Genomic DNA, 225,506 nt, shown 5'->3' on the forward strand with positions numbered 1-225,506 from the left:
TGGCGCCGAGGACCGTGCCGACGCCGCCGCTCATCGAGGCGCCGCCGATGAACGCGGCGGCGATCGCCTCCAGTTCGAAGTTGATGCCGGCCTTGGGCGAGGCGGCGTTGAACCGGGCGGCGAAGACCAGCCCCGCGAGGGCGGCGAGGACGCCCATGTTGAGGAAGACCGCGAAGGTGACCCGCTTGTCCTTGACGCCGGAGAGCTTGGCGGCGCCGAGGTTGCCGCCGATCGCGTAGACGTGGCGTCCGGCGACCGCGTTGCGCATCACGTAGCCGAAGCCGACGAGGAGGGCGGCGAGGATCAGCAGGACGACCGGGGCGCCCTTGTAGCTGGCGAGCAGCAGGGTGGCGACGAGGATGACCGCGACCAGGGCGGCCAGCTTCAGCGCGAAGAGGGTCGGCGGGACCTCCTGGAGGGAGAACTCCCGCTGCCGGCGCCGGTCGCGGACCTCCTGGAGGATCACGAAGACGATCAGCACGAGGCCGAGCAGGAGCGTGAGGTTGTGGTAGTTGGTGGCCGGGCCGACCTCGGGCAGGAAGCCGTTGGCCACCTTCTGCAGCCCGGAGGGGAACGGACCCATGGTCTGCCCGTCCAGGAAGATCTCCGTCAGCCCCCGGAAGAGCAGCATCCCGGCGAGCGTCACGATGAACGACGGGATGCCGATGTACGCGATGAAGAAACCTTGCAGCGCCCCGGCGGCGGCGCCCATCAGCAGCGTGAGGGCGACCGCGACGGGCCACGGGATCTGCTGCTGCACCATGAGCACGGCGGCGACCGCGCCGACCAGCGCCGTCAGGGAGCCCACCGACAGGTCGATGTGGCCCGCGATGATGACGATCATCATCCCGATGGCGAGGATCAGGATGTAGCTGTTCTGGAGGACCAGGTTGGAGACGTTGCGCGGCAGCAGGAGGTCGCCGCCGGTCCAGATCTGGAAGAGGACGACGATCAGTCCGAGCGCGAAGAGCATCCCGTACTGGCGGGAGTTCTGCCGGACCGCGTCCAGCAGCATCGTGCCGAGCCCGCGCCCCTTCTCGCGTCCCGGGGCGCCCGCCGGCGCCTCGGGCTTGGTGGTCACTTCGCTGCTCATGGGTGGTGCCCTTCACTGGGGTCGGTGCCGGCGGCGGACGGGACGCGCGTCATGTGGCGCATGAGGACTTCCTGGGAGGCGTCGGCGCGGGCCACCTCGCCGGTGAGCCGGCCGGCGGCCATGGTGTACACCCGGTCGCACATGCCGAGGAGTTCGGGCAGCTCGGAGGAGATCATCAGGATCGCCTTGCCCTCGGCGGCGAGCCGGTCGATCACGCCGTAGATCTCGAACTTGGCGCCGACGTCGACGCCGCGCGTCGGCTCGTCCAGGATCAGCACGTCGGGCCCGGCCAGCACCCACTTGCTCAGTACGATCTTCTGCTGGTTGCCGCCGGAGAGCCGGCCGACCGGCTCCAGGACGTCGGGGGTCTTGATGTTCATGACCCGCCGGTACTCCTCGGCGACCTGCCGCTCCCGGTGGGCGTCGACGATGCCGCCCCGGGCGAGGCCGGGCAGCGAGGAGAGCGAGATGTTGCGGGCCACGGTGTCCCCGAGGTCGAGCCCGTACCGCTTGCGGTCCTCGGTGACGTACGCGAGGCCGCGGGCGACCGCCTCCGGGACGGTGCGGGTCCGGATCTCGTGGCCGTCCTTGTGCACGGTGCCGCGCTCGTACCGCCCGTAGCTGCGGCCGAAGACGCTCATCGCCAGTTCGGTGCGGCCCGCGCCCATCAGCCCGGCGAGGCCCACGATCTCGCCCCGGCGGACGGTGAGCGAGACGCCGTCCACGACCCGCCGGTGGTGGTCGACGGGGTGGCGGACGGTCCAGTCGCGGATCTCCAGCGCCGGTTCGCTGTCGCGCGGCCCCTCGTAGGGGGTGCGTTCGGGGAAGCGGCTGCCGAGGTCGCGGCCGACCATGCCGCGGATGACGCGCTCCTCGGTGGTCTCCGGCGCGTGCACGTCGAGGGTCTCCACGGAGCGGCCGTCACGCAGCACGGTGACCGAGTCGGCGACCTCGGAGATCTCGTTGAGCTTGTGCGAGATGATGATCGAGGTGATGCCCTGCTCCTGCAACTCCTTCATCAGCCGCAGGAGTTGAGCGCTGTCCTCGTCGTTGAGGGCCGCTGTCGGCTCGTCCAGGATGAGCAGCTTCACGTCCTTGGCCAGCGCCTTGGCGATCTCCACCAACTGCTGCTTGCCGACACCGATGTCACTGACCCGGGTCCGGGGGTGCTCGTCCAGGCCGACGCGGCGCAGCAGCCGGGCGGCGCCGCTGAGCGCCTGGTCCCAGTCGATGACGCCGCGCCGGGAGGGCTCGTTGCCGAGGAAGATGTTCTCGGCGATCGACAGGTGCGGGACGAGCGCCAGCTCCTGGTGGATGATGACGATCCCGCGCCGCTCGCTGGCCCGGATGTCCTTGAACCGGCACTCCTCGCCGTCGAAGAGCACCTGCCCCTCGTAACTCCCGTGCGGGTGCACGCCGGAGAGGACCTTCATCAGCGTCGACTTGCCGGCGCCGTTCTCCCCGCACAGGGCGTGGATCTCCCCGCGCCGGACGGAGAGGGTGACGTCGGCCAGCGCCGTGACACCGGTGAAGCGCTTCACGATGGAGCGCATCTCCAGGACGGTGCCGGAGCCGCCCTCGGGGACGGCCCCGGGGGTGGGCCCGGGGCCGTCCGCCGGCTCCGGGCTCATCCCAGGTCCTTGGCGTCGAGGAAGCCCGAGTCGACCAGCATCTCCTGGTAGTTGGACTTGTCGACGCTGACCGGCTCCAGCAGGTGCGCGGGGACGACCTTCTCGCCGTTGTCGTACGTCTTGTCGTCGTTGATCTCCGGCTCGTCCCCGCCGAGCACCGCGTCGACCATCTCGGCGGCCACCTTGGCGAGTTCGCGGAAGTCCTTGTAGACGGTCTGGGTCTGCTCGCCCGCGACGATCGACTTCACCGACGAGACTTCGGCGTCCTGCCCGGTGACGATCGGCAGCGGCTTCGCCTTCGACCCGTAGTCGTCGGACTTGAGCGCGGAGAGGATGCCGATCGAGATGCCGTCGTACGGCGAGAGGACCGCGTCCACCCGCTCCCTGGAGTACGCCGAGGTCAGCAGGTCGTCCATCCGCTTCTGGGCGGTACCGCCGTCCCAGCGCAGCGTGGTCACCTGGTTGAGCTTGGTCTGCTTGGAGCGGACCACCAGCTGCTTCTTGTCCAGGTACGGCTTGAGGACCTCCATCGCGCCGTTGAAGAAGAACCGGGTGTTGTTGTCGTCGTTCGACCCCGCGAACAGCTCGATGTTGTAGGGGCCCTTGTCCTTCCCGCCGTCCTTGTCCAGGCCCAGCTTCTCCACCAGGTACTCGCCCTGGAGCCGGCCGACCTTCTCGTTGTCGAAGGAGGCGTAGTAGTCGACGTGCGGGGAGCCGAGGATCAGCCGGTCGTAGGAGATGACGGGGATGTCGGCGTCGGCGGCCTGCTGGAGGACGTTGGAGAGAGCCTCGCCGTTGATGGCCGCGATGACCAGGGCGTCCACACCCTGCGTGATCATGTTCTCGATCTGCGCGACCTGCTGGTCCGGGTCGTCCTCGCCGTACTGGAGCGTGGTGTCGTAGCCCGCCTTCTCCAGGATCTTCGTCATGTTCCGGCCGTCGGCTATCCAGCGCTCGGACGACTTGGTGGGCATCGCCACCCCGATGGTCTGCTTCTTCTTCCCCTTCTCCTCCTTGCTGCCGCCCGTACTGTCCTGGCCGCAGGCGGTCAGCAGGAGGGCGCAGCAGGCGGTCACCGCTGCGGCGGTCGTGGCGGCTCGGGCCTTCGTCATGTTTCTCCCTGGCAATCCCGTGGTGGGGGCGATGGGCGGGGCTGCCGGGTCGTCGTCCCTCTCCCGGCAAGGCACGATTGTTAGCGCTCACACACGGGTGATACAAGATGGGGGATACGCTTTTTCGGCATCGACACCTGACCGCGATCCCGCCGGATCGCGTGCGTCCCAGCGAGAGGGGAGGCCCGCGTGGCCCGGTCCGCGGAAGTCTCCCGGCCGCCGACGATGGCCGACGTGGCCCGTGAGGCCGGCGTCTCCCACCAGACGGTCTCCCGCGTCCTCAGCGGCCACCCGCACGTACGGCCCGCCACTCGCGCCCAGGTCACCGCCGCCGTCGACCGCCTCGGCTACCGCCGCAACCCCGCCGCCCGCGCCCTGGTCACCCGCCGCACCCGCACGCTGGGCGTCATCGCCGTCAACACCACGCTCTACGGTCCCGCCAGCACCATGGCCGGGCTCCACGAGGCCGCCCGCGACGAGGGATACCTCGTCTCGGCCGTCACCCTGCGCGGCGACGGGCGCCAGGGGCTCAAGGACGCCGTCGACCACCTCTCCTCCTGGGGCGTGGAGGGCGTCGTCGCGCTCACCCCGCAGCGGACGACCGGGCAGGCGCTGGCCCGCCTGGACGCGCCGTTCCCCGTGGTCAGCGTCGAGGGCGGCGACCAGCTCGGGCTGCCCGCCGTCTCCCTCGACCAGGAGCGGGGCGCCCGCATGGTCACCGAGCACCTGCTCGCCGCCGGGCACGCCACGGTCTGGCACGTGGCAGGGCCGGACGGCTGGTCCGAGAGCGAGGCCCGCACCGCCGGCTGGCGCGCCGTCCTGCGCGAACGCGGCATCGCCGCCCCGCCCCCGCTCCAGGGCGACTGGAGCCCCCTCTCCGGCTACCGGGCCGGCCAGGAACTCGCCGGCCACGTCCTCTCCGGCCAGGGCCCCGGCGTCACCGCCGTCTTCGTCGCCAACGACCAGATGGCCCTCGGCGTCCTCCGCGCCCTCCGCGAAGCCGGCGTCCGCACCCCGGAACGCGTAGCCGTCGCCGGCTTCGACGACATCCCCGAGGCCGAGTTCTTCCCGCCCCCACTCACCACCGTCCGCCAGGACTTCGGGTCCATCGGGCGCAGGAGCATCCGATTGCTCATCGACCACATCGAGGGGCGGGCTAGGGGGGCGGAGCATGTGCTGGTGGAGCCGCAGTTGATTGTTCGGGGGAGTACGCGGGGGGTGGCGGAGGTGTGACCTCAGGCGCCGGCCGGGCTCTTGCCCTCAGGCGCCGGGCGGGCTGGGTTCGGCGGGGGGGATGCGCTGTCTGCGGCGGGTGGCTGCGCGCGTACCTGTGTCCTCAAACGCCGGACGGGCTGGAATCGGCCGAGGTCGTACTACGTCTGTCGGCCACGGACCCACCCGTACCCGTGTCCTCAAACGCCGGACGGGCTCGAATCGGCCGAGGTCACACCACGTCCACCGGTCAGACTCCCGACGGGCCGAGCGCCCTGTCCAGCCTTGGGCAGCACCCGCGCAAGGCCAACGGATGGAGGCGGAGGGTGCCGAACACCTCGCAGCCCATCACCTGACGTGAGGCTGCTGTCGTCCAGCTCGGACACGGCTTGTCCTCTTCGGGCCGGGCCTCGGGGGGCACCACCTAGCCGGTCCGGCGTTTGAGGACACTCAGCCCGTCCGGCGCTTGAGGACACTCAAGCCCGTCCGGCGTCTGAGGACGAGCCGTGGCCGGAGGCCGAGCGATTCAGCCCGTCCGGCGCTTGAGGACACCCAGCCCGCCCGGCGCCTGAGGGCATCCCAACCCGAATCCACCCCGCACCCCCCTTGCCCCCCGCCAATGTGAGCGCTAACAATCATCCGGGTACCCAGCCGCCACCCGAGCGACATCCCGGAGGCCAGCCCCGTGAACACTCCCGCACCCCCTGTCCAGGCTGCTCAGGGCGGCCTCGGCGACCCCTGCACCGTCGGTGTCGACTTCGGCACGCTGTCCGGGCGGGCCGTGGTCGTCCGGGTGGCGGACGGGGCCGAGTTGGGGGCGGCCGTGCACGAGTACCGGCACGGGGTGATCGACCGGGCTCTGCCCGGTGGCGGGGCCGGGTTGCCGCCGGACTGGGCGCTTCAGCATCCGGAGGACTGGCGGGACGTGTTGCGGCACGCCGTTCCCGAGGCGTTGGCGGCGGCCGGGGTCGAGCCGGTCCAAGTCGTCGGCATCGGGACGGACTTCACGGCCTGCACGGTGCTCCCGGCCACCGCCGACGGCACCCCGCTCGCCCTGCTGCCCGAGTGGGCCGAACGCCCACACGCCTGGCCCAAGTTGTGGAAGCACCACGCGGCCCAGGACCAGGCCGACCGGCTCAACGCGCTGGCGCACGAGCGCGGGGAACCGTGGATCGGGCGGTACGGGGGGCGGATCTCGGCGGAGTGGCAGTACGCGAAGGCGCTCCAGGTGCTGGAGGAGGACCCGGAGGTGTACGCGGCCTGCGTGCGCTGGATCGAGGCGGCGGACTGGATCGTCTGGCAGCTGACCGGGGCCGAGTCGCGCAACGCCTGCACGGCCGGGTACAAGGGCATCCACCAGGACGGCACGTACCCCTCGCCGGAGTTCCTGGCCGGGCTGCACCCGGAGTTCGCGGACTTCCCGGCGACCCGGCTGGCCCATCCGCTCTCCGCGCTCGGCGGCCACGCGGGCGGCCTGACCGCCGAGGCCGCCGCGTGGACGGGCCTGCCCGAGGGGATCGCGGTCGCCGTCGGCAACGTCGACGCGCACGTCACCGCGCCCGCAGCCGGCGCCGTGGAGAACGGCCGGCTGCTCGCCATCATGGGCACCTCCACCTGCCACGTCCTCAGCGGCCCGGCCCTCGCCGAGGTCCCGGGGATCTGCGGCGTGGTCGACGGCGGCATCGTCGCGGACGCCTACGGCTACGAGGCCGGGCAGAGCGCCGTCGGCGACATCTTCGCCTGGTGGCTGCGGCAGGGCCTGCCCGAGGAGTACCGGGCCGAGGCGGAGGCGGCGGGCGAGGACGCGCACGCGTACCTGACCCGGCTCGCCGCCGAACAGCCGGTCGGGGCCCACGGGTTGGTCGCCCTGGACTGGATGAACGGCAACCGTTCGACCCTGGTCGACCACCACCTCTCCGGTGTCGTCGCGGGCCTGACCCTGGACACCCGTCCCGAGGACGTCTACCGCGCCCTGCTGGAGGCCACCGCGTACGGCACCCGCGTCATCGTGGAGGCGTTCGAGCAGGGCGGGGTGCCGGTCGAGGAGTTCATCGTCGCCGGCGGGCTGAAGAAGAACCCGCTGCTCATGCAGATCCACGCCGACGTGCTGCGCCGCCCCGTCTCGCTGGCCGGTTCCGACCAGGGCCCGGCACTCGGCTCCGCCATCCACGCCGCCGTCGCGGCCGGCGCCCACCCGGACGTACGGGCGGCGGCCGCCGCGATGGGCAGCGTCGAGCGGGCCGCCTACGTCCCGGACGCGGCGCGGGCCGACGCTTACGACGCGCTCTTCGCCGAGTACCGCGCCCTGCACGACCACTTCGGCACCGGCCCGGACCTCCTCCTGCACCGCCTGCGCCGCATCCGCAACACCGCCCGGACCGCCACCCGTACCACCGGCTCCCCCGCCTGAGCCCCGCCGTCCGCGTCCGCCCGCCCCGTACGAGGAGCACATCGTCATGACCCCGCCCGCACCGCCCGAGTCCGAGATCTGGTTCCTCACCGGGAGCCAGTCCCTCTACGGCGAGGAGACCCTGGCCCAGGTCACCGCGCAGTCCCGCGAGATCTGCCGGACCCTCGCCGAGCGCACCGCCCTCCCCGCCCGCCTGGTCTGGAAGCCGGTCCTCGCCGACGCCGCCGCGATCCGGCGGATCTGCCTGGACGCGGAGGCCGACGACACGTGCGCGGGCCTCATCGCCTGGATGCACACCTTCTCCCCGGCCAAGATGTGGATCTCCGGCCTGGACGCCCTGCGCAAGCCCCTGCTCCACCTGCACACCCAGGCCAACCAGGCGCTCCCCTGGGCCACCATCGACATGGACTTCATGAACCTGAACCAGGCCGCCCACGGCGACCGCGAGTTCGGGCACGTGCAGACCAGGCTCGGCGTGGCCCGTAAGACGGTCGCCGGGCACGTCGCGGACCCGGCCGTCGGGGCCCGCGTCGAGTCCTGGGCGCGGGCGGCGGCCGGGCGGGCGGAGCTGGCGACGCTGCGGCTGGCCCGGTTCGGCGACAACATGCGGGACGTCGCGGTGACCGAGGGCGACAAGGTCGAGGCCCAGCGCCGGTTCGGGGTCTCCGTCAACGCGTACGCGGTGAACGACCTGGCCGCCGCCGTCGACGGGACGGACGAGGCCACCGTGGACGCGCTGGTGGAGGAGTACGGCGACCTGTACGCCGTCGCCGACGAGCTGCGCCCCGGCGCGCCCCGCCACGACTCCCTCCGTTACGCGGCCCGGATCGAGGCGGGCCTGCGCGCCTTCCTCACCGAGGGCGGCTTCCGCGCCTTCACCACCAACTTCGAGGATCTGGGCGGGCTGCGGCAGCTGCCGGGCCTGGCCGTGCAGCGGCTGATGGCCGACGGCTACGGCTTCGGCGGCGAGGGCGACTGGAAGACCTCGGTGCTGCTGCGCACCCTGAAGGTGATGGGCGACGGACTGCCCGGCGGCACCTCCTTCATGGAGGACTACACGTACGACCTCACGCCCGGCCAGGAGGTGATCCTCGGGGCGCACATGCTGGAGGTCTGCCCCTCGCTGACCGGCTCCCGCCCCTCCTGCGAGATCCATCCGCTGAGCATCGGCGGGCGGGAGGACCCGGTCCGGCTCGTCTTCGACGCCGATCCGGGCGCCGCCGTCGTCGTCGGCCTCGCCGACCTCGGCGACCGGTTCCGGCTGGTCGCCAACGAGATCGACGTGGTCACCCCGCCCGAACCGCTGCCCGCCCTCCCGGTGGCCCGCGCGGTCTGGCGCCCCGCCCCCGACCTGCGGACCTCCACCGAGGCGTGGCTGACGGCCGGCGCCCCGCACCACACCGTGCTGACCACCGCTCTGGGGACGGAGACTCTCGACGACCTGGCCGAAATGCTCCGTACCGAGCTGGTCGTCATCGACGCCGACACCCGTATCCGCACGTTCGTCCGCGAACTGCGCTGGAACCAGGCGTACCACCGCCTGGCGCTGCCGCTGTGACCGCCGCCGCGCGGGCCGCCCTGCGCCGCGAGGTGCTGGAGGCCAACCTGCGCATCCCCGCCACCGGCCTCGCCACCCTCACCTGGGGCAACGTCAGCGGCGTCGACCGCGAGGCCGGCGTCTTCGTCATCAAGCCCTCGGGCGTGCCGTACGAGCGGCTGACCGAGGACGACCTGGTCGTGGTGGCGTTGGACGACGGCCGGGTGGTCGAAGGCACCCTGCGCCCCTCCACCGACACCGAGACGCACCGCTGCCTCTACCGAGCCTTTCCGGCCATCGGCGGCGTCACCCACACCCACTCGACCCACGCCGTCGCCTTCGCCCAGGCCCGGCGCGCGATACCGGTACTCGGCACCACCCACGCCGACACCTTCGACGGCCCGGTCCCGGTCACCGAGGTCCTCACCCCCGAACAGTGCGCCCGGGACTACGAGTTCCACACCGGCCAGGTCGTGGTCGACCTGCTCGACGGCGACGAGGCCCGCGCGGAGGCGGTCCCGGGCGCCCTCGTCGCCCACCACGGCCCGTTCACCTGGGGCGCCACGGCGACGGCCTCACTGGAACACGCGGTGATCCTGGAGGCGGTCGCCGAAATGGCCCTCCACACCCTGGCCCTGGGCCGGGTGGAGCCGCCCCAGCACCTCCTCGACCGCCATTACACGCGCAAGCACGGGCCGGGGGCGTACTACGGGAACCCGGCGCCAGGCGCGGCCTGACACGTGACCTGGCACGCGTGAGGGGCGCCCCCGGACCTGCCGGGGGCGCCCCTCGTCGCGTTGTGGGCGTGGGCCTACTTCACGATCGTGATGCGGTCCGCCTTCGGCGGGTCGAGCGGGTTGTCGGCCGAGGTGGTGGCCGTCAGGTACTCGTTGAAGGCGGCCAGGTCGTCGGCGCCGACGAGCGGGTCGGTGCCCTCGCCGAGGGCCGCGAAGCCGTCGCCGCCGCCCGCGAGGAAGGAGTTCATCGCGACGCGGTAGGAGGCGGCCGGGTCGATCGGCTCGCCGTTCAGGCGGATGGTGTCGGCGACGACGCGGTCGGCGCCGGACTTGGTGTAGTCGAGGGTGTACGTGAGCCCCTCCGACACCTGGAGGATCTTCGGGGACGCCTCGTTACCCCCGCTGACCTGCTGCTTCAGCGCGGTGACCAGCTGCTCGCCGGTGAGCGTGACGAGGTTGACGGTGTTGCTGAACGGCTGGACGGTGAACGCCTCGCCGTAGGTGACCACCCCGTCGCCCTCGCTGCCGGACGCCTTGTAGACCAGGTCGGAGCGGATGCCGCCCGGGTTCATCAGCGCGAGGACCGCCGTGTCGTCCAGGGACTTGGCGTGGGCCAGCTGGGCGTCGGCGATCACGTCACCGAGCGGCGACTCGGGCGTGGTCGCGCCCCGGCCGGGCAGGTCGCCGGAGATGTGGCCGACGGGCTGGGCGGCGATCGGCGCGGCCAGCTCGTTCCAGTCGGAGATCAGCCGGGTGATGTCCTTGGCCTTCGGCTGGGTCCGGGTGACGACGTGGTTGGCCGAGGAGACGCTGGTGCGGACGATGTCCTTGGTCTTCCGGTCGTAGGTCAGCGTCGTGTCGGTGTAGAGCTTGCCGAAGGACGAGGCCGAGGTGACCGTGCGCGGCTTGCCGGCCGGGTCCGGGATGGTGCAGACGTACGCCTCGTGGGTGTGGCCGGTGACCAGCGCGTCGACCTTCGGCGTGATGCCCTTGGCGATGTCGACGATCGGACCGGAGACGCCGTCCCCGGCACCGGAGGAGTCGCAGTCGTAGTTGTACGACTTGGAGGCCGGGGCCCCGCCCTCGTGGATCAGCGCCACGATCGACTTGACGCCCTTGCGCTCCAGCTCCCGCGCGTACTTGTTGACCGTCTCGACCTCGTCGTGGAACTTCAGCCCCTTGACGCCCTCGGCCGAGACGATGTCCGGCGTGCCCTCCAGGGTGACGCCGATGAACCCGATCTTGACGCCGTTCTTCTTCCACACCGTGTACGGCTTGAGGATCGGCTTGCCGGTCTTCTCGTCCGTGACGTTGGCGGCGAGGTAGGGGAAGTCGGCGCCCTTGAACTTGCGGCCCTTGGTGTAGCAGCCGTCCTCGGGGTGGCAGCCGCCCTTCTGGAGGCGGTTCAGCTCGGCGCGGCCCTCGTCGAACTCGTGGTTGCCGACGCCCGCGACGTCGAGCTTCATCTTGTTGAGGGCCTCGATGGTCGGCTCGTCGTGGAAGAGCCCGGAGAGCAGCGGGCTCGCGCCGACCATGTCACCGGCGGCCGCCGTGACGCTGTACGGGTTGCCCTTGCGCGCGGTGCGCAGCGAGGTCGCCAGGTACTCGGCGCCGCCCGCGTCGATCGCCTTCGTCGTCCCGTCGTGCTGGTCCTCGGTGACCTGGCCGGAGGAGCCGGCCGGGGGTTCGAGGTTGCCGTGCAGGTCGTTGAAGGAGAGCAGCTGCACGTCGACGGTGCGGCCGTGGCCGTGGCCCGGCTTGCCGTGGTCGTGGCCGCCGCCGTGGCCGGGCTTCCCGTGGGCCCCGGCCGGCATCGCGGCGACCAGCGCGCCCACGGCGGCCAGCGAGACGGTACCGGTCACCAGGCGCCAGGTCCGGCGTCTCGTGCGGGGTGTGGCTGACATGCGTCCCCCTGAGGGAGTGGTCTGGGATACGAGCCGCAGCCTAGAGTCAACGCGCGTAGCGCGACAGGGGGTTGCGGTTACGAGGAGGTTGCCGTCGTACGGCGCGCCACCCCGGGTGCCCGTTACGCCCCCGAATGCGGTGGCCCGGCGGCCCGCCCGCCGTACCCTCGGGACCATGACCAGCGACGCCGCGGCCCCCGTGCCCTCCCGCCAGATCCACACCACCGACGAGCTCACCGAGGACCAGGCCGCCACGGTCCTGACCCTGCTGGCCGACGCCGCCGCCGAGGACGGCCAGCAGGCCGTCTCCGAACAGGGCCGTCTCCAGCTGCGCGGCGGCCGCCGCGAGGGCGTACGCCACCTCCTGCTCACCGCCGACGGCCAGCTCGCCGGCTACGCCCAGCTGGAGGGCGCCGACCCCGTCGAGCCCCCCGCCGGCGAGCTGGTCGTCCATCCCGCGCACCGGGGCCGCGGCCACGGCCGGGCGCTGGGCACCGCCCTGCTGGAGGCGTCCGGCGGCTCGCTGCGGCTCTGGGCGCACGGCGGCCACCCGGCCGCCCGCCACCTGGCGACGGTGCTGGGGATGAGCCTCTTCCGCGAGCTGCGCCAGATGCGCCGCCCCCTCTCGGTCCCGCCGCTGCACGAGTCGGCGTACCCGGAGGGCGTCACCGTCCGCACCTTCGTCCCCGGCGAGGACGACGCGGCCTGGCTCGCCGTCAACGCCGCCGCCTTCGCCCACCACCCCGAGCAGGGCTCGCTGACCCAGCGCGACCTGGACGCCCGCATGGCCGAACCGTGGTTCGACCCGAAGGGCTTCTTCCTCGCCGAGCGCGACGGCGTCCTGGCCGGCTTCCACTGGACCAAGATCCACGCCGACGAGGGCCTCGGCGAGGTCTACGTCGTCGGCGTCGCCCCGAACGCCCAGGGCTCCGGCCTCGGCAAGGCCCTCACCACCACCGGCCTCGCCCACCTCGCCGCCCAGGGCCTCCCCACCGCCATGCTCTACGTCGACGCCGACAACGAGGCAGCCGTCAGCGTCTACGAGCGGCTCGGCTTCACCACGTACGAGACGGACCTGATGTACCGCACGGAGGGGTGACCTCGCAGGCTTCCGGAAAAGCCCCGCCGTCGCCCCTCCGCCGGGCGGCGGCGGGGCTTCTCGCTGGAGAGCCGGGGGCCGCTCAACGCTGTGGACGCGCCCGTGGATCGGGCCCGCCCTCCCTCATGCGCAGGATCAGGCCGACCACGTCCGTCGAACGGGTGCCGGGAGCCAGGACCTCCTGGAGGAGGAGGCCGCGGATCGCGGCGACGGTGACGGTGGCCACGTCCCGCGCTTCCCGCGCGTCCAGCCCCTCGCGTTCCGCGAGCGAGGACAGCATCACGGTCAGGTCGTCGAGCGACTCCACGAACTCACGGAAGTCCTCCGGGCCGTACGCGGCCAGTCCGGCGACGTAGAAGAAGCCGCGCACCCGCGACAACTGCTCCGGTCTCGCGTAGGTACGCCAGATCGCCGCGACGAAATCCTCGAAGGTGCCCTGCTGGGCGGCCTCCAGAAGTTCCTCGTTGTCCCGGGACCGCTGCGCCTGGAGCACGGCGGCCAGCACGCCCGGCAGCGACCCGAAGTGGTAGCGCAGGAGGGCGTGACTGGTGTCGGCCCGGGTGGCGATCTCACGGAGCGACATCTCCGGCGGGGGCAGGGCCTCGCCGAAGGCGTCGAGAAGCCGTGCCAGGAGTCGCTCGCGCGCGCTGCCCTTGCGTTCGGAGGTTGACAGGACCACTCCCACAGTTTATCCATTGGAAAAGAATATGCCGGCGATTCCGTGTTGCTCCGCTCATGGTCGCAGTCGGCTCGCGCCCTCGGAGGATCGCTCATGGGACCTGCACGGGGGATCGGCGTGACGATCACCGACGGGTCGGCGCGCGATCCCACGGGCTCGCCTCCCCGCCGTGGCGCCAGCCGCTCCGTCACTCCCCGGCGCCCCCCTCGGACCCACCCTCGCCACCCTCGTGATCAAGGCTGGCCGAATCGTGAAGGACCTCAGATGAGCACCATGTGGCAGGGCTGCCTCGCCCACACCGACTACTTCGAGATGCGCTCCGGCGGAGGGCACGACTACGGCATCTGGGTCACCACGCCCCCGGGCTACGATCCCGCCGTGTCGCAGGCGCCTGTCGTGTACGTGCTCGACGGCAACTGGGCCGTGGGCCTGACCGCCCCCCTCATCGTCACGCAACTGGACCCCATGCAGTCGATCCGGCCCTACATCCAGGTCAGCGTGGGATACGCGGGCAAGGAGGCCGAGCACTGGGAGCGGCTGCGCAACCGGGACCTCGTACCCCCCGGCGAGCCCATCGCGAAGGAGTACGTCGACGCCGTGGAGATGAGTGTCGAGAGGGGCACGACCACGCGCGACCAGGCCGACGCCTACCTCGCCGAACTGAGCGACAGCCGCGGGGACATGTTCCTCGACTTCCTCACCGACGACCTTCACCCGCGGATCGCACGCGACTGGGGCGCGGCCCCGAGCGGGCACGGCCTCTTCGGCTACTCGTACGGAGGGCTCTTCAGCCTCTACGCCTGGCTCACCCGGAGCACCTTCTTCGAGAGCGTCGGCGCGGGCAGCCCCGGCATCGTGGACGCGTCGAGCCAGGTCTTCGCCCGCCTCCGGGCCATGGGTGACGCCCTGCCCGCCACCCGGCTTCACGTGACCTTCAACGAGCGGGAGCTTCTGGGAGACATCGCGGTCTACCAGAATCTCGCGAAGAACGCGGCCACGTTCCTTCACTGCCTCATCGCCCGGGGCGGGCCCGTCACCAGCGCGCTCATGCACGAGACGCATGTGACCGGACTACAGGCGTCGTTCCTCAGCTACCTCAGGACCTGCCGAGCCCAGTAGGGCACCCTCGCGTGCGCCACTTCCCCGGTGGCAGGCGCGGGGTGCGCGAGGCCTGCGACGCCTCCCCTTCAGCGTGCCCGGTTCCGACGGCCCCGGGCGCTGAAACCCCGCCGCTCTCCGGGCCACCCAAGACCGGACAGAGCTACTCCGCACGACGTCAGCCGCACTCCTTGGCGAACGCCACCAGCCCGGCGAAGCCCGCGGGGGTGAGCGTCAGGTACGGGGCGTGCGGGGTCTTACTGTCACGCACCAGGACTTCGCCGGTGAGGGCGGCGTGCGCCGGGGCCCACTCGACGCACTCGCCAGCGTTACTCATGCTGTAGCTGGAACTTGTCCAGTCGCCCTCTGCGAAGGATGAAGTGTTCACGAATAGCATTCCTTGAGAACGGAGTTGATCAACTCTGCTGATTCTTCCAGCGGCATGGCCAACGCTCTGAGCAGATCATAGGCGTCCTCGGCGTCAGCCACCTCGTCCTGCTCCGCCAGCACGTACCCACGCGGGAATCCGTCCACATGGACAACATCTGCGCCTTCTTCGAAAGACATCAGGACGAATGGTGCGGCACCAACAGGACCTCGATACCGCCCCTCATCGCGAATGATCTGCACCCGGTGAGTGGAAGTCTCGGCAATTGGCAACAAGCGTAGGAGTTGCTCCCGCATAATCTCCTCGCTACCCACCACGTTACGAAGCACGCGCTCGTGCAGTACAAGCCATAGGCCAGTAGGTTCCTCGCGCTGCAAAATCTGCTGCCGCTCAAGTCGCGCGGTGACAAGGTCCTCCAGACCCTTGGGGCGGCCCTCCTTGAGGATGGCGGTCGCGTAGCTCCGGGTCTGCACGATCCCCGGAGCTACCACGGGGTTGAACATGCGCAGCCCGGTGGCCTTCTTTTCCAGCGCCACGTACGGCCAGAACCACGGCGGATAGGCATACCTGAGCGCGAGCCGCCACAGGCGCATGAACCTTCCGTTCCCGTGCGGGAACACCTGGTCGCACCCTTCGGCGAACTCCCGCTGCGGGACCCGGTCGCCTCGTTCGATCTTGGCGACCAGTGACTCCCCGCAGGCGACCGCCCTGCCCAGCTCGACGCGGGACATGTTCATCCGCGTGCGTTCGAGCATGACCTCGTTGCCGAAGTTCCGGAGCGGGGACAGACCCGGGTCCGTCGCGTCGTCGGGAGATAGTTCGACAGTCATAAGAACCCCCTCGAACACCGGGACAGTTGGGCCTGTCCGAGCCGACTGCCTGTTCAGCGTACCTATGTCGCGGTGACGCTGTGTTCACTATCACTCACAGCCGGGTGACCCAGTGACACCGCGAAGGAATCAACGGCATGACTCACGAACAGCAGCAGGTTCAGCCTGACCCCTGCCTCCCCTGCCAGGAACTCGCCCTCGCCGGGGCTGTCGCCAACGCCGAGTACGACTGGAGCAGGGCGACCGACTGCCGGGTGCTGATGAAGCGGCACCGGGAGTCGGGGGAATGCGCGGCGGGGCAGCCGGCGTGAGGGGGGCCGAGCCCGAGGGCGGCGAGGCGGAGTTCAACCCGTTGCTGTTTCCGCCGTGCGCCTGTCCACGTCACCGGGGCGCCGAGGGTGAGGCCGGGGAGGGCGAGGAGTCGGCGGTGCTGCGGCAGTTGCGGGCGCGGGTGGCTGAGGAGAACGGGGCGCGGCGGTGGGTTCGGGGGCAGGGGTGACGGCGGGGGCCGTGGAGTACCTGGCCGAGACGTACGGGGGCGACGCCCGGTCGAGCGTGTTCCTGGGCGGGATCATCACCCCGACCCGTCGGCTCGCGCTCCGCTGGCTTCGGGGGCAGGCCCGGCGGATCGCCGACGCGCTCGACCCGTACCCGTACGTCCGGTGGGCCCCGCCCGGCGCCCTCCGGCGGGTGCCCGCCGCCGACCGGGACGCACCGGGCGCCCTGCGCGGGTGGCAGGCGTCCACGGAGTGCCAGGACGCGGCCTTGCACGCCCTGGCCGCCGGCGGACCGTTCGCCTTCCTCACCCACGACGCGACGTGCTGGTACCGGCTCACCGTCCACCCGTTGCCCGGCCCGGTCACGCCATGACAGCGGTTCTCCCGGCCCTCCTTCCCCTCCCGTCCCCGAGGAGCGAACCCGTGCAGATCGACCCCGCCGACTCCGACCACCAGGACGCGCCCCCGGACCAGCCCGAGCCCGGGCGGGAGCCGGACCGGGCCGACCACCGTCGGCCCGGCTCTCCCCCGCCCGGCTACGTCTGCTGCCCGATGCTCGGGTGCGGGCGGCTGCACGAGTTGCCCCCGGACTTCTGGTGAGCGGCGCCGGTACCGACGCCCCAGGTCAGACCCTGGTCATGGTCGAGGAGTAGCCGCCTCCGCCGGGGTAGATCCAGTCGCCCGTCATGGTCGTGCCGTCCGGGGTGAAGGTGCCCCGGAAGTAGGCGGGGCTGTCCTTGGCGCCGGCCCAGATGGTGAGGGTGTCGCCGTCGAGTTCGTAGACGTAGTCGAAGGTGTTGCCCTGGGAGTCGTAGTAGCGGGAGGCCACGTCGGGGCCCGTGGGCTCGCCGAAGGGGCGCAGGTTGCCGATGATCTCCATTCCGGTGACGGGCTGGCCGAACTGGACCAGGTCGACGTGCTGGAGGAGGAAGAAGCCTCCGGCCATCCACTCGTAGCGCACGGTCCCCTCGGCGCCGCCGGTCACCTTCCAGTTACCGGTCAGGCGGTCCAGGGCCCGGAGTTCGGGGGTGGGCTGCTGGGGCGGGGTCTCGGTCTCGGTCTCGGACATGGCGTTCTCCTCAGTCGTTCGTCGGCCGTCGTTCGTCGGCCGTCGGCCGTCGTCGTTCGGGTTCTCGCCGCTACCTCGGGGCCGGTGGCCGGAGTTCGACACGGGGAGATGGTGACGTACGTCACATGGGATGGATGTCGAGGACGGCTGTCCGGCTCCGAGGTTCCCTGGACGACCACGGGTCGCCCGGCCCGTCACCGACGACCACCACGGAGGTTCCGTGAAGTACCTGCTGCTGGGCTACACCTCGGCCGACGGCTGGGATGCCGCGACCGCCGGTTCGCCGACCGAGGAGGCGCTGGAAGCGTTCGCCGCCTACCAGCGGTTCGAGGAGGAGCTGACCGCCTCCGGCGAACTGGTCTCCACCGAGGGGCTGGGGCATCCGGCGGTCAGCACCACCGTGCGCCCCACGGCCGAGGGGGTCACCGCCACCGACGGGCCGTTCGCGGAGCTGAAGGAGGTGCTGGCCAGCTTCGCCGTCATCGATGTGTCGGGGCAGGAACGGGCCGTGGAGATCGCCGCCCGGATCGTCGCGGTGCTGGGCGAGCCGGTCGAGATCCGGCCGGTCATGGGCGCGGACTTCGCGGCGTGACCCCGCACATCCGGCGGACCCGCCTCGGTCCGCGATGAGGCGGCCACCCCCGGGCGCGGGCGTCGAGCACCTGCTGCGCACCGAGGCGCCGCAGGTGCTCGGCGCGCTGACCCGGCGTTTCGGCCGCTTCGACATCGCCGAGGACGCCGTGCAGGAGGCGCTGATCGTCGCCGGGCAGCGGTGGCCGGCCGAGGGGGTTCCGCAGGACCCGCGCAGCTGGCTGATCCGCGTCGGCTACCGGCGCATGGTCGACCTGCTCCGCGCCGAACAGGCCCGCCACCGCCGCGAACAGGAGGTCGGCCGGACCGAACTCGCCCTGGGGACACCGGAACGCCGGGCGGCGCCGACCGGCAGTACGGACGACAGCCTCACCCTGCTCCTGCTCTGCTGCCATCCCCGGCTGAGCCCGGTCTCCCAGGTGGCGCTCACCCTGCGCGCGGTCGGCGGGCTCACCACGGCCGAGATCGCCCGCGCGTACGGGACGAGCGAGGCCACCATGGGCACCCGGATCAGCCGGGCCAAGCAGCAACTGGTGCGCGACGGCGCCCGTTTCGTACCGGCCACCGACGCGGACCGGCGCGAACGCACCGAGGCCGTCATGCGCGTGCTCTACCTCATCTTCAACGAGGGCTACACCGCCAGCTCCGGAGAGAGCCTGGCCCGCCGCGACCTCTCCGAGGAGGCCGTCCGGCTGGCCCGCCTGCTCCATGCCGCCGACCCGGACAACGCCGAGGCCGCCGGGCTGCTCGCCCTGATGCTGCTCATCGAGTCCCGCCACGGCGCCCGGACCGACGCGGACGGCGCCCTCGTCCCGCTGGAGTCGCAGGACCGCACCCGCTGGGACCAGGAGCTGATCCGCGAGGGGACCCGGCTCCTCGACGCGGTGTGGGACCCGCGCGGCACCGGGACCGGCCCGTACCAGTTCCAGGCCGCCATCGCTGCACTCCACGCCGAGGCGCCCGCGCCGGAACTCACCGACTGGCCGCGCATCGCGATGCTCTACCTCTGGCTGGAGCGGCTCACCCCGACCGCGCCGGTACGGCTGAGCCGCGTCGTCGCCGTCGCCCGCGCCTTCGGCCCCACCCGCGGCCTGACCCTCCTCGACACCCTCTGCCGCCGCCACTCCCTCGACCGCGACCCCCTCGTACGCCACCACGAACGCGCCGTACGCGCCCACCTCACCCGCATGACCGGCGACACCGCCGGGGCCGCCGCCCTCTACCGCGAGGCAGCCACCCTCACCGCCAACGGAGCCGAACGCCGCTACCTCCTGACGGAAGCCGAACGGGCCGACGGAACCGCTACCTGACGGCAGCTCCCTGGCCACAAGACCGCCCGCTCCCCCCGCACTTGACGGAACACCACCCTTGCATCACCCTTTCACTACTTGATTAGTGAAAGGGGGGTGACAGGTGATCGCCTACCGGATCGACCGGCGTAGCGGAGTCGCCACGTACCTCCAGATCGTTCAGCAGACCCGGCAAGCGCTGCGGCTCGGGCTGCTGGAGCCCGGGGACAAGTTGCCGACCGCCCGTGAGGTGGTCGAGGCGACGGCCGTGAACCCCAACACCGTGCTCAAGGCCTACCGCGAGCTGGAACGCGAGGGCCTGGTCGAGGCCCGGCGCGGACTCGGCACCTTCGTCCGGCGCACCCTCGGACCCGACGCCGACACCGGGCCACTCCAGGCCGAGTTGGCCGAGTGGGCCGCGCGGGCGCGGAAAGCGGGGCTTGGGCGGGAGGACGTGGCCGCGCTCTGCACGGCCGTACTGGACTCGACGTATCCGGAGGGCGAGGACCGATGAGTACGACCTTGAACAGGGCGACGGGGCCAGGCACTTCTGCCCCCTCGTCACCTTCCTTCCGGACGCTGGCGCGGGTGGTGCTGCGGTTGCACCGGGGGGCATTGCTGACCTGGGTCGCGGTGGTGGTGCTGGTGGGGGCGGGGCTGGTGTGGTTGCGGTGGGTCGGGGCGTCTGTGGTGCTGCCCGGACCTCTTGAGTGCTGGGTCGGTCCGGGCTGTGGGCCACAGGAGACCGTCCAGGAATCAGAGATGACGCACCACATCTTCTGGCTCGACTGGGTATCTGTCCTGCTGCTCGCGCTGCCCGTCGCCGTCGCCGCCTGGGCCGGTGCCGCGCTCACCGGGGCCGAGCAGGAACGAGGGACGGCCGCACTCGCCTGGACTCAGTCGGTCTCGCCACGGCGCTGGATCGCGGTGAAGTGGGCGGTGGCGGGGGGCGTACTCACCGCCGGGGCCAGTTCCCTGGTCCTGCTGTTCGTATGGGCCCGGTCCGTTCCGTACATGGACGGGTCCCCGCTGGACGACTGGACGGACTGGCTCACCTTCTCCGCCTCCGGGCCCGTCGCCCCCGCCCTGTTCCTCCTCGCCCTGACGCTTGGCGCGTACGCCGGCTTGCTGCTGCGCCGGTCGCTGGCGGCGCTGGCGGTGTCGGCGGGGGCCATGTTCGGGGTGGTGCAAGGTCTGCCGCTGCTGATTCCCCATCTCTGGCCGACCGAGCGGATCTTCGGCTGGAAGGTCACGGCCGCCCCCGCGAGGGCATGGGTGCTGAGCGAATCGGCGCTCGACGCGCAGGGCCGGCCCGTGTCGATGAGCGACTGCCAGTACGGCAAGGAGTCCCTCGTCCGGCAGTGCGCCGAGGCGAAGGGCATCGAGGGCGTCGAAACCCTCTTCCACCCCGCCTCCCACGCCGCCCCCCTCCACCTCGCCGAGACGGCCCTGATCCTCGCCCTCACCGCCGCCCTCGCCTTCGCGGCCCTGCGCCTGCTGCGCCGCCGCACCCCGTGACCTTCTCCGCCCTCTCCACCTCCAAGGACTCACCATGACCGACACCGACACCGCCATCGAGGCCCGGGGCCTCGGCAAACGCTTCGGGCGCCGGAACGCGCTCGACGCCTGTTCGTTCCGGCTGCCGGCCGGGCGGATCTGTGCCCTGGTCGGGCCGAACGGCGCGGGCAAGAGCACCCTGCTCACCCTGGCCGCCGGACTGGCCCGGCCCTCCGGCGGGGAGCTGCGCGTGCTCGGCACGACCCCGGCCGAGGCGCGGCGCGAGATCGCTTACGTGGCCCAGGACAAGGCGCTGTTCCCGCAGTTGACCGTGGCCGACACCCTGCGGCTCGGCGCCGACCTCAACCCGGGGCGCTGGGACCAGGAGGCCGCCGAACGGATCGTGCACGGGGACGGGGCCGAGTCGGCGCTCGACCCGTACGCCAAGGTGCGCGGGCTCTCCGGCGGGCAGCGGACGCGGGTGGCGCTGGCGCTGGCCCTCGGCAAGCGGCCCGCGCTGCTCCTGCTCGACGAGCCGGTCTCGGACCTCGACCCGCTGGCGCGCCACCAGTTGATGGGGACGCTGCTGGCGGAGGCGGCCGAGCACGGCACCACCGTGGTCATGTCCTCGCACATCCTCGGCGAACTGGCCGGGGCCTGCGACTTCCTGTTGCTGCTCGGGGGCGGGCGGGTGCGCATGGCCGGGCCGGCGGACGACCTGACCGCCGTCCACCGGCTGGTCACGGGGCCGGGTGGGGCCGCCGAACTCGCCCCGCACACGGTGATCGAGTCCCGGCCGCACGGGCGCGGCCAGAGCGCCCTGATCCGGCCCGAGGGTCCGGTCGGCCCCGGCTGGGAGTGCGAGGAACCGAGCCTGGAGGACGTCCTCCTGGCCCACCTGCGCAATCCGTCCGCGCCCGCGCTGCTCGCGCCCGAGGCGACCGTGCGGGACCTGGCGGGTACGGGGGTGCAGGCGTGACCGCGACCTTGACCCCCGCAGGGCGGGCCGACGCCCCCGCGTCCGCCGCCCGCGACCGCCGGGCCGCGCTGCCCCGTGCCGTACTGCGGCTGCACCGCACGGCGCTGGTGGTGGGCGCCGTCCTGGTCGGGCTCTTCACCCTGCTGCTGCTCGGCTCACTGCTGTGGCGCTCCGCGTACAGCCCGGCGGAGGTCGCCGCCTGCGGGACCGGTTCCGGGTGCCCGGGGCTGAACGCGTACGAGACCGCCCACACCGTCTACTGGTCCCTGCTCAACCAGAGCCAGAACGTGCTCCTCCTCGTCCCCCTCGTCATCGCCGCCTACGCGGCCGGGCCGCTCACCGCCCGCGAACGCGAACTCGGCACCCACCACCTCCTGTGGACCCAGTCCGCCGCCTCCCCGGTCCGCTGGCTCCGCTCCACGCTGGCGCTCGGCTCCGTGGCGGTCGCCGTCGGCACGGTCTTCCTGGTCATGGTCTTCCGGACAGCGGTCGCCCCCATGGAAGGGGTCTGGGGGTTCGGCGGCTGGGAGCCGGGCGGGTACGTCGGCTCCGGGCCCGTACTCGTGGCGTACTGCCTGCTCGGGCTGGCCTTCGGGGTGTGCGCGGGGACGCTCATCGGGCGTGCGCTGCCCGCGATCTTCGCCGGGGTCGCGGGGACCGGGGTGCTGCTGGTCGCCGGGACGTTCGGGCGGCCCTGGCTGTGGCCGGTCTCCACCGTGGTCACGCCCTTCTCGGAAGGGCGGGGCGCTTGGCCCTCCCCCGGCACCGACTGGCCCACGGGGGCCGAGGTGCGGGGGCAGTGGCTCGTGACCGGGGACGGGGTGCGGATAGATCCCGCCTCGTGCACCGTCCCTACCGGGGGGATCAAGGAGTGTGGGGTGCGGGCCGGGGTGGAATCCTGGCTCGTGGAGTTCCACCCCCTTTCGCACCGGCTGCCCCTCCAGCTCGTCGAGTCCGGGCTCGTGCTGCTCCTGGCCGTCCTCGCCGCCGGGGCCGCCTTCCTCGTTCTGCGACGCCGCACACCCTGACCTCACTCGCCGGCCGGGGTGTGGCTGCGCCGCTGCTGGGGGTGCCCGGTTGTTGCCCGTGCCGGTCACCGATTGGCCTCAAACGCCGGCCGGGCTATGGGGTTCGCGGGTCGTTCCCCGCGTGGGTCGGGCGGGGCCGGGTCGGGGTACCTCCTCACAAACTGCATGGTGCGGGGTCAGTCGCTTCAAGGCGGCCGTGTGTCCCGCAGCAAACTGCACACGAGGCAGCCATACTCCAACTCACCCCGCACCATGCAGTTTGTGAGGAGGTACCCCGGCGCGGCCCCGCCCCACCCCCGTGCCGGAGGAACCGCGAACCTGACAGCCCGGCCACAACCGGCACCCCCAGTCGCGGCGCAGCCACAACCTGGTCGCGGCGCAGCCGCACCCCCGGCTCACCCGAACGGGCGAACCCGCCCGTAAGGCAACCCCCCGCTGTCCGCCAGGACACATCCCCGTAACCCGGGATTCAGCAACCCTTGGCACGCTCGCCCCATGCAGCCCGCAGCGCCCGAACCCGAGCGAAAGCCCCCCTTGAGGCTGGCCTCCGCCCTTTCCGACGCGCCCATGCCCCCGGCGACCGGGAAGAATGGGGCCATGCTGCGTACTCCAGGAGAGACCCCTGACCCGCTGGAGCAGGGCCCCCAGCCCCCACTGGCCTCCCTCACCTCCGCGCACCGCGCACAGCCCGCGGCCGACCTCGACTCGGACCCGGACGACTACCCGGGCGACGACGAGGCAGAGCTGCCCGAGGGCCGGTTCCTGGACCGGGAACGCAGCTGGCTCGCCTTCAACGAGCGGGTGCTGGAGCTGGCGGAGGACCCGTACACCCCGCTGCTGGAGCGCGCCAACTTCCTGGCGATCTTCGCGTCGAACCTGGACGAGTTCTTCATGGTCCGGGTGGCGGGGCTGAAGCGCCGCATCGCGACGGGCGTGGCGACGAAGTCGGCGTCGGGGCTCCAGCCGCGTGAGGTGCTGGAGATGATCTGGGCGCGGTCCAGGGAGCTGATGGCCCGTCATGCCGCGTGCTACCAGCAGGACATCGCCCCGGCCCTGGCCGACGAGGGCATCCACCTGGTGCGCTGGGCGGAGCTGACCGAGGAGGAGCAGGCCCGCCTGTTCACCCTGTTCCGGCAGCAGATCTTCCCCGTGCTGACCCCGCTGGCGGTCGACCCGGCGCACCCCTTCCCGTACATCTCGGGGCTGTCGCTCAACCTCGCCGTGGTGGTCCGGAACCCGGTCAGCGGCCACCGGCACTTCGCGCGGGTGAAGGTGCCGCCGCTGCTGTCGCGCTTCCTGGAGGCGTCGCCGGAGCGGTACGTCCCCATCGAGGACGTGATCGCGGCCCACCTGGAGGAGCTGTTCCCGGGGATGGAGGTGCTGGCGCACCACATGTTCCGGCTCACCCGGAACGAGGACCTGGAGGTCGAGGAGGACGACACCGAGAACCTGCTCCAGGCCCTGGAGAAGGAGCTCATGCGGCGCCGCTTCGGGCCCCCGGTGCGCCTGGAGGTCGAGGAGTCGATCGACCCGTACGTGCTGGACCTGCTGGTGCGCGAGCTGAAGATCAGCGACGCCGAGGTGTACCCGCTGCCAGGTCCGCTCGACCTGACCGGGCTCTTCGGCATCGCCGGGCTCGACCGACCCGAGCTGAAGTACAAGAAGTTCGTGGCGCGCACCCACCGTGACCTCGCCGAGGTCGAGTCGGCGTCGGCGCCAGACATCTTCGCGGCCGTGCGCGAACGGGACGTGCTGCTGCACCACCCCTACGACTCCTTCTCCACCTCCGTGCAGGCGTTCCTGGAGCAGGCCGCGGCAGACCCGGACGTACTGGCCATCAAGCAGACGCTCTACCGGACCTCGGGCGACTCGCCGATAGTCGACGCGCTCATCGACGCCGCCGAGTCCGGCAAACAGGTCCTCGTGCTGGTCGAGATCAAGGCCCGTTTCGACGAGCAGGCCAACATCAAGTGGGCCCGCAAGCTGGAGGAGTCGGGCTGCCACGTGGTCTACGGGCTGGTCGGCCTGAAGACCCACTGCAAGCTGTCGCTGGTCGTCCGCCAGGAAGGCGAACTCCTGCGCCGCTACTCGCACGTGGGCACCGGCAACTACCACCCGAAGACCGCCCGGCTCTACGAGGACCTGGGGCTGCTGACCGTCGACCCGAAGGTCGGCGCCGACCTCTCCGACCTCTTCAACCGGCTCTCCGGCTACTCCCGCCGCGAGAGCTACCGCCGCCTGCTGGTCGCCCCGCACTCGCTGAGGGCCGGCCTGGTCGCCCGTATCCACCAGGAGATCGAGCACCACCGGGCGGGCCGCGAGGCGTACGTCCGGATCAAGGTCAACTCGATGGTGGACGAGGCGGTCATCGACGCCCTGTACCGGGCGAGCATGGCCGGGGTGCCGGTGGACGTGTGGGTGCGCGGGATCTGCGCGCTGCGGCCGGGCGTGCCCGGCCTCTCCGAGAACATCCGGGTGCGGTCCGTGCTCGGCCGGTTCCTGGAGCACTCGCGGGTCTTCGTCTTCGGCAACGGCGACGAGCCCGAGGTGTGGTTCGGCAGCGCCGACATGATGCACCGCAACCTCGACCGGCGCATCGAGGCCCTGGTCCGCGTCACCGACCCGGCCCACCGCGCCACCCTCGACCGGCTGCTGGAGACCGGCGTCGCCGACACCACCAGCTCCTGGCACCTCGACGCCGACGGCGAATGGACCCGCCACAGCCACGACGCCGAGGGCAAGCCGCTCCGCCACGTACAGGAAATGCTCATCGACGCGCGGAGGCGCCGACGTGCCCCGACTCCCTGAGCCGGACCATCTGCCCGAGCAGGCCGCCGGCCCGGCCCCGGCGGCGGCCCCCGTCGCCACCGCCCTGCGCGCCGAGGCCGCGGCCTTCCTGCGGGCCCTGCGCCACCACACCGAGGCCGCCCAGGACCCGCAGGAGGCCAGAGAGGCGGCCCGGTCGCTGGGCCGCTCGGCCCGGCGCCTCGGCGCCACCCTGCACACCTTCCGCCCCCTGCTGGACCGCGAGTGGGCCGACCGGCTACGGCCCGAGCTGACCTGGCTCAGCGGCGTCCTCGCCGACGAACACCTGGTCGCGGCCCGCCTGACCCGGCTCCTCGCCTCGCTGCACCGCCTCTCGGGCCCGGCCGCGCCCCGCCGCGGCGGCCCCGGCATAGGAGCCGCCAAGGCCGGCGCCCTCCTGGAACGCCGCCTCACTCTGGCCCGGACCCGCGCCCACTCGGCCTGCCTGACCGCCTTCGCCTCGGCCCGGCTGCACGCCCTCGTCGACGAGGTGGCCCTGCTCGGCGGCGACGTACCGCTCGCCGAGGACGCCCACCTCCGCCCCGCCGGCCGCGCCGACACCCTCGCCGAGGCCGCCGCCCGCCGCCTCTCCGACGCCGTCACCGCCCTGCCGCTCCACCGCGCCGGCCACCCGTACAACGCCGACGCCCTCGCCCTCGCCGTACCGGCACCGGACGGCCAGGACACCCCCTGGCACCAGGTCCGCCTCCTGCTCCGCCTGCACCGGTACGCCCAGGAGGTCGTCGCCCCCGACGCCGCCCCCGACCCCCGCGTCACCGCCGCCCGCCACGCCCTCGACCACCACCGCGACGCCTCGGAGGCCGCCCACGAAGCCGCCTCCGCCGCCGCCACCCCCCGCATCGCCCCCACCACCGCCTACGCCCTCGGCGTCCTCCACGCCGACCAGCGCCACGAGGTGGAAGCGGCCCGCTACGCCTTCCAGCGGGCTTGGGCGGGGGAGGCGGTGGGGGTCGGGGGTGAGTAGGCAAGGCAAGAGCTGCGGGCGAAGTCTGCGACAGGGCGATATATAAGGAGTACGATACAGAGATATACGCCGTTAGATATACGAAGGGCGGGCCCATGAGCAGAACAGTGATCGACCTCGACGACGACGCCCTGGCGGCGGCAGCCCAGGAGCTCGGCACCCGGACCAAACGCGACACGGTCAACGCCGCCCTACGGGAAGTCGTCGAGCGCAACGCACGCCTTCGCGCGCTGCACGAGCTCCAGGAGCTCACGGCCGAAGGCGCCCTGGACATCGAGGTCCTGCTCGACAAGTCCGCACGGCGGGGTGGAATCGGCAGGTGAGCGTTCCCGACTACCTGATCGACACCTCGGCGCTGGTGCGCGTCCTGCAGCGGCGGGTACCCAGGGAATGGGAGCACCGCATCGGAGCCGGTCTGGTCTCCCTCTGCGACCTGACCGAACTCGAACTCCTCTACTCAGCCAGGTCCACCAGCGACCGTGACGCGATCCGCGACCGCCTGTCCCTCTTCACCTGGTGCCCGATGCCGGACGGAGTTTTCCGCCGCGCCCGGACGGTGCAGGCACTCCTGACCGACAAGGGCGAACACCGGAGCGCGGGCGCCGTGGACCTGCTCCTCGCGGCGACCGCCGAGCAGTCCGGCCTGACCCTGCTCCACCACGACCGTGACTTCGAAACCGTCGCCCGCGCCACGGGCCAGCCCGTACGCATGATCGACCTACGCTGACAGGCCCCAGGTTCCGCCCTTGAGCCCCGCCCCACCCCCTGCGACCCTGGAACCATGACAGAGCGGAAACCGGCGGACGTCTCGCACGAGGACTGGGTGGAGCATCAGATCCGGCAGGCCGAGCGGCGGGGGGGAGTTCGCGGAGTTGCCCGGGCGGGGGAAGCCCTTGCCGGGGAACGAGATCGAGTACGACGCGCTGTGGTGGGTCAAGGCCAAGATGCGGCGGGAGGGGCTGGGGCAGGAGCGGCCCGCCGACGGGGCGGGGTCGCTGGTGGCGGTGTGCCGGCGGGACGCCGAGGATCTGCCCGCCGTGCTGGCCCGGATCGAGGACGAGGCGGAGGTCCGGCGCCGGGTCGGCGAGCTGAACAGGCGGATCACCGATCTGCACCTGATGCCGCCGCCCGGTCCGCCGCTGGGCATCCCCCGCTTAAAGGTGGACGAGGTGGTGCGCGAGTGGCGCCGGGCGCGGCAGCTCGCGGCCCGCAGGCGGCCGGGCGGCACCGGGCGGGTCTGAGCCCGCGCCCCCCGGCGGGGCTCAGCGCAGCGCCCGTACGACCGCCTCGGCCACCGGGGTCGCGCTGGCCGGGTTCTGGCCGGTGATGAGCAGGCCGTCCTCCACCACGTAGGGGGCGAAGGGTTCCTCGGCGACGCTGTAGGAGGCGCCGAGGGCGCGCAGCCGCTCCTCCAGGCTGAACGGGACGGCGTCCGCGCGCTGGGCCAGTTCCTCCTCGGGCCAGGAGAACCCGGTGACCTCGCGGCCCCGCAGGAGCGGCCGGCCGTCGGCGAGGGTGGTCTCCAGGAGGCCGCACGGGCCGTGGCAGACGGCGGAGACGACGCGGCCCTCGTCGTGGAAGGCGGCGACCAGTTCGCCCAGCGCCTTGCTGCGCGGGAAGTCGAACATGGTGCCGTGGCCGCCGGTGAGGTAGATCGCGTCGTACTCCTCGGGCCGGACGTCGGCGACGGCGACGGTGTCCTCCAGGAGGTTCATGAAGGTGCGGTCGGCGTAGCGCTCGGCGGTGCCCTGGTCGGCGAGGACGTCGTGGGCGAGGCTCTCCGGGTCGATCGGGACGCGGCCGCCGTCGACGCTGGCGATGGTGAGGCCGAACCCGGCCGCCTCGGCGACGTCGTAGAAGTGGGTCAGCTCGCCGAGCCAGAGACCGGTGCGGTAGCCGGCGCTCTCGTACTCGCCCGCGCTGGTGACGATGATCAGGATGCGGTTGGTCGGGGTGGCCATGGGGGTGCTGTCTCCTTCTCGGCCTGGGATACGGCTTCCGAAGAGGCGCATACCCGCACGGAACACCCCATAACGCGCAACGCGCGCAGGCGGAACCCGGTCAGCCCCGGTCGGTGATCTCCGGCGCGTACACCGTGCCCAGCGGTTCGGGGCCGACGTACTGCTGGCAGTTGCAGGGGCGCTCCTCGAACTTGACCGGCTTGCGGTCGGCGTCCCACTCGACCGGGGCCTGGACCCGCTCGTGGCACGTGCCCTGCTTGTCGTGCTTGGCGAGGTGGTGCGTGCAGCCGCAGATGGGCTCCGGCGGGCGGTTCGCCGCGTCGAGGGCACGCTGCCGCTCGGTCTCGGCGCGTTGCAGCTCCAGTTTGCGGGTGTGCCGCGCCTTGAGCGCGCTGCGCACGCTCTCCCCGATCCAGCTTCCGCCGCCCAGCAGCATGAACGCCAGGCCCCACCACATCCAGCCGCTCATGGAACGACTCCCCCCTGTGTCGATTTCCCGCATGGTACGCGCCGGGACCCGGCCCCCACGAGGCGTACGCGCCGGCGTCCCGGCCGTGGCTCAGCAGTCGGTACGGGCGAGGAAGTCCCGCAGGTGGGCCAGGAGTTCCGCGGGCTGATCAACGGGGATCAGGGTGCGGCTCCCGGCGATCTCCACGTACGCGGCCCGGGGCAGCAGCGCGGCCAGCCGCCGGCCGTGCTCGACCGGCATCACCTTGTCCTCGGCGGCCCAGGCCACCAGCGCGGGCCCCTCGAACTCCCTCAGCGCCTCGGTCCAGCGCAGCAGTTCCTCGCGGGGCGGCACCCCCAGCAGGTAGGCGCGCAGGTCGCGGCGGATCTCCGGGGAGGTCTGGGCGGGGCGCAGCCAGCCGTCCATCAGCCGGGCCGGGACGGGGCGCAGGCTCATCCGGCCCCAGGTCATCGGCAGGCGGCGCGCGGGGCGGAGGCGCAGCAGGCCGAAGGCGGCGGCGAGGCCGCCCGGGAGGCGGGCGGCGGCGACGAGGTTGCGGCCCGGCAGGCCGGGCGGGTAGTTGTCGAACGCCTCGCAGGAGGTGAGGACGAGCCGGCCGATCCGCTCGCCGAGGCCCAGGGCCAACAGGGCCTGGGCGCCGCCCCAGTCGTTGAGGACCAGGGTCACCCGGCGCAGGTCCAGCCGCTCCAGCACCTCGGCGACCAGCCGCGCCACGCCGGGCACCGACAGGTCGGCCCCGGCCCGCATCGGCCTGCGGTGGCCGCCGAGCGGCAGCACGGGCCGTACGCACCGGTACTCCCCGCTCAGCCCCGGCACGACCTCGTCCCAGAGGCTCGCGTCCATCGCCACCCCGTGCAGCAGCACCACGACGGGGCCGTCCCCGCCCGTGTCCTCGTAGTCCACGTCCCCGGCGGACAGCTCCAGCTGCGGCATTGCGGCCTCCCGATCCCGCCCGGCACCGGCCTGGCGCCCGGCTGACCCGCACAAGTTTTCCACCGCCTGTGGACAGGGACCACGGGGCGCGCCCGTCAGTCCCGCCCCACCGCGGGGAGCCGGTCCGTGGGGCCGGCGAAGGCCAGGAAGAGGGTGCGGTGGGCGAGCCGCCAGCGGCCTCCGGCCCGGTGGAAGGTGTCCTCGTAGTGGCCCACCTGGACCGGCGGGCGGGCCGGGACCGGGCCGCCGGTGTGGCCGTCCACGCGGTACGTGGTGAAGTAGCTGGTCGCGGTGGCGGTGTCCGGGCTGGTGACGGTCACGAGGATGTTGCTCGCGACGCGGCGCGAGAGGCGGTCGGCGGGGCGGCCCGCGAAGTACGCCCTGAGGGGCTCGCGGCCCTCGATACGGCGTTCTCCGGCCGGCCATTCCCACACCGCGTCCTCGGTGAAGAGTTCCGCGACGTCTCCTGGGTCGCCCAGGTCGAGCCTCTGCCCGAACTCCACGATCAGCCGCTCGCACGCGCGCTCGGCCAGCATGCGCTCGACGGGGTCTGTCAGGTCCGTGTCCATGCCCCTTCCTAGCAGCGGGGCGCGCGGACCGGCGACCCGGTTTCTGGTGGACATGCCACGCCGACGCCCGGACCCACGCGACCACGGGCCGGCCTGACGGACCCCCCGTCATCCCCGTGGCGACGGCCCGGCCGGGTCGCCGCCCCACCCCAGCGGGTGGGTGTCGGCCGCTCCCGTCGGGGCCAGTGGCTCGCCTCCGGCCTCGTTGAACGCGTGCAGGGCGGCCACCAGGTCCGCGCGCCGGGCCGGTTCCAGCCGGGCGACGACGCCGGCGATCTCGGCGCGCCTGCGGTCCGTCACCTCCCGCACCGTGCGCAGACCGGCGTCGGTGAGGTACAGCGAGGTCTCCCGGCGGTTGCCCGGATTGGCCTGTCTCTCGGCCAGGCCGGCCGCTATCAGGCGGTCGACCATGCGCATCGCCGTGGACGGTGCCACTCCCAGTGCCTCGGCCAGGGTCACCAGCCTGGTGGGGCCGCGCACCGAGAGGACGACGAGCATCCTGAACTGCGGCAGGGTCACCCGGTCCCCGACGGCCGCGAGCGAACGCGCGGAGATCGCCACCAGCAGGCGGGAGGCGGTCAGCACGGCGCCGGTGACGGCATCGACGTCGACATCGATGCCGTCCGGGGGCTTCGCGGCGGAAGCGTTCTCCGGCATACCCCCTTTCTACCGCCTCGGCACCGGGGCACACGCCCCGAGAGCACGTTCCAGATCCACAACAGCCGTACAACGGGTCGGACCATCACCGCACCGTCTCATTTGCCCTGTGCAACGGTTGCCCAGAGCAAGGAGCGACGGGTGACCGCCGGTCGGCCCGCTCAGCCAGACGCCCCCGCACGGAAGGCCGTTCATGAACTCCGGACACCCTCGTCCCGGCGGTTCCCCTCCCAGGCACCTCGCGGAGCGGCTGCCCCCGTTCCTCTTCCGCGTCGGACTGGCCCCGGTCCTGGGCGGCCGGCTGCTCCTGCTCCACCACACCGGCCGCGTCACCGGCCGGTACTACCGCACCGTCCTCGCCGTCCTGGACTTCGACGCCCCCGAGGGCCGCTGGACGGTCGCCGCCGCGGGCGGGGACCAGGCCGACTGGTACCGGAACCTGCGGACACACCCGAAGACCGTCATCCAGTACGGCAACCACCACCACACCGTCAACGCCCGCTTCCCGGACGCCGCCGAGAGCGAGGCCGCCGGGGCCGGTCTCACCCCGCCCGCCGCCTGGCGGCACTGCCCGAGGAGCAGGGCGCGATCCGGCCCCGGCGGCCTCGCCCTGGTCGTCCTGGAAGCGGCCGTCGGCTACCGGAGACCGCGCGGGCTCGGGCCACGCAGGACGCGGTGACCTTTCCCGTCAGGCACCGGCCGGAATGAGCACACTCTCTCCCCCATCGGCCGACGCCAGAGTCAGCACGGTGCCGACGTGGGCGCGCACCTCGTCCCATCGTCTCCGGTAGGCGCAGTAGGCGAGGGCGTCGAGGGCGATGTGGAGCAGGTAGGCGTGCAGGCGTTCCCGCAAGTGGGCCGGGGTCGGCCCGGTGGCGCGCCAGTGGGTGAGCAGGGCCGCGTGGAGATCCCCCAGGCGCCAGCCCGGATACCAGGGCCACCAGTGCAGGAGCCAGGCCGCGTCGTAGAGCGGGTCGCCGTACAGGGCGTTGCCCCAGTCCAGGACGCCGGTGATCCCCGCCTCACCGGCGAGGACGTTGCGGCTGAGCAGGTCCCCGTGGATCAGGCGGCGGGCGTCGGGGAGGCAGGGCGTGAGGGCGGCCAGCGCCGACAGCCCCGCCTCGACGGGGCCGAGGCCGATCCCGGAATCGACCAGCGCCGCCCGCCACCCCGGCACCCGGGGTGTCTCGGTCCCGATGGCGAGCAGGGCTTCGGGCCAACTGGCGTGCGGGGCACGGCCATCCGGGGCCCAGATGCCGTAGCCGGAGGTGCCGGCGAGGTCTACGCGGGCGGCGGCGTCCAGCGCGCGCAGCAGGCTGGGCAGGGTGCGTGCGACGGCCTCGCCGGACAGGTCGTCCAGGGCCGTCCCGCGCACCCGGCCGGACACCGCGTACGCCCAGCCCTCGGCCCCGTCGAGCACGGTCACCGTAGAGGGTGCGGACGAGGCGGGGGCGAGCGTACGGCTTGGTCGGGCGGGGTGGCCTGCTCGCTGGTCAGTGGCTGAGGGTGGCCGGGTCGGTGTTGGCGCCGCAGAGGACGACGCAGACGGTTTCGTCGGGGGCGGGGGTGTAGCCGTGGCCGGGGGAAGGGTCGGTGAGGGCGGCGAGGGCGGTGGCGGCGCCGTGTTCGACGGCGAAGCGGTGTTCGGTCCACAGGGTGTGGCGGGCGGCGGTGAGGGCGTCGTCGGTGACGAGGACGGAGCGGGTGGAGTCGTACTGGGCGGCGGCGTAAGCCAGTTGCCCGGCGCGGCGGGCGCCGAGGGAGTCGGCGGCGACGGAGTCCACGGGTACGTCGACCGGCCCCCCGGCGGCCAGGGCCGCGTGCAGGGCGCGGCTGCCCTCCGGTTCGGCGGAGACGGTCCGCAGGCCGTGGTGGCGGGCGGCGGTGGCGACCCCGGCGAACAGGCCGCCTCCGCCGGTGGCGACCACGAGGGTGTCCAGGGAGGGGAGTTGGGCGCGGATCTCGTCGACGAGGGTGCCTGCCCCGGCGGCGATGAAGGGGTGGTCGTAGGCGTGGCTGGCCAGGGCGCCGGACTCGGCCGCGTACGTCTCGCAGGCGGCCAGCGCCTCGGCGTACTCGCTGCCGGTCAGCCGGACCTCGGCGCCGTACCGGCGCAGCCGCTCGACCTTGACGGCGGGGGCGGTGGCCGGGAGGAAGACGGTGGCGCGGACGCCGTGGGCGCGGGCCGCCCAGGCGCAGGCGAGCCCGGCGTTGCCGCCGGAGGCGATGGTCACGCCCGCCTCGGGCAGGGTGCCGGCCTCGCGGTGGGCGGCGATGAAGTTGGCGGCGCCCCGGGCCTTGAAACTCCCGGTGAACTGGGCGAACTCCAGGGCGGCGTGGACCCGGCCGGGGGGCGGAGTGCCGGGTGCGCCGAGGTCGAGCGGGGCGACGGCGACGGGCCGGACCTGGCCCGCGATCCGCTCGGCGGCGGCCTGGACGTCGTCGTGGGTGAGGGCGTGGGGCACGGCGCGGCTCCGGGGTGCGGGGTGGGTGGGCGGACGCGGGGCGCGTCGTAGGCCATGGTGCCGGGCGGGCGTCCGGGCCGGTCACGGGGGCCGGGCGCCGGGCCGCGCTTCTGGCACGCTGCCACCACGTCCAGACCCACCCCGAGCTGCGAGGACGCGGCATCGGCGGCGCCCTGATGGGGTACGTCCGCCAGGTCGCCCGCGAGGAACTGGGCCTCGAACAGCTTCACCTCGCCGCACGCGGGGGCGCCGGGCTGGAGGAGTTCTACGGCCGTCTCGGCTGGCGGGAGTCCGGGCGGCGCCCCGGTGTCCTGCGCTTCGGCCCGGGGGACGACCGCGACGAGGTCCTGATGCACCTGGCACCGCTCTGACCCGTACCCCGCGCGCCCGGGCGCGGGCCCATGCCCATGCACGTGCCCGCCGATCCGAGGCCCCGCGCCCCCCCCTGGCTAGAGTGCCGCCATGAGCGACCACCCCGGAACGCCGCTGACCCCGTCGCCGCTCCTGCCAGGCGCGAAGGGCGGCGGCTGGGTTCCGGTCGCGGCGGGTGAGTCCGGGGCGGCCGTGTTCCGTAGTGCGGACGGGGCCCGGTATGCCAAGTGTGTGGGGCCCGGGGGTGTGGCCGAGCTGGCGGAGGAGCGGGACCGGGCCGGGTGGCTGGGCGGGCAGGGGGTGCCGGGGCCCCGGGTGCTCGACTGGCGGGACGGGGAGGCGGGTGCCTGTCTGGTGACCGGTGCGGTGCCCGGTGTTTCCGCTGATCAGGTGTCGGCCGGGCAGTTGGGGGCGGCCTGGGGGCGGATCGCGGACGCGGTGCGGCGGCTGCACGAGGTGCCGGTGTCCGCGTGTCCCTTCGACCGGAGGCTGGACGCCATGGTCGCGGTGGCGCGCGAGGTCGTGGCCCGGGACGCCGTCAACCCGGAGTTCCTTCCGGACGAGCAGCGGGGGACGCCGGGGCCGGAGCTGCTGGACCGGCTCACCGGGCAGCTCGCGCGGCGCCGGGAGGAGGAGGCGGCCGACCTGGTCGTCTGCCACGGTGACCTGTGCCTGCCCAACATCGTCCTCGACCCGGAGACCCTGGACGTGGCGGGCTTCATCGACCTGGGCCGCCTCGGGGTGGCCGACCGCCACGCCGATCTGGCGCTGCTGCTCGCCAACGCGCGGGAGACGTGGCCCGACGAGGAGCGGGCCCGGGACGCGGACGCGGCCTTCGCCGAGTGGTACGGCCTCGCACCCGACCCCGGCCGCCTCCGCTTCTACCTCCATCTCGATCCGCTCACCTGGGGCTGAGCGGGGACGGGGGCCGCTCCCCCGTGATCAGCCAGGAGGTGCTGAGGAGCCGTACGCCGGTGCCGTCGGCCGTCTCGTGGGCGCGCAGGTGGTCGCGGAGTGCGGTGCGGGCGCGGGTCAGGTCGGCCGGTGCGGCCTGGTCGGCCAGGTGGCGGCCGGGGCCGGTGGCGAGCAGGAAGTCGGCGGCGTCCTCGGCGTCCTGGCCCCAGACTCCGTACGCCTCGACGGGCTCGACGCCGACGGCGGTCCAGCCGGCCGAGGTGAGGAGGCGGCGGACGTGGTCCGGGTCGGCCAGGGAGAACATGCCGGGGGTGTCCGCGCGGCCGAAGTCGCCGAGCGGGAGGATGCCGCGCAGCGAGGCCATCGCGGTGACCCAGCCGTTGCGTCCGGGGTCCGCCGGGCAGATGAGGGCGAGGCGGCCGCCGGGGCGCACGGCGGCGTGGAGGTGGGTGAAGGCGGCTGCGGGGTCGGCGAAGAACATGGCGCCGTAGCGGCTGATGACGGCGTCGAAGCCGCCGGGGCCGGGCTCGAACGGGTGGGTCTGGGCGTCGCCCTGGACGAAGGAGATGTTCCGGATGCCTTCCCGGGCGGCGCGGGCGCGTGCCTCGGCGAGCATGGGGCCGGAGAGGTCCAGGCCGAGGGCGCTGCCCCGGGGTACGCGGCGGGCGGCCAGCCGGGTGGTGCGTCCGGCGCCGCAGCCGATGTCGAGGACGCGGCCGGTCGCGGTGAGGCGGGCGGCGTCGAGCAGCGGTGCGTTGAATCCGTCGTTGACGGCGTTCCAGCGGTCCTGGTGGGCGGCCCAGTGGACCCCCTCCGGCCCGTTCCAGGCGTGCGACTGCGCGGTGTTGACGATCTCGGGCACGACGGACTCCCTGACGTGGTGCGAGGCGAGGCGTGAGGAAAGAAGCGAGACGGAACGAAGAATGGGCAAGCGCCCAAAGAGTATGGGCGCGCGCCCAAAACGGCAATCTCCGTTACGATCCCGGGGCCGCGCCCCACCGCGCGGGCACCGAGGCCGCACCACGGCGAGCGAGGAGAAAGCCCATGTCACCGCGGGGAGTCGCGACGCCGGACGTGACCGAACTGCTCTTCGCCGCCGCCGAACGCGTCGTCGTCCGGGACGGCCCCGGAGCCCTCACCAGCCGGGCCGTCACCACCGAGGCGGGCTGCGCCAAGGGGCTGCTGCACACCCACTTCGCGGGGATGGACGCCTTCGTGGCCGCCCTCTGCCTCGACCGCTTCGCCCGTACCGCCGCCACCGCCCGCGCCCTGCCCGCGCTGGCCGGAACCGGTACGGTCGCCGCCCACCTCGCCACCGTCACCGACGCCCTCTTCGACTCCGGCGGCCCCGCCGTCTCCGGCCTCGCCCTGACCCGCCCCGGCGCCGCCGAACGCTTCCGCGAGGCCATGGCGGCGGGCGCCCCCGGCTTCACCGCGATCCAGGACGCGATCACCGCCTACCTCCGCGCCGAACAGTCCCTCAGCCGCTTCCCGGCGGCCACCGACCCCGGTACCGCCGCCCTCTCCCTCGTCGGCACCGCCCACCACCTGCTGATGACCGGCTGGCCGGGCGCACCGGACCCGAAGGAGGAACTGGGGCGGCTGATCGGCCTGTTGCTCGGGGGCGAGTGAGCCGGAGCGGGGCCGTGCGGTCCGGCGCCCCGTGCCTCAGGAGGCTCAGCCGGGAGCCGGCTCCGGTGTGGCGACGGGGGTCGGCACCTCGGTGGGCTCCTGCGTCGGGGTGGGCGGGGCGAGGGGCTCCTGCTGTACGGAGTCGGGGCGGCTGTCGGCCACGTTGACGGCCGTGGTCACCCCGCACACCGCGACCACCAGCGCGCCCGCGAGGGCCACGGCGGTACGGCGGCGCCTGATCCTCCGCCCCCCGGCGACGGCCGCGTCGGTGACGCTGGGCAGGGGCGGCTCGGGGCCCGCGTCGAGCAGGGCCTCGAAGGCGGCGTACAGCTCCGCGTTCTCCCGCCGGTCCATCCCCTGGTACCTCTCGCCATCCGTCCTGCCCGCCCGGTCCGCCCGGTCCGCCCGGTCCGCCCGGTCCGCCCCCTGGCCCATCCCGTGGTCCATCTCGCGTGTCACCTCCCGGCCGTCTCGTGGGACAGGTTCTCGACGGCCTGGCGCAGGCGGGCCAGCCCCCGGGCGCTCTGGCTCTTGACCGTGCCCGGTGTCACCTGGAGGGCGTGGGCGGTCTCCTCGACGGTCCAGTCCTCCCAGTACCGCAGTACCAGGACGGCCCGGTACCTCGGTGCCAGCGTCATCAGCGCCTCCTTCATCAGCAACCGCAACTCCGGTGTGCCCGTGGCCGGGACGGGGACCTCGGGTATCTCGCCCACCGACTCCTCGCGCCAGCCTCCCTTGCGCTGCTGGTCGATGAAGGTGCGGGTGAGGATGGTGCGCGCGTAGGCGTCCACGTTGCCGTCCCGGCGGACCCGGCCCCAGGCCGCGTAGAGCTTCATCAGGGTGGTCTGGGTCAGGTCCTGGGCCTGGTGCCAGTCCCCGCACAGCAGGAAGGCGGCACGCCTCAGGCGCGCCTGGCACGCCTCGGCGTACTCCCGGAACTCCCGTTCCCGCACCGCTTGTTTCACTCGTCCCGACCTTCCGCCGCCCCACCCCTGCTGTTCTTCCATACGGGGCCGGGCGCGCGCAGGTTGCACGCGGACGGAAAGCGGCTGCCGTGCAACCTGGGCGGGCGCCACCCCCGTACTCCTCTTGCGCCAGGCCCTCCGATGCGCGGAGGGTCCGCAGCCGAAAGAGGAGAACCCGTGTCCCTGCACCGGAAGATCACCCTGAACCGCCGCCGGATCTACGGCCTCGCGGCCGGAGCCGCGCTGCTCGCCGCCGGTACGGCGAGCGTGGCCGCGGCCTCCGGCTCCGCCCCGGCGAAGGTCCCCGCCCCGGTCGAGGTCTCGGCGCCGGACGAGGCCCCCACCCCCGTGCCCGCGCCCGCCCCGGCCGAGGAAGCCTCCACGCCGGCCGAGGCCCCCACGCCGGTGCCGGCGCCGACCGAGGAGCCGACCCCGGTGCCCGTTCCGACCGAGGAGCCGTCGCCCGTGCCCGCGCCGACCGAGGAGCCGTCGCCGGTCCCCGGGCCGGCCGAGGAGCCCTCCGCCGTGCCCGCCCCGGTGCCCCCGCGAGGCTGACCCGCGCCGCACGCGCGGGCGCCGGGGCCGGGCCTCGCCCCGCCCCGGCGTCCGCGCCGGGCCGGGGTGCGGCCTCCCCCGTCACCCCAAGAGCACGTAAAGTTACCGGTGTGATCATCTGGCTGAATGGCACGTTCGGGGCAGGGAAAACCACTACGGCCGGGGAGTTGACCACGCGGATACGCGACTCCCGGATCTTCGACGCCGAGAAGGTCGGGGAGATGCTGTGGCACGTACTGGGCGTCCCGGAGGGGGACTTCCAGGACTTCCCGCCCTGGCGCGGCCTGGTCGTGGAGACCGCCCGTCAGGTCCTGGACCACGTCGGCGGCACGCTGGTCGTCACGCAGACGGTCCTGGTCGAGCAGTACTGGCAGGAGATCCGCGCGGGCCTGGCCAAGGCCGGAATCCCGGTCCACCACTTCCTGCTCCACACCGACCAGGACACCCTGGTCCACCGCATCGCCAACGACACCGAGCCCGCCAGCGTCGCCGGCCGCCAGTGGCGCCTGGACCACCTCCCCCGCTACCAGCAGGCCGTGCCCTGGCTCTACCGCGAGGCCGAGGTCATCGACACCACCGAACTGACCCCGGACCTGGTCGCCGAGGTCGTCGCCTCCCGGGTGTGGCCGCACGGGGACGGGCTGTACCGGTAGGTGCTCGGGGGGCTCAGGAGGTGCCCTACGGCGCCAGGGTGCGCAGGACGTCGAACTCGTTGCCCTCGGGGTCGGCCATGACCACCCAGCTCCGGCCCGGCCCCTGGCCCACGTCCTTCCTGGTGGCACCGAGGCCGAGCAGCCTGGCGACCTCCTCCTCGGTGCTGCGGTCGACGGGGCTGACGTCGAGATGGAGCCGGTTCTTGCCCGCCTTGCCCTCGGGCACCCGGATGAAGACCAGGGTGGGCGGCATCTGCCGGGCACGGACCTCCTCGACGGACGGCACCCAGGACCCGATCTCGACCTTGCCCTCCCCCGAGTCGATCACCTTGAAGTCCAGCACCGCGCACCAGAACGCCGCCAGGCGCTCCGGGTCCTGACAGTCGACGGTCAGCTCGGTGAACCTGCTGGTCATGCTGTTCCTCCACTTTGCGTCCCGGGTCCGATCAGTTCGCGCAGCTCGGCCGCCAGGGAACGGCAGCTACGGACGTAGTCGCCGGCGGCGGTCGGGGTGACCGCTTCCGGATGCTGGAACGCCTGATTCCACAGGGCTTGCAGCCGTACGTGGACGCCCTGTGCCTCGACGGGCAGCCCCAGCCCCGCCAACCACGCCCGGATCTGCTCCGAGCTGTGGGCGTACGGCTGCGGACCGAGCGGGTGGCCACGGGCGGCCAGTACCTCCACGGCGCACACCACCAGGCCTTGCCACGCGGTGGCCACCGCCCGCACAGGCGAGTCCGCCGCCAGCTCCAGCGCTTCCTGGAAGGGGTCCCGTCGGGGCAGGGGCAGGGGACCCGTCCGGCGAGGACTGTCGCCGCCTCCGGCAGGGGCGCCCCAACCGCCGCCACGCGGAAACTCGTACGGCCTCTCCTCCGGATCGGGAGGGAGGGCGTCCTCGTCCGGCGGCGGCTCTTCGTCCTCGTCCTCGGGCCACCAGTCGTCGGGCTCCGTCCGGACGGAGCCGGGTAGCGTCCGGCCGGGCTCCTCCCCCGCCGGCGCCCGCAGATCATCGGCCTCGTCACGCACCGCCCGCGCCTCCGCCTCGAACTCCAGCGTCCCCGCCGGAGTCTCCAGCCGCGTCAGCCGCCCGAACGCCTGCCGGATCTGCGCCCGCAACATCCACACCAGGACCACCGTGACCACCGGCCACACCAACGTGTCCAGGTACTTGAGCACCAACTCCGCTATCGCCACGCGCTCATCCTCGCGGCCCCCCGGCCCTGCGCCGGGGGACTGCCGCCCATCGTGACCCGCCCGAAACAGCAGCGGGCCGGGCCCTGAGGGAGGGCCCGGCCTGGTTCTAGGACGTCTTGCCCCAACCGGGGTCCAGGAATCTGATCATCGGCAGTACCTCCAACTCGCACAGGCGGGAGAACGCTACGCCTCAGATCTTCCCGCTCAACGCCCCTGCGCGCACGGGGATTTCAGACCCTCACAGACTTGGCATAGTCCACGAACACAGACCAGGCGGGAGCGGCCACGGTGAAGCCCGCGAGAGTGGTGTCCTTGCTGTCGCGGACGGGGACTTGGCCGAAGGCGGCGGCGTAGGTGGCGGCCCACTCGATGCAGCCGCCGTTGTTCGCTCAGTAGGACGACCTGACCCCGCCGGGGTCCGGAAGCCTCGTCATCGGTGGTACCTCCAACTCAGGGGCGGGAGAACGCTACGACTCTGAGTTCCCCCCGAGCGTGGCATGCCGCACGTTGAACACGTCAGTGCGGGGAGTCGGCGTGGTGGGCGTGAGTGCGAAAACGGGGGCTGTGTCCGTGGGGGATGCGGTCGAGCCGGGAAGTGCCTCGATCACCTGGCGCAGGAAAGCGGCGGTCTCCTGCGGCTTCACGGCGTAAGCCCAGAGCCGGTCCCAGTGGCGCACATGGCGTTGCACACGATCCGGCGCCTCCATCATCGTGCCGTTCCCGGACGACTCCTCGTAGGCGAACGTACGGTTGTCCGGCATGGTCAGGAGGTGGACCGCCCCGCCCAGCATGCCGTGCTCGCCGTAGCTGAACGGCAGAAGCTGGATCACGCACCAAGGGGTCTCGACCATGGTGATGAGGTACTCCAACTGCTCCCGCATCACCGCAGGTCCGCCGACGGGGCGCCTGACCGCGGCTTCGTCCAGGATCACGGCGTGGTGGGGCGGATTCTCTCCGCGCAGCCTGGTCTGGCGAGCCATGCGGATGGCCAGCTGCTCCTCCTGCCACGCCTCGTCACGAGCCGCCGTCGACCTGAAGAGCGCCCGCGCGTACCCCTCGGTCTGGAGTAGCCCGGGGATCAGCACCCCGGCGTACTCCTTGATGCCGACCGCCCGCCGTTCGTGATCCAGGAGGAGGTTGTACCCGTACTGCTGCACCGCCTCGCGGCAGGCGAACACGTACAGCTCGGCGAACAGGTCCTCCGTGCCGAAGAGATCATCGAGCAGGGCCGGAAGCTTCTCCGGAGGCAGGTACGACCCTCTTTCGACTCGGGCCAACTGGGACTTACTCAGAGGGACACTGGCCTCCAGGACGTCGAGGCTCCACCCTCGGGCCTTACGCATGCGCCGGAGCCGCGCGCCGAACAGCTGCCTGGCCGACCCGAGCGGATCGAGTTCCTTCTCCTGGCTCATGCCGTGCGCCCCTTGTGTCATCAGGGATATGGGACAGGTATCGCTGGCCAGGCTAGCCATCACTGGGTGAGGCTGTGGACTTACGGAGAGAAACCACCCACCCACCACTCTGCGTAGGTACCCCCATGTCTCTTGTCGTCTGGCACCCCCGTACCCGTCGTCAGCTTGTGCTGCTGGACGTGGAGGGTGCCTTGCGCAGGGTCGCGGCGGTGCCGCTCGGGGATCGGCAATTCCTGGTTCCCGAGAAGGAGTTGCAGACGTATCCGGGTGCTTCCGATCCCCGGGCCGTGGCCGGTTGTGTGGCGCGGCTCGTGACGCCGGAGACGGTGCGGGAAGGGGACCTGATGTCGGTTGCCGGGGAGTACCGGCGGGTGGTGGAGCGGGGGCACACCCGGGCGGGTGGGCGGCGGCTCCTGCTGGAGGGGTACGGGCCGTGGGTGATGGCGTTCGACCGGGTGGCGTTCCGCGCGCTCGACTCGCCGCAGCCCTGGAACGCGCCCAGCGCCGACGACTCTCCGCGCATCCCGCCGTACGCACGCTGTGTCACCTGCGAAGGAGCAACCTTGTCCGCCTGGGTCCGTCATCTGGAGTGGAAGCGCGAGCAGATCCTCGCGCAGCATCGCGAGGGCATGTCCCTCGACCGTCTTTGCGCGGTCTACGAGGTCCCGCCGGACGTGCTCCGCGCCTGCCTCGCCCGCTGGGAGCCGGAGGTCGCCTCCGAGGCGGGGTGAGGGACACCGGCCGGCCCGGGACACCCTGCGGGCGGGCCGGCTATCCGCCCGCCGCCTCCCGGGCCTCCGCCAGGTACTCCGCCACCGGGCCGAAGGTCAGCAACCCGCTTGCCGCACCTGCCTGTTGGTCCTCGGCCGGGCTCAGTACGGCCGCCGCCCGTGCCGCGAGTACGGGGTCACCGGCGAGCGCCGCCGCGCGGGCCAGCAGGCACCACATCGGCTCGGCCATGAGGTCGTGGGGCGGGCGGGGTGCGGTGCGCAGGGCCTCGCGGGCCTCGTCGGGGCGGGCGTCGCCGAGGAGGAGCAGGGGGCGCACCCAGGGGTCGTACGGGCCCCAGTCCGCCTCGGTGAATGCTTCGGGCGCGGGTAGTGCGCCTGCCCGTACCACCGGCGCGAGGCGGGTCAGGGCGGGGAGGCCGGTGGCGAAGCCGGGCATTCCGCAGGTGGGGAGGAGGGCGACGGCCTCGGCGTAGGCGGCCTCGGTGACCTCGGCGGCCTCGGTGGCGGTCAGGTCGGCGGGGGTGGCCAGGGTGGTGCGCAGGGCGCGGTACCAGGTGGTGAAGACGCGGGCGAGGGGGCGTTCGTAGCGGTCGGCGAGGTGGTCGGCGGCGGTGGCCTGGTGGTCGGCGCCGGGCAGGTCGCCGAGGCCGGCGAGGGCCTGGACGCGGATCAGGCGGCCCAGCACCTCGGGGCCGAGGAGGCCGTGGGTGCGGGCCAGCCGGACCAGTTCGGCGCCGGTCGCGTCGCGGCGGGCGGCCTGGCCGCAACGGGCGAAGCTCTGGAGGAAGGTGCCGTTCAGGGCGAAGGCGAGGAGGGAGGCGTCGTGGAGGCGGCGGGCTGCCGACTCGGCCTCGGCGGCGGCCTGTTGGGCGCGGCGGCGCCAGGGTTCGCGGGCGCCGCCGGGCGGGTCGGCGGCGCGGGGCAGGGCTCCCTCGGCGAGGGCGTCGCCGCGTGACTCGACGGCGACCGAGGCGAGCAGGCGGGCCCGTACCGTCTCGGGGGCGTCCTCGGGGAGGCGGGCCAGGACGCGTTCGGCGGCGCGGACCACCGTGCGGGCGGCGTCGGGGTCGTCCACCCGGGTCCAGACGGCCGGCACGTCGTACACGCCGATGACGCGGGCGGCCAGTTCGGCGTCCCCGGTGCGTTCGGCGGCGGCCACGGCTGCCGCGCGGTGGCGCCGGGCCGCGCCGAGGCCGCCCGCGCCGGTCACGGCCAGCTCCCGCAACAGGCTCGCGGTGGCCTCCAGGCGGGCCGGGGAGCGGGCCGGGACGCTGCCCTCGTACGCCGCCGCCGCGCTGCTCCACACCTCGTCCCCGGTGGCCGGCGCCGCCTCGTCGGGGTGGTCGGCCTGGCGCAGCACCTCGCGTTCCAGGCGGGCGAGGCCGGGGCCCGGGTCGGCGCCGAGCTGGTCGGCGAGGACCCGGCGGGCGCGGCGCAGCACGCCGAGGGCGTCGCCCTGGCGGCCGGAGCGGAGCAGGGCGGTGGCGAGGAGGTGCCAGCCGTCCTCGCGCCAGGGGTGTTCGGCGACGTGGGCGTCGAGGTCCCAGACGGCCTCGCGCGGTGCGCCGGAGCGGATCAGCGCATCGGCCCGGCGCTCGACGGCGTGCAGGCGCAGTTCCGCGAGCCGGGCGCGTTCGGCGTGCGCCCATCGCGCGCCGGGGAAGTCGGCGTAGGCGGGGCCGCGCCAGGTGGCGAGGGCGGCGTCGAGGACGGGAGCCGCGTCGGCGGGGGCGAGCCCGGCGGCGCGTGCGACCTCGGCCTCGAAGTGCCAGGCATCAACGGCGCCGGGGGCGGGACGCAGGACGTACCCGGGCCCCTCGGTCACCAGGAGGCGGGAGGGCGTACGCGGGCGGCGGCCTGGCTCCAGGGCGCGGCGCACCTCGGCGACGAAGGTGCGTACGGCGCCGGTCGCGCCCGGCGGCGGCTCCTCCCAGAGGTCCGCGACGAGCCGGTCCACCGGCACCACCCGGCGCCGGGCCACCAGCAGCCGGGCGACGACCTCCCGGTGCCGGGGCCCGCCGAGCCGTACCGGCAGGCCCGCGCCGTCCCGGCACTCGACGGGGCCGAGCACCCCGAACCCGACCGCCGCCCCGGAGGCAGGGCTCCCTGTCGTCGTCACCCTCGCCCTGCCCTCACGCTCGTACTCATCCAGCGCTGATCCGGCGCCCTGAGGCTGGAGGCGTACCGAGGCGGGGCCCCGTTCCCGCCAGCCGCACCAGCCCGTGGCCACCCTGCCACGAGAGACGGACAGACCCGCCATGACTCCCCCGCCCCCGTCCTCCGGCCCCGCGCCCCGCCCCGACCTCACCGACCTCCCCGGCTTCACCTCGCAGCGCGTCGCGGTGGACGACGGGGTGTGGCTGGATGTGGCCGTCGCCGGCAGCGGCACCCCGGTGGTGCTGCTGCACGGCTTTCCGCAGACCCGCCTCATGTGGCGGCACGTCGCGGCCGACCTCGCCGCCACCGGCCACACGGTGATCTGCCCGGACCTGCGCGGCTACGGCGCCAGCGACAAGCCGGACGAGACCGGCCCGGAGGTGTACGCCAAGCGCACCATGGCCCGCGACATCGTCCGCCTCGCCGCCGCGCTCGGCCACGACCGCTTCGCCCTCGCCGGGCACGACCGGGGCGCGCTGGTCGCCTTCCGGGCCGCCCTCGACCACCCCGAGGCGGTCACCCGGGTCGCCCTGCTCGACATCCTCCCGACCCTCGACATGTGGGACTCCCTGCACGGCACCTCGGCCGCCGTCGGCTTCCACCTCTACCTGCTGGCCCAGCCGCCCGGCCTGCCCGAACAGCTCCTCGCCGGCAGCCCCGAAGCCTTTTTCGGCCACTTCCTCGACATCTGGACCCAGGACCGGGCCGCCCTCCCGCCGGAGATCCGCGCCGCCTACCTCTCCGCCTCGGCCGCCGCCATCCCCTCGATCACCGCCGACTACCGCGCCACCGCCGGAATCGACGTCACCCACGACACCGCCGACCGCGACGCGGGACGCACCCTCGGCACGCCCGTCACCGTCCTCCAGCAGGACTGGGGCGCCGCCCTCGGCTACGACGCGGAGGCCCTGTGGCGGGCCTGGGCCCCCGACCTGCGCCACCGGACGGTGACGTGCGGGCACTTCATGGCGGAGGAGGAGCCGGGGATGGTGGCGGAGGAGATCCGGGGGTTGCTGGCCCGGTGAGGCGGGGCCCGGAGGGACGCGCGTGGCGGGACATCCGGTGGCGGCGCCCGCGCCCCGCCCGTTCGGGTGAACCGGACCCCGCACACCTCCGGGGCGCCGGGCTCCCCCGCTAGACAGGCGGGACGCGTCACCCCGTACCTCACCGCCCTCCGGGAGAGCCCGTGCCGAACGACCCCCAGCGCCAGAACCCCCAGCCGGGACGGGACCTCCAGCAGGCCCAGCCCGTCCTCCCGGGTCAGCGACGGGAACCACAGGCGCCGCAGCACTCGCAGCGGCAGCCGCAGCGGTACGCCGAGGCCAGGGCCCACCGGGTCATGGACCGCGCGGCCGACGCCGTCTGGCGCGAGGTCCGCGACTTCCCCGCCCTCGCCGCCTGGCACCCCGGGATCGCCTCCAGCACCGCCCACCCCGGCAACCCGCGCGTCCGCGACCTGGTCACCACGGACGGCATCCGGCTCACCGAGGCCCTCCACTCCGTCGACGACACCCTCATGACCCTGGAGTACGGCTTCGTCGCCCATCCCTTCCCGCTCACCGACTACCGCGCCCGCATGGAGGTCCGCCCCGAGGGCGACTCCCGCTGCTCGGTCACCTGGACGGCCACCTTCCGGCCGGCCGAGGGGGACGGGGCGGCGCTGGCGGCGCAGTTCGAGGCGGGGGTGTTCGCGGTGGGGCTGGAGGCGCTGGGGGCGCGGGGGCGGGGTTAGGCCGCCACGGCGAGCGCCGCCCCCTCTGCGGATGCAGCACACGCCGGACCGCGTCAAGGTGGGACGACGACCAGGGCGCGCCGCGCGGGGCAGCGGGCCGACCTCGACGAGGCGGGTACGCGAGTGGAGAGCGGGCAGGACCGGGAGGCGGGCGGCTGGCGGATGCTGGCGGGCCTGCTCGCGGACAGCCATCTGCTGGCGCTGGAGCTGTTGCCGGCCAAGGCTTCCGAGCACGCGGCGCAGGTCGGGTTCACCCAGGTGCTGATCTACCTCGCCGACCTCCAGCGCGAAGTGCTCCGCCCGCTCACCGGCGGCCGTGACGGCGACGCCGCGTACGAGGCGGAACTGCCGGTCGACGGCAGCGTGGCGGGCCGCGCCTACCAGTACGGGACGATCACCGCCGGCGCCCCCACCGGCTCCGGGGAGCACCACTGGTGGGTCCCGCTGCTGGACGGCACCGAACGCCTCGGCGTCCTGCGGATCACCACGGCGGACGAGGGCGAGGGCGACGACGAGCACGAGGGCGGCCAGCAGGGACACGAGCACGAGCAAACCGAGCAGTACATGAACCTGCTGGCCTCGGTGATCGCCCTGATCATCGAGAGCAAACAGGGGATCAGCGACGCGCACGCCCGCCTGACACGCGTCCGGCCGATGAACATCGCCGCCGAGATGCAGTGGGCCCAGATGGCCCCGCGCACCTACGCCGACGGCCGCGTGGTGATCTCGGCGGCGATGGAGCCCGCGTACACGATCAGCAGTGACGCCTACGACTACGCCACCGCCGCCAGGAACGCGCACACCGTGCACCTGGCCATCTTCGACGCGATGGGGCACGACACCGCCGCCGGGCTGACCGCCCACCTGGCCATCGGGGCGAGCCGCAACGCGCGGCGGCAGGGGGCGGGGCCGGTCGAGACCGCGGCACGGATCGAGGAGGTCCTGGTCGAGCAGTTCGGGCACGGCCGGTACGTCACCGGGCTGCTGGCCGAACTCAACACCCGTACCGGCGTGTTGACCTGGGCCAACCGTGGCCACCACACCCCGGTGATCATCCGGGGCAGCCGCTGGAGCACCCACCTGGCGTGCCCGCCGGGGCCGCCGATGGGGACGGACCTCGCGCTGCCCGTCACCCTCTGCCAGGACCAGCTGGAGCCCGGCGACCGGATCGTCCTCTACACCGACGGCGTCACCGAGGCACGCGGCGCCGACGACCAGGAGTTCGGCCTCACCCGCTTCACCGACTTCCTCGTCCGCCACCACGCGGACGGCCTCCCCGTGCCGGAGACCCTGCGCCGCCTGGTCCGCGCCCTCCTGGACCACCACGACGGCCGCCTCCAGGACGACGCCACCGTCCTGATCTGCGAATGGCTCGGCCCGGAACCGGACCCCAGCGCACGAGCGGCCGCCCTGGTGGGCCTGCCGTACGAACCGGGCCCGGCCCCGCGATGACAGTGCCGGTGCCGGTGCCGGTGCCGGTGCCGGTGGCCCGGTCGGGCCGACGGCGTGCCCGGGGTGTCAGCGCCCCCGGCCGCCCTCGGCCTCCCGCAGGAACTCCTCCACCGCCTCCACGAACTCCCCCGGCCGCTCCATCGGCGCGAAGTGCCCGGCGTCCGGGAGGGTGACGGTGCGGCCCCAGGGGGCGGAATCGGCCACGTGGCGGGCGTGGGCGGCCAGTTCGGGAGCGTCGAGGGCGCCGTTGACCGCGAGGACGGGCACGGTGAGGCCGGCGGCGCGGGCGGCCAGGCCGGGCACGGGGAGGTGGTGGTCGGGCTCGTCCGGGGTGTGCTTGGCGAGCGTGCGCAGGCCGGCGGTGCGGATGCGGTCCAGCAAGTCGGTGGGTACGTCGCCGGGTTGGCGCTGGGGGCCGACGGCGCCGTGGGCGAAGTGTTCGGCCCAGCCGGGCAGGTCCCCGGCGGCGAGGGACGCCTGCTGCCGGGCGGCGTTCTCCACCGCCCACGGGGTGCGCAGCTCGGTGTTCTGGCCGGTTCCGCCGCCGCTGAGGACGAGGGCGCGGACCAGGTCCGGGTGTTCCAGGGCGGTGGCGACGGCCAGGTCGGCGCCCATGGAGCAGCCGATCAGGACGGCGGGGCCGGTGCCGAGGTGGTGGAGGAGGGCGGCGAGGTCGTCGCACTGGCGGAAGGGGCGCGAGGCGTTGGCGGAGGCGCCGTGGCCGCGTGCGTCCGGGGCGATGACGCGGTGGCGCGCGGCGAGCGGCGGCACGACCTCGCTCCACAGGGTGTGGTCGGTCCAGCCCGGGTGGAGGAGGACGAGGGCGGGGGCGGCGGGGTCGGTGCCGGTCGGCGGGGGCCCGGTGTCGAGGTGAGCGAGGTCGCCGTCGCCGGAGGGGAAGAGCGCGGGGGAGCCGTCGTACGGCGTGGGTCGCGTCATGACAACCAAGGTGTCATGATGGGGTGATTTTGACAACTGGGTTGTCATGATGGGAGGGGAGGGGGGCGGCGGAGCACCCGTGGAATGCCTGTGGACGGGCCGCCGGTGCCACCATGGCCGGGTGACCGACACCCCCCGCCCCGCACCCGCCGACCCCCTGCCGCCCGAGCGGCTCGCCGACCGCCTCATGGAGGTGTTCGCGCTGGTCGGGCCGTTGTACCGGCGGGTGCAGCGCAAGATCGAGCAGGACAACGCCGCCCGGGGCGTCACGGCCGGCGTCCGCGCCGTCCTGGACCTGCTGCACACCCACGGCGACCTGACCGTGCCGCAACTGGGCCGGCTCCAGTCCGTCAGCCGCCAGTTCGTCCAGCGCATGACCAACGAGGCCGCCGCCCGCGACTGGGTCACCACCACCCCGAACCCGGCCCACCAGCGCTCCCCCCTGATCCGCCTCACCCCCGCCGGCCGCGCCACCATCGAGGCCATCACCACCCGCGAGAAGGCCATGCTGGCGGAGCTTCCCGGCGGTCTCACCGACGCCGAGATCGACGCCTGCCTCCGGGTGCTGGGGCGGCTGGTGGACGGGTTCGCCGAGACCGAGCAGGGCCCGGGCGGCCCCTGAGCCCCCGGGCACGCCTCACCCGGTCTTCCGCCGCCGCAACAGCTCGCCGGCCCGGCGCCGGACCCGGCGCCGCCCCTTCTCGATCCGGCGCTGGACGCGGGCCAGCCGGGGGTACCGCTCGCGCTGGCGGCGGGCGGAGCGGTCGAGTTCCTCGGCGAGGCGCATCGAGCGCTTCTCGACGTCGAGTTCGTCGAGGACGCGGTCGATGTCGGTGAGCAGGGCGCCGTGCAGCTGCCACTGGCGGGGATGTTCCTGGACGTGTTCGAGGAGCAGGGTGGCGACGTGCTCGCGGCTGGTGCGGGCCGCCGACAACTCGGTGAGCAGGAAGGTCTCGGCCTCGTCGGCGTCCTTGCTGACCTGGGCGGTGATGAGGACGGCGAAGCTGTCGATGGCCCCGGCCATGTTGATGAAGACGTCCTGGAGGGCGGTGGCCGTCTCCTCGGGGAAGAGGGGTTCGTCGGTGCGTTCACGGGCCAGGTCGGTGAGGGTGCGGGCGGTGACCCGCAGCACCACGGCGATGATCTCCAGGGTGTCCAGGCCGGTGCGGAGGACGACGCGGGAGAGCAGGCCCTCGCGGACGCGCGGGTTGAAGCGGAGGCTGTCCACCGCGCGGTCGAGCGACTCGTCGACCTCGGCGATGTCGTGGTTCAGGTCGCGCGCCTCGTGGAGCCGGGCGGCGGCGCGCTCGACCGGGGTGTGGCCGGCCACCTCGTCGCCGATGTCGGTGAGCAGGTCCTTCATCCGCGAGGCCAGGTCCTCGATGGACTCGCTCGCCGAGGAGACCCAGACCGGCGGCACGAAGACGAAGTTGAAGAGCAGGCCGACGCCGGCACCGACCAGCGTCTCAAGGACCCGGGAGAGGGCCAGGTCGGTGGCGTGCGAGACGCCGAGGACGAGCATGGCGGAGATCGCCACCTCGCGGACGAACTCCTCGACCCGTACGAGGTGGCCCAGCGCCAGGGCCGTGATGATGAGGATGCCGAGGCTCCACCAGTTCAGCCCCACCAGCGAGCTGAACCCGACCGCGATCAGCACGCCCGCCACCACCGCGATGATCCGGCGGAATCCGCTGGTGAGGGTGGCGAAGAGGGTGACCTGGACGATGAGCAGCGCGGTCAGCGGCGCGAGCAGCGGCGGCGGCTTGTTGCCCAGCAGCCAGACCGCCGCCGCGTAGGCGAAGGTCGCGGCGGCGGCGGACCGGACCGTCTGCATGACGGTCGGGTCGTTGCGCCACCGGTTGAGTGCCGCCACGGGTCGGAAGTCGGAGAGAGGCCGCATCCCGTACGCCTTCCCGCCCGGGGCCCCCGAGGTCTTCGGCCGCTCGGGTGGCGCGGGAGGCGGCCAGGTGGGGCCGGGGCGCGGACGGGGTAGTCACTCCGGCGGCCGGTACCCGGCACGCGGTGCGGGCGCCCCGCCGGTACCCGTTCCTAGGCTGGCCCCATGACGACCTCCCAGCGGTACGCGGCCCTGCTGCGCGGCATCAACGTCGGCGGCCACAAGAAGGTCCCCATGGCCGAGTTGCGCACCCTCCTCACCGAACTGGGCCACGGCGATGCGCGCACCTACCTCCAGAGCGGCAACGCCGTCTTCACCAGCCCCCGGGCCGACCCGGACGCCCTCGCCACCGGGATCGCGGACGCCCTGCGCGACCGGTACGGCTTCGAGGTCGGCGTCCTCGTCCGGGACCACGCCTACCTCCAGGCGGTCGTCGACGCCTGCCCGTTCCCGGCCGCCGACCTGGAGCCCAAGCAGCTCCACGTCCTCTACCTCTCCCGCACCGTCACCCCGGCCGACCTGTCCGGACTCGACCCCGCCGCCTTCCACCCCGAGGACTTCCGGCCGGGCGACCGCGCCGTCTACCTCCACACCCCGAACGGCCTGGGCCGCTCCCGGCTGTCCGACCCCCTGACCCGGGCGATCCCGAAGACGGCGGGCCCGGCGACCAGCCGGAACTGGAACACGGTGGTGAGGCTGGCGGAGATGACCGCCGGGGAGTGAGCGCGGGGGCGCGCATCGCGGGGCCTATGCATCCTCCGGGTGCGGACGCCGGGCGTGCCCGTCACACCTTGCCGATCCCCAAGGTGTTGACCCCGGGCAGCAGCCCCGACCCGATCGCCGCGACCCAGAACGGCTCCAGGGTCTTGGCGAGGTGTTCCCGCTCGTCGTCGGAGAGCACCCGCCAGGGCTCCGCCGCCAGTTCGTCGGTGCGGCGCTCCACCTGTGCTCGCAGCTCCCGGCCCGCCTCGGTGGCCGCGCTGGCCGCGTCGACCAGGCCCCGGGCGGCCAGCCGGGAGCGGGCCGCCTCCCACGCGGTGGGGGTCCAGCCCCGGCTGGCGAAGACCTCGGGCGGGGCCGCGCCGATCGCGGCGAAGGAGACCAGGGATTCGACGGGGTCGAGGCCGGCCTCGCGCAGGGCGCGGAGGTGGCCGTCGCCCCGGTGCTCGCGGATCACGGTGGCCGCCTGCCACAGGGCGGCGGCGGGTTCCCCGGGCCAGGGCAGCGCCGCGTTGGCCGCGCTCAGGGGGCCCGCCGGGACGGCCGCCCCGGCGACCCGGCGGGCCAGGGTGGCCGCCTCCGGGACGCCTGGGGTGTCGGCCCCGGGGCCGAGGAGGGCGGCGTACGTCCGGGTGACCGCCCTGGTCCGGGCCGCCAGGACGGCGTCCGGGGCCGCGATCCGCCAGCTCTCCGGCACGTACCGGGCGACCATGTCCGGGCTGAAGCTGTGGAAGGCGGCGGTGGTCTCCTCCGCGCCGGCCGGGCCGAGCGGGGCGGCCCGCCAGGCGAAGTAGGCGGGCCAGCGCTCGGCCGTGCCGTACCCGAGGGCCGCCGCCTCCTCGTACGCCTCGGGGGCGTAGTAGACCACCGCGTGCACCGGTTCCAGGAGGTGCCACATCCGCCGCGCGGCCGCCCGCTCGCCCGCCCCCGTGTCAGTGCCCGCGTCGGTGCCGGTGTCGGTGTCCCTGTGCGTCCCGTCCGTCATGCCGTCCCCACCCTTTACGTCCGTGCCGTCGCGCCCGCCGCCGGTCCTTAGCCCGGCCGCATACATGGGCCATCTAGTCAGCGACTAGATGCGAGCCCCAGCGTGCGCCTCGCCCGCCAACTTGTCAATGACTAGATCCCGCGTAGGCTGCTGCCATGACCAGCGAGCAGGGTGAGCGCACCTACCACCACGGCGATCTGCGGCGGGCCGTGCTCGCCGCCGCCGAGGAGGTGATCAGGGCCGAGGGGCCGCAGGCGCTCTCCCTGCGCGACCTCGCCCGCCGGGCCGGGGTCTCGCACGCCGCCCCCGCGCACCACTTCAAGGACCGGACAGGACTGCTCACCGCCTTCGCCGCCGAAGGGTGGGCGCTCTTCGCCGCCGCCCTCCAGGCCGCCCCCGACCTGCGCGAACGCGGGGTGGCCTACGTCCGGTTCGCCCGCGAGCACCCGGCCCACTTCCAGGTCATGTTCCAGCCCGCCCTGCTCCGCACCGAGGACCCCGCCCTGCGCGCCGCCACCGCCACGGCCGGCGAGGCGCTGCGCGCGGGCGTCGCCGGAGCGCCGGGCGCCGGTGCGACGCAGCCCCGCCTCGCCGGGGTCGCCGCCTGGTCGTTGGCGCACGGCTTCGCCTCCCTCCTGCTCAGCGACAACCTCGACGACGCACTGGAGGGCCGCGCCGCCGAGGACGCCTTCCGCGAGATCGCGGGGCTGCTGTTCGGGCGGGAGGACGGCGGACGCACCGAGGAGCCATGACGATCAGCGGCGGCCGGATCGCCCTCTCCGGCCAGGGAGTTGGACAGCAGACGGGGCGTCAGCTCACCGCGTAGGCGAGACCTCGCCGTCCCGCGCCCGCCGCGCCCCCGTACGGAGGAATCCCCCACACCCGGTCATATGACCTGCTCTTCTGGGTGCGCCCGACCGGCGGGCCACCGAGAGACGACCGGCCCGTCCGCCCCGCGGAGGCGGGCCTGAGGGGAACAGGCGAAGACACATGGCACCACCCCACCGGCGACGGGCCGCCGTGGCCGTACGCGCCCTGGTCGCACTGACGGCCCTGCTCTGCACCACGGGCCTCGCGCCCGCGGCGACCTCCGGACCCGCCGCCCGCGCGGCCGTCGCCGAGGTTCCCCCGCCCACCGCCACCACCTCCGTGGTGACCGTGCGCACCGGCGGGGACCGGACCGCCGACGCCGAGGTCGGGCCGCTCGCCGGTGTCACCCTCGGCCTCTTCGCCGACGAGGGAGCCACCGAGCCCGTCGACCCCGACTGGGGTGTCTGCGTCTCCGACACCGACGGCGACTGCTCGTTCACCGTCCCCGGCACCGGGCCGGGCGGCCCGAACGAGGGCGCCGTCTACACCGTCCGCCAGATCGCGGCCCCGTCCGGCTGGTACACCAACCCCGAGCTGCGCACCGGCCCGGGCAGCGGCTCCGGCTCGCTCTCCCCCGCGTACGCCTTCCCCACGCCGGAGCTGGAGGGCGGCCAGACGTACTCCTCCACCAGCGACTTCATGTACAGCACGGAGTACCGGGAGTCCCCCTTCACCGCCTCCACCGGGATCTGGCAGCAGTCCAGGAACAACCCGCCGCTGAACGGCGCCTGCGGGATCGACGTCGCCCTGGTCCTGGACCTCTCCGCCTCCGTCGGCAGCGCGCTGCCCCAACTCAAGGACGCGGCGGACCAGTTCACGGACGCGCTGGCCGGGACCCCCTCGCGGCTCTCGCTCTTCTCCTTCGACCGGAACTCCCCCAGCACCGGCACCGAGAACCACCCCGAGCCCACCTCCGTCTCCACCCAGGCCGGCGCGGACGCCTTCAAGAGCCTGTACGCGGACTGGGACCTGGGGTCGGGCACCAACTGGGACCAGGGGCTGTACGCGGTCGCCAAGGCCCCGACCCGGTACGACCTGACCGTGGTCCTGACCGACGGCAACCCGACCCGGTTCAGCAAGCCCATCAAGGGCGACGGCTCGCGGACCCACTTCGCCGACACCGAGGGCGGCATCTTCGCCGCCAACGCGGTGAAGGCCCAGGGCACCCGGGTGGTCGCGGTCGGCGTCGGGCGGGGCGTCGAGGGCGTCTCCGGGCTCAACCTGCGCGCCATCTCCGGCCCGGAAGCCTTCACGGGCGACAACCCGGAGACCGCCAACTACTACCAGACCACCGACTTCACCGCCGCCGGCGCCGCCCTCAACCAACTGGCCCTCAGCAACTGCGCGGGCACCGTCTCGGTGATCAAGCAGATCGTGCCGGAGTCCAACACCGGTGAGGACGTGTCCGGTTCGCGGAACGCGGGCCCCGGCTGGGAGTTCACCGCCTCCTCGACCGAGCCGCTCGGCGGGCTCCCCGACACCCGCGCCACCGACGACGACGGCACCGGCGGCGTCACCTTCGAGCCCGAGTTCCCGCCCACCACCGGCGAGGCCCCGGTCACCGTCGAGGAGACCCAGCAGCCCAACCACACCCTGGTCACCCGGGGCGGCGCCAACGCCGTCTGCGTCAACCTGGACGACGGCGCCTCCGTCCCCGTGACCAACTCCGGCCCCACCGGCTTCACCGTGGACCTGGCCCGCCAGGGCGGCGTCTCCTGCACCGTCTACAACCGCCCCGACCCCTCCCAGGACGAACTGGCCGACCTGACCGTCGACAAGCGCTGGACCATCGACGGCACGACATACGACGAGGGCGACCAGCCCGACGGCAACGAAGCCACCCTCACCCTCACCGGTCCGGGCGGCGCCGGAGCCACCCCGCAGCCCTGGGGCACCACCCGTGCCGGTTACCAACTGGGCGACACCGCCACCGTCGACGAGGAGGTCACCCCCGGCCCCGGCTGCCGGCTCGTCTCCCGCGAGGTCACAGAGATCAACGGCGACCCGGCCACCGACGAGCTCCCCTTCGAGGCCCGGCTCACCCGCGAGCACACCGAGCTGACCGTCACCAACACCCTGACCTGCCGCCCCGACGAGGTCGACCTCACCGTCGACAAGCGCTGGACCATCGACGGCACCCCGTACGCCGAGGGCGACCAGCCCGACGGCTACGAGGCCACCCTGACCCTCACCGGCCCGGACGGCGCCGCCGCCACCCCGCAGCCCTGGGGCACCCCCCGCACCGGCTACGCCCCGGGCGACACCGCCACCGTCGACGAGGAGACCACCCTCCCCGACCGCTGCGAACTCACCGACAGCCAGGTCACCGAGGCCAACGGCGACCCCGCCACCGGTGACCTCCCCTTCCGCGCCACCCTGGACCGCGAACACACCCGCCTCACCGTCACCAACACGGTGACCTGCGACGAGGAGGAGGACTCCGCCCGGCTGCGCCTGGTCAAGAAGGTCGTCAACCGGCACGGCGGCACCGCCACCCCGTCCGACTGGCAGCTCACCGCCACCGGCCCCGACCAGCTCGGCGGCCCCGGCGGCGCCGTGGGCGAGGTCGCACCCGGGACGTACCAGCTCGCCGAGAGCGACGGCCCCGAGGGCTACGACGCCTCCGGGTGGAGCTGCGTCGGCGAGAACGGGCCGATCCCCGTCACCGACGAGGACGAGGTGACCCTGGCCGCAGGGCAGCGGGCCACCTGCACCGTCACCAACACCGACCGCGAGGGCCCCGGCCCGTCCCCCTCACCCACGCCGAACCCCACCCCCAGCCCCACGCACACCCACGGCCCCGGCCCCGGCCCCGGCCCCGGCCCCGGCCCCGGCGGTGAGCTGCCCGACACCGGCGGACCCGGCGCCACGGAGCTGCTCGCGCTGGCCGTCGGCCTGACGGCGGCGGGCGCGCTGGCCGCCCTCGCCACCGGAGCGCGCCGCCGCTTCCGCGACCGGAACGGCCCGGCCACCGGCTGATCCCCGCACCCCCGCGCACGGGGCCGCCACCGGAACTCGGTGGCGGCCCCGTGCGCGTGCGGCCCACCATGACCGCATGACCGAAGAACCCGCACGCTGGACCCGCGCGACCGTCTTCCCCGACATGTGGGTCGACCCCGCCGACGACCCGCGCGACACCGAAGGCCCCGGCCCCGAAGGCGAGTTGGCCACCCTCCAGGACTTCCTGACCTCCTACCGCCACACCCTGCGCATGAAGTGCGACGGCCTCGACGCCGAACAGCTGGCCCGCCGCTCGGTCCCGCCGTCCACCATGTCCCTGCTCGGCCTGGTCCGCCACCTCGCCGAGGTCGAGCGCGACTGGCGCAACTGGCTCGGCGAGGGCGACCCCGCCCCCAAGCTCTACGGCGAGCGCGACGCCGACTTCCACGGCGCCGTCGCCGACCCCGCCGAGGTCGCGTCCGCCTTCACCGACCTGCGACGCGAACAGACGGCCACCGACACCGCCCTGTCCGCCTACCCGGACCTCTCCACCCGGGTAGGCACCGACAACATCGCCATCCGCGAACTACTCGTCCACCGCATCGACGAGTACGCCCGCCACTGCGGCCACGCCGACCTCCTCCGGGAGTGCGTGGACGGGCGGGTGGGGCAGTAGGGGGCGTAGGCGGCCGGGGTGGGCCGGGTGGCTAGATGACCCCCTGCCCCACCATCGCGTCCGCCACCCGCTCGAAGCCGGCGATGTTGGCGCCGGTGACGTAGTCGCCGGGGGCGCCGTAGCGTTCCGCGGTTTCGTGGCAGGTGTCGTGGATGGCGGTCATGATGGCGGCGAGTTCGTCCTCGACGCGGGTGGCGGGCCAGGTGGTGCGGGCGTGGTTCTGGCTCATCTCCAGGGCGCTGACGGCGACCCCGCCGGCGTTGGCGGCCTTGCCGGGGCCGAAGGCGACGCCGGCCTGCTGGAGGAGGTGGACGGCCTCCGGGGTGGTGGGCATGTTGGCGCCCTCGGAGACGGCCTTGACGCCGTTGCGGATCAGGGTGGTGGCGTCGGCCTCGGTGAGTTCGTTCTGGGTGGCGGAGGGGAGTGCGACGTCGGCGGGGACGTCCCAGACGCTGCCGCCGGCGACGAAGCGGGCGGAGGCGCCGCGCCGCTCGGCGTAGTCGGAGACCCGGCCGCGCTCGACCTCCTTGATCTGCTGGAGGAGTTCGAGGTCGACGCCCTTCTCGTCCACCACGTAGCCGCTGGAGTCGGAGCAGGTCAGGGCGTTGGCGCCGAGGGCGGTCAGCTTCTCGATGGTGTACTGGGCGACGTTGCCGGAGCCGGAGACGACGGCGGTCTGGCCCTCCAGCTCCTCGCCGCGCTCGCGGAGCATGGCGGCGGTGAACAGGACGTTGCCGTAGCCGGTGGCCTCGGGCCGGATCGCGGAGCCGCCCCAGAGCGGGCCCTTGCCGGTGAGGACGCCGGCCTCCCAGCGGTTGGTGATGCGGCGGTACTGGCCGAAGAGGTAGCCGATCTCGCGGCCGCCGACGCCGATGTCCCCGGCGGGCACGTCGGTGTGCTCACCGATGTGGCGCGCCAGCTCGGTCATGAAGGACTGGCAGAACCGCATCACCTCGGCGTCCGAGCGGCCGTGCGGGTCGAAGTCGCTGCCGCCCTTGCCGCCGCCGATGCCGAGCCCGGTCAGCGCGTTCTTGAAGATCTGCTCGAAGCCGAGGAACTTCACGATGCCGAGGTTGACCGAGGGGTGGAAGCGGAGCCCGCCCTTGTACGGGCCGAGCGCGCTGTTGAACTCGATCCGGAACCCGCGGTTGACGTGGACGCGCCCCCGGTCGTCCTGCCACGGCACCCGGAAGATGATCTGCCGCTCGGGCTCGACCAGGCGCTCGACCAGCCCCGGCTCGGCGTACTCGGGCCGGGCCGCCAGCACCGGGGCCAGGCTCTCCAGCACCTCCCGGACGGCCTGGTGGAACTCCGGCTCGGCCGGATTGCGGCGCTCGGTCTCGGCGAGGAGCGAGGCGAGCTGGTCCTTGGTGTCGTTACGGGTCACCGGGGGTCCCTTCTGGCGCGGGGGCCGGTCACGGGGACCGGGCCAAGGTCGCCGGGCGCAGGGAGCGGGCGCCGCCTCGTCCGGGCAGGCGCGCGCACCGGTACGCCCGGTGGGTGCGCTCGGCGCCGTTGCCTCGCACAGTGCTGGGGCCACCGCCCGCGGAAGGACGGCGACCCACTTCGACCCTAAGTGTTACGGGTGGGTTAACAGCCTGACCAGACCACCCCCGCTTTTGACCACCTTCTGAGACGCAGATCCACACATTGCGCCCATTAATACACCCCGGGACATGCGAACGAACCGGACCGGGCGCTCCCCCGGACCGGCTCGTCGCCGCAGATCAGACGGACTCGCCGCCCTCCTTCACCGCACCGAGGAAGGCACGCCAGGCAGGCGCCGGGAAAACGAACGCACCGCGCCGGCGGTCCTTGGTGTCACGGATGGCCATCTGCCCGCCAGGCAATGCAGCACCCTCGACGCACTCGCCACCCTGGGCGTTGCTGTAGCTCGACGTGAACCAGCGGGCACCCGACAGAGCGGTGTGAGTGTTCGTGTGCATCAGAACTCCTTGATTGCTTCCTTGATCATGCCGAGGGACTCCTGCGGCCCGACGGCAAGTATCTGGAGATCGGTGAACGCCTCCTCGTACTGGGCCACGTCCGCCCGCCTGCGCACCACTGAGGCCCCGCCCAAGTTCTCCAGGTAGACGATCGGAGACGCATCTTCGTACCTGAGCAGGGTGAAGGCGCCGTCCATCCCCGCGTGGGCGCCAGCCTTGAAAGGCACGACCTGCACACGGACAGCAGACTGACTGGCCATCTCGATCAAGTGCTCAATCTGGCCGCGCATGACGGCCGAGCCACCGACTTGGCGGCGTAGAACGGACTCGTTGACGATCGCCGCAAACCTCAGGGGCTGCTCGGGGCGGCGCAGCACATCCTGCCGCGTCATCCGTACCGCGACCAGGCGATCGATTTCGTCGGCAGGAAGACCGTCGGTCCTCAACTCGTGGATGATGGACCGAACGTAGTCCTCGGTCTGAAGTAGCCCCGGGACGAACTCGCCCTGATACGTCTGCAACGCCTCGGCCGTAGCTTCCAACCCCAAGTACGCCTTGAAGGTCGGCGAGATCGCGGGCCGGTACTCGGGCGACTGCCACCAGTCCTTCCTGGTCTTCGTCACCGCCGCGTACCCGATGAGGAGTTCGCGGACCTCCGGGCGCGCGCCGTAGATCTCGCAGAGCGCCATCACATCGGCCGTCTCCACGACGGCGTTCTCGCCCGTTTCCAGCCGGGTCAGCTTGGAAGGGCTACAGATCAGCTTGCGGACGACCTGAGTCGAGGTCAGTCCTGCGGCAGCGCGTAACTTCCGCAGCTCCCTGCCGAGTTGAAGACGGCACAGAGCCGGTGTCGCGCTCTCCACGTCCGTGATCATCTACGCGCCTCCCAGTGGGCGTCACCCAGTGTGACCGAGAATGTCACGCCACCGCAAGGAGCTTTCTGCCCAGGAGCAGAAGGCTCCACCCACGAGCGCGAAGCCTCCGGTTTGAGCCGACGCGTCACGCAGAAACGCGCTCGCGGAATTCCACTGTCGCGCTTCCAGGCAAGCGGTGCCGCTGTCACGATTACTACCAGTTGCCATGACAGCGCACAGGGCAACGGTGAAACAGGGGGGACCTGGACGTGCGCACCTCCCCATGCCCGCAGGTCAGGAGCGTCCCATGACGGATACCGAACGTTTGACCCCGGAAACCCCCGAGCGCGTCACGCTTGACATCGGCGTGGCCCGAGCCGCCGCCGACAAAGCGCTGTCGCTTCAGCTCGGCACCACGACGCGTGTCCAGATCGAGGCCGTGACCGCCGGGCTCGTCGGCCACATCGAGTCGGCCCTGGCCGAGCTTCCCCGCGACACCCCCGGCAAGCCCGCACCGACGCAGAAGGAAGCGGCGGCCCTGCTGGCGGCGGCCCGCACCGGTGCGGCGCTCGTCCACTCCGCGTATCACGCGATGCGCGATCTCGCCTTCGTCCTGCGGCACTTGGCCAGTCGGTGCGAGAAGGAACGGGCGGCGGCCGGAACGTCCGGCGCCGGGGTTCCGTCCGGCTCGCTGACGCCCGGATGATCGTGTTCGCCGTCGACGCCTCGCCACCGCGCCTCGACACGGACGACCTCGCGCGGATCGCCGACCGTCTGCGGCGACTGCGGCCACTGGACTCGATCCTGGACGACATCGGGGACGTGATCGCCGACCAGGACCCGCCGGCCGCCGAGGCCCCGAAGCTGGCCGAGCGGCTACGCGGCGACCTCGTGCGGCTGGAGAACGTCGCGGTGGCCACCGGCGATCGGGACCCGCAGGTGGACGGCCTCGTCAGGCAGGCCCGCACACTGCGCGCCACCGACCTGCCGACCACCGCCCACCCCGCGACCGTCGCCCACCTGCGACGGCTGGCCGTGGTCGCCGAAGCGCTCCTGGAACGGCTGGCCGAGACCGGAACCCTGCGCCCCTGCGCGTGAGAGGCCGCACCGGCTCCGCGCCTCCCTCTCCCCCTCGTGAAGGAGTCACCATGTCCACCCTCCGCAGCCACCTGGAATGGAAGGCCGAGCAGATCCTCGGCCAGCTCCGGGACGGCTACTCGCTCGCCTGGCTGAGCGCCGTCTACGAGGTGCCGGAGGAGCACCTGGCCGCCCGCGTCCCGGAGTGGCGCCAGAGGTACGCGCCCCGGGAGCCGAAGCCGTAGCGGCCCTCCGGCCTCCCCGCGCGGCAGGCCGGACGGCTCCGCTCACACCCGGCCCGCCTCGCTCCCCTCGGTCTCCCCGCCCCCGTCCTCCCACTCGTGGTGGATCACCCCGTCCTCGTCCAGGCGCGGCCTGATCTGGCAGGGCTCCTGGACGTTGACGTCGGAGGGGCGGGGGCCCTCGGGGCCGTCGGCGCCCCAGCGGACCAGGCGGCGGGCGCGGGCGACGCGGTGCAGGGTGCCGAGGACCTCGACCTCGTTGAGGCGTTCGGCCTGGACGCGGTCGGCGGCGTCGGCGTACGCCTCCAGGGCGGCGGCCACCTCGGGGGTGGCGGCGGCCATGCAGCTGCGGGCGTCGTCCTGGCGGTTGCCGAAGTCCCAGGCGATGAGGCCCTTCTCGCGCGGCTCGAACCAGCTGAGGCTGAAGACCAGGGACTTGCGGGCCCAGTACGGGGCGGCGTGCAGGGAGCCGCCGAGCTGCCAGTTGAAGCCGCGGCGCTGCACCAGCCGGAAGGTGACGGGCAGGATCAGCACGTCCGGGTGGGTGGAGATGGCCCGGCGGGCGTCCTGGCGGAAGTCGTCCGGGAAGGTGGCGGCGGTCTGGACGAGGCCGGTCATCAGGAGCCGCTCGGCGGCCTGGCTGGGGGTGAGGGGCGTGTCCGGGTCGAGGATCACCTCCTCGTCGAGCCGCCCCTCGCCCGGCGGCTCCTCACCGGCCTGCACCGCGGGCTCGGGGTCGGTCGGGCGGGGCGTCTCGATGCCGTCGGGGCCGACCGCGGCGTACTCGTCGGCCCGGACGACGCGGAAGCGGGTGCCCAGCACCGTCAGCTCGTCCAGGCGCTCGCGCTCCAGCCGGGCGATCCACGGCAGCAGGGCGCGCCGCTCCTCACGGGTGGCGGACTCCTCGTACGCCCGGAGCCAGAGCATGTCCATGAGGGCGTCCCGGGCCTGCTGGGGGCAGCCCTCCTTGAGGGCCGAGACCACGCGCCAGCGGGAGTCCTCGCCGTCGAGTTCCTGCGCGGCCACGCTGAAGAGGGGCCCGCGGATCAGTGCCGTGTCGACGTCGAGGGGCGCGTCGCAGGCGTCCGCCTCCGTGACCGCCTCCACCGGGTCCTCCGGCGCCCGCACCACGATCCTGCGCGGGCCCGGCCACGTCTGCATTCCGTCATTCATGCCCACATCCTGCCGATCCGGGCGGGCTCGCGACCGGGTTTCCGGCATTCCTCCCTTCCGCAGCCCTCCCGCTCCCCTTCCACGCCCCCTCCCCCATCCAGCCCAGCCACCGCGCCCGTTCCCCGCCGCAGCGGCCCGGGTGTCCGGCGGCCCCGCCCCGCCTCGGCACACTGGTGCCATGTCCGATGCCAAGCCCGTCCCGATCCAGGCCGCCGGCTGCGTGCTGTGGCGGCGCGCGCCCGAACCGGACGGACACCCGCTGACCGTCTGCCTGGTCCACCGCCCCAAGTACGGCGACTGGTCGCACCCCAAGGGGAAGCTGGAGCCCGGCGAGGACCCGCTGACCGCCGCCGTCCGCGAGGTCCGCGAGGAGACGGGGCAGGACTGCCTGCCGGGCGCGCCCCTGTCCACCCTCCACTACGAGGCCGGCGGGCGCCCCAAGGTGGTGCGGTACTGGGCGGCCGAGGCGACCGGAGGAACGTTCACGCCGAACCACGAGATCGCCGAGGTGCGCTGGGTGGAGCCGGAGGAGGCCCTGCTCCTGCTCACCCAGCCCCGCGACCGCGACCTCGTCGCCGAACTGCTGCGGCTCCTCGGCCCGCCGGGCCCGGCCGGACCGGCCACCTGAGCGGCCGGAAGCGCGGGCACCCCGGACGCCGGGGGAACCAGTCCGACAGGGGAGGTTCACCCCCCGTTCACTCCCGTCGGCAGACGGCGTCACCTGATCTGCCTAATCTCGGCCTTACGCGAGCGAGCCGCGAGCACCGCGGACTCGGACGGTTTCTGGAAGGAATCCCCGACAGTGAAGCTTCAGCGCAAGAACAGGGCGCGCGCCCTGACCCTCGGTGCACTCGCCCTGTCCGGCGCCCTGGCGCTGACGGCCTGCGGCTCGGACGAGACCGGCGACACCACCGGCGGCGGCAACGAGGCCAGCGCCTCGGCGGCGGACGTCGAGTGCGGCAAGGGCGGCCAGCTCCTCGCCTCCGGCTCCAGCGCGCAGAAGAACGCGATGGACGTCTGGATCAAGAACTACCGCGCCGCCTGCCCGGACACCCAGATCAACTACAAGCCCGACGGCTCCGGCGCCGGCGTCACCGCCTTCCTCCAGGGCCAGACCGCCTTCGCGGGCTCGGACTCGGCGCTCAAGCCCGAGGAGATCGAGCAGTCCGCCGAGGTCTGCAAGGACAGCCAGGCCATCGACCTGCCGATGGTCGGCGGCCCGATCGCGATCGGCTACAACGTCCCCGGCGTCGACAAGCTGAACCTGGACGCGGCCACCCTCGCGGACATCTTCAACGACAAGATCACCACCTGGGACGACGAGGCGATCAAGAAGCTCAACCCGGACGCCGAGCTGCCCGACACCAAGATCCAGGCGTTCCACCGCTCCGACGAGTCGGGCACCACCGACAACTTCACCAAGTACCTCAAGGCCGCCGCGCCCAAGAGCTGGCCGTACGAGCCGGGCAAGGCGTGGGAGGCCAAGGGCGGCCAGTCCGCGCAGGGCTCCTCGGGCGTCGCCCAGCAGGTGAAGCAGACCGCCGGCGCCATCTCGTACTTCGAGCTCTCCTACGCCACCGACGGCATCAAGACCGTCGACCTGGACACCGGCGCCGGCACCCCGGTCGAGGCCACCGTCGACAACGCCTCGAAGGCCATCTCCGAGGCCAAGGTCGTCGGCCAGGGCAAGGACCTCGCCCTGGAGCTGGCGTACGACACCAAGGCCGAGGGCGCCTACCCGATCACCCTGGTGACCTACGAGATCGCCTGCGAGAAGGGCAACAAGGCCGAGACCCTCGACGCCACCAAGTCCTTCCTCGGCTACATCGCCGGCGAGGACGGCCAGGAACTCCTGAAGGACGGCGGCTACGCGCCGCTGCCCACCGAGATCGCCGAGAAGGTCCGCACCACCATCGCCGACCTGGGCTGACGCCCACCGCGGGCCGGGCGCCACGAACACGGCGCCCGGCCCGCGGCCCTCAGGCACGTCACCCCCATCCGCTCGATTCCGGTGCACCGCCGCCACCAGGGCACGGATGCCGGCCACCGCCGGTCCCTCGCGCCCGCAGACCGGAGAGATAGATGGACATGTCCATACACACGCCACCGGGAGCAGGGGCCCCGCACGACCAGGGCTCCGGCACCCGGCCCGCCCCCGAAGGCGGGACGCCGCCCCAGCAGGACGGCGCCCCCGCGCCCCGCCGGACCGTCACCCACCTCGGCGACCGGGTCTTCCGCGGCCTGTCCCGGGGCTCCGGCATCACCCTGCTGGTGATCATGGCGGCCATCGCCGTCTTCCTCACCTACCGCGCGGTCGGCGTCCTCGCGATCAACGAGGGCAACTTCCTCACGTCGTTCCAGTGGAACGCCAACGCCAACCCGCCGGACTTCGGCATCGCCGTGCTGGTCTACGGCACGATCATCAGCTCCGTCATCGCGATGGTCATCGCCGTGCCGATCGCCGTCGGCATCGCCCTCTTCATCTCGCACTACGCGCCCCGGCGCCTGGCGACCCCGCTCGCCTACGTCATCGACCTGCTGGCCGCGGTCCCCTCGATCGTCTACGGCCTGTGGGGCGCCCTCGTCCTCGTCCCGCACCTCGGCGGGCTCTACGAGTGGTTCGACGACTTCTTCGGCTGGACCGGCGTCCTGTCCTACCAGGGCGGCGCGGCCCGCTCCCTGTTCACCGTCGGCATCCTGCTGGCGATCATGATCCTGCCGATCGTCACCAACGTCAGCCGCGAGGTCTTCCTCCAGGTGCCGAAGATGCACGAGGAGGCCGCGCTGGCGCTCGGCGCCACCCGGTGGGAGGTCATCCGGATGTCGGTGCTGCCCTTCGGCCGCTCCGGCATCATCTCCGCCTCCATGCTGGGCCTGGGCCGCGCGCTCGGCGAGACGATGGCCGTCGCCACGGTCCTCTCCCCGAGCTTCACGATCATCGTCAGCCTGCTCGACCCGGGCGGCGGCACCTTCGCGCAGAACATCGCCAGCAAGTTCAGCGAGGCCAGCGAGCAGGGCCGGGACGCGCTCATCGCCTCCGGCCTGGTCCTCTTCGTCATCACCCTGCTGGTCAACGGCGGCGCCCGGGCGATCATCGCCCGCCGCAAGGAGTACTCGGGGGCCAACGCATGAGCCACGCGACCACCACCCCTGCCGCCGGCGGCCCCGCCCCGGGCGCCACCCCGCGGCTCAGCTCCGCACGGCTGCCGCGCTGGACGCCCTGGGTCGTCGCCCTCGGCTCCGTCGCCGCCGGCTGCGCGGCCGGGCTCGCCGCCGGGCTGAGCAGCAAGGTCCAGTGGGGCCTCATCGCCGGCCTGCTGTTCGTCGTCGCCAACTTCGCCCTGACCGCCCGGGTCCAGGGCCGCCGCCAGGCGCGGGACCGCCTCGCGACCAGCCTGGTCTGGGCCTCCTTCGTCCTCGCGCTGATCCCGCTGCTCTCCCTGCTGTGGGTCACCGTAGAGCGGGGCCTGAAGGTCCTGGACGGGTACTTCCTCAGCCACTCGATGGGCGTGATCGCCGACGCCGAGACCGGCGGCGGCATCTACCACGCGATCGTCGGCACCCTGGAGCAGGTCGGCCTCGCCACCCTGATGGCGGTCCCGATCGGTCTGCTCACCGCGGTCTACCTGGTCGAGTACGGCACCGGGAAGCTCGCCAAGGCCGTCACGTTCTTCGTGGACGTCATGACCGGCATCCCCTCGATCGTCGCGGGCCTGTTCATCTTCAGCTTCTGGATCATGATCCTCGGCTTCCAGCCGTCCGGTTTCGCCGGTGCGCTGGCGCTGGCCATCCTGATGATGCCGGTGGTGGTCCGCTCCACCGAGGAGATGCTGAAGCTGGTCCCCAACGAACTGCGCGAAGCCTCGCTGGCCCTGGGCGTCCCCAAGTGGCGCACGATCCTCAAGGTGGTGCTGCCCACCTCGGTCGGCGGCATCACCACCGGCGTCATGCTCGCCGTGGCCCGCGTCGCCGGCGAGACCGCCCCGGTGCTCCTGCTGGTGTGGGGCAACCCCCTCATCAACATGAACCCCTTCGAACAGGGCCAGTCCTCCCTGCCGCTCTACGTGTACCAGCAGTACGCGGCGGGACAGTCGGCCTCGATCGACCGCGCCTGGGCAGCGGCCCTCGTCCTGATCGCCTTCGTCATGGTCCTGAACCTGGCGGCCCGCGGCGTCGCCCGCTGGAAGGCCCCGAAGACCGGCCGCTAACGGCCACGACAACCGGCTCCGTCCGCGGGGCCACGCGGAAAGTGTGAGTACAAGATGGCCAAGCGAATCGACGTCAGCGGCCTGACCGCCTACTACGGCACCCACAAGGCCATCGAGGACATCTCGATGACCGTGGAGCCCCGCTCCGTGACCGCCTTCATCGGCCCGTCCGGCTGCGGCAAGTCCACCTACCTGCGCACCCTCAACCGTATGCACGAGGTCACCCCCGGTGGCCGCGTCGAGGGCAAGGTCATGCTCGACGACGAGGACCTGTACGGCTCCTCCGTCGACCCGGTCGCGGTCCGCCGCACCATCGGCATGGTCTTCCAGCGCCCCAACCCCTTCCCCACCATGTCGATCTACGACAACGTGGCGGCCGGGCTGCGCCTCAACGGCAAGACCAAGAAGGCCGACCTCTCCGACGTGGTCGAGAAGTCCCTGCGCGGCGCCAACCTGTGGAACGAGGTCAAGGACCGGCTGAACAAGCCCGGCTCCGGCCTCTCCGGCGGCCAGCAGCAGCGGCTCTGCATCGCCCGCGCCATCGCGGTCGAGCCGCAGGTCCTGCTGATGGACGAGCCCTGCTCGGCGCTGGACCCGATCTCCACCCTCGCCATCGAGGACCTGATCGGGGAGCTGAAGGAGCGGTTCACCATCGTCATCGTCACCCACAACATGCAGCAGGCGGCCCGCGTCTCCGACCGCACCGCCTTCTTCAACCTGGAGGGTGTCGGCCGCCCCGGCAAGCTCGTCGAGATGGACGAGACCGAGCGGATCTTCTCCAACCCGTCCGTCCAGGACACCGAGGACTACATCTCCGGCCGCTTCGGCTGACCCGGACTCCCCCAGCCTCCCGCGGTGCTGCATGGCGGTGCCACCGCGGGGACCCGCCCGCTCCAGCAGGGGCGGGGGTACGCGAACGGGCCCGCGCCCCTCTCCCAGGGGTGCGGGCCCGTTCGCGTACGGCCTCGGGCGGGTGCCCGTGCGTCACAGGAAGGCGAAGTTCACCGCGTAGAAGCAGACCGCGGCGACCAGGGCGGCGGCCGGCATGGTGATGAACCAGCCGAGGATGATGTTCTTGGCGACGCCCCAGCGGACCGCGTTGACCCGCTTGGTGGCGCCCACGCCCATGATCGCGGAGGTGATCACGTGGGTGGTGGAGATCGGCGCGTGGAACATGAAGGCCGAGGCGAACATGATCGAGGCGCCGGTGGTCTCGGCGGCGAAGCCCTGCGGCGGGTCCAGCTCGATGATCTTCCGGCCCAGGGTCCGCATGATGCGCCAGCCGCCCGCGTAGGTGCCGAGCGAGAGCATCAGGGCGCAGGCGATCTTGACCCAGACCGGGATCTCGTCGCCGGCCTGCTGGACGTCGGCGATGACGAGGGCCATCACCACGATGCCCATGGTCTTCTGCGCGTCCTGGAGACCGTGGCCGAGCGCCATGCCGGCCGCCGAGACGGTCTGGGCGATGCGGAAGCCGCGCTTGGCCTTGTGCGGGTTGGCCCGGCGGAACATCCACATGATCAGCGCCATCACCAGGTAACCGGCGACGAGGCCGATCACCGGGGACAGGAACATCGGGATGACGATCTTGTCGAGGACGCCGGTCCAGATGACGCCGATGCCGCCGGCCAGGGCCGCGCCGACCATGCCGCCGAACAGGGCGTGCGAGGAGGACGACGGGAGGCCGAAGTACCAGGTGATGAGGTTCCAGACGATGGCGCCGACCAGCGCGGCGAAGAGAATCCACATTCCCTTGTCGCCGTGGGGCGTCTCGATGAGCCCCTCACTGACGGTCTTCGCGACGCCCTGCCCGAGGAAGGCGCCCGCCAGGTTCATGACGGCGGCCATGGCGAGCGCCGCCCGGGGGGTGAGGGCCCGGGTGGAGACCGAGGTGGCGATGGCGTTCGCCGAGTCGTGGAAGCCGTTCGTATAGGTGAAGCCGAGCGCGACGGCGATCGTCACGACCAGCGCAAAGGTGTCCACGAGCGTCAGGACTCCTTGACCGCGATGGTCTCCACCGTGTTGGCGACGTGCTCGAAGGCGTCGGCCGCCTCTTCCAGCACATCGACGATCTGCTTGAGCTTCAGCACCTCCATGGCGTCGTACTTGCCGTTGAAGAGGTGGGCGAGCAGCTTGCGGTGGATCTGGTCCGCCTGGTTCTCCAGCCGGTTGACCTCGATCCAGTACTCCGTGAGGTTCTGCATGGTGCGGAGGTTCGGCATCGCCTCGGCGGTCAGCTCGGCGGCGCGAGAGAGCACCTCGATCTGCATGTCGACGCCCTTGGGCAGCTCGTCGATCTGGTACAGCACGACCAGGTCGACGGCCTCCTCCATGAAGTCCATGATGTCGTCGAGCGACGACGCCAGGGAGTAGATGTCCTCCCGGTCGAACGGGGTGATGAAGGAGGAGTTCAGCTGGTGGAAGATCGCGTGGGTCGCGTCGTCCCCGGCGTGCTCCGCCGCCCGCATCCGCTCCGCGATCTCGGCCCGAGCGGCGGGGTCCGCCCCGAGCAGTTCCATCAGGAGCTTCGAGCCCGTGACAATGTTGTCCGCAGAGGCGGCGAACATGTCGTAGAAGCTCGTCTCCCTGGGGGTCAGACGAAAGCGCACGTGGGGTCCTCGGGGTGCTCTGGATTCGGTCAGGGTGATGCTAGGCGCATCATCCGGCCACGGCTAACCGGCCAGCCCTCAGTATGGCGAAGTTCGGTACCATATACCCACCAGGGGTATATGAGGAGGGTGGTACTGGCTGGTTTTGGCTGGTACCGGACACCGTCCGACACCAAGCCGACGATACGACTTCTCGCTTGAGTACCCCGCCCCGACCCCCGACACCCCCTCCAGGAGGACGCGATGACGACCACCGAGGCCGGAGCCCCGAACCCCGCCGCACCCTCCGCCGACCAGCGGGGAACCACACCGGGCGACACCCCGGACACGCAGGCACACCAGGGGGCGGACGTGACGAACGAGACAGCACAGTCGGGCGAGTCGACCGAGGCGACAGGGGACGAGATCGTCACCGACCACGACCGGGGCGTCCACGGCTACCACCACAACAAGGCCGAGCACCTCAAACGCCTGCGCCGCATCGAGGGGCAGATCCGCGGCCTCCAGCGCCTGGTGGAGGAGGACGTCTACTGCATCGACATACTCACGCAGGTCTCCGCCAGCACCAAGGGCCTCCAGTCCTTCGCTCTCCAGCTCCTGGAGGAGCACCTGCGCCACTGTGTCGCCGACGCCGCCCTCAAGGGAGGCGACGAGATCGACGCCAAGGTCGAAGAGGCCACCAAGGCCATCGCCCGCATGCTCCGCACCTGACACCCCGCCCGGCGCGGGTACCCCCTGGGGGGCCCGGGGCGGGGCCGGCTACTCCTCGCCCCAGCACCCCGCGCCGACCGGCACCCGGGCCTCCCGCACCCGCAGCACCTCGTCGATCACGGCGAAACTCAGCCGCTCCCCGGCAGCGGTCGACGCGACGATCATCAACTCGCCGCACAGTTCTATCTCCGCGAGCGCCACGGCGTCCTGCACGCCCCCACCGCGCATCCCGCCCATCCGCCCTCGCCCCTTCCGACGCCACCGACCGGTCCCCCAGCGTAGGCAGGGGCCCTCGGTCGGCACATGACACAGAGGGGCCATTTCCCCTATGCCCCGTTGGGGTCAAGGGTGCGGGCCGGACGGCTCTGACCACACCGCCCGGCCGCGCCCCGGCTCAGGCGGCGGCACCCCCGTCCACCACGAGGTCCGCCCCGACCACCGAGGCGGCCTCCGGTGAAGCCAGGTACAGGACCGCCGCCGCGATCTCGGCGGTGGTGGAGACGCGTCCCAGCGGGGAGTCCTTCCTCATGCGGGTGGCGCGGGCAGCGTCGTTCTCGCCGGGGAGCAGGGACATGGAGGTGGCGGACGGCCCCGGGCTCACGGCGTTGACGCGGACCCCGTCGGCGATGTGGTCCAGGGCGGCGGCGCGGGTCAGCGCGGAGACGGCCGCCTTGGTGGCGATGTACCCGGCCAGTCCGGGGACGCGGCGGTGGGCGCCGAGGTTGGAGGCGAGGTTGACGATGGCGCCGCCGGTGGGCTGCTCGCGCATCCGGGCGATCTCGGCCTGGAGGCTGAACAGCACGCCGGTGAGGTTGATGTCGACCAGGCTGCGCCAGTCCTCCTCCGGGAGGTCGGCCACCGGGGCGCCGCCCCGGAAGACGCCGGCGTTGTTGACGGCCACGTCGAGGCTGCCGAAGCGGGCGACGGTGCGGTCGACCAGCTCCCGGACCTCCCCGGAGCGGGACACGTCGGCGGTGAACGCGGCCGCCGTGCCGCCTTCCTTCCCGATCAGGGCGACCGTCTCGTCCAGCGGTGCGGCGGTGCGCCCGGCGACGGCCACCGAGGCCCCCTCGGCGGCGAAGGCGAGCGCGACGGCCCGGCCGATGCCGGTGCCCGCGCCGGTGACGAGGACGGTCCTGCCCGTGAAGCGTGTGGTCATGATGACTACTCCCCCTGTTTTTTTGACCGATCGTTCCATTAAGTGGCCAGAAGCAAGCCCCCGCACGACGGGGGGGCACGTTCAGTCCAGCAGTTGCAGCGCCTGCTCGGCGGCGTCCCGCACCCGGCCCGGCTCGTCCGACGCCTTGCCGACCACCCGCAGCCCCTGCATCAGCACCAGCAGCATCCGGGCGAGGGCCCGCGGGTCGCGGCCGGCGGGCAGCTCCCCCTGGGCCTGGGCCCGGACCAGGGCCGAGTGCAGCAGGGTCTCGATGTGGGACCAGCTCGCCTCGACCCGGCGGGCGGCCGCGGGGTCCCGCGTGCCCAGTTCGGCGGCGGTGTTGGTGACGAAGCACCCGTCGGCGCGGTGCTCGCCGGAACCGGCCTCGGCCGCGAACCGCCGCACCACCGCGCGTACGGCCGGCAGCGCGGGGCCCGGCCCGGACAGCTCTCCCAGCAGGCCCGGGTCCCGGTTCTCGTTGTACCGGTCCAGAGCCTTCAGATACAGCTCGTGCTTGTTGCCGAAGGTGGCGTAGATGCTGGCGCGCCCGATGCCGAGGTGGCCGACGAGGTCCGCCATCGAGGTCGCCTCGTAGCCCTGGCGCCAGAACAGCTCAAGGGCTGACTGGAGGGCGGCGTCCGGGTCGAATTCCTTGGTTCTGGCCACGTCGGGACCCTAGGAGATTCGAGAACGATCGGTCAAGTATCACCCGGGACGCACCGCGCCCGAAGGAGCTTCGAAGGCGCTGCGAAGGCGCTCCGGAGGCGCTCCGGAGGAACGGGGCACCGGCATTTGAGGCCCGGTCGCGGACGAGTACCGTGGAAGACGTGGCAGAGCCGACAGCACCCCCCGCGCCCCACCTCACCACCACCGTGGAGAAGGGGCGCTTCTGTACCGCGCACTGCACCTGCGGGTGGCGGGGACCGGCGCGCAGAGCCCGGTCGAAGGCGCGGTCGGACGCCGAGGGGCACGTGACGTACGGGGACGGCCTGAGCCCCGTCGCGGCGGCCTGAGCCCTGCGCTTCCGCTTCAGGCGGCCAGGTCGCGGTCCCGGCGGCGGCTCACGCCGACGGCACCGGACTCCTGGCGCACCCCGTCCTCCTGCCGTTCCCGGCCCTGCTCCTGCTCCTGCTCCTGCTCCTGCTCCACGGAGCCGGCCTCGTCCCGGGTGCCCTTCGGGGACCAGACCAGGCGGCCCACCTTCGCCGAGCGGGCGATGAGCTTGGTGAGCGGGGTGAGGAGGGCCGAGGCGAGGGGGGAGAGGAGGAGGGCGACGGCGGTGCCGAGGGCGAGGCCGCCGATGACGTCGGTGGGGTAGTGGACGCCCAGGTAGACGCGGCTGAAGCCGAGCAGGACAGCGAGGGCGATACCGGCCAGGCCCGCCCGGCGGTGGGCGATGAAGAGGCCGACCGCGAGGGCCATCGCGAGGGTGGCGTGATCGCTGACGAAGGAGAAGTCGCCGCGGACGGCGACGAGTTCCTCGATGCCCCGGTGCTGTTCGGCCGGGCTCGGGCGGCCGACGAAACCGCGGATCGGGATGTTGACCAGCAGGGCGATGCCCGCGGCCAGCGGGGCCCAGACGACGGCGGCGACCGCTCCGGCGGCCTCCTCGCGGCAGTCGGTGCGCCGCACCCGCCACCAGGTCCACACGGTCAGCAGGACGAGGGCGAGGATCAGCCCGTACTCACCGGCGACGGTGACGACACGGTCGACCCAGTCGGGGGCGGTGGCGGTGAGGCCGTTGATGTCGTAGAGCAGACCCACGTCGGGGTTCGACCCGGTGGTCTCCAGTCCAGCCATCGCGGTGCGGCCCCTTGTCTGCTCGCCTGCCGGCACACCTTCGCGTGTGCCTCTTCTGCCTTCGCAACCCCCGTGGTCCGAAGCGACGGTTCCGCCACCACCGTGGTGACGGTCCGTCCGGTGCGTGCTGCTGCGTGGTCAGTGCGGCGTGCTGCCCCCCATCAGGAAACGCCTGTGGGCCCGCGCGCCGTTCCACCCTCCACGGAACGATCACCCTCCTGTTATCGAAGAGAGATCCATCCTCGCAGCTCAGAGCCAGAATCTGACACAGAGTTCAAGCCACCTTACCGTGCGCGTTCAGGACGTAGGGGCCCTTGACACCGACGGCCCCCCGGCCTCGTCCGAACGGCCCTCGGGCGTCTCGGGCTCCTCGCGCCGGGCCTCGTCGCCCGGTTCCGCATCCGCCGCGCCCTCCGGGCCCTCCTCGGGCTCCGGCTGGTCCTCCGCCCGCTCCTCGGCGGGCGCCGTCGGCAGCGCCTCGGCGCCCGCCGCCGTGACGCGGGTGGCGCCGAAGTAGTCCGGGGTGTCCATCTTGGAGAAGCGGACGACGGCGCCGGGGCGCGGGGCGTCGATCATGTAGCCGCCGCCCACGTAGATCCCGACGTGGCGGATGGCGCGCGAGTTGGCGAGGTCGTCGGAGAAGAAGACCAGGTCACCCGGGAGCAGTTCGTCCCGCGAGGGGTGCGGCCCGGCGTTGTACTGGTCGTTGGCGACGCGCGGCAGCTCGATCCCCGCCGTCCGGTACGCCGCCTGCGTCAGCCCCGAGCAGTCGAACCGCCCGCCCTGCTCGGCCGTGCCCGTCCCGCCCCACAGGTACGGCGTCCCCAGCTTCTGCTGCGCGTACTGGATGGCCTGCGCCGCCTGCTGGGACGGCTCGACCCGCGTCACCGGCCGGGCGAAGCTCTTGGAGAGGTCGGTGATGGTCTTCACGTAGTTCTGCGTCTCGCTGTACGGCGGCACGCCCCCGTACTTGATGACGGCGTACGGCCCGGCGTTGTACGCGGCGAGCATGTTGTGCGTCGGGTCGCCCGGGGCGTCCTTGACGTACTTGGCCAGCTCGCAGTCGTAGTAGGCGGCCGAGGGGATCGCGTCCTGCGGGTCCCAGACGTCGCGGACGCCGTCCTTGTTGCCGTCTATGCCGTGGGTGGCCCAGGTCCCGGGGATGAACTGGGCGATGCCCTGGGCGGCGGCGGGGCTCTGCGCCTTCGGGTTGAAGCCGCTCTCCTGGTAGAGCTGGGCGGCGAGCAGGGCCGGGTTGATGGCCGGGCAGAGGTTGCCCCACTTCTGCACGAGGGCCTGGTACTGCGCGGGTACGGACCCCTTGGCGAGCGCCACCGCGCCCCCCGCCGCCCCGCCCGCCAGCGACCCGGCGGCGGCCAGCGTGCCGACGAAGAGCAGCGCGACGAACCCCAGGCACGTCGTGATCCCGATCCCGCCCACCACCAGAACCTTTTTCACGCCCCCAGGGTCCCCCATCGCGGCCGGAAGCGAACAGATTTCCCCCAGACATGACGCAGACCACGCCTGTGCGGCCGGTATATGACGCTCCGTCGGCGCACCGGCCCCTCCCACCCCGTCCACGGCCCCCGGCGCGGCGCGGAAAAACTCCGTGCACCGGCCACCGACGCGGCCCTAAGGTCGTCCCCCGTGGACCCACTGACCGAAAAACAGATCCGTACCTCGTTCGTCAACAGCACGAAGGGCGAGGCCACCCGCCTGCGCCTCCCGCTCGACTTCGCCGAGCTGCCCTGGCCGGATCTCGACTTCCTCGGCTGGGTCGACCCGGGCGCGCCGCTCCGCGCCCACCTCGTCGTCCCGCGCGCCGACGGCACCCCGCTGGGCATCTCCCTGCGCGTCCCGGCCGTCGGCCGCACCAGCGCCATGAAGTCGAGCCTCTGCCAGATCTGCCTGACCGGCCACGCCTCCTCCGGCGTCACCCTCTTCACCGCCCCGCTGGCGGGCCCGCGCGGCCGCCAGGGCAACACCGTCGGCATCTACCTCTGCGCCGACCTGGCCTGCCCCCTCTACGTACGCGGCAAGCGCCAGCCCCTGCTGCGCTCGGGCCGCCAGGAGGAGTCCCTGACGGTGGAGGAACGGGTGGAGCGGATGATGTCGAATCTGGAGGGGTTCACGGCGAAGGTGGTCGAGGGGTAGTCACCGAGTACTCACCGGGTACTCCTCGGGCACTCACCGGGTGAGGCCCATCAGCTCCTCGTCGAACCCCGGAAACTCGGCGCCGGCGTCCGCCACCACCCCGGCGGGCCCGCGCCGCCGCCCGGACGCGAACCGCTCCGCCACGGCCTCCCGCACGGGGTCCGGGCGCGGCTCCTCCTCCTCGGCCCCGTACCCGGCAGCGGCCTCCCAGGGCCCGACCCCGCCGGCCAGCAGCCACAGGAAGTCCGCGAGATCCCGCGCGATCACCCCGGTCTCGCCCTCCGACCCCAGGAAGACCACCGGCTGCTCGACCAGCCCGCGCCCCTCCCGAACCAGCCAGAACGCCGCGTACCCGCCGGTCCCGTCCTGCCCGAACACCCGGAAGCAGGCGCCGTCCACCTCCTGGTTCCCGGTCCAGGACCGGAACCACCCGGCGGTCTCCCCCGCCGACAGGAACTCCGGGAACGGCTCGAAATCGACCCCGTTCCCGTCGTCGTAGTCGAACCCACCCGCCAGCGCGGCGGCCAGTGCGGCGGGGAACTCCCGCGACTCGTCCTCAACCATGCGGCCACGCTAGACGCAACCACCGACAGGGCACCCTCCGCGCATGGACGCCTCCCACGTGACCGCAGCCGTAGCCGAGACCCACCGCGTCCTCGGCCCGCACACCGACGCAGACTGGTCGGCCCCCGCCAGTCCCTTGGAGTGGAGCTGCCGGGACACCGCCGTCCACATCGCCCACGACCTGCTCGCCTACGCGTCCCAGCTCGCCGCGGCCCCCGCCGACGCCTACCTCCCCCACGACCTCACCGTCCGCCCGGAGGCCACACCCGCCGACATCCTCCGCACCGTCACCGCCTGCGGCACCCTCCTGAGCGGCGTCCTCACCACCACCGCCCCGACGGCCCGCGCCTGGCACTGGGGTCCTTGCGACCCGGCCGGCTTCGCCGCGATGGGCGCCCGCCACCCTCGCCTCGCAGGATACGAGCGCCTCGTGTCAGTGGCAGGAGCCACACTCCCCCCATGACCCAACCCAACCCCGACCCCACCTACAAAGCCGACCTCGTCCGCTACCTCCAGGAGTCCAGGGAAGCCCTGCTCTGGAAGCTGGACGGCCTGTCGGAGTACGACGCCCGGCGGCCCCTGACCCCGACGGGGACGAACCTCCTCGGTCTGGTGAAGCACCTCTCCGGTGTCGAACTCGGCTACTTCGGGGACACCTTCGGGCGTCCGTACTTCACGGAGGAGAAGCCCCCGCCCTCGTGGTGGTGGACCGAGGCCGAGGACCCGCACGCCGACATGTACGCCACCCCGGAGGAGTCCCGCGAGGAGATCACGGGCCTGTACCGGCGGGCCTGGGAGCACGCGCAGGCCACGTTCGACGCGCTCCCCCTGGACGCGGTGGGCCGTGTTCCGTGGTGGCCCGAGGAGCGGAGCGCGGTCACGCTGCACCACATCATGGTGCGGGTCAACTCCGACACCCAGCGCCACGCGGGCCACGCCGACATCCTCCGCGAACTCATCGACGGAGCGGCCGGGTTGATCCCGGGCAAGGACGCGCTGGCGACCGACGACGCGGAGAACTGGGCGCGCCACCGGGAGCGGGTCGAGCAGGCGGCCAGGGAGGCGGACGCCCGCTGAGCCACACCCGCCCGCCCCCGCGAGGCGCCCCCGCTCAGCGGTCCGTCAGTGCCGGTACGAGGAGTGACGCGTCCAGGGTGCCCAGGCCGCTGGCCAGGTCGTAGCCGCGGGTGGCACGGTGGCCGTCGTCGCCGTTGGTGCCGTGGGTGACGTCGAGGAGGCCCGCCTTGCGGCCGGCGTCGACGTCGCGGCCCATTTCGTACAGGTGGTGGTGGAGGCGGCCGACGCGGTCGCCGGCCTCCTGGTCGGCGTCGGCGACGATGCCGGCGAAGAGGGGGGCGGCCAGGCTGGTTCCGGCCATCGGGACCCAGGTGGGGGTCTTGCCGTCCTCGGTGAAGTGGATCATGGTCGAGCCGTCGCCGGAGGCGGTCATGGCGAGGTCGGGCACGCCTCGCCGGGCGCCGACGGCCGGCTCGACCCGGTTCTGGTAGGAGGGGCGGTCGAAGACCTCGGAGACGCCGCCGCCGGAGGCGCCCGCGCGGTCGTCCCAGACCACGTCCGGGTCGGTCCGCCGTCCCTCGTCGTCGAGGCCGAGCCGCAGCCCGCCGACCGCGAAGACGCTCGGGTCGGAGGCGGGCCAGGAGACCCCCCGTACGGGCTTGCCGTCCTCCTCGGTGGGGGCGGCGCCGCCGTCCCCGGCGGGCGCGACCACGGTGATGCCCTTGCGGGCCGCGTCGAGGAAGACGGGGGCCATCTCCTTGAAGTCGGTGCGCAGTTCCCGCCCCAGTTCGCCCTTCTCGGGCACGGCGAAACTGACCGACAGCACATCGGCCGAGTCGTCCTCGACGACCTGGCGCGCCACGTCGGCGAGGCGCCGCGCCCCGTCCGCCGTCAGCCCCTCGTCGGCCTCGCCCGGGGCCGCGTCGACCTGGTGCAGCACCACCTTGGCCTCCGGCGCCATGGCGTGGACCGCCTGTACGGCGAGGGTGGTGTCCTTGGCCTGGGAGACCATGACGTCGCTGTCCCAGTCGAAGGGCGCGGCCTCACCGGAGTCGGGCGCGTGCCGCACCACCTCGATCTGCGGCGCCGCCAGCCGCAGCTTCTCGCTGAACGCCCGCAGGTCCGTCTCCAGCACCGGCGACCCCACCGGCATCACCACGGCGACCGTCTGCCCCTTGCCGGTCGCCTTCAGCTCCTTCACGCCGTAGACGGTCCGCAGCTGGTCGAAGGTGTAGCAGGAGGTCCGCTGCTCCTTGCGGCACTCCTCCTGCGCCTGCCGTACCGAGGGATCGGGCTCGTCGGCGGCGGGCGTCACCGGCGCCTGCGACCCGGGTACCCGCTCCGCCGTCCCCGCTCCGCGCGTCCGCCCGGGCCCGTCCTCGTCCCCGGCCCCCTGGCACCCCGCCACCAGCACCGCGCCCGCCACCACGGCAACCCCGACCCGCGCCCTCGCTCCCCTGCCCATGCTCCGGCCCTCCCGACGACGGCACCCCGACTCGCCCCGGCCGACCCGAGGCCATCCCACCCTCCGCCGGGGCGGCGGGGGCGGCGAGCCTGAGGGGGCCGGGCGGGTGACGCCAGGGGAGCCGCGCCGCCCCGTCCGGGTGCGTGTCCCGGCGGCCGCGTGCTCGTTCCAGTGCCGTTGGACAGCCGTCCCCGAGAAGGAGCCCCGTGAACATTCCCGAAGAGCTGAAGTACACCGAGGAGCACAACTGGGTGCGGGTCCTGTCCGGTGGCGCCGCCCAGGTCGGGATCACCAGCTACGCCCAGACCCAGCTGGGCGACATCGTCTTCGTCGAGCTTCCCAAGGTGGGGCAGGCCCTCGACGCCGGGCAGGCCATGGGCGTGATCGAGTCCGTCAAGGCCGCGACCGACCTGTACTCGCCCCTGGCGGGGAAGGTCACCGCCGTCAACGACGAGCTCGAAGCGAGCCCCGAGTCATCAACGAGGAGCCGTACGGAGACGGCTGGATGGTGGAGATCCAGCCGTCGGACGCCGGTGCCCTGAACGACCTCCTCGACGCGGCGAAGTACCAAGGCATCGTCAGCGGCGGCTGACCACTCGACGGAGGTCCGGCCCCGGCTCACCAGGCCGGGGCCGGACCCGTTCCCGGCAACGGCACCCCCCTGAGCTGCGACCCTCGCGCGGGCCCGTTGACGTGGAACGCGGCCCGGACGGCGGCGGCGCCTCTGGCGGCGGTCTCCGGGGTCACGGAGTAGTCGGTCGGGTCCGGGGGCAGGTCGCCGTAGCGGGCCTGTTCGCGGACGCAGGCGTTGCACAGGCCCGGCTGGAACATGTTGGCCTTGCAGTTGACGCACTGGGGCCGGGAGGCCGGGCGGGGTCTCGGCGCGCGTGGGGCGGGCTTCTTACGGCGCAGCCGGTCGGCGACCAGTGCTGCCGCCGCGTGCACCCGGGGTGGCAGCCCGCTGGTCAACAGGTGGAACACCGACGCCTCGTCGGCCCCGACCGCGAACCACTCGTCCAGCAACGGCGCCAACTCCCGCGCCTCGTCCGCCCCGAGCGTCAGCCGCCGGTCCCGCTGCCCGAGCCGCGCCAGCACCTCGGCGCTCCCGGTGAGAGGTTCCTCGCGGCGAGGCCGCTGGGGCGCGTCTGCGGGGTCGGGAGGCAGCGCCTCACCCTCGGCCGCCTCGGAGGTCTCCCAGACGATGGGAGGGGCGCCTGAGGGCTCTGGCGGGGGCGGGGAGGTCACAGGGTCCGTGGGGGGTGGCGTGGGCGGAGTCCGGGGTGCCGTTCCGGCGGGGCGGTCGTCCAGCGGTGCGCGCGGACCGGGGACGATGATCGCCGACTCGGCGCAAGCCGACGCCAGTTGTCCTGCGGGGACCTGGTCCTCCGCCGCCTCGCGCTTCTTGCGGCGGCGCTTCGGGCGGCGTTCGCCGCAGCCCGCGTCCTGCGCCCGAGGGCCGTCCGACGAGGGGGAGGGGACTCCCAGGGTGGGGGGTCTTGTACTCCCCGTCTTGCCCGTAAGGGTAGGGCCGGGGGCGCCGACGGTCGGTCCACCGGAGGCCGGGTTTCCGGACACCGCAGCGCAGACCTTGCCCAGGCTCGCCACACCCGGCTCGGCGGGCGCGTCGGGCTCGTCGGCGTACGGAACGTCGAAGACCTCGTAGTCGGTGGTGAAGCGGCCCGTGGGGCCTTGGCGCCTGACCCGGCGGAGGTACCGGAACTCCTCCAACTGCCGCAGGGCGGCGGCCACACGGTCGCGCCCTTCGGCCCTGAGTCCGGCGAGCTGGCGTACCGAGGTCCTGCTGCCGTCAGGGAGCCCGAGGAGGTACGAGAGGATGCCCATCGCCGCCCACGAAAGGTGCTTGTCGCGCGTCGTGGCGTTGGGGAGACTGGTGAAAGAGCGCTTGGGCGCGCTACGGTAAATGCGCATTCGGGAAGGTGTTGCTTCCTGGTGTCATGACGGCAGGGAGCGGCAACTCCCGTGTACGTCCGCCCCCGTGTGCTGCGCACCGGGGGCTTTTCCTATGAGCGGGCATATGCGCCGTTCAGCGGCGACTCTATGTGCGGCCAAAAGGGCGAAGGCAAGCCCGAACAGGCATTTTGGGCCCGCACAGAGTGATATTCACTCTCCCGAGTGAATGGGGGGCGCCGGAGGGTTCTCCTCCAGTTCCGCGAGCACCCCCAAGTCGCCGGCCGCCCACGCCAGCAGCGTGCTCCGCAACAGCAGCGGATGCACCAACTGCCCCGTAGCCCCCGGCTGGTGCCGCCACCGCAGCGGCCACGTCCACCCGCTCAGCGCCGGTACGGGGATGAACGCGATCCGCCCCGCCTCCCCCGTCAGCCGCGTCACCCCGTCCGGCCAGCTCCGGTGCCCCGTCGAGCCGACCGGCACCAGGAAGTACACCGCCCGCCTGCCCCTGACCTCCTCCACCACCGGCCCCGGCTCGCCCAGAGTCATCTGGGCCATCGCCTCAGCGATCAGCCGCCCGGCACACCCGTCCACCCGCACAGCGTCGAACCGCACACCCGCCTTGCGCAGTTGGACCCCGCAGGAGGGCACCCAGTCCAGTTCCGTCGCGTGACTTTCCGTATTCATAGGACCAGTGAAGTACCCCGGCAGTACCGTTTCCATGACTCTCTGTCGATGATCGCCAACAGTGGGAAGTCGGCGGGTACGCGACGAGACCATTTGAGTTCGTTTGAGGTCAGGGGTGACCGAATTGGGGCGCAGAGAAGACGCAAACAAGGGTGACCGTCCCACGAGCGCCTACGTGGCAGAACTCGTCCGGATCTTGCGAAGAAAGCACGGGTACACCCAGGAGGGGCTGGGCGACCTCATCGGCTGGACGGGGTCGGCCATCAGCGCCGTCGAGACGCACGCCCAGCCCGTGAGCGAGGACATGCTGGTGGCGCTGGAACCAGCCATCGGCGAGGGACTGGGACTGTTCACCGTGGCCCGGCCCTACATCAACCGGGAAAGGTTCCCGAAGCGATTCCGCGCCTTCTCCCTCCTGGAAGCAGAAGCCCTCTCGCTCTCCACCTACCAGAACTTCGTGGTCGACGGACTGTTCCAGACCAGGGACTACGCCCGCGCCCTGATCGACGGCAGCTACCCGGTTCCCCCACCCCAGAAGCGGGACGATTACGTCGAGGCCCGCATGGCGCGTAAGGCGCTGTTCGACCGCGATCCGACACCGATGATCGAGCTGATCCTCGAAGAGACCGTACTCAGGAGGCCGTTCGGGTCCTGGGAGGTGCTTCACGGCCAGTTGCGATCGCTTCTCGCGGATTCCGAGCGCCACAACGTGACTCTTCAGGTACTCCCGTTGGACCGTGGACTCACCGGCACCCACGCGGGCGAGCGCGGCCCGATGAAACTGGTGGAGACAGAGGACCACCAGCGGGTCATCTACACCGAGATCGAGGACCAGGGGGTTCTGCTGACCGACCCACCAGTGGTCAGCGAACTCACGCACCGCTATGGGAAGATCCGCTCGCAGTGCATGACCCCGGAAGACTCCAGGACGCTCATCGAGAAACTGGCGGGAGAGACGGCGTGAACGACACCCTCCACTGGTTCAAGTCCAGCTACAGCGACGGTGGCGGAGGCGACTGCGTCGAAGCGGCCTTCACCTGGCACAAGTCCACCTACAGCGACGGCGGAGGCGGCAACTGCGTGGAGGTCTCCCCCTGCACCTGCCCCACCCCCACCACCGTCCACATCCGGGACTCCAAAAACCCCACCGGCCCCACCCTCACCCTCAGCAGCACCGCGTGGGCAGCCTTCCTCGTTTCTGCATGACAGCTCAGCTTGACGAAGTCCTCGCGCTTGTCAGCGAGTTGGTTCACCCGACCGATCTCGTCGCCGTCTACCTGTACGGCTCGGCCACGACCACCGGGCTGCGGCCGTACAGCGATCTCGACGTGTTCGTGGTCGTGCGGCGCGGGCTCGTGGAGGAGGAGCGGCGTGGGCTGACCGCTCGGCTGCTCGGGATCTCCGGGGCGCCGGGGCGGCCCGTGGAGCTGACCGTGGTGGTGCTCGGGGACGTGGTGCCGTGGCGGTATCCGGCCCGGCAGGAGTTCCAGTACGGGGAGTGGCTGCGGGAGGCGTACGAGCGCGGGGAGGTTCCGGGGGCGCGGGTCGAGCCGGATCTCGCGGTGCTGATGCGAATGGTGGTGGCGGACGGGCGGGTGCTGGCGGGGCCTCCGGCGGGTGAGGTGTTGCCGGAGGTGCCTGCGGAGGATGTGGCGCGGGCGGTGGTCGCCGGGGTGCCCGGTCTGCTCGGGGAACTGGCCGAGGACACCCGGAACGTGCTGCTTACCCTCGCGCGGGCCTGGGTCACGCTCGACACCGGGGCGGTCGTGCCGAAGGACGCGGCGGCCGGGTGGGCGCTGGGCCGCCTGCCCGGGGAGCACCGGCCCGCGCTGGCGCACGCGCGGGAGGTGTACCTCGGGGAGGCGGAGGAGAACTGGGGCCGGGTCGGGCCCGGGCGGGTGGCGGACTGTGCCGCGTATCTGGCGGGACGGGTACGGGAGTTGGCGCCGGGCTCAGAGTGAGGCGGGTCAGCTCGCGGGCTGGTCCCACTCCTCCGACAGGACCGCCCACAGCTCCATGTCGAGGCGTCGGCCCCGGTGGACGTAGGCCGAGCGCTGGACGCCCTCGCGGGTCATGCCGAGGCGGCGGGCGACGGCGATGCTCGGCTCGTTGTCCGTGGCCACGTGCCACTCGACGCGGCGCATCCCGCGCACCGTGAACGCCCAGTCGATGACCGTCCGGCAGGCCCGCGTCACCAGGCCCCGCCCGACCGCTGCGGGCTCCAGCCAGCAGCCGGCCTCGGCCACGCCGTGCACGGGGTCGAAGGTGCGGAAGAGGACGCCGCCGACGAGCGTTCCGTCCAGCCAGATCCCGTACAGCCGCCCGGCGTCGGCCGCCTGCCGCTCCGCGTAGGTCCTGAGGAAGGCGCGGCTCTCGGTGAGGTCCCGGACGACGTCCGGCAGGCCGTTCCGCTCGCCCACGGTCTCCCGTGCGCGGTCCATGTGGGCGAGGAACTCGTCCGCCTGCCAGATCTCCAGCGGGCGGAGTTCGGCGCCCTCGGGGCCGAGGGGGAGCGTGAACATGGGGGCCTTCCGGTCGGCGGGCGCGCGACGTGCGCGATGCGCGGTGCGATGCGCGGGGATGCTTTCACGCCGGGTGGGCGCGACGCAGCCGAATTACCGCTGTGGCCTGGTGCGATGCTGACGCGCATGAAGCGGAGTTACCTGATCCACGCGGGGTTCGGCCTGGTGCCTGGCGGTGCGCTGATCCTGCTCGCCGCGCTGACCTGGATACCCGGTCTCGTACCGCCGCAGTGGAATCCTGGGGTTCCGCTGGTCGCCCTCCTGCTGGCGCTGCCCGTCTTCGTGACGGCGATGGCCCGGCTCCTGCTGGCCCGGGTCAGCAAGGCCACGCTGTGGGACGCCTTCCGGTGTCTGCCCGGAACGGCGCAGCTGGGACTCGGCGGGGGACTGGTGGCGGCGGTCGCCACGCTCGCCTCCACCTTCGCCGGACCGTACGGGCACTTCCAGGCGCCCGAGGAACACGGTGCGGGGCGGTATCTCGCCTGGGACGGAGCGGTGCGCGAGACGGTGGAGGTCTCCCACGAGGTCTACCTCGCCGTCGTGGGGGCGGACCTGCGCATGGCACTGGGGATGGGAGCGACGCTGTTCGTCGTGGCGGGGGTGGCGGTGCTGCTGGCCGGGGAGATACGGCGGTGGGACCAGGCCGGGGACCGGGAGCCGGATCGAGTGCCCCGGACGGGGTGAGGGCGGGTGGCCAGGACAGGCACACCCGCCCGTTTCCGCGCAGAATGGGAGGGTCGGCCACCCTGGCGGGTCGCGTGTGCGGCGCGGCCGGGGGCCTCGGCCGTGTACCGAGTGCCGTTGCGGCCAGGTCCGGGGCCGGGGCAGGAGGAGGCTCATGCAGCGCAGCGCCGCGGCGTCCGGCGAACCCGATCCGCAGACCGACGCGCCGTCCGAGCCCCTGTCCACCGCCCGGGTGGCGCTGGCCGTCAACAACATGGGCACCTTCACCTGGAGCCTCGCCGACAACAGGCTCGGGTACGACCGGGGCGGCGAGACGGTCATGGGGTTCCGGCCCGGGGAGTTCGACGGGCGGCTGGAGACGCTCGGCGAGCGGATGCTGCCGGTGGAGCTGCCGGCGGTCCAGGAGCAGGTGGAGCGGGCCATGCGGGAGCGGTCCAGCTTCAGCCTGTACTTCCGGGTGCGGCACCCGAACGGCGCACTGCGCTGGACCCACACCCAGGGCCACGTGATCACCGACCGGCAGGGCAGGCCGGTCCGGGTCATCGGGATCATCCGGGACGCCAGCCAGGAGCTGCGCGCCGTCGACCAGACGGAGGAACTGCGCCGCGCCCGCAGCGAGCGGCGCCGCCAGGCCGACATCGTGGGGCACGTCAGCGACACCCTGGTCCCGACCCTCACCCTGGACGACCTCGCCGAGGCGCTCACCTCCGACCGGCTGCTGGAGCAGATCGGCGCCTCCAGCATCATCCTGGGCATGGTCGACGCCGGGCACATCCGGCTGATCGGCGCCAACGGCATCCCCGCCGACCTGCTGCGCGACTTCCACCTCTCCCGCCTGGAACAGCCGCTGCCGCTCACCGAGGCGGCCCGTTCCCGGGAGGCCGTCTTCCTCCTGGGCCGCCAGGAGTTCGTCGAGCGGTACCCGTCGCTCGAACCGTACGTACGGGAGTTCCCCCAGGCCGCCGCGGCCGTCTACCTCCCGCTGATCGCCCAGGGCGACGCCATCGGCGCCGTCGGCCTCACCTACGAGGGCCGCGCCCACTTCCCGCAGGACGAGCAGACCGTGCTGCGCGCCCTCGGCAAGGTCATCGCCCAGGCCCTGCAACGCGCCCTCCTCTACGACCAGGAGCACGAGCTGGCCGCCGGCCTCCAGACGGCCATGCTCCCCGGGCACCTGCCCCACTCCCCCGGCGTCGAGCTGGCCGCCCGCTACCGGCCCACGCGGGCGCGGGGCGGCATCGGCGGCGACTGGTACGACGCGCTGCTGCTCTCCGACGGGCGGGTGGGGGCGGTCATCGGCGACGTGCAGGGCCACGACGTGACGGCCGCCGCCATCATGGGCCAGCTCCGCATCGCGCTGCGGGCGTACGCGGCCGAGGGGCACCCGCCGACGACCGTGATGGCGCGCGGCTCGGTCTTCCTCACCGAACTCGACACCGGGCGCTTCGCCACCTGCCTGCTCGCCGTCCTCGACCCGCGCACCGGCCTGACCACGATCGTGCGGGCCGGCCACCCGGACCCCGCGCTGCGGCTCGCCGACGGCACCACCGCCTCCCTCGACATCCCCGGCGGCCTCCCTCTCGGCCTGACCTCCCCGGAGGCCCAGCCCGTCTACCCGGCGTACGAGACCGTCCTCGAACCCGGCTCCACCCTGCTGCTCTGCACCGACGGGCTCTTCGAGTCCCGCACCCAGGACATCGACACGGGGCGGGTCCGGCTCCTGGAGGCGCTGCGGGAGGGGCCCGGCGAACCGGAGCGGCTCGCGGACCACCTGCTGGGCGCGATGGCGCCGTACACGGGCGAGGAGGACGACGTGGCGCTGCTGGTGCTGCGGCGGCTGGCGGGGCCTTCGACCCCGGCGCAGCTGATGGAGGCGGTGATCGCGCCGGGCGATCCGGAGGCGCTGCGGGCGGCCCGGCAGGATCTGCGGGTGGCGCTGGAGGGCTGGCAGCTGGACTCCCTCGCCGACACCGCCGTACTGCTCACCTGCGAACTCGTCACCAACGCCCTGCTGCACAGCGGCGGCGAGACCCTGCTGACCGCCCGCCCGGTACGGCGCGAGGACGGCGGCCGGGCCCTGCGGCTCTCCGTCACCGACGCCTCCCCCGCCTCCCCGCGCCGCCGGGCCGCCACCGGCCAGGCGACCTCGGGGCGGGGCATGCTCCTGGTCGAGGAACTGACCAGCGACTGGGGTGTGGAGCCGCGCGGCAACGGCAAGACGGTGTGGTGCGAGATCCCGCTGGCGGTGCCCTGAGCCTCCCCTGCGGGAGCCTCTTACGCCTGGACCGCCTCACCGCCGGCCGCGGAGCCGCAGCCGGAGGTCCATGCCGGGGCGGCGCCGACCAGCGAGTCGAGCCGCTCCAGCCGCTGCGTGGTGGTGGCGTCGGCGGGCGTCATGACGATGATCCGCTCACCCCGGGCCCGGTCCAGCCACAGGCTCTGGAACTGGACGTCGAGGGCGCCGACGCGCGGCGAGCGGTAGCGGCGCAGCTGGGTGCGGTCGCCGGCCACATCGTACGACTCCCAGAGCCGGACGAAGTCGGGGGACTCCTGGCGCAGGCGGGTGAGGAGCGCGTTCCAGCGGGGGTTGTCGCGGTGTTCCGGCTGGCGGGCGCGGAGGCGGGCGGTGATCTCGCGCAGGACGGTCTCCTCGTCGACCAGGCTGTCGCGCCAGCGCGGCTCGGTGAACATCAGCCAGGCGCAGTTGCGTTCCTCGACCGGGTAGGCGTCGAGGTCGGCGAAGAGGTAGCGGTAGGCGCGGTTGGCGGCGACCAGGTCGTAGCAGTCGGTCTGCACGGCGGCCGGGTACGGCAGGAACTTGGCGAGCAGGGTGGTGTGCTCGGGGCGCAGGTCCATGGGCGGGCCCGGTTCGGTGGCGGTGCCCCGGCCGGCGAGGACGCGCAGGTGCCGGTGTTCGGCGGCGTCCAGGCGCAGGACGCGGGCGACCGCGTCCAGGACCTGGTCGGAGGCGTTCCGCGCCCGCCCCTGTTCGAGCCAGGTGTACCAGGTGACGCCGATCCCGGCGAGCTGCGCGACCTCCTCACGACGCAGGCCGGGGGTGCGGCGGCGGCCGCCGGCGGGCAGGCCCGCCTCGCCCGGGGAGATGCGGGCACGGCGGGCGCGCAGGAAGGCGCCGAGGGCGTCGCGGTCGGCTGTCGAGGAGGTCACCCTGCCAGTGTGGGGCCTTCGGGCGGGCACATCCAGGTGGTGCCAGTACCCGTACAAGGGGACTCCTGGTACCAGGATGGCGGGCGGTCCAGGGTCGGTGTCATGACCCCACAGACCGCTCCCGCCGAGTCCGCCACGGGCTCCGCGACGCCCGCCCCAGGGCCGCGCCCGGTGCGTGCCCTCACCGGCGCCGGCCTCGCCGTGCTGCTTCTCGCCTACCTCCCCGTGAACATGACGTTCGGCTCGGTCAACCTGCTCGAACCGGCGATCGTCACCGATCTCGGCGTGACCGTCTCGGGCGGGCAGCTGGTGCTCTCCGGGTACACCACGGCGTTCGCCGCGACGCTGGTCGTCGCGGGGCGGCTCGGCGACCGGTACGGCAGGCGGCGGCTGCTGGCGGCCGGAGCCGGGACGTTCGGGGTGGCCTCGGTGCTGGCCGCGCTGGCGCCGAACCTGGTCACCCTGGTCGCCCTGCGGGCCGTCCTGGGCGTGGCGGCGGGCCTGTTCACCCCGCAGGTGCTGTCGACGATCCAGGCCACGGCGCCGGAGCGGCTGCGGACGCTGGGCGTCACGCTCTTCGCCGCCGTCAGCGGCATCGCGACCGTCACCGGGCAGCTCCTCGCGGGCGTCGTCGCGCAGACGGCCGGGGACCACTGGGGCTGGCGGCTGGTCCAGGCCCTGACCGGGGCCATCGGCGCGGCCGCCCTCCTCGGCCTGCGGACGGTCCCCGAGTCGCGCTCGACGGCGCCGCTCGCCCTCGACCTGCGCGGGGCGGCGCTTCTCGGCACGGGTCTGCTCCTCGTCGTGGTGCCGCTGACGCTGGGCACCTCGGCGGGCGGCCCCGCCCTCGTCCTCGCGATGCTGGCGGCGGGCGGCGCCGTCCTCGCCGCCTTCGCCCGCTCGCAGCGCGCCGCCGAACGCCGGGGCGAACTGCCCGTCGTCCCGCCGGCCGTGCTGCGCACCCCGGCCGTCCGCCAGGGCCTGATCATGACCCTGCTCTTCTTCACCGGCTACGGCGCGTTCCTGTACGAGTTCTCGGCCCTCTCCCAGGGCGCGTTCGGCGCGGACGCCTGGGGTGCGGTGGTGCTGCTGCTCGGGTTCGGCGCGGCCTTCATCGCCACCGCCCTCGCCCTGCCCGCCGTGGAACGGCGCACCGGCCGCTGGACGATGACCGGCGCCGCGCTCGGCCAGGCCGCCGTCCTGCTCGCCCTCGCCGTCACCGTGAACGGCGCGCAGGGCCGGGCCCCGGCCGCCCTCCACCCGCTGCTGATCCTGCTCGGCGTCACCCAGGCCCTGATGTACGGGCCGGTCCTGCGCACCGTGCTGTCCCGCACCCCGACCTGGGCGGCCGGGGTCGCCGGCGGCCTCTTCACCACCTTGCAGCAGCTGGGGCTCGGCCTCGGGGTGGCGCTCCTGGGCGGCGTCTTCCACGCCGTGGCCGACGGCCAGGGGGGCGGCTCCGCGTCCGGGCTGCCGCACGGGTTCGCGGTCGCGGTGACCGTGCAGGCGGCGCTGGCGCTGGTCTTCGCCTTCCTGGCCGGGCGGGTCGCCCGGGGAACCGACCGCGTCATGTCGGAAAAGGCATAGGCGCCGGCCGGTTCGGCCCGTCCGGGCGATCGGGGCGATCGGGGCGATCGACAGGTACCGGACGCGACAGCCCGCCCCCTTGTTGCACACTGGTTGCAAGAACAATCTGTGAGCAACAAGGGTGAGGCGGGTGGGCTCCATGGGCGGCACGGATCGTCCTGGGGGTCGAGTCGTCCTGCAACGAGACCGGCGCGGGACTGGTCAGGGACGGGCGGCTGCTCGGGCAGGCCCTCGCGTCCAGCATGGACGAGCACGTGCGGTTCGGCGGGGTGGTGCCCGAGATCGCCGCCCGCGCCCACCTGGAGGCGTTCACGCCGGTGGTGCGCGAGGCGCTCGACCGGGCCGGGCTGCGGCCGGCCGACGTCGGGGCGGTCGCCGTGACCACCGGGCCCGGTCTGTCGGGGGCGCTCCAGGTCGGGCTGGCCGGGGCGAAGACGCTCGCCCACAGCCTCGGGGTCCCGCTGTACGGCGTGCACCACCTGGCCGGGCACGTCGCCGCCGACACCCTGGAGCACGGGCCGCTGCCCGACCCCTGTGTGGTGCTGATCGTCTCCGGCGGCCACACCTCCCTCCTCCTCGTCCGCGACCTGGCCCGGGACCCGGTCGTCCACCTCGGGGACACCCTGGACGACGCGGCCGGGGAGTGCTTCGACAAGGCCGCCCGCCTCTTCGGGCTGCCCTATCCCGGCGGACCCGCGATCGACCGGGCGGCCCGCGAGGGCGACCCGGGCGCCGTGGCCTTCCCCCGGCCGCTGACCGGGCCGCGCGACGACCCGTACGCCTTCTCCTTCTCCGGGCTGAAGACGGCCGCCGCGCGCTGGGCCGAGCGGTACCGGGCCAAAGGTGAGCAGCCGCCGCTCGCCGACGGCGCGGCCTCGCTCCAGGAGGCGGTGGCCGACGTGCTGACCCGCAAGGCGGTCGCCGCCTGCCGGGAGCACGGGGTGGGCACGCTCGTCGTGGTCGGCGGGGTGGCCGCCAACTCGCGGGTCCGGGCGCTGGCCGAGGAGCGGTGCCGGGCGGCCGGGATCGCGCTGCGGGTGCCGCCGCTCCGGCTCTGCACCGACAACGGCGCGATGATCGCCGCCGTCGGCGACCTGCTGGTGCGGGCCGGGGCCGCACCGGCGCCGCTCGACCTCTCGGCCGACCCCTCCGCCCCGCTGGAGTACGCCGCCCTGCACCCCGTCGGCCGCGCGGCGCCCGCCCTCGTCTGACCCGGGCCGTGGTACGCCGGACGGACCCACGGCTTCCCCCGCCGAGCCCTTCCCCCCCCTCTCCCCCACCCCTCCGGAGGCACCCGTGCGTACCGCCGACATCCGCAGCCGCTTCCTCGACCACTTCACGGCGCGCGGCCACACCCCCGTGCCGAGCGCGCCGCTGCCGACGCCGGACCCGACGCTGCTCTTCGTCAACGCGGGCATGGTGCCGTTCAAGCCGTACCTGACCGGTGAGGTGCCGGCGCCGTGGCCGCGCGCCACCAGCGTGCAGAAGTGCGTGCGCACCCTGGACATCGAGGAGGTCGGCCGGACCACCCGGCACGGCTCGTTCTTCCAGATGGCGGGCAACTTCTCCTTCGGCGACTACTTCAAGGAGGAGGCGATCGCCCTCGCCTGGGAGCTGTCCACCACCCCCGTCGCCGACGGCGGCTACGGCCTGGACCCGGCCCGGATCTGGGTCACCGTCCACCACACCGACACCGAGGCCCGCGCCCTGTGGCGCCGGACCGCCGGGCTGCCCGACGCGCGGATCGTGGACCGGGGCGACGAGGACAACTTCTGGTCCATGGGCGTCCCCGGCCCCTGCGGCCCCTCCTCCGAGCTGTACTACGACCGGGGCCCGGCCTTCGGCCCGGAGGGCGGCCCTGCCGTGGACGAGGACCGCTTCATGGAGTTCTGGAACCTCGTCTTCATGCAGGACGAACGCGGCGAGGGGCACGGCAAGTCGGGGTACCCGATCCTCGGCGAACTCCCGCACCGCAACATCGACACCGGCCTGGGGCTGGAGCGGATGGCCACCCTCCTCCAGGACAAGCCGAACCTCTACGAGATCGACGAGACCCGCCCGGTCCTGGACGCCGCCGCCGAGCTGACCGGGACCCGCTACGGCTCCGACGCCGCCGCCGACGTCCGCCTCCGCGTCGTCGCCGACCACGTCCGCACCGCCCTGATGCTGCTGGCCGACGGGGTCTCCCCCACCAACGAGGGGCGCGGTTACGTCCTGCGCCGAATGCTGCGCCGCGCCGTCCGCTCCGTCCGCCAGCTCGGGTACCCGGACCCGGCTCTCCCCGCCCTGCTGCCGGTCGCCCGCGACCTGATGGCGTACGGCTACCCGGAGGTCGCCGAGTCCTTCCCGCGCATCGCCGAGCAGGCGTACGCCGAGGAGGAGGCGTTCCGGGCCACGCTCCAGCAGGGCACCACCGTGCTGGACACCGCCGTCGCCAAGGTCCGCGCGGAGGGCGGCACGGCGCTGCCCGGCGCGCAGGCGTTCCAGCTCCACGACACCTACGGCTTCCCCATCGACCTCACCCTGGAGATGGCCGCCGAGCAGGGCGTCGAGGTCGACCGCGCGGGGTTCACCGCGCTCATGGAGGACCAGCGCGAACGGGCCCGCGCCGACGCCCGCGCCCGCAAGTCCGGCGGCACCGGCGACACCTCGGCCCTGCGCGCGGTCCTGGACGCCTCAGGGCCCACCGAGTGGCTGGCCTGGGAGAAGCTCACCACCCGCGCCACCGTACGGGCCGTACTCGGCGCCGAGGGTCCGCTGCCCGTCGCCACCGCCGGGCAGCTCGCCACCGTCGTCCTCGACCGCACCCCCTTCTACGCCGAGTCGGGCGGCCAGGCCGCCGACGCCGGGCACCTCACCGGCGCCTCCGTCGAGGCCGAGGTCGTCGACGTGCAGCGGCCCCTGCCCGGCCTCGTCGTCCACCGCGTGCGCGTCCTGGCCGGCGAACTCGCCCCCGGCGACGAGGTCGAGGCCACCGTCGACCCCGAATGGCGACTCGGCGCCCGCCAGGCCCACTCCGGTACGCACGTCCTGCACGCCGCGCTGCGCCAGGTGCTGGGCCCGGCCGCGCTCCAGTCCGGCTCCTACAACCGGCCGGGCCACCTCCGCCTGGACTTCCCCTGGCGCGGCGCCCTGACCCCGGCCGCCCGCAGCGAGGTGGAGGAGGCGGCCAACCAGGCGCTCCGCCGCGACCTGCCCGTCGGCGTCCGCTGGATGCCGCTGGCCGAGGCGCGGGAACTCGGCGCGCTGGCCCTCTTCGACGAGACGTACGGCGAGGAGGTGCGGGTGGTGGAGATCGGCGGCCCGTGGTCGCGCGAACTCTGCGGCGGCACCCATGTCGCGCACACCTCGCAGATCGGCGTGATCGCGCTGACCGGCGAAGCCTCGGTCGGTGCGGGCATGCGCCGCCTGGAGGCCGCCGTGGGCATCGAGGGCTTCGGCTACCTGGCCCGCGAACGGGACCTGGCCGCCCAGCTCGCCCAGCAGCTCGGCGCCCCGAGGGCCGAACTCCCCGAGCGGATCTCCGGGCTGCTGGACCGCCTCAAGGCCACCGAGCGGGAGAACGCCCGCCTGCGCCAGGACGCCGTGGCGGCGCGGGCCGCGCGGCTGGCGCGGGAGGCCACCGACACCGGCCCGGCCCTGGTGGTCACCGCGACGACCGACGAGGGAGCCGAGGCCGCCCGCGCGCTCGCCACCGCGGTCCGGGACGCGCTGCCCGCCGGGCGCCCCGGCGTCGTGGCGGTCGGGAGCGGCACCGGCGGCCGGGCGGTCGTCGTCACCGCCGTCACCGAGACCGCCCCGGCGGCGGGGCTGGCCGCCGACGCCCTGGTCAAGCGGCTGCTGGGCGGCCGGGGCGGCGGCAGTGCGCGTACCGCTCAGGGCGGGGGCCTGGCGGCGGATCACCTGGCCGGGGTGCTGGAGGGGTTGCCCGGCCTCGTCGTGGAGACGGCGGAGGAGGGCACCTGAGCCCACCCCCGCACAACCCGGGCATCGGGCGATGTTTCACGTGAAACATCGCCCGGGCCGGGCGGCGTCACTTCAGGCGGACCGGCAGCGAGTCCACGCCGTAGACGATGGAGAGCTTGCGGAACTCCAGCTCCTGGGGCTCCACCGCGAGGCGCAGGGCCGGGAAGCGCTCGACCAGGAGGGGGAAGGCGGCGCGCAGTTCCATCCGGCCGAGTTCGGCGCCGACGCAGCGGTGGATGCCGTAGCCGAAGGCGAGGTGCGAGGAGGCCGGCGGGCGGGACGGGTCGAAGGCGTCCATCTCGGGGCCGAGCCGCTTGTCGCGGTCGGCGGCGCTCAGCGAGACGATGACGATGTCGCCGGCCGAGATGGCCTGGCCGCCGACGACGGTGTTCTCGCGGGCGAAGCGCGGGAAGGCGGTCTGCACGACGGTGAGGTGGCGCAGGAGTTCGTCGACGAACGGGGTGGCGACGGCGCCCGGGTCCTCGGCCTCGCGGATCGCCGTGAAGTGGGTGCGGTCCTGGAGCATGACGAGGGTGCCCAGCGCGAGCATGCTGGCCGTGGTCTCCAGGCCCCCGGTGAGGACGCCGTCGGCGAGGCCGGTCAGCTCCTCGTCGGTGACGGCGTCCCCATGCTCGCGGATGATCATGCCGAGGAGGCCGTCGCCGGGCTCGCGGCGCTGCTGCGCGATGACGCCCCGCAGGTACTCGCGGGACTGCGAGATCGCCCCGAAGGAGGCCCCGAGGCCGCCGAGCACGTCGAAGCGGGCCACCGAGAACTGCTGGAAGGCGTCGCGCTCCTCGTAGGGGACGCCGAGGAGTTCGCAGATGACCAGGGCCGGGACGGGCAGGGCGAAGTGCTCGACCAGGTCGACGCGGCCGTCCGCGTCGGCGGCGGCCTCCAGCGCGTCCAGCCGCTCCTCGATGATCGAGTGGATCAGCGGGGTGAGCCGGTTCAGGCGCCGCATGGTGAACTCGGGGGTGAGCAGACGGCGCAGCCGGGTGTGGTCCGGCGGGTCGGCGAAACCGAGGCCACCCGGTTCGTGGTGCTCGGCGACGCCGTTGGTACCGACCAGGTGGGCGAAATCGTTGCTGAAGGCGCGGGCGTCGCCCAGGACTTCCTTGGCCTCGTCGTAGCCGGTGACCAGCCAGACCGGGACGGCGGGGACGGGGAGCCGGCTGACGGGCTCGCGGTCGCGCAGGGCGCCGATCTCGGGGACGGGGTCGAGGCCGTCGCGGCGGAGCGGCAGCAGGGCCGGTTCGGGGAGCTTGGACAGGGCGTTCAGATCGAGTGTGGTGCCCTTGCGGCGGAGTCGGCTGAGATAACGGCGGGTGAGCCAGCCGGCTATGGAGGAACGTGCGGTACGTACGGTGCGTATGGGTGTGGCTATGGGCATGACAGGTGCTCGCATCTGTGAAGTGTGGCGGACAGGTGGGCGGGGCCGGACTCCCCTCCCGCGGCCGTACTCCGGTGGAATACGCCGACGGGCCGGGCGGCGGTTCCGGCCGCCGGTCCCTGACGGGAGACCGGGAGGACCGGCGACGCCGTGACCCCGCTGCCCCTGTCCCGGGGCCGGGTCCGCGCGACGGGGCCGCGCGGGACGAGAGACGGACGGTGGAGCGCTGCGGGCCAGGTGGCAGCGAGCGGTGGCCTTGGCCGGGCGCTGCGTCCCGGCGCGACGCCAGGAGGCGGACGGGCCGGAGCGGCGGGTGGGGGGTGAGACCGGGTCAGGGCGGCTGCTTCGGTACGGGTCGGGTCCTCCGGAACAGTACGGGTGGCGGGCGGATCGGCCGGACAGCGGGGACGCCTGGCGCACGCCGGGAGCGTGGCGACGTCCCGCTGTACCAGACGACGCGGGGGGCCGGGTGGTTGAGCGGTCGATGATGACATGGCCGCCTGAGGGCAGGTACAGGGAGTACCGGCCACTCCGCTTTCCGGGGCGGTGCGTCCGCTCACGGGCAGGCCGGTTGTCGGTGGCCGTGACTACGCTCGACGACAGCGCGGCCACGGTGGCCGCGCCGAGGGGTGCGGTGCCGCGGGGGCGGTCCGTCACGGGCCGGGCGGGAGGTACGGAGTGCGCGACGCGGTGGTGACGCCGGACGGCGACCGGATGCGCTGGGTGGAGATCCCCGGCGGCGACGAGCGGGGCGAGCGGCCACCCCGGGTCTACGTGCACGGGCTGGGCGCCAGTGCGCCCGCCTACTTCGCGGCGGCGGCCTGCCACCCGCTGCTCACCGGCCCCCGCTCCCTCCTCGTCGACCTGCTCGGCTTCGGCCTCAGCGACCGCCCCACCGCCTTCGACTACCGTCTGGAGTCCCACGCCGACGCCCTGGCGACGGCGCTCCGCGCGGCCGGGGTCACCGGCGCCGAGGTCGTCGCCCACTCCATGGGCGGCTCGGTGGCGATCCACCTGGCGGCCCGCCACCCGGAGCTGGTCTCCCGGCTGGTCCTGGTCGACGCCAATCTCGACCCGGGCACCCTCCCGGCCTCCCCCGCCGCCGGAAGCCGCGGCATCGCCACGTTCACCGAGGAGGAGTTCCTCGCGGGCGGCTGGCGCGAGGTCCGGGACGCGGCCGGCCCCACCTGGTGGGCGACGATGCGCCTGGCCGGCCTGGAGGCCCTGCACCGCAGCTCCGTCCACCTGGTCCGCGACAGCACCCCTCCCCTGCGCACCCTGCTCGCCGCCCTCCCGATACCCCGCACCTTCCTCCACCCGGCACCCGACGGCCCCCCGGCGGACACCCCGGCCCTGCGCGCGGCCGGGGTCACGGTGACGGCCGTCCCCGACTGCGGCCACAACGTCATGCTCGACAACCCCCAGGGCTTCGCCACGGCGGTGGCGGAAGCGCTGGGGGCGTAGGTGAGGTTTCCGGGCTGACGGCGGGCGCGCGCCCCGGCCTTACGCCGCGCAGCAGCCGCCTTCTGCCGCCGGGCCCGGCTCCTGCGGGGCCGCACCCGGGCCCATCGAGTCGGCGTCGGCCTTCACCACGTACACCTCCCAGGGCTCGCGGCCCGGGCCGTGCACCCAGACCTTGTCCTGGAGGGCGTAGCAGCAGGAGGTGTCGTTCTCCTCGAAGGTGGCGAGGCCCGCTTCCTTGAGGCGGGTGGTGGCGGCGGTGACCTCCTCGGTGGTGGCGACCTCGACGCCGAGGTGGTCGAGGCGGGTCTCGCCGCCGGGCTCGCCCTGGATGAGGACGAGCTTGAGGGGCGGCTCGGTGAGGGCGAAGTTGGCGTAGCCGGGGCGGAGTTTGGCCGGCTCGGTGCCGAAGAGTCGGGAGTAGAAGGCGACGGAGGCGTCCAGGTCGGGGACGTTGAGGGCGAGCTGGGCACGGGACACGGCGGGCTCCTGGGGTCGGGCCGGGCTGCGGGCAGGGTGCGGCCCGGAGGCGCGGACCGAGGCCGCCGCCCGGCGACTGCATCGATGAACGTCGATGCAAGATTGCGCGCTGCATCGAAGGCTGTCAACATAGACGCATGTCGAAACAAGAGCTTCCGGTGGTCTCCGCCGACGGTGCCGGGCCCGGCACCGCCGAACGCTGCTGCCCGACCCTGCTGGCCGCCCCGCTCGACGAGGACCAGGCGGCCGAACTCGCCCCCGTCTTCAAGGCGCTCGGGGACCCGGTGCGGCTCCGGCTGCTTTCGATGATCGCCTCGCGGGCCGGCGGCGAGGTGTGCGTCTGCGACCTCACCCCGGCCTTCGCCCTCTCCCAGCCGACCATCTCGCACCACCTGAAACTGCTCCGCCAGGCCGGACTGATCGCCGCCGAACGGCGCGGCACCTGGGTCCACTACCGGCTGCTGCCCGCCGCCACCGACCGGCTCGCCGCCGTCCTGACCCGTCCGGCCCCCGACCCGGCCGCCACCTCGTGACCGCCCCCGCCCCGAGCCCCGGCCGCCTCGCCTTCCTCGACCGCCATCTCGCCTGGTGGATCCTGCTCGCCATGGCCGCCGGCCTCGCCCTCGGCCGGGCGGTCCCGGGCCTCGGCGACGCGCTGGCCGGGGCAGGGGTCAGCGGGGTCTCGCTGCCGATCGCGCTGGGCCTGCTGGTGATGATGTACCCGGTCCTCGCCAAGGTGCGGTACGAGCGGCTGGGCGCGGTCACCCGCGACCGGCGGCTGCTGATCCCCTCCCTGGTGCTCAACTGGGTGCTCGGCCCGGCGCTGATGTTCGCCCTGGCCTGGCTCTTCCTGCCGGACCTGCCCGAGTACCGCACCGGCCTGATCGTCGTCGGGCTGGCCCGGTGCATCGCCATGGTCGTCATCTGGAACGACCTGGCCTGCGGCGACCGCGAGGCCGCGGCCGTGCTGGTGGCGGTCAACTCGGTCTTCCAGGTGGCGGCCTTCGGCCTGCTCGGCTGGTTCTACCTCGCCGTCCTGCCGGGCTGGCTCGGCCTCGCGCAGACCACGCTCGCCGTCTCCGCCTGGGAGATCGCCCGCTCGGTCCTGGTCTTCCTCGGCATCCCGCTGGTCGCCGGCTACCTCACCCGGCGGATCGGCGAACGCGCCAAGGGCCGCGCCTGGTACGAGGGGACGTTCCTCCCCCGCCTGGGCCCCTTCGCCCTGTACGGCCTGCTCTTCACCGTCGTGGTCCTCTTCGCCCTCCAGGGCGAGGCCGTCACCTCGCGTCCGCTGGACGTGGTCCGGATCGCTTGGCCGCTGCTCGTCTACTTCGCCGTCATGTGGGCCGGGTCGCTGGCGCTCGGGAGGGCCGTCGGACTCGGCTACCCGAAGGCGGCCACGCTCGCCTTCACGGCCGCCGGGAACAACTTCGAACTCGCCATCGCCGTCTCCCTCGCCACCTTCGGCGCCACCTCGGGCCAGGCCCTCGCCGGGGTCGTCGGCCCGCTCATCGAGGTGCCCGTCCTGATCGGCCTGGTCCACGTGGCCCTGCGGACCCGGCGGTTCTTCCCCGCCGAGGAACCCGACGGTCACCCCGCCCTCACCCCCGAGGAGAACCCCGCCCGTGCCCGCGCCTGAGCCGTCCCCCGCGCACCTCCCCGCCCGCCCCCGCGTCCTCTTCCTCTGCGTCCACAACGCCGGGCGCTCCCAGATGGCCGCCGCCTTCCTCCGCCACCTCGCGGGCGAGGCCGTCGAGGTCTACTCGGCCGGGTCGGCGCCCGCCGAGGCGGTCAACCCGGTGGCGGTCGCCGCCATGGCCGAGGCCGGCATCGACCTCTCCGGGGCGCACCCCCGTGCCCTGGCCCCCGAGGACGTCCGCGCGGCCGACCTCGTCGTCACCATGGGCTGCGGCGACACCTGCCCGGTCCTCCCGGGCACCGCCTACCGCGACTGGGCCCTGGACGACCCGGCCGGGCAGGCCCTCCCCGCCGTACGCCGCGTCCGGGACGAGATCGGGCGGCGGGTGCGGGAGCTGGCGGAGGAGCTGGGGGTGGCCGCCTCCGCCTGATCCCCTACTCCCCCGCCTCGTCCCCCGGCAGGAAGTGCTGGTCGGCGAAGGCCACCACCGCGTCGACCGCCCCGGCGTCCAGGTCCCAGTACGCCCCGGCCGCGTCGCCCCAGGCCCGGTGGCTGAGCCGGGCGTAGGCGCGGGACTCGGGGGAGCCGGTCCAGGCGGCCCGGTCGAAGGGGGTGCCGGAGAGGTGGTGGTCGAGGGCGAACAGGGCGGTGTCCCAGCCGGCGCCGACGCCGACGGGGCCGACCGGGCCCTGTGCGCGGACGAGGGGGTCGACGGTGGCGGCGGCCGAGGTGTGCTCCAGCTCGAACGAGGTCGTGTCACCGGGGGCGTCGGTCAGGCGTACCTCGATCTCGGTGACCGAGTCGGGGCCGTACTCCCAGGTGACCTTGACCAGGTTCGGGGACTCGCAGCGCAGCACCTCGCCGGAGGCCAGGCCCTGGGCCTCGTAGCGGTTGCCGGGGTGGAGGTCGCCGGTGACGGGGGCCAGCCAGCGGGCGATCCGGCCGGGGTCGGTGCAGGCGGCCCACACCTCCATGACGGGGGCGTCGAAGCCGCGGCGCAGCAGCACCGAGCGGCCGTCCCGCTCCTGGAACGGCAGGTCGCCGATCTCCCGGTGGACGGCGGCGATCCGGTCGTGGATGTCGGTCTCGCTCACGGTGCTCCCTCACTCGGCGGCCGGCCCGCCGCCGGAGGGCGGGACCCTTCCCCACGCATACCCCGGGACGGACGGGACGCGCGGGACGCGGGTTACCAACGGGGCCCGGAGTCGTTGAGTGAATCAGCCCATCACCGGCATTTCCCCCTCGACTTGAGGAGTACCCGCCATGAGCACCGCCGCAGGAACCGACCGCCGCACCCTCCTGAGGACCGGCGTGGCCGGGCTCGCCGCACTGGCCGCCGGAGCCGTCCTCACCCCCTCGGCCCAGGCCGACGGTGACCGCGAGCAGCCGATGTCGCCGCTGACCCTCTGGCTGCGCGGCGCCCCCGCCTTCGTACGGGACGGGCTGCTCCACACCGACCTCATCGGTGACCAGCGCCCCGAGCAGTGGGTGCTGACGGCCCAGCCCCAGCACGGCCGCGACACGTTCACGATCGAGCTGGCCACCCGCACCGGCGCCGGACTGGTCGTCCCGGAGGACGAGGGCGAGCCGGTCGGCGTCCGGCCGCTGATCGTCCTGCCGTCGTACCCGCCCCGGTACCCGCTGAACGAGCTGTTCCGGATCACCCCGGTCGACCCCGGGAGCCGTGCCTACCTCGTCACCTCGGCCCTGACCGACGGCCCCCCGCGCCACCTGGCCCGCGCCCGGGTCGAGGACATGTCGCTGCGTCCGAAGCCGGTCTTCGCCCGCACCGGCGAGGCCGAGCCGGTCGAGATCCGCTTCGCCTGAGGCCGGGCCTCGCCCGGAGACGACGGCGGGGCCGCGGGCACCGTTCCCGGTCCCCGCGGCCCCGCCGCGCGTACGCCTCGCCGTCAGGTCAGACGAAGGAGTTGATCTGGATCGTCTCGGTCCGGCCGGGGCCGACGCCGATCGCGGAGATCGGGGCGCCCGACATCTCCTCCAGCGCCTTCACGTACGCCTGCGCGTTCTTCGGCAGGTCGGCGAAGGTCTGGGCCTTGGTGATGTCCTCGGACCAGCCCGGCAGGTACTCGTAGACGGGCTTCGCGTGGTGGAAGTCCGACTGGTTGTACGGCAGCTCCTCGACGCGCCTCCCGTCGATCTCGTACGCCACGCAGACCGGGATGCGCTCCCAGCCGGTGAGGACGTCGAGCTTGGTGAGGAAGAAGTCGGTGAGGCCGTTGACCCGGGTCGCGTAGCGGGCGATGACCGCGTCGAACCAGCCGCAGCGGCGGTCGCGGCCGGTGGTGACACCGCGCTCGCCGCCGATCCGGCGCAGCGCCTCGCCGTCCTCGTCGAACAGCTCGGTCGGGAACGGGCCCGCGCCGACACGCGTGGTGTACGCCTTGAGGATGCCGATGACCCGGCTGATCTTCGTCGGCCCCACACCCGCGCCCGTGCAGGCGCCGCCCGCGGTCGGGTTGGAGGAGGTCACGAAGGGATACGTGCCGTGGTCGACGTCGAGCAGGGTGCCCTGGCCGCCCTCGAAGAGGACCACCTTGTCCTCGTCCAGCGCCTGGTTGAGGATGAGCGTGGTGTCCGCGACGTACGGGCGGATCGCGTCCGCGTGGACCAGCATCTCCTCGACGATCCGCTCGGCCTCGACGGCCCGGCGGTTGTAGACCTTGGAGAGCAGCTGGTTCTTCACCTCCAGCGCCGCCTCGACCTTCTGGAGCAGGATCGACTCGTCGTAGAGGTCCTGGACGCGGATGCCGGTCCGGTTGATCTTGTCGGCGTAGGTCGGGCCGATGCCGCGCCCGGTCGTCCCGATCCGGCGCTTGCCGAGGAATCGTTCCGACACCTTGTCCATGATCACGTTGTACGGCGTGATCAGGTGGGCGTTGCCGCTGATCAGCAGCTTGGAGGTGTCGACGCCGCGCTCGTTCAGTCCGCTCAGCTCGGAGAGCAGGACCGACGGGTCGACGACGACACCGTTCCCGATGACGGGCACGCACCCAGGGGAGAGGATTCCGGAAGGGAGCAGATGCAGCGCGTACTTCTGGTCGCCGACGACGACCGTGTGACCGGCGTTGTTGCCGCCCTGGTAACGCACCACGTAATCCACTGAGCCACCGAGCAGGTCGGTGGCCTTTCCCTTGCCTTCGTCACCCCACTGAGCACCGAGCAGCACGAGTGCGGGCACAGGCGTACACCCCTTCCGGGCGGGGCATGTCCAAGGTTCAGGGCGCACACGCGTACGCGTACACGCCGACCGCCGTTGGCCGAGAACCGTCGGACCGCATGCCCCGAAATAGACGAAGCCCCTGGCGCAAGAGCGCAAGGGGCCTTTGCACAAAGATGCTACCCGAGGAAGGACCGAGGTGTCGGCTCGAGAGCCCGCCACGACCACCACGCCGTCGCTGCTGGTCATCGTGGACCCCACTGCCCGCCGCCTCGACGGAGAATCCGTCCGCATCGCCAAGGACGTGCTCAGCGCCGGCGCCCCGGTCAAACTCTGCCTCCCCGAGAGCCCCCGCGAGTACGCCCGCGCGCTGGCCCGGCGCGGCTCGCGGCGGCCGGTGCTGATCGGCGACGACCGCTCCCTGGTCCGCGCCGTCACCCAGCTCCACCAGGAGCGGGAGCTGGCCGAGGCCGACCTCGCCATGGTGCCGGTCGGCTCGGGCAGCGCCCTGCGGCTCGCCCGCCACCTCGGGGTGCCCGCCTCCGCCGTGACGGCGGCCCGCGCGGTCCTCGACGGGCAGCCGCGCCGCCTGGACCTGCTGGTCGACGACAGCGACGGCGTGGTCCTCGGCGAGCTGCACGTCCCGGCGCCGCCGCGCCCCGCCGGCCGCGTCCCCTGGCTGCGCCGCTCCCCCGCCACCCGCACCGGCCCGATACCGCTGCGGGTCGAGGCGGACGGCCGCCTCGTCGCCGACCTGGACCACCCGGTCCACTCGGTCACCCTCGCCCCCGGCACCGACGGGAGCGTACGCGCCGAGGTGCGCGCCACCGCGACGGCGGACACGCCCTCCTCCGGGGGTACGTACGCCGGGGTGGTCACGGTCTCCGGGCCCGACTTCCACTACAAGGCCGACGGGCGGACGCTCGGCCCCGTCCGCACCCGGACCTGGCGGGTACGGGGGGCGGCCTGGTCGCTGGTGCTGCCGTAGGGGGTGTCGGGGCGGTCAGCCGGGCTGCCGCTCCATGTGGGCGAGGACGCGGCGGGAGAGGTCGGCGAAGGTGTCCAGCTCCTCCTGGGTGAGGGCGTCGACGAAGAGCCGGCGGACGTTCTCGACGTGGAGCGGCGCGGCCTCCTCGATGGCCCGGCGGCCGTCCGGGGTGGCGACGACGAGGGAGCCGCGCCCGTCGTCCGGGCACTCCTCGCGGGCCACCAGGCCGCGCTTGGCCATCCGGGTCACCTGGTGGGACATCCGGCTCTTCTCCCACTCCAGCAGCCGGGCCAGCTCCGTGAAGCGCATCCGGTCGCCGGCCTCGGTGAGCTTGGCCAGCACCAGGTAGTCCGCGGCGGAGAGGCGGGAGTCGGCCTGGATCTGGCGGGAGAGCCGTCCGATGAGCTTCTCCTGCATGCGGATGAAGGCGTCCCAGGCCGCCTTCTGCTCGGGGGCGAGCCAGGGGGGCGTGGCGTTCATAGGAGGAGCGTAGCGAGCCGGGGGCCACCCTTCCCGATTTAGTTGACGCATCAACCACGCGCGCCCTAAGTTGATGACAAGTCAACCAAACGGTGGAACCACGCCGTTCGGCTCATTGAGGGGAATGCCATGAGCACGGAGAAGAAGGCCGGACTCGGCGCGCTGCTGACGCCGGAGGAGAGCGTGCTGGTGCTGATCGACCACCAGCCGTTCCAGTTCGCCAACCTGCACAGCCACGAGCCGGCGATGGTCGTCAACAACGCCGTCGGACTCGCCAAGGCCGCCAAGGCGTTCGACGTCCCGACCATCCTGACGACCGTGCTGGAGGAGCGCGGCGGCCTGCTGATCCAGGGCCTCCAGGACGTCTTCCCGGAGCAGAAGCCGATCAACAGGACCCTCATCAACACCTGGCAGGACGAGCGCGTCGTCGACGCCGTCAAGGCGACCGGCCGCAAGAAGCTGGTGATCGCCGGGCTCTGGACGGAGATCTGCGTGGCGATGCCCGCGATACAGGCGGCCGGCGAGGGCTACGAGGTGTACGCCGTCACCGACGCCTCCGGGGGCGTCTCGGCGGAGGCCCACGAGATGGCGGTCCGGCGCATGATCCAGGCCGGCGTCACCCCGATCACCTGGCAGGCCGTCCTCGGCGAGTGGCAGCGCGACTGGGCCCGCGAGGAGACGATCCCGGCCGTCATCGAGGTCCAGGCCCAGCACGGCGGCGGCTCGGCGGTGGCCTACGCCTGGGAGACCCAGCTCCTCGCGGGAAGCGGCCGGAGCGGCGCCTGAACCGGGCGCACGGCGGCCCCGTGGCGGTCGTCGGTCGGGGGCCGACGGTCACGGGGCCGGCGTACGGCGGTTCGGGCCTTTCCTGGAGCTAGCTGCCCAGGTGGCGGCCGAAGGCGGTGGCCTTCGCCGGGAGGGTGAGGGAGGCCGGGCTGAAGCTCAGCGGGGTCCTGGTGACGGCCCAGACCGCGCCGCGTCCGGCGTTCTCGGCGGGGGCGGCGGAGAGCAGGTCGTCGCGGTGGTCGCCGTCGAGGTCGGCGAACAGGAGACGGGTGCCGAAGGCGTCGCCGGTCTCGTTGGCGCCGGGGACGCCCGGGGTGCCCTGGTTGACGGCGGTGGCGCCCTGGCCGGTCGGGCCGGTGGGCGAGCCGGGGATCAGGGTGACGGCACCGGCGTCGACGGCGGCGTTGATGTCCTCGCCCGGGGCGCCCACGGCGAGGTCCGCGTGGCCGTCGCCGTCGAGGTCGCCGACGGCGAGGGAGGCGCCGAAGTGGTCCCCGGCCTCGGAGGCGCCCTGGCCGGAGCCCGGGACCCCGGGGGTCTCCTGGGAGAGGTCGAGCGGGGCGCGGTCGCCGCCGGGTCCGGCCGGGCTGCCGAAGAGAACGCGGACGACGCCGCCGCTGTTCCGGTCGACGGGGTGGCTCGGGTCGCGCTCCTCCCACGGGTCGGGGGCGTCGCGGGCGTCGCCGACGATCAGGTCGTCGCGGCCGTCCCCGTCCAGGTCGGCGGCGGCGAAGGCGGTGCCGGTGGTCTCGTTCCGCCACTTGGCGCCCTGCTCGCTGAGGCCGGTGGCGGTACCCCGGAGCCAGGCCGGGCCGGAGGACTCCTCGTAGGCGGTGTGGTGGAAGACCACGTCGTCGCGGCCGTCGCCGTCGAAGTCGCCGGTGGTGAAGGCGGTGAGGTGGGTGAAGTGCGGGGCGCCGCCGGCGAGCGTGAGCTTCGGCGCGGCCATGCCCGGCTCGAACGGGCCGAGGGCGAGCGCGAACGAGTCCTTCTCGTCGCCGTTCTGGGTGGTCACCAGGTCGAGGTGGCCGTCGCCGTTCACGTCGGCGACGCGGGTGCCGAGGCCGCCCGCCTCCTCGTGGGCGGAGGTCACCGAGGTGGTCCGGGTGAGCCCCTTGGCGGAGCCCCAGAGAATGACCAGGCGCCCCGGCGCGAAGTCGTTCGCCCGGTCCTCGCCGGGGGAACCGACGACCACGTCCGCGTACCCGTCGTTGTTCAGGTCCGCCGAGACCGGCGCCGTGCCGAAGGCGTCGCCCGCCTCGTCGGTGCCGCCGATGCCGGGGCTCGCCTGGCTGATCACCTGGCGCTTGCCGGTCACCGGGCCCTTGGCGGAACCGGGGACCACGGTCAGGTAGCCGCCCTTGCCGCCGCCGGGCACCCCCACCACCGACTCGGCGTACCCGTCGCCGTCGACGTCGTACGGGACGGCCGGGACGGAGCGCGCGGGCGCCGCCGTCGCGGCCGGGGCGAGGGCCAGCAGCCCGCCGCCCGCGGTCAGGGCCAGCACCAGGGCGGTGGCCAGGGGTCGTGTACGCACGTGCGCCTCCAACGGTCCGTCGGTCGTCGCGGACGGGCCGGCCCGCAGGGGTACCGGCCCGTCGCCGCACGGGGGTTGACCTGCCGTGGAGGGCGGAGGTTGTACGGCGCGGGCGGAGGCTCGGCCTCCGCTCCGCGCCCGGTCAGCGGGGTCCGCCCGGGGTGGGCGTGACCAGGCCCGCCTCGTAGGCGAAGACGGCGGCCTGGGTGCGGTCGCGCAGCGAGAGCTTCACCAGGATGCGCGAGACGTGTGTCTTCACCGTCGACTCGGCGACGAAGAGCCGGTCGGCGATCTCCGCGTTGGACAGCCCCTGCGCGATCTGCACCAGCACCTCCGTCTCCCGCTCGGTCAGCTCCCCGTACTGGCCCGGGCCCGGCGCCTGCGGCCGCTCCGCGAGCCGCGAGAACTCCGTGATCAGACGGCGGGTGACACCGGGGGCGAGCAGCGCGTCGCCGCTGGCCACCACCCGGACGCCCTCGGCGAGCTGGCGGGCCGAGGCGTCCTTGAGGAGGAAGCCCGAGGCACCGGCCCGCAGCGCCTGGTACACGTACTCGTCGAGGTCGAAGGTGGTGAGGATGAGGACCCGGGCGGCCGCGTCGGCGGCGACGATCTCGCGGGTCGCCTCGATGCCGCTCAGCTCCGGCATGCGGATGTCCATCAGGACGACGTCCGGGTCGAGCGCGGCCACCTGGCGCACCGCCTCCCGGCCGTTGACCGCCTCCCCGACCACCTCGATGTCCGGCATCGCCCCGAGCAGCACGGAGAAACCCTCCCGCACCATCATCTGGTCGTCGGCGATCAGTACCCGGACAGGGCGGGACCCGGTCAACGGTCCTCCTTCTTGACAAGGGTGAGGGGCGTGGTGGGGGCCTCGTCCGGAGCGGGCGCGGCGGGCGTCGGTTCAGCGGGCATCGGTTCAGCGGACGTCGGTTCGGCGGGGGCCGGTTCGGTGGAGACCGGCTCGGCGGGGGCCGTCTCCTCGGGGGCCGGCAACGGGGCCGGGAGGAAGGCGGAGACCTCGAAGCCGCCGGACTCGTCCGGTCCCGCGTGCAGTTCACCGCCGAGGACGGCGGCCCGCTCGCGCATCCCCGTCAGGCCCTGCCCGGCGCCGGGCGAGGGGTCGGCGGGGCGCTCCGGCGCGTCGTTGACGACCCGCAGCCCGAGCCCGACCGGCACGTACGCCAGCTCCACCCGCGCACTCGCCCCCGGCGCGTGCCGCAACACGTTGCTCAGCGCCTCCTGCACCATCCGGTACGCCGACAGCTCCACCCCCTGCGGCAACTCCCGCCGCCGCCCGGTCACCAGCTTCTCCACCGGTACGCCCGCCTCCCGGACCCCGTCGAGCAGCCGGTCCAGGTCGGCCAGGACGGGCTGGGGCGCGTCGGGGGCCTCGTAGTCGTCGGCGCGGACCACGCCGAGGACTCGGCGCAGCTCGGTCAGGGCCGCCACCGCGCTCTCCCGGATCGCGGCGAAGGCGTCGGCCAGTTCCTGCGGCGGGTTCTCGACCCGGTAGGGGGCCGCCTCCGCCTGGATCGCAACCACCGACATGTGGTGCGCGACCACGTCGTGCAGCTCGCGGGCGATGGTGGTGCGCTCCTCCAGCCGCACCGCCCGGGTCCGCTCGGCCGCCGTCGCCGACCGCTCGGCGCTCACCTCGCGGTGCGCCTCACGGACCGTCTCCCGGGTGGTCCGGCGGAAGTGCCAGATGCTGACCGCGCTGAGGACGAGGCCGAGGAAGAAGAGCAGCGGAATGGTACTGCCCGAGCCGACCCCCATCGTCCCGCTGACGAAGAGCGAGAACGCGGCGGTGATCAGCCACATCCACAGGGCGGCCCGTGGCCCCTGCCAGGCCGCGGCGATCGTCGACACGATCAGCGTCACCAGGAAGGAGACCGGCCCGAACGGCAGCGAGTCCCCGTAGCCGGTGAGCACCGAGGCGAACGCGCCGACCGGCATCGTCAGCCACCAGGCGGCCACCGGCCGGGTCGCCGCCAGCACCGCGGGCGCCACCGCGAACAGGCCGAGCACCATCAGCTCCGGAAGCGACATGTACTGCCCCGTGCCCAGGCAGACGAGCAGGGCGAACCCGATCGCCCCGAAGACCAGGACGTGCGGGGCGTGCGAGGCGAGGCGGCGCATCCCCGGCAGCCGCATGGTGTCGCTGTCCGGCACGTTCAGCACCGGGAGCGGGCGGTAGGCCCAGGCCCCGCGCACCAGGTCGTCGCGGAACGCCCGCAGCCCGTCACCGATGAACTGCGCCTCCGGCCCCTTCCGTATCCCGGCCGAGCGAGGTGGCGGTGGCGAGGTCGTGCCCGTGGTCTGCGTCATGCCCCCACGGTAGGCACCGCGCCCCACCCCCGGCGTCCGCTTGGTTACGGATTCCACGGGGTCCGCCTTGAGGGGGAGGCGGGGTCGTCCGGCTCCGGCTCGCGGCGGCCCCCCCGCCTCCCCCTCAGCGTGCGGGCCCACCGGGAGCGGACCTGTCACGGACGGCCGGAGGCGAACCGGTCCGCGTGCTCGCGCGCCCACTCCTCGAAGCGCAGCGCCGGCCGCCCCAGCAGACGCGGAACCGCCGGATCGACCGTCCTGCCCTCCACCGGGGTGTCGCCGTACACCTCCAGAAGGAACCCGACGACCTCCTCGGCCATCCCCGCCGCCCGCCACCGCTCACTCGCCTCCCCGGCCGTCAGCTCCTCGACCCGCACGCCGTCGCCGCGCGCCCGCCCGATCGCCGCCGCCTTGTCGTACACGGTGAGCACCTCGGGACCGGTGAGCGTGTACGTCCGCCCCGCGTGCCCCTCCTCGGTCAGCGCGACGGCCGCGCACGCACCGATGTCCCGCTCGTGCACCATGGCGCTCAGCCGCCCGGGGAACGGCTCGCTCACCGTCGACGCGGCCCGGATGTCCGGCGCCCACTCCAGCGCGTTGGCCATGAACTCCACCGGCATCAGCACCGTCCACTCCAGCCCGCTCCCGCACACCGCCTCCTGCAACGGCGTCTCCCCGCCCCCGAACAGCACGGTGGCCCGCCGCACCCCCGCCGCCTCCGCCATCGCCACCAGCCGCTCCCCCGTCTCCAACGGCGCGAACAACTCCCCGCCGAAGGTGATGAGATGCACCCCCGACACCCCGTCGAACACCCCCTCCAGCCCCTCCGGCTCCGTCAGATCCCCACCCACCACCTCGACCTCCCCGGGCAACCCCGCCCTCCCCGGCTCCCGCGTCAACGCCCGCACCCGCTCCCCCCGTTCCAGCAACTCACCCACGACCTGCCGCCCGACAGTGCCGGTCGCCCCGGTGACGAGAACGGTCATGACCCCACTCCTTCGCTCCACCCGCCGCACGGGGTTTCCGCCGACGGTGGGGACGCTAGGGGTGGTCGCGGACAGGGGGAGTCCGCGATGGAGGCACCCAGCCCGGCCGGCGCTTGAGGCCATCGGTGACCGGGGCCGGGGGCGCCCCGCGCCATGCACCGGGGCCCAGCCCCGACGAACCCGGAAGGAGCGGACATCCGGGGCCCAAGGGCCCCCTCACCAGGCCAGTTGGGCTATCTCCTCAGCGGCCAGGGCGCAGGCGGCCGACGTCGGGTCGATGAGCGGGAAGTGCCCCACGCCGTCGACCAGGGTGAAACCCGGGGTTTCCCCGGCGGCCGTCGCCGCGTCGGCGTACGCCTCCGCCACCGCGGGCGGCACCTCCGTGTCGTCGCTGCCCTGGACCAGGGTGGTGGCGATCCCGGTCGGCAGCAGCGTGGCGAGATCGGCGTGCGCCAGCCGCTCCTCGTCCTGCCCGCCGAGGAGCTGGGCGAACGCGCCGTCGCAGACGTTCAGTTCGGCCGCGGTGGCGAAGTCCGCGATGGGGGCGAGCGCCACCACCCCGCGCACCGGCGGCGCCTCGGGCAGGCGCCACGGGGAGCCGACGGGCAGGACGTGCCGGGCGGCGGCCCAGAGCGCGAGGTGGCCACCGGCCGAGTGCCCGGTGAGGACGGTACGGCCCGGGTCGGCCTCCGGCACCGCCTCGCCCGCCAGCTCCGGCAGCGCGTCGAAGGCGGCGGCGATGTCGTCGAAGGTGTCGGGCCAGCGCCCGGCGCCCTGCCCACCGTCGCCCCGCCGGTACTCCACGCTCGCCACCGCGAACCCGCGCCCCGCCAGGAACGCCGCGAACGGTGAGATGTGCCGCCGGTCGTACGCGGCCCGCCACGCCCCGCCGTGCACCACCACGACCAGCGGCGTGCCCGGCGCCGCGCCCGGGCCGCGCGGGGCGTAGAAGTCCACCACCTGGTCCGGGTCCGGGCCGTACGCCGCCGTGGTGTCCGGCGTCGCCTCCGGGTGCCCGAACAGGGAGCTCTCCTCCGCCGCCTCCCGCTCCGCCGCGCTCCGCGCTGCGCCCACCGTCGTCCTCCTCGGCTCGACTCGCATTGACTCGCTGCCTGCACTCGGCCGTGCCGGGGCCTGACCGGGTGCCGCTCGACCCTGGCCGGGCGCTGCCCGGCCTTGGTCCGGCCCTGCCCGGCCTTGCTCGGCCCCGGACCTCGCCCGACCCTGCGGCCCTTCGGGGCCCTGCTCGGCCGCGACCGGCCCGGCGGCCCCGAGGGGACCGTCGTCATCCGGCCATGGCTGGCTGGATTGTGGCACGAGCTTCCGGCCGGGAGGCCCGGGCGGCGGGCTCCGTTCACGGCGCCCCGTTCCGGTGACGGGGCGCCGCCACGGCGCTCAGACCGTGTCGAGCGTCTCGGCGAGGAGCCGGGCGGCCCGCTCCACGTCGGCGAAGCCGAGGTAGAGCGGGGTGAACCCGAACCGCAGGATGTCCGGGCTGCGGAAGTCGCCGACGACGCCGATCGCGATGAGCCGCTCCATCACCGCCGCCGCGTCCGCGCACCGCAGCGCGACCTGGCTGCCCCGCTCCGCGTGGCCGGCCGGCGTCACGACCTCGACCCGGCCCTGCGGGACGTACGCCTCGACGCAGCGCAGGAAGAAGTCGGTGAGCGCCAGCGACTTCGCCCGTACGGCGTCGAGTTCCACGCCGTCCCACACGCCGAGCGCCGCTTCGAGGGCGAGGAGCGAGAGGATGTCGGGGGTACCGACGCGCCCCCGCAACGACCCGTCGGCCGGCCGGAACCCGGACTCCATGCCGAAGGGCTCCACATGGCCGTTCCACCCCGGCAACGGCGAGTCGAACGCGCCCTGGTGCTCGGCGCGCACGTACAGGAACGCCGGGGCGCCGGGCCCGCCGTTGAGGAACTTGTACGTGCACCCCACCGCGAGGTCCACCCCGTGCGCGTCGAGCTCCACCGGCAGCGCCCCCGCACTGTGGCAGAGGTCCCAGACGGCCAGCGCCCCCGCCTCGTGCACGGCGGCGGTGAGGCCGGGCAGGTCGTGCAGGCGGCCGGTGCGGTAGTCGACGTGGTTGAGCAGGACGGCGGCCGTGCGCGGGCCGAGCGCGGCGGGCACCTCGTCGGACCGGACCGCCCGGACCGTGCAGCCGGTGAGCCGGGCCGCCGACTCGGCGATGTAGCCGTCGGTCGGGAAGGTCGCGGCATCGACCAGGATCTCGTCCCGCGCCTCGTCCCGGCCGCGTGCGATGCGGACCGCGCCGACGACCGCCTTGAAGACGTTGACGCTGGTCGAGTCGGCGACCACGACCTGGCCCGGGGCGGCCCCGACCAGCGGCGCGATCCGCTCACCGATCCGCTCGGGCGCGGTCCACCAGCCGCTCTCGGTCCAGGAGCGGATGCGCAGCTCGCCCCACTCCCGGCCGATGACGTCGGCGACCCGTCCCGGTACCGCCTTCGGCAGCGCGCCGAGCGAGTTGCCGTCCAGGTAGACCGAGTCCTCGTCGAGGACGAACTCCTCGCGCTTGTCCCGCAGGACGTCCTCGGCGTCGAGCTTCACCGCCTCCGCGGCCAGGTGCGCGTACGCCTCGGAGTGCGCGCTCCCCGTCTCCGTCACGCTCATGTGCTGATTCCCCTCCCCGAGCCTCCGGCGGGGTGCCGGAGGCGGTCGCGGTCGTCGGTCGTGCGAGTGGTGCGGGTGGTGTGGGTGGTGCGGGTGGTGCGCGTGCCAGGGATGGCACGGGTGGCACCCCAGGTGGGTGCCGGTACCCGTGCCGGGCGGGGCTCAGACATGGCTGCGGGCCGTCCACAGCTCGGGGAAGACCGTCTTGCCCGCCCGCTTCTCCAGCCAGGCGACGCCGGCGGAGCCGCCGGTGCCGGTCTTGGCGCCCATGGCGCGGCGGGTGGCGGTCAGGTGGTCGTTGCGCCAGCGCCAGACCAGCTCGGCCACGTCGGTCAGCACCTCGCCGAGCCGCAGCAGCTCGGGGTCGGCCGCCGGCGGCCCGTCCGCCGGAGCACCCTGCCCGGCGGCGGGGCCGATCTCCTGGGCGCCGTAGACGGCGGTCCAGACGGCCTCGACCTCCCTGGACGGCTCGTACTTCTGGGTGAGGTCGCGGTCCAGGACCTCGGCGGGGATGGGGTGGCCGCGCCGGGCGAGGAGGCGCAGCACCTCGTCGTAGAGGCTCGGCTCGTGGAGCGCCTTCTCCAGCTCGGCGTGGACGCGGGGCGCGCCACGGTGCGGGACCAGCATCGACGCCGACTTGTCCCCGAGCAGGAACTCCATCCGCCGGTACATCGCCGACTGGAAGCCGGAGCCCTCGCCGAGGGAGCCCCGGTAGGAGTTGAACTGGGCCGGGGTCAGGCCCGAGAGCGGCCGCCAGGACTCGTTGAGCGCGGCCATCTCGCGCAGCGAGCGCTTGAGGGCGTCGAGCGCGGTCGGGATGTCGTCGCGGCGCAGGGCCGCGGAGGCGGTCTCCCACTCGTGGACGATGACGGTGAACCACAACTCCATGACCTGGGTGGTCACCAGGAAGACCATCTCGCCCGGGTCGTCCGAACGCAGATGCTGGAGGTGGGTGAGGACGTCGGCCTGGACGTAGTCCTCGTAGGGGGTGGTACCGGCGAAGTCGAGATTCGGGGTGTCCGAACCGGCTTCCGTGGCACCGAGGTCGTGCGACATCTCTGTCTCCTCGATACGAACTACCGGGTAGCGGTCCGCTCGACCGCCCACCGCACGACGTGCCGTGGAAAGCGGGAGCTCCGGTCCCCTCGAACCCTCCGGTGCGCGGTGGGCACACACGGGCTCACCTCGCATCATCCGATGCCGCGCCCGCGACTGCAAGGCGGGTGCGCGCGGGCCCCGGGGCGCTCCCCCGGGGCCGCCTGTCCACAGCTGTGGACAGGGCCGGCGCCAGGGCTCGGCGGGGGGCGCACCTCCGTCCCGCCCGTAGCGGCTCATCCGCCGTGGCAGCAGGGCGAGTTCGCGAGGGCGCGGCGGCCTCACGAAGCGGCGTGAGGCGGCCCGGGCGGGGGCGAGGGCCCGGGCGGGAGCGGGGGCAGGGTCGGACTGGGGTGCGAGCAGGGCGTTCACGGCGTTCTCTCTCCTCGGGATCGACGGCGGGCGGTGCGCGACCGGTCGTTCACGGCGGGCCGCACATCCACCGACATCACAGAGAGTAACCACGGTCACTCTGCGGAAGCGACAATTCCGCGCAAACAATCGCTTACACGTACGAGTGAACGCGCGCCGCGTGCCCGCACGCCCCCGCCCCGCTACCGTCCCGGCATGACACGCACCGACGCCACCCCGGAACTGGTCCGGTCCCTGCTGCGCGAGCACCACCCCGACCTGGCCGGGCTCCCGCTGAGCCTGGCCGCCCGGGGCTGGGACAACCAGATGTGGCGGCTCGGCGACCGTCTCGCGGTGCGGCTGCCGTGGGCCACCGAGTCCGCGGACGCGCTGCTGCGCAAGGAGCACGCCTGGCTGCCCGGCCTCGCCCCGCACCTGCCGCTGCCCGTCCCGGTCCCCCGGCACCTCGGCGAGCCCTCCGCGCACTTCCCGCACCCCTGGCTCCTCACCACCTGGGTGCCCGGCGAACCCGCCGACCGCGCCCCCGCCACCCGCGCCGACCAGGCGGCCGACGCCCTGGCCGCCTTCCTGACGGCGCTGCACCGGCCCGCCCCCGCCGGGGCGCCGGACGGGCGGGGCCGCGGCGGGCCGCTGACCGGCCACGCCGAGGGGTTCGCCCGGCAGCTCGCCTCCGCCACCGAGCTGGGGCTGGTCCCGGACCCGGACGCCGTGCGCGCCGTCTGGGAGGACGCCGCCGCCGCGCCCGAGTGGACCGGCCCCCGCCTGTGGCTCCACGGCGACCTGCACCCGGCCAATGTCCTCACCGCCGACGGCACCTTCTGCGGCGTCATCGACTTCGGCGACCTCTTCGCGGGCGACCCGGCCGGCGACCTCGCCGCCGCCTGGGTCCTGCTCCCGGACGGCGCCGCCGACCGCTTCCACCGCGCCTACCGCCCCACCCCGGACGAGGCCCTGCTGCGCCGCGCCCGCGGCTGGGCGGTGCTGCGCTCCCTGGCCTGCCTCCACATCGGCCACGCCGGGGTGCACGGCCGCCCCGGCGGCAAGGCCAGCTGGGGACCGCCGGCCCGGCGCGCCCTGGAACGCCTCGTCGCGGCCCACGCCCGGCGCTGACCGGGCCCGCACACGGCAGAGGCCGGGCGGAATCCCGCCCGGCCCCGTACGGCACGCCGTGCCGGCGCCCTCGTTCCGCCCGGATCAGCCCAGGGTCTGGGCGGCCGTCGGCGAGGAGTCGCGCAGGAACTCCGTGCAGCGCTCGTACTCCTCCTGCTCGCCGATGGACCCGGCGGCGCGCGCCAGCGCGTGCAGGGCGCGCAGGAAGCCGCGGTTCGGCTCGTGCTCCCACGGCACCGGGCCGTGGCCCTTCCAGCCGGAACGGCGCAGCGAGTCGAGGCCCCGGTGGTAGCCGGTGCGCGCGTAGGCGTAGGACTCGACGACGCTGCCGTTCTCGAAGGCGGCGTCGGCGAGCTGGGCCCACGCCAGCGAGGACGTGGGGTACTTCGCGGCGACGTCGGCCGGGGCGGCACCGGCGGCGAGCATGTCGCGCGGACCGGGGTCTTCGGGCAGGTGGGTCGGGGGCGGTCCCCCGAGCAGGTTCTCGTGAATGGCCATGGTTTCCAGTTTGCCTGGCCTTGGCGGAAGTTCCGCTACCGGTCCGGCTCCGGCTCCAGTCCGGGCGCGCCCACCGCGCAGCTCGTCCGGGGCTCGGAGCGCTTCAGCGCCGGGTCGTCGGCGGGTCTGCGCACCTGCCACCAGGCGAGCGCGGCGCCGGCCACCAGCAGCCCCGCGCACATCGGCATGGCCCGCCGGAACGCCGCCTCGAACTCCGGCGCCGACCGGTACGCCTCCGGCGTCATCCGGGCCAGCAGCGGCAGCGCGGCCACCGCGACCAGCCCGGCCGCCCGCGCGGCCGCGTTGTTGATCCCGCTGGCCAGCCCCGCCTTGCCCGCGTCCACCGAGGCCAGGACGGTCGCGGTCAGCGGCGCCACCATCGTCACCAGCCCCACCCCCAGCAGCGCCACGGCGGGCAGCACGTCGGTCAGATAGGAGGCGCCCGGGCCGACCCGGAGCATCAGGAGCATGCCCGCCGCCGCGATCAGCGGACCGACGGTCAGCGGGACGCGCGGGCCGATGCGCTGGCCCAGCTCGCCGGACTTGGCCGAGAAGAGCAGCATCAGAAGGGTGGTCGGCAGCAGCGCCGTGCCCGCGCCCAGCGCCGAGTACCCGGCCACCACCTGGAGCTGGATGGCGGCGAGGAACATGAAGCCGCCGAGCGCCGCGTAGACGCAGAAGGTCACGAGGTTGACCGAGGTGAACAGGCGCGAGGAGAAGATCGACAGCGGCAGCATGGGGTCCGTCCGCCGCCGCTCCACCCGGACGAAGACCGCCCCGAGCACCACGCCCGCCACCGCCGCCCCGATCACCACCGGCGAGGCCCCGTCGTTCGGCGCCTCGATCAGCGCGTACGTCACCAGGGCCAGCGCCAGGGCCCCGAGCACGGCCCCGAGCACGTCGAACCGCCGCCGCCCGTCCGCCCCGGCCCGCACGCCCTCCGGGACGCTGGTGTCCCGCGACTCCGGTACGTGCCGCAGCGCCACCGGGACGCAGACCAGCGCGAGGGGGACGTTGAGGAAGAAGACCCAGCGCCACCCCGGCCCGTCCACCAGCCAGCCGCCCACGAACGGGCCGATCGCCGCGCCGACCCCGCCGAGCCCCGACCAGAGGCCGACCGCCTTGGCCCGGTCGTCCGGATGGAACCCGGACTGGATCAGCGCCAGCGAACCCGGGGTGAGCAACGCCCCGCCGACCCCCTGGAGGGCGCGGGCGGCGATCAGGACGATGTCGTTGGGGGCGAGGCCGCAGGCGAGCGAGGCGACGGCGAACCAGATGACGCCGATGACGAAGACCCGCCGCCGCCCGAACCGGTCGCCCAGCGCCCCGCCGAGCAGGATCAGCCCGGCCAGCGTGATCATGTAGGCGTTGACGGTCCACTGCAGGGCCGCCAGGTCGGTGTCGAGGTCGCGGCCGATGCGCGGCAGCGCCACGTTGACCACGGTCGAGTCGAGCATGGCCATGCTGGAGCCCAGCACGGTGGTGAGGATCATCCACCGGCCCGTGGTGTCCTTCAGCCGGATCTCCCCGGCCTTCTCCACGCCCTCGCGCCGATGCGTCGCCATGCGCCGATCGTGCCGCCGCCGGGCCCGGACCGCCATCGCACGGGGGCCGGCTGGGTCCCTATCCCCGCAGGGCTCTGATCAGCGCGTCGATGCCCGCCTCCGCCTTGGCCCGGGAGCAGCCCACGTTGAGGCGGACGAAGCCCGGGGCGTCGTAGACGGAGCCGCGCATGACGGCGACCTTCTCGCGCTCCACCAGGACGCGCTGGAGCGCGTCCTCGTCGACGCCGAGCGGCCGCAGGTCGATCCAGGCCAGGTAGCCGGCCTCCGGCGGGGTCCACCCCAGTTCGGGGAAGGCCGCGCCGAGGCGTTCGGCGAGGAGGCCGAGGTTGCCGGCGATGTAGGCGCGGGCCGCGTCGAGCCAGGGGGCGCCGTGGCGGTAGGCGGCGATGTGCGCGGTGAGCGAGAGGACGGCGGGCGAGGCGAGCCCCTCGCCGGTCTCCATCCGCCGGACGAACGCCGCGTGGTCCTCGGCGTTCCCGAGGAAGCCGTACGAGCCGGTGAGCGCGGGGAAGTTGAACGCCTTGGAGCCCGAGGTGATGAGGGCCCAGCGCTCGCCCTCGCCGCCGAAGCGGGTCCACGGGAGGTGGCGGCGGCCGGGGTGGACGAAGTCGGCGTGGATCTCGTCGCTGATGACGGCCACCCCGTGGCGGCGGGCGAGGGCGGCGAGCGCCGTCAGTTCCTCCGCGCTCCACACCTTGCCGGTCGGGTTGTGCGGCGAGCAGAGCAGCAGGACCCGCGCCCGCTCCCGGGCGAGCAGCCCCTCCAGGACGCGGAACTCCGGGTCGTCCAGCGGCGCGGGCACCCGCACGCGGCCGAGCCCGTCGACGGCCTTGCGGAACCCGTCGTAGGTCGGGGTGTGCAGGACGACCTCGTCGCCGGGCTCGGTCCACATCCGCAGCAGCTGGGAGAGCTGGTTGAGGACCGAGGGGGCGTAGACGAGCCGGTCGGTGTCGACGGGGGTGTCGTGGCGGGTGGCGAACCAGTGGGCGACGGCCGGGCGGAAGTCGCCGAGACGCCAGTCGGTGTAGCCGAAGACGCCGTGGGATATCCGCTGGTGGAGCGCGTCCAGCAGGACCGGCGCGGAGGGGAAGTCCATGTCGGAGATGGTGAACGGCAGCAGCCCGTCCACTCCGAACCGGTCGGCGACGCCGTCCCACTGGACGCTCCACGTGCCGTACCGGTCGACGGGGGTGTCGAAGTCGAAGCTCACGGGCGGGCGCCTTTCCGGAGTGGGGCAGGGATACGGGGAACGGCGGCGGGCCCGGCCCCCTCGGCGGCGAACCGAAGGGGCCGGGCCCGTGGCGCGGCGGGTCAGGCGCTCAGGCCCGGCCCGGCGGTCACTTCAGGCGGGTGCCGGCCGACCGCAGGTTCTGGCAGCCGACGACGACGCGGGCGGCCATGCCGGCCTCCGCGGACTTGCCCCAGGTGCGGGGGTCGTACTGCTTCTTGTTGCCGACCTCGCCGTCGACCTTCAGCACGCCGTCGTAGTGGCGGAACATGTGGTCCGCGACGGGGCGGGTGAAGGCGTACTGGGTGTCGGTGTCGATGTTCATCTTGACGACGCCGTTGGCCAGCGCGGTGGCGATCTCCTCCTCCGTGGAGCCGGAGCCGCCGTGGAAGACGAAGTCGAACGGCTGGCTGCCCGCGGGCTTGCCGAACTTCTCGGCGACGCTGGACTGGAGGTCGGCCAGCAGCTCGGGGCGGAGGACGACGTTGCCCGGCTTGTAGACGCCGTGGACGTTGCCGAAGGAGGCGGCCAGCAGGTAGCGGCCCTTCTCGCCCAGGCCCAGCGCCTCGGCGGTGCGGATCGCGTCGTCCGGCGTCGTGTAGAGCTCGTCGTTGATCTCGTGGGTGACGCCGTCCTCCTCGCCGCCGGTCGGGGTGATCTCGACCTCAAGGATGATCTTGGCGGCGGCGGCCTTGGCCAGCAGCTCCTGGCCGATGGCGAGGTTGTCCGCGAGGGTCTCGGCCGAGCCGTCCCACATGTGCGACTGGAAGAGCGGGTTCCTGCCCGCCTTCACGCGCTCCTCCGAGACGGCGAGCAGCGGACGGACGTAGCCGTCCAGCTTGTCCTTGGGGCAGTGGTCGGTGTGCAGGGCCACGGTGATGTCGTACTTCGCGGCCACGATGTGCGCGAATTCGGCGAGCGCGACCGCGCCCGTCACCATGTCCTTGTTGTACTGACCGCCCAGGAACTCCGCACCACCCGTGGAGATCTGGATGATGCCGTCGCTCTCCGCCTCCGCGAAGCCGCGCAGGGCGGCGTGGAGCGTCTGCGACGAGGTCACGTTGATGGCCGGGTAGGCGAACTTGCCTGCCTTCGCCCGGTCGAGCATCTCGTTGTAGACCTCGGGGGTTGCGATGGGCATGTGTTCGCTCCTTGTGATGTGCCGGTACGTACTTGGCCCTGACCTGGGGGCGACGACATCGTCGTGTCCATCTTTCCAGACTTGCCCCCGGCCTCCACCCGAGGGGACGGGCGAGGAGGCGACACTTCCCGCCACGGATCCCCACAATCCGCCACTCCGGCGCCGCCCCGGGGTCTTCCCGGCCGGTTCCCGCGGATACGCGATGTTTCACGTGAAACCACGCCCTGTTTCACGTGAAACCGGACATGCGTTGTTTCACGTGAAACATCGCCCCGTCGCCGCAGGTCAGCCCAGGCCCAGCTCGTCCAGCGCGAACGCGTGGAGGTACGGGACACCGGCGGTCTCGGCGATCTTCTCGCCGGCGCCCGTGGCACGGTCGACGATGGTCGCCACCGCGACCACCTCGGCGCCCGCCTCGCGGGCCGCCTCCACGGCGGTCAGCGGCGAACCACCGGTGGTCGAGGTGTCCTCCACGACCAGGACCCGGCGGCCCTTGATCTCCGGGCCCTCCACACGGCGCTGCATACCGTGGGCCTTCGCCGCCTTGCGGACGACGAAGGAGTCCAGCCGCCGCCCGCGCGCCGCGGCCGCGTGCAGCATCGAGGTGGCCACCGGGTCGGCGCCCAGCGTCAGGCCGCCCACCGCGTCGAACTCCAGCTCCTCGGTGAGGTCGAGCATGACCTGCCCGACCAGCGGCGCCGCGGCGCCGTCCAGCGTCACCCGCCGCAGATCGACGTAGTAGTCGGCCTCCAGGCCGGAGGAGAGGGTGACCTTGCCGTGCACGACGGCCTTGTCCTTGATGTGGTGCAGCAGCTCGCCGCGTACGTCGCTCATGCGGGGAATTTTACGGGCGGAGGGTGCGGCGGCCCCGAGCGCGGTCCGGCGCTCAGCCCAGCCGCCGCCAGCTCCACGTCGTGGACGCCTCCAGCGGGTCGAGCGGGGTGACCAGGCGCGGGGCCGTGTTGAGGCCGTTGGGCGGGCCGGTCTGCGGCTCGACGCAGACGGCCTCGGCCTGCTCGTCGTAGACCACCACCCACTGCTCGCGCGAGGTGACCTTCAGCTCCAGCTCGCCGGGCCAGAGAACCGTGACGTCGACACCCTCGGGCATGCCGAAGCAGTCGTCCCACGGGCCGGGGAGCGGGTCGGTCCGCCGCCCGGTCGGCAGGTGGTCGCCGCCGCGCTCCTCCTGCCAGGCCGCGTCGAACTCCAGCCGGACACCCTCCCCGCCCTGCCCGAGGTCGCGCAGGAACCAGGGGTGCCAGCCGGCCTGCGCCGGGAAGGAACTCTCGTACGCCTCGATGCCCAGGAAGAGCGTGAGCGCGCCCTCCTCCAGCGTGACCGTCTGCGTCACCCGGCCCGGGTAGGGCCACGGGTACCCCAGTTCGTAGCTGAGCACGGCCTCGGTGGCGGAGGCGCGGACCACCTTCCAGGGAACTTCGCGCCCGGTGCCGTGGATGGCGTGCGGCGGGTTGTTGAGCGGCAGCTGCCGCATCTCGGCGCCGTCCCGGAACCGTCCCTCGGCCACCCGGCCGCACCACGGCACCATCGGGAAGCTGCCGAACCCGGCGCCCTGGCGCAGCAGTTCCACGCCTCCGATCCGCAGGCTGGACAGCCGTCCGCCGTTCCCCGCGTCCACCGACACCTCGGCCTCGCCCGCGGCGAGCCTCACCACATCCTCAGTACTCACGCCTCGACCCTAGAGGGTGACGGCGGGATGCACCGCGCGGCGGGGTCCCGGGCGGCTCAGGAGGAGCGGCGCCGCAGGGCCCGCCCCACCACCACGGCGGAGGCGACGACCAGGGCGGCGGCGGGGGCGGCCCAGCGCAGGGTGGCGGTGGTGGTGGAGGAGGACGGGGCGGGGACGGGGGCGTAGCGGCCGCGCGGGGGTGCGTGGTCGACCTCCTCGGCGCTGCGGCCGATCATCGTGCGCCGGGCGTGGGCGGCCTCGGCGGGCTCGATGTCGGGCACCTCGATGACCTCCTCGACCTCCTCGTCGAGGTCGACCTCGTCCTCGTCGAACTCGTCCTCGTCCTCGGCGCCGTCCCGGCTGTGGAGGGCGGCCGCCAGTTCCTCGGGGGTGATCTCGTCGTCGTCGGTGAGGCCGGCCGGGCCCTGGGGCTTCGGCCCGTCCCCGGCCGTGTCGTCCTCGGACTCCTCGCCCCGCGCCTCGTCCTCGGGCTGCTTCCGGTCGCCGGCCCGCTCGTCCTCCCCGGCCGCGTCCGGTCCGGCCGCCGGGGTTCCGCCGACCGGTGCGTCCTGGAGCGCCCCGGCGTCGCCGCCGGCACCCTGGCCCGCGTCGGCCGGCCCCTGCCCGGAGGCACCTGGCCGTCCGCCCGCGTCCCCGGCGAGCGCTTCCACCGCCTGGGTGAGCAGGGCGCGGATCCCGCGCTCCGCCGCCGCCGGGTCGAGCCGGGCGCCCCGGCCCTCGACGCGGGAGCGCACCTCCAGCACGACGCGGGTGCCGCCCTCGGCCGGGGTGAGCCGGAGCCGTACGGTGGCCCGCCCGTGGCCGGTGCCGCGGGCCTCGCCGCCCTCCGCCTCGAAGACGTAGGTGCCGTCGGCCTCGGTGGTCAGCCGGAGCGTGCCCCGGTAGGTGATGGTGCGCCCGTCCAGCCGCAGCCGCAGCCGCCCGGTCAGGGCACCGGCGGCGCCTTCCGCACCCCCGTCGGCCGCGGGATCGAGCTGGAGTCCGGGTACGCCGCGGACGGCCGTCGCGGGGGCCCGCAGCGCGACGCGCAGGGCCTCGGCGGGCACCGGAACGAACACCTCATGCTCCATGCCAGCCGAGCCTACCCACGCCGACGCCGTCCTGTACCCGCGTCGACGGCGCCGGAAGGGCTCCGGCCCCCTGCCGCCGCCCGCTTCCGGAGGCTCAGTGCGGGTAGCGCGGGTGGCTGAGGGTGGAGGGCGGCAGGTCCGGCAACCGGGTGGCCTCGGCGGCCAGGCCGCCGGCGCGCAGGGCGGCCCCGTCCAGCCTGAGCGGGGGCCCGCCGTCACCGGGGGGCGCCAGCGTCAGCGGCGGGCGCTCCCGGCCCGCGAGGAGGAACCCCCAGTCGGGCGCCTTCGGGTGGTCGCGCGGGGCGCGGTCCGGGCCGAAGGCGAAGGCCCCGTCGGTCCCGGAGGCGCTGTAGGGGGTGGTGAGCAGCCCGGCCGCGCGCAGGGTCGCGTCGACGGTCCAGAAGGTCTTCGGGCGGTCGGCGGGCGAGCCTGAGTGGACGGCGATCCTGCCGCCGGGGGCGAGCACCCGCGCGGCCAGGCCGAAGAACTCCTCGGAGTACAGCTTGGTGCTGGAGGTGATGCCGGGGTGCGGCAGGTCGGCGATGACCACGTCGTACCCGCCGCCGGGCCGCGCGCCGATCCCCGTACGGGCCGACCGCAGCCAGTCGAAGGCGTCGGCGGTGACCGGGTGGAGGCGGCGGTCGCCGTAGGCGTGGTCGTTGAGGGTGGTCAGGCCCGGGTCGCGGCGGGCCAGGTCGACCACGGCCGGGTCGAGTTCGACCAGGTCGACCCGGCGCACGCCCGGGTGGCGCAGGACCTCGCGGGCGGCCAGGCCGTCCCCGCCGCCGAGGATCAGGACGCGGGCGTGCGGACCCGCCATCGCGGGGTGCACCAGCCCCTCGTGGTAGCCGTGTTCGTCGGCGCCGCTGACCCGCAGCCGGCCGTCCAGGTAGAGGGCGAGGGTGGGCCCCCTGCCGCCGGTGAGGACGATCTCCTGGACCTCGCTCTGCACGGCGACGCGTACGTCGGCCCCGTACATCGCCCGGCGGGCCGCGTCCTCGAAGTCGCCGACGAGGGCGGCGGCGGTGCCGAGCAGGGCGAGGACGGTGACGTCGAGGAGGACCAGCAGCCGCCGGGAACGCCGGGAGAGGTCGCGGCCGAAGAGGCCGAGGACCAGCGCGCCCCCGGCGAAGGCGTTGACGGCGCCGGTCAGCAGGGCGCCGGTGAGCTGGCCGAGGAGGGGCAGCAGCAGGAAGGGGAAGGCGAGGCCGCCGACGAGGGCGCCCACGTAGTCGGCGGCGAAGAGGTCGGCGACGGCGCCGCCCGCGTCCTGCCGGCGGATGCGCTGCATCATCTCCATCAGCAGCGGCACCTCGGCGCCGATCAGCACGCCGATCAGCAGCGAGAAGCCCACCATCAGGAACCGGGCGCCGCCCAGCCCGCCGGCGAACCACTCGGGGGACCAGGCGAAGGAGGCGTAGAGCGCCAGCGCGCTGACCCCGCCGACCAGCGCGAGGATCGCCTCGACGACGCCGAAACCCAGTGCGGCGCGGCAGCGGAGTCGTTTCGCCAACAGCGCGCCCACGCCCATCGCGAAGACCATCACGGAGAGCACCACGGACGCCTGGGTGACCGAGTCACCCATCAGGTACGAGGCGAGGGCGACCAGTTCCAGTTCGTAGACCAGGCCGCAGGCGGCGCAGACGAAGACGGTGGCGAGCACCAGCAGCCGCGCCGGGCCCGGTCCGACCGGCAGCCCGCCGCTGAACTCCCGCCCCCGCGCACCACGTTCTGCTCCGGGCACGGGTCGGGTCGGGGCTACGGGTTCCGTCACCCGGTGAACGCTACGTCACCACTCCGCCACGTCCTGTCACCCGTAAGAGTGCCCCAGGAGCGGGGAGCGGGCGCGGGCGCACCCGGTCGCCCCGCACCGCGCACGCCGACGCCCCGCACGCCCCACCGGACACCCCGGACCCACCCGGCGCACCCGCACCGGAGCTCCTGCCTCACGCGGCCCCCGCGACCTCGCGAGGCGGTTCAGGAGTGGGCCGCCTCCGCCGTCTCGCGCACCCGGCGGGCGCTGCGCGCGCCGGCCCGGGAGCGGGTGACGACGAGCTGCCCCTCCTCCGGGTAGGCGTGCCAGGTCCGCCAGTGCATCTGGCCGTCGCGCCACTGGGCGATCAGGGCGGTGAAGGCGTCGGGACTGCCTGGGAAAACCCCGGCGAGGCCGTGCGGGTGGTCGGCGACCAGGGCCAGCAGCTCCTGGGCACGCCCGGAGAAGGCGCTCGGCGTCATCACCTCGACGCGTGCGGAGAACTCGTACTCCCAGTCGCCGACCCGCTCCGAGACGCCGACCGGCAGCGGGCTCTTGCTGCCGGGGATGCAGGCCACGGTCTCCGAGCAGACGCCGCGCTCCTGCTCCAGCAGGACCTGGTGGGAGGCGCCCAGCAGCCTGAGCTGCAACGCGGTGCCGCCGAGGCGGAGATCGAGGGTGGCGAGGGCGGGCAGCGGCTCGCGGCCCAGGGCCCAGGCGAGGTCGGAGGCACGTGTATCGGTGTAGACGGTCTTGAGGGTCGTGAGCATGACTCGGCTCCGCAACACGCAGGAATGGGTGGCCGCCCCTCACGGGAACTCGGAGTGCGCGGGCGGGCGCCGGCGAAGTCCGGGGGGCTGTATGGACGGATTCGAGGGAATCACGAACCACCTTGGCGCCACAGCGTTTTTACCCGATCACAGAGGGTTTCCATCCCCCCGGGGGTGAAATAGCTCAACCGTTCAACCATCTACACCCGCAACCTCACCGGCGCCCCCGCCACACGAGCCCCGCACGCCCCAATTCCCGCTTCACGCAGGTGAATCGATTCCCCCTCCCCCCACGGACACGCCCCCGGCGCCCACGCCCGCGCTCCCCCGTGCGAGGCGGTCCCCCGGACGCGGGGGCGTACGAGATCCGGCGCACGCGAGGTGAGCGCGCGCCGGAAGCGAGCCGCGGGCCGCGCGGTGCGTCAGCTGCCGCCGCCGCAGCCGCCGCCACCCCCGCAGGAGGAGCCGCCACCGCAGCTGTGCCCGCCCCCGGACGATCCCCCGTCCGACGAACCGCCGCCCGAGGAACCGCTGTCCGAGGAGCCGCTGTCCCACCAGCCGCCCCCGCCGCCGCAGCTCCCGCCGACGGCACCCGAGCTCGAACTCGAACCCGAACCCGATCCCGACCCCCAGCCGGACCGGCGCCTGCGCTTCGCCGACGCCTTGCTCCGCCGCGCCGCGATCACGCACACCACACCCACCACCACGAATCCCGCGAATACGAACATCACTGCCCTCCCCGTAGTCGTCCCCGTCCCCCTGTGTCCGCCGGAGCCTCCCACCGGTTCTCCCGGTCGCGGGCGGCCCGGCGTGACGGGTTCGCCTTGACGATCCCCCCGCCGCCCGCCGCCCAAAGCGGAGTTGAGGAACTCCAGAGGTTCGCGCCCGCACGCCCCGCCCCACACCCCCGCCCGGCCCCGCCTGGCACAATGGCCGCTCGGCACGGGTCCGGCACGCCGGACAGGGCGCGACGGACGGCGGAACACCATGAACGACAGGCCCCTCCTCAACCGCAGGCTGGCCGAATTCGGCACCACGGTCTTCGCCGAGATGTCGGCCCTGGCCCAGGCCACCGGCGCCATCAACCTCGGCCAGGGCTTCCCCGACACCGACGGCCCCGAGGAGGTCCGCGAGGCCGCGGTCCGGGCCCTGCGCGACGGCCTCGGCAACCAGTACCCGCCCGGCCCCGGCGTCCCCGAGCTGCGCCACGCCATCGCCGAGCACCAGCAGCACCGGTACGCGCTCACCTACGACCCCGACACCGAGGTCCTGGTCACCGCCGGCGCCACCGAGGCCATCGCCGCCTCCCTGCTGGCCCTGGTCGAGCCGGGCGACGAGGTCATCGCCCTGGAGCCGTACTACGACTCCTACGCCGCCTCCATCGCGCTGGCCGGCGGGACCCGCGTCCCCGTCCAGCTCCGCCCCGACACCGAGTCCGGCACCTTCCGCCTCGACCTCGACGAGCTGCGCGACGCCGTCACCCCGCGCACCCGCCTCCTCCTGCTCAACACCCCGCACAACCCGACCGGCACCGTGCTGACCCGCGACGAACTCACCGCCGTCGCCGCACTCGCCGTCGAACGCGACCTCCTGGTCGTCACCGACGAGGTCTACGAACACCTCGTCCTGGACGGCGCCCACCTGCCGCTCGCCTCGTTCCCGGGGATGCGGGAGCGGACCGTGACCATCTCCTCCTCGGGCAAGACCTTCTCCTTCACCGGCTGGAAGGTCGGCTGGGTCACCTCCACCCCCGCCCTGGTCTCCGCCGTCCGCTCGGCCAAGCAGTTCCTCACCTTCGTCTCGGCCGGCCCCTTCCAGTACGCCATCGCCGAGGCCCTGCGCCTGCCCGACGCCTACTACGACGACCTGCGCAACTCCCTGCGCGCCAAGCGCGCCCTGCTCACCGACGGCCTCACCGCCGCCGGCTTCGGCGTCTTCCGCCCCTCGGGCACGTACTTCATCACCACCGACGTCCGCCCCCTCGGCCACACCGACGGCATCGACTTCTGCCGCCACCTCCCCTCCCGCGCCGGCGTCGTCGCCATCCCCAACGCCGTCTTCTACGACGACAAGCCCGCCGGCTCCCCCTTCGTCCGCTTCGCCTTCTGCAAGAAGGACGAGGTACTGAACGAGGCGGCGGAGAGGCTGGCGGGGCTGGGGGGCTAGGAGATGGCGGAGGGCAGCACCAGGAACGACCCGGTGTTCCGCGCACCTACGAGGGACCGGGCCGCACGCCCACCCGCGACGAGGTACGGGACACCGTGGCCGACGCCGTACTGTCCGAGGCCGCCGGGAGCGGCTGACCAGCACGTGCCAGGCGGCCGGTCAGGGTCGGCCCCGGCCCCTCGACTCGGCCTTCCCCCGCGCGATGGCCCGCCATGACACGACCGCCCGGCGCACCCCGTCGCCCGTGCTCAACTCGGCGGCGTCGGAGAGGGATTCGAGGAGTTCGAGGGTGAAGGCGCGGGTTTCGCGGGCGTCGAGGTGGCGGGTCCAGGGGAAGACCTCGGGGAGGGCCGCCTGGAGGGACTTGGCGCCGTCCTTCTGCTTCAGCAGGGCGAGGAAGAGGCGGGAGGCCGTGGTCAGGTTCTTCTCGGCGATCTCGGCCACCGATGCCGTGGTCAGGACCAGGTCCGGCGCGTCCTGGAGGGTGAGGCGGAGCCGCCCCGCGGTCGCGACCCTCGCCGCGACGCCCCGCGGGTTCCGGAAAAGGTCGGTGAAGGAGACGGACGCCGACTCCGCACCGGGATGAGTGACAGCCATCCTCAGAGTGTCGCCGGAGTGCGGGAGCCACGGACCCCCGGCGCAGGGGCGTGCGGGGGCGGCGCACGGCGCACTGGGCGCGCGGGGTCGTTCCGCGGGCCCACGCACGTCCGGAACGCCACCCTCGCCCCCGTTCACCCCAGCTCGTGGGCGAACCGGTAAGCGACCTTCCGCTCCCCGTGCCGCGCCGTGTACGAACCGGAGCCGGCCAGGCGTCGGAGGGGGTCGGCGGTGTGGGTGGGGACGACGGTGAAGGCGCATTCGACGCCTTCGGGGGTGAAGGTGGCGCGCTCCTCCAGGACGAAGGTGCCGGTGCGGCCCGCCACCGTGCCGGTGAGGAGCTGGATGCCGGTGCAGAAGCCGGTGGTGGGGGCGGAGCCGTCCTCGGGGACCGTGTACGCGATGGTGTACGCGCAGGTGGTGCGGGTCGCCTCGATGGCGCCGGAGTAGGTGTTGGCGACCAGGGCGCGGGCCAGGCGGACGGGGCCGTCCTGCGGGCCCAGGGGGGATTCCTGCCAGTCGTCGCAGACGAAGTGGCCGTGGGTCTCGGCGGGCGCAGGGTTCTCGGCGGGCATGGGGGCGGGTCCTTCCGGAGGGGAGCGGGCGGCGGGTGCCGTCCTCGCACCGGAGAGCCTGGTGGGCGTACCTGACACCTCCTGTCAGGTACCGGTGGCGGGGGCGCAGAATGCCCGCATGCGTGCGGACCGGCTCGTCTCCCTGCTCCTGCTGCTCCAGAACCGGGGGCGGCTGACCGCGCCCGAACTCGCCGCGGAGCTGGAGGTGTCGGTCCGTACCGTCTACCGGGACGTGGAGGCGCTGGCCGCCTCCGGGGTCCCTGTCGTGGCCGAGCGCGGGCCTCTCGGCGGCTACCGCCTCCTGGACGGTTACCGCACCCGGCTGACCGGCCTCAACGAGGCCGAGGCGGGCGCCCTGCCGCTGGCCGCGCTGCCCGGGCAGGCCCAGGATCTGGGGCTCGGCCCGGTGCTCGCCTCGGCCCGGCGGAAGGTCGGGGCGGCCCTGCCGGACGCGGCGGCCGAGCGGATGCGGCTGGTCGGGGAGCGGTTCCACGTGGACGCGCCGGGCTGGTTCCGGGAGGCCGATCCGGCCGGGCACCTCGCGGCGGTCGCCCGGGCGGTGTGGGAGCAGCGGGTGGTGCGGGCGCGCTACCGGCGGTGGCGGGGTGAGGTGCGCCGGGAGCTGTGCCCGCTCGGGATCGTCCTCAAGGGCGGCCTGTGGTACCTGGTCGCGGCCTCCGGCGAGCGGGCGGACGGCCCGGTGCGGACGTACCGGATCGCGCGGCTGGCGGAGGCGGAGGTGACGGGTGCGCGGTTCGCGCGGCCCGAGGGGTTCGGTCTGGCCGAGTACTGGGCGCGGTCGGCGGAGCGGCTGGCGGCGGCGGTGCGCCGGGATACGGCGGTGGTGCGCGTGTCGCCCCGGGCGGTGAGGCTGCTGCCGATGCTCTTCGGGGCGGCGGGGAGCGAGGCCGTCGCAGGTGCCGGGGAGCCGGACGCGGCGGGGTGGGTGGAGGTGCGGCTGCCGGTGGAGGCGGAGGCGGTGGCCGTGGGGGACCTGCTGCGGCTGGGGGCCGAGGCGGAGGTGCTGGCTCCGGCGGGGCTGCGGGCGGCGGTGGCGCGGACGGTGGCGGAGCTGGCCGGGACGTACGGGAGGTACGAGGGGTGAGCCGTCGGCGGACGCGCCGGAGCCCGCCCCGCTGGGGTGCGGGACGGGCTCCGGGGTGCCGTGGGGCGGGAGGGGGTGCCCCCTACTCCTCGTCGTTCTTGGGCTCGGCCGAGTCGACCTCCGACTCCAGGCCCAGCTGCTCGACCAGCCAGCGGTCGAACTCGATGGCCGCGCGGACCCAGCTGACGGTGGAGGAGACGAAGTGCTCCAGGGCCACACCGGTGCCGATCAGCATCTGGGCCTCGCCGATGAGGCGGACCGTGCCGTCGTCGTGGGTGTGGGTGTAGACCTTCGGCCACAGGGTGCGGCGGTTCCAGTCGTCGATCGACTCGAGCAGCTTCGGCTTGTCGTCGATCTGGTGCGGCCGGTCGTAGAACGTCCGCACCGAGAAGACCTGCTGGTCGCCCTCGCCACGGAACATGAAGTAGGTGCGGAACTCCTCCCACGGCGCCGCGAGGTCACCCTCGTCGTCGACGACGTACTTGAGCTCCATCTGGTCCAGCAGCTGCTTGACCAGATCCTGGTCGGGGACGACGGGGCCCGCCGGTCCTGCTGCCTGCGGTTCGGGCTTGCCCCCGAAATTCGGAATGGAGGACGGGTCGATGCTCACCGTGTGATTCCCTTCGTACGGTTTCCCGTGCATCCTCTCCCATCCCCGCCCGCCCCTGGCAACCCCGCGGCCCCGCCACCCCCGCGTGTCCGCCGAGGGCTCAATCCGTACGGCGGGCACGCGGGGTGCGGGGCGGCCGGTCAGCCCTCGGCGCGGCCGACGAGGAGGCCGTCCTCGACGCGGTCGACGCGGACCGTGTCCCCGTCGCGGACCTCGCCGGCCAGGATCTCCTTGGCGAGCCGGTCGCCGATGGCCGTCTGGATGAGGCGGCGCAGCGGCCGGGCGCCGTACGCCGGGTCGAACCCCTCCTTGGCCAGCCAGGCCAGCGCCTCGGGCGTCACGTCCAGGCTCAGGCGGCGGTCGGCGAGGCGCCTGGCCAGCCCGGCGATCTGGAGCCCGGCGATCCGGGCCAGCTCGTCCTCGTCCAGGGCGGAGAAGATCACCAGGTCGTCCAGCCGGTTGAGGAACTCCGGCTTGAAGGAGGAGCGGACCACCTCCATGACCTGCCGCCGCTTCTCCTCCTCGGGCGCGGAGCCGACCAGGTACTGGCTGCCGAGGTTGCTGGTCAGCACCAGGATGGTGTTCCGGAAGTCGACCGTCCGGCCCTGCCCGTCGGTGAGCCGCCCGTCGTCCAGCACCTGGAGCAGGATGTCGAAGACCTCCGGGTGCGCCTTCTCCACCTCGTCCAGCAGCACCACGCTGTACGGACGCCGCCGCACGGCCTCGGTGAGCTGGCCGCCCTCCTCGTACCCGACGTAGCCGGGGGGCGCGCCGACCAGGCGGGCCACCGAGTGCTTCTCGCCGTACTCGCTCATGTCGATGCGGATCATGGCCCGCTCGTCGTCGAAGAGGAAGTCGGCGAGCGCCTTGGCCAGCTCGGTCTTGCCGACGCCGGTCGGGCCGAGGAAGAGGAACGAGCCGGTCGGGCGGTCCGGGTCGGCGATCCCGGCCCGGGTGCGGCGCACCGCGTCCGAGACGGCCTGGACGGCCTCGCTCTGGCCGATCAGGCGGCGGCCCAGCTCGGCCTCCATCCGCAGCAGCTTCTGCGTCTCGCCCTCCAGCAGGCGCCCGGCCGGGATGCCGGTCCAGGAGCCGACCACGTCCGCGATGTCGTCGGGGCCGACCTCCTCCTTGACCATGGTGTCCTTGGCGGCCTCCTCCTCGGCCTCGGACGCCACCTCCAGGTCCCGCTCCAGGGTGGGGATCTCGCCGTAGAGCAGCTTGGAGGCGGTGTCGAAGTCGCCGTCGCGCTGGGCGCGTTCGGCCTGGCCTCGCAGTTCGTCCAGGCGCTCCTTCAGCTCGCCCACGCGGTTGAGGGACTGCTTCTCCTTCTCCCAGCGGGCGGTGAGCCCGCGCAGCTCCTCCTCGCGGTCGGCGAGGTCGCGGCGGAGCTTCTCCAGCCGCTGCCGGGAGGCCGGGTCGGTCTCCCGGTCGAGCGCCAGCTCCTCCATCTTCAGCCGGTCGACCGAGCGCTGGAGCTCGTCGATCTCCAGCGGCGAGGAGTCGATCTCCATGCGCAGCCGGGAGGCCGCCTCGTCGACCAGGTCGATGGCCTTGTCGGGCAGGAACCGGGAGGTGATGTACCGGTCGGAGAGGGTCGCGGCGGCCACCAACGCGCTGTCCGCGATCTGCACCTTGTGGTGCGCCTCGTACCGGCCCTTGAGGCCGCGCAGGATCGCGATGGAGTCCTCGACGCTGGGCTCGGCCACCAGCACCTGCTGGAAGCGGCGCTCCAGCGCCGGGTCCTTCTCGATCCGCTCGCGGTACTCGTCCAGCGTCGTCGCGCCGACCATGCGCAGTTCGCCGCGGGCCAGCATGGGCTTGAGCATGTTCCCCGCGTCCATGGCGGAGTCGCCGCCTGCGCCCGCGCCGACCACGGTGTGCAGCTCGTCGATGAAGGTGACGATCTGGCCGTCGCTCTCCTTGATCTCGGAGAGGACCGTCTTCAGCCGCTCCTCGAACTCGCCGCGGTACTTGGCGCCCGCGACCATCGCGCCGAGGTCGAGCGAGACGAGCCGCTTGTCCTTCAGCGACTCGGGGACGTCGCCCTTGACGATGCGCTGGGCCAGCCCCTCCACGACGGCGGTCTTGCCGACGCCGGGCTCGCCGATGAGGACCGGGTTGTTCTTGGTGCGCCGCGAGAGCACCTGTACGACGCGGCGGATCTCCTGGTCCCGGCCGATGACCGGGTCGAGCTTGCCCTCACGGGCGGCGGCCGTGAAGTCCGTACCGAACTTCTCCAGCGCCTTGTACTGCCCCTCGGGGTCGGGCGTGGTCACCCGGCGTCCTCCTCGTGTGTTCTGGAATGCCTCCAGCAGCTTCTCGGGCGTCGCGCCCTGCCCGGTGAGCACCTCGGCGGCCTGGCCGCCCTTGGCGGCGACGCCGATCAGCAGGTGCTCGGTGGAGAGGAACTCGTCGCCCAGGTCCTTGGCGCGCCGGCCGGCGTCGGCGATGACCGCGAGCAGGTCCCGGTTGGGCTGCGGCGGGGCGACGGTCGAGCCGGTGACGCCGGGGAGCGAGCCGAGGACGCGCTCGGTGCCCGCGCGGACCGCCGCCTGGTCGGCCTCGACGGCGGCCAGGAGGTCGACCAGGTTCTCGTTGTCCTGCCCCTCCAGGAGGGCCAGGAGCAGGTGGGCCGGGGTCAGGTCCGGGTTGCCCGCCGAGACCGCCCGGGTGGTCGCCGCGTTCAGCGCGTCCCGGCTCCTGTTGGTCAGCTCTGCGTCCACGTCTTCGTCTCCTCGTCCGTCCGTCCCGTCGTGCCTCGTACGTCGTGCGTGCCGCCCGGCTCATGGTGTCCCGCCGGGCCCGGCCTGTCGCGCCGGGGTCCCGCTCCGACCAGCACAGGCCCAGCCCTGACCGCGACGGTACTGACAGAGCCACCGTGCACAAAGTTGAGTCTAGTCCACTCAAGGCCCTCCGGTCATCCCCGATTCCGGCCGCGCCAACAACCTCGTGCACGACCGTTGACCCCATACCGTCCGGTCAGTACGTTCCCGGGAACCGTCCCCCTCGCACCCATCGGAGCGTGCCCGCATGGACAGCCCCGCCTCCGCTCAGCCCGTGCCCCCCGCAGCCCCGGTCACCCCCGACCGCCGACGTGTCGCCGGCGCCGCCGCCCTCGCCTCCGCCGTGGAGTGGTACGACTACTTCATCTTCGGGATCGCCGCCGCCCTCGTCCTCGGCGACCTCTACTTCCCCGCCGACAACCCCACCGCCGGCGTCCTCGCCGCCTTCGCCACCTTCGCCGTCGGCTTCCTGGCCCGCCCCGTCGGCGGCATCGTCGCCGGCCAGCTCGGCGACAAGAAGGGCCGCAAGCCCATGCTGGTCCTCGCCCTCACCGTGATGGGCCTGGCCACCACCGGCATCGGCCTGCTCCCCACCTACGAGACGATCGGCGTCGCCGCCCCGATCCTGCTGGTCCTGCTCCGCATCGCCCAGGGCGTCGCCGTCGGCGCGCAGTGGGGCGGCGCGATGCTCCTCGCCACCGAGTACGCGCCCGAGGGCAAGCGCGGCATCTACGGCAGCGTCGTGCAGCTCGGCGTCCCCATCGGCGTCGTCACCGCCAACAGCGTCTTCCTGGCGGCCGGCGCGCTCACCTCGGACTCCGCGTTCACCAGCTGGGGCTGGCGGGTGCCGTTCCTGGTCGGGCTGCTGGTGCTGATCCTCGCCTGGTACATCCACACCCGGGTCGAGGAGACCCCCGAGTTCCGCCAGGCCGAACAGGCCCTGGCCGAGAAGGAGAAGCGCGAGCAGAACTCCCCGCTGCGCACCATCCTCCGCGGCCACCTCGGCACCGTCCTGCTGGCCGGCGGCTCCTTCGCCGTCAACACCGCGACCTTCTACATCCTGATCACCGGCATCCTCGACTACACCACCCGCGAACTGGGCATGGCACGCGGCCCGGTCCTCGCCGTCTCCCTCTGCGTCAGCCTCACCCAGCTCGTCCTCATACCCGCCTCCGCCGCCCTCTCCGACCGCGTCGGCCGGCTGCCCGTCTACGCGGCGGGCGCGGCCGGGATCGCCCTGTGGGCCGTCCCGCTCTTCCTGCTGGTCGACACCGGCTCGCTGCTCTGGCTGGCCGTCGGCACCTTCGTCGCCAGTTGCTTCCTCAGCATCATGTACGGCCCGCAGGCGGCCCTGTTCGCCGAACTCTTCACGCCGCAGATGCGCTACACCGGCGCCTCGCTCGGCTACCAGATCGCGGCCGTGGCCGGCGGCGGGCTCGCCCCGTTCCTCATGGTGCTGCTCCTGGAGGCGACCGGCACCTCGATGGCGGTCTCCGGCTACATCATCGCCCTCTCCCTCCTCGCCCTCCTCTCCATCCGGAGCCTGGCGAAGAAGGCCCGCGCCCGGGGCGAGTGACCCCCTCCCCCACGGCCGGGGGTGCTCCCGCTCACCGGCGGGCGCACCCCCGGCCGTACGCTGCGGCCATGGCTCTCGACCTCACCGCGCCCCCCGCGGGCTTCCTCGCCTTCTGGCGCGAGAAGCACGTCAGCACGCTCACCACCCCCCGCCCGGACGGCACCCCGCACGTCGTCCCGGTCGGCGTGACGTACGACCCGGACGAGCGGCTGGCCCGCATCATCACCGGCGGCGCCACCACCAAGGTCCGCCATGTGCGCGCCGCCGGCCCCGAGGGCGCCCGCGTCGCCGTCTGCCAACTGGCCGGCCGGTACTGGTCCACCCTGGAGGGCACCGCCACCGTCAGCGAGGACCCGGCCCGCGTCGCCGACGCCGAACGCCGCTACGCCGTCCGCTACCTCCGCGAGCCCCGCGAGAACCCGTCCCGCGTGGTCATCGAGATCGCGGTCAGCAGGGCGATGGGGAACCTGCCCCAGGCGTAGAACGCCGGGACCCCACAACGACAGCGACGCCACCGTGTTCAGGTCCACGGTGACGTCGCTGCCGGGGGGAGCGCCTGGGCGATCTGTGACGACGGGGGGATCGCGTCTCAGGCGCTGCGGGGGGTGGCTGAGAGAAGTTCTGTGTCGACCGGCTGGTGGTCACGCTGGTCGAGGTTGACGAAGACCATGCCGTAGCGGATGGCGCAGCGCACGGGCTGGGGGGCACCCCGGGGGCGGCGCAGGGCCCGGTAGGCGCGGACCCCTTCCTCCTCGTCCCGGACGACCAGGATCGGCTCACCGAAGAGCGTCACCGTCAGCGGTTCGTCCCCTTCGGGCACCGCACTGACCAGGTCGATGAAGTGCCATCCGGAACGGTAGGCCGCGGCCATCTCACGCCGGAAGGAATGGTCGTCCGGAGGCATACTCATGCCTGGACATCCGTGGGCTGGTCCTCCCAGGTCGGCTCGCCGGCGGGGGCGAACTCCCAGGTGGGCTCACCCGTCGGGGAGAACTCCCAGGTCGGCTCACCGGCGGGAGTGACCTCCCAGGTGGGCTCGCCGGTCGGGGCGAACTCCCAGGTGGGCTCCGACTGGACCGCCACCGGGTTGCTCTCCCAGGTCGGCTCAGCCAGCACCGAGGAAGCGGGCTGGCTCTCCCAGGTGGGCTCGCCACTGGCGATCGCACCGAAGGCAGCCGCGACCGCGAAAGCGCAAAGTACACGAACCATCTTGCTCATGGACGATCTCCACCTCTTCTAATCATTTCCTCCTCCCCCGTGCACATGACGATCGCTCACCAGGACCGCTCGCACCAGCGGATACAGGCATCATGTTCCTGTAATGCATGACCCTGAGGGGGGTTCTTATGGGGACAGAAGGATAAATACCGGGGCATCCTCACAGCCGGCGGGAGCTGTGCGCGCCGGGCCAGCAGCTCTATGCGGACGCACTGCGGACCGGCCGGATACCCCGGACGGAGGTGGAACAGGCGCCCTGCCTCATCGACCTGGCGCTGGTGCACGCCGATCCGGACGATCCCGAGTGGCTGCGGCCGCTGCCCCCGACGGTAGCGCTAGGCCATCTCGTCCACCCCATCGAGCAGGAAATCCAGGAACGCCGGCGCATCGCCATCGGCCTCACCGAGACCTTCGCGCCCTTCCTCGCCATGGCGGCCCAGAACCCGGTCGCCTCCAGCGGCATCACCGTGCTGGAAGGGCTGGGGCTCATCAACACCACCCTCGACCGGGTCGTCGCGGAATGCTCCGAGGAACTGCTCACGGTGCAGCCGGGCAGTGGCCGTAAACCGGGGACCATAGCGGAGGGGCTGCGCCGCGTCACGCCCCTGCTCGACCGCCGCGTGAAGATGCGCACGCTCTACCAGCACACCGCACGGCACCATTCGGCCACCATCGCCTACGTGGACCGGGTCGGCGCGGATGTCGAGGTGCGCACCCTGGAGGAGATCATCGACCGGCTGATCGTGGTCGACCGGAAGGTGGCCTTCATCCCCGGCCGCTCGGACCGGCAGGTCGCCCTCCAGCTGCGCCACCCCGGCCTGGTGGAGTACCTCGTCGGTGTCTTCGACCAGCTCTGGCGGCACGCCGTCCCGTGGGACGAACAGCCCGTCACCTACCGCCCCGAGCTGGACGGCATCACCGGCATCCAGCGCTCCATCGCCCGACTCCTCGTCGACGGGCACGTGGACGACGCCATCGCCCGGCGCCTGGGCATGAACGTCCGCACCTGCCGCAGCCACATCGCCAAACTGGCCACCACCCTCGGCAGCGGCAGCCGCACCCAGCTCGGCTACCTCATCGCCCGCTCCGGCCTCCTGGACGAGACGGACTGAGCCCGGCGCCCGGCGGAATCCGGCCGGAACGCCGAAGGGGCCGGAAGCAGTACGTACTGCTTCCGGCCCCTTCGCGCGGGGAACGCGGTGCTACTCGCCCGCGGGCCGGCCCGGCCGCCACACCACCAGCGCGCTGGTGTGCCGCACGTCCTCGTACCGCACGAGGTCGCGGCGGTAGGAGGCGTGCACCTGGGCCTCCACCTGGGCCTCGCGCTGCCGCATCTGGGCGGCGGCGCCGTCCACGGCGGCGGAGAGTTCGGCGACGCGCTGCTGGAGCGCGGTCACCTGGTTCTCCAGTTCGATGATCCGCTTGATGCCGGCGAGGTTGATGCCCTCGTTCTGCGACAACTGCTGCACCTGGCGGAGCAGTTCGATGTCACGGGCCGAGTAGCGGCGGCCCCGCCCGGCCGTGCGGTCGGGCGACACCAGGCCGAGACGGTCGTACTGGCGCAACGTCTGCGGGTGGAGCCCGCTCAGCTGGGCCGCCACCGAAATGACGTACACCGGGGTGTCTTCCGTCAGTTCGTAGGGGTTGCGACGTCGTCCGTCCCGGTCCATGGCCTACGCTCCCTTCGCTGCCTTGAACAGCTCCGCCCGCGGGTCCTCGTCCGCGGTGGCCTTGCGGTACGCCTCCAGGGCCTCACGGGCCTCGGAGGACAGGTGCTGGGGGACCGCCACGTCGACGGTGACCAGCAGATCGCCACGGGTGCCGTCCTTGCGGACCGCGCCCTTGCCGCGGGCCCGCATGGTGCGGCCCGCGGGAGTGCCCGGCGGCAGCTTCAGCGTGACCGGGGGCCCGCCGAGGGTGGGTACCCGGATCTCGCCGCCGAGCGCCGCCTCCGTGAGGGTGACCGGCACCGTGACGGTGAGGTTGTCGCCCTTGCGCCCGAAGACCGGGTGCTTGCCGACGTGCACCACCACGTACAGGTCGCCGGCGGGGCCGCCGCGCTCACCCGGGCTGCCCTTGCCGCGCAGCCGGATGCGCTGGCCGTCCGAGACCCCGGACGGGATGCGGACCTGCATGGTGCGCGAGGACTTGGCCCGGCCGGAGCCCTTGCAGACGTCGCACGGGTCCTCGGCGATCAGGCCGCGGCCCTTGCAGTCCACACAGGGGTCGGTGAGCGAGAAGCCGCCCCCGCCGCCGCGCGAGACCTGGCCGGTGCCGACGCAGGTCGGGCAGACGCGGGGCGTGCCGTTCTTGTCGCCGGTGCCCGAACACGCCTTGCACGGCGCCTGGCTGGACATCCTGAGCGGCACCGTCGCGCCGTCCACCGCCTCGGTGAAGCTGAGCGTCACCTCGGACTCGATGTCCTGGCCGCGCCGGGGCTGGGTGCGCGTACCGGCGCCCGCGCCCCCGCGGTTGAACAGTCCGCCGAAGACGTCCCCGAGGCCGCCGCCGAATCCGCCCTGGCCCTGGCCGCCGCCGGGGGCGCCGCCCCCGAAGAGGTCGCCCAGGTCGAAGTTGAAGTTGCCGCCGGAGCCGCCGCCACCGGGACCGGGGCGGAAGCCGCCGTTCCCGAAGAGGGAGCGCGCCTCGTCGTACTCCTTGCGCTTCTTGGGGTCACCGAGGATGTCGTTGGCCTCGGAGATCTCCTTGAAGCGCTCCTCCGCCTTGGCGTTGCCCGTGTTGGCGTCCGGGTGGTTCTCCCGGGCGAGCTTGCGGTACGCCTTCTTGATCTCGGCGTCGGTGGCGTCCTTGGGGACGCCGAGGACCTTGTAGTAGTCCTTCTCGATGTAGTCCTTGGTACTCATCGCCGACGTCCCTCCTTCCACTGCGACGTCACCGCCGCGCGGTCACCGGTGAAGGTGACCGCGGCGGCGGTGAGCGGTTCAGCCCTCCTGCGGGCCACCGTTCTCCTCGTCCGGCTTCGCCGCCTCCGGCTCGGCCTCGGCCTGCTCGGCCTTGGCGTCCGCCTGGGGCTTGGCCTGCTGGGCGCCCGGCTGGGGCTCGGCCACCGCGACCCGGGCGGGCCGGATGGTGCGCTCGCCGATGCGATACCCCGGCTGGAGGATCGCGACGCACGTGGTCTCCGTGACGTCGGGCGCGTAGCTGTGCATCAGGGCCTCGTGGATGGTCGGGTCGAAGGGCTCGCCCTCCTTGCCGAACTGGACCAGGCCCAGCTTGGCGGTGACCGCCTCCACCGACTCGGCGACCGACTTGAAGCCGCCGACCAGCTCGCCGTGGTCGCGGGCACGGCCGATGTCGTCGAGGACGGGCAGCAGCTCGGACAGCATGCCCGCGACCGCCACCTCCTTGACGGTGACCCGGTCCCGCTCGACCCGCCGCCGGTAGTTCTGGTACTCGGCCTGGAGCCGCTGGAGGTCGGCGGTGCGCTCGGCGAGAGCCGTGCGCGCCTGGTCCAGCTGGGCCGTCAGGCCGGCCGTGGCGTCGGTGCCCGCGCCCGCCGGGCCCGCCTCCGAGGAGGCGGGGCCGGCGGTCTCGGCCGCGTCGTCCGAGGAGGCACCGGGGGTGACGTCAGCGTCCTGCTGCTCGTCGAATCCGGGGGTCTCCTCGGTCACGCCGCACCGCCCTTGCGCTTGTCGTTGTCGTCGTCGACGATCTCGGCGTCGACCACGTCGTCGTCACCCTGCTGGGCCTGCTCGCCGCCCTGGGCACCCTGGGCGCCGGCGTCGCCGCCCGCGGCCTGGGCGTCGGCGTACATGGCCTGGCCGAGCTTCTGCGAGACGGCCGCGACCTTCTCGGTGGCCGTACGGATCTCGGCGGTGTCCTCGCCCTTGAGCTTCTCCTTCAGCTCGGCGACGGCCTCCTCGACCTCGGTCTTGACCTCAGCGGGGACCTTGTCCTCGTTGTCCTTGAGGAACTTCTCGGTCTGGTACGCGAGCTGCTCGCCCTGGTTGCGGGACTCGGCGGCCTCGCGGCGCTTGTGGTCCTCCTCCGCGTACTTCTCGGCCTCCTCGCGCATGCGGTTGACCTCGTCCTTCGGCAGCGAGGAGCCGCCGGTGACGGTCATCTTCTGCTCCTTGCCCGTGCCCAGGTCCTTCGCGGTCACGTGCATGATGCCGTTGGCGTCGATGTCGAAGGCGACCTCGATCTGCGGGACACCGCGCGGGGCCGGCGGCAGACCCGTCAGCTCGAACATCCCGAGCTTCTTGTTGTACGCCGCGATCTCGCGCTCGCCCTGGTAGACCTGGATCTGCACGGAGGGCTGGTTGTCCTCGGCGGTGGTGAAGATCTCGGACCGCTTGGTCGGGATCGTCGTGTTCCGCTCGATGAGCTTGGTCATGATGCCGCCCTTGGTCTCGATACCGAGGGACAGCGGGGTGACGTCGAGGAGCAGGACGTCCTTGACCTCGCCCTTGAGGACACCGGCCTGGAGCGCGGCGCCGATGGCGACGACCTCGTCCGGGTTGACGCCCTTGTTGGCGTCCTTGCCGCCGGTCAGCTCCTTGACGAGCTCGGCGACGGCCGGCATGCGGGTGGAGCCACCGACGAGAACGACGTGGTCGATCTCGGAGAGCTGGATGCCCGCGTCCTTGATGACGTTGTGGAACGGCGTCTTGCAGCGCTCCAGCAGGTCGGAGGTGAGCTGCTGGAACTGGGCGCGGGTGAGCTTCTCGTCCAGGTGCAGCGGGCCCTCGGCGGAGGCCGTGATGTAGGGCAGGTTGATCGAGGTCTCGGTGGACGAGGACAGCTCGATCTTGGCCTTCTCGGCGGCCTCGCGGAGGCGCTGGAGGGCCATCTTGTCCTTGGCCAGGTCCACGCCGTGGCCGGACTGGAACTGCTTGACCAGGTAGTCGACGACGCGCTGGTCCCAGTCGTCACCGCCGAGGTGGTTGTCACCGTTGGTGGCCTTCACCTCGACGACGCCGTCGCCGATCTCCAGGAGGGACACGTCGAAGGTGCCGCCACCGAGGTCGAAGACGAGGATCGTCTGGTCGTCCTTGTCGAGGCCGTACGCCAGGGCGGCGGCGGTGGGCTCGTTGACGATGCGCAGGACGTTGAGGCCCGCGATCTCGCCGGCCTCCTTGGTGGCCTGGCGCTCCGAGTCGTTGAAGTAGGCCGGGACGGTGATGACCGCGTCCGTGACCTTCTCGCCCAGGTACGACTCCGCGTCGCGCTTGAGCTTCTGCAGGATGAAGGCGCTCATCTGCTGCGGGTTGAAGCTCTTGCCGTCGATGTCGATCTTCCAGTCGGTGCCCATGTGGCGCTTGACCGACCGGATGGTCCTGTCGACGTTGGTGACCGCCTGACGCTTCGCGACCTCGCCGACGAGCACCTCACCGTTCTTGGCGAAGGCGACGACGGACGGCGTGGTCCTGGCGCCCTCGGCGTTGGTGATCACGGAGGGCTCGCCGCCCTCCAGAACGCTGACGACCGAGTTGGTCGTGCCCAGGTCGATGCCGACCGCACGTGCCATGTCAATTCCTCCAGCTGACTACTTGAGTGGAACTCACTCAAGGATGCACGAGGGGACGCGGCGCGTCAATGCGGTTGAGTCGGACGGGCTCAAGTTTTGTTCTGCCTGGTTGTGCAGAGAGCTGCCAGCTCGGCTCGTTTTACCAGGTCAGAGCCACTTTGGAGGGAGCCGTCCGGCGTCAGTTGAGGTGGCCTCAAGCGTCGGCCGGGCTGATGTCGAGCGTGCTCCGAGGGCTTCGGGTGTCCGTCACCGGTCGGCCTCAAACGCCGGCCGGGCCGGAAATGGGGGCGGGCCGGGCCGGGTCGGTCGGGGGAATGACCCGGCCGAAGGCAGAGACTGTGGGCGAGTCGGGACATATACGGGTAATTGTGCCTGCCGCGCGGAAGCGCGCAGGGTGAGCGTGAGGAGAGGTCCGGGTGGAGCCGTCGCAGCCCGTTTCCGGGGAGGACGAGGAGGTCGCCGGGGGCGGGCGGGTGGGGGGCGCCGCGGTGTCGCTGGAGGAGGCCGCCCGTACGTCGTACGTGGGGCGGCGGGCGCCGGTGGTGGCGGTGCTGATGACCTCGCGGAACCGGCGGCGGCAGCTCCTGCGGGCGCTGGACGCCCTCGCGGACCAGCGGTCCCTGCCACCCGGTACGGCCCTGCGCGTCCACCTGGTCGACGCGGGGTCGCGGGACGGCACCGCCGAGGCGGTACGGGCCGCCCACCCCGAGGTCGAGGTGCACCGGGCCGGGCCCCGGGTGCGGTGGGGCGAGGGCATCCGGATGGCGAGCCGGAACAGCAGGGCGGCCGGGGCGACCCCGTTCACCCACCAGTTCTGGCTGCGGGACGAGGTGGTCCTGGCCGACGAGGCGCTGGCCCTGCTGCTGGCCACCTCCCGGGCGCTCGGCGACACCGCGGTGGTGGTCGGCGCCGTACGCGACGGGGGCGTGCCCGGCGCCCGGCCCGGCAGCGGGCCGCTCGCCTACTCCGGCCGCCGCCGCACCCGCCTCCCGCACCGGCTGCCGCTGGTCGAGCCGAGCGGGCGCACCGAGCCCTGCGACACCTACGACGGGGCGGCCGTGCTGCTGCCCCGGGCCGCCCGCGACCGGGCCGGCGACCTCGACCGGGCCTTCCGCCACACCCTGGGCGACCTCGACCACGGGCTGCGCGCCCGCCGTGTCCAGGTGCCCGCCTTCGTCGCCCCGCGCGCCGTCGGCGAACGCCACGCCGTGCCGCTGCCGCCCACCTGGGAGGAGCCGGGGATCGGGGTGCGCGAGGCCCTGCGCCGCCGCGCCGGCGAGCTGCCGCCGCGCGCCTGGTGGACGTACTGCCGGCGGCACGCGGGGGTCCGGGCTCCGCTGCTGGCGGCCGCGCCCTATCTGCGGACCGCCGTGCGGGCGGCGCGGGACTGACGTCCGGTACGTGCCGGGCACGGGCGACGTCACCGGCCGGTACCGCTCGGCCCGGTGACGTCCGCCTCGGCGCTCCCGCGCCACGCCCGCTCCCGGCGGCCCTCGCCGCCTGTGCGGCTGACGCCGCTGCCGCCGTCACGCGGCACGCCCGCCGCCCGTGAGCGGTGGCAGTCGTTCCGTCCCGGTCCGCCGGGCGGTCAGCGGGATAGTGCCAGGCAACGGGGGTGCGCTGCAAGGTGGTTGCCTGCGGCGCCGGGTGGGGTGGGGCTTGCCTCGGCCCAGGCTGGGGTCGGGTGCGGGGAGTCCGGCTCGCCGGTCACTGATGGCCTCAAGCGCCGGCCGGGCTGGGATCGCCGACGTGCGAGTGGGGGAGTACGCGCGCCTCCCGGGCGCACCCGTCACAGATGGCCTCAAACGCCGGCCGGGCTGGGATGTGGCGCCGGCCGGGCTTGTCGGGGGGGCGTCAGCCTGTCGCCCCCGGGAGTTCCAGGGCCGCCGCCAGGGTTCGCCATTCGGCGATGGGGAGGTCCTGCATGGGGTTGGGGGTGACGACCTGGAGGGCTACGTGGTCGGCGCCGGCCTTGTGGAAGGCGGTGACGCGGGTGCGGATGCGGTCGGCGTCGCCGTAGGCGACCACGGCGTCGAGGAGGGCGTCGCTGCCGCCGTTCTCGAAGTCGGCGGGGCCGAAGCCGGCGCGGCGGAGGTTGTTGGTGTAGTTGGGGAGTTCCAGGTAGAAGCGGAGGTAGGCGCGGGCGGTCTCGCGGGCCCGGGGCAGGTTGTCGTCGAGGACGACCTTCAGTTCGGGGGCGAGCAGCGGGCCGGTGCCGAGGGCCTCGCGGGCCTCGGCGACGTAGTCCTCGGTGACGAGGTACGGGTGGGCCCCGGCGGCCCGGTCCTTGGAGAGCTGGAGCATCTTCGGGCCGAGGGCGGCGAGCACGCGCTGCCGGGCGGGGACCGGATGGGGAGCCTCGTCGAGGGCGGTCAGGTACTCCCGCATCGCGGTGTACGGCTTGGCGTACTCCTCGGGGGCCAGCTGCTGGTGGCTGGCGCCGATGCCGAGGATGAAGCGGTCGTCGTGGGCGCGGTTGGCGTCGGAGGCCTGTTCGGCGACGCGTTCGGCCGGGTGGTCCCAGATGGAGAGGATGCCGGTGGCGACGCGCAGGTGGTGGGTGGCGGCGAGGACCGCCTCGGCGTCGGCGACGCTCGCGCTGCCGCCGACCCAGATCGCCCCGTAGCCGAGCGCCTCGATCTCCTCGACGGCGTCGGTGATGGCCCCGTCCCGCCCGGTCCCGTCCGAGACCCGGAGCGCGCCGCTCCAGATGCCGACGGTGCCGATGCCGAGTTCGTGGGCGGCGGTCGTGGCGGGGCCGGTTCCGGGGGTGCTCGTCATGCTGCGCTCCTCTTCGGTACGTCTGCTGCGGTACGTCTGCGGTACGTCGTCGGGCGTCCTGGCCGACGGCGGCTCGACCGGTTTCTCTTCCCATCCTCCCGCCGGGCACTCCCGAACGCCGGGACGCCGGGCGGAGCACCCGGCCCGACCACTCTGGCGCCGCCCGCCGCCCACCTGCGAGAATCCCCCGCACACGCGGCGGCGGCCGGGAACCCGGCGAGGCTGCGGGACGGTCCCGCCACGGTGAAGGGCGGGCGGCCCGAAGGACGGCCGCCGTGGGAAGAGTTGAAGCGGAGAGGGGCCGGCCCGGTGACGACCTCCCTCGCCCCGCTGCTGACCCGCCTCGCCGCCGTCGGCCCCTACTTCGCCGCCGACCCCACGCCCCGCGCCGACCCGTCCGAGGGCGGGTTCCGGCCGGTGGCCGAGTTGTACGGGGACGGGATCGCCGGGCACGTGGAGGAGATCGGGCGGCGGATGGGGACCGGGGCCGGGCGGGTCGCGGCCTCCACCGCGCAGCTCGGGCTCGCCTCGCGGCTCTGGTCGGTGGCGCTGGGGTGCGCGGCGCTCGGCGGGGTGGTCCCCGATCTCGGCCCCGGGCGCCTGTGGTGGCGCCGGCCGTCCTCCGGGCCCGTCGAGCTGCGGCTGCCCGCACCGCGCCCCCTGCCCGGGCCGCTGCCCGAGGCCCTGCACCGGGCCGTCGCCGTCGACCACCTCGCCCCGCTCGACGAGGCGGTGCGCGGCCGGTACGCCCTCTCCCCGCAGATCCTGCGCGGCAACGCCGCCTCCGCGCTGGTCGGCGCCGTACGCGTCCTCCTCGACCGGGTGCCGGACGCCCCGTGTCCGCCCGTCCCCCTGGTCGAACACCTGCTGGCCCGCGCCCCGCTGGAGGGCACCGGCACCTTCCTCCACGAGGAGGGCCTCGGCGTCGCCTTCACCCGCCGCAGCTGCTGCCTGTACTACCGCGTGCCGGCCGCGACGTGCGGCGACTGTGTCCTGCGGACCCGTCCCCCCGGCCGTTCCGCGTAGGGCGCTCCGGCGCGACCCGTCCCGTACACGGGTGAGCGGGACACGACCCGGTCCGGTCGTGTCCCGCTCGGTTCCGGGCGGCCGCCGCAGGGCGGCCGCTGTGGTCACAGCGTGGGGGCGTCCGGGCGTTCCGTGCACAGGGCCCAGATGACGAAGATGCCGAGGGCGATGTTGAGGAGGGCCCAGAGGGGGAGGTAGGGCAGCCACATGAAGTTGAGGATGACGGCGACGGCGGCGAGGCCGACGCCGGTGGCCTTGGCCCAGGTCTGGCCGGTGAGGATGCACCAGCCGGTGATGGCGACCAGGACGCCCAGGAAGAGGTGGATCCAGCCCCAGCTGGTGACGCTCATCTTGAAGGCGTAGTCGCCGAGGCCCGCGTAGACGGTGTTGTCGGCGATGCCCGCGATGCCCTGGAGGAAGCCGAAGACTCCCTGGAGGAGCAGGAGGACGCCCGCGAGGACCGTGCCGCCGGTGGCCCACGCCTGGCGGGGCGCGTCGTCCTCCGGGACGTCGGCGGCGGCGTGGTGCGCGCCGCTGTGCGCCTCGCGGGGGTCGGGGGTCTCGTGCTGATCACTCATGTCGGGTGCCCTCTCATCGACGGCGTGGCTTCCACCAGCGTCGGGGCGCCCCTGCCGGAGCGCGCGGAGGGATGGGCCGAACGGGTGACGGGCGGGAGGAGGGTCCGGCAGCCATGTTCGCCCCGGCGGCGCGAACATGGCTGCCCGGAGCGGGAATTCGCTCGCGCGGCGGGCGTTGTGCCTGGTGTCGTGGGGTGAGGCGCGCGGGCGCCGGAGGAAGGGACGGACGCGATGGCTGTGGGGGCGGAACGGGGGTGCCTCTTCTGCGCGATAGCGCGCGGGGAGGCGGAGGCCAGTACGGTCCACGAGGACGAGCGGGTGGTCGCGTTCATGGACCTCCAGCCGGTGACGCCCGGCCATGTCCTGGTGGTGCCGAAGGCGCACGCGGCCGGGTTCGAGGACCTGCCCGAGGAGCTCGGGGCCGAGGTGTGGCGGGTCGCGCACCGGATCGGGCGCGGGCTGCGCCGCTCCGGCCTGCGCTGCGAGGGGGTCAACCTCTTCCTGGCCGACGGCGAGGCCGCCTTCCAGGAGATCCCCCACGTCCACCTGCACGTCTTTCCCCGGTACGCGGGCGACTCGTTCCGCCTCGACGCCGACTGGCAGGTGCGCGACCGCGCGGAACTGGACGCGACGGCGGGCGCGGTACGGACCGGGCTGACGGCGCTGGGCGATGACGGGGGCGTGCCCGCGTGAGCCAGTACTACGAGGTCGGGGACGAGACGCTGTGGAACCCGTCGATCGGGGCATCGCGGTTGTTCCTCGCGCACGTGCGGCTGCACGAGGACGAGTTGGGGATGGCGTCCGGGCTGGGGCCCATGGACGGGGACGAGTGCCAGATCGAGGCCGGCGCCTTCCGGGAGTACACGGAGGCGCTGGTCGCGCGGCACCTGCGGACCGGTCACCACGTGATCCTCGCCCTCTCCGAGGGCTTCGTCGCCACCGTGCTGGTCCTGGCCCGGCGGGCGGGCATCGAGCCGGACGCCCTGCGGGCCGAGGCGACCACCGCGCCGGGCCAGGGTGACGGCGGAGCCGCCCGCGAGCGGCTGGAGGCCCTCGCGGCCCGGCTCGACCGCGCCATGGCGCGGTAGCCGCACCGACACGCGGCAGTACGGGGCAGCACGCGGAACAGCACACCGAGGACCCGGCGGGAACACCACCCGCCGGGTCCTCGCCGTGCCCGCGATTGACAAAGAGCCACGCCCCCGTCCACCATCATTGTGCTATTCCATATACACAATGATGGTGACGGCGACCGAGCACGAAGCACGGAGGACGCACAGGCGTGATCACGTACCAGATCGAGCGGCGCAGCGGTGTCGCGACGTACATGCAGATCGTGTTGCAGACCAAGCAGGCGCTGCGGCTCGGGGTGCTGGTCCCCGGGGACAAGCTGCCGACGGCCAAGGAGGTCGTCGAGACGGCGGCGATCAATCCGCACACCGTGCTCAAGGCCTACCGCGAGCTGGAGCGTGAGGGGCTGGTCGAGCTCCAGCCGGGGCGCGGCACCTTCGTGCGGCGCGGGCTGGGCAGCACGGACGCCGCCTCGCAGGCGCCGCTGCGCGAGGAGCTGACGGCCTGGCTGCGCAAGGCCGAGGAGGCGGGGCTCGACGCCGAGGACGCCGCCGCGCTCTTCGACGCCTGCCGCGCCGAGGTCTACGCGACGGCGGACTCCCCGTCGCAGGCCGGGCCCACGCACCCCTGACCCTCCCCGGCGAGAGCGGCCGTACGCCCCCGGGCCGCCCGGACCTCCCTCAAGAACGAGAGAGCACGCACGTGTACACAGAGCAGTTCGACCCGGCCGCCGCCGGACTGGTCGCCCTGGAGGCGACCGGGCTCGGCAAGCGCTACCGGCGCGGCTGGGCCCTGGAGGAGTGCGCCTTCCGCCTCCCCGCCGGCCGGATCTGCGGCCTGGTCGGCCCCAACGGCGCGGGCAAGAGCACCCTGATGTCGCTGGCCACCGGGGTCAGCGGCCCCTCCGCCGGCACCCTGCGCGTCTTCGGCGGCGACCCGCGCGGCGGCCGGGCCCGCCGCCAGGTCGGCTACCTCGCGCAGTCCAAGCCCCTCTACCCGCGCCTGAGCGTCGCCGACACCCTGCGGATGGGGCGCGAACTCAACGGGGACAGCTGGGACCAGGGGCGCGCCGAGGCCATCGTGCGCGGCGGGGACATCCCCTTCCACGCCCGGGCCGGCAGCCTCTCCGGCGGCCAGCGCACCCGCCTCGCCCTCGCCCTCTGCTTCGGCAAGCGGCCGCGCATGCTGCTGCTCGACGAGCCGATGGCCGACCTCGACCCGCTGGTGCGGCACGAGATGACCGGCGTGCTGATGGCGGAGGCGGCCGAGTCGGGGACGACCGTCGTCATGTCCACCCACACCCTTCCCGAACTGGAGGGCGTCTGCGACTACCTGCTCGTCCTCGCCGGCGGCCGGGTACGGCTCGCCGGGGAGGCCGACGAACTGGCCTGGGCGCACAGCCTGGTCACCGGCGTGCTCCCGGCGCCCGGCGCGGCCTCTCCGCTGGACGGGCACACCGTCGTCGAATCCACCACGAGCGGACGGCAGTTCACCGCCATGGTGCGCCGCCGGGGGTCGCTCGCCCCCGGGCCCACCTGGACGGTCGCCGAGCCCTCGATGGAGCAACTGCTCCTCGCCTACCTCCGCTCGCCCGAGGCGTCCCCGCTCCTCACCCCGTCCGCGACCCCGCCCGCCCCGACGCACCTCGCCGCGAAGGACCACGCCGCATGAGCACCGCCACCCTGGAGAGGGAGTCCGCCACCGACCGGGACCCCGGTCCCCGCCGCCTGCTGCACGGGATGACCTGGCTGGTGTGGCGCCAGCACCGGGGCGCCCTGTGGACCGGGCTCGCGCTGGTCGCCGCCCTCGTGGTCACCGCCGTGCTGCTGCGGAACGGCGCCGTCGCCCACCAGGCGGCCCACGGCATCACCGGCTGCCCGCTGATGGGCGGGCCGGAGCGGTGCTCGTCGAGCCTGGAGGCCATCGAGGAGTACCGCGGCCTGTACTCGACCCCGCTGCGCCTGCTGCTGGCCGGCATCCTCGCCCTGCCCTTCCTCGGCGGGCTCTTCGTGGGCGCGCCGCTGATCGCCCGTGAACTGGAGGCGGACACGCACCGGCTGGTGTGGGCGCAGGGCATCACCCGGGAGCGCTGGCTGCTGCACAAGCTGGCGCTGCCGATGGGCGCGCTGATGGCCGGGACGGGCGTCGCCGCCTGGTTCGGCTCGTGGGCACTGGAGGGCGCCGGGCAGGCGACGATCGGGCTGTACTGGTACTCGCCCACCGCCTTCGTCTCCACCGGCCCGGCCGTCCTCGGGTACGCCGCGCTCGGCGTGGCCCTCGGCGCGATGGCGGGGACGCTGACCCGGCGGACGCTGCCCGCGATGGTGCTGACGCTCGGCGCGATGGGCGCGGTGACGGCGCTGCTGACGACGATCCGCTCGCACGTGGTGTCGCCCGTCGTCTCCTTCGGCCGGTCGGTCCCGCAGCTCCGCGAGGAGGACTGGGTCCTGGTCCAGCCGCAGGCGGCCCGTGCCGACCGCACGATCTTCGACGCCGGCCCCTGCTACCCGGCCGACGACTTCGACGCCTGCCTGGCCGAGCACGGCGCGTCCTGGGAGTACTCCGAGCACCACCCGATCGCCCACATGCGCGACCTCCAGCTCGCCGAGGGCGCGATCTGCCTGGGGCTGGCCGCGCTGGCGGTCACCTTCGTATGGCTGTGGATGCGCCGCCGCGCCTTCTGACACCCACCCCTGACACCCACCCCTGACACCCACCTCTGGCGCCGCCGGGCGCGGGGCACGGCCATCCCAAGCCGTACCCCGCGCCCGGCGGTTTTCCACAGCAGCCAAGGGCCCCTCAGCCCTCGGCACCTGCCCGGGGCCCCTCAGCCCCGGACGTTGCGGCGGCCCACCCGTGGGGGGCCGTAGGTCCAGTGTCGCGCGACCGGCCCGGTGAGGTGGCGGGTGGACGCTTCTGTGGTGAAGAACTCGGGGAGTTCGGGGCCGAGTGCGCCGCGTACGAAGATGTCACGGGCCTCGCGGTGGCGCGCGGCCGGGTCGGCGGCGAGGGCGGCCGTCTCGGAGTCGAGCAGGGCCAGGACCGTGGGGCGGTCGACGGCGCCGTGGCGCAGCCACTGCCAGATCTGGGCGCGGCAGATCTCGGCGCCGGAGGTGTCCTCCACGACGCCGTCCAGCACGGGGGCGCCGTCGCCGCGCAGCCAGGCGTCGTAGTAGCGCAGGCAGAGGGCGAGCGTGGCGCGGACCGTCTCGGTGCCGGGGCGGCCGTGGTCGCGGCCGGTGCGCAGCAGGTCGGCGGGGGTGACGTGGACGTCGTCCCGGGTGCGTTCGAGCTGGTGGGGGCGGGCGCCGAGGGCGGTGTCCCAGGCGGCGCGGGCGAGGGGGACCAGGCTCGGGTGGGCCACCCAGGAACCGTCGAACCCTTCCTCCGCCTCCCGCTCCTTGTCGCGGCGGACGGCGGCGCACACGGCCTCGTCGGCCGCCGGGTCGCCGGTCAGCACCTGGGCGGTGAGCCCGCCGATCGCGTGGGCGCCGCGCCGGTGCGCGGTGCGGACCAGCAGGTCGGTCCAGGCGCGCAGGTACGGGGCGGTCATCACGGCGCGGGAGCGGTCGGTCAGGACCGTGCCCGGGCGGTGGCCGACCGTCTTGACCAGGCTGAACAGGTAGTCCCAGCGGGCCGCGGTGAGCCCCGCCGCGTGGTCGCGCAGCTCGTAGAGGATCTCGTCCATCTCGAAGGCGGCGGTGACCGTCTCGATCAGGACCGTGGCGCGGATGGTGCCGTGGGCGAGGCCGAGGGTGCGCTCGGCGAAGGTGAAGATCTCGTTCCAGAGGCGGGCCTCGCGGTGGTTCTCCAGCTTGGGGAGGGAGAAGTACGGGCCGTCGGCGGGGGCGGTGCGGCGGCGGGCCCGGTGGAAGGCGTAGAGGCCGAAGTCGGCCAGGGGGGCGGGGAGGGGGTCGCCGTCGACCAGGAGGTGGCGTTCGGTCAGGTGCCAGCCCCGGGGGCGGACCGCGACCGTCGGGGCCGTGTGGCCCTCCGGGGCGGTCAGGCGGCCCTCGACCAGGTCGAGGAGGGTGAGGTGGCCCGTCAGGATGTTCGGCCAGGACGGGGAGGTGGCGTCCTCGAAGTCGGCCGTCCAGAGCTGGGCTCCCGAGGTCAGCGCCGCCTTCGCGGCGGCGCGGGTGGGAGGGGTGGTCAGTTCTGTCCTGCGGTCGGCCAGGCCGGGGGCCGGGGGTGCGATGTGCCAGGTTCTGTCCTGGCGGACGGCCTGGGTGGCGGGGAGGAAGTCGAGGGGGGCTCCTCGGGCCAGGAGGGCTGATCTGGTGCGGCGCTCTTCGAGGAGGGGGGTGCGGCGGTGGGCGAATGCCGTGTGGAGTTCCGCCAGGAAGGACAGGGCTGCCGGGGTCAGCAGGGCGTCCGTGTCCTGGGATGCCTGGGCCCCTGTCGGGGCCAAGGTGGTGGGCGGCATGGCTTTCTCCTTGGGCCTCAAGGGGGCTTGGGTGGGGTGGCCTCAAGCGCCGGCCGGGCTGATTTTTGGTGCTGATCGGCTCGACCGTGCCGGTCACAGATGGCCTCAAACGCCGGCCGGGCTGGAAATTGCCGGGGCGGGAGGTGTGGCTCCCGCCCCGGGGGCGGGGTGCTCTGGAGGGGCGGTCCCGCCGGTCTGGGGGCGTGGGTGGGGTCTAGTGGAACTGCTGTTCCTCCGTGGAGCCGGTGAGGGCGGTGGTGGTGGAGGCGGGGTTGACGGCGGTGGAGACGAGGTCGAAGTAGCCGGTGCCGACCTCGCGCTGGTGCTTGACGGCGGTGAAGCCCTGGGCCTGGGCGGCGAACTCGCGCTCCTGGAGGTCGACGTAGGCGGTCATGCCGTGTTCGGCGTAGCCGCGGGCCAGGTCGAACATGCCGTGGTTGAGGGAGTGGAAACCGGCCAGGGTGATGAACTGGAAGCGGTAGCCCATGGCGCCGAGTTCGCGCTGGAACTTGGCGATCTGGTCGTCGTCGAGGGCGGCCTTCCAGTTGAAGGAGGGCGAGCAGTTGTAGGCGAGCATCTTGTCCGGGTACTGCGCGTGCAGCGCCTCGGCGAACTCGCGGGCCTGGGCGAGGTCGGGGGTGCCCGTCTCGACCCAGATGAGGTCGGCGTACGGGGCGTAGGCGAGGCCGCGGGCGATGACCGGGGCCATGCCGGGCTCGACGCGGTAGAAGCCCTCGGCGGTGCGCTCGCCGGTGGCGAAGCGGGCGTCCTGCTCGTCGACGTCGCTGGTGAGGAGGTTGGCGGCGAGGGCGTCGGTGCGGGCGACGATCAGCGTCGGCACGTCGGCGATGTCGGCGGCGAGGCGGGCCGCGTTGAGGGTGCGGACGTGCTGGGAGGTGGGCACCAGGACCTTGCCGCCGAGGTGGCCGCACTTCTTCTCGGAGGCCAGCTGGTCCTCGTAGTGGATGCCGGCGGCGCCGGCCGCGATCATCGCCTTGGTCAGCTCGAAGGCGTTGAGCGGGCCGCCGAACCCGGCCTCGGCGTCGGCGACGATCGGCGCCAGCCAGTCGGTGGTGTCGCCGGCGTTCTCGGCGGTGGCGATCTGGTCGGCGCGCAGCAGGGCGTTGTTGATGCGGCGGACCACGGTCGGCACGGAGTTGACCGGGTAGAGGCTCTGGTCCGGGTAGGTGTGCCCGGCCTGGTTGGCGTCGGCGGCGACCTGCCAGCCGGAGAGGTAGATGGCCTGGAGCCCGGCCTTGACCATCTGGACGGCCTGGCCGCCGGTGAGGGCGCCCAGCGCGTGGACGTAGTCGCGCTCGTGGAGCTGGCGCCAGAGGCGTTCGGCGCCGCGCCGGGCCAGGGTGTGCTCCTCGCGGACGCTGCCGGAGAGCCGGACGACGTCCTCGGCGGTGTGGGTGCGCTCGATGCCCTTCCAGCGCGGGTCCTCGGCCCAGCGCCGGGCCAGCTCGGTCGCGGCTTCGGTCGGTGTCTGCGCCATGTCTCTACTCCCGGTGTCTGTCCACGCTGGTCTCTGCCAACGCTGCGAAGGTCCGGCCGCGACGATCATCTCGGCACTGAGTGCCAGATGATCGATCATCCGCGCCGTACGCCAGCTCCTGTCCCTGCACGGCCCGCCGGTCCTCCCACGGCTGCGTCGTGAGCAATGTCGACGGGGGCGGGGACGAACGGTCCGGTCCTTGCACCGTTTTCCCGCAGTCAGAGCGTGGAGCGCGAAACCGGTTCCGGACCGGGCCACCGAGGTCCGGCGGGCCGTGCGTACGACTGTGACAGTGGCACTGAGTGCCATCAACGGGGTACGGCTGCCAAGTTCTGCGCATCTTCCGGCGCCGTTCGGCCAATTCTGCGAAGCCTGCCGGGAGGGGCGTGAGATACGTCGCCTCCCCGCCCGCGCGCCGTCCCCGGCGGGCTACTGTCCGGTACGCGGGCCGTGCCCGCCCCGCCGAGAGGAGGCCCGGTGAGCAAGACGTACGCAGGCGCCCGGCTGCGCAGGCTCCGTGAGGAGCGGCGGCTCAGCCAGGTGGAGCTGGCGCGCATCCTCTCCATCTCGCCCAGCTACCTCAACCAGATGGAGCACGACTCCCGCCCGCTCACCGTCCCCGTGCTGCTGCGGATCTCCGAGTCCTTCGGCGTCGACCCGGGTTTCTTCTCCGAGCGCGACACCGGGCGGCTCATCGCCGACCTGCGCGAGACCCTCGCCGACGACCTGGCCGCCGCCCGCGTCTCCTCCGCCGACCTCGCCGAACTCGCCTCCCGGCTCCCGGGGGTGGCGCAGGTCCTGCTGTCGCTGGGGCGCCGCGCCGACCTGCTGACGGACCGGCTCGCGGAGGTCTCCGAGGGGCGCGCCGACACCGGGCCGGCCGCCGCCCGCTCCCCGCACGAGGAGATCCGGGAGTTCTTCTACCGGCGCCGCAACTACCTCCACGAGACCGACCTCGCCGCCGAGGAACTGGCCGCCGAGACCGGCGTACGCCCCGGCGGAGTGCTGGCCGCCCTCGACGGCCGGCTCGCGGAACGCCACGGCGTGCGCACCGCCACCGGCGCCGACACCGGCCGCCCGCACCACTACGACGCCGACGCCCGGGTCCTGCACCTCTCCCCCCGGCTGCGTCCGGGCCAGCAGGCGTTCCGGATGGCCACCCAGCTCGCCCTGCTGGAGCAGGACGCGGAGCTGTCGGCCACCGCCTCCGAGGAGTTCACCGAGTCCACCGTCGCCTGGTCGCTCGCCCGGATCGGCATCGCGCACTACTTCGCGGCCGCGCTGATCCTGCCGTACCGCGCCTTCCACGGCGCCGCCGAGGAGGTGCGGTACGACATCGAGCGGCTCACCGACCGGTTCGGCCTCGGCTACGAGACCGTCTGCCACCGGCTCAGCACGCTCCAGCGGCCCCGGCTGCGCGGGGTGCCGTTCTCCTTCGTCCGCGTCGACCGGGCCGGGAACATGTCCAAGCGCCAGTCCGCGACCGGCTTCCACTTCTCCCGGGCCGGCGGCACCTGCCCGCTCTGGAACCTCTACGAGGCGTTCACCGCGCCCGGCCGGGTCCACGTGCAGACCGTCTCGATGCCCGACGGCAGCCGGTACCTGTGGACGGCCCGGGCGGTCACCCGGCGCGGCGGCGGCTGGGGCGACCCCGGCAAGACCTTCTCGATCGGCCTGGGGTGCGAACTGCGCCACGCCTCCCGCCTCGTCTACTCCGACGGCCTCGACCTGGCCAACGCCGCCGCCGACACCCCCATCGGCATGGGGTGCCGGGTCTGCGAACGCCTCGACTGCCCCCAGCGCGCGGTACCGCCGCTGGGCCGCGCCCTCTCCGTCGACGAGAACACCGGCACCTTCGTCCCGTACCCGGTCAAGGACGGGCGGGAGTAGCAGCGGTCAGGTGGCCGGCTCAGTCCTTGCGCCGGGTCCACCACAGCCAGGCGGCGCCGCCGACCACGCACACCAGCTGGAGCACGTCGGCGAGGACGCGCAGGGCCATGGTGTCCTCGCCGCTCAGCTCCCGGTTCCACAGGATGTTGGCGAGGGCCGGGACCACCAGGGTCACCAGCACCCCGGTCACCTTCTGCCAGGGCCGCCAGAAGAGGCTGGTGCAGAGCAGCACGCACCCCACGATCCGCATCAGCAGGGCCACCGAGAGCACCGCGGTGGGCGCCCCCGCCAGCTGGAGCAGGAGCGCCAGCACGTACGACCCGGCGATCAGCCCGGCCGGCACGGCGGGGTGCACGCGCGCCTTCCGCCCGGCGGCCTCCGCCCCCGCCCCGGCCTGGACGTCCCGCTCCTGGTACGCCGTGTCCGTGCTCGTGGACTTCACCGTGCTCCCCCTGTGTTCGCTGTGACCGGCGAGGCCGCGCCCTCGCTCTACACCGATGCTATACACACCGCTTATAGCTGGTGCGAGCGGCCCCCCGGACAGCAGTACGCCCCCGCCCCGGCGAGCACCGGAAGCGGGGGCGTACAGGCCCGACGGGCGGGCGGACAGCCTTACTTGAGCTTCTCCGAGAAGAGCGGGACGACCTTGTCGAGGGCGTAGCCGACGCTCAGCACCGAGTCGGTGGCGAACGCCTGGCTGATGTCCTTGTCGTCGAAGACGATCGAGCGGCCGTCCTTCACCGAGGGCACCGCCTTGTACAGCGGGTCGTCGCTGATCTCCTTGGCGGAGATGCCGATCGGCGCCATGACGGTCAGGTCGGCGTCGAGCAGGTCGAGCTTCTCCTTGGAGACGGAGACCGAGAACGAGTCCCCGGCCAGCTTCTCGATCTCCGGGTTGTTGACGAAGCCGAGCCGCTTGACGAAGTCCACCCGGCCGGTGCCGCCGACGTACGCGCCGAAGCCCTCGGAGGTGCGCGAGCCGACCGTGATCGTCTTGTCCTTGAACTCCGGGTGCTCCTTGGCGGCCGCCGCGAACTTCTTCTCGGTCTCGGCGATCAGCTCGGCGCCCTCGTCCTTCTTGCCCAGGGCGCCCGCGACCATCTCGGTCTGCTTCTCCCACGAGGTCATGTACATGTCCCCGCCCCTGGGAACGCCGACCGTCGGGGCGATCTTGGAGAGGGTGTCGTAGCGCGTCTGGTCGCCGCTGGACTTGGTGTCGAGGATCAGGTCGGGCTTGAGCGCCGCGATCTTCTCGAACTCCGGCTCCATCGTGCCGATCAGCTCGGGCTTCTTGTCGTACATGCCCTTGGCCCAGGGGCCGACGCCCTCGCCGCCGAAGGGCAGCCAGTCACTGGCCCCCACCGGCTGCGCGCCGAGCGCGAGCGCCGTCTCGGCGTCGCCCCAGCCCAGCGCGACGATCCGCTTCGGGGCCTCGTCGATGGTGATCTCGCCGAACTTGGTGGCGACCTTGGCCGGGAAGGCGCCGGACGACGCCTTGCCCTCCGCCGGCTTCTCGGCCTGCTCGTCACCGCCCGCACCGCACGCGGTGAGGCCGACGAGGAGCGCGGCGACGGCGCCGGCCAGCGTGGCCGTCTTCCGACGGCGCGAGGAGCGGGCAGCCTTGCCCGAGAAAGCGGAATCGTTCATGCGGGTTAGGTTAGCCTGACCTAAACCTCCCGCGCACCTATGGGGGCGTCAGATGGCCCACATCCCGCGAAACGCCTCCGGCCGGTACTGCTCGCCTCCCCTGTTAGCTTATTCGCGGTCGATCGAATGACCTGGGGGCGGTGTTACCGGGCCCGGGGGTGTTCGTCGGAGACGCCGATCAGAGGTCCGCCAACCGTCCGGTCGGATGCAATCGTGCAATGCCGGACAGTTCGCGGGCGGCAGGTCTGTATGACGTGGATGCGCGAGCACGACACCCGAGCCGAGGCCGGCACCTTCAAACACTCCCAGGGGGTTGGGTCGCGGGTCGCGGACCAGCTCGCCTTCATCGGCGCCCTGCCACCGATCGTCGCAAGAGCAGCGGACTGCCGGTGCCCCCAGGACTCGCGATGCACAGAATCACCGACCTCTCCCCGGCGAGGCGAAGACCGACGCGAAGGAGCCCGCGGTGATCAAGGACGCCGCCGCACCATGCCGCACACCTGACGATCGCTGAAACTGACCGACGAGATCACCGCCGAGCTGACCGTCTGGTCGGCTTCGCCCAGGACCTCGCTGCCCAAGTCCACCCGCACCTCCAACCGGATTCGCGACCTGCCTCACCCAGTTCCACCCAAGCCCGGAACGTGTTCTCGGCCCGTGTCTGGACCATCAGGCCGTCAGCCGGCTCCTGGAGTGCTACGGATCTTCGGCGGCCCTGCGCAAGATCGGCCGCCGGCAGACTCGTCGAGCTGATCCGTCCGAAGCCCCGCGCATGGCCCCACGGCTGATCGACGACGGTCACACCCAACGCCGGGCAACGGAAATCCAGATCAACACCCTGCTGAAGGCCCACCTACGTTCACTCGGACCTCAAGTCGACCTTGGAGCACTCCGTCCGCGAGGACGAACTGCCGCGCAACGTGGCCCGGAACGTCAAGACCGCCGCGCCCCTCGAGTCGCTTCCCTGCGCACCGGCCTCCGGCAACGGCGAACTCCTCGGCCTGCGCTGGAAAGGCCTCGACCTCGACGGCGACACACCCAGCATCCGCCGTTCACTCCAGCGCAACCGAAGACCGGCGGCCTCACCCACCTGCCCACCAAAACCCGGGCATCCGAACGCCGCATCGCCATCCCCACCGAATGCCTCCCCTCCCTCAAGGAGCACAAGGAACGGCAGGACAGGGAACGGAGTCAGGCCGGGGCGGCCTGGGGTGACAGCAGCCTCGTCTTCACCACGCCGACTGGACGGCCTCTCGACCCGGCCAACCTCACCCGCCGCTTCCGCACCTTCCTCGACCGAGCCCGGCTCCGCCACATCCGCTTCCACGACCTCCGACACTCGAAACTCGACCGCCACCCTCCTCCTGGAACAGGGCGTCGACCTCGTCGTGATCAAGGAGCTGTTGGGTCACGCCCACATCGGCGTCACCGCCGGCGTCTACGCCCACCTCCGACTCCGCCTCCAACGCCAGGCCATCGACGCGCTGAGCACCTCCCCCGACGGCCGGGCGAGCAGCCATGCGACCCGGGGCGAAGGCGACGAATACCAGCCTGAGCCGCCCTCGTCCGCCGGCGTTGCCGTCAACTACCGCCGTCACCCCCATGCAGAAGCCCCGCCAGGACACACCCTGACGGGGCCTCACTCTGCTGGCGCTATCGACCGAGGTGGTGACCGAAGCGGCCCGCTTCTTGCCGTCAGCCTCGATGGATGCGGTCAGCCTGATGACGTACTTCAGCGCCACGGCGGTGACGGGCGGCGGTGTGGCGCGGCGGAACTCCTAGCTCAGGAAGTTGAGAGCCTCTCTCACTTCCCCCTCCCGATAACCACTCCGCAGGAACAGTTCCTCAGGGCCCAGTGAAACGCACACAGCCTCGAGCATGCGGCGCCACTTCGTCATGTCCTCAGTAGTGGCCATAACTTCGATCACTGGCGACGCGAAGACGGGCTCTTCGCAGCTTTCGGAAGCTAGGCGGAACCGGACACCAACCGTGGTCTCCCCGATTCCTCCACGGGCCCGACGGAAGATGCGCAGCAGGTCGCTTGCATCCGCGCGTGTGCATTTCTGGGACTCGATAACCCGGTCCGAGACGTTAGGCAACTCCTTGGCTACTTGGAAGACCATTCCGAACCGCTCTGGGCTCATCTCCAGAAGCACACTGGAATCGCTGATGCTGGGATTCGTGGAATCACTCGAGTTCATCGTCGAAATACTGCTTTCCGTTCTTAGGCGTGAACACCGTACCTCCAGTCGCGCCCGGGTCCTCGATGACCACGGCCCCCTTGTCCGGGTCCCAGTACCCCACACGTCCCCTCTTGAGGTACCTGACCTGAACATTGGGAACCTCGCCCGTTATCACCCCGTCCACATACTCGGGCATGGCGCCGGGGGCAACCCCTCGCACGTAGTGTGATCCGTCGCCGGCCGCCGCCCGCTGCGCCGCATGTTCGGCGATATTCACCGCTTCCGGTTCGCACGGTGTCGAATCGTGCACAAGGACCGGCGTGGTTCCGGCGAGCACATAGTACGTGCGCTACGCAGCACCGCTCTACCTGCTTCTTCGCTGATCAGCGCGGGTTTTGCGTTCCGCTGGCGTCCGTGGTTGTGCGGGGCTTCCGCCCCCTCCTCCACAGCGCAGGACTCCGGACCATCCGCTTCCACGACCTCCGACACTCGACCGCCACCCTCCTCCTCGAGCAAGGCGTCGATCTCGTCGTCATCAAGGAACTCCTCGGCCACGCCCACATCGGAGTCACCGCCGGCGTCTACGCCCACGTACGTCTCCGCCTCCAGCGCCAGGCCATCGACACCCTCGGGGGCGTCCTCAGCCAGACTGCCGTCACCGTTGCCGTCAAAACCCAGGATGCCCCTTTCCCCGTAACCCGGGAAAGGGGCATCCTGTTTCGCTCCGCAGGAGCCTCTACGGCGATTTAGTCGTCATTCAGAAGTTGCAAGACTCCTTCAGGTCCACCTGAATCGATGATCCCCTTGAAGGAATCCAGCATCGCCGCCAGACCGCCCTCCGGAATGATCACGAGGTCGGAACACTGGAAGTACGCACCGCTGGCGCATTCTCCAGTCCCCTTCCATCGGCTCATCACCTGTTCGATAGCCCGTAGCGTCATGAACGTGGCGCTCCATCGCGTCCCATCGGGGAGGCTGATTTCTGCGTCAACGTTCTCAACGGTTTCTTTGCTGTCCTCCGCACCCAACATGAAGAGGGCGCTGAACTGCTGGTTCTCTACGCGGTAGAGAGAGTCACTGACCATAGAGCTGGTTCAGCCTCGCAATCACCTTGGACTCGTTTGCCTTATCGGATTTCCCAACGACCTGAATCCCTCCGCCAACGTTCCGGAAGAATAGGCGACCGCCGTTCCGCCCTCGTGCGTAGGTGACATCCGTTCCAGACAATGCCTTGCTTCCGAGACCCGGATTCATATTTCCGCGTGACAGCTGCTGGAACAGGCTATCCAGGTCGGCCTGAACCTTCTGGTTCTTCCCCGCCTGCTGTGCAGCCTTCACCAGAGACGAGTCCCCGCCAATCGCGGAAGACATCGTGATGCAGCCGCCGGAATTATGAACGAGGACCGGAGTCTGCCCCGCCAGCACATAGTACGTGTGCTACGCGACCCCTCTCTATCTGCCTATTCGCAGATCAGCGCCGGTTTCGGGTTCCGCTGGTGTCCGTGGTTGTGCGGGGGAATCCGTGGGTGTTGCCGTCGCTACTGCCGTCAGGGACGCGGGCGGCACGGTCCGCTACGGCTGATGCGGTGGCGGCGCAGAGGGACTCTACTGCCAGGCTCCGGGCTCGGCGCGGAGAATGGTGCGGGCGGTCTGCTCGTACACCCCGTGACCGGTCGTGGCGCAGTGTCCGGCGATCCAGCAAGTCAGCTCGTCCGGGGTGTGCAGGGTGCCGGAGGTGGCACCGCAGTTGTGTTCCTCGCCGGTGACGCAGACCGCTTCGAGCGTCGGCAGCGCCATGGGGTCGGGGACGGTGGTGACGTGGTACTCGCGGAATCGGTAGCGTCCCCGTGCGGGGGTGCGGACCGGTGTGTCGGGGTTCGTGGAGTCAGGCATCGTCGTCCCTCTCGTCCTCTTCCGGGCTCGGGAGGCGCTGCCCGCGCGAGTCAGCGACCCTGAGTGCGTCGGAGAGGGCTTCGGTCAACCGGCGGGCCAGCCAGCGGTATTCGGTCGCCGACATGGCCTGCGCTCCGGGGGCCGTGGCGTCGCGGGCGTACTCCAGCAGCTGCGTGCCCATGCCGAGTTGGATCGTCTCGACGTTGTCGGCGAGGGTGGAGAGGTAGCCGTGACCGTCGGTGCTCAGGTAGCAGGGCTTCCCCTCGGCGGTGTTCCAGGGCAGCAGGCGTGGGCCCTCTGCTGCGGGACGCCCTGGCCACGGTGTCGCGTGCTCGGCCATCGTGTTGCCCTCTCCTCTGCTTGGCTCGGGGGTGTTGATCAGGGTCTCGCTGGTGTGGACCTTGCGGAGTAGCCAGCGTGTCTGCCTTTCTGTCTGCCAAGCTGGTGGAGTGCGGGAGACGGTCGGGGAACTGGTCAGGCGGCTGCGCGTGGCGCGTGGTTGGAGTCAGCGGCGGCTCGCCGAGGCGCTGGCCGAGGCTGCTCCTGGTCGCGTTCCTCCGACGCGGAATGACGTGTCCCGCTGGGAGATCGGGACGCGGTCGCCGCGTGAGTGGCTGCCGTTCCTCGCGCGGGTTCTGGAGGTCCCGCGCGAGATGCTGGAAGCGGCGAAGGCCGTTCACCCTGTCGAGCTCACGCCGCCGGTGCGGTCGGTGGCCGACTTCCTGCCCGAGGGCGACCCGCTCTCCCCGCTGCGTGCCCGTACGGGCCGGCGGATCGGGGCCGGGCAGGTGGCTGACCTGGCTCAGCGGGTGCACGGCCTGCGGCTGGCCGACGACGTGGTGTACGGCAAGGACCTGATCGGGCCCGCGCTGCGCGAGCTGCGGGCGGCGGTGAAGCTCTACCGCGAGGGCGTGCACAGCGAAGCAGTAGGTCGCGAACTACTGAGAGTCATTGGCGAGTTGGCGCAGATTGCCGGGTGGGTGGCCTCTGACGCCGGGGAGCATGCCGAGGCGGAGCGGATCTACCGGCTCGGTATGAGCGCAGCGCAGGCCGCCGGGGACGGCGTGCTGTCCGGGAACGTGGCGGGCTCGCTGGCCTACCAATGGAGCAACACCGGGCGCACGACTGACGCGGTCGGCTTGGCCCGCGCCGCGCTGGAGGACGCCGGTCCGGATGCTCCCCCGAAGGCTCGCGCGCTGTACCTGGACCGCGTGGCCTGGGCGCATACCCGTGCCGGGCAGGAGGGCCCGGCGATGACCGCCCTGGGAGAAGCGGCCGAGGCTCTGGCCGAGGACTCGGCCGGCACTGAGTCACCGACCTACCTGTACTGGATGGACGCCGGGGAGTTGCAGGTCATGGAGGCCCGCGTCTACACCGAGCTACACCGTCCGCTGCGTGCTGTACCCCTGCTGGCGGACGTGCTCGGGCGCTACGACGCCAGCCACGCCCGGGAGTTGGCGCTGTACCTCTCATGGCTGGCCGTGGCCTACGCCGACGCCAACGAGCCCGAAGCCGCCGCCCAGACCGCGGGTCGCATGCTCGCCCTCGGGCAGAGCGGCAGCGAACGAACAGCAGAGCGGACACGGATCGTCCTGGACCGTCTGCGGGCCTTTCGCGACGTGCCCGAAGTCGCCGAACTGCTGGCGTCCTGAGCGCCCTCGGAGAAGGCACCCACCGGCCAGGGCCAGCACCCTGCACGATCCGGGCCTGAGCGGGTGGGGTCCCTCGTCGGTCGGGCAGCTTCGCCGTGCCAGGGTTCTCCGGGGGCCGCCAAGGCTCACCTCGTGACGCGTGCGCTCGGCCTTGGCGGCCCCCGGGGGTTCCTGGTACGCCTCCGGGGACCGGACGGCGAGGGACCCCACCCGCGACCCGCGACCACTCACCACGACGAAGCCGCACCCGTACTCGGCCCCGCTGCCCCTCAGAGAGAGGGCCGGGGTCTGGGGCAGGGCCCCAGGTGGTTCGCTGTACGGCTGTTGCGCGCCCGGACCGGCGGGGCCGACGGCAAGCGGGGCGGAGACAGGAGCGGGCGGCGGCCCCGCAGGGCCGGAGCGCGCGCGGCCCGCGACAGCGGGCCGCCTTGATCAAGTAAAGAAACTCTGAACAGCTCGCCCTGCGTTGCGTGCCTGCTGCTCCGCCGGGTGCGGCCGGTTCAGCGCCGGCGTCTGCCTTCGTTCAGCCGGTCATACAGGCGCTGGACGCTGGCGGCCCGCTCTTCGGGCGTGTAGTTGCCGCTGAGGCGCTTGCGTTGCTCCATGACGGCGCGCATGGCGTCGCGGTGGGCGGTGGCGGCTTCGAACTCGGTGCTGGCTTTGGTGAACCGTTCCTCGGCGGCGGCGAGTTCGGCGGCTACCTCGTCGTCATCCTTGCCGCTGAGCCGCACCGCTTCCTCGTCCACCCTGCGCTGCGCCGCCATCTCCTCCAGCCCCTCGTTATAGCGCTTGAGGAACTGATCACGCGGGCTGAGCTGGCGGACGAAGACGCCCCGGCCCTGCACGGAGTAGACCAGCCCTTCCTCCTTGAGGACCCGCAGGGCGTTCTGTGCGGTGGAGTTGGCGATGCCGTACTGGGCTTGCAGATCGCGGGCGGACGGGAGCTTGGCACCCGGTGCGAGCCGACCGTCCTGGATCTGCTTGCGGAGCTCGTCCGCGGTTCGCACGTACGGGGGGCGTGGATCGTCAGCGGGACTGTCGGCGGTCTGCCAACCGCGCCGGAGGTCGCCGAGACCGGTGTACTCGGGATCGGGTTCGTCGGAGGCGGTCTCACTGCCCGCCGCGGCCTCCGTCTCAGCTTCGGCCGGCGCCTCCTGTGCGCGTACGTAGCTGCCCCGGCCCAGGACGGAGTAGATCAGCCCTTCGTCCTTGAGCAGTCGCAGAGCGTTTTGGACCGTGGAGCTGGCGATTCCGAAGCGCCGTTGCAGCTCGCGTGCGGCGGGGAGCCGTTCGCCTGGGCGCAGCTCGCCGTCGTGGATGGCGGTGCGCAGGACGTCGGCGGCCTGGACGTACGGCGGCCGGGGGTCCTCTCCCAGGGGCAGCTTCATGGCACGAGGGTAGCGGCGACGACACTCCCGGCACACCCGGGCGTCCTCGGCGTTCCAACCGTATCGGTGTAGCGATACGAATCGAGTGTTGCGGGCGTAGCGAGTGTGCCGCTATGGTCATGGCGAGTCGATCAAGCGACTCCATCGAACGAGGATGTGATGGCATGGCCATGACTCGAATCCGTGTTGCCTTGCTGCCGTCGGCGGTCTGCATCGCGGGCACCGACCCGGTACTGAAGATCAAGGACCAGCAGACCGGGGAGGTCGCCACCGACCGGGAGACCGGTGCGTCGCTGTACACGGTGACCGTGATGCTCATGGAGGAGGGCCGGGCGGAGGTCTTGAAGATCACGGTCCCGGAGACGGGCCTGGCGGCCGGGCTCAAGCCGGGGGCGATGGTGCGCCCGGTAGAACTGTTCGCGACCCCGTGGGCGCGCATCTTCAACGGTCAGCTCTCCGACGGCGTCGCCTACCGCGCCGCCCGCCTGGAGCTGGTGACGGTGGAGGCGGCCCAGTGATCCGCTTCGAGACCCCCGCACCGGAGCGGGAGTTGTACCTGCTCCGCCCCTTGCCGGGGACTGAGGGCAAGGCCACGTTCGCCGTCTCGGCGGCGGTGCTCGGTCTCCTCGGCCTGAGCCCGGAGCAGGCAGCCCGCCTCGACCTCGGCGACGTGCTCCGCCTGATACATGAACAGGGGGCGTGACATGGACTCCGTGACGGGATATGCGCCGGACGCGCTGCTGGTCGCGCTCGTGCTGGTCGGCGTGTGGCTGCTGGTGACGGTGGTGCGCTACGTCCGAGCGGATAAGGGCACGCGGGTCAGCATGCGGCAGGCCGTGCGGGTGCGCTGGGGCTGGGTACGGCTTGCGCGGATGGCCGGGCTGACGGTCACCGACAAGACCCCGAGCCTGCTTGCGCAGATCACCGCGTCCAAGGGCGGTGCCGCCCCCGCGCCCCGGGTTCTGACTCCGAAGATCAAGGTCAAGCCCGATCCGTACGGCGTGATCGTGCAGGCCCGGACGCTGCCGCAGGTCGGATTGGAGGAGTACCAGAAGGCGGCGCGGTTCCTGGCGGACGCGTGGCGGTGCACGCGGGTCTCAGTGCTGCCGGACGGTCCCGGCAGGGTGGTGATCCGGGGTGTTCGCTCCGATCCGCTAACCACGCCGACCAGGCACCGGCCCACCGGTCTGCCACTCACGGATCTGACGCGCTGGGAACTGGGGGTAGATGAGTACGCCGCGACGGTGTGCGTGTCGCTGGCGAACGTGCCCGGGGTGACGGTGGCTGGCGTCCCGGGTGCGGGCAAGACCTCGGGGGTCAACAAGTTCGTGTGCGACTTCGCTCCGTCGGCGGCCGTGCAGATCGCGACGGCGGACGGGAAGGTGTCACGTGCCGCAGAAGGGGACTACGCCGACCTGGTCAAGCGGATGTTCGCGTTCTGCGGTGACGACCTGGACGAAGCGAACGCTCTGTTCAAGCGTCTGGTGGAGCTGCGCAAGCGGCGCTCGGCGACCATCCGGGACGTGCTGGGCGTGAAGAACCTGTGGCACGTCGGCCCTTCTCCGGAGTGGCCGCTCACGGTCCTGATCATCGATGAGGCACACACGTACTTCCGCGAGTACAAGGGCAGCGACCCGAAAACGAAACATCTTGCCGCGCTGACGGCGGAGAATGCCCGGCTGGTGGAGGACCTGGTCAAGAAGGGCCGTAGCGTCGGCATCCTGGTGATCCTGATCAGCCAGAAGACCACCGGCGACGCCATCCCAACCTTCATCCGCGACGTGTGTCCCATCGGGTTGTCGTTCGCGCAGAAGACCGTGGAAGCCGCGGTGGCCGCGCTGGGTGAGGACATCCGCAACTGGCCCGATGCCAGCCCGGTGACCTTGCAGGACCCCGCCTACGTCGGGGTTGCGGTGATGGCGATGCAGGGCCGCCCCGGCTATACCCGCATCCGCACCCCCTACGTCTCCGACGCCGACGCGGCCCGCGTCGCGGACGGCACTTCGCACCTGACCGCAGACCCGGACCTGTGCCTGGATGCTCTTCTCCGCTCGACCGGCCGGACGGCAACGCCCGCGTCGTCGCTCACCAAGTGATCCCGAACAGCTCACGCCAGAAAGGAGGTTAAGGACATGGCGGAGGAACGGTTCACCCGGCGCACCGTGACCGTGGTCATGGCGGTCATCGCGGTCCTGGCCTTCGTCTTCTCCTTCGGCAACGTCTGGGCGCTCGCCCTGCGGCTCGGCGTCCCCCGCCCGATCGCGCCGCTGATCGCCCCCATGGTGGACCTGTCCGTCGTCGGACTCCTGGTCGCCCTGCGGTTCCTCGCCCTGCGCGGCGTCCCCGAGCACGACCTGAAGGCCGGCACGCGACTGCTGCACCTGTGCGGGCTGCTCACCCTCGCGCTGAACACGGCCGAACCCCTGCTGACCGGACGCTACGGCCGGGCCTGCCTGGATACCGTCGCCCCGCTCCTGCTCCTCGGCTGGGGCCACGTCGGCCCTACCTTCCTCGCCCACTTCCACACCACCGCACACCTGGAGGACACCACCACATCTGCCCCAGCACCCGCACCCATTGCTGAGCCGGTGCCAACCTCGGCGCCCGCTCCCGAGGCGACGGCCCCGGCCCCTGAGCCAGACCCCGCCGCGACACCTGCGCCGACCCTGGCCGAAGTGCCTACCGTGATCGAGGTGCCCGACTCCGCCCCCGCCCCGGCCGTCACCAAGGCGCCTGCCACCGGCACCCGCCCGGCCCTGCCCGCCGCCCTGCTGAGTGCGGCCCGGCGCATCGCGGACACCCACCACGCCGAGCACGGAACACCAGTCACCGCCGCCCAGCTCGCAACCCGCATGGGCGTCGCCCTGCCGGTGGCCACCGCCGCCCTCGCTCAGCTCTGAGCCACCCCGGCCACCGGCCGGATCGCCCCTCCCTCGAGATCCATGCCCACCCGTTGGGCCTGGTTCGTCATGCCCCGAGCAGCACCAACACGCCCACAACCATGGCCGGTTGCTGCTCGGGGCTCCCATCCCGACAGAAAGGACACGCCCCGAATGGTCACCCTGGACCGGCGCCACGTGGCAAGCCCCGCCGTGCGGGACCTGCTCCACCTCGTCAACCACCCCGACTTCGACCGAGCACAGCAGCAGATCGAACGCCTCGGCGGCTGCACCGAACCCGTCCGCCTGACCGGCCGCACCGCCACCGTCGACACCACGACCGGTGAGGTACTGCGCTCCTACACCTCCTCCGCCGAGCCCACGGGCAGTCTGCTCACCGCGTGCGGCAACCGCCGCGCCTCCCGCTGCCCGGCCTGCTCCCGCGCCTACGCCGCCGACACCTACCACCTCATCCGCGCCGGCCTCTCCGGAGGCAAGACCGTCCCCGACACCGTCCGCACCCACCCCCGTGTCTTCGTCACCCTCACCCCGCCGTCCTTCGGCCCCGTCCACAACCGCCCCACCACCCCCGGCGGTGACATCCTGCCCTGCCGCTGCCGCAAGCTCCACGAACCCACGGACACCCTGATCGGGACACCGCTGAACCCGGCGACGTACGACTACTCGGGCGCGGTCCTGTTCAACGCCCACGCCGGAGCCTTGTGGGCTCGCTTCACCACTTACCTGCGCCGCGGGCTCGCCGCCCGGCTCGGCATGACCCAGAAAGCCGCCCGCGCCGTGCTGCGCCTCTCCTTCGCCAAGGTCGCCGAGTACCAGAAGCGTGGCCTGGTGCACTTCCACGCCGTCATCCGCCTCGACGGCCCAGACGGCAGCAGCCAGCCCCCGCCGCCGTACGCCACCGTCGCCGTGCTCACCGACGCCGTACGCGCCGCCGTCGCACGGGTCCGCGTCATGGTCGAGTCGGACGCGGTCAGGGAACGCGAACTCTCCTGGGGCGAGCAGCTCGACGTACGCGAGATCGCGGCCTTCGGCACTGACGCCGAATTCAGCGATCAGGCGGTGGCCGCCTATGTGGCGAAGTACGTCACCAAGTCCGCCGACGCCTCCGGCGCCCTCGACCGCGCCCTGTTCTGCCGCCCCTGTCAGGGCCGCGGCGCCACCCTCCTGCCCCACGGCACCCCGCTCCCCTGCACCACGTGCGACGGCACCGGACAGGCACGGCCCCTGCCCCGCCTGGCCGTCGCCCGGCACGTGCGGCAGATGATCCGTACCTGCTGGGAGCTGGGCAAGCTGCCCGAGTTCGCCCACCTCAAGCTCTGGAAGTGGGCGCACATGCTCGGCTTCCGGGGCCACTTCTCCACCAAATCCCGCTCTTACTCCACCACCCTCGGCGCGCTGCGCGACGCCCGCCGCGCCTGGCGCAAAGAACAGACCCGCACCCACGCCGGCCTGCCCGAGCACGACCCGGACACCACCCTCGTCGTCGGCCACTGGGCCTACCTCGGCACCGGCTACAGCCCCGGCGCCGCACTCCTCGCCGCCGCCGTCTGGCACCGCCGGGAACTGGAACGCCGGTTCATCGCGGAAGGGGGCTGCCGATGAAAGCGCAGGAACCCGCCCCAACCCGGAGGGGACTCAGTACGCCTGAAGAGCTGCTGACAGTCCCCCAGGTCATGGCCCGCCTCCAGCTCGGCCGCTCCGCCGTCTACGACCTGCTCCGCACCCGCCAGCTCGCCTCGATCACCCTCGGCCGCGCCCGCCGCATCCCCACCCACGCCCTCACCGACTTCATCCGCACCCGCCTCGACCAGGAAGCCGCCTGATGATCACGCCGCGCCCCGCCGCCTCCCGCCGCAGCCGCTCCCGCGCCAACGGAGACGGCACCATCTACCAGCGCAAGGACGGCCGCTGGGAAGCCGCCGGATACGTCCTCGCCCCCGGCAACGCTCGCAAGCGCGTCCGCGTCTACGGCACAAGCCGGAAGGAAGCCCTGGGCAAGCTCACCAAGAAGATCGCCGCGAGCAACCTCGGGCTGCCCGTCGCAGTATCCGACTGCACCGTGAGCGACTACCTGACGTACTGGCTGAACAGCATCGCCGTCCACCAGGTCCGGGAGAACACCCACACCCGCTACGCCGCCTGCATCCGTCTCCACCTCATCCCCGGCCTCGGCGCGAAGAAGCTCGCCCGGCTCACCGCCCGCGACGTCCGCACCTTCCTCGACCACCTCCGCGTCGCCTGCCAGTGCTGCGTACATGGACGGGACACCGCCCGGTACTCCTGCTGCGCCATCGGCCAATGCTGCGACAAGAGGCTCTCGCCACTGACCGTGACCTACGTCCACTCGGTCCTCAAGTCCGCACTTGAGCACGCCGTCCGCGAAGACGACCTGCCCCGCAACGTCGCCCGAAACGTCAAGACCCCCGCGCCCCGCCCCCGGCGCTTCAAGCCCTTCACCGCGAGCGAGGCCCGGCAGTTCCTCCAGGCCGCCAGCGGCGACCGGCTTCACGCGCTGTACGAACTCGCCCTGCGCACCGGCCTCCGCAAGGGCGAACTCCTCGGCCTGCACTGGGAAGACCTCGACCTCGACGCGGGAACCGCCGCCATCCACCGCTCCCTCCAGCGCACTCACACCGGCGGCCTGACCATCCTGCACACCAAGACCCGCGCCTCTGAACGCCGTATCGCACTGCCCACCGAATGCATCAACTCTCTCAAGATCCACCAGGAGAGGCAGCAGGAAGATCGTCAGGCTGCGGGATCACGATGGGCGGACAACGGTCTCGTCTTCACCACCCCGGCCGGCAGGCCCTTCGATCCCACCAACCTCACACGCCGCTTCCGCCACCTCCTCGAACGCGCTGGCCTTCGAGTGATCCGCTTCCATGACCTCCGGCACTCGACCGCCACCCTCCTCCTGGAGCAGGGCATCGACCTCGTCGTGATCAAGGAGTTGCTCGGCCACGCCCACATCGGCGTGACGGCCGGCGTCTACGCCCACGTCCGACTCCGCCTTCAGCGCCAAGCCATCGACAGCCTCGGCGAAGCTCTCAGCCCTGGCAGCGACGGCCCCGACTTCCCACCCGTCGTCCGCTGACGTTGCCGTCACCGTTGCCGTCAAACGCCCGTAGAGGCCCCGCTGGAAAACTCCAGCGGGGCCTCTACATTTCAATCTCTATCGCCTTCGAAGGCAGGTTACCTACTCCGACGAGATTCGCTGGATAACTGGGTTTTCCGACAATCCAGGAATCTCTGCAACCAACCGCGAATGCGCTTCCCGAAGGAATCGAAGAACTTCACCCACGAGCTCTTCACGTCCCACGGCTCCGTGCATTGGATGCTTCGATGAACTCACCACAACCAGATCGCCATCTTGACGCAGATGAATCACCTCTTCGCTTTCAGTGAAACCGAATGCGGCATCTTCACCTGACGAGATGCGCTTCACCGCACTAGAGAGAGACAAGGCCAGATCGACGAGAGTCACAAGCCTCTTCTTTGAGACGATCTCAACGTCGCCAACCATCAGTTCGAAATTCACCCCGAAGCACTTGTAGCGGAGGTCCATTTCGCTGATCGCGGCCGGATCGCCCTGCTTGGCAGCGTCCCAGGTCTTGGTCCAGGCTGAACCCGACTCCGGGAGGTAGAAGGAGAGTTGAATCACGCTTTTCCTCACTTGCTACTCACTTAGTACGGAAACGCCGTCACGACTTTTCCGTCGTTAACGATTACGCGGACACCGGTTAGCTCGCCTCCACCATTCGCCGAGCCCGCCCTCCCGACAGGGGTTCCGAAATCCCACTCGTAGATTTGACCAGGCCGTGCCTCGCCTGTAACAGGGTCCGGCGTATTGGGCTTCGGCGTTCCCCGGTTGATAGTGTCGGCTATTCGCTGGCGAACGTGCTTTGCCTTACCGGTGAAAATCCCAGCGGCATCGTCCACCAGTGCACCTCCAGGCCGGTGACGGTCCACGATGTGCTGCCAGTCGCCGTTTTCCAGCGCCGCAGTTCCACACAGGCCATTCGAATTGTGCACCAGGACCGGCGTCTCGCCCGCCAGCACATAGAACGTGTGCCAGTCCTCGACAGCGAAGTTGTAGGTCGCCGCATAACTTGTGTAGCCACGATTTCCCGTGACGATGGCAGTCTGTCCGTCCGAGGTGAGCAAGGACATGCCCGACGTGAGGTCGCCGGCGGCGATCCAGCTCTTCTCGGAAGGCGACCAGAAGGGGTGCTCATCTGTCGCGGTCAGCTGCTCGGCGCCGTCCTCGGTCGCGATGGACAGCTCGTTGAGGTGCTTCTCCCCGACCGTTTGACTGAGCTTGGTGACCTTCTTCGCCCCGGTCTTACCGGTCTCCGGATCGGTGGAGAGTACGAGATCGCCGACCTCGATGTCCTCGATGTCCTTGGTGGAGCCGTCAGCCATGACCACATCGGTGCCGGCCAAGAAGCACTGAGGTGTGGAGCCCTTGCCTCTACCCGCAGGTATGCCTGCCATCAGCAGGTCGAACCCGATGTTCTGGCAGATGTCGCATTTGTTCACGCCGGGTAGCCCCTGGACGTGACCCCAGTTGGTTCGGTCGGCACCCTTCCCGGTCGCATAGAAATCACGGAGGGACTGGCAGGCGTCACCGGAGGGAGAGACGCTGCAGTGCTCCCTGAAGAAAAGTTCGACATTGAGTGCATACCCCAGCTGGGCGACGTAGGTGCCCAGATTGCGCATCTGCACCACGCTCGGGAGGAACTCCTGCCACTGCTGGTACACGTCCGGGGGCGGTAGGGGTGATTCCCCGTATCCGACATTGGTGATCGGTTCGATGCCGCTGCTCTTCCCGGAAACATGCACGCTCGAGAAGGTCGGCAGTGGCTTTCCGGCGCTGCTCGGTACGTCCTCCCAATCACCGAGCTCGCCGCCGTACGGCATCTTGCTGCCTGAGTTTCCGGGATTCCCGGGATTGCCGCCGCCGTTGAGGCCGGTCGGGTCCCACAGTGTGAGAGGCGTGTTGCTGGCGTAGCTGTAGCCGTTGAGCGACTGGGGCTGGGTGAGGTCCAGGATCGGGTCGACGCTGATGAACTGGCCGATGGCCGGGTCGTACTGGCGGGCGCCTATGTGGGTGAGGCCGGTCGTCTTGTCGTTGGTTTTCCCGAGGAACCCCTTGTCGTCCGGCCAGGCTCCGTTGGTCGGCTTTCCGCGCTCCGCGCCGAACGGGGTGAGGTGGCGCTTGTTGACGGTCTGGGTCGCGTCCGCTCCGATGGCCACGCTCTGCGTGCCGTGGTGGTCACCGGTGAGGTAGGTGAGCTTGTTGGTCTCACCCTCGTTGGAACGGACCGCCACGGTCCGGTCTTCGGCGGTGTAGGAGCGTTGGGCCCAAGTGGTGCCGTCGGCGCGCAGGTGGAGTTCGGTGGCGCCCGCGTAGAGGACGCGGTCGGCCCCCTGGGTCGCGCGGATCAGCAGCTCACCCGCTGCGTCGTAGAGGTAGTCGGTGGACTTGGAGCCCTCGGTGAGCTTGGTGAGGCGCCCTTCCTCGGACCAGGTGAGGTCCTGGGTACCGGCAGCTCCGGGGCGCTTGGCCGTGTTGCCGGCGCTGTCGGGCGTGTAGGTCTTCTCCGGGGTGGCGCAGCTGCCCTTGGTGGTGGTGCCGGTGAGGAAGTGCGGCTGGTCGTTCTTGGTGTAGCAGTAGTTGGTCGTGGTCTCGGCGGCGGGGGCGTGCGCGGTCTCACTGGTGCGCTGGCCGGCCTTGTTGTACTCATAGCTGGTCCAGTACGGCGCCGGCCCGGAGAGCTGGTCGGCGCTGCGGGGATCGCCGCACTTCTGGGAGCTGGGGGTCCATGCCTCCGTGAGGCGCCGGTGGCCGTCGTAGACGAAACACTGGGTCTCCGCCGACGAGGTGCCTCCGACGGTGGTGGGGTCGGTGATGGAGGTGACGTTTCCGGCGTCGTCGTAGGCGTAGTTGAGGTCTTGCAGCATGTAGCTGTGGGTCTGGTCCGTGACGCTGCTGCGGACCAGGCGTCCGGTGCCCTCCTCCCAGGAGTTGGAGAGGTACACCTTCTTGTGGTCGGCGGTGTTCGCCGTCCCGAGGGTCAGAAGCTGCGGCTGCCCGAGCGGGGTGTGGGTGGTGTCCAGGAGATAGCCGGTCGAACCGCCCAGGCTGGTGACCTGGCCCACCGAGTTGTAGCCGTACTCCAGGACCTCCGAGGGGAGACCGCCGAGGGCGGGTTCCTTGACCGTCTTGACGGTGCCGTCGAGGTTGTACTCGGTCTCGTACGTCAGGGAAGCGGGGACACCGGCCTTGACGAAGGCGTCCCCGGCCGGCAGATCGAGCTTGGAGGTCTTGGGCCGGGAGAGCGTGTCGTAGGCGGTCACCGTGTCGGTGTATGCCTGGCCGGGCTTCCCGCCGACGTACCGTGTGGCCGCGACCGGCAGTCCCTTGAGCAAGGTGTCGTAGGTGTACGCGGTGAGTTGGGTGGCGTCCGTCCTGGAACCTGCCCAGGTACCGGTGACGCGGCTTAGTTCGTCGTACTCGGTCAGCACGGACTTGCCGCGGGAGTCCGTGGTCTTCACGGCTCGGTCGAGCGCGTCGTACTGGGTGGTGACCGATCCCTTGTCCGGGTCCTTGGATGTGCTGAGGCGACCGAACAAGTCGTAGCCGTAGCTCCACTTGGCGTCGTCGGGACCGGTGATCTGGCTGTTCTTGCCGTCAGGGGTGTGGACGTACTTGGTGGAGGCGTAGCCCGCGCCGGGACCGTCCCCGTACTGCGCGTCGGACGGCGACCGCCCGGCGTACTCCCGGCTCTCGGTCGTGCGTCCCCGGACATCGGTGATCACGCGGGCCCCGGTTCCCCCTTGCACCGCCGTGGTGGCGGTGGAGTCACCGGTGTAGCTGGTGCCTACGGTCCACTTCTTGTTTCCGTAGATCAGGACCGTGTTCGACACGGCTCGGCCCGCCCCGTCGTACACGGTCTCGGTCTGTGTGGGCGCCTCGCCGTACTCCGCTCGGGTGTAGGTGCCGTTCGGGGAACTGGTCGTGTCGAAGATGTCGGCGTAGGTCTCGTAGGCGAGTCCGCGGGTGTCGTACCGGGTATCGGTCAGGAGGCGTCCGCCCCGGGCCGACTCCGTCTGGGTCTGGAGGGGGCGCAGCAGGGCGTCGTAGATCGCGTAGCTGGTGAGGTACGACTCTCCGTCCTTCTTCAGGCTGGAGGAGGAGACCCATGACTGCTTCGTGTTGCTGAGGTGGTACGCGTACTTCTGGTTGGGGCTCTGGCTGCCGCTGGAGCGGTTGGGCAGCCACACCTGGGTGAGGCGTCCGAGGCCGTCGTAGGTGGACTCGGTCTTCTTCAGGTTGGCGTCGTAGGTGCGCAGGGGCTGGCCGCGGCGCGGGTCGAGGAAGCTGGTGGTCTTGTGGCCCTTGGGGTCGGTGACGATGCTCTTCGTCAACGGGCCCGCGGCGGCCGGCGTGTACTCGGTGGTTGTCGTCTTGCCGTCGGCGTTGGTGATCTTGGTCGCGCGACCGAGGGCGTCATAGTCCGCGTTGGCCGTGGTCGTCTGGGTCTGCCAGCTCGGCGTGCCGCCGGTGTAGCCCTTGGCCCGACCCGTCCAGGTGATCAGTCCCTTGGCCGGCTTCGCGGTCGCCGACCAGGTGGTGGCCCCGTCGTAGGCGATGGCGGTGTCGGTGAGGACGTCACCGCGCCGGGTGGAGTCGCCGGGCAGGTCGAGTGCGGTGTCGGAGACCGCGCATTCCTTGGCCACCGTACGGCTGCGCGAGACCAGGTTGTTGATGCCGACGGCGTCGTTGCGGGCGTACCACGTACGGGTGCAGGTCTCGTCGCCGGCCACGCCTCGCTGGCCGTAGTCGTCGACCGTCGTGACCATGCCCAGATCGTCGTGAGCGTTCGTCGTCTGGCGGGTTCGCCAGTTCTTGGAGGCGGTGAGGTAGGTGCTGGAGTAGGTGGTGGCGGGGCGGACCCAACGGGCCGTGTGGTCGTCGGCACCCGGGACGGTCTGGGTGGCGGTGGTCTTGTGGGCGTAGCTGTTGAAGGTGCTGGAGATGGGCTGGCTGCCGTTGTAGGTGACCTGCTGCCTCAGGAGGCCCCGGTACCGGTCGGCGTCGGCGACGGAACCGAAGTCCACGTCGGTGTCGAGCAAGGGCTCGACGGATGCCGTCTTGGTGCCGTCCTTCTTCCGGTCACCGTCCATGCCCTGGAGGTACCGCGAGACCGTCTTCGAGCGAGTGGTCTGGGTCGCGCCGGAGTAGACGGTCACGTCGCGGTAGCCGCGCCAGTCGGACCAGGTCCGCTCGTCCTTGGGCGTGAACGGCTCGTCGAGGTGGTGCCAGGCGGCACCGGCGTAGTCGTACGCGTGCTCGACGTCCTCGTTGTGACCCGTGGGGTCGGCCACCGCCACCGCCAGCACGCGGTACTTGTGGAACCAGTCCACGGAAGCTTCCGATGCGCCGTTGATGTTCCAGTACTGCGGATAGCAGGACCGGGTGTTGGTGTCCTGCGGCGCACCGAGGACTTCACTCCTCTTGCACTCGGGCGAGGACAGCGTGACGGTCGTGATCGCTCCGGTCTCGGAGGTGATCGTCTCGACCCGGTGCCGCTTCAGCGGAAGGATGTCGTCGGTGGCGTCCACGCGGTTCGGCCGCAGCTGATACGTGAAAGTGACCGGATTGACGCCGACATCGGTGCCGGCCTTGCCGGTGCGCTTGATCGACTCCAGGACCAGGACGTGGTCCGTGGTGTCACCGATGTCGCCCGCGTCCTTGTAGTCCTGTCCGAGGGTCCAGGAATCCACCGGGCTGTACTTCTTCGTCGTCGCGTCCCAGGAGTAGGTCTCGACGCCGGTGAGTCGTTTGCGGGAGAAGAAGGATGCTCCGGCGGAGTTGCACTCCTTGTCGCCGTCGGAGCAGATCGCGTCGAACGGGACGTCGGGCCAGTGCTTGGCGGTGCTCTCGGTCAGTTCCTTGCAGTCACCGACGGTGCACCGTTCGGCGTGCGAGAAGGTGACCTTGGCATCCGCGTCGTCGGTGAAGAGCGCGTCTTTGCGCAGCCCGTACTTGATCTCCTTCAGGTAGCCACCACGCGTGTACGAGGCCGTGGCCGTCTCAGCCTTGTTCTTCTTGTAGTGGTTGGACTCCTTCGCGTACCAGTAGGTCGACGCGTTCCCGGCCGTGTCCTCGACCTGGTCGAGGTTCCAGCGCCACGCCTGGGTCAGGGACCGGTCCGCGAAGGCACCGCCTTTGTCGTAGCCGGGTTCGCCGGAGTCGTCGCCGAAGACGGGCACGGTCCAGGTCGAGTTGGTGCGCTGGTCGGCCGCGCCGTCCAGTTTGTTGAGCCCGAAGAGGTACTTGGTGCCGTTCCCGGTCACCACCGTCCAGTACTCCCCGTCGTTGTCCCCGTTGTCCGCTCCGGTGGAGCGGGTGACGGTCGAGGCGTCGTCGTCCTCAAGGCGCCACTCCTTGTCGGACACCTTGATGAGGCGGCTGGACCGGCCGTCGAGGACGATCCGGGCATTGTCGTACTTCCAGCAGCGGTCGAAGACGTCGTCGTGTCCGTCGTCGTCGCAACTGCCGTAAGAACGCTCGATGTAGGACTCGGTCAGGGAGAAGCCCTCACCGACCGCACTGCCCTGGTTGTTGGTGGTGGCGGTCCGCCCGTCGACGCTGCCCGAGTCGTAGGAGAGGGCGAGCGAGGGGACGGGGCCGGCCGCCGCGGGCGGAAGCGAGAAGTCGTAGCTCCACGTGAACGACCCGGAGCTCCCTCCGGCCGTCCACGAGGAGGAAGCACTCAGCTCGGTGGCGGAGTAGTCGCCGCTGCCCTGGGGAGACTCTCCCGCACCGGCCGCCTGGGCGGTCAGCGCCAGCACGGTGGGCGCCCCGGCCGACTTCTGCGCCACGGCGCCCGAAGCCTGCTCGCTCACGGCTACCTGGGCGGTCACCGACTGGTCACCCGGGTCGTTCTCCGACTCCAGAGGGGCCTGCTTGCGACAGGCGGCCTTCTCGGGTGTGGTCAGCGCGCAGGCGGGCAGTTCCACCAGGCGCAGACGCTGCGCCCAGCCACCGCCGATGGCGGAGGCGAAGTCTCCGTAGTCCACGCTGATCTTCGCGGACCCCGCGGTCTCGGCGGTCGCGGTGAGCAGGACACCAGTGACTCCGGCCCGGCGGGCCGCCTTCTGGTCGAGGACGGTGACGCGTGCCTCGCCTGCGGCGTCCCGTTCGCGCTTCACCTTCCGGGGCGTCACCGTCACCGTGGTGCCGTCCAGGGAAAGCTTGCGGGGGGCTCCCTGGACGAGTCGCGCCGTAGCGGTACCGCGCTCGGGCCAGGAGGTCTTCTGTTCGGTGGCCGCACGGCGGGACTGCGCCTCGCCCCTCTGCTTGCCCTCGGCGACCTTCTGCCGGGCCTTCTTGGCCCCTGGCGCCTTGACCTCCGCGACCTTGCTGACGCGGGGCTTCGGCAGTTCGGGCTGTCCCAGGCCTTGCTCCTTGGCCACTGCCGACGGCGCTTCGCCCACGGGCACCAGCAGCGCCAGTGCCAATGCGGGCACGATCAGACGCCGTCCCCAGCGTCTGCGACCCCCTGCACCTCTATTTGAGGTGCCTATGCCAAATCTCATCTCAGTTCCGCTCCCACGACATCGCCACAGCTACACGTATCGGACAATTCACCGCGCGCATCGGTCATGAGGGCGCGGCTCACCCAGGAAGGTGGGCGGCAGTGCCCTCTGCCGCCCACCGATGAGAGGACTCAGTCGCCTACCGCGGTCTCCACCTGTTCCGCGCTCGCCATGGCTCCCGCCCACAGCCGGATCTCGGCGATACGGGCGGGGAGGAAGTGCTTCCAGGCGCCGCCGGCGAAGGCCTTGCCGAGTGCGAAGTCGCCGCTGCCGATCTTCGCGGTGTAGACCTTGGCGTCGCCGTTCCTGCCGTAGCCGATGTAGAGGCTGATCGTGCCGTCCACCGAGTCGTGCACACCGGTCAGGCGTGCTGAACTGTCGACACTCGCGACCTCTTCAGAAGCCACCGAGGAGAACTTGCCGTCCGCCTCGAGCCGGCCGAAGTGCCACAGGCCGACCGGGACAGTGACCTCCTCCAAGGTTTCCTCGTCCAGAACGGTCTGCTTTTCGGTCAGTTGGAACCAGAGACCCCAGGCGGAGCCGTCCGCCGTCCGCTGACCGGCCACCTGGCCGATGTACCCGATGTCCTTGGTCAGCAGCTTGGCCGCATCGAGGGTCACGCCAGTGGTCACCGTGAAGGACCCGCTGCCGTCGACCAGCGGACCAGGAGCAGTCGCCGTGTCGTCCACGCCGTCCAGGACAATCTCCTCACCCGCCACGGTGGCCCCGCTCAGCGTCAGACGCTTGCCGTACCCGGAGGTGGTGTCGTTGACGGCGCCACCGTCAACGCCGCGCGCAGGGTTCCAGTCGGCGATCAGTTCCGTGCCGGCGTACTGGCCGGAAATGAGCAGGCGAGCCTCGTCATGGACCTCGTCGGGCGTCAAGGCACGTTGCCACGCGACCACTTCGTCGATCTCACCCTTGAAGGAGTCGGTGTAGGCATCGGCGTACATGACGCGCCCGATCTCCAGGCTTCCTTCCGCGGACCACGGTGTACCGGCGTCGACCTCGGCCTGGCGCACGCCGTTCACGTAAAGGGTCAGCTTCTTGTCAGTCGCGTCGTGCACGGCCGCCACATGGGTCCACACGCCCTTCGGGTGCGCCTCGACAGCCGCTGCCTCCCTGGAGAAGGTGCCCTCGCTGGAGAACGCCCGGATACTCCACTTACCTCCGTAGGAGATGACGAACGGGCTGTATTTCTTCGTGAAGGGATACGGGCTCGACGGCGACTGGCTGAGAACCGAAACCGTCTTCGTGGCGGAGGGGTCGACCCTGACCCACGCGGAGACGGTGTACGAGGAACGTGTCTCCAGTACGGGCCCCGCCGTGGCCGCGTGACCGGTGGTGCCGTTCAGCTCCAGCCCCTTGTCCTCGGCGGGTGACGCCAGCGGCTCTCCCTTCGCGTCGTGCGTGACCAGACCCCGCCGGCCGTGATCTGTGCGAACCGCTCCGGCACTCAGCGTCGCGTCGTCCTTGCCGTCGGCGGTGGCGGAGTCGACCGCGGCACCGCTCGCCTCGTCGAAGTGGTAGCGAGCCACCGGGCCGTCTCCTGCGGCGACCACGAAGTCCACCGCGTTCCAGGCCCCGTAGCGACCCACCTTGTCCTTGGCTCTGGCCCACAAGGTGTGCGTGCCCGGGCGACTCGGGACCAACGGCACGAGGGCCGTCGCGCCCTCTGCGGTCGGCCAGGTACTCATCCCGGAAAGGGTGTACTGATATGACACCACCCCGGTGTCCCCAGCCGCAGGCTGGAGCACGAAGGCGGACCTCTGCCCAGGTCCGCCCCTGGCGGGACAATCGTTCGGAAGGCATTCCTTGTAGGGGATGTTCAGTTTGATGTTCGGGGGCCTGGGGGCGGTCGGGTCCACCTTGAAGTAGCAGAATCCGCTGGTGGAGCCGTTCGACGGACCGGACAGGAAGCTCTTGCCGCCGTTGTAGTACGACTGGGTCCAGGCCCGGTACCGGTACAAGGTGCCCTCGGTCAGCGTCGACCACGACATGGTCTGCCTCTTGCCGTCCGCCACGTACCCGGTGGAGGGCCGCTCGTTGCCGTTGCCTGCGCTGGTGTCGGCCCAGCTTCCGTCGCTCTTCTTGTTGTCGATGTCGAAGTAGATCCGCAGCTGGGCGTCCTCCTCCCCGCCGGACTTCGTCTGCGTGGTCGCGCTCAGCAACGGTGTCGGGTCCGAGACGATGGACGGGTTCGATTCCGTGGTCAAGCACACCGTGCCCGAGCCTGTCACCAGGCCGATCCCGGTCGGCTTGTCCGGGATGCCGACAAAGTCGACCTCCAGCACAGCGTCGTTTTTGAACCGCTTCCACGCCGCCGTGTCGGTCTCGTCGTGGGCCTTGATCATCAAGGTCAGACGGCTGAACTTGCCCGCCGCGAAGTCACGGACCGTCGGCGTGAGGTTCTCATTCGACTCGTCCGGATTGTCGTTGAACTCGATCTCCGCATTCGGCAGGCCTGGACTGCACAGATCTCCCCGTCCGGCGGAGACGTGACGGTCGCCCATCGTGTCCCAGCCCATCGGCCGTGATGCCCAGGTCGTCGACGAGGAGATGTTCTCCTTGGTGCGTACGAGGTCGACCCACCGCGGTTCGCACTGGAACGCCCAGGGCTCGGTCACCCTGAAGGTCGCGTCGAGGACTTTCTTGCCCTTCAGCTTCGCGGGTGAGAACTCGAAGTACAGGCGCTGCACATAGCCGGGGCCGCAGTAGTAGTTGTTCCACACCCCGCACTTCCCGGCGCCCTTGCCGAGGTCGTCCTCACCGTTGCCCCAGGCGTAGTCCTCGTATCCGTCGGAGCGCAGCAAGGTGCGCTCCGACTCGCCCCACGTCACCGGGGGATCGATGAACAGCGGGTAGACCGAGGCGTCCTTCTCCCCCATCATCTCCGCGTCCGGAACGATCGACAGAAATGTCTCCTCCACCTCGACATCCATCTTGGTGAACTTGTCGCCCTGCACGGGCTCCAGACCGGAGCCGGAAGGCGCGGCCTCGGCAGGATCAGAGGGCTCCTTCTCGTCCACCGTGGCGCGCGAAGCTCCCTTCGCGGCGGAGGAGGCAGGCGAAAGCGTCTTGCCGGCCGAGTTCCACATCTGGGCAGGGGGAGACCTGAAGACCGTGACCCGTTCTCGGCGCTGTTGCCGAGGACGTCGGCGGTGTAGCGGCACTCCTCGGAGAGGCGGGTGGCCTCCACGACCAGGACGCCGTACGGCTCGGTCGGGTCGGTGAGGGAGAGGCCGCGGTCCTCGGTGGTCCGCACGACCTCGCGGCGGCACCGCTCCAGGCCGTCGGCGGCCTCGTCCAGCCGGCCGGCCTGGTCGCGGAGGTGGTCCTCGTCGAGGGTGGCGAGGATCTCGGTGAAGTCGACGACGGAGGAGAGGAAGGTGGCGTAGGCGCGGAGGAAGGGGGCGTAGTCCCGGTCGGGGCCGCTCTCCTCCTCCTGCTGCTTCTCGTCCTGGTGCTGCAGGTCGAGGCTGCGGGTGATCGCGGTGACCTGGGAGATCATCCGGACCAGCGCCTCCATGGTCCGGTCGTACGCCTCGAAGGTGAGGGTGCCCCGGCGCCGGCGGGCCCAGGGGTGGGGGTTGAGGCGCAGGCTCTCGCGGGCGGTGCGCAGGCCCTCGCGGGACTGGGAGATCAGGGTGCCGGTGCGGTCCGCGCGGTCCCGCCAGCCCTGGGTGGTGTCCGCGTCGGGGGCGCCCTCGCCCAGCTCCGGCGCCATGGTGTCGAGCAGGTCGTGGATTTCCTGGGCCAGGGCGCGGATGCCCCACTCGGCGCTGCGGTAGCGCAGGGGCGGGGCGATCAGCACGTTGACGCCGACGCCGACGGCGGAGCCGATGAGGACCAGCAGCACGATCTGGCCCAGCTCCTTGACCTGGTCGGTGTCGCTGGAGGCGCCGGTGTACGTGGCGAAGGCGAAGAAGGCGGCGGTGGCGACCTGGGAGCCCTGGGCGCCCAGCAGCCGCCAGCGGCTGATGACCAGGGCGACCAGTGCCACCAGCGCGAAGGTGACCAGGTCGGGCCCGGCGGAGAGGCCGAGGACGGCCTGCACGGCGACCCCGGCCGCCACCGCGCCGACGTACCGCAGGGACTGCACCACCGACTGGTAGACGGTGACCTGCACCATCAGCACGGCGGAGAAGGGGGCGAAGGCGGGCGAGGTCGCGTCCATCAGTTCGTAGGAGACGAACCAGGAGACGGTGGCGGCCAGCGCGGACTTCAGGATGAGGAGCAGGGAGCGGCGGGCGCTGCTCTCCGGGCGGCGGAGCCGGCGGCCCCAGTCGGCCACCCGCTCCCACTTCTCCCGGGTGGCCGTGTCGCTCATGGCATCCTCTCGGCGGTCGGTGGGCAGGGCGTCCCGCGCGCCTGCCCACCGACCGCTCCGGCATGCGGCACGGAGGCGGCCGGGTGCCGCGTGGTGACGGTCCTCGCTCGGACCCTGGCACCGGCCGGGCCGTCCCGCCCGCCGGGAGCGCCCGGGGAGTGACCCGGGCGCCGGAGCCGTCAGGCGGGGGAGGTGCCGCCCGCCGCGTTCTCCCAGGTGTCCGGGGACCAGATGCCGGAGCGGCGCAGGGAGGCGGGGCAGTGGCGGTAGATCTCGTCGATCTCGACGACCAGGGCCAGCTTGGGGCGCTGATTCTTCTCCACCAGGGCGTCGAAGAACGGGGCGTCGGTGAGGATGCGGGCGCGGCCGTTGATCCGCAGGACGTCCATGACGCCGGGGACCAGGTAGAGCAGGCCGACGTGCGGGTTGGTGAGGATGTTCCGGAAGCTGTCGCCGCGCCGGTTGCCGGGGCGGTCGGGCAGGGCGAGCGTGCCCGGGTCGACGACGTGGGTGAAGCCGGGGACGCCGCCGCGCGGGGAGACGTCGCAGTTGCCCTCGGCGTCGGCGGTGGACAGGGAGCAGAAGGAGGAGCGGGACAGCAGGTCGAGGTCCTGCGCGTCGAGCCGGTCGTGGACCTTGTCGATGACGATCGGGTGCGGGACGCCGAGCAGGGCGTCCAGTTCCTCGACGCCGGTCAGCTCGGTGTACCCGGCGGGCAGCGGGCTCGTCGCCGGGGCCTCGGGGACGAGGGGCGCCGCCGGGACGGCGGGCTCGGTCAGGCCCAGGCCGCGGGCGTCCGGGACCCGGGTGAGGCGGGCGAGGGAGTGGTGGAGGCCGGTGGCGGGAGCCTCGGGCGCGGGGTTCGTCAAGGCGGTCTCCAGGGGGCGTGACGCGGTGGGGCGAGGGCGGTCGGTGCAGCGGGGTGGCCGGAAAAGTGCTGTTAGGCTTACCTTACTTTGGGTTGATGGCAGGTTTGTGGGCAGGGTTGGCCGGTTCTGACCGCGTGCTGGCGTGAGCGGGGGCCGGCGGCCGCACCGGTGCGAACGTCCCGGGGCCTAGAGCAAGGGTGAGATCAGAGTGCATGACCGCGTGACCGGCGCCCCGGCGGCCGGATCGTGAACGGCCCCGCCGACCGCGAGGGCCGCCCCGCCGACCCCTCCGGCACACCCCCGTCCCGTACGCGCTCCACGGCCCTCCTCGACCTGGGCAAGCGGCCGGACGCCGAAGGCGCGACCGCCACCGCCGCACCGCCGCCCCGCCGCTCGGTTCGCAGCAGGCCCGCGCTGGCCGCCGGGCTGGTCCTCGCCCTCGTCGGCCTCGGCCTGACGCTGGTGGCGAGCCTCGCCGTCGGCAGCGGGGACGTGCCCTTCGCCGACGTGCTCGGCACCTTCCTCGACCCGGACGCGGAGAACAAGGCCCAGCTCATCGTCGGCGAGGTCCGCATCCCGCGCACCGTCGCCGGACTGCTCTCCGGGGTCGCGCTCGGGCTCGCGGGCACCGTGATGCAGGGCGTCACCCGCAACCCCATCGCCGACCCCAGCCTCCTCGGCATCAACGCCGGTGCCTCCCTCAGCGTCGTCTTCGCCATCAGCGTGCTCGGCCTCGGCGCCTCGCAGCAGTACCTCTGGTTCGGCTTCCTCGGCGCGCTGATCGCCGCCCTCGTCGTCTACGGCGTCGGCTCGCTCGGCCGCGAGGGCGCCACCCCGGTCAAACTGGCGCTCGCCGGAGCCGCCACCACGGCCGTGCTGACCTCGCTGACCACCACCATGCTGCTCACCGACCGGCAGAGCTACGACCAGTTCCGGTTCTGGCAGATCGGCGCGCTCAACACGCGCTCGGTGGAGGTGCTCTCCGAGGCCGCGCCGTTCATCGTCGTCGGCGGCCTGCTCGCCCTCACCCTCGGCTCGCAGCTCAACGCGCTGGCCCTCGGCGACGACCTGGCGCGCGGCTTCGGCCAGCGGGTCGGCCTGGTCCGGGGCGTCTCGGCGGTCGCCGTCGTGCTGCTCTGCGGCGCCTCCACGGTGGTCGCCGGGCCCATCGGCTTCGTCGGCCTCGCCGTCCCGCACATCGCCCGGCTGGTGACCGGGCCGGACTACCGCTGGGTCCTCCCGTACAGCATGGTGCTCGCTCCCATGCTGCTCCTGTGGGCGGACATCGTCGGCCGGGTCGTGGCCCAGCCCGGCGAGGTGCAGGTCGGCGTGGTCACGGCGGCGCTGGGCTGCGTCCCCTTCATCTGGCTGGTACGGCGGCGGAAGCTGGTGGAGCTGTGAGCGACCGGGCTACTTCTTCCTTCGAGAAGGCGGACGCCGAGAAGGCGGACGCCGAGAAGGCGGCTCCCGCGCGGACGGACGCCTCCCCGCTCCACGTCTCCGAGGCGGTCCTCGCCGAGGCGGCGCGGACGGTCGCCGGGGCGCGGCGGCGGGGCGGGCGCCGGTCGGTGCTGGTCGGGCTGGTGCTCGCGCTGGCCGCCTTCGCGGTCTTCGCGGTGTCGCTCAGCGTCGGCGACATGGTGATCCCGCTCGCCGACGTCCTCGCCACCCTCTTCGGCGGCGGCGACGCCGGTGCGCAGTTCGTCGTCCTCGAACTGCGGCTGCCGCGTGCGCTGCTCGCCGTGCTGGTCGGCGCCGGGTTCGGCATGGCCGGCGCGGTCTTCCAGACGGTGCTGCGCAACCCGCTGGCCAGCCCCGACGTCATCGGCATCAGCTCCGGCGCCTCCGCCGCCGCCGTCACCGCCTCCATGGTCTTCGCCGTCTCCGGGCTCGCCCTCTCGGCGAGCGCCCTGCTCGGCGCGCTGATCGCGGGCACCCTCATCTACCTGCTGGCCTGGCGCAAGGGCGTGGTCGGGGCGCGGCTCGTCCTGGTCGGCCTCGGCGTCGGCTTCGGGCTCAACAGCCTCGTCTGGTACCTGATGTCGCGCGCCGAGGTCACAGGCGCGCAGAACGCCCTGCTCTGGCTCACCGGCAGCCTCAACGGCCGCTCCTGGAACCAGGTGTGGCCGCAGCTGATCGCGCTGGCGGTGCTGGTCCCGCTGACCTTCGCCGCCGCCCGCGCCCTGCCCGCGCTCCAGCTCGGCGACGACACGGCCTCCGGGCTGGGCGCGCGGGCCGAACGCAACCGGCTGGCCCTGCTGGCCTGCGGCGTGGCGCTCGCCGGGGTGTCGACGGCGGCGGCCGGGCCGGTCGCCTTCGTCGCCTTCGTCGCGGCGCCGGTCGCCCGGATGCTGCTGCCCGGCCGGGGCGCGGTCCTGCCGCACGCGGCGCTGGCCGGGGCGCTGCTCGTCCTGCTCGCCGACTTCGCCGCCCAGCACGCGCTGCCCGGCACCCAGCTCCCGGTCGGCGTGGTCACCAGCGTGGTCGGCGCCCCGTACCTGCTGTGGCTGCTGGCCCGCGCCAACCGGGTCGGTCGCGGTGGCTGAGCGGGTGGCCCGCGAGCGGCGGGCACGAGGCCGGCAGACCACGGGTACAGGCAGAGAGGAATGCGTCCGATGAGTGCGGAGCACACGCTGGAGGCGCGGGACGTCCGCATCGGCTACGACGGGCGCGAGATCGTCCCCGGGCTGAGCGTGAAGATCCCGCCCGGACGGTTCACGGTGATCGTCGGGCCCAACGCCTGCGGCAAGTCCACGCTCCTGCGGGCGATGGCGCGGCTGCTCGCGCCGACCTCGGGGGCGGTGCTGCTCGACGGGCGGCCCGTCCAGCAGACGCCGACGCGCGAGGTGGCCTCCGTGCTGGGCATCCTGCCGCAGTCCCCGGTGGCGCCCGAGGGCATCACCGTCTCCGACCTGGTCGCCCGGGGCCGCTACCCGCACCAGGGCTGGTTCCGGCGCTGGACCGCCGAGGACGACGCGGCGGTCGGGGCCGCGCTGCTCTCCACCGACGTGCTCGACCTGGCCGAACGTCCCGTCGACGAACTCTCCGGCGGCCAGCGGCAACGCGTCTGGATCGCCATGGCCCTCGCCCAGCGGACCGACATCCTCCTCCTCGACGAGCCCACCACCTTCCTCGACGTCGCCCACCAGATGGACGTCCTCGACCTCCTCACCGACCTCAACCGCGAACGCGGCGTGACCCTCGTCGCCGTCCTCCACGAACTGAACATGGCCTGCCGGTACGCCGACCACCTCATCGCCATGAAGCAGGGGGAGGTGGTCGCGGAGGGGGCGCCCTCGGACATCGTGACCGAGCAACTCGTCTCCGACGTCTTCGGCATGCGCTGCTCAGTCGTGCCCGACCCGGCCTCCGGGACTCCGCTGGTGGTGCCGCTGGGGCGGCACCACGTCTGAGTTCCAGGGGCTCTCAACCGCCTTTCGCGGCCGGGGCTTTCACGCTCTCACCGGAGAAGCGAGGCTGTGAGGACCTCCGGACGGGGAAACTCCTGGCGGCCTTTCCGGCATTGGGCGCGTATGCCATGGCATATGCCGCATAGCGGTGGCGATGTGACCTACAACCCTTTGACGCCTTGGCTCACGCACAGTTAACTCTCGTCACTTGTGAAAGTTTCTTGAGACTCTGGGGTTGGGGCTGTGGAGTTCAGGTGGGGGCATTGTCATGCCGGAAAACGAAGAACCTCGTCACGCGGGGGAGCTGAGAGAGCAGTCGGCCTGATGCTGGCCGGGGCGCTGACGGGTGCACTGGTTCAGGTGCCGTACGTGGCACAGGCGGCTTCGGAGTCCGAGCCGGCGGAGTTGTCGGAGGGGCAGGAAGCGCTTGCCGCTGCGGTGGAGTCCGGCGAACGGGTCGAGGTGCTGGGCCAGCGTTCGGAACGGACAACGGTCTACGCGAACCCGGACGGCTTCACCTTCACGTTGCAGGAGTCGTCGATTCCCGTGCGGGTGTCCAAGCCAGGGGGTGGCTGGCAGGCGCCCGACGCCACGTTGGTGAGGCATGAGGACGGCTCGGTGGGTCCCAAGGCCGCCGCTCCGCAGATTCTCTTCTCGGGCGGGGGCGAGAAGGAGCCGCTGGCGAGCATCGCAAGCCAGGGGAAATCCCTGGAGCTCAGCTGGCCTGAGGCTCTGCCCCGGCCGGTGCTGGAAGGTGCCAGCGCGGTGTATCCGGAGGTGCTGCCGGATGTGGACCTGAAGGTCACCGCCACGGCGGAGAGTTTCCAGCACGTCTTGGTCGTGAAGACGCCCGAGGCGGCGGCGAGCGAGAAGCTCAAGAAGCTCACGTTCGGCCTCAAGACGACCGGGCTCGATCTTGAGGAGGGAGCGACCGGGAACCTGACCGCGGTCGATGCCAACGGCAACTAGCGGGTCACGAACTGCGTGAGGATCGCCTGCACCTCGTAGATGTCCACGCCCTTGGTGAACGTCTTCTGCACCGGCGTCGTCGCCCCGGACAGCCAGATCTTCAATTCCGCGTCCAGGTCGAACGTCCCCGCCGTCTCGACGGCGAAATGCGTGATGCTCCGGTACGGGATCGAGTGGTACTCCACCTTCTTGCCGGTGATCCCCTGCTTGTCGACGAGGATCAGCCGCCGGTCGGTGAAGAGAATCGTGTCCCGGATCAGCAGGTACGCCGCGTGCACCTGCTCCCCCTGCCCGAGCAGCCGCGCGTACTCCTGCTGCGCCGACCCCGGATCGACCGTGTGCGCGTTCCCGAACAATGCCATGACGCCCCCTCTTCTTTCTCCTGCTCTGTTCCGTCCCCGGATCATGCCCTGCGAAGTCTCCCCAGGGAAGCCCACGGAAATAGGGGGCGCACCGGAAACGAATCCGGTACGCCCCCCACTTCGGCGGACGGGCCGCTCACAGCGGGCGGTGGCCGCCGTAGTAACCGCCCAGCTGGTCGTGGTACTGCGCGTCCCCGGCGTGGCGGTCCTTGTCGAATTCCGGGGAGTTCTTGATCTGCTCCTTGGTCAGCTCCACGTGGATCTTGCGCTCGGCGCTGTCCACGGTACGCACGGTGCCCGCGGGGAGCATGACGTGCTTTCCGAAGATCCACACCCCGGTGTCGACGACCAGGTAGGCGGAACCGACCTCGTCCGAATGCTTGTCGACCTTGCCTATCGTGCCGTCGGTCGCCTCGACCTTGTACCCGATCAGGTCGGTCCCGGCGGTGTGCCCGGCCGTCGGCTGATAACCCCAGATTCCGTCAGACATACATTCCTCCTCGGTTCGCGAATTCACGGCTCGGGCGGCGCGTCCAGCAATTCTCACGGAACTCCGTGGAATTGGTGACGTGCTCGCCATTTCCTTGTCATCGCCGCTCTGAGGAACGCGTGCCCCGCCTTTTCCACATGATTCATCGCCGCGCCCGGAAAAACGGAAAAGCCTCCACGGGGGCCGGGCCCGCCCCTCCGCCCGGCTCCGCCCGACTCCACCCTGTCCGGTCCGCACGGTAGATTCACCGTCGCAACCATGACCGAACGGTGAACACGTCTTCACCAAGGGGGAGTTCTCATGACCAAGCACCACGCGGCACGCATCCTGATCGGCGCCGGCGCCGCCTTCGGCCTCGTCCTCGGCGCCACCGGCGCCGCGAACGCCGCCCCGAGCAACCCGATCAAGACCCAGGGCGGCTACGCCCAGTGGAACGCCGACCCGTCCGGCTCCATCCCCGGCGACTCCATCCGCGCCTGCGACAACACCGCCGACGGCTGGGGCATCGAGGCCTGGCTCGACATCAACCGCGACGGCACCATCGACCGCATCGCCAGCACCCGCGGCCACAACGCCCCGTACTGCACCTCCTGGAAGAGCGGCGACATCCCCGAGGGCACCCCCGTCACCGTCTACGCCGTCACCGTCAACGGCGGCATCGTCCTGGAGAAGGGCGGGGCACTCTGGTCGAAGGCGTGACCCTGAGGCCGGGGCGCGGCCCAACTGGGGCCACACCCCGGCCACTTCACTCCCTTGCGGGGGTGAGGGGGCGCGGGGAGACGTGGTGGGTCAGGGGCGTATCGAGCAGACCGCCAGGAGGCAGAGGTTGGCGCCCTGGGTGTTGGTGACCCGGGCCGGGTCGTTCGTGCCGGTCGTGCAGTGGGCGAGGAGGCAGAGGTTGGCTCCCTGGACTCCTCGGTAGAGGGAGGTCAGGGGGGTGCGGTCGGGCGCGGCCGGGGTGGACGCGGTGGTGGGGTGAGTGGTGGTGGCCGAGGCCGTGGCTGTTCCGGTGAGGAGGAGGGCGGCGGTGGTCGCGCAGGTGGCGGCCAGGCGGGTGAGGGGGCGCATGGGGCGGCTCCAAAGGGGCTGGGGTGCGCGGTAGTTGTGGTGGGCGCCGTGGGCCCAGGGGGCGCCTGCGGGGGGTTCGGAGCGGGCGCGGGTGCGGTTTGGTGCGGGTGGGGTCACGGGTGCGGAGCATCGAACAGAGGAACGGTGATTCGCCCGGGAGGAGCAGAAATACGGCTGTACGACCGTGGGCTGCGTCACACGGCCAAACCCCTCCGGACAGGGCTCCGAATCGCTTGTTGACTGCCCGTGCGGCGATCTTCGAGAGAGCGCCGCCACCCTCCCCCCTGCCCTCGTTCCGAAGGTGAGCCAGCGTGCCCTCTGTCCCGTCCGACCGCCCGTCCGCCGCGTTCCCGCTGACGGCCGCGCAGCGCGGCCTGTGGTTCGCCCAGCGGCTCGACCCGGACAGCCCCGCGTACAACGTCGCCGAGTACGTCGAGGTGCGCGGGGAGCTGGACGTGCGGGCGCTGCGCCGGGCGGTGCGGCACGTCGAGGAGGAGACCGAGGCGCTGCGGCTGACCTTCGGGGAGCGGGACGGGGTGCCGTGGCAGCGGGTGCGCACGCAGGCCGGGATCGAGGTGCCGGTGAGCGACGTCTCCGGGTACGCCGATCCGCACGCGGAGGCGGTCCGGCGGATGACGGCCGAGCTGGCGCGTCCGGCGGACCTGGCGCGCGGGCCGCTGGTGCGGATGGCGCTGTACCGGCTGGCCGACGGGCACCACCTCTTCCACCAGCAGGTGCACCACCTGGCCGTGGACGGGTACGGGGCGGTGCTGGCCCTGGCCCGGATCGCCGAGGTGTACACCCTGCTGGTGACCGCCCCCGGGGAGCCGGTGCCGGTACGGCCCGCGCCGCTCGGCCCGGTCCTGGCCGACGAGGAGGCGTACGGGAACAGTGAACAGCGTTCCCGCGACGGGGAGTTCTGGGCCGCCTACCTGGACGGCGCCCCTGCCCCGGCCGGGCTCGTTCCCGGAGCTCGCGGGGGGCCCGCGCGCCGGGTGCGGGCGGTCAGCCGGCACCTCGGGGCGGAGGAGGCGGCCGGGCTGCGGGCGGCCGCGAAGCGGGCCGGGGTCGCCTGGCCGGCCTTCCTGATGGCGGCGCTCGGCGTCTGCCTGCACCGCGAACGCGGTCTGGGCGAAGTGGTGCTGGGGCTGCCGGTGACCGGGCGGCGCACCCCGGCCGCGCGGACCACGCCGGCCATGCTCTCCCAGGTGCTGCCGATGCGGCTGGCCGTGTCGCCCGCCGACCGGGTCGCCGACGTCGCCAGGCGGGCGTCGGCCGAGGCGCGCCAGGTGCTGCGCCACCAGCGCTACCCGGCCCAGGAGTTGCGCCGGGAACGGGGGCTGGGCGTACGGGAGGCGCAGGCGGGCCCGGCCGTCAACGTCCTCGCCTTCGACGACACGCTCTCCTTCGGCCCGTCCCCCGCCACCCTGCACAACCTCTCGGTCGGCCCGGTCGAGGACCTGGCCGTGGCGGCGCACGCCTCGTACGGCGACGGCGGGCTCAGCCTCGATCTGCTGGGCGACGCGGACCGGTACGACGAGGCCGGGCTCGCCCGGCACCACGAGGCGTTCTGCCGGATGCTGGCGGCCTTCGCCGAGGACCCGGAGCGGCCCCTCGGCGCCCTGCCGCTGGTCCCGGCGCCGGAGCACGCCCGCCTGGTGCGGCTCGGCACGGGGCCGGTGGCCGAGGGCGGGCCGCTGCCGACGCTGCCCGAGCAGTTCGCGGCCCAGGCGGCGCGGACGCCGTGGGCGACCGCCGTGGTGTGCGGGGACGAGCGGCTGACCTTCGCCGAACTGGACGCGCGAGTACGGGCGTTGTCGGTCGAGCTGGCGGCGCGCGGGGCGCGGCCCGGGGAGCGGGTGGCGGTCGGTCTTGAGCGTTCGGCCGACCTGGTCACGGCGCTGCTCGCGGTGTTGCGCTCGGGCGCGGCGTACCTGCCGGTGGACCCGTCGTACCCCGTGGACCGGCTGGCGTACATGCTCCAGGACGCGGCGCCGGTGGCGCTGGTGGCGCGGCCCGGGACGGCGGTGCCGCACGAGGGGCTGGAGCTGGTCGACCCGGCCGCCGTGGTGCCGGGCGGGGACGGCGGGGTGCCGGAGCCGCCGGTGCCGGAGCCGCACGACGCGGCGTACGTCATCTACACCTCCGGTTCCACCGGGCGCCCCAAGGGCGTGGTGGTCGAGCACCGTTCGCTGGCCCAGCTGCTGGAGCACCACCGGCGGGAGGCGCACGCGCTGGCGGCCGAGTCGCTCGGGCGGCGGCTGCGGGTGGCGCTGACCGCCGCCATCTCCTTCGACGCCTCCTGGGACCCGGTGCTGTGGATGCTGGCCGGGCACGAACTGCACCTCGCCGACGACGCCACCCGCCGCGACCCCGAGGCGCTGGCCGCCTTCCTGGCCGCCCGGCGGATCGACGCGGTCGAGACCACCCCCAGCCACCTGCGGCAGCTCCTCGCCGCCGGGCTGCTCGCGGGCGACGGCCACCACCCGCGCGTCCTCGCGCTCGGCGGCGAGCCCGTCGACGACGCCCTGTGGGCCGAACTCCGCGACCACGACGAGCTGATCGTCCTCAACTACTACGGGCCGACGGAGACCACGGTCGACGCGGTGACCGCCCGCGTCACCGGCACCGCCCCCGCCATCGGCCGCCCGGTCGCCGGAGCCCGCGCCTACGTCCTGGACAGCGCCCTGTACCCGATGCCGCTCGGCACCCCCGGCGAGCTGTACCTGTCGGGCGAGGGCGTCGCCCGGGGGTACGCCGGACGGCCCGGCCTGACCGCCCGCCGCTTCCTGCCCGACCCGTACGGCCCGCCGGGCGCCCGCATGTACCGCACCGGGGACCTCGCGCGGTGGCGGCCCGAGGGCACGCTGGAGTTCCTCGGGCGCACCGACGACCAGGTGAAGATCCGGGGCCACCGGGTGGAGACCGGCGAGGTCGAGGCGGCGCTGCGCGCCCTGCCCGGCATCGCCGACGCCGCCGTGGCGCCGGCCGGCCCGGCGGGCGGGGAGCGCCGGCTCGCCGCCTACCTGGTCCCCGGGCCCGGCGGCACCGACCCGGCCGAGGTCCGCGACCTGCTCACCGCCGCCCTCCCCGACCACCTGGTGCCCGCCCTCTACGCCGTGCTGGACCGGCTCCCGCTCACCCCCAACGGCAAGCTCGACACCGCCCGCCTCCCCGAGGCCACGGCGCCCCGCTCGGCGGGCGGCGCCCCGCGCACCGAGGACGAGGAGCGGATGTGCGCGGAGTTCGCCGCCTGCCTCGGGCTCGACGCGGTCGGCCGCGACGACGACTTCTTCCGGCTCGGCGGCCACTCGCTGCTGGCCACCCGGCTGATCGGCCGGGTCCGCGAGGCGTTCGGCGCCGAGGTGGCGATCCGCGCCCTCTTCGACCACCCGACCCCGGCCGGGCTGCTCACCGCCCTCGACCGCACCGCCCCGGCCCTGCCGCCGCTGCGCGCCGCGAGGCCCCGGCCCGCCCGCGTACCGCTCTCCCCGGCCCAGCGGCGGCTCTGGCTGCTGGAGCGGCTGGGCGGCGCCGGGACCGCGTACCACCTGCCGGTCGGGCTGCGGCTGTCCGGGCCGCTCGACCGGGACGCCCTGGCGGCCGCGCTCGGGGACGTGGCCGAGCGGCACGAGAGCCTGCGCACGGTGGTGGCCGAGGACGCGGACGGGCCGTACCAGCGCGTGCGGGAGCCCGCGCCCGTACCGCTCGCCGTGGCGCCGCTGCCGCGCACCGGGTCGCCCGCGCCGGACCCCGAGCCCTTCGACCTGGCGGGTGAACCGCCGCTGCGGGCCCGCCTGTTCACCGACGGCGACCGGGACCACCTGCTGGTCCTCACCTTCCACCACATCGCCGCCGACGGCTGGTCGATGCTCCCGCTCCTCGGCGACCTGGGCGACGCCTACGCCGCGCGCAGAGCGGGCCGCGCCCCCGGACTGACACCGCTGCCCGTCCAGTACGCCGACTACGCGCTCTGGCAGCGGGAGCTGCTCGGTACCCCGGACGCGCCCACCGGGCGGGCCGCGCGGCAGCTCGCGCACTGGCGGGCCGCGCTCGACGGGGCCCCCGCCGAGTCGGCGCCGCCCGCCGACCGCCCCCGCCCGGACCGGCCCTCGGGGCGCGGCGGCGCCGTCCCCGTCACCGTGCCCGCCGCCGTCCACCGGGCCCTGCTGGAGCGGGCCGCCGCCAGTGGCACCAGCCCGTTCATGGTGCTGCACGCCGCGCTGGCCGCCCTGCTGAGCCGGCTCGGCGCGGGCGACGACCTGGTCGTGGGCACGCCGGTGGCCGGGCGGCCCGACGAGGCGCTCGCCGGGCTCGTCGGCTTCTTCGTCAACACCCTGGCGCTGCGCACCGACACCTCGGGCGACCCGGACCTCACCACGCTGCTGGCCCGCGTCCGCGAGGCGGACCTCGCCGCCCTCGCCCACCAGGAGCTGCCCTTCGAGCAGGTGGTGAGCGCCGTGAGCCCGCCCCGCCACCCGGCCCGGCACCCGCTCTTCCAGGTGATGCTGGCCCTCGACAACACGCCCGCCCCGCGCGCCGCCCTGGACGGGCTGACCGTGCGCCGCGACACCGCGACCGGGCGCACCGGCGCCAAGTTCGACCTCACCTGGGACCTCGCCGAACGGCACACCGCCGACGGCGCCCCGGCCGGGATCGGCGGCGAACTGGAGTACAGCAAGGACCTGTTCGACCAGGCGACGGCCGAGCGGTACGCCGCGCAGTTCACGACGCTGCTCACCGCCCTCCTCGACCGGCCGGACACCCCCTTCACCGACCTGCCCTTCCTCGGCGCCCGCGACCGCGCCGCCGCCCTGGACGAGAACGGCCCCATCCGGCCCCCGGCCACCCCCGACTGGACCCTCACCGACGTCCTGGCCACCCGCGCGGCGGCCGACCCGGGCCGTACCGCCGTGGTCGACGCCACCGGCCGGCTCACCTTCGGCGAACTGCAGGACCGCGCCGAACGCCTCGCGCGCCGCCTCGCCGCCGCCGGGGTCCGCCCCGGCGACCGGGTGGCGCTCGCCCTGCCCCGCTCCGCCGCCGTCCTCGCCGCCCTCCTCGGCGTGCTCCGCGCGGGCGCCGTCCACGTCCCCCTCGACACCACCCACCCGCCCGCCCGCAACACCCTCGTCCTGCGCACCGCCGACCCCCGCCTCGTCCTCACCACCGCCACCACCGACGAGGCCGTCCCCGCCACCGGCCACCCCCGCCTCGTCCTCGCCGAGGACCCCGACGACTGGCCGGCCACCGGGCCCCTGCCCGCACCGCCGAGGCCCGAGGACGCCGCCTACGTCCTCTACACCTCGGGCTCCACCGGCCGCCCCAAGGGCGTCGTCGTGGACCACCGCGCCCTCGCCCACCTCTACGCCCACCACCGCGAACACCTCATCGGCCCGGCCCAGGCCGCCGCCGGCGGGCGGCAGCTGCGGGTGGCGCTGACCGCCGCCCTCACCTTCGACGCCTCCTGGGACCCGGTCCTGTGGATGGCGGCCGGACACGAACTCCACCTCGTCGACGACGCCACCCGCCGCGACCCCGAGGCGCTCACCGCCCACCTGCGGGAGCGGGCGGTCGACGTCGTGGAGACCACCCCGTCCTTCGCCGAACTGCTGCGGTCCTGCGGCCTGTTCGCCCCCGGCCACCACCGCCCCCGGGTCCTCGCGCTGGGCGGCGAGGCGGTCACCGAACCCCTGTGGGAAGAACTGGCCGCACTCCCCGACGTCACCGCCTGGAACCTGTACGGCCCGACCGAGGCCACCGTCGACGCCCTCGTCGCGCCCGTCACCGCGGGCACCCGGCCGCACCTGGGCCGCGCCCTGCCCGGAGCCCGCGCCCGCGTCCTCGACGCCCGCCTCGCCCCGGCCGCCCCCGGCGCCACCGGCGAGCTGTACCTGACCGGCCCCGGCCTCGCCCTCGGCTACGAGCGGGCCCCCGCCGCCACCGCCGCCCGCTTCCTGCCCGACCCGTACGGCCCGCCCGGCAGCCGCATGTACCGCACCGGCGACCTGGTCCGGCGCCGCGCGGGGCGGCTCGAATACCTGGGCCGCGCCGACGGCCAGGCCAAGGTACGCGGCTTCCGCGTGGAGACCGGCGAGGTCGAGGCGGCCCTGCTGCGCCACCCCGGTGTCGCCCTGGCCGCCGCCACCGTCCGGCCCGGGCCCGACGGCTCTGGCCGGCTGCTCGCCTGGGCCGTCCCCGCCGAGGGGCACCGCCCCACCGGCCGGGAGCTGCGCGCCCATGTCGCGACCCGGCTGCCGTCGTACATGGTCCCGGCCGCCGTCGTCCCCGTGGCCACGCTCCCGCTCACCGTGCACGGCAAGACCGACTTCGCCGCCCTGCCCGACGCCCCCGGGCCCGAGGCACCCGACGACGGCACCGCCGTGCCGCGCTCGGCCCGCGAGGAGATCCTCTGCGCGCTCTTCGCCGAATGCCTCGGGCAGCCGCACGTCACCCGCGACGACGACTTCTTCGCGCTCGGCGGGCACTCCCTGCTCGCCCTCGGCCTGATCGGCCGCGTCCGCTCCGCCTTCGGCGTGGAGCTGTCCGTCCGCACCCTCTTCGACGCCACCACCCCGGCCGCCCTCGCCGCACGGCTCGACGCGGCCCAGCCCGCCCGGCCGGCCCTGCGCCGCGCCGAACGCCCGGCCCGCCCGCCGCTCTCCCCGGCCCAGCGCCGCCTCTGGTTCCTGCACGGGCTCGACCCGGCCGACGCCTCGTACCACATCCCGGTCGCGGTCCGGCTCGACGGACGGCTGGACCGCGCGGCGCTGCGGGACGCCCTCGCCGACGTCACCGCCCGCCACGAGAGCCTGCGCACCCGCGTCCAGGACCACGAGGGCGAGCCCTGTCAGGCGGTCCTCGACCCCGCCGACGCCCGGCCCGCGCTGCCCACCACCCCGGTGACCGAGGCGGAGGTGGAGGCCGCGCTGCGCGAGGCGGCGGCGCTCCCCTTCGACCTGGCCGCCGATCTCCCGCTCCGCGCCGAGCTGTTCGCCCTCGGCGCCGAACGCCACGTCCTCCTCGTCACCGTGCACCACATCGCCGCCGACGGCTGGTCGATGGGCCCGCTCGCCGAGGACCTGGCCGGGGCGTACGCGGCCCGCACCGCGGGGCGCGTACCGCAGTGGGCGCCGCTGCCCGTGCAGTACACCGACTACACGCTGTGGCAGGCGGACCTGCTCGGCGACCCGGACGACGCGGAATCCGTGGCCGGCCGCCAACTCGCCTACTGGGCAGAGCAGTTGCGAGGCGCCCCCAACGAGGTCCCGCTGCCCGCCGACCGGCCCCGGCCGGCCCGGGCCACCGGGCGGGGCGGCACCGTGGACCTGACGCTGCCGCCCGCCACCACCGAGGCCGTCACGCGGCTGGCGCGGGCCACGGGGACGAGCCCGTTCATGGTGCTGCACGCCGCGCTGGCCGCCCTGCTGACCCGCACCGGAGCGGGCGAGGACCTCACCGTCGGCACGCCCGTCGCCGGACGCACCGACGAGGCCCTCCACCCCCTGGTCGGCTTCTTCGTCAACACCCTGCCGCTGCGCGTCAGCACCGGCGGCGACCCCACCTTCCGCACGCTGCTGGCCCGCGTGAAGGAGACCGACCTCGCCGCCTACGCCCACCAGGACCTCCCCTTCGAGCGGCTGGTCGAGGAGGTCCGCCCGGCCCGCTCCCTCAACCGCCACCCGCTCTTCCAGACCATGCTGACCCTCAACAACACCCGCCCGCCCCGCCTGGACCTGCCCCACCTCGCCGCCACCCTGGACGGCGTCGCGTCCGGCGGGGCCAAGTTCGACCTCTCCTTCAGCCTCCGCGAGGAGGACGGCACGCTCACCGGCACCCTGGAGTACAGCGCCGACCGCTTCGAGCCCGGCACCGCCCGCCGCATCGCCGCCTGGTTCGCCCACCTCACGGCCGCCGCCACCGCCGCACCCGACACCCCCGTGCGCCAACTCCCCCTGCACGGTCCCGAGGAGGAGGCGCGGCTGCTGGCGCTCGGGCGCGGGGAGCCGGGCGAGCCGGTGACCGGCACCGTGCTGGACCGGTTCGCCGCGACCGTCGCCGGTGCGCGGCACGGGGAACCCGCGGTCACCGCGCCCGACGGCACGCTCACCTTCGCCGAACTCGACGCCCGCGCCCGGCACGTGGCGGCGCTGACCGCCTCGGCAGGCGTGGTCCCCGGCGACCGCGTGGCCGTCCTCCTGCCCCGCTCCACCGACTCGGTCGCCGCCCTGCTCGGCGTCCTCGCGGCGGGCGCCGTCCACGTACCGCTCGACCCCGCCCTGCCCGAGGCCCGCCTCGCCGCCGTCCTCGCCGACGCCCGCCCCCGCCTCGCCCTCGCCACGGCCGCGACCGCGCCCCTGCTGCCCGCCGGACAGCCCCGCCTCCTCCTCGACCAGGCGCCCCCGGCCGCACCCGCGCCCACCACCCCGCGCCCCACCCCCGACGACCCGGCCTACCTCCTCCACACCTCCGGCTCCACCGGCACCCCCAAGGGCGTCCTCGTCGGCCACCGTTCCCTCGCCCGGCTCCTCGACCACCACCGGCGCCACCTCTTCGCCCCGGCCGTCCGCGCCACCGGCCGGGCCCGGCTCGCCGTGGCGCTGACCGCCGCGCTCACCTTCGACGCCGCCTGGGACCCGCTCCTGTGGCTGCTCGACGGACACCACCTGCACCTCGTCGACGACCAGGTCCGCCGCGACCCCGAGGCACTGGCCGACGCCGTCCGCACCCACCGCCTCGACGTCCTGGAGACCACCCCCAGCCACACCGCCCACCTGCTCGACGCCGGGCTCCTCGCCGACGGCGCCCACCACCCCGCCGTCCTCGCGCTGGGCGGCGAAGCCGTCCCCGCACCCCTGTGGACCCGGCTGCGCGCCGCCCCCGCCACCCGCTGCCTCAACCTCTACGGTCCCACCGAGGCCACCGTCGACACCCTCACCGCCGACCTCGCCGACACCCCCCACCCCGTCCTCGGCACCCCCGTCACCGGCACCCGCGCCCACGTCCTGGACGCGGCCCTGCGCCCCACCCCGCCCGGCGTCCCGGGCGACCTCCACCTGGCCGGCGACAGCCTCGCCCTCGGCTACCCCGGGCGGCCCGCCGAGACCGCCGCCCGCTTCGTCCCCGACCCGTACGGCCCGCCCGGCAGCCGCATGTACCGCACCGGCGACCGTGCCGTACGGAACGCCGACGGCAGCCTGGTGTTCGCCGGGCGCGCCGACGGCCAGGTCAAGATCCGGGGGTTCCGGGTGGAGACCGGCGAGGTGGCCGCCGTCCTCGAAGCGCACCCGCAGATCGCGCACGCCGCCGTCGTCCCCCACGAGGACCCGGAGGCCGGCACCACCCTCACCGCCCACCTGGTCCCGGCGCCCGGCACCGACCCGAACCCCGAGGAGATCCGCGCCCACGCCACCCGCCACCTGCCCGCCTACATGGTCCCCACCGGCTGGAGCACCCTGGACCGCCTGCCGCTGACCGCGCACGGCAAGCTCGACACCGCCGCCCTGCCCGTCCCCCGCGCCCTCGCCGTGCCCACCGGCGGGCGGGTGCCGCGCACCCCGCGCGAGGACGTGCTGTGCACCCTCTTCGCCGAGGCCCTCGGCGCCGAACGCGTCACCATCGACGACGACTTCTTCGCCCTCGGCGGCCACTCCCTGCTCGCCACCCGCCTCATCGGCCGCATCCGCGCCACCCTCGGCACCGACCTGAGCATCCGCACCCTCTTCGAGGCCCCGACCGTCGCCGCCCTCGCCGGCCGCCTCGACTCCGCCGCCGACGACGACTCCCTCGCCACCCTGCTCCCGCTGCGCACCACCGGCTCCCTGCCGCCCCTGTTCTGCGTCCACCCGGCGGGCGGCCTCGCCTGGCCGTACGCCGGGCTCCTCCCCCACCTCGACCCCAGCCAGCCGCTCTACGGCCTCCAGACCCCCAACCTCGACGGCACCGCCCCCTTCCCCGAATCCATCGAGGAGATGGCCGCCACCTACGCCGCCGAGATCCGCGCCGTCCAGCCGCACGGCCCCTACCGCCTGCTCGGCTGGTCCTTCGGCGGCAACGTCGTCCAGGAGATCGCCGTCCAGCTCCAGGAGGCGGGCGAGGAGGTGGCGCTCCTCGCCATCCTCGACGCCTTCCCCCTCGCCCCCCGGGACGACCTGGACAGCGCACCCCGCGACGCGGTCTTCCGGGCACTGCTCGCCAACCTCGGCGTGGGCGAGGAGGCCGCCGAGGGGAGCGGGGGTGTGGACGCCGCCGCCGTACGCGAGGAGTTCCGCCGGGCCGGCAGCCCGCTCGGCGCCCTCGAACCCGCCACGATCGACGCGATGGTCGACAACTTCGCCGGCCAGGCCCGCCTGATGCGCCGCTACACCCCGCGCACCTTCCACGGCCCCGTCCTCTTCTTCACCGCCACCGAGGGCCGTCCCGCCGACGCCTTCCCGCACGCCCTCTGGGACCCGTACCTCACCGGGCCCCTGCACGACACCCCCGTCGCCTGCGCCCACGCCCAGCTGATGTCCCCGGACGCCCGCGCCACGGTCGGCCCGGTCCTCGCCGAGGCACTGGCGGCGCTGGCCGGGCCGGAGGCCACCCCACCGGCCCCCTGAACCACGTCCCCTTTCCCTGTCTCCCTGTCTCCCTGCTTGTCCCCAGTCCCGCACACCTCTGTCCCCAGGAGTCCCCATGACGAACCCCTTCGACGACCCCCGCACCCACCACCGCGTCCTCGTCAACGACGAGGGCCAGCACGCCCTGTGGCCCTCCTTCGCCGCCGTCCCGGCGGGCTGGGAGGCCGTCTTCGGCCCCGCCGACCAGGACGCCTGCCACGCCTACGTCGAGGAGCACTGGACCGACCTCACCCCGCGCAGCGCCCGCCGCACCGTCGCCGCATGAGCCGCGCCCGCCCCGCACCCCCCGGCGACGGGCCCGCCCTGCGCGCCGAAGGGCTCACCAAGCGCTTCGGCACCAAGCAGGCCCTCGCCGGGGTCGACCTGGACGCCCCGGCCGGCACCGTCCTCGGCCTGCTCGGTCCCAACGGCGCCGGCAAGACCACCACCGTGCGCGTCCTCACCACCCTGCTGCGACCCGACACGGGCCGCGCCTGGGTGGCGGGACACGACGTCCGCACCGCCCCCGAGGCGGTCCGGGCCCGCCTCGGCCTCTCCGGCCAGTACGCCGCCGTCGACGAGAAGCTGACCGGCCGCGAGAACCTGTACCTGGTGGCCCGCCTGTACGGCACGGGACGCGGCCCCGCCCGCCGGCGCGCCGCCGAACTCCTCGACCGCTTCCGCCTGTCGGAGGCGGCCGACCGGCCCAGCGGCACCTACTCCGGCGGGATGCGGCGCCGCCTCGACCTCGCCGGGGCGCTGGTCGCCCGCCCGGCCGTGGTCGTCCTGGACGAACCCACCACCGGCCTCGACCCGCGCGGCCGCGCCGACACCTGGGAGTGCGTACGGGAACTGGTCGCCACCGGCACCACCGTGCTGCTCACCACCCAGTACCTGGAGGAGGCCGACCAACTGGCCGACTCCGTCGCCGTCATCGACCACGGCCGGGTCATCGCCCAGGGCACCGCCGCCGCCCTCAAGTCCCGCGTCGGCGGCGAACGCCTCACCCTCACCCTTCCCGACCCCGCGAGCCGCCCCGGCGCCCTGGACCTCCTCGCGCCGCTCACCCCGCACCGCCCGCACCTCGACCCGCGCACCGGCGTCCTCACCCTCCCCACCGACCACGGCCCCGCCACCCTCGAACAGGCCCTGGCCGCCCTGCGCCACGCCGGCGTCCCCCTCGGCGAGGTCAGCCTCGCGCCGCCGACCCTGGACGACGTCTTCCTCGCCCTGACCGGCCAGGAGACGTCCACGGCGCCCGCCCCCGGCCCCGTACCGACGAAGGAACCCGCATGGCAGCCGTGACCCGCCTCGCCCGGGACGCCACGCTCATCGCCTGGCGGAACCTGCTGAACCTGCGCCGCACCCCCGGCTCGGTCGTCGCCGCCCTGGTCCAGCCGGTGATGTTCGTCCTGCTGCTCTCCTACGTCTTCGGCGGCAGCCTGGGCGGCGACGCCTACCGCACGTACCTGATGGGCGGCATCTTCGCCCAGGCCGTCACCTTCAACGCCGCCTTCACCGCGCTGGGCCTCGCGAACGACCTGGACCGGGGCATCGTCGACCGCTTCCGTTCGCTGCCCATGCCCCCGATGGCGGTGATCCTCGGCCGCACCCTCTCCGACCTGACCATGAGCGCGCTGACCGTCGCCGTCACCTCGCTCTGCGGCCTGTTCATCGGCTGGCGCATCGCCGGGACCCTGCCCGAGGCCGTCCTCGCCTACCTCCTCATCCTCCTCTTCGCCTTCGCCATGTCCTGGGTCGGCGCCACCATCGGCCTCACCGCCCGCAGCGTCGAGGTAGCCCAGAGCGCGGGCCTGATCTGGCTCTTCCCCGTCACCTTCCTCTCCTCCGCCTTCGTCCCCACAGCCACCCTCCCCGCCGCCCTCCAACCGGTCGCCGACTGGAACCCGGTCTCCGCCACCGCCACCGCCCTACGCACCCTCTTCGCCAACCCGGCCCCACCGACCGCCCCCCTCCGCGACACCTGGCCGGTCACCCACGCCCTCCCGTACGCCTTCCTCAGCACCCTCGCGATCACGGCGGTGTTCATGGGGGTGGCGGTACGGAGATTCCGGGCGATGGGACGGGGGTGACGGGGCTCACCCCGCCAGCAGCCCCCGCACCGCCGCCCGGTCCACCCTGTTCAGCGCCCGGACCACGACCGGGGTGAGGAGGACCAGGCCGATGCCGACGAGCGAGGCCGCGCCGATCTGCCAGAAGGACTCCAGGTAGTAGGCGTGGCGGACGCCGGCACCGTCGGTCCAGTCGAAGAGCTGGTAGCCGGGCCAGCCCACGAAGGTCGGGAAGACCCAGGCGTACAGCGGGAGCAGGGCGACCACCCAGCCGGTGAGCAGTAGCGTCAGCGTCACGACGAACGAGGCGATCCGCCACGGGAACATGACGAACTGGAACAGCACGGCCTTCCAGCCGGCCACGTCCGCCAGCCGCCCCTTGATCCCGCCCGCCGGCACCGGCGCGGGCTCCTTCGTCCTCAGCCCCAGCAGGCCCGAGGCCCGGCCCCGCTCCCCCGCGCCCAGCCCCCGCGCCCCGGCCAGCAACGCCACCAGCACGGGGAACCCGACCACGGTGACCGCCAGCCCCGCACCGAGCGAGAAGAGCGTGACCGCCAGGACGAACCCGGCGATCGCCAGCGGAAACGAGGTGAACACGTACCCGTACTCCCGCCAGGCGGCGGCGGAGAGCGGGCCACGGCGTACGGCACCGGCCGGTTGCTCGGAGACGTGCGGCAGCGGGCACGCGGTGGGGATGTCGGCGGTGGGGATGTCGGCGGTGGCCATGGGTGACCTCTAATCCGGGAGGCGGGAGCGGGCGGGGAGGGGACCGGGGCCGTGGTGCGCGGGGCCTCGGTGCGTACTCCACGATGCCGTTCGGGCAGCCCCCGACGACATGGGGCGGCCGGGCGAACCGGGGGTGGGGAAAACCCCCGGTTCAGCTCTGGCCCGCCTCCCTCACGCCACCGCCGGCTCGCGCGACGACAGCCGCGCGCACTCCCGGCAGACGCGGGCCGATCCCGCCACCACGGCGTGGGAGGCGGCCGCGAGCGCCCCGGCCAGCACGGTCAGCGGCCACTGTTCGGCGAGGAAGGCGGCGGTCGCCAGGGTCAGCGTGGTCACCGCCATCGCGACGCTCGCCGCCGTCCCCGTCCAGGCGACCGCCGCCGGCAGCCGCTCGGTCGCCACCGGCAGCCACCGCCCCCACGCCCCCGTGGCCGCCAGTGCCAACGCCGCGAGCACCACCGCGACCGCCGCCGCCGAGGACAGCTGGACCGCCACCTGCTGCGCGAACCCGGAGACCCCGCCCTGCCCGTCCCCGGTACCGCGCACCAGCCACCAACAGGCCACCAGGAACGGCCCGGTGAGCGCGAGCGCCCGCGCGGTGTGCCGGGCCTGCGCCACGGTCAGCTCCCGCTGACAACTCGCCGCCACCTCCGCGACCGACCCGAACTCCGCCACCGCCTCCCGCACCGCCCGCTCCGCCGGAACCCCCGCCGCCTCGTACGCGGCCACGGTCTCGGCCAGCCCGTCCCGCACCTCCACGACCAGCCGCTCCCTCGCCCCGGCCGGCCCACGCAGGGCCGCCGCCAGCTCGACGGCGTACCGCTCGACGGGGTCGTCCAACGGCGGGGGCGGGGCCATGTCCGCGCTCACGTCGCCGCGCCGGTCGCCGCCCCGGGAACGGGCGCCGGGTCGAGTACCGCCCCGATCACCCGCGTGAAGTCCCGCCACGCCGACCGCTCCTCGGCCAGCTGCCGCCGCCCCGCCTCGGTCAACTCGTAACGCCGCCGCTTCCGTTGCCCGACCGCCTCCCAGTCACTGCGCAACAGCCCCACCCGCTCCAGCCGGTTGAGCGCCGGATAGATGGTCCCGGTCCGCAACTCCAGCGCCCCACCGCTGCGTTCCTGCACCGCCGTGATGATCGCGTACCCGTGCAGGGGCCCCGGCTCGACCACCGCGAGCAACAGCCCGTCCAGATGTCCCCGTACCGCATCATGCCTCATACGTAGGCAGCCTACCCAAGGGGACACCCGACGTGCTATCCCTGACCCTGAACGCTTTACGTTGCCAGCCAACCCATTGGCCGCCAATACTTTTCTTTCCCCCATCTCACCCCTGAAGGGACCCGAACCCCATGGCCAAGCTCTTCCTCTCCCTCCACGTCCTGGCCGCCATCCTCGCCATCGGCCCGATCACCGTCGCCGCCTCGATGTTCCCCCGCCTCGCCAGAACAGCCCCGACCCCGGAGACACCCGCCCTCCTCCACAAGATCTGCCGCAGCTACGCGTACGTGGGTGCGGCCGTGCCGGTGCTGGGGATCGCGACGGGGGCGGCGCTGGGGGTGCTGTCGGACGCTTGGCTGGTCGTCTCGATCGTGCTGACGGGGGTGGCGGCCGGGGTGCTGGTGGCGGTGATCCTGCCGGGGCAGTCGGAACTGCTGGAGCCGCTGGAGGGCGGCGAGGGGGCCGTCGCGGGTGAGGAGGAGCGACGGGCGGCGGGGGCGCGGCTGGCGATGACCACGGGGGTGTTCAACCTGCTGTGGGCGGCGGTGGTGGTACTGATGATCGTGCGACCGGGGTCGACTACGGGGGCGTGAGGGACGCCCGCGGCTCACCCCGCCCGTTCGACCCCGGCGGCCTGGACTTCGGCCTCATCCATGGCCCCGGCCTTGGCGGCCGCCCCCGCCACCACCGTCGACCGCTTCCCCCGTCCGAACCCGCCGTCCATCACTCCACCGACCACAGCCAGCCCCAACCCCACAGCGGCCAGCGAAGCCCCGACCAGCGCGGGCGAGGCCCAGCCCCAGCCGGCCGAGATGACCAGGCCGCCGAGCCAGGCGCCGCCCGCGTTGGCGAGGTTGAAGGCCGAGTGGTTGGAGGCGGCGGCCATGGTCGGGGCCTGTTCGGCCTTGGCCATCAGGAGCATCTGGACCGGGGTGGTGATGAAGGAGCCCATGGCGCCGATCAGCAGCACGCAGACGAGAGCCGTCACGGTGTGCTGCACCGCGAAGTAGAAGGCGAACAGCACGACGGCCATGACGGCGAGACCGCCGTACAGCGTCGGCCGCAGCGCCCGGTCGGTCATCGGCCCGGCGAGCAGCGTGCCGAGGGTCATGCCCACGCCGTACAGCGCGAGCACCAGCGTCGTCGACGAGGAGGCCATGCCGGTGACCTCGGTGAGCATCGGCACCAGGTAGCTGTAGACCGCGAAGCAGCCGCCGAAGCCGACGACGGCGGTGGCCAGGCCGATCGCGATGTGCCGGTTGCCCATCGCCTTCAGCTCGTGCCGGATACCGGCGCCCTCGGCACGCGGCTGATGCGGTACGAGCCGGGCCAGGGCCGCCAGCGCGATCAGCCCGATCACGGCGACCGCGAGGTACGCCGAACGCCACCCGAACTGCTGCCCCAGCGCGGTCCCGGCCGGCACCCCGACGATGTTGGCCACGGTCAGCCCGAGGAACATCGTCGACACCGCCCGCGCCGCCCGCTCCGGCGCCACCAGCCGCGAGGCCACCACGGCCCCCACTCCGAACAGCGCCCCGTGCGGCAGCCCCGCCAGCACCCGCGCCGCGAACAACGTCCCGAACCCCGGCGCCAGCGCCGAGGCCACATTGCCCACCACGAACAACCCCGCCAGCAGCAGCAACAACTTCTTGTGCGGAATCTTCGCCCCGAGCCCCGTCAGCAACGGCGCCCCGACCACCACCCCGAGCGCGTACGCGGAGATGAGGTTCCCCGCCTGCGGCACGGACACCCCGACCCCGTCGGCGATCTGCGGCAGCAACCCCATCGAGACGAACTCGGTCGTCCCTATCCCGAAGGCGACGACGGACAGCGCGAGCAGGGCCAGGGGCATGGCAGGAAACCTCCGAGGGGGACGGTGATGGAGCGGGCGGACACGGACACGCACAACCGGCCGGCCCACAGCCGACCGCCACGCACCCACGGCTGCCGAGCTCCCTTGCCCAGCGCACGCCGAAACAGGACCCGGCACACCGGCCCCTCAGAAGGCCAGCGTCGGGGGCGGGCGGGGCATTCCGGGTGGGGCGAGGGAAAAGGAGTGAGCCGCGCCACTCCGCCCCGTTCCATTCCTGCCGGAGTGTGCCAGGGGGTCCGGGCCCGCCCCTGAGGGGAGCTCAACCCTCCCGCGTGTGAGCCAGGGCACACACTGGAGGGCGATCATCCTGCCGCTCGCCGTCGGTCGTATCAGTGACACCGTCGCAACGAGGAAGGCACAACCATGACCGGCACGTTCACGACACCTGGCCCCCTCCACTCGGCAGCCGCCACTCAGCGATCCACGGCGCGGTGGCTCACGACCGGTGGTGTGGTGGCAGGTCCGCTGTTCCTCGCGGCCGGACTCGCCCAGGGACTCACGCGCGAGGGCTTCGACTTCACCCGAAACGCGATCAGCCAGCTCGCTCTGGGTGGGGCCGGCTGGGTCCAGACGCTGAGTTTCGTCTGCACCGGAGCGCTGCTGGTCGCCGGCGCGGCCGGGCTACGGCGGACTCTGCGCAGAGGCTCCGCCGGGAGGTGGGCACCGGCCCTGGTCGGCGTTTTCGGCCTCTCCTTCTGGGCCGCGGCCGCCTTCCCGGCCGACGCCGGTGCGGGCTTCCCCGCAGGCTCCCCGGACGCGACGGTGATGAGCGGACACGGTGCAGCCCACATGGCCGCCGGGATGATCGGCTACCTCGCTCTGTGTGCCGCGTTCGTGGTTCTGGCTCGCCCGCTCGCCGCCCGGGGCCTCCGTGGCTGGGCCGTGGCGTCGCGTGTCGTGCCCGTGGCTGTCCTCGCCGGGTTCATGGCCTCTGCCGCGTCGGTTCTGGCGTTTACCGCCGGCGCCGGCCTCGGTCTGCTGTGGCTGAGCGCGGTGATGGCGCGGCTGGCCGATGCTCCAGGTGACCGCTGACCGAACGCCGCTCTCACCGGCACCACCGAGATGATCACGAAACGAAACGGAGCCTCCATGACCGACAACGCCGTGAAGGGCCCTGCCAGCTACTTCCCGTCCATCGAGAAGAAGTACGGCCGTCCGATCGCCGAGTGGAAGGGGCTCATTCGTTCCTCACCGCTCACCCGGCACATGGAGCTCGTCGGCTGGCTCAAATCCGAGCACGGACTCGGCCACGGCCACGCGAATGCCCTCGTCGCCCACACGCTCGCCGAGGACAGCGCCAAGTGATCAGGTCGGGACGCCGAAGCATGCTTCAGCGCTCAGGTGTCCCGACAGGCCGAACTGGGGAAAGAGGAGCGCGGTGTCACGGAATGCCGTGATACTCGCGATGCGGTCGCCGGAGAACTCGAGAACTTGGAGCGCCCACGGCTCGTAGCCGGTTCTGTCCGCACGGGGCCGGTACTGGCCGAAGGCGGGGGAGCTGTTCGCCACGGTCGGGATGAGCCGCGAACCGCGGCAGCCGACGGCCGGTCCTGTCAGCCACGACTTGATATCGGCCATCCCGCGCATCCACTTCGCGTACGGCGGCAGGGACAGAGTGGCATCGACGTGGAGCAGCAATCCCAGCTCCTCCATGTCGTACCGGGAGAACGCTGCGGCGTATCGCTCGGCCAGAACCTGCTGCGTGCCACCGGGCGCCGGGAGGCCGAGTTCGTCGGCCCCGTCCCGACGGTCGGCCAGAGTGGAGCGGGCCCGCTGCAAAGCGCTGTTGGCGGAGGCGAGAGTACAGCCGTGCAGGTCGGCGACCTCGCGGGCCGAGAAGCCGAGGACATCCCGCAGAAGCAACGTGGCCCGCTGCTTGGGCGGCAGGTGCTGGAGCGCGGCGACGAACGCCAGCCGCACCGACTCGCCGGTCATCGCGGAATCCGCCGGATCGCCACCGGGCAGGGGGCCGATCCACAGCGCGCTGTCCGCCGGCACGCCTGGAGGCGCGGCGCCGTCCGAAGGCCCGGACAGGTCCATCGGCAGCGCCCGCCGCCTCCCGGCAGCAAGGGCGTCCAGACACACGTTGGTGGCGATCCGGTACACCCATGAACGGAGGGACGACCTGCCCTCGAACTTCCCGGCGTTCTGCCAAGCTCGGACGAGGGCCTGCTGAGCGGCATCCTCGGCTTCTGCGTACGACCCCAGCATGCGATAGCAGTGGCGAACCAACTCGCCTCGGTACCCCTCAAGTTCCCGCACCATCGCCGGCGCTTCGTCACCCATGTCGCTCCCCCGCTCCCGATGACGCGCCACCTCACCATGTGGCCAGGCGTGCCCATCCGGTCGGCACAACGATAGAGCTCCGGGCATGTGCGGCGATCCTGAGAGCGGGCAAAGAGCGACCGTGAGTGCCGCGAAAAAGCTTCAGTGGCGCGGAGGCAGTGCAAGGCGCCTAGGGAGGTTCAGACAACAACGAACCCCCAGGTCGTTGACCTGGGGGTTCGTGGAAGAGCGGGTGACGAGAATCGAACTCGCGCTCTGAGCTTGGGAAGCTCATGTTCTACCATTAAACTACACCCGCAAGATCCACTTCCCCGATGAGGGGTGGATCGCTGGTTACTCTACCCCATGCCCAGCCCCTGCCGTCCACGGTGGGGGCTTTGACGTGTGGGGGCAGGCGTACGGTGTGCGGGTGGGGGTGGCTTCGGCGGGGCGGGGGGTTCGTCCCGTAATGTGCCCTCGGGCGTCGGGCGGTCGGGGCCGGCAGAGCTGGTTTCCGGTGGTGGCGCGGCGCCGTTGTGTGTGACGGGCTCGTGGGGAAGGACTCTGGGACTTTGATGGAGCAGACCGTCGTCCGCTGTGCCGATGGGCACGTGTTCAGCACCGCTTCGTTTCCGATGCAGCAGCTCGGGAGCGGGCGGATCGGGCCGGGGCGGCTGATCCGCTGTCCCCGGTGCGCGCGGCTGAGGCAGGCCGTGCCCGTGGAGTGGGCCAAGCGGTAGGAGCGCGGAGCAGCGCGGAGTACCGCAGTACCGCAGTACCGCAGTACCGCAGTACCGCAGTACCGCAGTACCGCAGTAAGAAGAGTCACCTGCGCGCGGGGCCGTCCGGTTGGGGCGGGCCCGCGCGCTCTGCGTATCCTCGGTGCGTGCTTCTCTCAGACAAAGACATCCGGGCCGAGATCGACGCCGGGCGTGTGCGGATCGATCCGTTCGAGCCGGACATGGTGCAGCCGTCGAGTATCGATGTGCGTCTCGACCGGTTCTTCCGGGTGTTCGAGAACCACCTGTACCCGCACATCGACCCCTCGGTGGAGCAGGACGGGCTGACGCGGACGGTGGAGCCGCCCGGGGACGAGCCGTTCATCCTGCACCCGGGGGAGTTCGTGCTCGCCTCGACGTACGAGGTGATCTCGCTCCCCGACGATCTGGCCTCGCGGCTGGAGGGGAAGAGCTCGCTGGGGCGGCTGGGTCTGGTGACGCACTCCACCGCGGGCTTCATCGACCCGGGCTTCTCCGGGCACGTGACCCTGGAGCTGTCGAATCTGGCGACGCTGCCGATCAAGCTCTGGCCGGGGATGAAGATCGGGCAGCTCTGCATGTTCCGGCTCTCCTCGCCCGCGGAGTTCCCGTACGGCTCGGAGCGGTACGGGTCCCGTTATCAGGGGCAGCGCGGGCCGACCGCCTCGCGTTCCTATCTCAACTTTCATCGGACGCAGGTGTGATACCCGGCATGAGCGACGTTCGCGAGAACCTCACGTACGAGACCTTCGGCACGGCCATCCGTGAGCTGGCCCAGACCATCGCCGACGACGGCTACGAGCCGGACGTCATCCTCTCCATCGCACGCGGCGGCGTCTTCGTCGCCGGCGGCCTGGCGTACGCGCTGGACTGCAAGAACATCCACCTGGTGAACGTGGAGTTCTACACGGGCGTGGGCGAGACGCTGGAGATGCCGGTCATGCTGGCGCCGGTGCCGAACGCGATCGACTTCACCGACAAGAAGGTGCTCATCGCGGACGACGTCGCCGACACCGGCAAGACGCTGAAGCTGGTCCACGACTTCTGCGTCGGCGAGGTCGCCGAGGTGCGTTCCGCGGTGATCTACGAGAAGTCGCAGTCGCTGGTGAAGTGCGAGTACGTGTGGAAGCGGACCGACGAGTGGATCAACTTCCCGTGGAGCGTGGAGCCGCCCGTGGTGAAGCGCGCCGGCCAGGTGCTCGACGCCTGAGCGGCCCGCCGCAGCTGCCTGTACGCCTGAGGGCCCGGACACCGTGTACTCGGTGTCCGGGCCCTCAGGCGTACAGGCTCCGGGCGTACAGGCTCAGAAGGTGCCGAGCTTGATCAGGGAGAGCAGGGCCAGGAGCTGGATCGCGGAGGCGGCGAGCGCCTTCGGCCAGGGCAGGTCGTGGGACTTGGCGACCATCGCGGTGAAGAGGGCGCCGGCGGCGAGCCAGGTGATCCAGCCGATGATCTGGACGACCGAGGCGTCGCCGCCCATGAAGAGGGCCGGCAGCAGGCGCGGCACGTCGGTCAGGGTCATGATCAGCATCGACAGCCCCACCGTCGGCTGCCAGGAGCCGGCGCCGCCGAGCTGGCGGGCGAGGGTGTGGGTGACGGTGCCGAGGACGAAGGCGCTCAGGGTGAACGCCACCGCCGTCGTCAGGACGTACGGGATCGCCGTGGAGAGGGCGGCGTTGATCACGTCCTCGCGGGCCGTGTCGAAGCCGAAGATGGCGAGCAGGCCGTAGAGGAAGGTGACGGTGAGGGCGGGGCCCCACACCTGGTAGTCGCGCATCTGGTGGAAGGTGGGCCCGGGGCGCAGGATGATGCCGCTCAGGAGCTGCTTCCAGTGCAGACGGGGGCCGCTGGGGCCGGTCGCGTAGACCTCGCCCTCCGGCGGGCCGCCGTGGTGGTACTGCTCGTCGATCGAGAACGCCTGGGTGTGCCCCGCGTTGTTCTGCGCCGCGTACGGGTCGTGCGGGGCCTGGTGGGGCCGCCTGGCGTACGGGTCGGGGGCCGTCGGCGGGGCCGGGTAGCCGTAGCCGCCCTGCGGCGGCTGGGGCTGCTGCGGGGGGTAGGGCTGGTGGCCGCCGTGGCCGGGGTCGCCGAAGTACTCCGGCTCGCCCTGGCCGTGCGTCTGGGGCCACTGCTGCGGCGGCCCGCCCTGGTAGCCGCCGCCGGGCGGGTTCGGCTGGCCGCCGTACGGGGCTTGCTGCCCGTACGGCTGCTGCCGCGGTTGTCCGTGCGGTCGGTCGTTGCGGTTGTCCCGGCCGCGTCCGGTCCTGAATCCAGCCACGTGGTCGAACGTACCTGGTCCGGACGGATCGCGCCCCGGGGGCAGTTGGCGGAAGGGGCGTTTGCGGCCGAGCTGTGACATCCCCGCCGGGGGACCCCTAGGGGACTCCCGGCGGGAGGGGCGGCGTCGTGCGTCAGTCGGCGAAGTTGATGCCGAGGTGCGGGGTGCCGGCCGTCGAGATGCCGAAGGTGGAGGCGTAGAGGCCGCCAGTGGAGGTGAGGGAGCCGGAGGCGGCGGCGGTGAGGGCGTAGACGGCGCCGTTGCCGCTGTTCTCACCGGGGGCGCCGATGATCACGTCGCCGCGGCCGTCGCCGTTGAGGTCGTCGATGTGGACCTCGTTGCCGAAGAGGTCGTTCTTCTCGTTCTCGTTCGGCACGCCCTTCGTGTTCTGGTGGAGGGTGCGGGCGCCGGTGGTGGAGATGCCGGAGCCGTCACGGGCGCCGAGGAGCACCAGGGCGGAGCCGGTGTCCTTCACGCCGTCGATGTCCTCGCCCGGGAGGCCCACGACGAGGTCGAGGCGGCCGTCGCCGTCGATGTCACCAAGGTCGAGTTCGTTGCCGAAGCCGTCGCCCTTCTCGGATGCGCCCGGGACCCCCTTGCTGTCCTGGGTGACGGTCTGGACACCTCCGTAGGCGGGACCGTCAGGGGTGCCGTGAACGATGTGGACCGCCCCTCCCTTGGAGGCACCGTCGATGTCCCCGTCCCAACTGGAACCGATGACGATGTCGTCACGGCCGTCCTGGTCGACGTCTCCGGCGTCGGTGATGATGCCGGCGGTCAGGCGCTGTGCCCGGGCGGTGGAGACGCCGGTGGAGGTGCCCGGGAGCCAGTAGTTCGCGTTGTAATCGTCACTGGTGGAGTAGCCGTTGACGATCAGATCGTCCTTGCCGTCGCCGTCCACGTCGCCGGAGTGGAGGTTCTGGGCGCCGTAGCCGTCGCCGTGGACGGGCGCGGTGACGACCGACGCCCGGCCCGTGGAGCCGGAGCGGCGGATCGGTCCGAGGAAGAGGTCGACGGAGGCGTACGCGAGCGAGCCCACGGCGATGTCCGTGACGCCGTCCCCGTTGAAGTCACCGGCCTCCAGCGGTGAGCCGTAGTTGTCGTGCTTGGTGGGGCGGGGATCCTTGAGCGTGGTGCCGCCCTTGAGGCCCGAGGCGGAGCCCCAGAGGATCACGGCCGTGCCCCCGTCCTTGTCGGAGCCGACATCCTCGCCGGGGGCACCGGTGAGCAGGTCGTCGTAGCCGTCGCCGTCGAAGTCCCCGGTGGCGAGGTCCACGCCGAAGAGGTCTCCCTTCTCGACGCCCCCGGGAACGCCCGGGCTGTCCTGGTGAATGGTCGCGTGGCGGTTCTTCTTGGGGCCGCCGTAGATCAGCGCGACCTGGCCCGCCTGGGCCTGGCCCGCGACGGTGGAACGGGCGGAGGTCAGCGCCAGGTCCGCGTACCCGTCGCCGTTGAAGTCGGCGTCGTGTTCGCCGAGGGGGACGGGGGCGGCGACGGCCGTGGGGGCGGTCGCGGCGAGGAGGCCGCCGGTGAGGGCCGCGGTGGTGGCCGCGGCGAGGAGGGTGGTCAGGCGCTTCTGCATGCGGGGTCTCCTGCGTGCATGCGGGGATGCCCGGGGCATCCGGTGAGGTCTCGGTGGCCTCGGCTCTCTCCTCGGACCGCGTGCCCCGCGTGGGGGTCGGGGTCCGGCTGACGGCACGGGCCCTGGCGGACGCGGGGTCCACGGGAGAAGCGTTTGGCGTGTACGTGACCATCAATGGTCGGATGAGGTTGTACGTACGGGGGCACGGGTTTCCGGGCTCAGCCGCGCCCGGCCGACCTCAGCCGGAGAGGTGGCTTCCCAGCTCCGGGGTCCCCTCGGTGGAGATGCCGAGGGTGGAGACGTACAGGACGGCCCCGTCGGTGAGCTTTCGGCTCTTGGTGGAGCGGGCGGTGTGGAGCGCGCCGTTGCCGGCGTTCTCGCCCGCGGAGCCGATGACGGGGTCGGGGAGGCCGTCGCCGTCGAGGTCGGCGAGGTGGACGGCGGTGCCGAAGCGGTCGCCGGGCTCGTTCTCGTCGCGGAAGGCGCGGGTGTTCTGGTGGAGGGAGCGGGCGCCGTCGCCGGTGAGGCCCGAACCGTCGCTGTCGCCGTAGAGGGCGATGACGGCGCCGGTCTCGGGGACGCCGTCGATGTGTTCGCCGGGGACGCCGACGAGCAGGTCCGGGTGGCCGTCGCCGTCGAGGTCGCCGAGGGCGAGGGCGGCGCCGAAGGCGTCTCCCTTCTCGACGTTGCCCGGGACGCCGACGGTGTCCGGGGTGAGGGTGCGGACCAGGCCGTGGGCGGGGCCCTCGGCGGTGCCGTGCACGATGCGGACCGAGCCGCCGAGTTCGCTGGGGCGGGCGGGTTCGCCGACGGCCGGGGAGCGGGGGGCCTTGGCGGCGGCCTCGGCCTTGGAGTTCTTGACCTTCTCGGCGGCCTCGCGGGCCTTGGCCTCGGGGGTGTCCTCGCGGGGCTTGGCGGTCCTCGGGTCCTTCGGGGGCGCGAGTTCGCGGGGGCCGTCGGCGGCCTCGGTCGGGTCGGTGCCGAGGATGACTTCGTCGTAGCCGTCGCCGTCGGTGTCGCCGACCGCGCCTATCGAGCCGCCGGGGAGGCGCTGGGTGCCGGTGGTGGTGGGGCCTTCGGCGGTGCCGGGGAGCCAGAAGGTGGCGGGGCGGGCGTCGTCGGCGGCGTACCCGTCGACGAGCAGGTCGTCCTTGCCGTCCCCGTCGAGGTCGCCGGCGCCGAGCGAACGGGCGCCGAGCCCGAAGCGGCCGTGCAGGGGCGGGGTGACGACGTGGTGGGAGCCGGGGGTGCCGTCGCGGGTGACGCCGCCGAGGAAGACGTCGACGGAGGCGTAGCCGTAGGCGGCACCCACGGCTATGTCGGTGCGGCCGTCGCCGTCGAAGTCTCCGGTGATGACGGGGGCGCCGAAGCCGTCGTGGCTGCCGGGGCGCGGGTCCTTGAGGGTGGTGCCGCCGACCAGGCCGGACGGGGAGCCCCAGAGGATGACGGCGGTGCCGGTGTTCTGGTCGTCGCCGATGTCCTCGCCCGGGGCGCCGGTGATCAGGTCGTCGTAGCCGTCGCCGTCGAAGTCGCCCCAGGCGTGGGCGGCGCCGAAGTAGTCGTACGGCTCGGGGTCGCCGGGGACGCCCGGGCTGCCCTGGTGGATCGTGGTGTGACGATTCCCCTCGGGCCCGCCGTAGATGATCGCGAGCTCCCCGGCGGCCGTCTGCCCCTCGACGGTGGCCCGGGAGGCGGAGACGGCGACGTCGGCGTACCCGTCCCCGTTGAAGTCGGCACCGGCCACGGGAGCACCGGAGTCCGCGGTGGCCGCGGTGGCCCCGGGCGCCACGGCGAGGAGTCCGCCGGTCAGGACGGCGGCGGTCGCGGAGGCGAGGGCGGTGCGGAGGTACGGCGGCATGTCTGGGGCTCTCCTGGGCGGGCCGGGCTCGTCGCCGGGGGTGACGAGGTGGTGGCGCCGGGGGGTCGGTCAGGTTGCGGAAGCTCTGCGGATGAGGTTACGGGGTGCGACGGCGCCGGGCCCAGCCAGGCGGCCTGGGCCCGCTCCGTACGAGGCCGGGCGCGGCCGGCGCCGTCAGCGCGGCAGCAGGTCGGCCGAGGTGAAGGAGAGCGAGGGGCGCGCGGCGGTGCCCTTCGCCGTGCCCGGGTGGACGGTGACCGTGTCCCGGGTGGCGCCGTGGACCGTGCGCAGGACGAGGTCCGCGCGGCCGTCCCCGTCGTAGTCGGCCAGCGCCAGCAGCTGCACGGCGTCGCCCTTGCCGCCGGGCGGCGTGACGGTGACGGCCCGCGCCGCGTCGAGCCCGGTACCGGCGCCGGGCAGCACGGTGACGGCGCGGGCGCCCTCGGCCGGGGCGAGGGCCAGGTCGGTGCGGCCGTCGCCGTCGGTGTCGCCGGCCGCGAGGGGGCCGGGGGCCGAGGTCTTCAGCGTGGTGGCCGGGAGGCCGGGGGCGGCCGGGCGCAGCCGCAGGGTGTCGCCGGCGGCGAGGGCGGTGTCGAGACCGGCGGTGCCGGAGCCGCCACGGGCGCCCGCGAAGTGGCCGAAGGCGTGGGCGGTGGCGGCGGGCAGGGCCGGGCCCGGACGGGTGGGCCCCTGCGGTCCCCCGAGGACGACGCGGGCCTTGGCGCGCCCGCCGCCCGCGCGCACGACCAGGTCGCTCGTCCCGTCACCGTCGAGGTCGGCGGCGGGGCCGGCCGGCAGGTCACCGGGGACGGGCAGGGCGGCACCGGCGTCCGCGGGGGCGCCCTTGCGCGTGAACGGGCCCTGGAGGAACGAGAGTCGGCTGCTGCTGGCGTGCAGCACCAGGTCGGCCTCGCCGTCCCCGTCGAAGTCCCCGCAGACGGGGTGGTCGGGCCAGTCGTTCCCGAACCGGGCCCGCTCGGGGACGCGCAGCACGACGGCCCGCCCGGTCAGCCCCTCGGGCCCGCCGAACACCAACTGCACCGGCACCGGCGGCCGTCCCTGCCCGTCGAACGGCGGATCGGTGGAGACGACCAGGTCGGTGTACCCGTCCCCGTCCAGGTCACAGGCGGCCTCGGTGTCGAAGGCGGCGGGCAGCACCCCCTCGACCTCGGCGGCCGTACGGGCCGGGGAGAGCAGCTGACGGGCGCCCGGGACGAGGCCGCGCTCGCTCCCGTAGACGATCCCGATCCCCGCGTCGTCGCCCTGCGGATCGTCGGGCCCCTTGGCCAACTCGTCGAGGATCAGGTCGGGGTGGCCGTCCCCGTTGAAGTCCGGGGGCGCGGCGGTGTCCCGGGCGGCGCGGCTGCCCTTGCCCCGGGGGACGGGGAGGGGCGGGGTGCCCTTGCGGGACTTGGTGCCGGCCTGGTTCGGGCGGGCCTCGGCCCCGCCGTCGTCGGGCGACTGGGAGCAGGCGGTGAGGGCGAGGGCCGCGGCGAGGAGGGTGGCGGTGGCGGCCCGGCGGGCAGCGCGGGACCGGACGCGGGGGCCGGGGGCGCGACTTGGGGTGCGGAGGAATGCGTCGTCGCCGCGCGCCCGGCTGCGTATGCCCATGCTGGTGTGCCCGTCCCTGTCTCTGCCCGGGACCATGGCGGCCCGGATCGCGGGGCCATGATGCTCCTGGGGTGGGGCGGGGCGTAAGGGTGGGGTGGGCTCGGATGCGCGCGGCGGGGAGGCGCCCATGCCGAAGGGCCGCCCCCGCCCTACGGCGGGAACGGCCCTCAGGTCGTGCTCGGGCGGTCAGCCCGGGTGGTGCTGCTTCGTGGTGCTACTTCGCCGGCTCCGGTTCCGGGGCGTCCTCCGTGGACTCCTCCGGGGTCGGGTCGGACGGGGTCTTGACCGACTCCAGGAGGAGCTGGGAGACGTCGACGACCGAGAGGCTCTCCTTGGCCTTGCCGTCGTTCTTCTTGCCGTTGACCGAGTCGGTCAGCATGACGAGGCAGAACGGGCAGGCGGTGGAGACGATGTCCGGGTTGAGGGAGAGGGCCTCGTCGACGCGCTCGTCGTTGACGCGCTTGCCGATCCGCTCCTCCATCCACATCCGGGCGCCGCCGGCGCCGCAGCAGAAGCCGCGCTCCTTGTGACGGTGCATCTCCTCGTTGCGCAGGCCCGGGACGCTGGCGATGATCTCGCGCGGCGGCGTGTAGACCTTGTTGTGGCGGCCGAGGTAGCAGGGGTCGTGGTACGTGATCAGGCCCTCGACCGGGGTGACCGGCACGAGCTTGCCCTCGTCCACCAGGTGCTGGAGCAGCTGGGTGTGGTGGATGACCTCGTACTCGCCGCCGAGCTGCGGGTACTCGTTGGCGATCGTGTTGAAGCAGTGCGGGCAGGTCGCGACGATCTTCTTGGAGCCCTTGGGCTTCCTGGTCGACGCGTCCTCGTCGTCCTCACCGAACGCCATGTTCAGCATGGCGACGTTCTCCTGGCCGAGCTGCTGGAAGAGCGGCTCGTTGCCGAGGCGGCGGGGCGAGTCACCGGTGCACTTCTCGTCGCCGCCCATGATCGCGAACTTGACTCCCGCGATGTGCAGCAGCTCCGCGAAGGCCTTGGTGGTCTTCTTGGCGCGGTCTTCCAGGGCGCCGGCGCAGCCGACCCAGTAGAGGTAGTCGACCTCGGTGAGGTCCTCCACGTCCTGGCCGACGATCGGGACCTCGAAGTCGACCTCCTTGGTCCACTCGACGCGCTTCTTCTTGGCGAGCCCCCAGGGGTTGCCCTTCTTCTCCAGGTTCTTCAGCATCGTGCCGGCCTCGGACGGGAAGGCCGACTCGATCATGACCTGGTAGCGGCGCATGTCGACGATGTGGTCGATGTGCTCGATGTCCACCGGGCACTGCTCGACGCAGGCGCCGCAGGTGGTGCAGGACCACAGCACGTCGGGGTCGATGACGCCGTTCTCCTCGGCGGTGCCGATGAGGGGGCGCTCGGCCTCGGCGAGGGCGGCGGCGGGCACGTCCTTGAGCTGCTCGGCCGTGGCCTTCTCCTCGCCCTCCATCGTCTTGCCGCCGCCGGCCAGCAGGTACGGGGCCTTGGCGTGCGCGTGGTCGCGCAGCGACATGATGAGGAGCTTGGGGGAGAGCGGCTTGCCGGTGTTCCAGGCGGGGCACTGCGACTGGCAACGCCCGCACTCGGTGCAGGTGGAGAAGTCCAGCAGGCCCTTCCACGAGAAGTGCTCGACCTGCGAGGCACCGAAGACCGCCTCCTCGGCGCCCTCCTCCTCGTCGAAGACCGTCTCGAAGTCGATCTCCTTGCCGCCCGACACCATCGGCTTCAGCTCGCCGAGCGCCACCGAGCCGTCGGCCTCGCGCTTGAACCAGATGTTCGGGAAGGCCAGGAAGCGGTGCCAGGCCACACCCATGTCGGTCTTGAGCGAGACGGTGATCATCCAGACGAAGGACGTACCGATCTTGATCGTGGCGACGACGTAGGTGAGGTTCTGCAGCGTCTCCGTGCTGAGCCCGCGGAAGCCGGCCACCATCGGGTACGTCACCAGGTACGACCACTCGAAGTGGTCCACGTGGTGCAGGGCGCCCTCAAGACCGCGCAGGACCAGGATGGCCACGCCGATGATGAGGATGACGGCCTCGACGAAGTACGCCTGGCCGGTGTTGGAACCGGCGAAGCGGGACTTGCGGCCCGGCTTGTCGGCGCGGGAGAGCTGGCGGATGACGATCAGCACGGCGATGCCGAGGAAGGTCAGCAGACCGACCAGCTCGGTGAAGATCTCGTACGGCGCCCAGCCGCCGATGATCGGCAGCTGCCAGTCGGCCTGGAAGACCTGGCCCAGCGCGTGGACCAGGGTGAGCACGAGCGCGAAGAAGCCCACCGCGACGAACCAGTGCGCGACGCCGACGACGCCCCAGCGGTTCATCCGGGTGTGGCCGAGGAACTCCTTGGCCACCGTGACGGTGCGCTGCACCGGCTCGTCGGTCCGGGTGCCCGCGGGGACGGGCTGGCCGAGGCGGACGTACCGGTAGATCTGCGCGATGGCCCGGCCGAACAGCGCCACGCCGACGACGGCGAGGGTCAACGACACAATGATCGCGGCGAGTTGCATGGAGGCTCCTCGAACCTGCGCGAGCGGATAGCTAGGCGGATGGTCAAGCGGACGGCGACTGAGGCGGTCCCACCGGTGCTCCGGCCGTCCCGCGTTCATTACTAAGCGGTAACTTACTCAGTCCGTACGAGACTACCCATTTATTCGGCCGCACTGTAGCCAGCCCGGCGGTGATCTGCGTCGCTGAGGCAACCCTGAGTAGCGGGGCCGGGTCCCGGTCCGCCGCCGCCCCGTCTCCGCCGCCTCCGCGTCCTCTTCGACGTGTTCGATCACCACATCATCCGACATGACGGGCGGTTCGCCGGGCACCGCACGCCTGGCGCGTCCGCCCCGCGCGCCGGATCAGCCCGGCAGCGCCAGTACGCGGCGCAGCCAGCCCAGGCGGGCCGCGCGGGCGGCGCGGGAGATCCGGGCGCCGGGGACCAGGCCGTCCGAGCCGTGGAAGGCGCCCGGCCAGACGTGCAGCTCGGCCTCCCCGCCCGCCGCCCAGACCCCGGAGGCGAAGGCGGTCCCCTCGTCGCGGAAGGTCTCGGCCGAGCCGATGTCCAGGTAGAGGGGAGGCAGTCCGGAGAGGTCGCGGGCGCGGGCCGGGGCGGCGTACGGGGGCACGTCGGGGCCGCCGGCCGCCTCGCCGAGGAGCGCGGCCCAGCCCGCCGCGTTGGCCGCCCGGTCCCAGACGCCGGAGCCGGCGAGCTGGCGGGCGGAGAGGGTGTCGTTGCGGTCGTCGAGCATCGGGGAGAGGAGCATCAGCGCGGCCGGGAGGGGCGCGCCCCGGTCGCGGGCGAGCAGGGCGGCGCCGGCGGCGAGGCCGCCGCCCGCGCTGGTGCCGTGCAGGACGGCGCGGCCGGGGTCGAGGCCGTGGGCGGCGGCGCCCTTGCCGAGGGTCCAGGCGAGGACGGTGAGGCAGTCCTCGACGGGGGCCGGGTGGGGGTGCTCGGGGGCGAGGCGGTAGCCGGCGGAGACCACGGCGCAGCCCAGCTCGCGTGCGTAGGAGAGGGGGTCGAGGACGCCTTGGCGGCAGTCGCCGACGATCATGCCGCCGCCGTGCAGGACGCAGAGGACGGGGAGCGGGCCGGGCGCGGGAGCGGTGGGGCGGCAGACGAGGACGGGGACACCCTCGGCCTCGTCCTCCGCGACCTCCCAGGCGCCGTCGGCCGTCAGCTGGTCGTCGGTGACCTCCGGGTAGGCGGCGACGGCCGCGCGCAGCGCCGGGACCATGTCGACCTCGGCGGTCTCCGGCGTGGTGCGGCGCAGCTCGGCGGCGGCCTCGGCCAGCTCGGGGTCGTAGGGCGGGGCGGGCGGGGTCGGCTCGTCGGGGGGCACGGGCACGGGCGGGCTCCTGGGGTGGTGCGCGCCGAAGGCGCGGGAGGCGGCCCAGCCGGGCCGGGCGTCCGGAAGGAGGGGGTCCGTTGAGGTCTGCCCCGGACCTGGCTGCATAATGCCGGAGGCAGCCCCGTCGCGTATCCCCCGTCGCGACGGGGCTGCCGTCCGTCGTACGACGCCTTCCCCCGAGGCGTCGTACCGGCCGCCGTCCCCCGACAGGCGGCCCTCTCCCCCCTCGTTTCCCCCGGGTGTCCCCGCGGGTCCCCCGGTTTCCCGGCCTGCGCCGGTCTTCCGGCCTTTCACCGGGCGCCCGGTCTCCCGGGTCCGGCTGCCCGTGTTGGCGGACACGGGCCCCCCGGGGCACGCGCCATGTTCCCGCGCCGCCACCCCCGTGGGCGGCCCGGAAACGGTCGCGTGCGGGCCAGGGCGGGTTGATGCGCGTAGCGCCGCTCCCCACCGCCGGCCTGTGCCGCCGCCGGGGGCCCGCCGCGGCGGTGTGCGCGCACGGTCGAGCCCCGGCAGCAACGCGCCCGGTCACCGTCAGGGCACTCCCCTCGTGGCCCCCTGGCGATGTTTTTTCGAGTTAACAGTGACGTAGAGTGTTTACGCAAGTCCGAATTCGCAGCCGGAGCGCAATGCTCCCCTTTGTCCGCCCTTCCCGCCCTGCATCGCCCGTTCGGGCGTCCGCCACGCCTTCCCGGACGTGAGTCGGGCGTGGACACCGCGACTGCGGCAGGTGGGGAGAGGGCAGACATGGCCGAGAGGCGGCGGGCGGAGTCAAGGGGTCCGTTACAGTACGACCCCGCCGACCGAGATTCGAACACCGTGGCATCGGTCGACCAGGAACGGCGGAGGGGACAGTGGGGGGCCGGATGAACAACGCTGCCAGCTCGGAGGGGACCGAACAGGCCGGGCAGCGGTCGCCCACCACCCCCGGCGCGCCCTCGGGCACCCCGTACGACGACCCCGCCCACCCGCAGGTCGCCGAGCGCCCGCCGACCGGGGCCGAGGGGTCCGAGGGGGCCGAGGACGCCCCCGAACTGTGCACGCTGCGCCAGAAGGTCGAGTACATGGTCGAGAAGACCTTCCCCGGCCAGCGCATCTCCGGCCGCTACTTCTCCGACCTGGTGCGCAGCCGCGGCGGCTCCCTCTCGCACAGCTACTTCTCCAACATCCTGGCCGGGAAGGTCACCCAGCCCTCCGAGGAGATCCTGAAGGCGCTGGGGCTGGGCTTCGGCGTCGACTGGCGGTTCTTCAAGGAGGAGTCCGAGGTCGTCGACGACGTGGTGGCCGGGCTCCAGTTCCTCGTCAAGCGGCGCACCGGCGAGATCAGCGGCGTCGCGGGCCGCGGCCTCGACGCGCACGGACTGCCGCCCGAACTCCTCCAGTTCGCCCTCTCCCTGCTGGAGGAGAGCGAACAGCGCGGCGAGCCGGACGACGGCCGCCCCGGCGGCGCGGGGAGCTGAGCGGCCATGTCGCTGCGCGCGCTGCGCAAGGAGTGCGAGGACGGCCTCGCCGACCTGCCGATACCGTCGCCCTTCGGGATAGCCGGCCTCGTCGCCAACATGGAGGCCGCCCGGGGGCGCACCATCGTCCTGCACGAGATCCCCGACCACCTCACGCGCGTCCACTCCGCCTGCGGGCTGCGGCTGAAGACCCCCGCCACCAGCTTCGTCCTGTACCGCAGACGCCCCACCGCCTACCAGACGCAGCACGTCATCCTGCACGAGCTGTGCCACGAGTGGTTCGACCACGGCACCAGCCTCGACGGCGACCAGCTCCGCCGCCTCCTCCCCGTCTTCGACGCCAGCCTGATCGGCCGCGTCCTGGGCCGCCCGCCGGACGCCGGGCCTCCCGCCCCCGACGACGGCCCCCTCCCCGGCCTCGACGGACCCGTGCAGGCCCGTGCCGTCTACGACACCCACGACGAGCGGGTCGCGGAGTTCGGGGCCTCCCTCATCCCGCGCATGGCCCGCGACGTGGCGGGCGACGACATGATGGGCCGCCTCGCCAACTCCCTTGCCCGGCCCGTCTCCCACCGGCGCGGGGCCCGTTCCCTGTTCCGGCGGAGGCCCTGACGCACTAACCTCGGACGGCCCCCACCGCCCGGTCCCCCGCCGGGCCGAGCGACCCCCCACCCAAGGACCCCGTGTGAGCACCCTCGATCTGGCCGGATACCTCGTCGCCGTGCTGATGACGGCCGTCGCCCTGTGGCGGATGCCGGCGGCCCTCTGGGGGGACGAGGAGGACCGCCGCAGACGCGCCCTGTGGGGCTGCTACGCCGGATTCGCCGCCGCCCTGTGGACCAAGACCGAGTTCGTCCGCACCACGCTCAACGACAGCCCGGTCACCGACCTCGCCGTCCTCATCAAGCACTACACGGCGACCATCGCGATCCTCGCCATCCTCAGCTACATCGTCGCCATCTACGGCCGCTACCCGGACCGGGGCGCCGTCCCCCGCCACGTCCGCTTCGCCCGCCTCGTGCAGCGCGTCGCCGCCAAGGCGTCGGTCGCCACCCTCATCCTGCTGACCGTCCTCTTCTTCACCGTCGTCGACCGCTCGGTCCCCTCCGACCGCTTCGTCTCCGACCACGCGGGCCAGCCCGGCGCCACCCTCTACATGACGGTCTTCTACGTCTACCTCGGCGCCGCCAGTGCCGTCTGCGCCTACCAGTGGAAGCTGGCCACCGCCGACGCCACCGCCCGCCACCTGCGCGTCGGCCTGTCGATGATGACCGCCGCCATGTTCATCGGCGTCGCCTACACCGCCAGCCGCACCCTGTTCATGTGGGTCAGCGTCGTCGACCAGCCGAGTGTGGAGTTCGCCGACACCTTCGACAAGGTCACCGAGGCCGGACAGGTCCTGCTCTTCGTCCTGTTCGCCGTCGGCGCCTCGCTGCCCGCCTTCTCCACCGGCCTGCGCCGCGCCCGCCTCTGGCGCGCCCAGGCCCGGCTGCACCCGCTCTGGCGCGAGCTGATGACCGCCTTCCCCGAGCAGCCCTTCGCCCCGCCCGCCTCCCTGCTGCGCGAGGTCACCCGCTTCGACACCCCGGCCGACCTGCGCGTCGACCGCTGGTCCGCCGACATCGCCGACGCCGTCGAGAAGCTGCGCCACTACGCGCCCGGCCACCTGGCCGACGCCGCCCGCACCGCCGCCGCCGAGGACACCGCCGACCCCGACGAGCGGGGCCCGCGCACCGACGCACACTGGATACGGGCCGCCCTCGCCGCCCACGCCGAGGGCGTACCCGCCGGGCCCGCCGCCCCCGCCACCGACCCGCGGCAGGCCGAGGACCAGGAGGGCGAGGTCGCCTGGCTCGTCCGGGTCGCCGCCGCCTGCCGCACCATCCCCGCCGCCCGCACCACCGCCGTCCTCGCCGCCGCCCGCGCGGGCGAGGCCGCCGCCACCCCGAACTCCCCGGAGCAGCCGACCCGATGACCACCAGCACCGCCCCCACCGAGCCCGGAACGCCGGAGAACCTCACCGCCCGCCGCGTCACCGACGTCCTCCAGCCCCGCAACGTCCTCCTCGCCGGGATGCTCGGCATCGGCCTCGCGGCGGCCGGCGGACACTGGTCCGGGCTCCTCTGGGGGTTCCTCGGGGCACTCTGCGCCGGCCTCATACCCGCCGGCTACATCGAATGGCAGCGCGGGCGCGGCGCCTGGGGCGACCGCCACGTGGTCGACCGCACCAAGCGCGCCCCGATCTTCTTCGTCATCCTCGGCTCCATCGGCGCCGGTTCCCTGGTCATGGTGGCCGGGAACGCCCCCCGCGACATCCTCGTCACCATGCTGGCCCTCTGGGCCATGACCATCGTCCTGCTCGCCGTCAACACCGTCTGGAAGATCTCCGTCGACGCCGCCGTCGCCTCGGCCGTGGTGGCCCAGCTGGCCGTGGTGCACCATCCGGCATGGCTCGCCGCCTACGCGCTGGCGGGTGCGGTGTGCTGGTCGCGGGTGGCGCTGGGGTACCACACGGTGGGGCAGGTGTGCGCGGGGACGGCGGCGGGGGCTGCCACGGCGATGGGGTTCCTGGCGGGGTGAGGTGGGGCGCCCTCGGACCAGGTGCTCGGTCCGGGCGTCCGGCGCTAATCGTCACCCCGACACGAAGTAAGCCGAAAACCGCCGCCCCCGTGCCCTGGCTCTGCCATCCTGAAGGCTGATCGAGAGGGGCCGCAGCGATGCAGTGGAAGACCCACGGGGAACGTCCGATCTACGAGAACAAGTGGGTGAACCTCTGGCTCACCGACGTGGAGACCCCGGACGGGCACCGGTGGGAACACCACGTCGTCAAGATGCGGCACCTGGCGGTGGCCGTGGTGGTGAACAAGCGCCGCGAGGTCCTGATGATGTGGCGGCACCGCTTCATCACCGACGCCTGGGCCTGGGAGTTGCCGATGGGCCTGATCGAGGAGGGGGAGACGCCCGCCGAGGCCGCCGCCCGCGAGGTGCTGGAGGAGACCGGCTGGCAGGTAGGCCCGGTCAAGCCGCTCGTCTACGCCGAACCGGCCAACGGCATCACCGACTCGAAGCACCACGTCTTCCTCGCCGAGGGTGCGACGTACGCCGGGCCGCCCACGGAGAAGAACGAGTCGGACCGCATCGAGTGGATTCCGCTCGCGGACGTGCGGGCGATGATCGACCGCCGCGAGGTGGTCAGCAGCGGGGCCCTCGTCGGACTGATGTACGTCCTCATGGACGAGGCGACGCGCTGAGCCCACCGGGCAGCGTCTCGCGCAGCCGCGCCTCGAAGTCGAGGACCACCGGTTCGCGGCGGTGTGGCGCCAGTTCGCCGTAGAACTCGCGCAGGTGGTCCGCGACGCGCCGGGAGGCGGTGGCGGCCGCCGGGGTCAGCGCCTCCGTCGCCGTGTGGCACGCCTCGTCCAGCTTGCCCCGCTGGAGCTGGGTGCGGGCGAGCCAGAAGGCGTGGAACGCGCGGCCCCGGTGGTTGCTGTGCTGCTCACGACCGAGGGCGTCGGTGATGAGAGGCTCGGCGAGTTCCGCGTCGCCGAGCCTGCCGTGTGCGATACCGGTGTCGACGGCGAGTTTCGTCTCGTCGAAGTACGCCACCCAGGCCGGGTCGGGATCGCCCGTGCCGATCCGGCCGAAGGACGTGTGCGCCTCCGCGAGGGAGCGGTGGGTCGCCGCCCGGTCTCCGAGGGCCGCATGGGCGAACGCCTCCCGCGTGGCGAGCATGGCCAGAACCTTGGGCGTCGTTCCTTCCGCGTACCGGACCTGGTCCCGGGCCGCCGAAACCAGAGCGAGGGCGTCTCCCGGCCGTTCCTGGTACGTGGCCTTCAGGCTCATGCAGGCGAGGACGTTGGCCATGAACAGCCGGTCGTCCGCAGCCTTGGCGAGTCCGAGGGCCTCGGTGAAGTAGGCACGGGCCTGGTGGTACTGGCGGGCGTCGAAGTACGTCCACCCCGTGAGCCTGGCCAGCTCCGCAGCGATGCCGTACAGGCCGTCCCGCACCGGAACGTACGGCTGCTCCCTGAGAAGCCCCAGCACGTAACGGAGTTGGCCGACGACGGCGGGCCGTAAGGTCTCGCCACCGTGCTCGTCGTCCCGGCGCCAGTAGTCGGTGATGGAGGAGTGCAGCGCTTCCAGTGTGGCCGCACCGGGGCGGTGGTCGGCCGCCAGGGCGAGGACACTGTCGATGTCCGTTCCGGGAAGGCCGGCCGCGACCGGCTCCCCGGACAGACCCGGGGCACCGGGCCGTTGCGCCGGAACGTCCAGGCACGGTGGCGTCTCCCAGGCGCGCCGGGCGAGGCCGAGCATGTGCCCAGGAATGCGCAAGCCGTCGGCGATCTGCTCGACAACATCCATGTGCACCAACTGCCGTCGTCCCGCCATTACTTCACCGACGCGGCTCGGGGTGAGATCGCACCGCCGCGCGATCATCGACGGGTAGACGCCCGCCCGGGCCTTCACGAGCCGGAAGACCGCGCCGAAATCCCGGCGTCGGCACGCGTCGATCATTGCCGGGTCCGTCAGCAGACCGGCCGGAAGTTCCGGTGAGTGAGGCAGCTCGGACATCGGCACGCTCCGATACGGGACCACGGATCGCTGCGAAAGGTGAACGGACAGTGATGTTATCCACGTTGGGTAACCCGTTGGACCTTTTCCGCTCTGCCTGCTGCCCGAAATCCTCGAGTCATGGCGAACGGACAGAACGAGGACGAGGTACGGATGACGCTGCGGATCTCGCGCGACTCCGGCCGCACGTGGGGCCCCACGACGAGGGTGCGCGTGAGCCGGGCGAGGCCGGCGTCGGTGAGCCGTGAGCGGTACCCGCCGTGCCAGTGCCAGGGCTGCCGCGCCCGACAGCCGCAAGCCGCTCACGGCCCGGTGACGTGATGCGCTGCGCACACCGGCGCCGGGTACCGGTCGAGGTGTTGACCGCCCTCTGGTCCGCCTGCTGGTTCGAGAGGGCCGTGCGGTGCCAGTTGCCGCCGCACAGCACCGGTAAGCACCTCGGCCTGCTGGCCGAGACCGAACCGTACGCGGCCCTGTGGCTCCGCTGGGACGAGGGCGGCACTGCGGAGGCCGTCACGCTGCCCGACTGCCCGGTGCCGCCCCTCGACACCGACGCCGACGCCTGCTGCCTGTACTCCGGGCACCCCGAGCGGCACACCTGGGACGTACCCGCGTACAGCGAGGAGATCTCGTGCACCAGTTGATCGTGAGCCCTTACAACGGCACCTTCCTCGTCGCCCGCCCGGGCATCCGGGCCGGCATGAGACTGCCCCGCGCGAAGTACGGCGAACTCGCCGCCCTCGCCGACAGCGGCCGTCCCGTGCCCAGGTGGCTCGTGGAGGGCGCACGGAAAGCATGGGACCTCGACCTCACCGCCACACCGTTCCGGAACGCCGTCCTCGTACGCCCACAGACGCCCCTCGGCTACGGACGGGCCACCTGGGAGATCAACAAGGGCTGCAACTTCAACTGCGAGCACTGCTACCTCGCGGAGAGGAAGTTCGAGGGCCTGCCCTGGGACGGGAAGGCGCGGTTGTTGCGCCTTCTGCGCGACGCGGGAGTGCTCTGGCTCCAGTTCACCGGCGGCGAGCCGCTGATCGACCGTGACTTCGTGGATGCCTACGTCCTCGCGTACGACTCCGGCATGCTCATCGAGATCCTGACCAACGGCTCCCGGCTGCACCACCCCGAGATCATCGCCATGTTCAGGAACCGGCCGCCGCACAAAGTGACGGTGTCCCTCTACGGCGCCACGCCCGACAGCTTCGACTCCCTGACGCGCAGGAAGGGAGCCTTCCGGCTCGTGGAGAAAGGGCTCGACGCCGCTCGGGAAGCACGCATCCCTCTCGAGCTCGCGTTGATCATCACCCGGCACAACGCCCACGAGGTCCACGCCATGCGCGCCTTCGCCGACCGTTACGGTGCCCGTCGCACCGAGTACGGCACCATCTCTCCCACGTACACGGGCGGCCCCGAACCGCTGGCCGCGCAAGCACCAGAATTCCTGGACAAGACGAGTGTCTTCCAGGACTGTCCCGCCGGTCACACCTTCTTCCACGTCGACCCGCACGGCCAGGCCACCATGTGCAAGGTCGGCCGCGAAAACCCCGTCGACCTGGTCACCGAGGGCCTGGACGGGCTCCGCCGTCTCCCCCGCATCGCCGATGCCCAGATGCTTCGCACCGGTGGCTGCGGCGGCTGTCTGCTCTCCGGCACCTGCCGGGTCTGCCGACCGCTCGCCAAGGCGTACCAGGAGGCGAAGGCACCACTCAACACCTATTGCCGACACGGAAAGGAAGACCGTCGATGACCGCTGTCATGGTGGAGATCACGAGCCCGCCGACTGCCCTGCGGGAGCCGGAGGAAGTCGTACTCCTCGACGACCTGGAGACGCTGACCGAGGGGGCCGTCCCGGGCTGCAACGACGACAACCCTTACCGGTAGTCGTTCAGACAGGTGAGAGCGTCGGGGCTCGTCGGCATGTGCACGGCGGGCCCCGGCCGACGCACCGGCGAACCGAGGAAAGGCGCCGCATGCCCACTGCCCGTTTCTCTGTCGACCAGCTTCCGTCCGCCGTACGGGCTGCGGTCGAGGAGCACACCGGACCGCTGCTCCACGCCGAAGAGGTGGCCGAGGGGTTCAACAGCGAAATCGCCGTACGCCTCACGTCGGCCTCCGGCACCTGGCACGTCAAGGGCCTGCGCACCGACCACCCCCGCGTCTGGACCCAGGCCCGCGAGGCAGCGGTCGCCCCCTTCCTCACGGGGCTGGCTCCCACACTGCGCTGGCATGTCGTGAGCCACGGCTGGGACCTCCTCGGCTTCGAAGCCCTGACCGGCCACCACCACGCCGACTACGCACCCGGCTCCCCGGATCTGCCGAAGGTCGTCGCCCTGCTGAACCGGCTCGGCGGAACGCCCCGCCCCGGCATTTCACTCCGCCAGGCGGAGCAACGCCTGAAGGAGTACGCCGGAGACCCGGCCGACCTGGCCTTCTTCTCCGGCGACCATCTTCTGCACACCGATCTGAACAACACCAACGTCCTCGTCGCCGAGGAAGCCCGTCTCGTGGACTGGGCCTGGGCCACGCGGGGGGCCGCCTGGCTCGACGCCGCCTACTGGGTCATCTGGCTCATCGCCTCCGGCCACAGCCCCGCCTCGGCGGAAAGCTGGGCGGCCCGGACTCTGGCCTGGGCCGCGGCCCCCGCCCCAGGAATCACCGCCTTCGCCGCCGCCGGCCATCGCCTGTGGACCGAGATCAGCACAAACGACCCCGATCCGTGGACGACCAGACTGGCAACGGCGGCAAGGGGCTGGGACGAGTACCGGGCGAGGGCCTGAGCGCGGAGCCCGGCGCCTAGTTCGCAGAGGCGGGCGTGCGGCGCCGCAGCACCCACCCCGAAGCCACCGCCCCCGCCACGCACAGGCAGGCCGTGACCCAGGCGGCGGCGTGGACGCCGTTGAGGAAAGCCTGGCCGGCCGCCTCCGTGACGGGGCCGTGGAGGGATTCGGGGAGGCGGGGGCCTACCGGGGCCACGCCCATGGCGACCGCGTCCTTGGCCTCGGCGAGGCCGTCGGCGACCGGGGCCGGGACGCCGGCGGAGGCCAGTTCGGGGCCGAAGGTCGCGGAGACCCGGCTGCTGATCAGGGAGATGAGGACGGAGGTGCCCAGCGCGCCGCCGACCTGGAGGGCGGTGGACTGGAGGCCGCCCGCGACCCCCGCGTCCCGCACGGGCGCGTTGCCCACGATGGCGTCCGAGGAGGCGGCCATGACCATGCCGATGCCGAGGCCGAGCGCCACGAAGGGCGGCCAGAGCACGGCGTAGGCGGTGTCCAGGCCCCAGCCGAGGATGCCGAGGGAGGCGCCGGCCTGGAGGAGCATGCCGAGCGGCATCGTCAGGCGGGCGCCGAAGCGGCCGGTGAGGGCGGCGCCGAGCGGGGCGGCGACGACCGAGGCGAGGCTGAGCGGGAGGGTGCGTACGCCGGACTCGACGGGGCTGTAGCCGCGCACGTTCTGCAGGTACAGCATGACGAAGAAGATCACGCCGAGCAGGACGAAGAAGTTGACGGCGGTGATGACGGTGCCGACGGTCAGCGCCGGGTTGCGGAAGAGGCGCATCGGCAGCAGCGGGTGGGCGACCCGGTTCTCGTAGAGGCCGAAGGCGACCAGG

At 72.8% G+C, this 225,506-nt stretch carries 214 protein-coding genes, 1 tRNA gene and 7 pseudogenes (2 of these 222 cut by a window edge); 113 read left to right on the forward strand and 109 right to left on the reverse strand.

What is annotated here, in order from left to right; all coding sequences use genetic code 11:
- The 3 genes in view from mmsB to chvE are tightly spaced (each overlapping or abutting the next) and all read right to left on the reverse strand, a layout consistent with a single transcriptional unit that may run on beyond the window.
- On the reverse strand, nt 1-1,093 hold the 5' portion of the coding sequence (gene mmsB, locus IF45_RS0110135) for a multiple monosaccharide ABC transporter permease (protein WP_010644975.1). Its footprint begins 146 nt before the window's first position; only the first 1,093 of its 1,239 coding nucleotides appear in the window; the start codon lies at nt 1,091-1,093; the stop codon falls past the left edge of the window.
- Nucleotides 1,090-2,724 (reverse strand): multiple monosaccharide ABC transporter ATP-binding protein, encoded by a 1,635-nt coding sequence (mmsA, locus tag IF45_RS0110140; protein WP_030306881.1) that lies wholly within the window; start codon nt 2,722-2,724, stop codon nt 1,090-1,092. The genes mmsB and mmsA overlap by 4 nt, the downstream gene beginning before the upstream one ends.
- A complete protein-coding gene (gene chvE, locus IF45_RS0110145; protein ID WP_003949057.1) occupies nt 2,721-3,836 on the reverse strand; it encodes a multiple monosaccharide ABC transporter substrate-binding protein in 1,116 nt (371 codons plus the stop codon). Before chvE ends, mmsA begins: the two co-directional genes overlap by 4 nt.
- A 189-nt stretch (nt 3,837-4,025) precedes the next feature.
- Between chvE and IF45_RS0110150 the strand changes: the two genes are divergently transcribed.
- From IF45_RS0110150 to araD, 4 genes are all read left to right on the forward strand, one after another.
- A complete protein-coding gene (locus IF45_RS0110150; protein ID WP_008405060.1) occupies nt 4,026-5,069 on the forward strand; it encodes a LacI family DNA-binding transcriptional regulator in 1,044 nt (347 codons plus the stop codon).
- A 664-nt stretch (nt 5,070-5,733) separates the two neighbouring features.
- On the forward strand, nt 5,734-7,458 hold the full coding sequence (gene araB, locus IF45_RS0110155) for a ribulokinase (RefSeq protein WP_030306883.1): 1,725 nt from the start codon (nt 5,734-5,736) through the stop codon (nt 7,456-7,458).
- Nucleotides 7,459-7,504: 46 nt separating this feature from the next.
- On the forward strand, nt 7,505-9,016 hold the full coding sequence (gene araA / locus IF45_RS0110160; protein ID WP_008405064.1) for an L-arabinose isomerase: 1,512 nt from the start codon (nt 7,505-7,507) through the stop codon (nt 9,014-9,016).
- A complete protein-coding gene (gene araD, locus IF45_RS0110165) occupies nt 9,013-9,732 on the forward strand; it encodes an L-ribulose-5-phosphate 4-epimerase AraD (protein WP_003949062.1) in 720 nt (239 codons plus the stop codon). Before araA ends, araD begins: the two co-directional genes overlap by 4 nt.
- Nucleotides 9,733-9,806: 74 nt before the next feature.
- Here araD and IF45_RS0110170 read toward each other — a convergent pair whose 3' ends face one another.
- A complete protein-coding gene (locus IF45_RS0110170) occupies nt 9,807-11,636 on the reverse strand; it encodes a bifunctional metallophosphatase/5'-nucleotidase (protein ID WP_030306886.1) in 1,830 nt (609 codons plus the stop codon).
- A 175-nt stretch (nt 11,637-11,811) separates the two neighbouring features.
- Between IF45_RS0110170 and mshD the strand changes: the two genes are divergently transcribed.
- Entirely contained in the window at nt 11,812-12,735 is a 924-nt protein-coding gene (gene mshD, locus IF45_RS0110175; RefSeq protein WP_008405070.1) for a mycothiol synthase, read from the forward strand.
- Nucleotides 12,736-12,817: 82 nt separating this feature from the next.
- Here mshD and IF45_RS0110180 read toward each other — a convergent pair whose 3' ends face one another.
- Nucleotides 12,818-13,414, reverse strand: a complete 597-nt coding sequence (locus IF45_RS0110180; protein WP_030306888.1) for a TetR/AcrR family transcriptional regulator — start codon at nt 13,412-13,414, stop codon at nt 12,818-12,820.
- Nucleotides 13,415-13,678: 264 nt separating this feature from the next.
- On the opposite strand from IF45_RS0110180, the gene IF45_RS0110185 reads away from it, so the two are divergent.
- Nucleotides 13,679-14,533, forward strand: a complete 855-nt coding sequence (locus IF45_RS0110185; protein WP_008405075.1) for an alpha/beta hydrolase — start codon at nt 13,679-13,681, stop codon at nt 14,531-14,533.
- A gap of 157 nt (nt 14,534-14,690) precedes the next feature.
- Here the strand turns inward: IF45_RS0110185 and IF45_RS0110190 are convergent, their stop codons facing one another.
- Together IF45_RS0110190 and IF45_RS0110195 are read right to left on the reverse strand one after the other, a co-directional pair.
- Entirely contained in the window at nt 14,691-14,909 is a 219-nt protein-coding gene (locus tag IF45_RS0110190; RefSeq protein ID WP_003949067.1) for a DUF397 domain-containing protein, read from the reverse strand.
- Entirely contained in the window at nt 14,897-15,730 is an 834-nt protein-coding gene (locus IF45_RS0110195) for a helix-turn-helix domain-containing protein (protein WP_030306890.1), read from the reverse strand. Before IF45_RS0110195 ends, IF45_RS0110190 begins: the two co-directional genes overlap by 13 nt.
- Before the next feature lie 137 nt (nt 15,731-15,867).
- Here IF45_RS0110195 and IF45_RS33245 point away from each other — a divergent pair, with 137 nt between their 5' ends.
- Genes IF45_RS33245 through IF45_RS33250 form a run of 4 tightly spaced genes read left to right on the forward strand, consistent with a single transcriptional unit; the run spans nt 15,868 to nt 16,827 of the window.
- Nucleotides 15,868-16,041, forward strand: coding sequence for a hypothetical protein (locus IF45_RS33245; RefSeq protein ID WP_003949069.1), 174 nt, complete (start codon nt 15,868-15,870; stop codon nt 16,039-16,041).
- A complete protein-coding gene (locus IF45_RS34400; protein WP_003949070.1) occupies nt 16,017-16,229 on the forward strand; it encodes a hypothetical protein in 213 nt (70 codons plus the stop codon). Before IF45_RS33245 ends, IF45_RS34400 begins: the two co-directional genes overlap by 25 nt.
- Nucleotides 16,226-16,600, forward strand: coding sequence for a hypothetical protein (locus IF45_RS0110210; protein ID WP_030306892.1), 375 nt, complete (start codon nt 16,226-16,228; stop codon nt 16,598-16,600). The genes IF45_RS34400 and IF45_RS0110210 overlap by 4 nt, the downstream gene beginning before the upstream one ends.
- A 50-nt stretch (nt 16,601-16,650) precedes the next feature.
- Nucleotides 16,651-16,827 carry a hypothetical protein gene (locus tag IF45_RS33250; RefSeq protein WP_165395708.1) on the forward strand — a complete coding sequence of 59 codons (177 nt, stop codon included), beginning with the start codon at nt 16,651-16,653 and terminating at the stop codon, nt 16,825-16,827.
- 25 nt (nt 16,828-16,852) lie between these two features.
- Here IF45_RS33250 and IF45_RS0110220 read toward each other — a convergent pair whose 3' ends face one another.
- Nucleotides 16,853-17,296, reverse strand: coding sequence for a hypothetical protein (locus tag IF45_RS0110220; protein WP_030306894.1), 444 nt, complete (start codon nt 17,294-17,296; stop codon nt 16,853-16,855).
- 220 nt (nt 17,297-17,516) lie between these two features.
- Here IF45_RS0110220 and IF45_RS0110225 point away from each other — a divergent pair, with 220 nt between their 5' ends.
- The 11 genes from IF45_RS0110225 (at nt 17,517) to IF45_RS31315 (ending at nt 27,711) form a co-directional block, all read left to right on the forward strand.
- Entirely contained in the window at nt 17,517-17,888 is a 372-nt protein-coding gene (locus IF45_RS0110225; protein ID WP_008405085.1) for a YciI family protein, read from the forward strand.
- Nucleotides 17,889-17,922: 34 nt separating this feature from the next.
- Complete coding sequence (locus IF45_RS0110230; protein WP_030306896.1) at nt 17,923-19,197, forward strand: RNA polymerase sigma factor; 1,275 nt, start codon at nt 17,923-17,925, stop codon at nt 19,195-19,197.
- A 103-nt stretch (nt 19,198-19,300) separates the two neighbouring features.
- The gene (locus IF45_RS0110235) at nt 19,301-19,690 is read left to right on the forward strand and encodes a GntR family transcriptional regulator (RefSeq protein WP_003949076.1); all 390 of its coding nucleotides are present in this window, start codon (nt 19,301-19,303) and stop codon (nt 19,688-19,690) included.
- Nucleotides 19,687-20,694, forward strand: coding sequence for an ABC-2 membrane transporter-related protein (locus IF45_RS0110240; protein ID WP_030306898.1), 1,008 nt, complete (start codon nt 19,687-19,689; stop codon nt 20,692-20,694). The genes IF45_RS0110235 and IF45_RS0110240 overlap by 4 nt, the downstream gene beginning before the upstream one ends.
- A gap of 34 nt (nt 20,695-20,728) precedes the next feature.
- Nucleotides 20,729-21,652: an ABC transporter ATP-binding protein gene (locus tag IF45_RS0110245; protein ID WP_003949078.1), complete on the forward strand. Its 924-nt coding sequence runs from the start codon at nt 20,729-20,731 to the stop codon at nt 21,650-21,652.
- Nucleotides 21,649-22,680 carry an ABC-2 membrane transporter-related protein gene (locus IF45_RS0110250; RefSeq protein WP_030306900.1) on the forward strand — a complete coding sequence of 344 codons (1,032 nt, stop codon included), beginning with the start codon at nt 21,649-21,651 and terminating at the stop codon, nt 22,678-22,680. The genes IF45_RS0110245 and IF45_RS0110250 overlap by 4 nt, the downstream gene beginning before the upstream one ends.
- A gap of 597 nt (nt 22,681-23,277) precedes the next feature.
- Nucleotides 23,278-25,488: an RNA degradosome polyphosphate kinase gene (locus tag IF45_RS0110255; protein ID WP_010644928.1), complete on the forward strand. Its 2,211-nt coding sequence runs from the start codon at nt 23,278-23,280 to the stop codon at nt 25,486-25,488.
- Nucleotides 25,472-26,470 carry a CHAD domain-containing protein gene (locus IF45_RS0110260; RefSeq protein WP_010644926.1) on the forward strand — a complete coding sequence of 333 codons (999 nt, stop codon included), beginning with the start codon at nt 25,472-25,474 and terminating at the stop codon, nt 26,468-26,470. Before IF45_RS0110255 ends, IF45_RS0110260 begins: the two co-directional genes overlap by 17 nt.
- 95 nt (nt 26,471-26,565) lie before the next feature.
- The gene (locus tag IF45_RS0110265) at nt 26,566-26,793 is read left to right on the forward strand and encodes a type II toxin-antitoxin system VapB family antitoxin (protein ID WP_003949082.1); all 228 of its coding nucleotides are present in this window, start codon (nt 26,566-26,568) and stop codon (nt 26,791-26,793) included.
- The gene (locus tag IF45_RS0110270; protein WP_003949083.1) at nt 26,790-27,197 is read left to right on the forward strand and encodes a PIN domain nuclease; all 408 of its coding nucleotides are present in this window, start codon (nt 26,790-26,792) and stop codon (nt 27,195-27,197) included. Before IF45_RS0110265 ends, IF45_RS0110270 begins: the two co-directional genes overlap by 4 nt.
- A 166-nt stretch (nt 27,198-27,363) precedes the next feature.
- Complete coding sequence (locus IF45_RS31315) at nt 27,364-27,711, forward strand: DUF1992 domain-containing protein (RefSeq protein WP_370443947.1); 348 nt, start codon at nt 27,364-27,366, stop codon at nt 27,709-27,711.
- A gap of 21 nt (nt 27,712-27,732) precedes the next feature.
- Here the strand turns inward: IF45_RS31315 and IF45_RS0110280 are convergent, their stop codons facing one another.
- From IF45_RS0110280 to IF45_RS0110300, 5 genes are all read right to left on the reverse strand, one after another.
- Entirely contained in the window at nt 27,733-28,431 is a 699-nt protein-coding gene (locus IF45_RS0110280; protein ID WP_008411243.1) for a type 1 glutamine amidotransferase domain-containing protein, read from the reverse strand.
- A 100-nt stretch (nt 28,432-28,531) separates the two neighbouring features.
- The gene (locus tag IF45_RS0110285; protein WP_008411241.1) at nt 28,532-28,900 is read right to left on the reverse strand and encodes a hypothetical protein; all 369 of its coding nucleotides are present in this window, start codon (nt 28,898-28,900) and stop codon (nt 28,532-28,534) included.
- A gap of 90 nt (nt 28,901-28,990) precedes the next feature.
- Nucleotides 28,991-29,833 (reverse strand): alpha/beta fold hydrolase, encoded by an 843-nt coding sequence (locus tag IF45_RS0110290; protein ID WP_030306904.1) that lies wholly within the window; start codon nt 29,831-29,833, stop codon nt 28,991-28,993.
- Nucleotides 29,834-29,928: 95 nt separating this feature from the next.
- Nucleotides 29,929-30,402 carry a nuclear transport factor 2 family protein gene (locus tag IF45_RS0110295; RefSeq protein WP_008411237.1) on the reverse strand — a complete coding sequence of 158 codons (474 nt, stop codon included), beginning with the start codon at nt 30,400-30,402 and terminating at the stop codon, nt 29,929-29,931.
- Nucleotides 30,403-30,510: 108 nt separating this feature from the next.
- Nucleotides 30,511-31,059, reverse strand: a complete 549-nt coding sequence (locus tag IF45_RS0110300) for a MarR family winged helix-turn-helix transcriptional regulator (protein ID WP_030306907.1) — start codon at nt 31,057-31,059, stop codon at nt 30,511-30,513.
- Nucleotides 31,060-31,252: 193 nt separating this feature from the next.
- On the opposite strand from IF45_RS0110300, the gene IF45_RS0110305 reads away from it, so the two are divergent.
- Entirely contained in the window at nt 31,253-31,738 is a 486-nt protein-coding gene (locus tag IF45_RS0110305) for a nitroreductase family deazaflavin-dependent oxidoreductase (protein WP_008411234.1), read from the forward strand.
- A gap of 9 nt (nt 31,739-31,747) precedes the next feature.
- Here the strand turns inward: IF45_RS0110305 and IF45_RS0110310 are convergent, their stop codons facing one another.
- Nucleotides 31,748-32,485 (reverse strand): phosphotransferase family protein, encoded by a 738-nt coding sequence (locus IF45_RS0110310; RefSeq protein WP_030306909.1) that lies wholly within the window; start codon nt 32,483-32,485, stop codon nt 31,748-31,750.
- Nucleotides 32,486-32,552: 67 nt separating this feature from the next.
- Nucleotides 32,553-33,524, reverse strand: coding sequence for a serine/threonine dehydratase (locus IF45_RS0110315; RefSeq protein WP_030306911.1), 972 nt, complete (start codon nt 33,522-33,524; stop codon nt 32,553-32,555).
- Nucleotides 33,525-33,538: 14 nt separating this feature from the next.
- Between IF45_RS0110315 and IF45_RS33255 the strand changes: the two genes are divergently transcribed.
- Together IF45_RS33255 and IF45_RS0110325 are read left to right on the forward strand one after the other, a co-directional pair.
- The gene (locus tag IF45_RS33255; protein WP_078842863.1) at nt 33,539-33,895 is read left to right on the forward strand and encodes a GNAT family N-acetyltransferase; all 357 of its coding nucleotides are present in this window, start codon (nt 33,539-33,541) and stop codon (nt 33,893-33,895) included.
- 91 nt (nt 33,896-33,986) lie between these two features.
- Entirely contained in the window at nt 33,987-34,811 is an 825-nt protein-coding gene (locus IF45_RS0110325) for an APH(3'') family aminoglycoside O-phosphotransferase (protein WP_030306913.1), read from the forward strand.
- Here the strand turns inward: IF45_RS0110325 and IF45_RS0110330 are convergent.
- Nucleotides 34,798-35,673, reverse strand: coding sequence for a class I SAM-dependent methyltransferase (locus tag IF45_RS0110330; RefSeq protein ID WP_030306915.1), 876 nt, complete (start codon nt 35,671-35,673; stop codon nt 34,798-34,800). The two genes, IF45_RS0110325 and IF45_RS0110330, sit on opposite strands and share 14 nt — an antisense overlap.
- Before the next feature lie 182 nt (nt 35,674-35,855).
- On the opposite strand from IF45_RS0110330, the gene IF45_RS0110335 reads away from it, so the two are divergent.
- A complete protein-coding gene (locus IF45_RS0110335) occupies nt 35,856-36,443 on the forward strand; it encodes a TetR/AcrR family transcriptional regulator (protein ID WP_030306917.1) in 588 nt (195 codons plus the stop codon).
- Nucleotides 36,444-36,488: 45 nt separating this feature from the next.
- Here IF45_RS0110335 and IF45_RS31320 read toward each other — a convergent pair whose 3' ends face one another.
- Nucleotides 36,489-36,890 carry a hypothetical protein gene (locus tag IF45_RS31320; protein WP_030306918.1) on the reverse strand — a complete coding sequence of 134 codons (402 nt, stop codon included), beginning with the start codon at nt 36,888-36,890 and terminating at the stop codon, nt 36,489-36,491.
- A gap of 8 nt (nt 36,891-36,898) precedes the next feature.
- Complete coding sequence (locus tag IF45_RS0110345) at nt 36,899-37,408, reverse strand: SigE family RNA polymerase sigma factor (RefSeq protein WP_003949097.1); 510 nt, start codon at nt 37,406-37,408, stop codon at nt 36,899-36,901.
- A gap of 177 nt (nt 37,409-37,585) precedes the next feature.
- On the opposite strand from IF45_RS0110345, the gene IF45_RS0110350 reads away from it, so the two are divergent.
- Together IF45_RS0110350 and IF45_RS0110355 are read left to right on the forward strand one after the other, a co-directional pair.
- Nucleotides 37,586-37,963, forward strand: coding sequence for a hypothetical protein (locus tag IF45_RS0110350; RefSeq protein ID WP_030306921.1), 378 nt, complete (start codon nt 37,586-37,588; stop codon nt 37,961-37,963).
- A 110-nt stretch (nt 37,964-38,073) separates the two neighbouring features.
- Nucleotides 38,074-38,616 carry an AAA family ATPase gene (locus tag IF45_RS0110355; protein WP_003949099.1) on the forward strand — a complete coding sequence of 181 codons (543 nt, stop codon included), beginning with the start codon at nt 38,074-38,076 and terminating at the stop codon, nt 38,614-38,616.
- A gap of 25 nt (nt 38,617-38,641) precedes the next feature.
- Here the strand turns inward: IF45_RS0110355 and IF45_RS0110360 are convergent, their stop codons facing one another.
- The 4 genes and pseudogenes from IF45_RS0110360 to IF45_RS0110370 all read right to left on the reverse strand — a co-directional run bounded on the left by IF45_RS0110360 (nt 38,642) and on the right by IF45_RS0110370 (nt 41,222).
- Entirely contained in the window at nt 38,642-39,031 is a 390-nt protein-coding gene (locus IF45_RS0110360) for a VOC family protein (RefSeq protein ID WP_030306923.1), read from the reverse strand.
- Nucleotides 39,028-39,810: a hypothetical protein gene (locus tag IF45_RS0110365; RefSeq protein WP_030306924.1), complete on the reverse strand. Its 783-nt coding sequence runs from the start codon at nt 39,808-39,810 to the stop codon at nt 39,028-39,030. Before IF45_RS0110365 ends, IF45_RS0110360 begins: the two co-directional genes overlap by 4 nt.
- Nucleotides 39,811-40,040: 230 nt before the next feature.
- A pseudogene (locus IF45_RS32220) lies at nt 40,041-40,244 on the reverse strand (DUF397 domain-containing protein).
- Nucleotides 40,245-40,277: 33 nt separating this feature from the next.
- Nucleotides 40,278-41,222, reverse strand: coding sequence for a helix-turn-helix domain-containing protein (locus IF45_RS0110370; RefSeq protein WP_003949103.1), 945 nt, complete (start codon nt 41,220-41,222; stop codon nt 40,278-40,280).
- Between the two features lie 344 nt (nt 41,223-41,566).
- On the opposite strand from IF45_RS0110370, the gene IF45_RS33825 reads away from it, so the two are divergent.
- Nucleotides 41,567-41,953, forward strand: a complete 387-nt coding sequence (locus IF45_RS33825) for a hypothetical protein (RefSeq protein ID WP_226660282.1) — start codon at nt 41,567-41,569, stop codon at nt 41,951-41,953.
- Nucleotides 41,954-41,993: 40 nt separating this feature from the next.
- On the opposite strand, the gene IF45_RS0110380 is transcribed toward IF45_RS33825, so the two are convergent.
- Nucleotides 41,994-44,072, reverse strand: a complete 2,079-nt coding sequence (locus IF45_RS0110380) for an AfsR/SARP family transcriptional regulator (RefSeq protein WP_440862113.1) — start codon at nt 44,070-44,072, stop codon at nt 41,994-41,996.
- 139 nt (nt 44,073-44,211) lie between these two features.
- On the opposite strand from IF45_RS0110380, the gene IF45_RS0110385 reads away from it, so the two are divergent.
- The 3 genes from IF45_RS0110385 (at nt 44,212) to IF45_RS0110395 (ending at nt 47,294) form a co-directional block, all read left to right on the forward strand.
- Complete coding sequence (locus IF45_RS0110385; RefSeq protein WP_030306929.1) at nt 44,212-45,135, forward strand: alpha/beta fold hydrolase; 924 nt, start codon at nt 44,212-44,214, stop codon at nt 45,133-45,135.
- 161 nt (nt 45,136-45,296) lie between these two features.
- Nucleotides 45,297-45,842, forward strand: coding sequence for an SRPBCC family protein (locus tag IF45_RS0110390; protein ID WP_030306931.1), 546 nt, complete (start codon nt 45,297-45,299; stop codon nt 45,840-45,842).
- A 123-nt stretch (nt 45,843-45,965) separates the two neighbouring features.
- Nucleotides 45,966-47,294: a PP2C family protein-serine/threonine phosphatase gene (locus IF45_RS0110395; protein WP_008409030.1), complete on the forward strand. Its 1,329-nt coding sequence runs from the start codon at nt 45,966-45,968 to the stop codon at nt 47,292-47,294.
- A 66-nt stretch (nt 47,295-47,360) separates the two neighbouring features.
- On the opposite strand, the gene IF45_RS0110400 is transcribed toward IF45_RS0110395, so the two are convergent.
- Nucleotides 47,361-48,233, reverse strand: coding sequence for an alpha/beta fold hydrolase (locus IF45_RS0110400; RefSeq protein WP_003949108.1), 873 nt, complete (start codon nt 48,231-48,233; stop codon nt 47,361-47,363).
- A gap of 121 nt (nt 48,234-48,354) precedes the next feature.
- Here IF45_RS0110400 and IF45_RS0110405 point away from each other — a divergent pair, with 121 nt between their 5' ends.
- A complete protein-coding gene (locus tag IF45_RS0110405) occupies nt 48,355-48,855 on the forward strand; it encodes a MarR family winged helix-turn-helix transcriptional regulator (RefSeq protein ID WP_010644872.1) in 501 nt (166 codons plus the stop codon).
- A gap of 15 nt (nt 48,856-48,870) precedes the next feature.
- Here IF45_RS0110405 and IF45_RS0110410 read toward each other — a convergent pair whose 3' ends face one another.
- Nucleotides 48,871-50,133 (reverse strand): FUSC family protein, encoded by a 1,263-nt coding sequence (locus IF45_RS0110410; protein ID WP_008409028.1) that lies wholly within the window; start codon nt 50,131-50,133, stop codon nt 48,871-48,873.
- Nucleotides 50,134-50,295: 162 nt separating this feature from the next.
- Here IF45_RS0110410 and IF45_RS0110415 point away from each other — a divergent pair, with 162 nt between their 5' ends.
- Nucleotides 50,296-50,853: a DUF1697 domain-containing protein gene (locus IF45_RS0110415; protein WP_030306934.1), complete on the forward strand. Its 558-nt coding sequence runs from the start codon at nt 50,296-50,298 to the stop codon at nt 50,851-50,853.
- Nucleotides 50,854-50,914: 61 nt separating this feature from the next.
- Here IF45_RS0110415 and IF45_RS0110420 read toward each other — a convergent pair whose 3' ends face one another.
- On the reverse strand, nt 50,915-51,748 hold the full coding sequence (locus IF45_RS0110420; protein WP_030306935.1) for an SCO6745 family protein: 834 nt from the start codon (nt 51,746-51,748) through the stop codon (nt 50,915-50,917).
- 242 nt (nt 51,749-51,990) lie between these two features.
- Here IF45_RS0110420 and IF45_RS0110425 point away from each other — a divergent pair, with 242 nt between their 5' ends.
- The 3 genes from IF45_RS0110425 to IF45_RS0110435 all read left to right on the forward strand — a co-directional run bounded on the left by IF45_RS0110425 (nt 51,991) and on the right by IF45_RS0110435 (nt 56,321).
- On the forward strand, nt 51,991-52,587 hold the full coding sequence (locus IF45_RS0110425) for a TetR/AcrR family transcriptional regulator (protein ID WP_030306937.1): 597 nt from the start codon (nt 51,991-51,993) through the stop codon (nt 52,585-52,587).
- A 238-nt stretch (nt 52,588-52,825) separates the two neighbouring features.
- Nucleotides 52,826-55,684: a prealbumin-like fold domain-containing protein gene (locus IF45_RS34255; RefSeq protein WP_277992514.1), complete on the forward strand. Its 2,859-nt coding sequence runs from the start codon at nt 52,826-52,828 to the stop codon at nt 55,682-55,684.
- Between the two features lie 76 nt (nt 55,685-55,760).
- Nucleotides 55,761-56,321, forward strand: a complete 561-nt coding sequence (locus IF45_RS0110435; protein WP_030306940.1) for a DinB family protein — start codon at nt 55,761-55,763, stop codon at nt 56,319-56,321.
- A gap of 31 nt (nt 56,322-56,352) precedes the next feature.
- On the opposite strand, the gene gdhA is transcribed toward IF45_RS0110435, so the two are convergent.
- The 3 genes from gdhA to IF45_RS0110450 all read right to left on the reverse strand — a co-directional run bounded on the left by gdhA (nt 56,353) and on the right by IF45_RS0110450 (nt 59,142).
- Nucleotides 56,353-57,708, reverse strand: coding sequence for an NADP-specific glutamate dehydrogenase (gene gdhA, locus IF45_RS0110440; RefSeq protein ID WP_018470110.1), 1,356 nt, complete (start codon nt 57,706-57,708; stop codon nt 56,353-56,355).
- A gap of 340 nt (nt 57,709-58,048) precedes the next feature.
- Entirely contained in the window at nt 58,049-58,267 is a 219-nt protein-coding gene (locus IF45_RS0110445; RefSeq protein WP_003949117.1) for a DUF397 domain-containing protein, read from the reverse strand.
- Entirely contained in the window at nt 58,267-59,142 is an 876-nt protein-coding gene (locus IF45_RS0110450) for a helix-turn-helix domain-containing protein (protein WP_015507612.1), read from the reverse strand. Before IF45_RS0110450 ends, IF45_RS0110445 begins: the two co-directional genes overlap by 1 nt.
- Before the next feature lie 286 nt (nt 59,143-59,428).
- Between IF45_RS0110450 and IF45_RS0110455 the strand changes: the two genes are divergently transcribed.
- The 3 genes from IF45_RS0110455 to IF45_RS33260 are packed head-to-tail and all read left to right on the forward strand — an operon-like array spanning nt 59,429 to nt 60,443.
- Nucleotides 59,429-59,827 (forward strand): hypothetical protein, encoded by a 399-nt coding sequence (locus IF45_RS0110455; protein WP_030306942.1) that lies wholly within the window; start codon nt 59,429-59,431, stop codon nt 59,825-59,827.
- Nucleotides 59,824-60,219, forward strand: a complete 396-nt coding sequence (locus IF45_RS0110460) for a DUF6415 family natural product biosynthesis protein (protein ID WP_030306944.1) — start codon at nt 59,824-59,826, stop codon at nt 60,217-60,219. Before IF45_RS0110455 ends, IF45_RS0110460 begins: the two co-directional genes overlap by 4 nt.
- A 50-nt stretch (nt 60,220-60,269) precedes the next feature.
- Nucleotides 60,270-60,443 (forward strand): hypothetical protein, encoded by a 174-nt coding sequence (locus IF45_RS33260; RefSeq protein WP_008409005.1) that lies wholly within the window; start codon nt 60,270-60,272, stop codon nt 60,441-60,443.
- A gap of 42 nt (nt 60,444-60,485) precedes the next feature.
- On the opposite strand, the gene IF45_RS0110470 is transcribed toward IF45_RS33260, so the two are convergent.
- Nucleotides 60,486-61,601, reverse strand: a complete 1,116-nt coding sequence (locus IF45_RS0110470; protein ID WP_030306945.1) for a DUF5954 family protein — start codon at nt 61,599-61,601, stop codon at nt 60,486-60,488.
- Between the two features lie 190 nt (nt 61,602-61,791).
- Between IF45_RS0110470 and IF45_RS0110475 the strand changes: the two genes are divergently transcribed.
- The 5 genes from IF45_RS0110475 (at nt 61,792) to pstB (ending at nt 66,652) form a co-directional block, all read left to right on the forward strand.
- On the forward strand, nt 61,792-62,241 hold the full coding sequence (locus IF45_RS0110475; RefSeq protein WP_003949123.1) for an NUDIX hydrolase: 450 nt from the start codon (nt 61,792-61,794) through the stop codon (nt 62,239-62,241).
- A 174-nt stretch (nt 62,242-62,415) separates the two neighbouring features.
- Entirely contained in the window at nt 62,416-63,543 is a 1,128-nt protein-coding gene (gene pstS, locus IF45_RS0110480) for a phosphate ABC transporter substrate-binding protein PstS (RefSeq protein WP_003949124.1), read from the forward strand.
- A gap of 152 nt (nt 63,544-63,695) precedes the next feature.
- Entirely contained in the window at nt 63,696-64,745 is a 1,050-nt protein-coding gene (gene pstC, locus IF45_RS0110485) for a phosphate ABC transporter permease subunit PstC (protein ID WP_030306946.1), read from the forward strand.
- Nucleotides 64,742-65,821, forward strand: a complete 1,080-nt coding sequence (gene pstA, locus IF45_RS0110490) for a phosphate ABC transporter permease PstA (protein WP_008409003.1) — start codon at nt 64,742-64,744, stop codon at nt 65,819-65,821. The genes pstC and pstA overlap by 4 nt, the downstream gene beginning before the upstream one ends.
- Nucleotides 65,822-65,875: 54 nt before the next feature.
- Complete coding sequence (pstB, locus tag IF45_RS0110495; RefSeq protein WP_008409002.1) at nt 65,876-66,652, forward strand: phosphate ABC transporter ATP-binding protein PstB; 777 nt, start codon at nt 65,876-65,878, stop codon at nt 66,650-66,652.
- Between the two features lie 153 nt (nt 66,653-66,805).
- Here the strand turns inward: pstB and IF45_RS0110500 are convergent, their stop codons facing one another.
- Together IF45_RS0110500 and IF45_RS0110505 are read right to left on the reverse strand one after the other, a co-directional pair.
- On the reverse strand, nt 66,806-67,804 hold the full coding sequence (locus IF45_RS0110500; RefSeq protein ID WP_030306948.1) for an inorganic phosphate transporter: 999 nt from the start codon (nt 67,802-67,804) through the stop codon (nt 66,806-66,808).
- Nucleotides 67,805-67,809: 5 nt separating this feature from the next.
- On the reverse strand, nt 67,810-68,430 hold the full coding sequence (locus IF45_RS0110505; protein WP_003949129.1) for a DUF47 domain-containing protein: 621 nt from the start codon (nt 68,428-68,430) through the stop codon (nt 67,810-67,812).
- Between the two features lie 243 nt (nt 68,431-68,673).
- On the opposite strand from IF45_RS0110505, the gene IF45_RS0110510 reads away from it, so the two are divergent.
- Nucleotides 68,674-69,141: a metal-sensitive transcriptional regulator gene (locus IF45_RS0110510; protein WP_008408999.1), complete on the forward strand. Its 468-nt coding sequence runs from the start codon at nt 68,674-68,676 to the stop codon at nt 69,139-69,141.
- A gap of 48 nt (nt 69,142-69,189) precedes the next feature.
- Here IF45_RS0110510 and IF45_RS0110515 read toward each other — a convergent pair whose 3' ends face one another.
- The 3 genes from IF45_RS0110515 to IF45_RS0110525 form a co-directional block, all read right to left on the reverse strand.
- On the reverse strand, nt 69,190-69,378 hold the full coding sequence (locus tag IF45_RS0110515) for a hypothetical protein (RefSeq protein WP_018895116.1): 189 nt from the start codon (nt 69,376-69,378) through the stop codon (nt 69,190-69,192).
- Nucleotides 69,379-69,535: 157 nt separating this feature from the next.
- Nucleotides 69,536-70,300: an SDR family NAD(P)-dependent oxidoreductase gene (locus IF45_RS0110520; RefSeq protein ID WP_030306950.1), complete on the reverse strand. Its 765-nt coding sequence runs from the start codon at nt 70,298-70,300 to the stop codon at nt 69,536-69,538.
- Nucleotides 70,301-70,381: 81 nt separating this feature from the next.
- The gene (locus IF45_RS0110525; protein WP_008408993.1) at nt 70,382-70,966 is read right to left on the reverse strand and encodes a TetR/AcrR family transcriptional regulator; all 585 of its coding nucleotides are present in this window, start codon (nt 70,964-70,966) and stop codon (nt 70,382-70,384) included.
- 161 nt (nt 70,967-71,127) lie between these two features.
- Here IF45_RS0110525 and IF45_RS32230 point away from each other — a divergent pair, with 161 nt between their 5' ends.
- Nucleotides 71,128-71,313: a hypothetical protein gene (locus IF45_RS32230; RefSeq protein ID WP_078509623.1), complete on the forward strand. Its 186-nt coding sequence runs from the start codon at nt 71,128-71,130 to the stop codon at nt 71,311-71,313.
- A 16-nt stretch (nt 71,314-71,329) separates the two neighbouring features.
- Here IF45_RS32230 and IF45_RS0110530 read toward each other — a convergent pair whose 3' ends face one another.
- Together IF45_RS0110530 and IF45_RS0110535 are read right to left on the reverse strand one after the other, a co-directional pair.
- On the reverse strand, nt 71,330-72,100 hold the full coding sequence (locus IF45_RS0110530; RefSeq protein ID WP_030306951.1) for a phosphatase PAP2 family protein: 771 nt from the start codon (nt 72,098-72,100) through the stop codon (nt 71,330-71,332).
- A gap of 297 nt (nt 72,101-72,397) precedes the next feature.
- Complete coding sequence (locus IF45_RS0110535) at nt 72,398-73,558, reverse strand: C40 family peptidase (protein WP_008408989.1); 1,161 nt, start codon at nt 73,556-73,558, stop codon at nt 72,398-72,400.
- A gap of 189 nt (nt 73,559-73,747) precedes the next feature.
- On the opposite strand from IF45_RS0110535, the gene IF45_RS0110540 reads away from it, so the two are divergent.
- Nucleotides 73,748-74,254 carry an FBP domain-containing protein gene (locus IF45_RS0110540; protein WP_018470117.1) on the forward strand — a complete coding sequence of 169 codons (507 nt, stop codon included), beginning with the start codon at nt 73,748-73,750 and terminating at the stop codon, nt 74,252-74,254.
- 33 nt (nt 74,255-74,287) lie between these two features.
- Here IF45_RS0110540 and IF45_RS0110545 read toward each other — a convergent pair whose 3' ends face one another.
- Nucleotides 74,288-74,818: a hypothetical protein gene (locus tag IF45_RS0110545; protein ID WP_030306953.1), complete on the reverse strand. Its 531-nt coding sequence runs from the start codon at nt 74,816-74,818 to the stop codon at nt 74,288-74,290.
- 43 nt (nt 74,819-74,861) lie between these two features.
- On the opposite strand from IF45_RS0110545, the gene IF45_RS0110550 reads away from it, so the two are divergent.
- Both IF45_RS0110550 and IF45_RS0110555 read left to right on the forward strand, forming a co-directional pair.
- Nucleotides 74,862-75,281, forward strand: a complete 420-nt coding sequence (locus IF45_RS0110550) for a hypothetical protein (protein WP_003949138.1) — start codon at nt 74,862-74,864, stop codon at nt 75,279-75,281.
- Nucleotides 75,278-75,895, forward strand: a complete 618-nt coding sequence (locus tag IF45_RS0110555; protein WP_003949139.1) for a DinB family protein — start codon at nt 75,278-75,280, stop codon at nt 75,893-75,895. Before IF45_RS0110550 ends, IF45_RS0110555 begins: the two co-directional genes overlap by 4 nt.
- A gap of 34 nt (nt 75,896-75,929) precedes the next feature.
- Here the strand turns inward: IF45_RS0110555 and IF45_RS0110560 are convergent, their stop codons facing one another.
- A complete protein-coding gene (locus IF45_RS0110560; protein ID WP_026235254.1) occupies nt 75,930-77,300 on the reverse strand; it encodes a S53 family peptidase in 1,371 nt (456 codons plus the stop codon).
- Between the two features lie 251 nt (nt 77,301-77,551).
- On the opposite strand from IF45_RS0110560, the pseudogene gcvH reads away from it, so the two are divergent.
- Nucleotides 77,552-77,892, forward strand: a pseudogene (gene gcvH / locus IF45_RS31325) (glycine cleavage system protein GcvH).
- Nucleotides 77,893-77,918: 26 nt separating this feature from the next.
- On the opposite strand, the gene IF45_RS0110570 reads toward gcvH, so the two are convergent.
- Together IF45_RS0110570 and IF45_RS0110575 are read right to left on the reverse strand one after the other, a co-directional pair.
- Nucleotides 77,919-79,229 carry a hypothetical protein gene (locus IF45_RS0110570; RefSeq protein ID WP_030306957.1) on the reverse strand — a complete coding sequence of 437 codons (1,311 nt, stop codon included), beginning with the start codon at nt 79,227-79,229 and terminating at the stop codon, nt 77,919-77,921.
- Nucleotides 79,230-79,421: 192 nt separating this feature from the next.
- Nucleotides 79,422-79,895, reverse strand: a complete 474-nt coding sequence (locus IF45_RS0110575; RefSeq protein ID WP_018470123.1) for a hypothetical protein — start codon at nt 79,893-79,895, stop codon at nt 79,422-79,424.
- A gap of 175 nt (nt 79,896-80,070) precedes the next feature.
- Here IF45_RS0110575 and IF45_RS0110580 point away from each other — a divergent pair, with 175 nt between their 5' ends.
- From IF45_RS0110580 to IF45_RS0110590, 3 genes are read left to right on the forward strand one after another with little or no spacing between them, the layout of a single operon-like run.
- Nucleotides 80,071-80,859 carry a helix-turn-helix domain-containing protein gene (locus IF45_RS0110580; RefSeq protein ID WP_037637864.1) on the forward strand — a complete coding sequence of 263 codons (789 nt, stop codon included), beginning with the start codon at nt 80,071-80,073 and terminating at the stop codon, nt 80,857-80,859.
- On the forward strand, nt 80,856-81,101 hold the full coding sequence (locus IF45_RS0110585; protein ID WP_030306962.1) for a DUF397 domain-containing protein: 246 nt from the start codon (nt 80,856-80,858) through the stop codon (nt 81,099-81,101). Before IF45_RS0110580 ends, IF45_RS0110585 begins: the two co-directional genes overlap by 4 nt.
- The gene (locus IF45_RS0110590) at nt 81,098-81,856 is read left to right on the forward strand and encodes an aminoglycoside nucleotidyltransferase ANT9 (protein WP_030306963.1); all 759 of its coding nucleotides are present in this window, start codon (nt 81,098-81,100) and stop codon (nt 81,854-81,856) included. The genes IF45_RS0110585 and IF45_RS0110590 overlap by 4 nt, the downstream gene beginning before the upstream one ends.
- A 6-nt stretch (nt 81,857-81,862) precedes the next feature.
- Here IF45_RS0110590 and IF45_RS0110595 read toward each other — a convergent pair whose 3' ends face one another.
- Nucleotides 81,863-82,417: a GNAT family N-acetyltransferase gene (locus IF45_RS0110595; RefSeq protein WP_008408973.1), complete on the reverse strand. Its 555-nt coding sequence runs from the start codon at nt 82,415-82,417 to the stop codon at nt 81,863-81,865.
- Nucleotides 82,418-82,543: 126 nt separating this feature from the next.
- Between IF45_RS0110595 and IF45_RS0110600 the strand changes: the two genes are divergently transcribed.
- Together IF45_RS0110600 and IF45_RS0110605 are read left to right on the forward strand one after the other, a co-directional pair.
- Nucleotides 82,544-83,101: a hypothetical protein gene (locus tag IF45_RS0110600; protein ID WP_239694182.1), complete on the forward strand. Its 558-nt coding sequence runs from the start codon at nt 82,544-82,546 to the stop codon at nt 83,099-83,101.
- Between the two features lie 154 nt (nt 83,102-83,255).
- Nucleotides 83,256-85,355 (forward strand): SpoIIE family protein phosphatase, encoded by a 2,100-nt coding sequence (locus tag IF45_RS0110605; RefSeq protein WP_003949149.1) that lies wholly within the window; start codon nt 83,256-83,258, stop codon nt 85,353-85,355.
- A gap of 20 nt (nt 85,356-85,375) precedes the next feature.
- On the opposite strand, the gene IF45_RS0110610 is transcribed toward IF45_RS0110605, so the two are convergent.
- Nucleotides 85,376-86,269, reverse strand: coding sequence for a helix-turn-helix transcriptional regulator (locus IF45_RS0110610; RefSeq protein ID WP_030306968.1), 894 nt, complete (start codon nt 86,267-86,269; stop codon nt 85,376-85,378).
- 102 nt (nt 86,270-86,371) lie between these two features.
- Between IF45_RS0110610 and IF45_RS0110615 the strand changes: the two genes are divergently transcribed.
- The 3 genes from IF45_RS0110615 (at nt 86,372) to alaS (ending at nt 91,822) form a co-directional block, all read left to right on the forward strand.
- On the forward strand, nt 86,372-87,856 hold the full coding sequence (locus IF45_RS0110615) for an MFS transporter (RefSeq protein ID WP_030306970.1): 1,485 nt from the start codon (nt 86,372-86,374) through the stop codon (nt 87,854-87,856).
- Nucleotides 87,857-88,008: 152 nt separating this feature from the next.
- Nucleotides 88,009-89,067 carry a tRNA (adenosine(37)-N6)-threonylcarbamoyltransferase complex transferase subunit TsaD gene (gene tsaD, locus IF45_RS0110620; protein ID WP_030306972.1) on the forward strand — a complete coding sequence of 353 codons (1,059 nt, stop codon included), beginning with the start codon at nt 88,009-88,011 and terminating at the stop codon, nt 89,065-89,067.
- An 85-nt stretch (nt 89,068-89,152) separates the two neighbouring features.
- The gene (gene alaS / locus IF45_RS0110625) at nt 89,153-91,822 is read left to right on the forward strand and encodes an alanine--tRNA ligase (RefSeq protein ID WP_030306974.1); all 2,670 of its coding nucleotides are present in this window, start codon (nt 89,153-89,155) and stop codon (nt 91,820-91,822) included.
- Between the two features lie 67 nt (nt 91,823-91,889).
- Here alaS and IF45_RS0110630 read toward each other — a convergent pair whose 3' ends face one another.
- A complete protein-coding gene (locus IF45_RS0110630) occupies nt 91,890-93,215 on the reverse strand; it encodes a cytochrome P450 (protein WP_008408960.1) in 1,326 nt (441 codons plus the stop codon).
- Between the two features lie 678 nt (nt 93,216-93,893).
- On the opposite strand from IF45_RS0110630, the gene IF45_RS0110635 reads away from it, so the two are divergent.
- Complete coding sequence (locus IF45_RS0110635) at nt 93,894-94,679, forward strand: alpha/beta fold hydrolase (RefSeq protein WP_018470134.1); 786 nt, start codon at nt 93,894-93,896, stop codon at nt 94,677-94,679.
- Nucleotides 94,680-94,718: 39 nt separating this feature from the next.
- On the opposite strand, the gene IF45_RS0110640 is transcribed toward IF45_RS0110635, so the two are convergent.
- The gene (locus tag IF45_RS0110640; RefSeq protein ID WP_030306977.1) at nt 94,719-95,156 is read right to left on the reverse strand and encodes an ArsI/CadI family heavy metal resistance metalloenzyme; all 438 of its coding nucleotides are present in this window, start codon (nt 95,154-95,156) and stop codon (nt 94,719-94,721) included.
- A 137-nt stretch (nt 95,157-95,293) separates the two neighbouring features.
- Between IF45_RS0110640 and IF45_RS0110645 the strand changes: the two genes are divergently transcribed.
- The 3 genes from IF45_RS0110645 to IF45_RS0110655 are packed head-to-tail and all read left to right on the forward strand — an operon-like array spanning nt 95,294 to nt 97,225.
- A complete protein-coding gene (locus tag IF45_RS0110645) occupies nt 95,294-95,689 on the forward strand; it encodes an ArsR/SmtB family transcription factor (RefSeq protein ID WP_030306979.1) in 396 nt (131 codons plus the stop codon).
- Nucleotides 95,686-96,795, forward strand: coding sequence for an ACR3 family arsenite efflux transporter (gene arsB / locus IF45_RS0110650; protein ID WP_030306981.1), 1,110 nt, complete (start codon nt 95,686-95,688; stop codon nt 96,793-96,795). Before IF45_RS0110645 ends, arsB begins: the two co-directional genes overlap by 4 nt.
- Entirely contained in the window at nt 96,782-97,225 is a 444-nt protein-coding gene (locus IF45_RS0110655) for an arsenate reductase ArsC (RefSeq protein ID WP_015507603.1), read from the forward strand. Before arsB ends, IF45_RS0110655 begins: the two co-directional genes overlap by 14 nt.
- 4 nt (nt 97,226-97,229) lie before the next feature.
- Here the strand turns inward: IF45_RS0110655 and IF45_RS0110660 are convergent, their stop codons facing one another.
- Nucleotides 97,230-97,889, reverse strand: coding sequence for an SRPBCC family protein (locus IF45_RS0110660; RefSeq protein ID WP_030306984.1), 660 nt, complete (start codon nt 97,887-97,889; stop codon nt 97,230-97,232).
- Between the two features lie 169 nt (nt 97,890-98,058).
- On the opposite strand from IF45_RS0110660, the gene IF45_RS0110665 reads away from it, so the two are divergent.
- A complete protein-coding gene (locus IF45_RS0110665; RefSeq protein WP_030306985.1) occupies nt 98,059-98,622 on the forward strand; it encodes an I66 family serine proteinase inhibitor in 564 nt (187 codons plus the stop codon).
- Between the two features lie 88 nt (nt 98,623-98,710).
- On the opposite strand, the gene IF45_RS0110670 is transcribed toward IF45_RS0110665, so the two are convergent.
- Nucleotides 98,711-99,994: an adenylosuccinate synthase gene (locus IF45_RS0110670; protein WP_030306987.1), complete on the reverse strand. Its 1,284-nt coding sequence runs from the start codon at nt 99,992-99,994 to the stop codon at nt 98,711-98,713.
- 178 nt (nt 99,995-100,172) lie between these two features.
- On the opposite strand from IF45_RS0110670, the gene IF45_RS0110675 reads away from it, so the two are divergent.
- Nucleotides 100,173-100,961: a diacylglycerol kinase family protein gene (locus tag IF45_RS0110675; protein ID WP_030306989.1), complete on the forward strand. Its 789-nt coding sequence runs from the start codon at nt 100,173-100,175 to the stop codon at nt 100,959-100,961.
- Nucleotides 100,962-100,976: 15 nt separating this feature from the next.
- Here the strand turns inward: IF45_RS0110675 and IF45_RS0110680 are convergent, their stop codons facing one another.
- The gene (locus tag IF45_RS0110680; RefSeq protein WP_003949164.1) at nt 100,977-101,441 is read right to left on the reverse strand and encodes a MarR family winged helix-turn-helix transcriptional regulator; all 465 of its coding nucleotides are present in this window, start codon (nt 101,439-101,441) and stop codon (nt 100,977-100,979) included.
- 129 nt (nt 101,442-101,570) lie between these two features.
- Between IF45_RS0110680 and IF45_RS0110685 the strand changes: the two genes are divergently transcribed.
- Nucleotides 101,571-102,227 (forward strand): hydrolase, encoded by a 657-nt coding sequence (locus IF45_RS0110685; protein ID WP_030306991.1) that lies wholly within the window; start codon nt 101,571-101,573, stop codon nt 102,225-102,227.
- Nucleotides 102,228-102,315: 88 nt separating this feature from the next.
- Here IF45_RS0110685 and IF45_RS0110690 read toward each other — a convergent pair whose 3' ends face one another.
- The 7 genes from IF45_RS0110690 to IF45_RS0110720 all read right to left on the reverse strand — a co-directional run bounded on the left by IF45_RS0110690 (nt 102,316) and on the right by IF45_RS0110720 (nt 110,771).
- On the reverse strand, nt 102,316-103,764 hold the full coding sequence (locus IF45_RS0110690; RefSeq protein ID WP_030306992.1) for an FG-GAP and VCBS repeat-containing protein: 1,449 nt from the start codon (nt 103,762-103,764) through the stop codon (nt 102,316-102,318).
- A 142-nt stretch (nt 103,765-103,906) separates the two neighbouring features.
- The gene (locus tag IF45_RS0110695) at nt 103,907-104,593 is read right to left on the reverse strand and encodes a response regulator (RefSeq protein ID WP_003949167.1); all 687 of its coding nucleotides are present in this window, start codon (nt 104,591-104,593) and stop codon (nt 103,907-103,909) included.
- Nucleotides 104,590-106,092 (reverse strand): sensor histidine kinase, encoded by a 1,503-nt coding sequence (locus IF45_RS0110700; protein WP_030306994.1) that lies wholly within the window; start codon nt 106,090-106,092, stop codon nt 104,590-104,592. Before IF45_RS0110700 ends, IF45_RS0110695 begins: the two co-directional genes overlap by 4 nt.
- A 155-nt stretch (nt 106,093-106,247) precedes the next feature.
- Nucleotides 106,248-107,078, reverse strand: a complete 831-nt coding sequence (locus IF45_RS0110705) for an NAD(P)H-binding protein (RefSeq protein ID WP_008408941.1) — start codon at nt 107,076-107,078, stop codon at nt 106,248-106,250.
- A 216-nt stretch (nt 107,079-107,294) separates the two neighbouring features.
- A complete protein-coding gene (locus IF45_RS0110710) occupies nt 107,295-108,152 on the reverse strand; it encodes an alpha/beta hydrolase (RefSeq protein WP_030306997.1) in 858 nt (285 codons plus the stop codon).
- Nucleotides 108,153-108,473: 321 nt separating this feature from the next.
- Nucleotides 108,474-109,715 carry a kynureninase gene (gene kynU, locus IF45_RS0110715; protein ID WP_030306998.1) on the reverse strand — a complete coding sequence of 414 codons (1,242 nt, stop codon included), beginning with the start codon at nt 109,713-109,715 and terminating at the stop codon, nt 108,474-108,476.
- A gap of 162 nt (nt 109,716-109,877) precedes the next feature.
- Nucleotides 109,878-110,771 (reverse strand): tryptophan 2,3-dioxygenase family protein, encoded by an 894-nt coding sequence (locus IF45_RS0110720; RefSeq protein ID WP_003949172.1) that lies wholly within the window; start codon nt 110,769-110,771, stop codon nt 109,878-109,880.
- 606 nt (nt 110,772-111,377) lie between these two features.
- On the opposite strand from IF45_RS0110720, the gene IF45_RS0110725 reads away from it, so the two are divergent.
- A complete protein-coding gene (locus IF45_RS0110725) occupies nt 111,378-112,292 on the forward strand; it encodes an aminoglycoside phosphotransferase family protein (RefSeq protein WP_008408935.1) in 915 nt (304 codons plus the stop codon).
- An 84-nt stretch (nt 112,293-112,376) separates the two neighbouring features.
- On the opposite strand, the gene IF45_RS0110730 is transcribed toward IF45_RS0110725, so the two are convergent.
- The 9 genes from IF45_RS0110730 to IF45_RS0110770 all read right to left on the reverse strand — a co-directional run bounded on the left by IF45_RS0110730 (nt 112,377) and on the right by IF45_RS0110770 (nt 122,025).
- The gene (locus IF45_RS0110730) at nt 112,377-112,790 is read right to left on the reverse strand and encodes a DUF3151 domain-containing protein (protein ID WP_003949174.1); all 414 of its coding nucleotides are present in this window, start codon (nt 112,788-112,790) and stop codon (nt 112,377-112,379) included.
- Between the two features lie 35 nt (nt 112,791-112,825).
- Nucleotides 112,826-114,355 carry an MFS transporter gene (locus IF45_RS0110735; protein ID WP_030307000.1) on the reverse strand — a complete coding sequence of 510 codons (1,530 nt, stop codon included), beginning with the start codon at nt 114,353-114,355 and terminating at the stop codon, nt 112,826-112,828.
- Between the two features lie 58 nt (nt 114,356-114,413).
- On the reverse strand, nt 114,414-115,565 hold the full coding sequence (locus tag IF45_RS0110740; RefSeq protein WP_003949176.1) for a MalY/PatB family protein: 1,152 nt from the start codon (nt 115,563-115,565) through the stop codon (nt 114,414-114,416).
- Nucleotides 115,566-115,692: 127 nt separating this feature from the next.
- On the reverse strand, nt 115,693-116,742 hold the full coding sequence (fbaA, locus tag IF45_RS0110745) for a class II fructose-bisphosphate aldolase (protein WP_255249505.1): 1,050 nt from the start codon (nt 116,740-116,742) through the stop codon (nt 115,693-115,695).
- Between the two features lie 267 nt (nt 116,743-117,009).
- The gene (gene pyrE, locus IF45_RS0110750; protein ID WP_010644771.1) at nt 117,010-117,558 is read right to left on the reverse strand and encodes an orotate phosphoribosyltransferase; all 549 of its coding nucleotides are present in this window, start codon (nt 117,556-117,558) and stop codon (nt 117,010-117,012) included.
- 52 nt (nt 117,559-117,610) lie between these two features.
- Entirely contained in the window at nt 117,611-118,411 is an 801-nt protein-coding gene (locus IF45_RS0110755) for an aldose epimerase family protein (RefSeq protein ID WP_030307004.1), read from the reverse strand.
- A 56-nt stretch (nt 118,412-118,467) separates the two neighbouring features.
- Nucleotides 118,468-119,502 carry an SRPBCC family protein gene (locus IF45_RS0110760; protein WP_030307005.1) on the reverse strand — a complete coding sequence of 345 codons (1,035 nt, stop codon included), beginning with the start codon at nt 119,500-119,502 and terminating at the stop codon, nt 118,468-118,470.
- Nucleotides 119,503-119,596: 94 nt separating this feature from the next.
- Nucleotides 119,597-121,246, reverse strand: coding sequence for a polyamine aminopropyltransferase (locus IF45_RS0110765; protein ID WP_030307006.1), 1,650 nt, complete (start codon nt 121,244-121,246; stop codon nt 119,597-119,599).
- 233 nt (nt 121,247-121,479) lie between these two features.
- Nucleotides 121,480-122,025: a DUF2617 family protein gene (locus tag IF45_RS0110770; protein ID WP_003949182.1), complete on the reverse strand. Its 546-nt coding sequence runs from the start codon at nt 122,023-122,025 to the stop codon at nt 121,480-121,482.
- 987 nt (nt 122,026-123,012) lie between these two features.
- Here IF45_RS0110770 and IF45_RS0110780 point away from each other — a divergent pair.
- Nucleotides 123,013-124,191: a pyridoxal phosphate-dependent aminotransferase gene (locus tag IF45_RS0110780; protein ID WP_030307008.1), complete on the forward strand. Its 1,179-nt coding sequence runs from the start codon at nt 123,013-123,015 to the stop codon at nt 124,189-124,191.
- A 159-nt stretch (nt 124,192-124,350) separates the two neighbouring features.
- Here the strand turns inward: IF45_RS0110780 and IF45_RS0110785 are convergent, their stop codons facing one another.
- Complete coding sequence (locus IF45_RS0110785; RefSeq protein ID WP_008408919.1) at nt 124,351-124,788, reverse strand: hypothetical protein; 438 nt, start codon at nt 124,786-124,788, stop codon at nt 124,351-124,353.
- A gap of 134 nt (nt 124,789-124,922) precedes the next feature.
- Nucleotides 124,923-125,363 carry a DUF3224 domain-containing protein gene (locus tag IF45_RS0110790; RefSeq protein ID WP_030307012.1) on the reverse strand — a complete coding sequence of 147 codons (441 nt, stop codon included), beginning with the start codon at nt 125,361-125,363 and terminating at the stop codon, nt 124,923-124,925.
- A gap of 118 nt (nt 125,364-125,481) precedes the next feature.
- On the opposite strand from IF45_RS0110790, the gene IF45_RS0110795 reads away from it, so the two are divergent.
- A complete protein-coding gene (locus tag IF45_RS0110795) occupies nt 125,482-126,468 on the forward strand; it encodes a helix-turn-helix transcriptional regulator (RefSeq protein ID WP_030307013.1) in 987 nt (328 codons plus the stop codon).
- Nucleotides 126,469-126,550: 82 nt separating this feature from the next.
- Here the strand turns inward: IF45_RS0110795 and IF45_RS0110800 are convergent, their stop codons facing one another.
- Nucleotides 126,551-127,078, reverse strand: coding sequence for a YbjN domain-containing protein (locus tag IF45_RS0110800; RefSeq protein WP_003949192.1), 528 nt, complete (start codon nt 127,076-127,078; stop codon nt 126,551-126,553).
- A 140-nt stretch (nt 127,079-127,218) separates the two neighbouring features.
- Complete coding sequence (clpB, locus tag IF45_RS0110805; RefSeq protein ID WP_008408915.1) at nt 127,219-129,804, reverse strand: ATP-dependent chaperone ClpB; 2,586 nt, start codon at nt 129,802-129,804, stop codon at nt 127,219-127,221.
- A 307-nt stretch (nt 129,805-130,111) separates the two neighbouring features.
- On the opposite strand from clpB, the gene IF45_RS0110810 reads away from it, so the two are divergent.
- Complete coding sequence (locus tag IF45_RS0110810; RefSeq protein WP_018895150.1) at nt 130,112-131,440, forward strand: MFS transporter; 1,329 nt, start codon at nt 130,112-130,114, stop codon at nt 131,438-131,440.
- 68 nt (nt 131,441-131,508) lie between these two features.
- Nucleotides 131,509-131,922, forward strand: a complete 414-nt coding sequence (locus IF45_RS0110815; protein WP_015507593.1) for a pyridoxamine 5'-phosphate oxidase family protein — start codon at nt 131,509-131,511, stop codon at nt 131,920-131,922.
- Nucleotides 131,923-132,029: 107 nt separating this feature from the next.
- Here IF45_RS0110815 and IF45_RS0110820 read toward each other — a convergent pair whose 3' ends face one another.
- Together IF45_RS0110820 and IF45_RS0110825 are read right to left on the reverse strand one after the other, a co-directional pair.
- A complete protein-coding gene (locus IF45_RS0110820; RefSeq protein WP_003949196.1) occupies nt 132,030-132,350 on the reverse strand; it encodes a Rieske (2Fe-2S) protein in 321 nt (106 codons plus the stop codon).
- Nucleotides 132,347-132,658 carry a hypothetical protein gene (locus tag IF45_RS0110825; RefSeq protein WP_010644753.1) on the reverse strand — a complete coding sequence of 104 codons (312 nt, stop codon included), beginning with the start codon at nt 132,656-132,658 and terminating at the stop codon, nt 132,347-132,349. The genes IF45_RS0110820 and IF45_RS0110825 overlap by 4 nt, the downstream gene beginning before the upstream one ends.
- Nucleotides 132,659-132,900: 242 nt before the next feature.
- On the opposite strand from IF45_RS0110825, the gene IF45_RS0110830 reads away from it, so the two are divergent.
- A complete protein-coding gene (locus IF45_RS0110830; protein WP_010644751.1) occupies nt 132,901-133,770 on the forward strand; it encodes a helix-turn-helix domain-containing protein in 870 nt (289 codons plus the stop codon).
- Nucleotides 133,771-133,860: 90 nt separating this feature from the next.
- Here the strand turns inward: IF45_RS0110830 and IF45_RS0110835 are convergent, their stop codons facing one another.
- The 4 genes from IF45_RS0110835 to dnaK form a co-directional block, all read right to left on the reverse strand.
- Complete coding sequence (locus IF45_RS0110835; protein ID WP_003949200.1) at nt 133,861-134,328, reverse strand: heat shock protein transcriptional repressor HspR; 468 nt, start codon at nt 134,326-134,328, stop codon at nt 133,861-133,863.
- 3 nt (nt 134,329-134,331) lie between these two features.
- Nucleotides 134,332-135,522: a molecular chaperone DnaJ gene (dnaJ, locus tag IF45_RS0110840; RefSeq protein WP_003949201.1), complete on the reverse strand. Its 1,191-nt coding sequence runs from the start codon at nt 135,520-135,522 to the stop codon at nt 134,332-134,334.
- A gap of 78 nt (nt 135,523-135,600) precedes the next feature.
- Nucleotides 135,601-136,290 carry a nucleotide exchange factor GrpE gene (gene grpE, locus IF45_RS0110845; protein ID WP_003949202.1) on the reverse strand — a complete coding sequence of 230 codons (690 nt, stop codon included), beginning with the start codon at nt 136,288-136,290 and terminating at the stop codon, nt 135,601-135,603.
- Nucleotides 136,287-138,149, reverse strand: a complete 1,863-nt coding sequence (gene dnaK / locus IF45_RS0110850; protein WP_003949203.1) for a molecular chaperone DnaK — start codon at nt 138,147-138,149, stop codon at nt 136,287-136,289. The genes grpE and dnaK overlap by 4 nt, the downstream gene beginning before the upstream one ends.
- Before the next feature lie 416 nt (nt 138,150-138,565).
- Here dnaK and IF45_RS0110855 point away from each other — a divergent pair, with 416 nt between their 5' ends.
- Nucleotides 138,566-139,540, forward strand: coding sequence for a glycosyltransferase family 2 protein (locus tag IF45_RS0110855; protein ID WP_030307014.1), 975 nt, complete (start codon nt 138,566-138,568; stop codon nt 139,538-139,540).
- A 463-nt stretch (nt 139,541-140,003) separates the two neighbouring features.
- On the opposite strand, the gene IF45_RS0110860 is transcribed toward IF45_RS0110855, so the two are convergent.
- Entirely contained in the window at nt 140,004-140,930 is a 927-nt protein-coding gene (locus tag IF45_RS0110860; RefSeq protein ID WP_030307015.1) for an LLM class F420-dependent oxidoreductase, read from the reverse strand.
- 309 nt (nt 140,931-141,239) lie between these two features.
- Here IF45_RS0110860 and IF45_RS0110865 point away from each other — a divergent pair, with 309 nt between their 5' ends.
- On the forward strand, nt 141,240-141,956 hold the full coding sequence (locus IF45_RS0110865; RefSeq protein ID WP_030307016.1) for a (2Fe-2S)-binding protein: 717 nt from the start codon (nt 141,240-141,242) through the stop codon (nt 141,954-141,956).
- Nucleotides 141,957-142,060: 104 nt separating this feature from the next.
- On the opposite strand, the gene IF45_RS0110870 is transcribed toward IF45_RS0110865, so the two are convergent.
- Nucleotides 142,061-142,534: a DUF7144 family membrane protein gene (locus tag IF45_RS0110870; protein WP_003949205.1), complete on the reverse strand. Its 474-nt coding sequence runs from the start codon at nt 142,532-142,534 to the stop codon at nt 142,061-142,063.
- 237 nt (nt 142,535-142,771) lie between these two features.
- On the opposite strand from IF45_RS0110870, the gene IF45_RS0110875 reads away from it, so the two are divergent.
- The 5 genes from IF45_RS0110875 to IF45_RS0110895 all read left to right on the forward strand — a co-directional run bounded on the left by IF45_RS0110875 (nt 142,772) and on the right by IF45_RS0110895 (nt 146,289).
- Entirely contained in the window at nt 142,772-143,227 is a 456-nt protein-coding gene (locus IF45_RS0110875; RefSeq protein WP_003949206.1) for an HIT family protein, read from the forward strand.
- Nucleotides 143,224-143,622 carry a DUF6086 family protein gene (locus tag IF45_RS0110880; RefSeq protein WP_003949207.1) on the forward strand — a complete coding sequence of 133 codons (399 nt, stop codon included), beginning with the start codon at nt 143,224-143,226 and terminating at the stop codon, nt 143,620-143,622. The genes IF45_RS0110875 and IF45_RS0110880 overlap by 4 nt, the downstream gene beginning before the upstream one ends.
- A gap of 194 nt (nt 143,623-143,816) precedes the next feature.
- On the forward strand, nt 143,817-144,236 hold the full coding sequence (locus IF45_RS0110885; RefSeq protein ID WP_030307021.1) for a GntR family transcriptional regulator: 420 nt from the start codon (nt 143,817-143,819) through the stop codon (nt 144,234-144,236).
- Between the two features lie 71 nt (nt 144,237-144,307).
- Complete coding sequence (locus IF45_RS0110890) at nt 144,308-145,276, forward strand: ABC transporter ATP-binding protein (RefSeq protein WP_030307023.1); 969 nt, start codon at nt 144,308-144,310, stop codon at nt 145,274-145,276.
- On the forward strand, nt 145,273-146,289 hold the full coding sequence (locus IF45_RS0110895; protein ID WP_003949210.1) for an ABC-2 membrane transporter-related protein: 1,017 nt from the start codon (nt 145,273-145,275) through the stop codon (nt 146,287-146,289). The genes IF45_RS0110890 and IF45_RS0110895 overlap by 4 nt, the downstream gene beginning before the upstream one ends.
- Before the next feature lie 143 nt (nt 146,290-146,432).
- Here IF45_RS0110895 and IF45_RS0110900 read toward each other — a convergent pair whose 3' ends face one another.
- Entirely contained in the window at nt 146,433-148,031 is a 1,599-nt protein-coding gene (locus IF45_RS0110900) for a malate synthase (protein WP_030307025.1), read from the reverse strand.
- A 214-nt stretch (nt 148,032-148,245) separates the two neighbouring features.
- Entirely contained in the window at nt 148,246-149,529 is a 1,284-nt protein-coding gene (gene aceA, locus IF45_RS0110905; protein ID WP_030307027.1) for an isocitrate lyase, read from the reverse strand.
- Nucleotides 149,530-150,006: 477 nt separating this feature from the next.
- On the opposite strand from aceA, the gene IF45_RS0110910 reads away from it, so the two are divergent.
- Complete coding sequence (locus IF45_RS0110910; RefSeq protein WP_030307029.1) at nt 150,007-151,419, forward strand: short-chain fatty acyl-CoA regulator family protein; 1,413 nt, start codon at nt 150,007-150,009, stop codon at nt 151,417-151,419.
- Between the two features lie 19 nt (nt 151,420-151,438).
- Here IF45_RS0110910 and IF45_RS0110915 read toward each other — a convergent pair whose 3' ends face one another.
- Both IF45_RS0110915 and IF45_RS0110920 read right to left on the reverse strand, forming a co-directional pair.
- Nucleotides 151,439-151,861 carry a hypothetical protein gene (locus IF45_RS0110915; protein ID WP_018470165.1) on the reverse strand — a complete coding sequence of 141 codons (423 nt, stop codon included), beginning with the start codon at nt 151,859-151,861 and terminating at the stop codon, nt 151,439-151,441.
- Between the two features lie 170 nt (nt 151,862-152,031).
- Nucleotides 152,032-153,066, reverse strand: a complete 1,035-nt coding sequence (locus IF45_RS0110920; RefSeq protein ID WP_030307031.1) for an iron-siderophore ABC transporter substrate-binding protein — start codon at nt 153,064-153,066, stop codon at nt 152,032-152,034.
- Nucleotides 153,067-153,390: 324 nt separating this feature from the next.
- Between IF45_RS0110920 and IF45_RS33835 the strand changes: the two are divergent.
- Both IF45_RS33835 and IF45_RS33840 read left to right on the forward strand, forming a co-directional pair.
- Nucleotides 153,391-153,919: pseudogene (locus IF45_RS33835) on the forward strand (IS110 family transposase); the annotation flags it as partial.
- A pseudogene (locus IF45_RS33840) lies at nt 153,918-154,643 on the forward strand (site-specific integrase); the annotation flags it as partial. The pseudogenes IF45_RS33835 and IF45_RS33840, both read left to right, overlap by 2 nt.
- A 201-nt stretch (nt 154,644-154,844) precedes the next feature.
- On the opposite strand, the gene IF45_RS33265 reads toward IF45_RS33840, so the two are convergent.
- Nucleotides 154,845-155,267 (reverse strand): hypothetical protein, encoded by a 423-nt coding sequence (locus tag IF45_RS33265; RefSeq protein ID WP_144081411.1) that lies wholly within the window; start codon nt 155,265-155,267, stop codon nt 154,845-154,847.
- Entirely contained in the window at nt 155,254-155,526 is a 273-nt protein-coding gene (locus tag IF45_RS0110945) for a hypothetical protein (RefSeq protein WP_030307038.1), read from the reverse strand. The genes IF45_RS33265 and IF45_RS0110945 overlap by 14 nt, the downstream gene beginning before the upstream one ends.
- A gap of 140 nt (nt 155,527-155,666) precedes the next feature.
- On the opposite strand from IF45_RS0110945, the pseudogene IF45_RS33845 reads away from it, so the two are divergent.
- Nucleotides 155,667-155,999: pseudogene (locus tag IF45_RS33845) on the forward strand (tyrosine-type recombinase/integrase); the annotation flags it as partial.
- Here the strand turns inward: IF45_RS33845 and IF45_RS0110955 are convergent.
- The 4 genes from IF45_RS0110955 to IF45_RS0110965 form a co-directional block, all read right to left on the reverse strand.
- Nucleotides 155,996-156,334, reverse strand: coding sequence for a hypothetical protein (locus IF45_RS0110955; protein ID WP_030307042.1), 339 nt, complete (start codon nt 156,332-156,334; stop codon nt 155,996-155,998). The pseudogene IF45_RS33845 and the gene IF45_RS0110955 sit on opposite strands and share 4 nt — an antisense overlap.
- Nucleotides 156,324-156,587 carry a hypothetical protein gene (locus tag IF45_RS33270; protein ID WP_207229877.1) on the reverse strand — a complete coding sequence of 88 codons (264 nt, stop codon included), beginning with the start codon at nt 156,585-156,587 and terminating at the stop codon, nt 156,324-156,326. The genes IF45_RS0110955 and IF45_RS33270 overlap by 11 nt, the downstream gene beginning before the upstream one ends.
- A gap of 267 nt (nt 156,588-156,854) precedes the next feature.
- Nucleotides 156,855-157,142, reverse strand: a complete 288-nt coding sequence (locus tag IF45_RS0110960) for a DUF7848 domain-containing protein (RefSeq protein WP_051720685.1) — start codon at nt 157,140-157,142, stop codon at nt 156,855-156,857.
- Nucleotides 157,135-157,482 carry a hypothetical protein gene (locus IF45_RS0110965; RefSeq protein WP_037637869.1) on the reverse strand — a complete coding sequence of 116 codons (348 nt, stop codon included), beginning with the start codon at nt 157,480-157,482 and terminating at the stop codon, nt 157,135-157,137. Before IF45_RS0110965 ends, IF45_RS0110960 begins: the two co-directional genes overlap by 8 nt.
- A gap of 109 nt (nt 157,483-157,591) precedes the next feature.
- Between IF45_RS0110965 and IF45_RS0110970 the strand changes: the two genes are divergently transcribed.
- Nucleotides 157,592-158,794, forward strand: coding sequence for an NsdA family TPR-like regulatory protein (locus IF45_RS0110970; protein WP_030307047.1), 1,203 nt, complete (start codon nt 157,592-157,594; stop codon nt 158,792-158,794).
- A 500-nt stretch (nt 158,795-159,294) separates the two neighbouring features.
- Here the strand turns inward: IF45_RS0110970 and IF45_RS31915 are convergent, their stop codons facing one another.
- A complete protein-coding gene (locus tag IF45_RS31915; protein ID WP_051720686.1) occupies nt 159,295-160,182 on the reverse strand; it encodes a GntR family transcriptional regulator in 888 nt (295 codons plus the stop codon).
- A gap of 164 nt (nt 160,183-160,346) precedes the next feature.
- Between IF45_RS31915 and IF45_RS0110985 the strand changes: the two genes are divergently transcribed.
- From IF45_RS0110985 to IF45_RS0111015, 7 genes are all read left to right on the forward strand, one after another.
- Entirely contained in the window at nt 160,347-160,700 is a 354-nt protein-coding gene (locus IF45_RS0110985) for an SCO3933 family regulatory protein (RefSeq protein ID WP_030307049.1), read from the forward strand.
- Nucleotides 160,697-160,885, forward strand: coding sequence for a hypothetical protein (locus IF45_RS0110990; protein ID WP_030307050.1), 189 nt, complete (start codon nt 160,697-160,699; stop codon nt 160,883-160,885). The genes IF45_RS0110985 and IF45_RS0110990 overlap by 4 nt, the downstream gene beginning before the upstream one ends.
- Nucleotide 160,886: 1 nt before the next feature.
- Nucleotides 160,887-162,278: a cell division protein FtsK gene (locus tag IF45_RS0110995; RefSeq protein WP_030307052.1), complete on the forward strand. Its 1,392-nt coding sequence runs from the start codon at nt 160,887-160,889 to the stop codon at nt 162,276-162,278.
- Nucleotides 162,279-162,314: 36 nt separating this feature from the next.
- Nucleotides 162,315-163,082 (forward strand): DUF2637 domain-containing protein, encoded by a 768-nt coding sequence (locus IF45_RS0111000; RefSeq protein WP_030307053.1) that lies wholly within the window; start codon nt 162,315-162,317, stop codon nt 163,080-163,082.
- Nucleotides 163,083-163,235: 153 nt separating this feature from the next.
- On the forward strand, nt 163,236-164,684 hold the full coding sequence (locus IF45_RS0111005) for a replication initiator (RefSeq protein ID WP_030307055.1): 1,449 nt from the start codon (nt 163,236-163,238) through the stop codon (nt 164,682-164,684).
- Nucleotides 164,681-164,905: a helix-turn-helix domain-containing protein gene (locus tag IF45_RS31335; RefSeq protein WP_030307056.1), complete on the forward strand. Its 225-nt coding sequence runs from the start codon at nt 164,681-164,683 to the stop codon at nt 164,903-164,905. The genes IF45_RS0111005 and IF45_RS31335 overlap by 4 nt, the downstream gene beginning before the upstream one ends.
- A complete protein-coding gene (locus IF45_RS0111015) occupies nt 164,905-166,179 on the forward strand; it encodes a tyrosine-type recombinase/integrase (RefSeq protein WP_030307057.1) in 1,275 nt (424 codons plus the stop codon). The genes IF45_RS31335 and IF45_RS0111015 overlap by 1 nt, the downstream gene beginning before the upstream one ends.
- A gap of 102 nt (nt 166,180-166,281) precedes the next feature.
- On the opposite strand, the gene IF45_RS33115 is transcribed toward IF45_RS0111015, so the two are convergent.
- The 5 genes and pseudogenes from IF45_RS33115 to IF45_RS0111035 form a co-directional block, all read right to left on the reverse strand.
- Nucleotides 166,282-166,746 (reverse strand): hypothetical protein, encoded by a 465-nt coding sequence (locus tag IF45_RS33115; RefSeq protein ID WP_129805653.1) that lies wholly within the window; start codon nt 166,744-166,746, stop codon nt 166,282-166,284.
- Nucleotides 166,747-166,769: 23 nt separating this feature from the next.
- Entirely contained in the window at nt 166,770-173,624 is a 6,855-nt protein-coding gene (locus IF45_RS0111020; protein ID WP_242534318.1) for a polymorphic toxin-type HINT domain-containing protein, read from the reverse strand.
- Between the two features lie 200 nt (nt 173,625-173,824).
- Nucleotides 173,825-176,722, reverse strand: a complete 2,898-nt coding sequence (locus tag IF45_RS0111025) for a laminin G domain-containing protein (RefSeq protein WP_242536797.1) — start codon at nt 176,720-176,722, stop codon at nt 173,825-173,827.
- An 86-nt stretch (nt 176,723-176,808) separates the two neighbouring features.
- Nucleotides 176,809-178,023, reverse strand: a pseudogene (locus IF45_RS34405) (FUSC family protein); the annotation flags it as partial.
- A gap of 179 nt (nt 178,024-178,202) precedes the next feature.
- Complete coding sequence (locus tag IF45_RS0111035; RefSeq protein WP_030307064.1) at nt 178,203-178,892, reverse strand: MSMEG_1061 family FMN-dependent PPOX-type flavoprotein; 690 nt, start codon at nt 178,890-178,892, stop codon at nt 178,203-178,205.
- 246 nt (nt 178,893-179,138) lie between these two features.
- Here IF45_RS0111035 and IF45_RS0111040 point away from each other — a divergent pair, with 246 nt between their 5' ends.
- The 4 genes and pseudogenes from IF45_RS0111040 to IF45_RS0111055 form a co-directional block, all read left to right on the forward strand.
- Nucleotides 179,139-180,293 carry a FecCD family ABC transporter permease gene (locus IF45_RS0111040; RefSeq protein WP_030307065.1) on the forward strand — a complete coding sequence of 385 codons (1,155 nt, stop codon included), beginning with the start codon at nt 179,139-179,141 and terminating at the stop codon, nt 180,291-180,293.
- Nucleotides 180,290-181,438: a FecCD family ABC transporter permease gene (locus IF45_RS0111045; RefSeq protein WP_030307067.1), complete on the forward strand. Its 1,149-nt coding sequence runs from the start codon at nt 180,290-180,292 to the stop codon at nt 181,436-181,438. Before IF45_RS0111040 ends, IF45_RS0111045 begins: the two co-directional genes overlap by 4 nt.
- Nucleotides 181,439-181,507: 69 nt before the next feature.
- Nucleotides 181,508-182,305 carry an ABC transporter ATP-binding protein gene (locus tag IF45_RS0111050; RefSeq protein WP_008408879.1) on the forward strand — a complete coding sequence of 266 codons (798 nt, stop codon included), beginning with the start codon at nt 181,508-181,510 and terminating at the stop codon, nt 182,303-182,305.
- A gap of 321 nt (nt 182,306-182,626) precedes the next feature.
- Nucleotides 182,627-183,265 (forward strand): annotated as a pseudogene (locus IF45_RS0111055) (LamG domain protein jellyroll fold domain protein); the annotation flags it as partial.
- Nucleotides 183,266-183,267: 2 nt separating this feature from the next.
- Here the strand turns inward: IF45_RS0111055 and IF45_RS0111060 are convergent.
- Nucleotides 183,268-183,633, reverse strand: a complete 366-nt coding sequence (locus IF45_RS0111060; protein WP_003949226.1) for a PH domain-containing protein — start codon at nt 183,631-183,633, stop codon at nt 183,268-183,270.
- A 136-nt stretch (nt 183,634-183,769) separates the two neighbouring features.
- On the reverse strand, nt 183,770-184,123 hold the full coding sequence (locus tag IF45_RS0111065) for a PRC-barrel domain-containing protein (protein ID WP_008408862.1): 354 nt from the start codon (nt 184,121-184,123) through the stop codon (nt 183,770-183,772).
- Nucleotides 184,124-184,423: 300 nt separating this feature from the next.
- Here IF45_RS0111065 and IF45_RS0111070 point away from each other — a divergent pair, with 300 nt between their 5' ends.
- A complete protein-coding gene (locus IF45_RS0111070; RefSeq protein ID WP_003949228.1) occupies nt 184,424-184,822 on the forward strand; it encodes a hypothetical protein in 399 nt (132 codons plus the stop codon).
- A gap of 90 nt (nt 184,823-184,912) precedes the next feature.
- Here the strand turns inward: IF45_RS0111070 and IF45_RS0111075 are convergent, their stop codons facing one another.
- Complete coding sequence (locus IF45_RS0111075) at nt 184,913-185,191, reverse strand: hypothetical protein (RefSeq protein WP_030307071.1); 279 nt, start codon at nt 185,189-185,191, stop codon at nt 184,913-184,915.
- Nucleotides 185,192-185,502: 311 nt separating this feature from the next.
- Here IF45_RS0111075 and IF45_RS0111080 point away from each other — a divergent pair, with 311 nt between their 5' ends.
- The 4 genes from IF45_RS0111080 to IF45_RS0111095 all read left to right on the forward strand — a co-directional run bounded on the left by IF45_RS0111080 (nt 185,503) and on the right by IF45_RS0111095 (nt 197,885).
- Nucleotides 185,503-195,792, forward strand: coding sequence for a non-ribosomal peptide synthetase (locus IF45_RS0111080; protein ID WP_030307072.1), 10,290 nt, complete (start codon nt 185,503-185,505; stop codon nt 195,790-195,792).
- Between the two features lie 76 nt (nt 195,793-195,868).
- Complete coding sequence (locus IF45_RS0111085; RefSeq protein WP_003949233.1) at nt 195,869-196,078, forward strand: MbtH family protein; 210 nt, start codon at nt 195,869-195,871, stop codon at nt 196,076-196,078.
- Nucleotides 196,075-197,097: a daunorubicin resistance protein DrrA family ABC transporter ATP-binding protein gene (locus tag IF45_RS0111090; protein ID WP_010644708.1), complete on the forward strand. Its 1,023-nt coding sequence runs from the start codon at nt 196,075-196,077 to the stop codon at nt 197,095-197,097. The genes IF45_RS0111085 and IF45_RS0111090 overlap by 4 nt, the downstream gene beginning before the upstream one ends.
- On the forward strand, nt 197,085-197,885 hold the full coding sequence (locus IF45_RS0111095; protein WP_030307074.1) for an ABC transporter permease: 801 nt from the start codon (nt 197,085-197,087) through the stop codon (nt 197,883-197,885). Before IF45_RS0111090 ends, IF45_RS0111095 begins: the two co-directional genes overlap by 13 nt.
- Before the next feature lie 6 nt (nt 197,886-197,891).
- Here IF45_RS0111095 and IF45_RS0111100 read toward each other — a convergent pair whose 3' ends face one another.
- The 3 genes from IF45_RS0111100 to IF45_RS0111110 all read right to left on the reverse strand — a co-directional run bounded on the left by IF45_RS0111100 (nt 197,892) and on the right by IF45_RS0111110 (nt 199,810).
- Nucleotides 197,892-198,590, reverse strand: coding sequence for a sensor domain-containing protein (locus IF45_RS0111100; RefSeq protein ID WP_030307076.1), 699 nt, complete (start codon nt 198,588-198,590; stop codon nt 197,892-197,894).
- A gap of 171 nt (nt 198,591-198,761) precedes the next feature.
- Nucleotides 198,762-199,460: a permease prefix domain 1-containing protein gene (locus IF45_RS0111105; protein WP_030307077.1), complete on the reverse strand. Its 699-nt coding sequence runs from the start codon at nt 199,458-199,460 to the stop codon at nt 198,762-198,764.
- On the reverse strand, nt 199,457-199,810 hold the full coding sequence (locus tag IF45_RS0111110) for a PadR family transcriptional regulator (RefSeq protein ID WP_003949238.1): 354 nt from the start codon (nt 199,808-199,810) through the stop codon (nt 199,457-199,459). The genes IF45_RS0111105 and IF45_RS0111110 overlap by 4 nt, the downstream gene beginning before the upstream one ends.
- 131 nt (nt 199,811-199,941) lie before the next feature.
- On the opposite strand from IF45_RS0111110, the gene IF45_RS0111115 reads away from it, so the two are divergent.
- A complete protein-coding gene (locus tag IF45_RS0111115) occupies nt 199,942-200,403 on the forward strand; it encodes a DUF2269 family protein (RefSeq protein ID WP_008410708.1) in 462 nt (153 codons plus the stop codon).
- 14 nt (nt 200,404-200,417) lie between these two features.
- On the opposite strand, the gene IF45_RS0111120 is transcribed toward IF45_RS0111115, so the two are convergent.
- Entirely contained in the window at nt 200,418-201,662 is a 1,245-nt protein-coding gene (locus IF45_RS0111120; protein ID WP_008410706.1) for an MFS transporter, read from the reverse strand.
- Between the two features lie 384 nt (nt 201,663-202,046).
- On the opposite strand from IF45_RS0111120, the gene IF45_RS0111125 reads away from it, so the two are divergent.
- Nucleotides 202,047-202,715 carry a DUF998 domain-containing protein gene (locus IF45_RS0111125; protein WP_030307080.1) on the forward strand — a complete coding sequence of 223 codons (669 nt, stop codon included), beginning with the start codon at nt 202,047-202,049 and terminating at the stop codon, nt 202,713-202,715.
- 57 nt (nt 202,716-202,772) lie between these two features.
- Entirely contained in the window at nt 202,773-202,988 is a 216-nt protein-coding gene (locus tag IF45_RS0111130; RefSeq protein ID WP_018470180.1) for a DUF4287 domain-containing protein, read from the forward strand.
- On the opposite strand, the gene IF45_RS0111135 is transcribed toward IF45_RS0111130, so the two are convergent.
- Both IF45_RS0111135 and IF45_RS0111140 read right to left on the reverse strand, forming a co-directional pair.
- A complete protein-coding gene (locus IF45_RS0111135; protein ID WP_030307081.1) occupies nt 202,989-203,969 on the reverse strand; it encodes an RNA polymerase subunit sigma-70 in 981 nt (326 codons plus the stop codon). It lies immediately after the preceding gene.
- Nucleotides 203,970-204,196: 227 nt separating this feature from the next.
- Nucleotides 204,197-204,267 (reverse strand) — tRNA-Gly (locus IF45_RS0111140).
- A gap of 567 nt (nt 204,268-204,834) precedes the next feature.
- On the opposite strand from IF45_RS0111140, the gene dcd reads away from it, so the two are divergent.
- On the forward strand, nt 204,835-205,410 hold the full coding sequence (gene dcd / locus IF45_RS0111150) for a dCTP deaminase (protein WP_003949246.1): 576 nt from the start codon (nt 204,835-204,837) through the stop codon (nt 205,408-205,410).
- Between the two features lie 8 nt (nt 205,411-205,418).
- A complete protein-coding gene (locus tag IF45_RS0111155; protein WP_003949247.1) occupies nt 205,419-205,916 on the forward strand; it encodes a phosphoribosyltransferase in 498 nt (165 codons plus the stop codon).
- A 93-nt stretch (nt 205,917-206,009) separates the two neighbouring features.
- On the opposite strand, the gene IF45_RS0111160 is transcribed toward IF45_RS0111155, so the two are convergent.
- The 6 genes from IF45_RS0111160 to IF45_RS0111185 form a co-directional block, all read right to left on the reverse strand.
- Nucleotides 206,010-206,984, reverse strand: a complete 975-nt coding sequence (locus IF45_RS0111160) for a Yip1 family protein (RefSeq protein WP_030307083.1) — start codon at nt 206,982-206,984, stop codon at nt 206,010-206,012.
- 133 nt (nt 206,985-207,117) lie between these two features.
- Nucleotides 207,118-208,566, reverse strand: coding sequence for an FG-GAP and VCBS repeat-containing protein (locus IF45_RS0111165; protein WP_030307084.1), 1,449 nt, complete (start codon nt 208,564-208,566; stop codon nt 207,118-207,120).
- A gap of 238 nt (nt 208,567-208,804) precedes the next feature.
- Entirely contained in the window at nt 208,805-210,424 is a 1,620-nt protein-coding gene (locus IF45_RS0111170) for an FG-GAP-like repeat-containing protein (RefSeq protein ID WP_030307085.1), read from the reverse strand.
- A 174-nt stretch (nt 210,425-210,598) separates the two neighbouring features.
- The gene (locus tag IF45_RS0111175) at nt 210,599-212,035 is read right to left on the reverse strand and encodes an FG-GAP repeat domain-containing protein (protein ID WP_030307086.1); all 1,437 of its coding nucleotides are present in this window, start codon (nt 212,033-212,035) and stop codon (nt 210,599-210,601) included.
- Between the two features lie 214 nt (nt 212,036-212,249).
- A complete protein-coding gene (locus tag IF45_RS0111180) occupies nt 212,250-214,535 on the reverse strand; it encodes a (Fe-S)-binding protein (RefSeq protein ID WP_030307088.1) in 2,286 nt (761 codons plus the stop codon).
- Between the two features lie 342 nt (nt 214,536-214,877).
- Entirely contained in the window at nt 214,878-215,864 is a 987-nt protein-coding gene (locus IF45_RS0111185; RefSeq protein WP_030307089.1) for an alpha/beta hydrolase, read from the reverse strand.
- Nucleotides 215,865-216,730: 866 nt separating this feature from the next.
- Between IF45_RS0111185 and IF45_RS31345 the strand changes: the two genes are divergently transcribed.
- The 5 genes from IF45_RS31345 to IF45_RS0111210 all read left to right on the forward strand — a co-directional run bounded on the left by IF45_RS31345 (nt 216,731) and on the right by IF45_RS0111210 (nt 220,575).
- Entirely contained in the window at nt 216,731-217,324 is a 594-nt protein-coding gene (locus IF45_RS31345; protein WP_030307091.1) for a hypothetical protein, read from the forward strand.
- 6 nt (nt 217,325-217,330) lie between these two features.
- Entirely contained in the window at nt 217,331-217,936 is a 606-nt protein-coding gene (locus tag IF45_RS0111195) for a hypothetical protein (RefSeq protein WP_003949259.1), read from the forward strand.
- Nucleotides 217,937-218,009: 73 nt separating this feature from the next.
- Entirely contained in the window at nt 218,010-219,299 is a 1,290-nt protein-coding gene (locus IF45_RS0111200) for an MAB_1171c family putative transporter (RefSeq protein ID WP_030307093.1), read from the forward strand.
- Nucleotides 219,296-219,904 (forward strand): hypothetical protein, encoded by a 609-nt coding sequence (locus IF45_RS0111205; RefSeq protein ID WP_030307094.1) that lies wholly within the window; start codon nt 219,296-219,298, stop codon nt 219,902-219,904. The genes IF45_RS0111200 and IF45_RS0111205 overlap by 4 nt, the downstream gene beginning before the upstream one ends.
- 137 nt (nt 219,905-220,041) lie before the next feature.
- Nucleotides 220,042-220,575 (forward strand): NUDIX hydrolase, encoded by a 534-nt coding sequence (locus IF45_RS0111210; RefSeq protein ID WP_030307095.1) that lies wholly within the window; start codon nt 220,042-220,044, stop codon nt 220,573-220,575.
- On the opposite strand, the gene IF45_RS0111215 is transcribed toward IF45_RS0111210, so the two are convergent.
- Entirely contained in the window at nt 220,553-221,896 is a 1,344-nt protein-coding gene (locus IF45_RS0111215) for a helix-turn-helix domain-containing protein (protein WP_030307096.1), read from the reverse strand. The two genes, IF45_RS0111210 and IF45_RS0111215, sit on opposite strands and share 23 nt — an antisense overlap.
- Nucleotides 221,897-222,216: 320 nt before the next feature.
- On the opposite strand from IF45_RS0111215, the gene IF45_RS0111220 reads away from it, so the two are divergent.
- The 4 genes from IF45_RS0111220 to IF45_RS0111235 all read left to right on the forward strand — a co-directional run bounded on the left by IF45_RS0111220 (nt 222,217) and on the right by IF45_RS0111235 (nt 224,676).
- A complete protein-coding gene (locus tag IF45_RS0111220; RefSeq protein ID WP_037637873.1) occupies nt 222,217-222,540 on the forward strand; it encodes a hypothetical protein in 324 nt (107 codons plus the stop codon).
- Nucleotides 222,528-223,646: a radical SAM protein gene (locus tag IF45_RS0111225; protein WP_030307098.1), complete on the forward strand. Its 1,119-nt coding sequence runs from the start codon at nt 222,528-222,530 to the stop codon at nt 223,644-223,646. The genes IF45_RS0111220 and IF45_RS0111225 overlap by 13 nt, the downstream gene beginning before the upstream one ends.
- A complete protein-coding gene (locus IF45_RS33275; RefSeq protein ID WP_008415295.1) occupies nt 223,643-223,780 on the forward strand; it encodes a hypothetical protein in 138 nt (45 codons plus the stop codon). The genes IF45_RS0111225 and IF45_RS33275 overlap by 4 nt, the downstream gene beginning before the upstream one ends.
- Nucleotides 223,781-223,869: 89 nt before the next feature.
- Nucleotides 223,870-224,676: a hypothetical protein gene (locus IF45_RS0111235; RefSeq protein WP_008415294.1), complete on the forward strand. Its 807-nt coding sequence runs from the start codon at nt 223,870-223,872 to the stop codon at nt 224,674-224,676.
- A 16-nt stretch (nt 224,677-224,692) separates the two neighbouring features.
- Here IF45_RS0111235 and IF45_RS0111240 read toward each other — a convergent pair whose 3' ends face one another.
- A protein-coding gene (locus tag IF45_RS0111240) for an MFS transporter (protein ID WP_030307100.1) crosses the window boundary here: on the reverse strand, nt 224,693-225,506 show its 3' portion. 770 nt of this gene lie beyond the right edge of the window; 814 of the gene's 1,584 nt are visible here — the last part of the coding sequence; its start codon lies off the right edge, out of view; the stop codon is at nt 224,693-224,695.

The organism is Streptomyces albidoflavus (assembly GCF_000719955.1).
GTDB lineage: Bacteria > Actinomycetota > Actinomycetes > Streptomycetales > Streptomycetaceae > Streptomyces > Streptomyces albidoflavus.

Coding starts and splice junctions, on each gene's coding strand:
- mmsA (WP_030306881.1), bottom strand. CDS start 2,724: ATGAGCCCGGAGCCGGCGGACGGCCCCGGGCCCACCCCCGGGGCCGTC.
- chvE (WP_003949057.1), bottom strand. CDS start 3,836: ATGACGAAGGCCCGAGCCGCCACGACCGCCGCAGCGGTGACCGCCTGC.
- araA (WP_008405064.1), top strand. CDS start 7,505: ATGACCCCGCCCGCACCGCCCGAGTCCGAGATCTGGTTCCTCACCGGG.
- IF45_RS0110170 (WP_030306886.1), bottom strand. CDS start 11,636: ATGTCAGCCACACCCCGCACGAGACGCCGGACCTGGCGCCTGGTGACC.
- mshD (WP_008405070.1), top strand. CDS start 11,812: ATGACCAGCGACGCCGCGGCCCCCGTGCCCTCCCGCCAGATCCACACC.
- IF45_RS0110185 (WP_008405075.1), top strand. CDS start 13,679: ATGAGCACCATGTGGCAGGGCTGCCTCGCCCACACCGACTACTTCGAG.
- IF45_RS0110190 (WP_003949067.1), bottom strand. CDS start 14,909: ATGCTATTCGTGAACACTTCATCCTTCGCAGAGGGCGACTGGACAAGT.
- IF45_RS0110195 (WP_030306890.1), bottom strand. CDS start 15,730: ATGACTGTCGAACTATCTCCCGACGACGCGACGGACCCGGGTCTGTCC.
- IF45_RS33245 (WP_003949069.1), top strand. CDS start 15,868: ATGACTCACGAACAGCAGCAGGTTCAGCCTGACCCCTGCCTCCCCTGC.
- IF45_RS34400 (WP_003949070.1), top strand. CDS start 16,017: ATGCGCGGCGGGGCAGCCGGCGTGAGGGGGGCCGAGCCCGAGGGCGGC.
- IF45_RS0110220 (WP_030306894.1), bottom strand. CDS start 17,296: ATGTCCGAGACCGAGACCGAGACCCCGCCCCAGCAGCCCACCCCCGAA.
- IF45_RS0110230 (WP_030306896.1), top strand. CDS start 17,923: ATGAGGCGGCCACCCCCGGGCGCGGGCGTCGAGCACCTGCTGCGCACC.
- IF45_RS0110240 (WP_030306898.1), top strand. CDS start 19,687: ATGAGTACGACCTTGAACAGGGCGACGGGGCCAGGCACTTCTGCCCCC.
- IF45_RS0110245 (WP_003949078.1), top strand. CDS start 20,729: ATGACCGACACCGACACCGCCATCGAGGCCCGGGGCCTCGGCAAACGC.
- IF45_RS0110255 (WP_010644928.1), top strand. CDS start 23,278: ATGCTGCGTACTCCAGGAGAGACCCCTGACCCGCTGGAGCAGGGCCCC.
- IF45_RS0110265 (WP_003949082.1), top strand. CDS start 26,566: ATGAGCAGAACAGTGATCGACCTCGACGACGACGCCCTGGCGGCGGCA.
- IF45_RS0110280 (WP_008411243.1), bottom strand. CDS start 28,431: ATGGCCACCCCGACCAACCGCATCCTGATCATCGTCACCAGCGCGGGC.
- IF45_RS0110285 (WP_008411241.1), bottom strand. CDS start 28,900: ATGAGCGGCTGGATGTGGTGGGGCCTGGCGTTCATGCTGCTGGGCGGC.
- IF45_RS0110290 (WP_030306904.1), bottom strand. CDS start 29,833: ATGCCGCAGCTGGAGCTGTCCGCCGGGGACGTGGACTACGAGGACACG.
- IF45_RS0110295 (WP_008411237.1), bottom strand. CDS start 30,402: ATGGACACGGACCTGACAGACCCCGTCGAGCGCATGCTGGCCGAGCGC.
- IF45_RS0110300 (WP_030306907.1), bottom strand. CDS start 31,059: ATGCCGGAGAACGCTTCCGCCGCGAAGCCCCCGGACGGCATCGATGTC.
- IF45_RS0110305 (WP_008411234.1), top strand. CDS start 31,253: ATGAACTCCGGACACCCTCGTCCCGGCGGTTCCCCTCCCAGGCACCTC.
- IF45_RS0110325 (WP_030306913.1), top strand. CDS start 33,987: ATGAGCGACCACCCCGGAACGCCGCTGACCCCGTCGCCGCTCCTGCCA.
- IF45_RS0110335 (WP_030306917.1), top strand. CDS start 35,856: ATGTCACCGCGGGGAGTCGCGACGCCGGACGTGACCGAACTGCTCTTC.
- IF45_RS31320 (WP_030306918.1), bottom strand. CDS start 36,890: ATGGACCACGGGATGGGCCAGGGGGCGGACCGGGCGGACCGGGCGGAC.
- IF45_RS0110360 (WP_030306923.1), bottom strand. CDS start 39,031: ATGACCAGCAGGTTCACCGAGCTGACCGTCGACTGTCAGGACCCGGAG.
- IF45_RS0110370 (WP_003949103.1), bottom strand. CDS start 41,222: ATGAGCCAGGAGAAGGAACTCGATCCGCTCGGGTCGGCCAGGCAGCTG.
- IF45_RS33825 (WP_226660282.1), top strand. CDS start 41,567: ATGTCGGTTGCCGGGGAGTACCGGCGGGTGGTGGAGCGGGGGCACACC.
- IF45_RS0110385 (WP_030306929.1), top strand. CDS start 44,212: ATGACTCCCCCGCCCCCGTCCTCCGGCCCCGCGCCCCGCCCCGACCTC.
- IF45_RS0110400 (WP_003949108.1), bottom strand. CDS start 48,233: ATGACGCGACCCACGCCGTACGACGGCTCCCCCGCGCTCTTCCCCTCC.
- IF45_RS0110410 (WP_008409028.1), bottom strand. CDS start 50,133: ATGCGGCCTCTCTCCGACTTCCGACCCGTGGCGGCACTCAACCGGTGG.
- IF45_RS0110415 (WP_030306934.1), top strand. CDS start 50,296: ATGACGACCTCCCAGCGGTACGCGGCCCTGCTGCGCGGCATCAACGTC.
- IF45_RS0110420 (WP_030306935.1), bottom strand. CDS start 51,748: ATGTGGCACCTCCTGGAACCGGTGCACGCGGTGGTCTACTACGCCCCC.
- IF45_RS0110425 (WP_030306937.1), top strand. CDS start 51,991: ATGACCAGCGAGCAGGGTGAGCGCACCTACCACCACGGCGATCTGCGG.
- IF45_RS34255 (WP_277992514.1), top strand. CDS start 52,826: ATGGCACCACCCCACCGGCGACGGGCCGCCGTGGCCGTACGCGCCCTG.
- IF45_RS0110435 (WP_030306940.1), top strand. CDS start 55,761: ATGACCGAAGAACCCGCACGCTGGACCCGCGCGACCGTCTTCCCCGAC.
- IF45_RS0110445 (WP_003949117.1), bottom strand. CDS start 58,267: ATGCACACGAACACTCACACCGCTCTGTCGGGTGCCCGCTGGTTCACG.
- IF45_RS0110450 (WP_015507612.1), bottom strand. CDS start 59,142: ATGATCACGGACGTGGAGAGCGCGACACCGGCTCTGTGCCGTCTTCAA.
- IF45_RS0110455 (WP_030306942.1), top strand. CDS start 59,429: ATGACGGATACCGAACGTTTGACCCCGGAAACCCCCGAGCGCGTCACG.
- IF45_RS0110460 (WP_030306944.1), top strand. CDS start 59,824: ATGATCGTGTTCGCCGTCGACGCCTCGCCACCGCGCCTCGACACGGAC.
- IF45_RS33260 (WP_008409005.1), top strand. CDS start 60,270: ATGTCCACCCTCCGCAGCCACCTGGAATGGAAGGCCGAGCAGATCCTC.
- IF45_RS0110470 (WP_030306945.1), bottom strand. CDS start 61,601: ATGCAGACGTGGCCGGGCCCGCGCAGGATCGTGGTGCGGGCGCCGGAG.
- IF45_RS0110475 (WP_003949123.1), top strand. CDS start 61,792: ATGTCCGATGCCAAGCCCGTCCCGATCCAGGCCGCCGGCTGCGTGCTG.
- pstC (WP_030306946.1), top strand. CDS start 63,696: ATGGACATGTCCATACACACGCCACCGGGAGCAGGGGCCCCGCACGAC.
- pstA (WP_008409003.1), top strand. CDS start 64,742: ATGAGCCACGCGACCACCACCCCTGCCGCCGGCGGCCCCGCCCCGGGC.
- pstB (WP_008409002.1), top strand. CDS start 65,876: ATGGCCAAGCGAATCGACGTCAGCGGCCTGACCGCCTACTACGGCACC.
- IF45_RS0110510 (WP_008408999.1), top strand. CDS start 68,674: ATGACGACCACCGAGGCCGGAGCCCCGAACCCCGCCGCACCCTCCGCC.
- IF45_RS0110515 (WP_018895116.1), bottom strand. CDS start 69,378: ATGGGCGGGATGCGCGGTGGGGGCGTGCAGGACGCCGTGGCGCTCGCG.
- IF45_RS0110520 (WP_030306950.1), bottom strand. CDS start 70,300: ATGACCACACGCTTCACGGGCAGGACCGTCCTCGTCACCGGCGCGGGC.
- IF45_RS0110530 (WP_030306951.1), bottom strand. CDS start 72,100: ATGGCTGGACTGGAGACCACCGGGTCGAACCCCGACGTGGGTCTGCTC.
- IF45_RS0110545 (WP_030306953.1), bottom strand. CDS start 74,818: ATGGTTGAGGACGAGTCGCGGGAGTTCCCCGCCGCACTGGCCGCCGCG.
- IF45_RS0110550 (WP_003949138.1), top strand. CDS start 74,862: ATGGACGCCTCCCACGTGACCGCAGCCGTAGCCGAGACCCACCGCGTC.
- IF45_RS0110555 (WP_003949139.1), top strand. CDS start 75,278: ATGACCCAACCCAACCCCGACCCCACCTACAAAGCCGACCTCGTCCGC.
- IF45_RS0110560 (WP_026235254.1), bottom strand. CDS start 77,300: ATGGGCAGGGGAGCGAGGGCGCGGGTCGGGGTTGCCGTGGTGGCGGGC.
- IF45_RS0110570 (WP_030306957.1), bottom strand. CDS start 79,229: ATGCGCATTTACCGTAGCGCGCCCAAGCGCTCTTTCACCAGTCTCCCC.
- IF45_RS0110575 (WP_018470123.1), bottom strand. CDS start 79,895: ATGAATACGGAAAGTCACGCGACGGAACTGGACTGGGTGCCCTCCTGC.
- IF45_RS0110590 (WP_030306963.1), top strand. CDS start 81,098: ATGACAGCTCAGCTTGACGAAGTCCTCGCGCTTGTCAGCGAGTTGGTT.
- IF45_RS0110595 (WP_008408973.1), bottom strand. CDS start 82,417: ATGTTCACGCTCCCCCTCGGCCCCGAGGGCGCCGAACTCCGCCCGCTG.
- IF45_RS0110600 (WP_239694182.1), top strand. CDS start 82,544: ATGAAGCGGAGTTACCTGATCCACGCGGGGTTCGGCCTGGTGCCTGGC.
- IF45_RS0110605 (WP_003949149.1), top strand. CDS start 83,256: ATGCAGCGCAGCGCCGCGGCGTCCGGCGAACCCGATCCGCAGACCGAC.
- IF45_RS0110615 (WP_030306970.1), top strand. CDS start 86,372: ATGACCCCACAGACCGCTCCCGCCGAGTCCGCCACGGGCTCCGCGACG.
- IF45_RS0110630 (WP_008408960.1), bottom strand. CDS start 93,215: ATGCCCATAGCCACACCCATACGCACCGTACGTACCGCACGTTCCTCC.
- IF45_RS0110645 (WP_030306979.1), top strand. CDS start 95,294: ATGTCGAAACAAGAGCTTCCGGTGGTCTCCGCCGACGGTGCCGGGCCC.
- IF45_RS0110665 (WP_030306985.1), top strand. CDS start 98,059: ATGAGCACCGCCGCAGGAACCGACCGCCGCACCCTCCTGAGGACCGGC.
- IF45_RS0110680 (WP_003949164.1), bottom strand. CDS start 101,441: ATGAACGCCACGCCCCCCTGGCTCGCCCCCGAGCAGAAGGCGGCCTGG.
- IF45_RS0110685 (WP_030306991.1), top strand. CDS start 101,571: ATGAGCACGGAGAAGAAGGCCGGACTCGGCGCGCTGCTGACGCCGGAG.
- IF45_RS0110700 (WP_030306994.1), bottom strand. CDS start 106,092: ATGACGCAGACCACGGGCACGACCTCGCCACCGCCACCTCGCTCGGCC.
- IF45_RS0110705 (WP_008408941.1), bottom strand. CDS start 107,078: ATGACCGTTCTCGTCACCGGGGCGACCGGCACTGTCGGGCGGCAGGTC.
- kynU (WP_030306998.1), bottom strand. CDS start 109,715: ATGAGCGTGACGGAGACGGGGAGCGCGCACTCCGAGGCGTACGCGCAC.
- IF45_RS0110720 (WP_003949172.1), bottom strand. CDS start 110,771: ATGTCGCACGACCTCGGTGCCACGGAAGCCGGTTCGGACACCCCGAAT.
- IF45_RS0110725 (WP_008408935.1), top strand. CDS start 111,378: ATGACACGCACCGACGCCACCCCGGAACTGGTCCGGTCCCTGCTGCGC.
- IF45_RS0110730 (WP_003949174.1), bottom strand. CDS start 112,790: ATGGCCATTCACGAGAACCTGCTCGGGGGACCGCCCCCGACCCACCTG.
- IF45_RS0110735 (WP_030307000.1), bottom strand. CDS start 114,355: ATGGCGACGCATCGGCGCGAGGGCGTGGAGAAGGCCGGGGAGATCCGG.
- pyrE (WP_010644771.1), bottom strand. CDS start 117,558: ATGAGCGACGTACGCGGCGAGCTGCTGCACCACATCAAGGACAAGGCC.
- IF45_RS0110760 (WP_030307005.1), bottom strand. CDS start 119,502: ATGGAGCATGAGGTGTTCGTTCCGGTGCCCGCCGAGGCCCTGCGCGTC.
- IF45_RS0110770 (WP_003949182.1), bottom strand. CDS start 122,025: ATGCTCACGACCCTCAAGACCGTCTACACCGATACACGTGCCTCCGAC.
- IF45_RS0110780 (WP_030307008.1), top strand. CDS start 123,013: ATGAACGACAGGCCCCTCCTCAACCGCAGGCTGGCCGAATTCGGCACC.
- IF45_RS0110785 (WP_008408919.1), bottom strand. CDS start 124,788: ATGGCTGTCACTCATCCCGGTGCGGAGTCGGCGTCCGTCTCCTTCACC.
- IF45_RS0110790 (WP_030307012.1), bottom strand. CDS start 125,363: ATGCCCGCCGAGAACCCTGCGCCCGCCGAGACCCACGGCCACTTCGTC.
- IF45_RS0110795 (WP_030307013.1), top strand. CDS start 125,482: ATGCGTGCGGACCGGCTCGTCTCCCTGCTCCTGCTGCTCCAGAACCGG.
- IF45_RS0110810 (WP_018895150.1), top strand. CDS start 130,112: ATGGACAGCCCCGCCTCCGCTCAGCCCGTGCCCCCCGCAGCCCCGGTC.
- IF45_RS0110815 (WP_015507593.1), top strand. CDS start 131,509: ATGGCTCTCGACCTCACCGCGCCCCCCGCGGGCTTCCTCGCCTTCTGG.
- IF45_RS0110820 (WP_003949196.1), bottom strand. CDS start 132,350: ATGAGTATGCCTCCGGACGACCATTCCTTCCGGCGTGAGATGGCCGCG.
- IF45_RS0110825 (WP_010644753.1), bottom strand. CDS start 132,658: ATGAGCAAGATGGTTCGTGTACTTTGCGCTTTCGCGGTCGCGGCTGCC.
- IF45_RS0110835 (WP_003949200.1), bottom strand. CDS start 134,328: ATGGACCGGGACGGACGACGTCGCAACCCCTACGAACTGACGGAAGAC.
- dnaJ (WP_003949201.1), bottom strand. CDS start 135,522: ATGAGTACCAAGGACTACATCGAGAAGGACTACTACAAGGTCCTCGGC.
- dnaK (WP_003949203.1), bottom strand. CDS start 138,149: ATGGCACGTGCGGTCGGCATCGACCTGGGCACGACCAACTCGGTCGTC.
- IF45_RS0110860 (WP_030307015.1), bottom strand. CDS start 140,930: ATGACGAGCACCCCCGGAACCGGCCCCGCCACGACCGCCGCCCACGAA.
- IF45_RS0110870 (WP_003949205.1), bottom strand. CDS start 142,534: ATGAGTGATCAGCACGAGACCCCCGACCCCCGCGAGGCGCACAGCGGC.
- IF45_RS0110895 (WP_003949210.1), top strand. CDS start 145,273: ATGAGCACCGCCACCCTGGAGAGGGAGTCCGCCACCGACCGGGACCCC.
- IF45_RS0110900 (WP_030307025.1), bottom strand. CDS start 148,031: ATGCCGCCCACCACCTTGGCCCCGACAGGGGCCCAGGCATCCCAGGAC.
- aceA (WP_030307027.1), bottom strand. CDS start 149,529: ATGGCGCAGACACCGACCGAAGCCGCGACCGAGCTGGCCCGGCGCTGG.
- IF45_RS0110920 (WP_030307031.1), bottom strand. CDS start 153,066: ATGAACGATTCCGCTTTCTCGGGCAAGGCTGCCCGCTCCTCGCGCCGT.
- IF45_RS33265 (WP_144081411.1), bottom strand. CDS start 155,267: ATGAACTCGAGTGATTCCACGAATCCCAGCATCAGCGATTCCAGTGTG.
- IF45_RS0110955 (WP_030307042.1), bottom strand. CDS start 156,334: ATGGTCAGTGACTCTCTCTACCGCGTAGAGAACCAGCAGTTCAGCGCC.
- IF45_RS0110960 (WP_051720685.1), bottom strand. CDS start 157,142: ATGCCTGACTCCACGAACCCCGACACACCGGTCCGCACCCCCGCACGG.
- IF45_RS0110965 (WP_037637869.1), bottom strand. CDS start 157,482: ATGGCCGAGCACGCGACACCGTGGCCAGGGCGTCCCGCAGCAGAGGGC.
- IF45_RS31915 (WP_051720686.1), bottom strand. CDS start 160,182: ATGAAGCTGCCCCTGGGAGAGGACCCCCGGCCGCCGTACGTCCAGGCC.
- IF45_RS0110985 (WP_030307049.1), top strand. CDS start 160,347: ATGGCCATGACTCGAATCCGTGTTGCCTTGCTGCCGTCGGCGGTCTGC.
- IF45_RS0110995 (WP_030307052.1), top strand. CDS start 160,887: ATGGACTCCGTGACGGGATATGCGCCGGACGCGCTGCTGGTCGCGCTC.
- IF45_RS0111000 (WP_030307053.1), top strand. CDS start 162,315: ATGGCGGAGGAACGGTTCACCCGGCGCACCGTGACCGTGGTCATGGCG.
- IF45_RS0111005 (WP_030307055.1), top strand. CDS start 163,236: ATGGTCACCCTGGACCGGCGCCACGTGGCAAGCCCCGCCGTGCGGGAC.
- IF45_RS31335 (WP_030307056.1), top strand. CDS start 164,681: ATGAAAGCGCAGGAACCCGCCCCAACCCGGAGGGGACTCAGTACGCCT.
- IF45_RS0111015 (WP_030307057.1), top strand. CDS start 164,905: ATGATCACGCCGCGCCCCGCCGCCTCCCGCCGCAGCCGCTCCCGCGCC.
- IF45_RS0111050 (WP_008408879.1), top strand. CDS start 181,508: ATGAGTGCGGAGCACACGCTGGAGGCGCGGGACGTCCGCATCGGCTAC.
- IF45_RS0111060 (WP_003949226.1), bottom strand. CDS start 183,633: ATGGCATTGTTCGGGAACGCGCACACGGTCGATCCGGGGTCGGCGCAG.
- IF45_RS0111065 (WP_008408862.1), bottom strand. CDS start 184,123: ATGTCTGACGGAATCTGGGGTTATCAGCCGACGGCCGGGCACACCGCC.
- IF45_RS0111070 (WP_003949228.1), top strand. CDS start 184,424: ATGACCAAGCACCACGCGGCACGCATCCTGATCGGCGCCGGCGCCGCC.
- IF45_RS0111075 (WP_030307071.1), bottom strand. CDS start 185,191: ATGCGCCCCCTCACCCGCCTGGCCGCCACCTGCGCGACCACCGCCGCC.
- IF45_RS0111085 (WP_003949233.1), top strand. CDS start 195,869: ATGACGAACCCCTTCGACGACCCCCGCACCCACCACCGCGTCCTCGTC.
- IF45_RS0111090 (WP_010644708.1), top strand. CDS start 196,075: ATGAGCCGCGCCCGCCCCGCACCCCCCGGCGACGGGCCCGCCCTGCGC.
- IF45_RS0111095 (WP_030307074.1), top strand. CDS start 197,085: ATGGCAGCCGTGACCCGCCTCGCCCGGGACGCCACGCTCATCGCCTGG.
- IF45_RS0111100 (WP_030307076.1), bottom strand. CDS start 198,590: ATGGCCACCGCCGACATCCCCACCGCCGACATCCCCACCGCGTGCCCG.
- IF45_RS0111110 (WP_003949238.1), bottom strand. CDS start 199,810: ATGAGGCATGATGCGGTACGGGGACATCTGGACGGGCTGTTGCTCGCG.
- IF45_RS0111115 (WP_008410708.1), top strand. CDS start 199,942: ATGGCCAAGCTCTTCCTCTCCCTCCACGTCCTGGCCGCCATCCTCGCC.
- IF45_RS0111120 (WP_008410706.1), bottom strand. CDS start 201,662: ATGCCCCTGGCCCTGCTCGCGCTGTCCGTCGTCGCCTTCGGGATAGGG.
- IF45_RS0111125 (WP_030307080.1), top strand. CDS start 202,047: ATGACCGGCACGTTCACGACACCTGGCCCCCTCCACTCGGCAGCCGCC.
- IF45_RS0111130 (WP_018470180.1), top strand. CDS start 202,773: ATGACCGACAACGCCGTGAAGGGCCCTGCCAGCTACTTCCCGTCCATC.
- IF45_RS0111135 (WP_030307081.1), bottom strand. CDS start 203,969: ATGGGTGACGAAGCGCCGGCGATGGTGCGGGAACTTGAGGGGTACCGA.
- IF45_RS0111155 (WP_003949247.1), top strand. CDS start 205,419: ATGAGCGACGTTCGCGAGAACCTCACGTACGAGACCTTCGGCACGGCC.
- IF45_RS0111165 (WP_030307084.1), bottom strand. CDS start 208,566: ATGCAGAAGCGCCTGACCACCCTCCTCGCCGCGGCCACCACCGCGGCC.
- IF45_RS0111170 (WP_030307085.1), bottom strand. CDS start 210,424: ATGCCGCCGTACCTCCGCACCGCCCTCGCCTCCGCGACCGCCGCCGTC.
- IF45_RS0111175 (WP_030307086.1), bottom strand. CDS start 212,035: ATGGGCATACGCAGCCGGGCGCGCGGCGACGACGCATTCCTCCGCACC.
- IF45_RS0111180 (WP_030307088.1), bottom strand. CDS start 214,535: ATGCAACTCGCCGCGATCATTGTGTCGTTGACCCTCGCCGTCGTCGGC.
- IF45_RS31345 (WP_030307091.1), top strand. CDS start 216,731: ATGAACAACGCTGCCAGCTCGGAGGGGACCGAACAGGCCGGGCAGCGG.
- IF45_RS0111195 (WP_003949259.1), top strand. CDS start 217,331: ATGTCGCTGCGCGCGCTGCGCAAGGAGTGCGAGGACGGCCTCGCCGAC.
- IF45_RS0111205 (WP_030307094.1), top strand. CDS start 219,296: ATGACCACCAGCACCGCCCCCACCGAGCCCGGAACGCCGGAGAACCTC.
- IF45_RS0111210 (WP_030307095.1), top strand. CDS start 220,042: ATGCAGTGGAAGACCCACGGGGAACGTCCGATCTACGAGAACAAGTGG.
- IF45_RS0111215 (WP_030307096.1), bottom strand. CDS start 221,896: ATGTCCGAGCTGCCTCACTCACCGGAACTTCCGGCCGGTCTGCTGACG.
- IF45_RS0111220 (WP_037637873.1), top strand. CDS start 222,217: ATGCGCTGCGCACACCGGCGCCGGGTACCGGTCGAGGTGTTGACCGCC.
- IF45_RS33275 (WP_008415295.1), top strand. CDS start 223,643: ATGACCGCTGTCATGGTGGAGATCACGAGCCCGCCGACTGCCCTGCGG.
- IF45_RS0111235 (WP_008415294.1), top strand. CDS start 223,870: ATGCCCACTGCCCGTTTCTCTGTCGACCAGCTTCCGTCCGCCGTACGG.